We start from the raw sequence: 222,717 nt of genomic DNA on the forward strand, positions 1-222,717 counted from the left end.
GTCGGCGTGATCGTCGCCCTCGCGACCTGGGCCGTCGCCGCCATCCTCGCCGGCGGGGTCTGGCATCGCGCCGGAGCCGCCGTCGTAGTCTCCTGCAGCGGCCTCGCCCTGACGCTCTTCGCCGGGCCCGGCCTGTACGAGCTGTACATGAAGGCTCTGGGCACGCCGGCTCACGCCACCGTCACCAAGGTCGAGGACCGGCACAACCGGCGCGGGACCGACATGTACTGCACGGTGGTCGAGCCGACCGGTGAGCGGCACACGGTCTCCGAGCAGGAGAACTGCGACGACCACTTCACGTCACCGCAGCGGGTCACGCTCCGCAAGGACCCGCTGGGCCTGCTCGACCCGCGGCTCCCGGACGGGCCCGGCCACCCGCCGCTCAGCGTCACCGTGCAGATCGCGGCGGGGCTGTTCGTGCTGACCGGCGCCACGATGTTCTACGCGGCCGGCGTAGGCGCCCCGAGCGCCGCCCGGCGAGGCCGGCCTGACGAGTCGGGTGTGGCCGCCCCGTTCTTCGCCGTCAGCCCGGTGTGGCCGCCGCACCGTCGAGGACCAGGTCGATGATCTGTCGGCTGGCCTGTTCCGGGATGAGTTGGTCGGTGTTGCCCGATGCCATGCGGGCGAGGAGAGGTGAGACGAGGAGTTCGGAGATCAGGTCGGGGTCGAGGTCCGGGCGGATCTCTCCTCGTTCCGCGCCGCGTCGCAGGACCTGGATCATCGCTTCCCGGCGGGGGGCGACGATCTCCGCGAAGTAGCGGCCGTGCAGCCGGGGGAAGCTCGCGGCCTCGGCGTTGAGGGCTCGCAGCATGCTGCTCGCCCGCTTGTCGACGACGCGCTCGGCCAGGGCCCGGAGGAGGACGGCCAGGTCGTCGCGGGTACCGGTGCCGGGCGGCGAGGGCCGTCGTTCGTTGATCGTCTCCAGCACGTCGAGGTAGAGCTCGTCCTTGGTCTTCCAGCGCCGGTAGACGCTGTTGCGTGAGACTCCGGCCTGCTTGGCGATGGCCACCAGTGACAGGCCGGTGAGAGTGGCGCCGGCGGCGACCATGTCGAGGACCGCGTCGATGATGGCCGCGTCGGTGGCAGGGTCGCGCTGCCGCCCGCCGCGACGGCCCGGGAGTTCCGCGTTCACTCCGGTAACGATACAGGGCTGTTTCGTTTGATCCCGGCTTGCGGTAATAATGGAACAGGTCTGTTCTGTTTCGTTTGTGGAGGTTCCTCATGTCCGACGCCGACCTTGCGGCCGCCACCGCTTCGCCGTCCGCACGCATTCCGGTTCTGATCGTGGGCGGCAGCGTCGTGGGGGCTTCGGCGGCGCTGTTCCTCGCCGCCCGCGGCATCGCCCCCGTCCTGGTCGAGAAGCACGCGGCGGTCTCGACCCGGCTGCGCGCCAAGCTGTTCTATCCGCGCACGATGGAGGCGTACCGCTGTGTCGGGGCCGACCAGGACGTCTATGCCGTCCAGCACCGTCTCCCGCCGGCCGACCACGCCGCGGTGGTCGCCTCGCTCGCCGGCCCGGAGCTGCGGCGCTGGCGGCTGCCGGCCGCGGAGGACTTCAGCGGCGTCTCGCCGTGCCCCAGCGCCTTCGTCAAACAGGCCGACCTGGAGGAGGTCGTCCGCACGCACGCCCGCGCCGCCGGCGCCGACCTGCGTTTCGGCCACCGCCTTCTCGAACTGCGCCGGCACGACGACCACGTCGTGGCCCTGATACGCCATGCCGACGGCGGCACGTACACCGTGGCGGCCGACTATCTGCTGGCCGCGGACGGGAACGGCAGCGCCGTCCGCGAGAGCCTGGGCATCGGCCGCAGCGGCACCGAGGTGCTCGCGCACGTCATGGAGATCGGCTTCGAAGCCGACCTGCGCCAGGTGCTCGAGGGTCGCCGGCTCGCCCTGGCCTTCACCGGCCCGCCCGAGCGGGCGTTCCTGTCGTGGAACACCGCACAGGACCGCGGGACGGTGTCGGTGACCTACGATCCCGCGCTCACCGATCCGGCGACGTTCGATGCCGAGCGGTGCCGTGGGATCGTCTCACGCGCGCTCGGGCTGCCGGCATCGCGTTTCACGCTCACCGGGAGCCGCCCCTGGCAGATGGGCGGCTGGGTGGCCGACTCCTACCGTGCCGGCCGGGTCTTCCTGCTCGGCGACGCGGTGCACGTCACCCCGCCGACCGGCGGTTTCGGCGCCAACGCCGGCATCCAGGACGCCTGGAACCTCACCGCCAAACTGGTCTCGGTCCTTCGCGGCCACGCGGACCCGCGGCTGCTGGACGACTACGAGCCCGAGCGCCGCGCGGTGGGCCGGATCACGGTGGAGCAGGCGCTGCTGCGCGCCCGCGACCGCGCCCAGGTCCCGATCGAGGACCATCCGCCGCTCAGTGAGGCGGCGGTGGCCATCGGCTACCGCTACCCCATGGCCGGTGACGACCCGGCCGATCTACCGGCGGCCGAAGAGCCGGACCGCTGGCGTGGCGAGCCCGGCACCCGGCTGCCGCACCTGCCCCTCAACAGCCCCGGCTCCACGCTCGACCTGGTCCGCGACGGCCGCTACCTGCTTCTCGCCGGACCCGAAGGACGCCCCTGGGTACAAGCCGCACACCAGTTGGATCCGCACGGCGCCTTCCTCGACGCGATACTCCTGCCCCGCCAGATCGCCTCGGCGACGACACGGCCCGCGGACGCCTGCGGCATCAGCGACCACGGTGCCCTGCTGGTCCGCCCCGACCACGTGATCGCCTGGCGCACTCCCCACACCGCCCCGGACCCCCGCACCGCCCTCGCCGCCGCCACACGGCGGGCCCTGGGAGCTCACTGAGGCGTTGGGGTCGAGGCCGGCCCTTGCCGAAGGCCCCGATGGTGGCGTGGAACACTCCCATGGCCAGCACGCCGACGGCGGCGGCCGAGAAGGCGGGCACGGGGTGGGCGGTCATGTCGGCGGCGACCGCCGTCAGCGCGGCGATGACGTACATCGCCCAGCCCGCGACCAGGTTGACCAGCGGACCGCTGCCGAAAACGCAGGGGTAGCGCTCCTTGGTGATGCCCTTGACGAAGTGCGGGGTGGCGTTCGCACCGAAGACTCCGGCCATGAAGCTCAGGACCAGGCTCATGTGATCATCTCTTCTCGGGGGTGCCAGTGAGGCCTCGAACGGTCAGCTCGACGAGCTGCCGGAGCCGGGCGTGCAGGACCTCCGGCTCCTCCCGGGCCTGAGTGATCCCGGCCAGGGCGTCGAGCAGGAGCGTGGCGGCGTCGCGGGCGGACAACGCGTGACCGAGCAGGCCGAGCTCGTCGGCGCAGTCGAGGAGCACGGCCTCGACCACGTCGCGGTAGGCGTCCTCGAAGGCCCGGACGACGTCCTGGGCGATGCCCGCCGCCTCGCTGAACAACTCCGCGCGGAACTCGGCGTCGATCGTGCCCGCGAACAGGTCGAGCTTGACGACCAGCGTCCCGTACAGCCGCTCCGCGACCGGCCGCCCGACCTGTCCCGCCTCTCGCGCCGCCGCCGTGACCCGCTCGGCGATCAGCTGCCCGACCGCACGGAAGATCTCTTCCTTGTTCTTGAAGTGCTGGTACACGGCCGGCCGCGACATCCGCGCCGCTTGGGCGATGAGGTCCATCGACGTACGGCGGTAGCCGTACCTGCCGAACGCACCGAGCGCAGCGGACACGACCTGCTCCCGCTTCGCCTCCATCGAGGTGGACATGCTGACACTTTATACCTAATTTGTCAGTTCGTCATAGATCGCCACGAGGCTTGCGAGCCGCTGCTCCATAGGCCTTTCGCTCATCGGTGATACTTCCACCGGTGGAAGTATCAGCCGTGGAAGTATCACCGACCCGGCTCAGACCGAGAGATCGGTTGGCGACCTCGCCCGCATAGCGTGCTGTTCGGCGGCAGCACAGAAGCGGTGGTGCTGGTGGCCCACAGGTATCCGGTTCGCCGCACTGCGGCTCGTCGCGTACGACGCCGTCTACTGAGGCGAGACTTTTCCGCTGAGACGAAAAGGCCTGGAGAGGAGGCGTCGGGCGGGGCCGAGCACTTTCCGTGCTCACCTCGACTGCCCGACCGGCGCCCGTCTCAGCTGGAGGTATCGCTCGTGGAAGTCCCGCGCGTGCCGGTTCTCGGCGTAGCGGGCCGTCAGCGTGGCGTCCAGATCCCCGGCGCGAGAGCGCAGTGACTCGAAGACGCGCGGCGATGCGAGTGCGGTCGCGCCGGCTGCGGCGGCCGCATCCGGAGCGCCGAGGTGACACAGCGCGATCCCCAGATCGATACGTGCGATGGCCACGTGGCCCGGAGACGGGCCGTCGACGACGCCGACGCGTGAACGGCCACCGCGCGTTCCGCATGACGTCTCGCCTGCTCGTAGTCCTCAAGCCAGATGAACGCCGACGCGGGATAGGCCGTCACGGCGTACGCGGCGAGTGGGCCGGTGTCCGCACCGAAGCGGGTGGGCGGCCGGGCGGGCAGGCGGTCGTGCAGCTCTTCGGCTCCTCGGAGCAGATCCTCGCACTCGGCCCGTTGGCCGAGACGAGCGTGAGCCCGGGCGGCCTTGGCGCGCAGGCGGATGGCGATCGGGTGGCTGTCGGGGGCTCTGGCGATGCCTCTGCGGGCCGCGACGACGGCCCGGTCGGGGCGGTCGGTGTAGGTGGCGATCGAGGCGAGGGCGTCGGCGGCCCAGGCGCAGAGCTCGTCGTGGCCGGCCTGGTCGGCGTGTTCGTAGCAGTCGATCGCGTACGCCTCGGCGGTCAGCGGGTGGCCGAGGTCGTGAGCGAGCCAGGCGAGCAGTTCGGACAGCCAGGCGGCCCAGACGTACAGCTCGCGCCCCTGCTTGAGCGTAGAGCGTCGCGGCGCTTCGTGGGATCCACCTCCCTCGCCTCCGAGGGTGCGCCGCCGTCACCGCTCCCGGCCAGGCCCAAATGCGACGAAAGTCCGAACAGCTCGACCTCGGTCACGCCGAACGCCGTGGCGTACGCCGCCGTCCAGTCGCGGGGGAAGTGTTCGCCCTTCTCCCAGCCGAGGATCTGCCGGACCAGGGAGTTGACGGGCGGATACGGCCGACCGACGGCCTTGTGGAGCCGGCGTGGGTCCGGTAACCCCGGCATCCGTCGAGGCGCGTACGTCGCAGCTCACCGAACGCTTGGCGACCGCGCTGGCCGCGCGCGGTCTGCGGGCCCGCGTATCCCGTGGCGCCTGGGTGCTGGCGACCAACCCCGCCGGTGACCCGCCGGACGGCGACCACCGCGCGAAGATCCTGAGTCCCGGCCTGCGCCAGGCCGTGATGTGCGGCGCCGACGGCGACGGGCGGCTGCTGTGGTTCTGGCAGTGGTCCGGCCCCACCCGCGAATCGCCACCGGAGTACGAGCCGCTCTGCGCGGCCGACGACATCTCCCAGGCGGCCGAGAAGATCGCTCGCGTCCTGCGGGTCGCCGACGGGCCGCTTCACCCCGCAGGCCAGGAGGACCGGTGACGCGCTCGACGGACCGTTCGCGGCGCCGGGCATTGGTCGGCGCAGGCCGGAACCCCCACGCGGAAGGGGTCGCGACGAGCCTCCAGAGCACGTACGGCGGGTGGGTCATCATCTGGTCGGCCTGGCGGCAGGCGTTCACCGCCTTCTCCGCGATCACCGCCGATTCGTTGATCATCGACGAGACGTCCGTGTCCCGGCTGCTGCGGCGGATCGACGAGGTGGAACTGGCCGCGAGGACGCCCGGGCGATCGGCGGACGACGTCAACGCCCGTCGAGCCGCAGAGGTCATGCGGGACCGCATCGTCTGCGGCGACTGGCCGCCCGACCGGAAGATCCTTTCCGGCGAGGAGCTCGCCCCGATACTCCAGGTCGACGAGCGGGCCGTCCATCGGGCACTGTCGCATCTCGAACGGCTCGGGTATCTGAGGACGGTTCCCGGCAAGGGTACCTACGTCCGGCCGTCGGCTGACTGGCCCTAACTCGGTCAAGCCGACCAAGACTCGCCGGACGCGCCGATCGGAACGGATGCCGATCGGCGCGTCGCGGACGGCAGCGGAATCAGGCGAGGTGCCGGGAGAAGAACCGAAGCGTGCTGTCCAGCTCGAAGGCCGGAGATTCCCCGTGCTTGCCGGCGTTGGCGTGCAGCGTCTTCTCGGCTGAGGCAAAGGCGTCGAACAGTGCCAAGCTCTGTGCCCGCGGCACTCGCTCATCGTCCCACTGCACCAGGAACTCCACCGGGACGGTGATCCGCGCGGCGGCCCCGGCCGAGGCCAGAGCCCCGCCCAGTCCCAGCACCGCTGCGCGGACCCGGGGTTCGGCGGCAACGAACGGAACGCCGAGTCCGCACCCCAGAGAGATCCCCCAGTAGCCCACCGGACCGGCGCCGACATGCTCGAGTTGCTGGACCGCGTCCAGGACCGCCTGCCATTCCGGGACGGTCTGGCGGGCTACGAGCGCATGGAAGCCGGCGATCAGCGGAGCCAACTCTTCCCCGGCCTCCACGCGAGCCTGGTTCTCGGTCGCGATCCGGTTGTATTCCTGCTCCATCGGCCGGTCGCCATGGCCGGGCACGTCGACCGCCACTGCCGCGAAATCACACTCGGCCACGAAGCGGCGCGCAAGGGTCAGGATGCCGGGGGCCTTCTTGTGCTGACCGCCGCCGTGTCCCATCAAGATCAAGGGACGAGTACCGGCAGCACCCTCCGGCGTCCACAGCACGCCGGGGATCTCACCGAGGGTGAAGAGCTCTTCGGAGACACCGTCGGACGACGTCTCAGAGGTGAACCGCATAGCGTTTCACGCCTTTCGGGATGCCTTCTGCGGGCACCCCTAGACCATGCAGGGGAGGGAGGCCCGACCTGTCACAGCGTTGATCGGTCTCACCTCCTCAGTTCGCAGCAGCGCACGGCGGCGCCGACCGTATCACGGGGGAAGGATGAGTACGAGTGACGGAGGAGAGATCACCATGCGCACCATGCGAATCGCCGTTGCCGGAGCAACCGGGAACATCGGGGCCCGCACCGTCGCCGCCCTGGAACAGGCCGGCCACGGGGTCGTGCGCATCAGCCGCTCCCTCGGCGTTGACCTGATCACCGCGGACGGCGTCGACGCCGCCCTGACCGGCGTCGACGCCGTCGTGGACGCCACGAGCCACGAGGTAGCCGACCGGGACGACGCGGTGGAGTACTTCGGCACCGCCACCCGGAACCTGCTGGCCGCCGAGGAACGCGCGGGTGTCCGTCACCACGTGCTGCTCTCGATCGTCGGCGTCGATCGCATCGAAGGCAACGCGCACTACGCCGGCAAGCGTGAGCAGGAGCGCCTCGTGTCCGAGGGCCCGGTGCCGTGGACGATCGTTCGTTTCACGCAGTTCCACGACTTCGCCGTGACGGCGACGAGCTGGACCGAACAGGACGGCGTCGCCACGATCGCACCGCTGCTCGTCCAGCCGATCGCGCCCGCGGATGTGGCCGACGTCCTCGCCGAGATCGCTACGGGTACGCCGCAGGGGCGTTACCGCGATGTCGCCGGCCCGGAGCCGCAGGACCTGGTGGACATGGCCCGGCGCACCAACGACGCGCGCGGACACGCGGTCAAGCTCGTGCCGACGTGGTCGTCGTTGCTGGGCCCGGATATGGCCGGCGACGTCCTCCTGCCCGGCGAGGGCGCCCGTATCGCGCCGACCACCTTCGACGAGTGGCTCACGAAGCCGCAGTAGCATCACCCCGGCCCGGCATCCTGCGCTGCCGAGCCTGCGAGACAGCTGTCCCACCTCGCCTGGCGCCGACCCGCGCCGAGGCCGCGTTCGGGCAGGCCCCAGGGCACAGGCCGTGGCGCTCGCAGGCGCGGCGCAGCTCCACCAGGTCCGGCGCGAACGACACCCGCCGCGGAACCCTGCCCACCGGGCTCCCCACGACCGGCCTCGGCGTCTCGGACACGTCGATGCCCAAGGGCACCTACGTCCGGCCACCCTCGTACTGGCCTTAACGGGGCGAGAGCCGGAAGTACTGCATTTACCGCTGGTCGCCAACCTGCATAGATATGGCACATAGAGGGCAAAAACGCGCGGACTTCCTGGTAACACCGAACCGAAGGGGTAGAAAATGTCCGAGGAAAGGCACGATGGTAGCTCAACGTCGCGCTTAACACTCCCAAATACCGACATCGAAGAGGTGGTACGGTTGTACAACGGAGATGGAACACCACTCAAACCTCCTCCCGGCTATGACCTGAACATCGCCCAGATCTGTTCGTTTGTCGTCAACGTAGCCAGCGACATGTGCGAACAGTGGAAGGCCGCCGGCAAGCCGAGCCCCGGCAAGTTCTCCTGGAAACCCTCCGACAGCTGCCCTATCACCAACTCGAGGTTTCCAGTTGATCACTGGAAGTTCACCGGCCCCATCTGGAGCACCTTCACCCCCGAAGGCAAAACGACCACCGAACCATTTGCGATATTCGCCTATGGGCCTGATACCAAAACGGCGTTCCTCGCCTTCCGTGGATCTCAGACCGGCGACGACTTCATCATGGACGGCAAGTACAAGCCGGTGCCCTACACTCCACCGACGACCTCGCCCATTACCGACATCCAGGTAGCGGAAGGGTTCTATGCCGTCTTCAACGGTCTTGACCACGGCGCCTTGATGGGCACGTTCTCAGGGATCGCCGGCAGCGGCGGAAAACTCATCGTGACCGGGCACAGCCTCGGCTCGACCCTGGCGACTCTGACCGTACCGATGGCATGCTCCGCGGGAATTCCCGGCAAGAACATCATGCATTACAACCAGGCCAGTCCCAAGGTCGGGAATTCGAAGTTCCAGGCCTACTACACCGACTTGGGCGTGCAGACGTTCCGCCTGGTGAACACCTACGACACGGTGCCGAAGCTGCCACCGGGGGCGTACGTGCCGGTCGGCCTCGAGGCCCCGTACGGTGCCGACTATCCGACCGAGGCGGAATGCCATAATCCCTGCTGTTCGTACTCCTACGCCCTGTTCAACCCCACCGCGCCGTACAACCCGGGGATTGATACCTGCATGGCCCGATCGAATCCTGATTTGCGCACCCCCTGACATCCGAGCTCGCCGGCAGGCGATGGTGATCGCCCCGGTCCCGGGGGACGTGTCAGGGTTTAACGGTCACAGCTCCGGGGGCGGGGCGGCGCCGTGGCCGGCGTCGGGCGGGCCCCAGGGCAGGCCGTGGCGTTCGCAGGCGCGGCGCAGCTCGGCCAGGTCCGGCGGGAACGACACCCGCCGCAGGACCCGGCCCACCGGGCTCCACACGACCAGCCTCGGCGCCTCGGACTCGTCGATGCCCACGCCGCCGAGCGCCTGCCGTGTAACGCTCCACTCCGTACGCCCGAGTCGCGTCACCGACGAGATCCCGGACGAGGAGATGCGCAGCTGCGGCCGGTTGCGGTCGTACAGCCAGGTGCCCGCGAGCCCGAGGATGAGCCCGGTCGGCGCGGCCCACGACAGCGCGGTCCAGAAGCCGCCGAGCTCGTCGCGCAGCCAGACCGATCCGAGCACCGCGACGAGCTCGCAGAGCGTCGCGGTGACGGCGTACGCCAGCACGCGGGTACGCCGGGGCACGTCGAGCTGCACCGGCGGCAGCGTCTTCGTCTCCGGCTCCGTGAGGGCCGGGGAGGGTTCGAGGGCCGCCTCGATGCGGGTCATGGAGCCGTGGAAGGCGGCGTTGACGTACGCGTCGTACTCCGCGTCGGTGATCGGGAGCCGCATCCGCCGGGCGGACTCGCGCAGGTCCGTACGGGAGATGCGGAGCATCGACAGCGGCGCGGCGAGGAACTCGTCGCCGTCGTCGTCGTACATCCGCAGCCAGGCGTGCCCGTCGACGGTCAGGAGCTCCATGCCGCCGATGCGTTCGCGGGGCATGCGCAGGATGACGTCGCCCGCTCCGTCGGCCCAGCCGATGCCGTCCTCGTCGACGACGAGGCGGCCGCCGGGCACCCGGGCGAAGATGTCCGGCAGCCCGGCGAGGCCGTACTGGGACGGCCGCCGCACGCCCTGCTCGGGCGTGACGACCTGGTAGCCGCGCTCGCTGAGGGCGTGCGTGAGCTGGAAGGCGTCCAGGCCCTCTGCGGGCAGGCGCGCCAGCACCTGCAGGCGGTGCCCGAACACCGTGGCGACGGTGTGCCGTCCGGTCAGCCGGCCCGTCATCGGGTCGACGGCCGTGCCCGGGCCGACGACCACGGCGGCGACGTGGTCGGCGCGTACCCGCCACTCGGCGACCGTCGCGTGCCGGACACGCAGCTCGGTCGGGGTGATCGCCCAGGAGAGCGGCGCGCTGGTCAGCCGGCGGCGGCGCGCGCCGAGGACCGCGACCGCGCCGACGACCGCCCACAGGCCGCCCATGAGCCGGTCGCCGAACCCGAGGCCGTCGAGGGCGGATCGGATGACCATCGTGAGGGCGAGCAGCGAGAGGAGGATCCCGAGCGCGACGGAGCGCCGCCGACCGGTCACCGCGGTGTCCAGGGTCGTCGGCGTGGTCTGCGCGGCGGGGTACGGTTCGTGGGCGACGGCCAGCAGGGTCGCCTCCTGGTCGCGCAGGCGCTGCTCGGCGCGGCGGCCGAGGGCGCGCGGCGCGTCCTCCTCCGACGGCAGGTCGCCCTCGTCGAAGACCGAGCGGTCGCCGTCGACGACGTGAGTGGTGATCCCGAGCCTGCGGGCCGTCATGTAGAACGTGAGCGGGTCGAAGCCCATCTCGGTCAGAGTGCCCGCGGCGGTCGACCCGAACTTGTGGAAGATCGTCAAGACCTCGTCGTCCGCGGTGACCGTGAACTCCTCGATCCGGTCCCGCTCGTACGCCTCCTCGACCGAGCCGTCGGGCGCGAGGCGTTCGAGGCCCGCCTCGGACAGCCGCCAGACGCCGGTGCGACGCGACCGCAGGCCGAGCAGCCACGGCATGAGGTTGCAGGCGACGACGGCCCCCAGCCACACGGCGGGCTGCGGGATGGGTAGAAGGGCCACCAGCAGGGACAACAGCGCGAACGGGCCGGGCGCGACGGGGCGCGACCGCCGCACGGGGGCCCGAAGGCCGATCAGCTCGAGGTCCACGAGAACAGATCGTGACATGTCAGCGTCCCATTCGTCATGACGCTCGTCTGCGAGCGAACACCGCCACACCGGCCAGGGCGAGCGCCCCGACGATCACTACGCCCAGCACCGTGCGGCCCTTGTGCATTCCGCCACCGGCCCCGCGGGCCGGTGTCGTCCGGTGCTTCGAGGTCGGCGAGAGCGACGGCAGCGCCTCCTTCGGAACCGGCTCCTGCCACAGCGGCTGCCGTACGCCCTCGCCGCTGAACAGCAACGACCGGCCGTCGGCGGTGTACGTGATGCCCTCGCCGAGCTTCTGGTCCGGGACCTTGACGCCGGTGAGCTCCTTGCCGGGCGCGGTGTAGATCTCGGCGTCCCAGTAACCGCGGATGACGAAGGTGCGCCCGTCCGGCGCGAACGCCCCGTCCGTCGCGTACAGCGGGGCGTCACCGGCCTGGTGCATGACGTTGTAACCGCTGGTGCTCAGTTTCTTCGGCCCCTCGTACAGCGATCCACCGAACTCCTTGCTCGCGATGTAGATCCGGCTCGTCCGCGGGTCGACCATGAGCGTCTCGGCGTTGTGCGGTCCGTCCTCGAACTTGATCCGGTACTTCGTGGCGGGCACCGTCTGGGTACGGATCGTCTTCGGCTCGGGGATGCGGTAGATGGTGGAGTACGGCTGATCCTTGAGGTTGTCGCCGATGTCACCGACGTAGAGGTAGCCGTCCTCGCCGACCGCCATCGCCTCCCAGTCGCGGTTGCGCGCCCCGCCGAGCGTGATCGCGGCCCGGACCCGGCAGTCGTCGATCCCCAGCGCGAACAGCCGATTGGAGCCGCCCGAGTCGTTGAACGTGTAGACGATCCCGGGATGGCGCCGGCTCGCGCCCAGCCCGCTGGACTCGTCGATGCGCGGGTCGTCGACCGTGCAGAGCTTCTTCGCGCCCTCGGCGAGGGCCCGTACGGGCGCCGCCGCCCTGGCGGGCACCGCCCACACCAGCGGCCCGCCCATGGCCAGGAGAGCCGCGAGAGTACGCGCCCTGGCCGGCGCCGATCGACCGGGTGACCTGCCCCGGCGCGGCCGCCTCAATGGAGGAGCGTGCCGAGGACGACGGCGAAGACGAGCGCCGCCAGCACGGTCGGCAACAGCCATCGAGGAGCACGATTCACATCCTGAGCCTATGCGCTCCGGCGCGAGAATCGCGCAGCCCCCGTCCCCAGGTGTCGCCGCCCCCGAACGGACGGTCAGCGCCCCTTCGCCCTCCGCATCCGAGCCGGGTCGATCTCCACGGAAAACGGCCGGGAGAGCTTGATCGGCTTCTCCGACGCGACGACCTCCCGGTAGGCGCCGTCGACCAGTTCGAACACGGTCAGTCTTGGGACGGGGATGAGTTCGGCGATCCAGTAGTGCGAGATGCCGGCTTCGGCGTAGGACTCCAGCTTCTCCCCGAAGTCCCGGTTGCGGCTCTGCCTGCTTCCGCTGATCTCCACGGCCAGCACCACGTCGGCCGCTTCGAACTCCTGCGGTTCCGCGTCGGCGGCATCCCCGACCACCACCGCGAGGTCGGGCACCTTCAGCCAGTCGTCCCGTCGATGCGTGACGACCTCGACCTCTTGGACGACCTCAAGCCCGGCGGCCCTTGCCGGCTCTCGCAGGACAACGGCGATCTCCAGGGAGGCCAGCTGATGGGGGAATGCTGGACGGGGGCTCACGATCAGGACACCATCGTCTATCTCGTACCGGTGGAACTCGTCCTCCGGCAGTCGGCGGAGAGCGTCGACGGTCCAACGACCGTGACTCTCCGTGAACGATACCGACACTGTGTGTCCTCTCCCACCTGGTTGCGAAACTCAGCGTAGTTCGAACCTCATTGATCGTGTGGGGAGGTCGCCTGATCTGTCATTGATCTGGGGCAGTATGTCCACGTGTCGGAGCCACAGGCGGCGTCTTCTCAGCCCGGGACGCGGGTCCTGGAGGCCGTGCTCGAGCGGATCACCTTCGCCAGCGAGGAGACCGGGTACACCGTCGCGCGGGTCGCCACCGACCGGACCGGCTCGGACCTGCTCACGGTGGTGGGGCCGCTGCTCGGCGCGCAGGTCGGCGAGAGCCTGCGGCTGACCGGGCGGTGGACGTCGCATCCGAAGTACGGCCGGCAGTTCGAGGCGCACTCGTACACGACCGTGCTGCCCGCCACCGTGCAGGGCATCCGCAAGTATCTCGGCTCCGGGCTGATCAAGGGGATCGGCCCGGTGATGGCCGACCGGATGGTCGAGCACTTCGGCACCGACATCCTGCGGGTGATCGAGGAGGAGCCCGAGCGCCTGGTCGAGGTGTACGGGCTGGGCCCGAAGCGGTCCAACCGCATCGCCGCCGCTTGGGAGGAGCAGAAGGCCATCAAGGAGGTCATGGTCTTCCTGCAGGGGCACGGTGTGTCGACGTCGCTGGCGGTGCGGATCTACAAGCAGTACGGCGACGAGTCGATCTCCGTGGTGCGGAAGGAGCCGTACCGGCTGGCCGCCGACGTGTGGGGCATCGGGTTCAAGACCGCCGACACGATCGCCCAGGCGGTCGGCATCCCGCACGACAGCCCCGAACGGATCAAGGCGGGGCTGCAGTACACGCTGTCGGAGGCGGCCGACGACGGCCACTGCTACCTGCCCGAGCCCAACCTGCTCACCGAGGCGACGAAGATCCTGGAGGTGCCGCGCGAGCTCGTCGGCCCCTGCCTGGAGGAGGCGGTCGCCGCGGAGGAGATCGTCCGGGAGCGCGTGGCGGCCGGTGAGGGCGAGGTGCCGGCGGTGTACCTGGTGCCGTTCCACCGCGCCGAACGCTCGCTGGCGAACGGGCTGCTGGACCTCCTGAGCGCGGGCGAGGATCGCCTGTCCGCCTTCCAGGGCGTCGACTGGGACAAGGCCCTCGGCTGGCTGCGGCAGCGGACCGGAATGGACCTGGCCCCCGAGCAGGAGGAGGCCGTACGCCTGGCGCTGACCGAGAAGGTCGCGGTGCTCACCGGAGGGCCCGGCTGCGGGAAGAGCTTCACCGTACGGTCCATCGTCGAGCTGGCGCGGGCCAAACAGGCCAAGGTCGTGCTGGTCGCGCCCACGGGGCGGGCGGCGAAGCGGCTGGCCGAGCTGACCGGTCACGAGGCCGCGACGGTGCACCGGCTGCTGCAGTTGCAGCCCGGCGGCGACCCGAAGTTCGACCGCGACAACCCGCTCGACGCGGACCTCGTCGTCGTCGACGAATCCTCCATGGTGGACGTCATCCTCGCCAACAAGCTGGTCAAGGCCGTTCCGCGCGGCGCGCACCTGCTGCTCGTGGGCGACGTCGACCAGCTCCCGTCGGTGGGCGCCGGGGAGGTGCTGCGGGATCTCCTGGCCGCAGACGTGATCCCCCGCGTACGCCTGACCAAGATCTTCCGGCAGGCCCAGCAGTCGGGGATCGTGGTCAACGCCCACCGGATCAACGCGGGGCAGTCGCCGCGGACGCGGGGCTTCCCGGACTTCTTCCTGTTCCCATGCGAGGAGGCCGAGCCCACCGCGGAGCTGACCGTCGAGATCGTGGCCGAGCGGATCCCTCGTAAGTTCGGGCTCGACCCGCGCCGCGACGTCCAGGTGCTCGCCCCGATGCACCGTGGCCCGGCCGGCGCGGGGAACCTCAACACGCTGCTGCAGGAGGCGCTCACGCCGCACCGCGAGGGGAAGGCCGAGCGCCGCTACGGCGGGCGGGTGTTCCGCGTCGGCGACAAGGTCACCCAGTTGCGCAACAACTACGACAAGGGCGCCGCCGGGATCTTCAACGGCACGGTGGGCGTGGTCACCGGCATGTCGCTGGAAGAGCAGACGCTGACCGTACTCACCGACGAGGACGAGAGCGTCGACTACGACTTCGCCGAGCTGGACGAGCTCGCCCACGCGTACGCGGTGACGATCCACCGCTCGCAGGGCAGCGAGTACCCGGCCGTCGTCATCCCGCTGACGACGAGCTCGTGGATGATGCTGCGGCGCAACCTGCTGTACACCGCCGTCACCCGCGCCAAGAAGCTCGTCGTGCTGGCCGGCTCCCCCAGAGCCCTGGCCGCCGCCGTCCGCACGGCCGGCGCCGGACGCCGTCACACCGCCCTCGACCACCGCCTCCGCCCCGACTCCTGATCTCCCGGCCGGGCCGCCCGCTTTCGCGGGAGTCCAAGCCCCCGGTCGGCTCCACGGGCCGTGCACCGTCGGCGAACGAGCGCGCCGACTGCCGCGCCACCCGCTCCCCCGGCCGGTTGTCCGGTCGGGTGGCCGGGTTCGGCCACGGATGTGATGTTCGCGGCGCTCCGAACGATCTTCGACGGGGGTGCGCGTGTGCGGATCAAGTCACTGACCTCGTCGGAGCGAAGGCTGTGGGACGCGTTCCCGACCGGCGAACGGGTGACGCTGGGGAACGGCGACCCGCGCCACGGCGCCTCCTGGGGAGCCGACCGTACGATCCGCGCAGAGGTCATCCGCGAGCTCCTCGTCAGCACCAGATCACCGAGCCGGGCCGGCGTCCCGGCGGTACGGCTCACCGGGGCCCGCATCGTCGGCGAGCTCGACCTCCGGTTCGCCGCCGTGTCGTACCCCTTCAGCCTGCGCTCGTGCCACATCACCGACCTGCTGAACTTCCACGGCCTGCGCTGCCGGGAGATCGATCTGGCGGAATCGCGCGTATGCGAGGGGCTGCACGCCTCGACCGCGTTCATCGACGGCCACCTGCTCCTCAACCAGGCGCTGATCGACGGGACCGTCCGGCTCATCGCGACGCACATCGCCGGGGCCCTCTTCATGGACGGCGCGCGTCTCGGCGGCCGGAGCGGAGGCCGGCCCGTCTTCGAGGCGGACCGGCTGCGGGTGGACGCCGACCTGCTGTGCCGGGAGGGCTTCCACGTGGACGGCGAGATGCGCCTCCCGGGTGCCCGCGTCGGCGACAGCGTCGACCTGCACGGGGCCACGCTCGACAACCCGAAGGCGTGCGCGCTCGCGGCGCCCCGGATCGTGGTCGGCGGAGACCTCCTGGGACAGGGCACCTTCTCCGCGAACGGTTCGATCGACCTGGACGGCGCGACCGTCGAAGGCCGGCTCGACCTCGACGGCGCGCGGCTGAACAACCCCGGCGGCTGCGCGCTTCAGGCCGCCCACGTCACGGTCGGGGGCGAGATGCGGTGCGGCGCGGGCTTCACCGCCGACGGCAAGGTGCACCTGCTCAACGCGCGGATCACCGGCCCCCTCATCGTCGACGACGCGCGGATCCGCAACCCGCACGACGTCGGGCTGCACGCCAGCGGGCTGACCGCGGACGGGTTGTACGGCCGCCGGCTGCTCGTCGAGGGCGCCGTTCGCCTGTCGGGGGCGCGGATCACCGGTCCGCTGAACCTCTCGGGCTCCCGCTTCCGGGAGAGCGCCGACCTCAGCCTGGGGTGCTGGTGGCTCACGGCACGTGAGCTGAAGCTCCGGCCGGCCGAGTGCCCGAGCGGCGTGGTCGACCTGCGGTACGCCCGGCTCGGCCTGCTGGAGTACGAGCCGAAGACCCTGCCCGGGGAGCTCCGGCTCGACGGCCTCACGTACAACGCGATCGAGCCCTCCACGAGCGTCGACGCCGGCCTGGCCTGCCTCGACCGGGCGCCACCGGGCTTCCGGCCCCAGCCGTACGAGCAGCTGGCGGAGACCTACCGCAACGTGGGGAACGACGCCTACGCCCGCAACGTCCTGCTCGCGAAGGAACGCCGCCGCCGGGCGGGCCTGCCGCTGCCCGTACGGCTCTGGGGGTATCTGCAGGACTTCACCGTCGGGTACGGCTATCGCCCGTGGCGGGCCGCCCTCTGGCTCGGCCTCATGCTCGTCGTCGGGACGATCGCGTTCCACGTGCGCCACCCTGTGGCCGCCGCATCCGGCCCGGCGCCGCCGTTCAGCCCCTTCTTCTATACGCTCGACCTGCTGCTGCCGATCATCGACCTCGGGCAGCGGAAGGCGTACGCCCCGCCGCCCGGGTGGTCGCAGTGGCTGATGTACGGCCTGATCATCGTCGGCTGGATCCTCGCCACGACGATCGCCGCCGCGATCACCCGCGCCCTCCGCCGCCAGTAGCGGATGGGCGAAGGGGCCGATCAACGCCTCGTACGGCCCCTTCACCGAGCATCGTGTCTACCGCAGGAATCCTTCGTAGTTGTGCTGCTGCAGCCGGCTCTCGATCTGCTTCACGGTGTCCAGCGCGACGCCGACGACGATCAGGAGGCTGGTCCCGCCGAACGGGAAGTCCTGCGTGGCGCCGAACAGCGACAGCGCGACCATCGGGATGAGCGAGATCAGCCCCAGGTAGAGGGCCCCGGGCGCGGTGATCCGGGTGAGCACGTAGTCGAGATACCCGGCGGTGGGCCGCCCCGGGCGGATACCGGGGACGAACCCGCCGTACTTCTTCATGTTGTCGGCGATCTCGGTCGGGTTGAAGGTGATCGCGACGTAGAAGTAGGTGAAGAAGACGATCAGCCCGAACATGGTGACCATGTGCCAGGGGTCGTCCTGCCGGGTGAGCGGGGCCAGGGTGCGGTTGAGGAAGGTGTTCCGGGGCCACAGCTCGGCCGCCAGCGCCGGAACGGACAGCAGCGATGAGGAGAAGATCGCCGGGATGACTCCGGCCTGGTTGACCTTCAGCGGGATGTAGGTGGACGTACCGCCGTACGCGCGCCGGCCGACCACCCGCTTGGCGTACTGCACGGGAATGCGTCGCTGCGCCTGTTCGACGAAGACGACGCCGGCCATCACCGCGAGGCTCGTCACCGTCACCAGCGCGAAGATGAACCCGCCCTTCCTGGTGTAGATGTTCCAGAACTCGGTCGGGAAGACCGCGACCACCTGCGTGAAGATCAGGATGGACATGCCGTTGCCGATGCCCCGCTCGGTGATCAGCTCGCCCAGCCACATGATGACGGCGGTACCGGCGACCATGCAGGCCACCATCGTCACGACGGTCAGCGTCCCGGGGTCGCCCAGGATCCGCTGCCCGCAGCCGGGGAAGAGGTTGCCGGACGCCGCCATCGCCACGACGGTCGCGCCCTGGAGGATCGCCAGCGCGACCGTGAGGTAGCGGGTGTACTGAGTGATCTTGGTGGTGCCGGCCTGCCCCTCCTTCTTGAGGGCCTCCAGACGCGGGATCACCACCGTCAGCAGCTGCAGGATGATGCTGGCCGTGACGTACGGGTAGATGCCCAGCGCCATGACCGAGAGCTTGAGCAGCGCTCCGCCGCTGAACAGGTTGATCATGCTGAAGACGTCGGCGCGGCCCCCGTGGGCGGCGGCCTGCGCGCACGCCTTGACGGCCGACACGTCGACGCCCGGCGCGGGCAGGTTCTGGCCGAGCCGGAACACGACGACGATGCCGAGCGTGAACAGCAGTTTCCGGCGCAGATCAGGAGTCCGGCAGGCCTGGACGAGGGCGGTCAGCATCCGCCCTCCCAGCGAACCGCCGTCCCGCAGCCGGGGCGAACGGCCGTCCCGCGGCCGGAGGAAAGGACCGTCCCACAGCCGGAGGGAAGGGTTGTCCCGCGGCCGAAGGGAAGGGCCGTCCCACAGCCGAGGGGAAGAGTTGTCCCGCGGCCGAGGGGAAGAGTTGTCCCGCGGCCGAGGGGAACGGCCTTCCCGCAGGCGAGGGGAAAGGCCGTCCTGCGGCCGAGGGGAACGGTCGTCTCACGGCCGATAGGACGGGCGGACGGATTCGAGTACAAGAATGCGCGTGACCGGACGAGCACCGGATGTGCCCGCCGAATGGTGATACGAGAGATGACATGCCTCCACACGGGAACGCCGCGGCGCTCACGAGGACGCCACGGACGACGAACGGGAACGTCAGGAACCCGTGTGGGAGGGAGGCCCGCGGCGGCTGACCGCGGTGGTGAAGACGGCCGGCGGCGCCACCGAGTGCGCCGCGACGACGGCGGCCACGCGCCGGGACGTCCGGACGTGATCCAGGGATGCCGCCGGTACGGCGGAGCCAGGACCGGCCCGGTCGGCCGCAGGCGCGTCACCGGCCAGGAAGCGTGACGCGACGGTCCCGCGCCCGGCACCGGTGCGATCCGCGACCAGGTCGACGGCCACCGTACGCCCGATGTGGGCGCGATCCGCGACCGCAAGGGCGGCCGCCGTACGCCCGGCGCAGGCGCGATCCGCGAGCAGGTGGACAGCCGCCGTACGCTCAGCCCAGGCACGATCGAGCAAGTGGACGGGCGCCGTACGCCCGACGTGGGCGCGATCCGCGACCGGGTGGACGGCCGCCGTCCCGAACGACGCCCTCTCGATCGCGTCCGCCGCGGCGGACCCGTTCGGAACGGCGAAGGCACCGGCCTCCACCACGCGGACGAACGCCGATACGCCTCGGCGCGGCCCGTGGGGGGTGCCGGCCGGAGCCGCGCGGGAACGCCCGGAGCTCCGGTCGAGGGCGGCGACGGTCGCCGCTGAGCCACCGGTTCCGGCGGCGTTGGCGGTCTCGCCGCTGCCCACGCGGATGACGTCGGCGACGGCGGTGCCCGGGATCGCCGCCAGGACGGCGGTCATGACGAAGCCGAAGAATCCGGCCAGCAGTGTCAGCAGCCGTCCCCGGAGCAAGGTGCGGCTCTTCACGCCCACCCCCGCCGACCGCCCGACCCGTCCTGTCCCGACCGGCGACCCGTCAGGCCCCGGCCGATCATTGATCACGATAGACCGCGTCGCCGCGTGCCGTCCACGTTTCGCCCAGGCGTCGGGACACACGCAATGCGCGCGCAGAAGCCGCGGAACCTGCCGCTTCGCGGCACATCGCCGCCGGTGACGCCACCTCCGCCAAGCTTTACGCCCGTCCTCCGCCGCGCCTTACGTCCGTTCTCCGCCGGGCCCTATGTCCGCTCCGCGCGAGCCCCGCATCCCGTCCTCCGCGAGCCCCGCCTCCACTCCGCGCAAGCCCCGCAACCCGTCCCCCACGCGCCCCGCGTCCACTCCGCGCAAGCCCCGCAACCCGTCCCCCGCCGAGCTTCGCTCCCGCTCTTCGACGAGTTCGGGCGTCGGGTGCAACCGATCCCGGCCGGGTGGGGTTCATGGGGCGACGGCGCGGGACCGGTGCGTCATGGGGGTGTCCGGCCGCGACGTCGACGTCATTAGAAAGGGTCCGGATGCCGATGAGCGGTCACGACGACGTCCTCACCGTGCTCGACGCGTTCTTCGCTGCGGAGGCCGCCTACATCACGGCGGGCGGGCCGGGCGTCGCCGACTTCGGCGGCATGGCGGCGCATCTCGCGCCCGGCGTCGTGATGCACCAGGCGCCGACGCTGCCGTACGGCGGCGTGTGGCGTGGTCACGACGGTATCGAGCGGTTCATGGCCGCGATGAGCGAGGCCTGGCGGTCGCTGGAGTTCCTCGAACGCCGGCAGTGGGTGGACGGCGACACCGTCATCGTCTCCAACCACGGACGCCTGACCGCGCGCGCCACCGGCCGGTCGCTCGAGACGACGGTGCTCCAGCTGATCACGGTCCGGGACGGCCTCATCACCGAGTTCCGGCCCTTCTACTGGGACACCGCCGCCGTCAACGACACCCTGACCCGTTCCACTACTGAGAAATGAGAATGAGCATGTCCCGTCTTAACGGCAAGGTCGCTCTGGTCACCGGCGGCAGCCGCGGCATCGGCGCGGCGATCGCCTACCGGCTGGCCCACGAGGGCGCCGACGTCGCGATCACGTACGTGAACTCCGACGAGCAGGCCCAGCAGGTGGTCACGAAGATCGAGGCGACCGGTCGGCGTGGGATGGCCGTCCAGGCCGACGCGGCCGACCCGCAGGCGGTCGTGGGCGCGGTCGACCGCGTCGCGGCGGACCTCGGCCGGCTCGACATCCTGGTGAACAACGCCGGCATCGGTGTCGTCGGCCCGGTCGAGGACCTGTCCCTGGAGGAGGTCGACCAGGCGCTGGCCGTGAACGTACGCAGCGTGTTCCTCGCGTCGCAGGCGGCGGTCCGGCATCTCGGCGACGGCGGCCGGATCATCAGCATCGGCAGCGGACTGACCTCGCACGTGCACGCTCCGGGGCTGAGCGTCTACACCATGAGCAAGTCCGCCCTGCTCGGCCTCACGAAGGGCCTGGCGCGCGAGCTGGGCGGGCGCGGCATCACGGTGAACGTCCTGAACTGCGGTTCGGTCGACACCGATATGAACCCGGCGGACGGCGGCCCGTTCGCCGACGAGCAGCGAAGGCTCACCGCCGTCGGCCGTTACGGCATGCCCGACGAGATCGCCGGCATGGTCGCCTACCTCGCCGGTGACGAGGCCGGCTTCGTCACCGGTGCCGCGTTCGCCATCGACGGCGGCCACGCCGCCTGACGCTCCGCCGCGACGCCGGGATCCGATGCGGACCGCTCGGCTCCGGCGTCCCCCGCGATGCACCACTCCATGGCGCCCCCGCGACACCCCGCTCCGTGGCGACCCTGCGGCGCGCCGCTCCGTCGCGGTCCCCGCCGCGCGCCACTCCATCCCCGCTCGGGACGCTCACCTGCGCGACCGGTACGTTCTCAGGTAGCGGTGAGTAGGCCCGAGCGGGGCCGTGGGCGTGAGATTGCGAGAACACATGGAGCTGGTGCATTCGGGCAAGGTCCGCGACGTCTACGCGGACGGCGACGATCTGATCCTCGTCGCGACGGACCGGGTGAGCGTGTACGACGTCGTGCTCCCGACGCCGATCACGGACAAAGGCAAGATCCTCACGCAGCTGTCGCTGTGGTGGTTCGAGCAGCTCGCCGACGTGATGCCCAACCATGTGATCTCCGCCGACGACGTGCCGGCCGAGTGGGCGGGGCGGGCGATCCGCTGCCGGCGCCTGGAGATGCTGCCGGTCGAGTTCATCGCCCGGGGCTACCTCACCGGCCTGGGTCTGAAGGAGTACCAGAAGCAGGGGACGGTCTCCGGGGTGCCGCTGCCGCCGGGCCTCGTCGAGGCGTCCCGGCTGCCGGAGCCGGTGTTCACGCCGACCACCAAGGCGGCGACCGGGCACGACGAGTTCATCACCTTCGACGAGGTCACGCGGGAGATCGGCGCGGAGACCGCCGAGCGCCTCCGCGACGCGACCCTGGAGATCTACCGTCGCGGGGCGGCGCTGGCCGCCGAGCGCGGCATCGTCATCGCCGACACGAAGCTCGAGTTCGGCCGGGCGCCGGACGGCACGCTGGTCCTCGCCGACGAGCTGCTGACCTCGGACTCCTCCCGGTTCTGGCCCGCCGACGCGTGGGAGCCCGGCCGTCCGCAGCACTCACTGGACAAGCAGTTCGTCCGCGACTGGTCGTCGACGGTCACCGACTGGGACCGCACGCCGCCGGGCCCGCCGATCCCGGACGACATCGTCGCGGCCACCCGCGCCCGCTACATCGAGCTCTACGAGCGCATCACCGGCTCGCCGTGGACGGCGTGACGGCGGAGACGACGCGTAACCCATCATCGTGAACGGCCCCGGGCGACAGCTCGGGGCCGTTCGTCTTCATCACGCCGGACACGCCCGCGTACCACCACCGCACGGCCGGACACGCCCACGAACCACCACCGCACAGCCGGACACGCCCACGAACCACCACCGCACAGCCGGACACGCCCACGAACCACCACCGCACAGCCGGACACGCCCACGAACCACCACCCCACGACCGGACACGCCCACGAACCACCACCCCACGACCGGACACGCCCACGCACCACCACCCCACGGTCAGACACGGCCACGTGCCACCACCCCACGGATGTTGGTCGTACGCGCCGAGGGCGGCCGCTCGTGTCGCATCGGGTCGGAGTCGTCCCGAAAAGAGGCAACCGGGCAGCGCCGATCGGCGGATAACGAGTGATCGATCGTCCAGAAAAGTGCCGGTGGCGACCGTGGCCCGCCCGACCAGGTGCTCGCGCCCGGGCGGGCACGACCGTACCTCCGGCGGAAAGCGGTGCCGAGGTGCGACGACGAACTCGATGGAGACATCTGACGGCCGGTCTGACCGGCTGGCTGATCATGGCGCCCACAGGCGTACCCGCGGCGTTCGCCGCGGCGGCGCCCGGCGCGGCCGCTTCCGCGCGTAGCGGAACGGAGAAGGTCACGCTCGTCACGGGCGATGTGGTCACGCTGGGCGAGCAACGCGGTGCCCTGTCTCTCCGGCAGATCGACCGTGGGGCCGGGCGGGAACGCATCCGCTTCACGACGATGCGGTTGGACGGGCATCTGTACGTGATCCCGTCCGACGCGCAGCGTCTGGTGGGCACGGGCAGGGTCGACGAGCGGATGTTCGACCTGACCCAGCTCGTGGCGTGGGGATACGACGACGCCCACCGGAAGGACGTGCCGCTGCTGGCCCAACGCGGGCCCGGCAGCGCTCGTACGGCCCTGAAGGACGCCTCGGTCACGCGGTCGTTCGCCAAGACGAAGATCGACGTCGTACGGGTGCCCAAGACGAGGACCACTCCGTTCTGGAAGGACCTCGCGGGCGCGCGGTCCGGCGCGCAACTCGCCGGCGGCGTCGCGAAGCTCTGGCTCGACGGCAAGCGCAAGGCGCTGCTCGACAAGAGCGTGCCGCAGATCGGCGCGCCGACCGCCTGGGCGAAGGGGCTGACCGGCAAGGGCGTGACCGTCGCCGTCCTGGACTCCGGGTACGACACGAAGCACCCCGACCTGAAGGACGTCGTCACGGAGGCCAGGGGCTTCACCGACGGCGGGCCCGACGACGTCCAGGACCATCTGGGTCACGGCACGCACGTCACCTCGACGATCGCGGGCAGCGGTGCCGCCTCGGGCGGTAAGTACAAGGGTGTCGCTCCGGATGCCAAGGTCGTGATGGGCAAGGTGCTCAATGACGACGGCGAGGGGCTGGACTCCTGGATCCTCGCCGGCATGGAATGGGCCTCGGGCAAGGCGAAGATCGTCAGCATGAGCCTCGGCGGCCAGGACTTCCAGGGAGCCGATCCGTTGGAGCAGGCGGTCGACTCCTTGACGGCCTCGACCGGCGCCCTGTTCGTCGTCGCCGCGGGGAACGACGGGCTGAGAGGCGACCGCATGCTCTCCTCCCCCGCGACCGCGGACGCGGCCCTGGCCGTCGGCGCGGTCGACGGCTCCGACGACCTCGCCTATTTTTCCAGCCGCGGCCCCCGGGTCGGCGACTACGCGGTCAAACCCGACATCACCGCGCCCGGCGTGGACATCAAGGCGGCCATCCCGGTCGACGACGCGGGCGGCGAAGAGCCCTACGGGGAGATTTCCGGTACGTCGATGGCCACCCCGCACGTGGCCGGCTCGCCGCCATCCTCGCGCAGCAGCACCCCACGTGGACCGGCTCGCAGCTCAAGGCCGCGCTGATGGGATCGGCCAAGCCCAGTGCCAAGACGACGGTCTACCAGCAGGGGGCGGGGCGCGTCGATGTCGCACGTGCGGTGGACCAGCCGGTGACGGCGTCCACGGGCGGCCTGTCGTTCGACCTGCCCAGTGGCAAGAAGCCCGAACCTCAGGCCGTGACGTACACCAACGACTCCGACAAGGCCGTGACCCTGGAACTGGCGGTCGACGCGACGTCGTACGAGGGTGGCGCCGCGCAGAAGGGGATGTTCCAGCCGGACGCCACGTCGGTGACGCTCCCGGCCCATGGGACCGCGCAGGTCAAGGTCGCTCTCGACCCGGACGAGGTGAAGACGGGAGCGTACGGCGGCGTCCTCACGGCGACGTCGGGTGACCTCACCGTGCGCACCGTACTCGGCGCGTACGTCGAGCCGGAGTCGGCGAACCTGACCGTCAAGGCGTTCGACCGGTCGGGGAACCCGGCCGAGGCGCTGCTCCTCCTCCACAGCCAGAACACGCCCTTCCACGAGTTCCTGTGGACGGGCGGAGGCACCGCCACCGGGCGTTTCCCCGTCGGCGACTACAACGTGACCGGCCAACTCGAGGCTCCGACGTCGCAGGAGCCCAACGCCCGGACTCTCGCGAACATCCCCGTATCGATCACGGACAAGGGCGGAGAGGCGATCCTGGACGTCCGCAAGGCCGTCCAGCCGAAGATCACGGTCGACAATCCGGCCGCCGAGGCCACCGGTTCCGGGGAGGTCGGCTTCAGCTACCAGCGTGGCGACGCCGACTATGACATGGTCCAGCAGTTCCTGCCGCCCTCGGCGGTCTCCGTCATTCCGGCGAAGGAGAGCGGTCTCTCCTACATCGCCCATCAGACGTTCTTCGCCAAGGACGCGACCGACCAGAACCCCAGTCCCTTCCGCTACGAGGTGGCCGACTACCGGAAGGGCGAGATCCCGGAGAGCCCGATCTACGCCGCCAAGACCGCGGACATGGCCCGCGTCACCACGAAATACCGCGCCCAGGACAACGCTACCTCTGCCTTCACCGGCATCGGGGTGGTCCTACCGGACGGCTGGTCCGGACTCGGCGTGTCACACAAGTTCGCACTGCCGTTCACGGCGACCGAGTACCTCACCGCCAACCCCGATGTCCGGTGGTGGCGGAACTTCAACTACGACCGGCCGGACGCCTCCTGGCCGTTCCTGTACGGCGTTTCCACCATGGATCCGCATGCCTACCGGCCCGGCGGCCAGAGCGAGGTCTGGAACGCCGCGGTGGTGGGGCCGGCGCTGCCACGGTGCGAAACCGTGGCAGACGGTACGCCCGATCCCGCGACCTGCGGGACACGAACCGGCAACACGATCTTCTATGGCCTGGGCGACTACTTCTTCTCCGAGTCCGGCGGAGACGATCACTACGGCTGGGACGGGAACGCGAACGGCACCGTGACCCTCTCCAGCGGCGGAAAGGTGATCCAGCAGGGTTCGATCTGGGACCCGCTGACCGCCGACGTCCCCAGCGGATCCGCGAAGTACGAGTTGGACGTCTCCGCCGAGCGGAGCGCCGGGGCGTACACGAACCTGTCCGGCCAGGTCACGGCCAAGTACGTGTTCTCCTCGGAGGAGACGTCCGGCAGACGGGCGCTGCCGTTGATGGCGGTGCGCTACGCGCCACGGGGGCTGGACGATCAGAACCGCGCCAAGCCGGGCTCGACGACCCGGATCCCGCTCTGGGTGGAGCACGGTCCCGGGTCGGCGGAGAAGTCCGTGAAGTCCCTGACCGTCTTCGCGTCGACCGATGACGGGAAGACCTGGACCAAGACTCCCCTCACCCGATCGGGAGACCGCTGGGTCGCCGCGTGCCGGCCCCCGCGTCGGGATTCGTGTCCCTCCGTGCCACCGTCACCGACGGCGCGGGGAACTCTGCCGATCAGACGATCATCCACGCATACGCCGTGGGCGGCTGAGCGGCGAACGCCGGTCCGGTGGGCGGGGATGCGTCACCGCCCACCGGACTCGACCGGCGGGCGGGAGTGGCCGGCGGATGGGACGCGTCGCCGGGCTACGTCCGACGACCAGGAGGGACCTGGTAGACGGGGCGTGTCACGGACTCGGCCGACGGCCGGCCGAGGCTCGGTGGGCGGGATGCGCCACCGGTCACCGGACTCGACCGACAGCCAGCCGAGGCTCGGCGGACGGGAGGCGCCACCGGTCACCGGACTCGACCGACGGCTAGGGCGCGGCTTGGTGGACGGGGATGCGTCACCCGTCTCCGGGCTCGGCCAGCGGCCACGAGTGGAGGGTCTCGTAGCGGACCTCGCGGCCGAGGTGGCTGCGGACGAGGTGGATCTCACCGGCCGTCCAGGGGCTGCCCTCGTACGGCTTGAGCGCCTCGACGAGCGGTCGCAGGTCGACCGGGTCGCGGGCGCGGGCGACGGTGAGATGCGGGTGGAAGCGCTTGTGCTCGTCGGCGTCGGCGCCCTCGCGGCGTGCGGCGGCCAGGCAGGAGTCGGCGAGGCGGCGCAGGTCGGTCTCCATCCCCGTCCACAGCACCCGGGCCGACGCGGGCCGGGGGAAGGCCCCCGCGCCCGCGAACGCCAGCTCGCGCCGCGGATGCCGCCCGGCGGCGCGTTCGAGCCGGGGCAGCAGGCGCGGCACGATCTGCTCGTCCACCTCGCCGTAGAACGCCAGCGTCACATGCCAGGACGCGCGGCGCGTCCAGCGCAGGTCCGGGTGGGCGGCGCGGTGCGGGGCGAACGCGGCGTCCACCTCGTCGAGCACGGTCTCCGGCGGCAGCAGCGCGACGAAAAGCCTCACAGTGGCCAGCTTCTCATCTCGCCTCACGAAGGCCGCCCTCTCACCTCACGAAGCCCGGCCTCTCACCTCGTGGCCAGAAGCTCCCTCAATCTGCCGACCCGTACGGCGTCGAGCGCGGGCCGCGGCGCCATGACGGCGACGACCCCGAAGACGGCCGCGAGGGATACGACGCCACCGATGATCATGCTTGACCGCGGTCCGAAGACCTCTGCCAGCCAGCCGATGAGCGGCGAGCCGATCGGGGAGCTGCCCGCGAACACGAGCATGTACAGGCCCATGACCCGGCCGCGCATCTCCGACGGCACGCTCAGCTGCATGACCGCGTTGGCGGCCGTGTTGAAGGTCAGCAGCGCGATGCCCGTGGGCACCAGCAGTATGACGAAGGACACGTAGTCCGGCATCAGGCCGGCCACGATCTCCAGGACGCCGAAGACCATCGCGGCGGCGAACAGCAGCCGCATCCTCAGGTTCTTGCGGCGCGCGGCCAGCAGCGAACCCGACAGCGCGCCGACGGCCAGCATGGTCGAGGCGAGGCCGAACGAGGACGCGCCGCTGTGGAAGACCTGGCGGCTCATCAGTGCGGTCGTCATCTGGAAGTTCATGCCGAACGCGGCGACGAACAGCACGAGCGTGAGCACCATGACCAGGTCGCGGCGCTGCCGGACGTACCGCAGCCCTTCGCGCAACTGGCCCTTCGCCCGGGGGACGGGCTCCCGGAGGTGCAGCTCGTCCTCGCGCATCAGGTAGAGGCCGAGGAGCACGGCGCCGAAGGATCCGGCGTTGACGAGGAAGACCGGAGCGGTGCCGATGGCGGCGATCAGCACGCCGGCGACCGCCGGGCCGAGGATTCGCGCCATGTTGAAGATCGCGCTGTTCAGGGCGATGGCGTTGGACAGGTCGGCGCGCCCGACCATCTCCACCGCGAACGTCTGCCGGGTCGGGTTGTCCACCACCGTGGCGATACCCAAGCCGAAGGCCAGCGCGTACACGTGCCACACCTGGGCGCTGCCGGTGACCGCGAGCAGGCCGAGCACCAGCGCGAGCGCGCCCATCACCGCCTGGGTGACCATGAGCACGCGTCGCTTGCGGTACCGGTCGGCCAGCACGCCGCCGTACAGGCCGAACAGCAGCAGCGGCAGGAACTGCAAGCCCGTCGTGATGCCGAGCGCCGCCCCGCTGCCGTGGGTGAGGTCGAGGACCAGCCAGTCCTGCGCGACCCGCTGCATCCACGTGCCGGTGTTGGAGACGACCTGACCGGCCGCGAACAGCCGGTAGTTGCGGTTGTGCAGCGACCGGAACAGGCTCAGACCTTGCTGAGGCGCTCCAGGATCGGTGCCGCCTGGCGCAGGATCTCCCGTTCCTCCGGGGTCAGCTCCGCCAGCCGCTGGGCCAGCCACGCCTCCTTGCGGCGCCGCTCCTCCTTCAGGAGCTTCTCGCCCTCCTCCGTCACGCTCAGGATGACCTGCCGCCGATCCGTCGGATGCGGGCTGCGTGTCAGCAGGCCCCGCTCCTCCAGCGCGGCGATCACCCGTGTCATCGACGGGGGTTGTACCTTCTCGTGCTCCGCCAGCTCCCCCGGCGTCAGCGCGGCGTGCCGCGAGACCGCGCCGAGTGCGGCGAGCTGGGTGACGCTCAGGGACTGCCCCGACTGAGCGCGCATTCGTCGTGACAGCCTGCTTACGGAGACGCGCAGGGCTGCTGCCAGGCCCGCACGGCTTCTGGTCTGTGATGTTGGCATGTTCTTTAGCATGAGTCATTACTCTTGCTAACGATACGCGGGCGACTCGTATTCCGCAAGGTCGTTAGCAATGCGTACGACTCTGACCCTCCTCCCGGAGAACGGCACAGCGTGCCACCGATCACCGAGCCCGGCCGTCGACGAACCCTCCGGCGAGCACTTGTCCCGGAAGGTAACGCACCCCATCCCCGCGCGACACCCCTGGGACCTGCATGGACCGGCGAATGTCCCGGCCCGCGCCCAGACCACTGTCCCGGCCGGCGCCCAGACCACCCCGAAACGGCGTCGCCGCCCCGTACTTCGCCGATCACCTGGGCCGGTTACGCTGATTCCATGAGCCGCGAGCGACGTCACGTCACGGAGCCGATCAAGACCAACGACGTCCTGACCGCCGCCGTCGGCGCGGGGGCGTTCGCCGTGGCTTTCATCGTGCTCCTGCTCATCCCGCTCCCGGCCCGCGACCACTGGTGGCGCTGGGTCTGCGTGGTCGGCTTCGCGATGGGCGCCTTCGGCTGCTGGTACATCCCGCGCCTCCTGCGGGCCCGCGAAGCCGCCGCCGAAAGGCACGCCGCCGACCACGCGACCGGCTGACGCGGGAGTACCTCGCGACAGCAGTGCGTGGGCGAGCAGCCGACCCGACCCACCGTCGTTCGCGCACCCCTCACAGGGCGTGTCTCTGGAACTCCCAGGGGTCGTGGGCGCAGAAGACGTCGACCTCGTCGCCGTGTTCGCGGTGCAGGGCGCGCAGCCGGTGCAGGGCGTCCAGCCGGGCCTCCGGATCGACCTGGGCGGTCTGCTGGACCAGGTCCAGCTCGGGGTGGGGCACGGGCGGGTCCGCTTCGAGTTCGCCGTGGTAGAAGTAGGCGTCTCCGGCGTTGAGCGCCCAGCGGTCGCCGGACCGTACGGCCACGCCGCTGTGCCCCGGCGTGTGTCCGGGGAGCGGCACCAGCAGGATCTCCGCCGCCAGGCCGTCCAGGCGGGCGACGTGCTCGATCCCCAGCCAGGAGTCGCCCGGGTGGCTCCGGGCCGGCGTCAGGAGCGGGCCGTGCGCTCGGTGCGCCGGCATGAAGCGCTCGACGCTCGCCCGATGGTGCTCGGCGGCCGGATCGGTGACGGCCCGGTACTCCTCCTCGTGCAGATGGACCGTGGCGTGCGGGAAGTCGGGGAGGCCGCCCGTGTGGTCCCGGTGCAGGTGGGTGAGCACGATGTGGCGTACGTCCGCGGGTTCGAAGCCCAGCCGGGCGACCTGCCGGGCCGCGGACTGGGCCGGGTCGAGGACCGGCTCGGCGAAGACGAGGAAGTCCGCGCCGAGCCTCTCGCGGGGACTCACCGTGTCCTCACCGCCGAAGCCGCTGTCCACCAGGACCAGGCCGTCGGCGTCCGTCTCGATCAGCAGGCAGTGGCAGACCGCCCGCGCGGGCGGCAGTTCCTCGCCGACCGGCGCGATCACACGGAGGGATCCGCAGTCGAGATGATGTACGCGCATGACCGTTCCTCACTCTTCGCCGAGCACTGTCCGGCAGGACGCTAGGAGGCGCACTCGTGACTCACCAAGGCGTTGGTCACGGGCTGTTGGACGCCTGTTCCGGCCCCACGCCCGAGCCGGACCCGAACTGTCCCGTCGAGGTCGCCCTCGCCGCGATCCGGGGGCGCTGGACCCCGCTGATCCTCCGCGAGTTCCTGAGCTCCGATGAGCTGAGCTATTCCCAGCTCGCAGCCGCTCTCACGGGCCTGTCGGACAAAGTGCTCTCCGAACGGCTGGCGCAGCTGACCGAGGCAGGTGTCCTCGAACGTCACCGCACCCCCGCCTGGCCGCCGCGCGTGACGTACACGCTGACGGACCGGGGCCGGGCCCTGGCCCCAGTCATGGAGGCCTTGTGGTCCTGGGGACGCGGCTCCTAGCGGCGCCGGTCCCGCTGTCGCCTATTCGGCTCGCGCGGCGGAGACGGTCGTGGCCGGGAGCGGGAGGCGGTCCAGCGTGTAAGTCGTCGCCGTGATCCTCCCGTCCCCGTCGATCAGCACGAATGACGGGTAGCCGGTCACGGCGAAGGCGCTGCCGATGGGGTCGTCCGGTTCTTCGACGACGACCTCGACGACCGGTGACAGCGCGGCGAGTTGATCCCGGGTCTCCTCCATCGTGCCGTGGAGTACGGCGAGGACGGGCACGTCCTCGTCGCCAGCGAGCGTGCGCGCGAGGTCGGTGAAGCGCGGTAGCTGCTTTGCGCAGGCACCGCAGCCGGGCGAGAAGAACGCGATGACGCCGCCGCTCACGGTCGACCGCGAGACCGTGCCGCCGGCCGTGGTGGTGGCGGTGAACTCCGGTACGACCGCGCCCGCGGGCAGGGTCAGGTCACCGGGCGAATCGTGATGCCCGCCGCTCTGCCCACGGAGCCGGCGGATGATGCCGAACGTCAGCAGGAGGTTCAACAGGCAGACCACAGTGAGGACGATCAGGGCCGCGACTACGTAGGGCATGGGTGACTCTCCGAGGGGAGCGACTTTCAAAAATACAATACTGGATAAATCAATTACCGACCGCTGTCGATCAATGCAACGAATAAAACAACCAGCCACATCAATAGGTAACTCAAAATTAATTCGTACGCAAGACTTGATCTTGGTCCGCGAAACGACATAGATTGCACCTAATCGTTTCCCGACCTTTTTAGGAGGTTGCAGATGACTCGTTTCTTCGGCACCGTCAGCGACAGGCTGCTGAGCGCGGTCCTCAAGGAGCAGTCGGCCGGCGCGTGCGTCCCGGAGCACGGCGAAAAGTGCTATTGCAAGGGCGGATACAAGTACGTCCACGACTGCAATGGCATTTGCAAGAAGGACGTCCGCTGCTAGTCGGCGATAGCCGATAAACCGGCTGTGAGGGCGGCTCCCCGGAAAGCACGTGCCGATGGGGGGCCGCCTGTTCCGTTCCACGATCAATGCGATGGTCCTCACAGGGGCCGTAGCACCGTCCCCAGCACTGTGGCCGCGGAGATATAACCCAACTGCCGGGAATCCAGGCTCCGCTCCGCGTCGCCACGTACGACGAGACGGTCGAGCGGCACCACCGCACCGGGGGCCGCACCGACCGCGGCGAGCACCTCCTCCGGCACCTGGTCTCCCGGAACGGCCGAGACACGCTTCACCAGCCACGGCGGGTCGGGCTCCCTCTTCTTGGCGGGATTGCGAAAGACCACCACGTCCCCGCGCCGAGGTCGTACGGTGCGGCGCACCAGCAGACGGTCACCGTCGGCGAAGGTGGGCGCCATGCTGCTGCCCACCACCCGGACCAGCGCCAACCGGGCCTGGAGCGATCGAAGGACGATCACGGCAGCGGTACCGCAGAGCACCGTCGTCACCCCGGCGACGACGGGCATACCGTACGGCCGGCGGGTGACCGTGTTCTCGAAAGGCATCACAGACTCTCCTCGTTCCGGTTATTCGCGCCGTGCGCGGGCCGAGCGGCGCCCGCAGGCTGGTAACCCGCGGCCTGAAGGCCGAAGAGCCTGGCGTATCCGCCGTCCAGAGCCATCAGGTCGTCGTGGCTCCCGAGTTCGGCCACTCGTCCGTCCTGGAGAACCGCGATGAGGTCGGCGTCACGTAGCGCGCCGAGCCGATGCGAGATGAGCAGGCTGGTCCGTCCGGCGCGGTACTCGGCGAGCGCACGGTGGATCTCGTGCTCGGCCTCGGGGTCCAGTCCCGAGCTGGGCTCGTCGAGGATCAGCAGGTCCGCGTCGGAGCGCATCAGCGAGCGGGCCAGGGCGACCCGCTGCCACTGCCCACCGGACAGCGTCACGCCCGTACTGTCGTCCTCTTCGTCGAGGTGGACGCGGCTCAGCTGAGTGTCGTAGCCGTGCGGCAGGCGTCGCAACGTGGCGTCGATTCCGGCCAGCCGGGCCGCCGCACGGACGCGATCGCCGTCCTCGGCGTGCGGCAGGTCGCCGAGGCCGATGTTCTCGTGCGCGGTGAGGTCATAGGTCATGTAGTCCTGGAACGTCGCGCCGACGCGGCGGCGCAGGGCGTCGACGTCCATGTCCCGCAGGTCGACGCCGTCCCACAGGATCGCCCCGCGCTCCGGGTCGTAGAGCCGGCACAGCAGCTTGACGAGGGTGCTCTTGCCCGCGCCGTTGACGCCGACCAGACCCAGCGACGAGCCCGCCGGAAGAGTCAGGTCGACACCGCGCAGCACCCACGGGCCGTCCTGGTCGTACCGGAACCACACGTCGCGGAGCTCCAAGCCCCCGCGCAGGGGCGGTGCCGGCTCGTGACCCGTCACGAGGTCGTCGCCGTCGGCCATCAGGTCGACGTAGTGGTCGAACAGCCGGACCGCCTCGGCCGCCATCCCCGCCTGGAAGACGACACCGGTGAACGCGCCCTGCACGCCTGCCACCGCGGCGATGAACAGTGTGACGTCGCCGACGGTGAAGCGCTGGTGAGCCGCTCCGACGACGACCACGAGGATGCCGAAGCCCGTCACCACTCCGTTGAGCAGGGCGAATCCGGACTGGATCAACGTGCTGCGGCGCACGACCGCCAGTTCCGCCTCCGTGGCTCCGGAGATGGCGTTCACCAGCCGCCCGTGGAGAAAGCCGCCCAGTCCGAAGAGGCGTATCTCCTTCGCCGCACGAGGCTCGGTGAGCAGTGAACGGTAGAACATCCGGCGCCGGTACTTGGCCGACACGGATTCGGAGACCGCCACCTGACGGCGGGCGATCGCGAGCCGTGAGATCAGCGCGGCGAGGCCCGAGGCGAGCAGCAGTGCCGCCATCGGAGGCCACACCGCGAGCATCACGCCGAGGAAGCCCCCGATCGAGGCGACGGCCTGGACGACCTGCTGACCGAACGTCGTGATGTTGTGCGGCGCGTCCTGGGACGCCTGCTGGGCCAGCCGCAGCCGGTCGTGGAACTCCGGGTCCTCGAACCGGCGCAGCCCCCGGAATTCGTTGACCTTGGCGAACAGCCGGCGCTCGATCGTCACCACGAGCCGCTGCCGGACCAGTTCGTCGAGGAATCCGCTCACCTGCGTGAGGACCGCGAGGAGCGCGCCGGTCGTCGCCATCGCCACGCCCAACGTGACCGCTCGCCCCGCGTCGGCGTGGGCGCCGCGCCCGAGTTCGTCGAACATCAGCTTGCCGAGCCACGCCATGACGGCGGGGCCGACGCCGGAGACGGCCGTCACGCCCAGGAGCAGCCACCCGCCGATCGGGGCGGCCCGGAACTGCAACCCCACCGCCGTGGTGACGGCGCGCAGGCGCAACCGGCTGCCCCTGATCGGATCACCTTCGGGGTCGGCACGAATGTCCGCCGCCGAGTCGTCGTCCGGTGCCGGGGTTGCGTGCGTCACCGACATGCCACCGGTACGGGGTCATGCCGACCGCCGTCGAGCGGCTGATCACCACCCGCCCCCGGCGTGCGCTTCACCGACGACCTCGGGTCATCGGGTGGTCAGCGCCGCGACGAGCAGCCCGTCGCACCTTGCCGCAATCGTCCGTGTCAACTGCGATCCCCGAAGATCTCACGAAATGGACAGCCGAAACCTACGGGGCTGCGTCAACGAGGGACAAGGGCCGGAAGTCCCGGTTTAGAGCGGCCCACAAGGGCCCCAAGTCCTGGTTCGGTGCGCGGTGGTGCCGCACTGCGGGAACAGCGCGTCGACGCCGTCGAAGACGACTCCCAGGGCGGCCGACTATAGTTAGTTGGGTGACTGACTCAACGAAGTCCCGGGTGCGCGGCACGGACAAACGCCGCCGACTGACGGCGGCGGCCGCTCAGGTCCTCCACCGGCAAGGGGTCGAACGCACCACGATCGCCGACATCGCCAAGACCGCCGACGTCCCCGTCGGGAACGTGTACTACTACTTCAAGACCAAGGACGAGCTGGTCCAGGCCGCCCTGTCCGAACACGAGGGGAACCTGGGCGAGCTCACCGCCGAGCTCGACAAGCTCCCCGACCCCCTCGACCGCCTCAAGGCCCTGGTCGGCGCGTGGGTGAGCCAACGCGACCTCGCCGCCCGCTACGGCTGCCCCACCGGCACTCTCGCCGCCGAACTCGACAAACGCGCCGACGGCACCCTCGACCGGGAGGTGGGCCGCGTCATCCGCGTGCTGCTGGACTGGGCGGAACACCAGTTCCGCGCGCTCGGCCTCCTCGACCCCGGCGACCTCGCCGTCACGCTCGTCGCCGCCTACCAGGGCATGTCGCTCCTGGCCAACGCCCTGCGCGACCCCGACATCATGACCCGCGAAGGCGACCGCCTGATCCGCTGGCTCGACGCCCTGACCGCCGACGGCTCCTGATGCCTGGGTCGGGCAGCGATATCTCAGTCCTTGCGCCCGGTCGCGGCGACGGCGACGCCGAGGCCGATCATCGCGAGCCCACCGGCCCCGCCGACCGCGGCGAGGCGCTGCGGTGAGCGGGCGAACCAATTCCTCGCGGTGGACGCGACCAGACCCCACACGGTGTCCGAGGTGAGCGCGATGGCGTCGAAGACCAGCCCGAGCACGAGCATCTGGATCGCGACATGCCCCTGACCACGGTCGACGAACTGCGGCAGCACGGCCGCGAAGAACACGATGGTCTTGGGGTTCGACACACCGACCACGAACCCTTCCCAGAGCGTGCGCAGGCCGCCGTGCGCCGGCCCGCCGTCGGTGAACGCGGCCCGCAGCGAACCACGCGCCCGCCACGCCTTGACGCCGAGGTACACCAGATAGGCGGCGCCCGCCAGCTTGAGCACCGTGAAGACGAGGACGGAACGCTCCACGATGGACCCGATTCCCAATGCCACGGCCACGATGAGCACGTAGGCGCCGAGCGCGTTCCCCACGACCGAGGTCAGGGCGGCGCGACGCCCCTGCGCCAGCGCCCGCCCGATCACGAAGAGCACGCTGGGGCCGGGAATCACGATGAGCAGGAAGGACATGGCCGCGAAAGCGACCAAGCGGTCGGTGGACACCATGCGGTCATGCAAGCACGGAGAAGGTTCGCCCTGCCAGCCATTTCTCTCGGCCGAACAGGCCCCTACAGAGCCGAAGACGCGCCCAGGTCGTCCTCGGCGAGGAGGTCCGGCAGGTGCTCCGGGTCGCGGAGGGCGGCCTCGGTGAGCAGGCGGTCCGGCCAGCGGTCGCACGCCCACGCCAGGCCCCGGGCCAGGCCGGCCGGGCCGCTCGCGTGGACGGTGCCGTCGGCGTACCACCAGGCGACCTCCTGACCGTCCACGACAAGGCGCTCGTGGTGGACGTACGTCTCCGGCGCCTCGGCGAGGACCGCCCGCGCCACCGCGGGCACCGGACGCTCCTCGCCCGCCGACTGCACGACGCCCGGGACCTCCTCGCCGCCCAGGGAGAGCTCGAGCGCGTCCGCCACATGCGGCGGGACGAACAGCAGCGGCTGGCCGCGCAGCAGCGGCAGCAGGTCGGGGCGGTCGACGACGATGGCGTCCTCGGCCGGGACGACCTCCGGCGCGCCGTCCACCAGGGCCCGTACGTGGTCCGGCGGCTCGACGTCCAGGTCCGTACGGGCCAGCGCGGCCCACAGGTCCCGCAGCCGCTCGTGGGACACCGTACGGGCCGGGTCGGCGAGGCGGTCGAGGAGCTCGGCCGGGCCGTCGGGCTCGGCGAGCAGCGCGTCGACCGTGGTCCGCACGCCGAGCGCCACGGCGACGCGCGGGTCCAGATCCGCCGGGGCCGGGTCGTACAGGTCGGCCAGGTCCTCGCCCACGCACAGTTCCCCGGGCCGGCGGCCGTCCAGGACGGGGTGCCGGCGCAGCCACCACGCGGTGTACGAGGGGACGTCCACGTGGCGGCCGTCGGCGAGCACGACGCGGACGGGATCGACGACGGCGGCGCGAAGGTCCGGCTCGGCCAGGAGGCGGAGCGCTTCCCGCCAGTCTGCGACGAACTCCAGATCGCGCACTGCCGTGAACTCCGGGATGACGTACCCGGCGTCGAACTGCTCCGCCCACTCCTCCTCGCCGTCGAGGTGGAACTCCGGCTCGATAGCGTCCTCGCCCCGGACGAGCGCGAACGTCCGCAGCACGCCGGCGGCCTCGAGCACCTCCGCGCCGTACCGCTCGACCAGGCCGGCGTCCACGACACCGAACGGCGCGTCGTCGACCATCACCTCGGCCAGCGCCAGCGGCGCGTCCGGCAGCAGCAGCTCACCGGCCGGGTACGGCTCGCCGTCGTCGCCGGGCAGCGCGAGCTCGGCCAGCCACGGCTCCTCCCCCGGCCGCACGTGGGCGCGGGAGACGAGGGTGAGCACGGCGTGCCAGATCGGTTCCGGGTCCTCCTCGTCGTACGACGCGGCGACCGCCCCACGCGTCGCCGGGTCGGTGAGGACGGCGCGCGGCCCGGCCTCGATGGCACCGAGCCGCAGCAGCAGCGGGTGCGCGGCCTCCGGATGGACGACACGCAGGCCGAGGGCGTCGAGCCCCTCGGGGTCGGTGACGAGCAGGCCACGCGGACCGCGCACGGTGCGTCCGTCGGCGAGGGGCACCGGCAACCCGGCGAGCGCGTCACGATCGGCGCCGTCCAGCGCGGCGTACAGGCGCCGCCACCACGCGGGCTCGCGGTCCAGCCCGGCGAGTACGTCGGCGACGTCGGCGATGCTGAGGCGGCGGACGCCGAGCGCGGCCAGGGCCGGATGGCGGGCCGCCAGCCGGCGGGCAGCAGCCCGGGAACGACCTCCGCGAGCACACCCGTGAGCGCCCCCGGACCGTCCACGACGACGGCATCCCGCCCCCGAACCCGAACCGGCTCGTCCGTCCACGGCAGGTCCCCCGCCGCAGACGCCTCGCCACCGGCCCGCGCAGACCCCGCATCACCCCTGGCCCGGCCGAGATAAGCTCCGCCCCCGGAACGGGCAAGGTGCCCCTCACCCGTGAAGCGCGCAGGCCCCGCTTCGTATCCAGACGGCACAGGCCCCGCCTCGGCCCCGGACTGAGCGAGCCCCGCCTCGTCCTCAGGCCGCACGGGTCGTGCCTCAGCCCCGAAGGGCGCGGGTCCCGCTTCACCCCCGGACCAGGCAGGCCCCGCCTCGTACCCAGATGGCACAGGCCCCGCCTCGGCCGCAGGCCCCGCCTCGTACCCGGAGCCGGCAACGGACGTCTCGCCGTCGGTCCGGGCGATGTCCGGCTCGGTCCCGGAGCGGGCAGGGTCCGCCTCGGCGGCGTCCTCGCCGAGGTCCGGTCCGCGGGTCTCGGGGACGGTCGGCAGGAGCGGTAGGTCGGGGAGGCGGGCGAGGATCGCGCGGCGGAGCCGGGCGTCCAGTTCACCCTTGGCGACCGGGCCGGGCACCAGGTCGAGGAGGCGCGGATCCGGCGGCAGCAGCGCGGTGTACGCTTCGGCCGCCCGCTCGATGAGGAATTCGGTCAGCGGTCCGGGGGCGACGTGCCGCCGGTCGGGGGCGAGCGGGAACGATGCGATGAGCAGCGCGGGCAGGCCGAGCGGCTCGTCGCTCGGCGTCGGCGCGTGGATCACGGCCGGCACGTCGTCGGGCAGCGGTTCGTCGGCGACGGCCCAGCGCACCTGCCAGTAGGGGCGCTCCTCGACCGGCCGGTCCGCCAGCAGGTCCGGCGCGATCTCACCGTGGGCCTCGGCGGTGCGCCAGGTCGTGCCGTTCACGGTGACCGAACCGGTCGCGGCCCCTTCGGCCGGCGGGTCCCAGGTCGCGCGCAGCGTACGTACCTCGCCGTCGACCTCGATGGCGATCTCGGCGAGGGCGGGCAGGGACAGGAGCAGGGCCGGGCCTGTCTCGGCGAGCAGCCGCCGGACCAGCGTCTCCGCGTCCGCGTCGCGCAACGGCAGGCGGACGAGCGTGTCATACCCCGCCGGAACCGCAGCGGGCGCCGCATCCGGAGTCGACCCGGCCGGCGCAGCTCCCGGAACCGACTCAGCGGGCGTGGCCTCCGCAGTCGCCCCCTCCGAAACCGACCCACCGGGCGCGACGTTCGGAACCGGCCCACCGAACGGCGTCCCCGGAACCGACCCGGCGGACGCGGCCTGCGAAGCCGACCCGGCGGGCAGGCCTTCCGAAACCGGCCCAGCGGACACCGCCTCCGAAGCCGACCCGGCAGGCACCGCCCCTTGAGCCGACCCCGCAGGCGCCGCCTCCGGACCCGGCCCGGCGGACGCGGCCCCCAGAACCGGCGCGGCGGACGCGGCCTGCGAAGCCGGCTCGACGGGCGCGGCGAACGGTAGGCGCAGGACTGGCACGTGGCCGCCGCGCCGATCGAGTTCGGCGGCGGCACCGGGGATCCGCGCCACGGCCTCGCGGGTGCGTTCGGCCGACCAGGTGACCGCCGAACCGCCGGAGGCGATGGACGGGTCGTCGCTGACCGCGACGACGGCGGCGAACCCGACGCCGAACCGGCCGACCGCGTGTGCCTCGTCGCGTTTGGCGGAGGCTCGCAGCGTGCTCAGCGCCTCGACCCCGGCGGCGTCCAGCGGCGCGCCGACGTTGGCGGCGCTCAGCACACCGTCGCGCAGTGTGAACCGGATCCGGCCTGGAACGCCGGCGCGGGCGGCCGCGTCGGCGGCGTTCTGCGCCAGTTCGACGATCACCCGGTCGCGGTAGCCACCCCGTGTGTGATCTTCTTCGGCGTTGGCGTCCTCGCGGAACCGGGCCGGCGACGCCGCCCAGGCGTCCAGCACCCGGGCCCGGATCGCCGCAGTGCCGAACCGGTCGTCCATCTCGTGCCTCTCCACTGCTGCCGGACCTTCCCGACGCCCTGCGCGCGGCCGGTCGGCCGCGCTCGCGAACCCACCGCCGCCGCGTCAAGCGCGGCGACCGGCCGGGAATGCGGTGCGCGGGCCGACCCCGCGCGCCTGCACCCATCCGACCTGCCGGGCGACGGTCAGCTGTGGCCGAGGGCCTCTTCGTCGGTCAGTGTCGCCGACGGCACCACGTCGTAGCCCATCTCGTCGACGATGGGCGGTGCGACCTCGGCCGAGGGGGGCGCCACGACGGCCTCGGAGTGGGCGCCGCAGCCGTGGTCGACGGAGACGACCTTGCCGTCGTCGGGGGCGTACTCGTTGGCGCACACGCCGAACACCTGCCGCAGGGAGCCCGCGAGCGGCACGAAGAAGCCGCAGGTCGCGCACTGCGCCGGCGCGGAGCGGGCGACCGGTGCCTCGGGGCCGGACTCCCCGCCGTACCACCGGCCGGCGGCGTCGTCGCGGCCCTCGGCGGACAGCACGCGGGCCTTGCCGAGGCCCAGCTCCCAGCCGAGCTCGACGTCGATCTCCTCCGTACTCGTGAATCCGGGCGCCAGGCGCGGGTCGTCGGCCTGTGTCGGCAGCAGGTCGCCGGGGCCGAGGTCGCCGGGGCGCAGGCGGTCGCTCCACGGGACCCACTCGGGAGAGAGCATGGCGTCCTCGCCGGGCAGCAGCACGCTCTCGCTGACGGTGGCGTGTTTGGCGCGGGAGGCGCGGACGACCGAGACGGCCCAGCGCCAGCCCCGGTAGGCCGGGTCGAGGCAGGCGAAGTAGTGGGTGACGACCCGTTCCGCCTCGGGGAGCATGCCGAGGTGCTCGCCGACGAACTCTGGCCGGGATGTATCCTCGGCCGCCGCGCGTGCCAGATCGACGGCCTCGGCGGCGATGGCGTCGATCACAGGGGTACGGCTCCGCCTGGTGGCGGCCGGACTGGTGGAACGCACAGGACTCACATACACGATTGTCGCTCATCAATGGGCATGGGTTCGCCGCAAAGAGGCAGACTTGACGGCATGAGTTTGTGGTCACGCACGCGCGCCACGGGACGATCGATGCGCGGGGTGGCCCAGAAGGCCAGGCGGGCGACCCGCCGGGCCACGCACGCCGGGGGCGCGGGCGGCAGCGGGCTGGGCGCCCTGATCGAGCTTGGCGCGCTGAACAGTGCCGGGGACGCGCTGATCGCGGTGGCGCTGGCGGGCACGATGTTCTTCAACCTTGACGTTCAGCAGGCCCGTGGCCAGGTCGCCCTTTACCTTTTGGTGACGATGGCGCCGTTCGCGCTGGTCGCGCCCCTGATCGGGCCGGTGCTCGATCACATGCGCCACGCCCGGCGCATCGCGATCGCGGGCACGATGCTGGCGCGCGGCCTGCTGTGCTGGGGGATGGCCGGGGCGGTCCTGCACAAGGATCCGGTGACGCTGATGCCCGCGGCGTTCGGGGCGCTCGTGCTGTCGAAGGCGTTCGGGGTGTCGCGCAGCGCCGTCACGCCGCGGGTGCTGCCCGACGGCCTCGCCCTGGTCACCGCGAACGCCCGTGCTTCGTTCTCCGGCCTGGTCGCCGCGTCGATCGTGGCGCCGCTCGGGGCGGGGTTGGTCGCCGTCACGAACGCCGGCTGGGCCCTGCGCGTCGCGACGGTCGTCTTCATGATCGGCGCGATCTCCGCCATGCGGCTGCCGTCCCACGTCGACACGCCCGACACGGACGCCCGGCATGACGGCTCGGAGGAGGCCGGGACGAGCGACCGGGGCCGCTGGCGGACCCTGCTGCGGGTCGGGCCGGTGGTCGGGGAGGCGATGCTCGCCAACGCGGCCCTTCGGGCGTTCGCCGGGTTCTTGATTCTCTACCTGGCGTTCCTGCTGCGGACCAAGGGGTTCGTCCAGCCGGTATCGCCCAACGTCGCGCTCGGTCTGCTGGCGGCCTCCGCCGGCGCGGGCGGCTTGGCCGGAACCGGCCTGGGCGCGCTCGTCAAGGCGCGGGCGCCGCGCGCGATCGTGTTCGGCACGCTGGCGACCGCGACGGTGACGGCGGCGGTGTGCGCGGCGTTCTTCGGCCTCATCGCCGCGCTCGTGGTGGCGTTCGTCGGCGCGCTCGGTCAGTCGCTGGGCAAGCTCGGCCTGGACGCGATCGTGCAGCGGGAGATCGGCGAGGAGGTCCGGTCGTCGACGTTCGCCGTGACGGAGACGGTGCACCAGCTCGTCTGGGTGGTCGGCGGGCTGACCGGGCTCGGCATGTCCATCGTCGCCTCGAACGGCCACCTCGCCCTCGCCGCGGTGGCGGGCGCGCTCGCGCTGTCCCTGCTCACGCTGGCATCCCGGTCCAGGAGCCGCCGTGCCGTACGACGCCGCGAGCGCGCCACCGAGGGCGAGCCGAGCGTCGCCGACACGACCGCGTGACTACTGCGGATCGAGGTCGTCCGCGACCGCGCGCAGGACCTCGCCGATCTTCTTGGCGATCTTGCCCTCGGGGTGCTTGCCCCGGCGGTAAGTGGTGGAGATGCCGTCGAGGAGCTTGATGAGGTCCTCGACGATCTCCACCATCTCGTCGGGCTTCTTGCGCTTGCCCTTGACCACCGACGGGGGGTTGTCGAGCGTGCGGACGCTCAGCGCCTGCTGCCCCTTGCGGCCCTCAACGACCCCGAACTCGACGCGCTGCCCGGGTTTGAGCGAGGTCACACCGCCGGGCAGCGCGGAGGAATGAACGAACACCTCACCACCGTCATCGCGGGTGAGGAAGCCGAATCCCTTGTCGGCGTCGTACCACTTGACCTTGCCAGTGGGCACAGGGGACCTCGTTGCTAGCTCTTGTCCGGGCGGGTCACATCAAGGCTATTGCCTCGACGAGGAACCAGGGTTGATCAGTTCGTTCAAAGTGTCGGGGAATCGCCGCAAATCGGGCAACACGATATCGGCTCCGTAGGCCCGCAGCGCCTCCGAATCGTACGGCCCTGTGGCGATCGCGACGCTGCGGGCGCCCGCCGCCCGTGCGGCGTCGATGTCGGCGACGTGGTCCCCGGCGTACGCCGTCGCGCCGAACTCCTTCAGCGCCGAGCCCTTCCCTGTGCCGAAGAGCCCGCCGGCGACGGCGTTGACGTTCAGGCCGAGGAACCGGACGGTCGCCTCGGCGTCGCGCTGGTTCTTGGCGGTGACGACGATGACGCGCCCGCCCCGGGCCCGTACGGCGTCGACGGCCGCGCTCGCACCGGGCATGGGGGACGTACGGGGCACGGCGACCTCGCCGTAGAAGGCGCGGTACCGCGCGGCCACCTCCGTGACGTCCTCGGGCGGGAACCAGTAGGCGAGTTCGGTCTCCAGCGGCGGGCCGAGGCGCGAGGTCACGGCGGCCGTGTCGATGGGCACCCCGGTCTCCGCCGACAGCCTCTCGAAGGCCGCGGCGATCCCCGTACGGGTGTCGGCAAGGGTCATGTCCAGATCGAATCCCACAGCGAGCACGCGCCTTAGGGTACGTACCATGCCGAGACACGCGTGCCCGCGCCCTCCCGGTAGTGGCGATGCGACGGGATCCGAGTGGGAGGGCGCGGAGTCTGCGCGAAATCTGGATCTATTGATCTGGTCACCGGCCGGGCTCGCATTAATTACAAGCCCGTAACTGCGGTTACGTGATGCGGATATACCCAGTGGCCGTCCCCCGAACCACACATACGGCAACCCGATCCCGAGAGTAAGAAAATAAAATGGCGAGATGGCGCAGTAAGTCGGGAAATGTCGCTCAGGATTCCGGCCGAGACGAGTCCTCCGCCGACCGGACCGTTCCGCAGGCCGGACGACACCGGCCGAACGGTGATCCGCTCCGAAGCGGCCTGGCCAGAGCCGCAGGCGTCGCGGCCACCGTGGTCGCGGTCGCCGCGACGGTCGTCGCGGTGGTGTTGGCCCTGCACATCGCCTTCGTCGTGTTCTCCGCCAATCCCGGCAACCCGATCGTCCGTACGGTGAACGAGCGGGCGCAGGGATTCGCGTGGGAGTTCCGGGACATGTTCACACCCAAGGACGAACGCGTGGCGGTGCTCGTCAACTACGGGATCGCCGCCGTCGTGTACCTCATCGCCGGAAGGGTGGTCGCCGGGCTGATCCGGCGGATTCGCTGACCGTCGCCTCCGTACGCGCACTGTCACGCCCTGTGAGATGACGAATCCGTACGACATCGGCCGACCGTTCCATGGCTTACGCTCTTTCTCGGAGGAGCACACGAAAATGCAAAGATCTACCCGAGAACGGATCGTCGCCGAGGCGCTCCGGCTGTTCGCCGAGCGGGGCTACGCCGCGACATCCGTCGCGGAGATCGAGGCCGCGGCGGGCCTGTCCCCAGGTGCCGGTGGGCTCTACCGCCACTTCCGCTCCAAGGAGGAGGTCCTGGCCGCCGCGGTGCGCGAGCACATCGCCCGCACCTCCGAGCAGATCGCCGCGATCTTCGAGCGGTCGGTCGACATCCACGACCAGCCGCTGGCCGACCGGCTGAGCGCGGCCGCGTCGGCGGGCCTGGCCAAGATGCGGGAAGAGGCCGACCTCATCCGGGTCCTCTTCCGCGACCTGGACAAGTTCCCCAACCTCGTCGCCGAGATGCGCGAGGGCATCGCCAACCCTCTCTACGACCTGTTCGGCAAGTGGCTGGCCGGCCAGCCGGAAATGGCCGGAATCGACGAGGACTGGGACGCCGTCGCCCTCACCCTCGGCGGGGCGATCGTCAACTACTGGCTCGCCCAGGACGCCCTGTACGCGGCGCCCAACCGCATCGACGAAGCACGCTTCATCAACGGCTGGTCCCGCCTCGCCATGGGCCTGGTCGGCACGGCCGCCGAAGCCGTCCAGTAACGCCAGACGACCGGTCCCGCGAGGCGACCGGCGACGGCCGAACCCGACTGGGCGGACCGGAGCCGCCTCGATAGGGCGGACCAGGACCGCCTCGGGTCGACTGGATCAGGTCGGGCGACCACACCCGGATCGGACGGACCGGTGCCACCTCCGGTCGGGCGAGCCGGATCAGGCCAGGCCGGACCTGGCCATGCCGGGCCAGGCCGGACCGGATCGGTCGGGTCGGGCCGGGCCGGATCGGTCGGGCCGGATCGGTCGGGCCGGGGCCGGCTGAGCGGACGAGCCGGCCCAGTAGCGCCGACGCGGCCGTGATGCCGGCCGCCGCGGCCACCACGAGCACCCCGATGTCGAGAGGGACGTGCCCCGGTGTGCCGATCAGCAGGGCGCGCAGGGCGTCGACCTCGTAGCTCAGCGGGTTGACGTGGCTGATGGCGCGCAGCCAGCCCGGCATGATGCTCACCGGGTACAGCGCGTTCGACCCGAAGAACAACGGCATCGTGATCGCCTGCCCGATGCCCATCAGCCGGTCCCGGGACATGGCGAGACCGGCGATGGTCATCGACAGGCACGAGAAGAACGCGGTGCCGAGCATCACGACCACCACGACCCCGAGCCAGCGCACGGGGTTGACGGTCAGCGCCACGCCGAGCAGCGCGGACAGCACCATGATGGCCACGGCCTGGGCCAGGGAGCGCACTCCCGCGGCGAACGCCTTTCCGGTGACCAGCGCCGCCCGCGGGGTCGGCGTGACGAGCAGCTTGGCCAGCACGCCCGCGTCGCGTTCCCAGATGATCTGGATGCCGTAGAAGATCGCGATGAAGAGGGCGGACTGAGCGAGGATGCCCGGCGCCAGGTAGTCCAGGTACGGCACCTGCCCGGTGGGGATGGCCCGGATCCGGGAGAACGTCTCCCCGAAGATCAGCAGCCACAGCGCGGGCTGGATCGCGCGGGTGTAGAGCTCCGTACGGTCGTGCCGCATCTTCTGCAGCTCGACGATGCACATCGCGGTCACCCGCGCGAGCGGCAGGCGCCAGGCGGCCCGGCGGGCCGGCGGCTCGTCCAAGCCGACCGGCGGCCTGGACGTCGCGGACTCAGCGGACCCGACGGGCGGTCCCGAGTTCGCGGACCCAGCGGGGTCGACCGGCGGCCGAGAGATCCCAGACTCAACCGAGCCGACGGACGGTCTCGACGTCGCCGACCCAGCGGAGTCGACCGACGGTCGGGAAACAGGCTCAGCCGAGACGGCCGGCGGCCGGGAGGCAGACTCAGTCGAACCGACCGACGGCCCAGAGGGAACCGGCTCAGCCGAACCGACCTGTGGCCCCGCTGCAGACTCAGCCGAACCGGCGGACGGTCCCGAGGGCACAGGCTCAGCCGAGACGGCCGGCGGTCCCGAGGGCACAGGCTCGGCCGCAGCGATCGGGGGCCCCGAGGTCGCGGACTCAGCCGAGACGGCCGGCGGTGCGCCGGGTGCGGCGCGCGTCGCGGAATCCGTGTCCCGGCTCGTCGAGCCGGTCTCCGGTGTAGGCACGGAACACCTCCTCGAGGGTGGCGCCGGGTTCCAGCCCGGACTTGAGTTCGGTCGGGGTGCCGAGGGCCTGGATCCGGCCTCGGTGCATGAGCGCGATCCGGCCGCAGTGCTGGTCGGCCTCGTCCATGTAGTGGGTGGTCACCAGGACGGTCATCCCGGTGGCGTGCCGGACCTCCTGGATGCGCTCCCAGACCCCGTCGCGCGCGACCGGGTCCAGGCCGATGGTCGGCTCGTCGAGGATGAGCAGGCGCGGGGCGCTGACGAGGGCCTGAGCGAGTTCGAGCCGCCGGATCATTCCGCCGGAGTACGTCTGCGCGCGCCGGTCGGCCGCGTCCGCGAGCCCGACCGCGGACAGGACATCCTCGACCCGTTCCCGGCGATGGCGGCGCGGCACGTCGAACAGCCGGGCGAAGAGTTCGACGTTCTCCCGGCCGGTCAGTGCGGCGTCCGCGGACAGTTGCTGGGGCAGGTAACCGATCGCCCGGCGTACGGCCATCCGGTGGCGTGCCACGTCGAGCCCGAACACCTCCACCATGCCGGGCGTGGCGGGCAGCAGCGTGGTGATCAGCCGGATGGTCGTGGTCTTGCCCGCCCCGTTCGGGCCGAGCAGGCCGAAGACCTCCCCCTCGGCCACCTCCAGGTCGACGCCGTCGACCGCGACGTTGCCGCCGAAGGCGTGCCGCAGCCCCCGGCACACCACCGCGGGCCGGTCCGCCGGTTCGCTCTCGTCGCTCATGAGTCACCCCCGTCGGAAGACGCGTGCGCGGATGGCGCCGCCGGGCGACCGACGGCGTCTGAAACGGCCTGCCGGCCCGCTGTACCGCCTGACACGGCCGAGCGGCCGGCCTCATCGTCCGGCGGCTGCGCCGATGTCGCCGCAGGGCCACCGGTACCGACCGACTCCAGGGACGGCCTGGCCAGGCGGTCGGTTTCGTCCACCGGTTCCGCCAGCCGGGCGAGGAGGCGGCGGAGGGCGGGCAGTGCTGCGGCGATCGACGCCCGGTCCTCGTCGGACAGTTCGTCGAGTCGTGCCCCGACGAGGTGGGCCCGGCGGTCCCGCCAGTCGGCGATGCGGCGGCGTGCCGCGGCCGTGAGTTCCAGCCGGGCGGCCCGCCGGTCGTCCGGGTCGGTCTCGCGGCGCAGCATTCCGGCCCGGATCAGCTGGTTGACCAGGGTGCTCACCGAGTTGTCGGCCAGCCGGAGCTCGCGCGCGGCCGCTGTCACGCTCACGCCGGGATGGCGGTCGACGACGAGCATCAGCTCGACCTGGGCCGGGCGCAGGTCCGGTGGTGGTGTCACGCCGCGCAGCCTGCGCCGTACGAGGCGGCGCATCGCCATGGTCACGTCCATGAGATCGCCGCCCAGCCGAACGCCATCCCTGCCCATAAGTCCGGATATTACCTCTTAAGCAGAGGTAATCATTTCCCCTGGGACAGGCGTGACCGCAGTGGCCAGTGAGGATTGGCGGCCGGGGAAGGGCTCTCCCTCCACTTCGCCACTCGTCACGCACGGTAAAGAAGGCGCTCCATAGTGTGGTCGGCCATCACGCGCGCCGAGGAGCCCACGCCGCAGTTCCGTCCCCCCGACGGCCCGCCCGCGCAGTCCGAATCGGAGTGCCATGTCCGTACGAGGGGAAGAACGGTGATCGCCACGGTGCGGGGGTTCATGTCCATGGGCCGCCCCGCCAAGGTGCTGCTGGTCAACGAGGGCGGTGAGACCGCCGGGCTTCTCATGCTCGCGCCGTACCTCGCCGACCACCTGACGCACCGGATCGGGCTGGCGGTCTGGCTCGTCGGCCTCCTCCTGGGGCTGCGTCACTTCAGCGAGGGCCTGTTCGCCGTCGGCGGCACGCTGGGCGACCGTGTCGGCTACAAGCCGGTCCTCGTGGTCGGGTGCGCGCTCGAGGCCCTGGGCTGCGCGCTGTTCGGCCTGTCCACGGCCGTGGCGTGGCTGATCGGGGCGGCGGTGTTCAGCGGGCTCGCCCGCGCGCTGTTCATCCCCGCCAGGCGCGCGTACCTCGCGCAGGTGGAAGGCGACCGCAAGGTCGAGGCGTTCGCCCTGGCGAGCGTCTGCCGCCGGGTCGGGCTGCTCATCGGCCCGATCGCCGGAATCCTGCTGATCGACGCGGGGTTCGAAACGCTGTGCACGGCGGCGGCCGGGGTCTTCGTCGCTCTCACGCTTGTGCAGTGGTGGCTGCTGCCGCCCTGCGCCGGCGTCCACGCGGGCTCGGCGCGTCCGCTCTGGGCCGAGTGGCGGGAGGCGCTCGGCGACCGCGTGTTCCTCGCCTTCGCCGCGACGATGTTCGCGTCGTACTCGCTCGTCTACCAGCTCTCGTTCGGCCTGCCGATCGAGGTACGCCACGTGTCCGGAGGACGCGTCGGCATCACGGCGCTGTTCGTCCTGTCGGCCCTGCTCGGTCTCGCGGGACAGGTACGCCTCACGCTGTGGTGCGAGCGGCGCTGGACACCCGGCCAGGTCATGGTGCGCGGCCTGATCATCATGGGTGTCGCCTTCGTCCCGCTGATGTTGCCGCCCGCGCACGGCGGGCCGCTCGTCCGCCTGCTCCCCATCATGCTGTGCGCGGCGATCCTGACCGTCGGCACGATGATGGTCTTCCCATTCGAGATGGCCACCATCGCCGACCTCGCCGGCGACCGCGGGATCGGGACGTACTACAGCGTCAACAACCTGCTGTCCGGAGTCAGCGCCGTCTTCGGCAACCTGCTCAGCGCCGCCGCGATGGGTCTGTCGCGCGCCCTGAACGTGGCGGGCCTGCCGTGGCTCGTGCTGCTGGTCCTCGGCCTTTGCTCGGCGACCGCGCTGACCTTCGTGAACAGGAGCGGCCGGCTCCCCGCCGGCCGCCTGGCCGAGGCAGGGGCCGGGACCGCCCCCTGACGCTCTCGATCATGGTCGAGCCGACCGTGCGGGACCATCAGGTCGTCATCCGCGAATACCGTTGTCGTCGTGAGCACGGAGACCTACGCCGACTGGTTGCGGGCGCGCGACGACGACGGTCTGCGCGCCCTGTTCGCGGCTCGCCCCGAGTTGATCACTCCCGTGCCCGCCGACATGGGAGCGCTGGCCGCCCGGGCGTCCGCGGCATCCGCCGTGTCGCGGGCGCTCGACCGCCTCGACCGGCTCGCCCTGAACGTCTTCGAGGCGTTGCTGGTCCTCCCCACGCCCATCGCCTACGACGACCTCCTGACGGCCGTGCCGACTGCGGAGGCCGCAGAGGCCGACATCCGGATCCGGGAGACCGTGGACCGGCTGCGCACCCTGGCCCTGGTGTGGGGTGAGGACGAGGCCCTCCGGGTGGTCCCAGGCGGGCGGCAGGTCATTCCGCACCCGGCCGGACTCGGCCCGTCGCTCCGGGAGGCGTTCGCCTCCTATCCCTCCGAGCGGCTGGCGGAGCTGCTCGACGACCTCGGCCTGGAATCGGTCGACGACATCCCGGGCCGGATTGCCGCCTTGATCGAGGACGCGGGCCCGGAGGCGAGGGCCGCTCTCGACCGGCTCGCCTGGGGGCCGCCCGTCGGCCGGGTCGACGGCGCCCGCCGGCCCGTCAGCCTCGCCACGGCCGCCTCCCCCATCGAGCGCCTTCTCGCACGCGGCCTGCTGGCCGCGACCGACGACCGCACCGTGACGCTGCCCCGCGAGGTCGGGCTGCACCTGCGCGGCGGCCGCGTCTTCGCCGAGCTGCGGACGGCACCGCCGCCGCTCGACGGCACCGCCCGCCCGAAGTCGCTCGTCGAGCGTACGGCCGGCGGCCAGGCGTTCACGTTCGTGCGCACGATGGAGGACCTGCTCGACCACTGGGGCGTCGACCCGCCCGGCGTGCTGCGCGGCGGCGGGCTCGGCATCCGCGACCTGCGCGCCACCGCCACCCGGCTCGACGTGCCCGAGTGGACGGCCGCCCTGCTCATCGAGGTGGCGTACGCCGCCGGGCTCCTCGCCCGCGACGGCGACCACGACGGCCCGGCGGGCGCCGAGTGGCTGCCGACCCAGTCGTACGACCTGTGGCGGCTGCGGGACATCGAGCGCCGCTGGACCGACCTGGCCAATGCCTGGCTGCTGACCGACCGGGCAGCCGGCCTCGCGGGCGAGCGTGACGACCGCGACCGGCTCATCAACGCGCTTTCCGACGAGGCCGTACGGGTGAGCGCCCCGCAGGTGCGGCGCTCGGTGCTCGGTGCGCTCGGTGACGCCGAGCGGGGGACCGCGCCCAGGGCAGAGGACGTCTTCGCCTACCTCACGTGGCAGCAGCCACGCCGTGGCGGCACCCTGCGCGAGCGCCTCGTCGGCTGGACCCTTCGCGAGGCCGAGGTGCTCGGCGTCACCGGCCTCGGCGCCCTTTCCGGCCACGCCCGGGCGCTCCTGGCAGGCGGCGACGCGGCCAAGGCGCTCGCCGCCGTGCTGCCCGAGCCGGTCGACCACGTGCTCATCCAGGCCGACCTGACGGCGGTCGCCCCGGGCCCGCTCGTCAGCGACCTGGCCCGCGAGCTCGCGCTCGCCGCCGACGTCGAGTCCACCGGCGGCGCCACCGTCTACCGCTTCACCCCGGAGTCGGTACGCCGGGCCCTCGACGCGGGTCGCGGCGCGGCCGAGCTGATCGACCTGCTCAAACGGCATTCGACCACCGACCTACCGCAGCCGCTGACCTACCTCATCGAGGACGTCGCCCGCCGGCACGGCCGGCTGCGGGTCGGCGTCGCCTCGGCGTACGTCCGCTGCGACGACCCTGCCGTGCTCGACGAGATCCTCGCCGACCGGCGCTCGGACCAGCTGCGGCTCCACCGGCTCGCGCCGACGGTCCTGGCCTCCCGGATCTCCCGCGGTGAGCTGCTGGAGTCCCTGCGCGCGCTGGGGTACGCGCCGGTGGCCGAGTCGCCGGAGGGCTCCGTCGTCGTCACCCGTCTCGACGCACGCCGGGCCGAGACCACACACGGCACGTACGAACCCGCGCACCACTCCCAGGTCGCCGTGGCCGGCCCGGACCCGTCGGTCGTGACGGCGGCCGTCCGCGCGCTCCGGGCGGGCGAGAGCGCCGCCCGGGCCACCGTCCCGAGCGGTTCGCCGCCGCGCTCCCCTGCCATGGCCATGGTCAAGCAGCTCCGGCAGGCGGCCGACCGGGGCTCCCGCGTGTGGATCGGCTACCTCGACCAGCAGGGGCAGGCGTCCAGCCGCATCATCGAGCCGGCCCGCGTGGAGGGCGGGTTCCTCACCGCGTACGACGCGACGCGCGCCGCCGTACAGCGCTTCGCCCTGCACCGCATCACCGGCGTCGCCGAGGTCGACGGCCCCTCCTGACCCACAACACCGACGTCGCCGAGCCCGGCAGCTCGTCCTGCTCCACATCACCGGCCGCGCAGACGTCAATAGCCCGCTTTGGCCCGCAGCACCCGCCGCACAGACGTCGACAGCTCGCCCTGACCCGCATGCCCAGGTCAACGGCTCATTCCACTCTCAAACCCGGCCGCCGTGGCCGTTTTCGGCCACTCGCATTCAGTGCTGATATTCCATGATCAATCCGCGAATGTCACCGAACGCACACGAATGTAACTCTTTTGCACTTGCGACCCACCTGTCACAGCAGGCAGGGTTCGCAGCGGTCGGCCGACCGTAATGCCCATAGTCATCTCTCCACAACGGGAGTTCAGATGCGCATTACCGTAAAGACCCTGGCAGCGACGACGATAACGGCCGGCCTCACCCTGACCGGAATGGCGACCGCACACGCCACCGTCGCCGCCCCGGCCGCCGCGAAAGCACCGGCCGCCGTGAAGGCCACGGACGTCACGGCCCAGGCGTGCAAGGGCAACCCCCGCAGCAACCTGCACTTGACCCGAGCGCAGATCAAGACCCGCGCCCACAGCTGGTTCGGCAAGGTCCCGTACAACCAGAAGCATTACTACTGCAACAGTTACGGCCGTTACCGAGAGGACTGCTCCGGCTACGTCTCAATGGCCTGGGGGCTGCACACGTCCCAATGGACCGGCAGCCTCCTCAGCTACTCCCACGCCATCTCCAAGAAGTCGCTCAGGTACGGTGACGTGCTGACCCGCAACCCCAAGAGCACGTCGAAGGGCCACGTCGCGATCTTCATGAAATGGGCGAGCGGGGGCCGTGCGGTCGTGTGGGACGAGGCCAACCCCAGCGTCAAGACGGGCCAGCGCACCTGGTCGAAGTCCTACACGGCCAGCTTCTCGGCGCGCCGTTATAACAACGTCCGCTAGCGCACCTGGGACACGCTGATGCCGGAATCCATCAGCTCACCGCGCCGAAATTGGTCGAGGGGCCGTCGGCCCCCGAATACGGCCCCTCGACCCTTTCCATTTCACGGCCGCATCGTCGCGAGGAAGCACGATTCGAAGCGCGCGGCGGATCAGGCTCCGCGCTTGCCGAAATCGGCGCTGGACCAGTGCGCGGGACGCATCCGGACCAGCGTGAGGCCCTCTCCGCTGGTGCTCTGGAGATACCGCTCGCCGAGTTCCGGCCCCAGATAACGGTGGGCCAGCGCGGCGCGTTCGGCCTCCCCGGCCGGTTCGTCGACGGCGGTGACGGGCCCCTCCACGGTGACGTACCGGTAGGGCGGGTCGTCGTTGTGCACGCACAGCGTGACCCGGCCGGCCTCCCGGATCAGCTCGGCCTTGCGGCTCTTCGCGCCGGTGATGAAGTACAGCTCCCCACCGGGCTCGTAGGCGTACCACATCGGCACGGTCACCGGTGCCCGGTCTCCGCCGCTCTCGGTCACACTCAGCACACCGAGCCGTACTCCCGCGAGGAACGCCTCGCGCTCCCCCACACTCATCACCTGCGTCACGCCGTGATGCGTAACCGGGCCGCGCCCATCGCCAACCCGTAGGGCGGCAAAGAGTCAGCGCGGGTCGGCGCCGCCCGCGTACCGGCCCGGCGTGACGCCGAAGGCGTGGCGGAACGACTCGATGTACGCGCTGGGGCTGCGGAAGCCGCTGGCGGCCGCGACGGTGGTGACCGACGCTCCGGTGGCGAGCAGTGTGAGGGAGTGGTGCAGCCGCAGCTGGGTGCGCCACTGCGGGAAGGTCATCCCCGTCTGTTCGCGGAAGAGCCGGCTGAGCGTGCGTTCGCCCGCGCCGACGGCCCGCCCGAGTTCGGCGAGGGAGCGCTGGTCGGTGGGGTCGGCGGTCAGGATGTCCGCCACGTCGCGGAGCCGGGGGTCGGCCGGTGTCGGCAGGCACAGCGGGAGTGCCTCGACCCGGCGCAGCTGGTCGAGGGCGACCGCCTCGAGGTTGCGCCGCTGGCGGGTGGTCAGTTCGTCGTCGTCGCTGAGCGCGATGATCACCTCGCGCATCAGCGGAGTCACCGCCAGGACGGTCGGCACGTCGAGCCCGAGCGGGTTGACCCGCGCGTCGAAGACGAGGGTCCGCATCTGCGTGGGACCGTACGCCTGGTGGGCGTGGGCCACGGCGGCGGGGATCCACACGGCGCGGTGCGGGGGGACGACCCATGAGCCCGCGCTCGTGGAGACCTGCAGCACGCCCCGGCTCGGATGGACGAGCTGGTGCCGGGCGTGGTCGTGCCAGTCGATCCAGGCGCCGTGCTGCAACGACTTGCGCGTCGGGCCGGTGAGATGTTGGCGGGTTACCGACATTTGTTGGCAGAGTACCGGAAGCCCGCTCCCCGTACCGGCCCCGATGCTGAGCCCATGTGTCACTCAGGACCTCGATCATGACCACCGAAGGGACCCGTGTCGGCGACGGAGCGCCCCGTACGGAGATGCCGAAGCCGTCCGTGCCGTCCTCGGCGTTGCGGCGGATGTGGGTGTGGGCGGTCGCGCACGCGGTCGACGACCTGTATCAGGGCCTGGTCCCCGCGAGCGTGCCGTACTTCGTGCTGGACCGGCACTACGGCTACGTGGCCGCCTCCGGGCTGACCCTCGCCGCCACGCTGGGCAGTTCGGTGCCCCAGCCGTTCATCGGCGTCGCGGTGGACCGGAGGGGGCTCGGCCGGCTGGCCGCCCTGGGCGTGGCGGTCGCCGGGCTCGGGTTCGGGCTGTCCGGCCTGGTGAGCTCCTACGCCCTCGTCTGGAGCCTGATCCTGATCTCCGGGCTGGGCGTGGCGATGTTCCATCCGGCCGCCGGGAAGGGGGCCCGGGAGACGGCCGGCGACAGCACCACCGCGATGAGCCTGTTCGCCGCGGGCGGCAGCGTCGGATTCTTCCTCGCTCCGGTCCTGGCGACGCCCGCGCTGGTGTCGATGGGCGTCGGGGCGAGCGCGCTCTTCATCCCGCCCGCCCTGCTGATCGCCTTCGTCCTCCTCCGGCACGGACGGCGAACGGCCGGGACCGCGTCCGCCGCGGCGCGGACGGGAACGGACCGCTGGCCGCCGTTCCTCGTGCTGACCGGCATCGAGATCGTACGGTCCGTGGCCTTCTTCGGTGTCAACACCTTCATTGAGCTGTACTGGATCCGGCACCTGCACTCCTCGCGCGAGGTCGCGGGCGCCGCGCTGGCCTGCTTCCTCGTCGGGGGCGTCGCTGGCACCCTGCTCGGCGGCCGCGTCGCCGACCGGATCGGACTGGTCCGCACCGTGCAGATCGGCGGCGCGCTGGCGATCCCCGCGCTGGTCGGGCTCCGGCTGGCCCCGGGCCCGGTCGTTCCGCTGCTGTTCGCCGTGTTCAGCGGCATCGCGTTGAACATCCCGTTCGCGGTGCTCGTCAAGCTCGGCCAGGACTACCTGCCGACGCGGCCGGGCACGGCGGCCGGGGTCACGCTGGGCCTGGGAGTCAGCGTCGGCGGGCTGATCTCCCCGGTGTTCGGCCTCATCGCCGAGGCGTACGGCCCGCAGGGCGTCTTCCTGAGCCTGGGCGCGGTCCCCGTCGCCGCCCTCGTACTGGGCCTGTTCCTCGTCGAACCGGAAGGTCCTTCGGACAATCGACTTTCGGGACGGCAAGATGGAACCAAACGGTGATCGGATGAGTCGTACTTATCCGTCATGCTTGGCGTGCCTTTTACATCCTTGGAATGTCGACCTGGGGGCTCACCGTGACATGGCAGGACCCGTATGGGCAGTACGGTCAACAGGGCCAGAACCCGTACGGGCAGGACTCCTATGGCCAGCAGGGCTGGCAGAACACCCAACCCGGCTGGCAGGACCCGTACGCCCAGCAGAACACCTACGGGCAGCAGCAGGGTTACGGCTACTACGGGCCACCGGGCGCACCGGCCCGCGGCTCCAACGGCAGTACGGTCGGGGCCCTCGTCGCCAACATCGTCGCCGCTCTGCTCTGCTGCGGCGGAATCGCCTGGCTGCCCGGCATCATCCTCGCCGCGATGGCGATGAACCGGAACAACAGCGACCCGGAGTCCGCCAAGCAGCTGACCCTGTGGTCGTGGGTCTGCGTCGTCCTCAACGTGGTGCTGGCCATCGTCCTGTTCGTGGTGCTGTACAGCATCGGCACGTTCGCCGATCACACGTCGAACACCAGCGGTACGTACTGACCGAACCCGCGCGGGAAGCCTTTCGGGGGCTCCGACTGTTGGACACTGAGGTTCCACCCCAGAAAGGCATCCCGTGACCGACGGCCCGCTCATCGTCCAGTCCGACAAGACCCTGCTGCTCGAGGTCGACCACGACCTGGCGAACGAATGCCGCAAGGCCATCGCGCCGTTCGCCGAACTGGAGCGCGCGCCCGAGCACATCCACACGTACCGGATCACCCCGCTCGCGCTGTGGAACGCCCGTGCCGCGGGCCACGACGCCGAGCAGGTGATCGACGCGCTCATCACGTACGCGCGCTACCCCGTGCCGCACGCGCTGCTCGTCGACGTCACCGACACGATGGGCCGGTACGGCCGGCTGCGGCTGGAGAAACACCCGACGTACGGGCTGGTGCTGGCGTCGTCGGACCGCGCCGTGCTCGAAGAGGTGCTGCGGGCCAAGAAGCTCAAGGCGATGTTCGGTCAGCGCGTCGACGACGACACCGTGGCCGTGCACCCCAGCGAGCGGGGCACGCTCAAGCAGGCCCTGCTCAAGCTGGGCTGGCCGGCCGAGGACCTGGCCGGGTACGTCGACGGCGAGGCCCACCCGATCAGCCTGCAGGAGAACGGCTGGGAGCTGCGGTCGTACCAGCGTGACGCCGCGGAGTCGTTCTGGCACGGCGGCTCGGGCGTCGTCGTGCTGCCCTGCGGTGCGGGCAAGACGATCGTGGGCGCCGCCGCGATGGCCCACGCGTCCGCCACCACGCTGATCCTCGTCACCAACACCGTCTCGGCGCACCAGTGGAAGCAGGAGCTGCTGCGCCGCACCTCGCTGACCGAGGAGGAGATCGGGGAGTACACCGGCACCAAGAAGGAGATCCGCCCGGTCACGATCGCGACGTACCAGGTCATGACCACCCGCCGGAAGGGCGTCTACTCCCACCTGGAGCTGTTCGACGCACGCGACTGGGGCCTCGTCCTGTACGACGAGGTGCACCTGCTGCCCGCGCCGATCTTCCGGATGACCGCCGACCTGCAGACCCGCCGGCGGCTCGGCCTGACCGCGACTCTCGTCCGCGAGGACGGCCGCGAGGGCGACGTGTTCTCCCTCATCGGCCCGAAGCGGTACGACGCGCCATGGAAGGAGATGGAGGCCCAGGGCTGGATCGCCCCCGCCGACTGCGTCGAGGTCCGGGTGACGCTCACCGACTCCGAACGCCTCGCCTACGCCACCGCCGAGCAGGAGGAGCGCTACCGCTTCTGCTCCACGACGGCGACCAAGACCTCGGTCGTCGAGGCCCTCGTCGAGCGCCACCGGGGCGAGCAGCTGCTCGTCATCGGCCAGTACATCGACCAGCTCGACGAGCTCGGTGAGCGCCTCGACGCGCCGGTGATCAAGGGCGAGACGAAGATCAAGGAGCGGGAGCGGCTGTTCGACGCCTTCCGTAGCGGCGAGCTGTCCGTGCTGATCGTCTCGAAGGTCGCCAACTTCTCCATCGACCTGCCCGAGGCCTCGGTGGCGATCCAGGTCTCGGGGACGTTCGGGTCGCGGCAGGAGGAGGCACAGCGGCTCGGCCGCGTCCTGCGCCCGAAGGCTTCGGGCAAGGGCGCGCGGTTCTACTCGGTCGTCGCCCGCGACACCCTGGACCAGGACTACGCCGCCCACCGGCAGCGCTTCCTCGCCGAGCAGGGCTACGCCTACCGCATCGTCGACGCCGACGCCGTCTACTCCTCCGACGAGGAGATCTGAGTCAGTCGATCCGGAACACCGGAACGCTCGGCGCGACGGCCGCGAGCAGCTCGTCGTCGGCGTTCTTGATGTCCACGTCGAAGAACCGGGCGACCTCCCAGCCCCACCGCTTGAAGTAGTGGCGCAGCAGCACGGCCTTCTGGTCGTCCGGTAGCTCCGTGACGGTGAACGCCTCGGCCCGGCGGCCCAGGCGCAGCTCGCCCCCGCCGGCGACGCGGATGTTGCGCACCCACTGCGTGTGTCCGCGCGGGGCGACCAGGTAGCGCACGCCGTCGTGCGTCAGCAGGTTGACCGGAGTGGTGCGCCACTCCCCGCTGGTGCGGCCCCGCACGGCGAGGACCCGCGTCCCGAAGAGGCTGATCCCCTTCCGCGTCAGGAAGTGGACGAACTTGTTGAAGTAGATCTCGAACCCGGCGGCCTGGACGTGACGGGGCTCCGCGGCGGTGGTCATCTCGGCTCCTTTGTGAGCAGTGCTCTCACTTAAGAGCAGTGTGCACCGCGGTTGCCTGTGACGCAAGAGCACTGCTCTCGAATTTGTGCACCGATCTCATCCCTGTCAGACTGTGCCCATGAGCGCGAGTCGTACCGCCCGCGAGCGAGCGAGAGCCGAACTGACCCGGGAGATCAAGGACGAGGCGCGCCGCCAGTTGGCGGTCTCCGGCGCCCAAGGGCTGTCGCTACGCGCCGTGGCCCGCGAGCTCGGCATGGTCTCCTCGGCGCTGTACCGCTACTTCGCCAGCCGCGACGACCTGCTCACCGCACTGATCATCGACGCATACTCGGCACTCGCCGACGAGGTGGAGGCCGCCGACCGGGCCGCGACCGGCCCTCGGGCCCGCTGGCAGGCGATCTGCCGGGCCGTACGCGCCTGGGCGACCGCGCATCCCCACGAGTACGCACTGGTCTACGGCTCCCCGGTGCCGGGATACCAGGCCCCCGAGACGACGATCGACTCCGCGTCCCGCATACCCATCGCCATCATGTCGATCATCCGCGACGCCCACGAGGCCGGCGCCCTGACCGGCCCGAGCGACGAGGACGCGATGCCGCCGGCCCTCACCGAGCAGACCGCCCGCATCGCCGCGTTCATCGGACCGGACATCCCCGGCCACCTGATCGTTCGAGGCGCCGTCGCCTGGACCCAGCTGTTCGGCATGGTCACCTTCGAACTGTTCGGCCAGTACGCCAACACCCTCGACCCCGCCGACGCGTTCTTCGACCACACCGTCGACCGCATAGCCGACCTACTCGGCCTTCCGTAACGGTGCGCCTACCAGTCGAAGACACGCTCGATGACGGCAGCGGTCCCGGCGGGGCCGGCGCGGAAGCAGGCAGGGCTCATCGCACGGACCCGACCGCCTTGGACGAACACGCTGACCGGACGCATATTGACCATGACCTCGCCAGGCTGTCCATCGAAGCTCCAACCTCGATCGAACACCCAGCGAGGCCACGATCAACGCCCCCGCCGAACGGCTACGACCGGGTCACGCGCACGGCTTCCGGATACGCACTCAGTGCGCTAGGGCATCGAGACGGACGGGCTGTTTGCGCTGACCCATTGGTTTGCGTCATTGGCCAGAATGCCGTTGGTGTAGAAGTCCCCGAGGTACTCGGTCCGTAGATACCCCTCGTGGGAGCCGTTCGTGCACGGGGCTGTCGTGTCGGACTGAACCTCGTTCCAGCCATTCATGAGCCGAATCCGGGCGTAGCAGCCGGGGCCCTTATTACCGGTGATTCCGATCCATACATTCGGAATTACGTTGACTCCGGAGGCCGATACGCAGGCGCTGATCCAACCAAAGTTGGTGTACGCCTTCGAGCTGCAGCCACCGCCTGCGGCGAAGGGACGTTCGGCCGCCTTCCCGGTGAGGACGTGCACGACGATCCGATGTCCGGACGTTGCCGCGGATGCGGGCGCGGACGCGGACGCGGACGCGGCAACCATGGCGGCCAGAGCCGTTCCGGTCAGTACGCCGGCCGTGGCCGACAGTGAGAGTTTCATGGCTCGATCCTTTTATTACGCATCGGTCGTCAGATCAGAAGGTGATCCAGATGTTCTGTACGCCGACGACGCCACATCCGAGCGCCAGTTCGCTTGTCCCGTTCACGGTGTTTGTCGACGCGGTGCGCTCCGGAAATCCGAAGGGATTGCAGGTGACGTGCAGGGTCCAGAAGCCGGTCCCGGTGCACTGACCGTGACCCCGATTGTCGTCGCCGTACCAGGTATGGCAGCTGAGCGAGTTCGGCGCTACGGACTTGGCGGAGGCGGCCTGCGCCGAGACGGCGCCGGCGAAGCCGACCGCGGCCACCGTGGCCATCAGCACTGCGGACCTGCGGATGACACTGCGTGCACTGTGCATGTTGACTCCCCTTTCTCGTGCAGGCTCACGCTATTGGAGCGCCCTGAGAATCGACCATGGGCCAAAAGGCGAATTCAGCAGCTCCCGACAAAGCACGAGGCCGGCACCCACCCACGTCGGTATAGACCCGCCGGCTTTGGGCCGAGATGACACAGCGCGGCGCTGAGCGTCTGAAGGGTTCGATGCGCGGCCACGATTCCGGACGGTAGCCGGGCCGATCCGAACTGAAACAATGACCGACATGTCAATGGTCCGAAGGTGGAACCGGCGTCCGATCCGGCAGCCGACCCCAACCCGAAGGTGCCAGGTGAGCCGCTCGGTCACGCGTGGGTCTACGTTGTCGCGCATGGCCGATACCGGCACTTATGTCGTCGACGGACGAATGGCACAATATGGCCATGGCGCCTGCTATTCGTCCGCTGGCCGCAGCGACCCTGACCGCGCGAGACCTTGATCGCGTGCTACGGCTCTTGGAAGACTGCGAACAAGCGACCACCCTCGCGGAATTTCGGATCGCCACGCTGGAAGGTCTGGCACGCCACCTGGGCTACCGTAACGCCACGTTTTTTGTTGGACCGAACCTACCGCAGTGCTTCGCCGACCCGTCGGGGATGGCATACGGCAGAGCGACGCGCCTGCTGAACCAGTACCAGGAACACTACTGGCGCAATGACATCTTTTCTCAGCCGCAGGCACTCGTGAAGCTACGGGAACAATCCGTGGTCATCTTGGATGACCTCCCGGTCCCGAGCCGGGCGCCGGTGCAGCACTACCTCGACGATTTCCTCATGAGCAACGGCATCCGCGCCAAATTGGTGACGCGGCTGGCAACCCCTCCTGATGCGACGGCGCTGATGGGCCTGATCGACGCCGAATCCGGAGCATTCGGCCCACGCGACCTCGCGCTGGCCGGTCTACTGGCCCGCCACCTGGGAAACCTTCTTCGTCACTACACCCAAGCGATGCCGGTCTCGCTGGGCGACAGCGGGCTATCCCCCCGGGAGACCGAGGTCGTGCGGCTGGTCGCCGAAGGCTTCAGCAACCAGCAGATAGCCGCTGCCCTCTTCATCACCACCAGCACGGTCAAGAAGCACCTTACGAGCGCGATGCGGGCCAGTGGATGCAGCAACCGCACCGAGCTCGCATTGACCTGGAAGCACTGCGGACCGCACACCGCATAGACCCTCCACTCGGCCCCGCGCATCGGTACGGAGATCCAGGGTTTCCGGCTATGAGCCGACCAGGTCGGGCGAGGCGGGCGTGGCCTCCTCGATCGGCTGTTCCGCGGGCGGCGTCTCGGAATCGTGGCCGTGCTCGTGGACGGCGACTCCGAGCATCACGGCGGTCAGGCCCGCGATGTCGAGGAGCGAGGGCGACTGCCGGAGCACCACCACGCCGACCACCATGGCCGTCGCGGGCAACAGCGCGAGCAGGAGAGCGTACGTCGACCGCGCCATCCGGGCCATCGCCAGCTGGTCACAGACGTACGGCAGGACCGAGGCGACGCCCACGCCGAAGGCGGCGGCGAGAGGACGCGGGCCAGCGAGCGCCGGCAGGACGTCCCGTACGGCGAAAGGCGCGGTGACCACGCAGGCGACCAGCATCGCCGCCGCCAGCCCGTCGATGCCGCCGAGCCGCCCGGGCAGCCGCCGTGCGGCCCGGTGGGCGACCACGATGTAGAGCGCGAACGTCAGCGCGTCGACGAAGGCGAAGAGGAACCCGAGCGGTTCCCCGGTCAGCCGGGCGTCGGTCAGCACCACGACGCCCGCGGTGGCGGCGAGCACGGCGGCGATGTTCCGCGGTGTGCGGGCACCGAACGTCGCCAGGACGATCACCGGGAGGAACTCGATCGCGGCCACGGTGCCCAGCGGCAGGATGGCGATCGCCTGGTAGAAGGCGAGATTGAGCAGACCGAGGACGGCGCCCCACGCCACGATCACGCGGCGTCCGGCCGGGCCGGCGGCCCGCAGAGTCCGCCACGGGCGCCGCCACACGGCGAGCACGAGAGCACCGCTCCAGATACGGAGCGCCCCGGTGCCGGTCGGGGCCAGCCGCGCGAACATCACCACCGTGAACGCCGGACCGAGGTAGCTGGACAGCGCCGAGCCGACGAAGTACGACCACGAGACGGCCTTCCGCATGATCACGAGAGGGATTCTCGATGATCATGCGGTCAACGGGTGGGCCGGATTCAGGATTTCAAACGGTCCGCCGACTTGCGGTTACTTCTTGTTCTCTCTCAGGACCACGTCGATGGTGATGGCCGTGGAGATGACGAGGCTGCGGAGCGGGTCGGGCAGCTGGTACGGGATCTGGACGGCGTAGCGGTCGGCCGTCGTGAACCACGCGGCGGCGAGGCCCTCCCACTGCTTGTTGACCTGGGCGATCTCGACGCCCTGCCAGTCGGTGACCCTGAAGTCCCAGGCGAAGAAGTCACCGCGGATCTCCCCGAGCTGACGGTCCTGCGGGTCCAGCATCGTGAAGCGCGGCTTGAGCCCGAAATGGCACTGGATGGCGCCGATCGGCTGGCCGTTCGGCCAGGTGATCTGGACCTTCGGCGTCGCCAGGGCGAACGGCTTGTCGATGATCAGCATCGGCACGCCGTCAGGACGCATCACGTGCAGGGTGTGCCGCGTGTTGTTCGAAAGATCCGAGAACATGAAGCGCATCGCCTTCTTGCCCCCGGACAGGTTCGGCTCGCCGACGATCGCGACCGGTTGGCCCTGGGCGTTGAAGACGGTGTACTTCGACTCGACCGCGAACACCTTTTTGGGCTGCTCGACGAGTAGAACAGGGGAGTTGAAGAGATCCACGGGCAGAAGCTTACGATTTTTACGTTACCTACGCTTACGTATGGCCGGCTCCGCTGATCACCAGGTCGAAAATCGCCGAAGCCGACGCGGCCGGGGCCGGAACACCGAGGGCGATCGGCCGGTACAGCGCCGGTCCGACGACGGCGTCCATCAGCAGCTCCGGGTCCACATCGCCGCGTAGTCTCCCCTGGTCGACCGCCCGATGGATGAGCGTCCGCGCGTGGTCCCGCAGCGGGTGGACGAAGCGCCGCCGGTACTCCTCCGCGAGCGCACGATCCGCGATGAGCTCGGCGGAGAGGGCCGGGAGCGCCCGCCCGGCGACGGTCTCGGCGAGCCGCTCGTACGTCACCTCGAGCAGTCGCCGCAGATCCTCGAGGGGGTCGCCGGTCTCCTCGACCGACCTGTCTCCGAGCTGCACGGCGACGGCGTCGAGGACCATCTCGCCCTTCGACGGCCACCGACGGTAGATCGTCGTCTTGGCCACTCCGGCTCGCCGCGCGACGTCGTCGACACGGAGGGCGGGGTAGCCGCCCTCGGCCAGGAGTTCCAGCGTCGCCGACAGGATCGCGCGGTCACGAGCCGCGTCCCGCGGCCTTCCGATACTCACAGTTGCGTATTATGCCGAACGCTATTTACGCTACTCGCAGTTTCGTTAAGGAGATGATCATGGCTGGATGGAAGCGGTGGTCCTGGGCGCTCGCGGGCGCGTTCGCGCTGCACAACACCGAGGAGGCGCTCACCATGCGCCGCCTTCCGAGCCTCGCGGGCCGGTTCGACCAGGCCGGCCGCTCGACCAGGGCGCCCTCAACGGGCTCATGGCGGTGATCTCCGGGCTCGGCCTGGCGGCGGTCGCCGTCGGCACGACGGGCCGACCGGCCGCCTGGAAGCCGTACCTGCCCGCGGGCATGGCCGGGGTGATGCTGCTCAACGTGGCACTCCCCCACGTACCCGCCGCCGTCGTCGCACGCGGCTACGCACCCGGCCTCGTCACCGCCGTGAGCCTCAACCTGCCGATCGGCGTCGCGGTGCTGCGGAGCACCGTACGAGAGGGCGCGGTCTCCCGACGCGGCCTGCGCCGTACGGTGCCGGCCGCGCTCGGCATCCTCGCCTGCGCTCCCCTCGCCGTCGCCACCGCCCGCGCGGCCTCCGGCCGAGGCGACGGCTGACGCTCCGGATGGACTCGCAATTCCGGGCCACGACGCTACGGTGCTGGATCACAGACTCGCGAGCTTGGCGGCCAACTTTGGGGTCGGAGCGTCGGTACCAGGCCGCCAGGCGTAGCCATCCACCTCTTCGGCCTGAAGTACGACCTTCGGGTCCTCCACCCGGAGCAGCCAGCGAAAATCCGCATGCCAGTGCGTAGGCTCGCCCTTGGCCGGATTGGCCGGAATGGTGTGGAGGTCGATATCGATCGGGATGACGTCATGGCCGGACTGAGCGACCGCGTCATGCCAGGAGATGCCCGTCTCCTCTTCTAGTTCCCGTAGAGCCGCACCCAGCAGGTTAAGATCCCCCGGCTCCAGATGACCTCCGGGTAGCAGCCACCGGCCGAGTGCCTTGTGCTGGATCAACAGCAGGCGACGGTCCTGGTCGATGACGACGGCTCCGCACGTGACATGCCCGCCATCGAACTCCTTGCGAGAGGGCAGTTCGGCTCCGGTCTTCAACGCCTCGGACAGGGGTCGAAGATGGTCGGCCTCGTCGGGGTGGCGGTCTAGGTAGCGGGCCAGGGTGGAACGGATCTCCTCGGTGCCGATACTCATGACGTCCCATCGAAGTAGCGCAGCCAGGTCGCCGCGATCAGGCTGCGTTCGGTCGCGTCCAGTTCATGAAGTCCGGGTTCGTGGCCGGCAGCAGCCAACGACCCGAGCGCCGCCAGGATCTCGGCCTGAACAAGGAAGATGAAAGCACCCACGCTCGCGCCGTGAAGGAAGTTGACGGCATTCCCATCGGCCAGCACGTAGAAGTAGTGCCCGGTTCGGGCGTACCGGGTGATGTGCTCCTCGGTCGGGGTCCGCTCGTACAGCCCGTCGAGTGCGCCCAGCTCGAGCTCGTCATCGCTGCTGGTCACGCTGGCGATGTACGCACCGTTGGGAATCCTGGCGAAGTCGTCTTCGCGCAACGCCAGGTTCCCGGTGGCGCACACGATCACTCCGGCTCCTGCTATGGCCTGGGCCAGGGTAGAGGTGGTGCGGAACCCTTGAGAGAGGGCTTGTGTCCGCCGGATGGGGTCGGAGTCGTACACAGTGACGCCGACGTGCTTGGCGTGCAGCATCGCCGCCACCGACCGGCCCAGCTTGCCGAACCCGATGACCGCCGCCGGGCGGCCTTGCAGGATGTCGCCCCGCGCTCGGATCAGTGCCTCGGCGGAGAAGGTGACCGACTGTCCCACGAGGTAGTCCTCGGGGTCCTTGAGCGGCGAGCGGGCGACGCTGAACACCGGGCATGACAGCTTGTCCAGCGTCTCGTACCGCTGGTGTCCGTTCTCGGTGTCCTCCACCACTCCGATGACCTGGCCGGAGAAGTTGGCGCACACGTGCTCCAGGCCAGGCGCGAAGTACCCACCGACGTCAAGCAACACGATCCGCCGACCGGCCGCTCGCGACTCCAGATACTCCAGCGCACGCGTCGGATCGGCGAACGCCGCACGCTCCAGACCGTCCACCGGCAAGAGAGCCGTGACCTCCTCCAGCGCCTGCGCGTCGATCGACTTCGGCTTGGGCAGGACTGCGGCGATCTCGGCCAGCCGCCCGACCGCCCGCAGGAATGCGGGCCGTTCGCCAAGCAGATGCGTGATCACCAGCACGGACACCGGCTCGGGCATTCCGTATCGACTGGTGATCTTGCGGAAGAACGCGTCCACCCGCGACAGTTCGAAGTCCTCCAGCGCGGTCATGCGTTCCTCCGCCGCTTGTCCGATATCCCCACGGAGCTCTCCTTCTCGTCGGACGCCAAGACGAGACGACCCGAACGCTTCGGGGTGAGTGCCGGTCGCCACGCCGGTGGATACGGCCAGGTGGCCGCCGCCAGAACCGCACGGGTCAGTTCGTCGGCGTCCATGGCCTCGACCAGACGCCATCCCTGCGCGACCCGCACCATCGCCCACCAAGAGCGCGTACGGATGCCGAACCAGAACACCAGGCCGGGAAACCGCCGCCGAAGCACGATGACCGGGTCGGCCCTCGTCGTCCCGGCCGGGCCACCGGGCAGGTGGGTCGCGGCGGGAGCGTGCTCCCAGGCCTCATCGGTTCTCATGGCCGACGGCCGGATCCGGCGTCGCGGTTCTTGAGGTAGTCGGCCAGGCACGCCGCCGCGCCAACGGGATCGTCCGCCGGGTGCCGCGCCAGATCGTCTCGCCGCCACACGAACGACCCGGCGTCGATCTCGACCCACACCTTCCGGGCGGTGAGATCGCCGCGAACCGACAACGCCGGCCGCGCGTCGCTTACCCCCACACGTACGTCGAGCTTCGCCAGCTCCCGGCACAGGTCGACCAAACTGCACAGATCCCGGCTATGGCCGCTTCCATTCACCATCGTTGTCCCCTGTCTCGTCGGACTCCCTGTCGGGATCCGCCCCGTCCTGTGCTGGAATCGAGCATCGACGCCGCCGGACGCGGCCGAAACGGCCAGGTGTTGTACTCGCGTTGCACTTTCGATGCATCAAGCGGTGGCGTCATGCTTCGATCGGAGCGGAGAGGAGGTGGTACACGCATGCCAACCGTGCGTCACTGGACTGGTCGAGAAGCCCGAGCGCTACGCCGGGCCGTCCGGATGAGCATTCGGGCCTTCGCCGAGGAACTTGGGGTCAACGTTCGTACGGTTGCAAAATGGGAGAAACTGCAGGCCACCATCGTGCCGCGCCCCGACACTCAGGCAATCTTGGACACCGCGCTGAACCGCGCGGATACCGCCGCTCAACAGCGCTTTCAGCTGCTGCTGGCCGAAACCGGCACCATGGTCGGTACACCGGTCAGTGAGGCAGGCGTGCTTTCGTGGGATTACGAATCCTGGGCGGATGACATCGAACGAGCCGCCGTCTACCTGAGTCGGCAGAACTTCCCGGCGACCACCGCTCTCATCAACCGCTGGTTACTCCGATTCCCCGCCGACCGGCTCGACGCCCGAGGGCTGTATCTCCATGCCCGTTCGCTCGCGTTGGCCGGCGACGTGCAGCGCGATCAGGGCACGCTGGTCGGCCCCGGATCGGCACAGCGCTCCTACCGGAGGGCGCTAAGCATGTTCAACGATCTGGGCATCCCACGCCGGATCGCTCAGATCTCATTGTCGTTGGCGGTGATCGACGAGATGGCCGGTGATCTCCATGGTGCCGCGCGCCGCTATCAGCTTTTCGCCGACGATGAGCGGCTCAGTGGCCGCGACCGCACCCGCTCCCTCCTGTGGGTGGGGACGGCACTGAGCAAAGCGGGTCAGCATGAATATGCCGCCCGCGTGATGGCCGAGGCGACGAATGCCTTTGAAGACCTCGATGAAGCCGAGGACTGGTCGGTGGCCCATCAAAAGCTCGCACTGGCCTACCGCGGCGTCGGCGACCTCGATCAGGCGCTGTGCTTGATCGAGACTGCCCGTGGCGGCGGCTCCCAGGACACGCTCATGCAGCGCGTACGGCTCAACACCGCGTACGCGCACATCCTGGTGTCCGATCGCGCCACCCGCGACGAGGGCCTTGCCCTGCTGGAGGAGACGAGCCGGCTCGCCCGTGGCTGCGGGCTGAACCATCAGCTACGCAGCATCGATGCCATCCGCCATGAGGCGGAGCACTCCAACGGGATCAACGTACGACGATGACCGAAAGGGAGATTTCGTGACCGACGCGCGAATCGCCGTCAGCGACGCCCAGCGCGCCGACGCCGAGCTCATCTGGGACTACCACCGGATGCATCACCGGCCCCGGCCATGTTCGGCGGCGATTGGCCTCGGCAGCCATGACCTGGGAGTGGCGACCTTCGCCGCCGAGTTGTACCGCGCCGGACTGTTCCCGGTGCTGGTGTTCAGCGGCGCCAACAGCCCCACCACGGCCAAGCGCTTCCCGCGCGGGGAAGCCGTCCACTACGCCGAACACGCCATGACTCTGGGCGTGCCCCGCTCCGCGATCATCACCGAACCCTGCGCGAAGAACACCGGCGACAACATCACCTTGTCCCGCCAAGCGCTCCAGCAGGCAGGCGTCAAGATCTCCTCGGTGCTGTTGATCAGCAAGCCGTACATGGAACGACGGGCGTACGCGACCTGCCGCAAGCTCTGGCCCCAGGTCGAGCCCGTCTGCGCGTCCGAACCGTTGAGCTTCGACGACTACGTCAAGTCCATCGGCGACGAACGCCTGGTGATCGACATGCTCGTCGGCGACCTCCAGCGCCTCATCGAATATCCCAAGCTCGGTTTCGCCATCGCCCAGGACCTCCCCGACCAGGTGACCGCCGCCTACCAGCGGCTCGTGGACGCCGAGTTCGACAGCAGGCTCTTGAAACGCTGATCGCTGGTACGCGGCCTCGCCCCGCCGCCGGGCATGCGAAAGGGGCGGTCCCAGCACACGGGACCGCCCCTTGAGCGAGTGGACTCAGAAGTCCATGCCGCCCATGCCACCGGAGGGGTCGCCGGCCGGAGCCTTCTCCTTCTCCGGCTTCTCGGCGATGACCGCCTCGGTGGTGAGGAACAGCGCCGCGATGGACGCGGCGTTCTGCAGCGCCGAGCGCGTCACCTTCGCGGGGTCGATGATGCCCGCGTCGAACATGTTGACGTACTCGCCGGTCGCGGCGTTGAGGCCCTGACCCGGCTCGAGGTTGCGGACCTTCTCGGCCACCACGCCGCCCTCGAGGCCGGCGTTGACCGCGATCTGCTTCAGCGGCTCCTCAAGAGCGCGCTTGACGATCGCCGCACCGGTCGCCTCGTCGCCCTCGAGCTCGATCTTGTCGAAGGCCTTGGCGCTCGCCTGCAGCAGCGCGACACCACCGCCGGGCACGATGCCCTCCTCGACGGCCGCCTTCGCGTTGCGAACGGCGTCCTCGATGCGGTGCTTGCGCTCCTTGAGCTCGACCTCGGTGGCCGCGCCGGCCTTGATGACGGCGACGCCGCCGGCCAGCTTGGCGAGGCGCTCCTGGAGCTTCTCGCGGTCGTAGTCGGAGTCGGAGTTCTCGATCTCCGCGCGGATCTCGTTGACGCGGCCCGCGATGTCGTCGGGGTTGCCGGCGCCATCGACGATGGTGGTCTCGTCCTTGGTCACCACGATGCGCTTGGCCTGGCCGAGCATGTCGAGCGTGGTGTTCTCCAGCTTGAGGCCGATGTCCTCGCTGATGACCTGGCCACCGGTCAGGATCGCGATGTCCTGCAGCATGGCCTTGCGGCGGTCGCCGAAGCCCGGGGCCTTGACGGCGACGGACTTGAAGACACCGCGGATCTTGTTGACGACCAGGGTGGCCAGGGCCTCGCCCTCGACGTCCTCAGCGAGGAGGACGAGCGGCTTGCCGCTCTGCATGACCTGCTCGAGAACCGGCACGAGGTCCTTGTTGGCCGAGATCTTCGAGCTGACGATGAGGATGTAGGGGTCGTCGAAGACGGCCTCCATGCGCTCGGGGTCGGTCACGAAGTAGTGCGACACGTAGCCCTTGTCGAAGCGCATGCCCTCGGTCAGCTCGAGCTCCAGACCGAAGGTCTGGCTCTCCTCGACCGTGATGACGCCTTCCTTGCCGACCTTGTCCATCGCCTCGGCGATCATCTCGCCGATCGAGGGGTCGCCCGCGGAGATGGAGGCCGTGGAAGCGATCTGCTCCTTGGTCTCCACGTCCTTCGCGATCTTGGAGAGCTCCTCGCTGACGCGCTCCACGGCGGACTCGATGCCCCGCTTCAGGGACATCGGGTTGGCGCCGGCGGCCACGTTGCGCAGGCCCTCGCGGACCAGCGCCTGGGCCAGCACGGTGGCCGTGGTGGTGCCGTCACCGGCTACGTCGTCGGTCTTCTTCGCGACCTCTTTGACGAGCTCGGCCCCGATCTTCTCCCACGGGTCCTCGAGCTCGATCTCCTTGGCGATGGATACACCGTCGTTGGTGATCGTGGGGGCGCCCCACTTCTTCTCCAGAACGACGTTGCGGCCCTTGGGACCGAGGGTCACCTTCACGGCGTCGGCAAGCTGGTTCATGCCGCGCTCGAGGCCGCGTCGCGCGTCCTCGTCGAACGCGATCATCTTTGCAGCCATAAGCTCCAGATCCTCCCGGAACGGGGTGGCTATCACTGGATCGAGTCGACGCCCGCGACGGACGACCACGTCCGGCGACTTCCATGCCGTCGCCGGGCACGAGGCCTCATCGCCTCGATCACTTCGTTGGCACTCTCAATAGTAGAGTGCCAACCGCTTGTTTAGCACTCTGCCCCCGAGAGTGCAAGCGCGGTCCGCCCTCACCTGGGTGAACTTCTCGCCATTTCGCGCCGGAGCTCTCCCCAGCACGCTATAACGCCAGGTCCACCGCCTACACCGGGGCGTCGTACGACCGGGTAACCCAGGGACCGCACGGCGGCGCCCGGAGCGGGTCATGCACGGCCGGAGCGGGTCGTACGCGGGCCGTACGCGGGCCGGAGCGGGCCGTACGGCCGAAGCGGGCCCTGCGCGGTCGGCCGGCCGAGTGGGCGAGGTGTTCAGACGGCCGGAGGCCCGGCGCCGAAGCGCCGGGCCTCCGTCGGGCTATGGGACTCAGAGCGCCCGGACCGCGTCCGCCTGGGGACCCCGGTCGCTCTGTGTGATCTCGAACTCCACCCGCTGCCCCTGCTCGAGGCTGCGGTAGCCATCGGACTGGATGGCCGAGTAGTGCACGAACACATCCCTGCCACCGTCGACCGCGATGAAGCCGTAGCCTTTGTCCGCGTTGAACCATTTGACGGTGCCTTGCGCCATTCCTAACAACTCCCACCAGGGCAATTCCCGCGACCATTGGCCACGGCCACTGATTCGAGCCCGCCGGACCACTGCGGAACCCGCCGATCGCCCGCCGACTCGGCTGCGGCGGCCATCGCCGACCCTACACACGGCTACCGTCCGTGGAACAGCCTTTACCCGAGAACTGCGCGCGGCCGATGTCGGTCAAAAAGAGAATCCCGCAGGCGGAACTAGCGACACCTACCGATAAATCCGTATACGCGAGCCCGAATTGCCCCGCAAGAGAGCGGAGTAGGAGCCTCCACCTCGGTCGTTTCGGCTACCCAACACACGATCCCCGGTGGTCACCAAGTCCGTGGACTCGGCGACCATCGGGGATCGCGGGTACGTCTTCATCACGGGGCGTCACCCCCGAGGAGGGCTCAGCCGCCGGCGACGGCCGGGATGATGGAGATCTGGACGCCGTCCGGCGTCGGCGTGTCGAGCCCATCGGCGAACCGCACGTCCTCCTCGCCCACGTAGACGTTGACGAACCGCCGGATCTTGCCGTTGTCGTCGAGGATGCGCGCCGCGATGCCGGAGTGGTTGGCCTCCAGGTCGGCGACGACCTCGCGCACGGTCGAGCCAGTCGCCTTCACCTCGGCCTCACCGCCGGTGTAGCTCCGGAGGATCGTCGGGATGCGGACACTGATCGAGCTCACGCCAGACCTGCCTTTCGGAATGCCTCGATGGTCGGAGCGATGTTCGCGGACGGCACGGCCACCGGGGCCACCGCGTCCAGGGTCTTGAGGCCGTCGCCGGAGTTGATGAAGACGGTCTCGGCCTCGGGGTCGAGTGCGCCGCTCGCCAGCAGCTTGCGGAGGGAGCCCAGCGTGACGCCGCCCGCCGTCTCGCCGAAGATGCCCTCGGTGCGGGCGAGCAGCGCGATGCTGTCGACGACCTCTTCGTCGGAGACGTCCTCGATGGCCCCGCCGGTGCGGCGCACGGCGTCGAGGACGTACGGACCGTCGGCGGGGTTGCCGATCGCCAGGGACTTGGCGATCGTGGCCGGCTTGACGGGCTGGACGACGTCGAGCCCGGCCTTGAAGGCCGCCGAGACGGGCGAGCAGCCGGTCGCCTGCGCACCGAAGATCTTGTACGGCCGGTCCTCGACCAGGCCCAGCTTGATGAACTCCTGGAAGGCCTTGTCGATCTTCGTGAGCTGGGAGCCGGACGCGATCGGGATGACGATCTGCTCGGGCAGCCGCCAGCCGAGCTGCTCGGCGATCTCGTACCCGATGGTCTTCGAACCCTCGGCGTAGTACGGCCGCACGTTGACGTTGACGAACGCCCAGTCCTCCTGCTCGCCCGCGAGCTCCGAGGCCAGCCGGTTGACGTCGTCGTAGTTGCCGTCGACGGTGACGAACGTCCCGCCGTACACCGCCGTCGTGACGATCTTCTGGCGTTCGAGGTCGGACGGCACGAACACGGCGCTGCGGATCCCGGCGCGCGCCGCCGCGGCGGCGACCGCGTTGGCGAGGTTACCGGTGGACGGGCAGGCCAGGACCTTGAAACCGAGCTCGCGGGCGGCGGCCAGCGCGACCGCCACGACCCGGTCCTTGAACGAGTGGGTCGGGTTGCCGCTGTCGTCCTTGACCCACAGCGACCGCAGCCCCAGCGACTCGGCGAGGTTGTCGGCGCGTACGAGGCGGGTGAAGCCGGGCTCGGTGTTGGGCGTGTCGACGACGTTCGACGGAACGGGCAGCAGGCCGCGGTAGCGCCAGATGTTGCGTGGGCCGGACTCGATCCGCTCCCGGGTCACGCCGGTGAGGTCGTAGGAGACTTCCAGGGGGCCGAAACAGAGCTCGCAGGCGTAGCGAGGGCCCAGATCGTAAGATTCACCGCATTCACGGCACGTCAGTGCGGTCGCGGGGCCGAGGTTTCGGGCGGCGGACTGCGACATGGAGCGAGGCCTCTCTCCTCATCTTTCCCGTGCCACCTTGGTCACGAGCCGGAGTTGGCACCTGTCCCGGGCGGCCTCGCTGTCAGCGCGAGTTGGAACGTGCCCAGCACGCGTAGAACCGCATCTCCGGGAGGGTTGCCGGGGCTTCAACGGGCCGGTCCCTCCACCCCTCTGGATGAGCTTTATGAAGTTGTCTGTTGACTTGTATACGTGACTGACCGGTTCTCCGCCAAGCGCGTCTCAGGTCGCGAGACACCGCCGGGACCCGTGAGGAGCGGTCCGCGACCGGTTCACGAGGCCCGGCGGCGAGATGACGTATCTGCGGGATGACGTCCCGAACCGCCCGCCATTCGACCTTCTTGGACCCTCCTTAACCTCGGCCGGTTACGCTCCCTCCATGGGTGACTCGCAGGTCCTCGTCGCTTCCAACCGCGGTCCGGTGTCCTTCGCGCTCGCCGACGACGGCACGCTGTCCATGCGACGCGGCGGCGGCGGTCTCGTCTCGGCCCTCGCCGGACTGGGCGGCGACATCCTGTGGATCTGCGCGGCGCTGTCGGACGCCGACCGCGCCGCGGCCCGCCGCGCGGAGGACGGCCGGCTGGACGCCCACGGCGCCGGCGCTGGCGCCGTCCGCATGCTGGACATCCCGGCCGGTACGTTCCACCGCGCCTACAACGCTGTGGCCAATTCCACACTGTGGTTCGTCCACCACATGCTGTACGACAGCCCGAACACGCCGCACTTCGACGCGCGGTCGCGGCGGGACTGGCAGTCGTACGAGGCGTACAACGCGGCGTTCGCCGACGCGCTGGCCCGGGACGCGCGGCCGGGCGCGAAGGTGGCGATCCAGGACTACCACCTGACGCTGGCCCCCGGGATGCTGCGCGAGCGCCGCCCCGACCTGAAGATCGCCCACTTCTCGCACACGCCGTGGGCGCCGCCGGAGTACTACCGTCTGCTGCCGGACGACATCGGCCGGGAGGTGCTGGAAGGCATCCTGGGCGCCGATCACGCCGGCTTCCTCGCCCAGCGCTGGGCCGACGCGTTCATCGACTGCTGCGCCGCCGTCCTGCAGGCGAAGGTCGACCCGGTCGCGCGCACCGTCACCCACGCCGGCCGCGTCACGCGCGTCGGCGTGCACGGGCTGGGGATCGACGGCGACTCCCTCCGGGCGCGCGCCGCCGAACCCGACGTGCAGGCCCGCAAGAAGGCCCTGCGCGAGCAGGTCGGCGATCGCCGGCTCATCGTGCGGATCGACCGTACGGAGCTGTCCAAGAACATCGTGCGGGGGCTCGCGGCCTACCGTGAGCTGCTCGCCAAGCACCCGGAGTGGCACGGCCGGGTGGTGCACCTGGCCTTCGCCTACCCCTCCCGCCACGACCTGCCGGAGTACCGCGAGTACACCGCCGCCGTGCAGCGGATGGCGGCCGAGATCTCCGACGAGTTCGGGGACTCCACGTGGGAGCCGCTGATCCTGCAGGTCAACGACGACTATCCGCGCTCGCTGGCGGCGTACGGCCTGGCGGACGTCCTCGTGGTCAACCCGATCCGGGACGGCATGAACCTCGTCGCCAAGGAAGGGCCGGTGCTGTCCGAGCGGGGCTGCGCCCTTGTGCTGTCCCGGGAGGCGGGCGCCGCCGCCGAGATGGACGACGACGCCCTGATGATCAACCCGTTCGACGTGTCACAGACCGCCGAGGCGCTGAACCAGGCGCTGCTCATGCCGCCCGACGAGCGCGCCGAGCGCTGCGCCCGGCTGACCGCCGCCGCGACGGCCCTGCCGCCCCAGGAGTGGCTCGGCGCCCAGCTCGCCGCCCTGGACGGTCAGCTGTAGTCGTCGCCGAGCGACTGCCGGAACTGCTTGCGCGCCTCGTGGATCCGGGACTTCACCGTGCCCAGGGGGAGGTTGAGCTGCTGGGCGATCTCGCTGTACTCCAGCTGGGATACGTCGCGCAGCACGAGGGCCTCGATGAGGTCCGGCTTGCGACGCTCCAGATCCTCCATCGCATCGAGGATGTCCACGCGCGAACCGGCGATGACGCTTGTACGGTGCGGATCCGGGCGCTGCTGGGGCAGCTCGCCCGCCTGCTCCACGGACCGGCGCTTGAGCGAGCGGTACGTCGAGCGCGCGGAGTTGGCCACGACCACGTGCAGCCACGTGCTGAACCGCGAACGGCCCTCGAATCGCCCGATGTTGCGCGCGACCTGCATGAGCGCGTCCTGGCACGCCTCTTCTGCGTCCTGCCGGCACGGGAGGAACCGGGAGCAATGACGCAAAACGTCCGATTCGATTACTCTGAGTAGTTCATTAAGTGCTGATGTGTCACCCTTAGCGGCCCGCTGTGCCAGCTCTTCGGTCCGCTCGTCATACGCCATGAAGCCGCCTCGCCCTCGCTATCGCCCCGCATTGGGCATGATACGGGGGTGTCCATGCCTTCGAACGTCGGCCGTTACCGAATCGATCGTGTTCTTGGGTCCGGAGCTTTCGCTTCCGTGTGGCTCGCCCGAGACGAGTTGCTCGATGCCCTGGTGGCCGTCAAGGTGCTGGCCGGGGGGCTGATCGACGACCTCGACGTGCGAAGTCGCTTCCTGGAAGAGGCCCGGATCCTGCGCCGCGCCGACTCCGAACGCCTCGTGCGCGTGCACGACATCGGGGAGCTCGAGGACTCCCGGCCCTACTTCGTCATGTCCTACGCCGATCGCGGCACGCTCGCGGACCGGATGCGGGAGCGGCAGATCTCGGTCTCCGAGGCGCTGCGGCTGGCCATCGAGATCTCCCACGGCGTGGAGGTCATCAACCGGCTCGGCGTGATCCATCGCGATCTCAAGCCGTCGAACGTCCTGTTCCAGTCGACCACCGATGGTGGCGAACGCCTGCTCATCGCCGACCTCGGGCTCGCCAAGGCGCTCGCGCACGCCTCCGGGGCGTTCACGATGCCGGTCGGCACCCCGGGCTACATGTCGCCCGAGCAGGCCCGCTTCGGCGGCGGCCTCGACGTCCGGGCCGACGTGTACGGGCTGGGCGCGCTGACGTTCCACCTCCTCACCGGCGATCCTCCGGGTCCGGCGCCGGTGGACGCTCCGCCGAGCGCGGCGCGGCCGGGCCTCCCCCCTGCCGTCGACGAGATCGTGATGCGGGCCCTGGAGGGCGATCGGGAGCGCCGCTGGCCGTCCGCCGAGGCGTTCGCGGCGGCCCTGAGCGTCCCGCTGATGTCCATCGACGACGCGACGCCGCGCGACGGCGCCGAGACCGGCGACATGGCGACGACGATGGACTCCGGATCGGGCGGCGGATGGGCCCCGGGCGTGTCGCCCGGCGGCCCGGCGGGCCCGCCCGGCTCCGGAGAGCCGTCGGGGGGCACGCTCCACGTCCCCTCGGTACCGGACGACCCCGGCCCCACAGATCACCCGGAGGGCGGGCCACCGCCAATCCGGGTCCCCCCGGTACCGGACGACCCGGGCTCCACCGACCGTCCGGAGAGCGGGCCGCCGCCGGGCGGGACTCTCTGGGCTCCCTCGATCCCGGACGACCCCGCCTCCACCGACCATCCGGAGGGCGGGACGCTCTGGGCCCCCTCGGGCCCGGACGACCCCGGCCCCACGAACCACCCGGGCGGCGGATCGCCGTCGGACCGTACGGTCCGGGTCCCGCCGCTGGACGATCCGGGTTCGGCGCCGCCGTACGAGAACGCGCGGGACCGGACGATCAACACGCCGCCTCCTCCGGCCGGCGTCGGCAACGACACGGTCGTCGACCTGCCGATCGGAGGACCTCGCGGCGCCGGCTCCAAGACGCCCGGGTCGCACCACTCCGGCGACACCGGCGGCAGATCACTCCCCGGCTCGCCGAGCCGAAAGCGGTTGATCGTCGTCGCCGGCCTCGCCGCGGTGCTGGTCGTCGGCGGTGGGGGCGCCTTCGCGATCGGCAAGCTCACCGGCTCCTCGAAGCCGGCTCCCAAGCGCGGGGACGGCCTCGTCACGGTGACCGACGTGACGGGCCGCCTGAGCATCCGCGTGCCGCCGACGTGGAAGCTGCAGACCGAGCACACCACCTGGCCGATCGGAGTGACGGACCGCGCTAAAGCGCCCGCGCTGCGCGCCACCCCCGACTACGCCCAGTTCGTCAAGGACGACGTCCCGACGCCGGGCGTCTTCGCGGGGCTCACCCACGACCTGAACGCCACTCTCCCGCCGCCGGGTCTGGGCCGGCATCGCCTCAAGTGCACCGCCGGCGCCGCCCAGCCGTACCACCACGGCACGCTGAGCGGGCAGATCAACCCGTGGCACTGCGGCACGATCACGATCAACGAGGTGGGCCTGAAGGACGCGAGCGGGAAGTACGCGATGTGGGTGCGCGTGAAGCTGGCCGGACCGCCCGACCTGACCAAGAAGATCCTGGACAGCATCCAGACCAAGGGCTGACCGACCGTACGATATATCGTCGAACATCGTCGGGAGAGGTCATGCGCAGAGGATCACGGCACCGCGAGGAACGCGCGGCGTTCGGTGACTGGGGGCCGGGCTTCGGGCCCGGGTTCGGTCCGCGCGGCCGCGGCGGGCGCGGCGGGCGCCGCATGAAGCGCGGCAACGTGCGGGCCGCCATCCTCGCGCTGCTGGCCGAGCGCCCCATGCACGGCTACGAGATGATCCAGGAGCTGGCGAGCCGCACGGGCGGGATCTGGCGGCCCAGCCCAGGGTCGGTGTACCCGACGCTGCAGCTGCTGGAGGACGAAGGGCTCATCTCCGGGCAGGAGTCGTCCGGCAAAAAGCTGTTCGCGCTGACGGACGAGGGCCGCGGCGAGGCCGAGTCGGCCGGGCGGACGCCGCCGTGGGCGGAGGTCACCGAGGACGCCGGGGCCGCCGCCACGCACGTCCACACCGCGATGGGCCAGCTGATGATGGCGATCAAGCAGGTCATGCACGCCGGCAACGAGGACCAGCGCGAACGCGCCCTCGACGTCATCAACGACGCACGGCGCCGCCTCTACGGCATCCTCGCCGACGACGGGGACTGACCCGGGCAATGGAACGCCTCCGGGCGGCCACGGGGCCGACCGGAGGCGTTCGGCGGGTGAGTGCCTCCCTGGCGGGGCCGGAGGCACCCACCCGCGCTCGGGCGTGGCTGACAAATCCGCTGTCCGGCTACCCGGACGACGCTCGTTACGAGCAGGACTTGTCAGGCACGCGCTGACGAGGTCAGGCGGCGGGCACGCCGAACGCGCCGACCAGGGTGTCGAGCTCCTGCCGCCAGATCCGGTGGACGTTGAGCCGGATCGGCTTGGGCGCGTTCGGCACGGCGTAGCGGAACGAGCTCCACAGCGCGTTGCGCTTGTAGTCGGAGATCTGCACGGCCTGGAGCGGAGCGGCGAACGCGACCTCCTTGGGCCGGTTGGTCATACGGTTCATCTTGACGAAGATGAGCTGCTGACGGGTAACGGCGACGAAGTAGTAGTCGATGAAGAACTGGCCGAGCAGGCCGAGCTGGTTCATCAGCCACGGGCTCGGGCCGGTGATGGCGTACACGCCGCTGACGATCTGGTCGCCGGGCTGCATGGCCTGGACCACCATTTCATTCGCCTGCTGTTTGATGGTCTCCTTGCGAATGGCCACCGGGCTACCCTTTCGGTCGTCACCTATACCCGGAATCGGGCATTTCGTCCGTTGTCGGACGGTTGGGGCGACGACTCTACCGTTACCCCAATTCGCTCGCGAGCGATTCGATCACAGTGACCACACCGGATGGGCCGTCGACCACGAGATCCGCGCGCTCGGCCACGGCGGTGACCTCGTCGGAGGAACTGCACACCTTCACCCCGGGGACGCCCTCCTTGCGTAGCGCGTCGATCGCGTCGAACGCCGCGAGGTCCCCGAGGTCGTCGCCGCCGAACAGCACGGACGAAGCGCCACGCTCCGCGACCAGCGCACGCAGCGCCCCACCCTTGTCCATGCCGGGCGGGCGCAACTCCAGCACGAAGCGGCCCGGCTCGACGGCGAGGCCGGTGCGCTCGGCCAGGGCCGCGACGATGCTGCGCAGCCGGTCCAGGGCGACCTGCGGCTCGGCGGCGCGCCGGGTGTGCACCGCCAGCGCGAGCCCCTTGTCCTCGATCGTGACGCCCTCCGGGGCGTTCTGGAGGATCTGGGGAAGCTTGGCGCGGACCTCCGCGACCCCGGGCGGCGGCTCCGGAACCTCCAGGACGCCGTTCTCCCAGCGCTCCCGGCCGTACTGGCCGAGGACCAGGAGGTTCGCGATGCCTTCGAACCCGCCGCGCTCGACGGCGGTCGCGGCCGGACGGCCGGTGATGACGGTGATCGTGCCGACGAGCGGCGCCAGCCGGCGCAGCGCCGGCGCGACACCGGGGTGAGCGCGCGCCTCCGCCGGGTCGTCGACGATGGGCGAGAGTGTTCCGTCGAAATCGAAGCCGATCAGCGCCTGCCGCGGGCGGGCACGGATCGCGGACAAGCCCTCGGCTCCGGCGGTCGTCTGGGCTTCCAGGGCGGCGGCGCTCATCGATCGTCCCTCTCGTTCGGTTGGCGAGCCCGTCGCGGCCGGTAACGGCGGCGTACGGTCCGTCATCGGCCGGTCACGCCACTTTACGACGCGCCATCGACGGCCGCTGCCCGTACGGCCGTCACGGTCACGGCTCGCCGGATTCCCCGCCGACCCACACGGCCGCCGCGGTCACCTCACGCCAGAATCCCCGCCGACCGGCACGGCCACCACGGTCACCTCACGCCAGAATCCCCGCCGACCCACACGGCCGCCGTGGCGATGGTGGCACCGCGTGAGGCGGCATCGAGGTGACCGTCGCGGTGGTGGCGCCGCGCGAAGCGGGCATCGAGGTCACCCCCGGGACGCCCTGGCCGCGGTCGCCGTACGACGGACGTCACCGCTGGGTGGCCCGGCCATCCCCACGCGTTCGACGACGTGCTGCGCGGTCACTGCCGGGTGATCCGGCCGTCCGCACGCGTACGACGACGTGCTGCGCGGTCAGCGCCGTATGGTCCGGCCCGCACGCGTACAGCGTCGAGCGGGCGGCGGAGCACCGGGGCCATACCGTCGGCATGGCCCGGGAACCGGTCGGACGCTGGGACGGCGCGTCTTTCCCGGCCGACCGACCCCGACCGGCCTCCCGGCCCGTTTCGGGCAGGTCAGGTCCGGATGCCGAGCCGGCGCGCGGCCCGCTGGCGCTGCCGCGCGGATCGCTGCCGGCGGAGCCGCTTCACGAGCATGGGGTCGTGCTCCAGGGCCTCCGGCCGGTCGATCAGCTGGTTGAGGATCTGGTAGTAGCGGGTCGACGACATGTCGAACAGCTCGCGGATCGCCTGTTCTTTCGCGCCCGCGTGCTTCCACCACTGTCGTTCGAAGTCGAGGATCTCCCGGTCGCGCTGGGTCAGGCGGCCGTCCTTGTCTTTGTCAGGGCCATCGCCCCGGGCGTTCGCCGGTTGCATCAGGTCCCCTCTGATACGGGTCGGGGGGCTGTCATGCTACGCGTGATCGGCGGCTGGTTGGCGGTGTTCTCCGGGACCGGCCTCGACGTACTCTTCAACCGTGGCGCTCACCAACTGCGTAACGCTGCTGACCGACTACGGGCTGGAAGACGGCTTCGTCGCCGCCTGTCACGGAGTCATCTCCCGCATCTCACCCAGCACGCGAATCGTCGACATCACCCACCTCGTCCCTCCCGGTGACGTACGCCGTGGTGCGGCGATCCTCGCCCAGACCGTGCCATACCTCCCCGAGGGGGTGCACGTGGCGGTCGTCGATCCCGGCGTGGGCACGTCGCGGCGGGCGGTCGCGGTCGCGGCGGGTGACCGGATCTTCGTTGGGCCGGACAACGGGCTGCTGTCGTGGTCGCTGCCCGACAGCGGAGCGCGGGCCTTCGAGCTGACCAACTCCAAACTGTGGCTCGAGCCCCTGTCGGCCACGTTCCACGGCCGGGACATGTTCTCGCCGGTGGCGGCGCATCTCGTGGCGGGACTGGACGTCGCGGCGGTCGGCACGGAGTTCGACGCCGCCGACCTCGTGATGCTTCCCCGGCCGACGCGCCGCGTCCAGGAGGGCACCGCCGACGGCGAGGTGCTGACCGTCGACCGGTTCGGGAACGTCCAGCTCTCCGTGACCAGCGACGACCTGCACCGGATCGGCGCGGTGACCGGCACGTCGTTGACCATGACGCTCGGGCGCCGCACCCTCACCGTGCCGTACGGCGAGACGTTCGCCTCGGCGGCGCCCGGTGAGCTGGTGGCCTACGTCGATTCCGTGGGATGCCTGGCTATCGCGGTGAACTCCGGAAACGCCGCCCAGCGTCTGGGCCTGCCGCCGGGGGCGCACGTCCGCGTCTCCGTCACCGCCCCATCGATGCGCTGAAGGTCAACAAACCGTCAAAACCGCAGGTCCGATTACGGCATGATCTCCCGCATGGGATTTTCGCGCTCGGACTGGCGCCTGATGATCGCCACGGTGGTGGCGACCGTCGCAGCCGGCGTCACACATTTCGGCAAGATCGGCGGCACTGTCGTCCCCTTCGTCGTCGCAGCACTCGCGCTGGCGCTCCTGGCCAGCCTGGTCGGGCGTAGCGTCGAGGCGCTCGGCGACCGCCTCGGCGCGGGCGCGACCGGAGTCGTCCAGAGCGCGCTGGGGAATCTCCCTGAGTTGTTCGTCGTCCTGTTCGCGCTGCAGAAGAAGCTGTACGACGTCGCGACCGCCACGATCGTCGGTTCCATCCTCGCGAACGTCCTGCTCGTGCTGGGCCTGGCCTTCCTGCTCGGAGGCGTCAAGCACGGGCCGCAGAAGTTCGGCAGCGACGCCGCCCGTACCCTCTCGATGCTGCTCACGCTGTCGGTGGCGGCGCTGCTGGTCCCGTCCCTCACCGCGGCGCTCGGCTCGCATGCCACAAAGGCTGCCCTGCACGAACGGAACCTGTCCGTCGTGGTGTCGGTCCTGCTGCTGGGCCTGTTCGTGGCCTCGCTCCCCAGCGCGATCAAGCGGCAGAAGGCCGGTGAGGCGCACGCCGGGGCCGGAGAGACGGTTCCGGCCGCCGGCACCGGAGAGGTGGCACCGGCTGCCGCCGACACCGGCGAGAGCACCGCGGAGAAGACCGACGCGGCCGTGACCGCCTCCGTTGCGGACAAGGCCGGCGGTTCGGAGGGTTCCGCCCCCCATGGGCCGTCGTGGCCTATGGCCGTCGCCCTGACCATGCTGGCGGTCACCGGAGTCGGCGCGGCGTTCGTCTCCGACTGGTTCGTGGCCGCCCTGGAGCCCGCCATGGACTCCCTCGGCATCTCTCAGGCGTTCGCTGGTCTCGTCATCGTGGCGATCGCCGGAAACGCCGTCGAGAACGTTGTCGGCATCCAGCTCGCCCTCAAGAACCAGTCCGACTACGCCCTGTCGGTCATCCTCCAGAGCCCACTGCAGATCGCCCTGGTCGTCGCCCCCGCGCTCGTCCTGCTCTCTCCGCTGGTCGGCGCGTCCTTCACCCTGGTGCTCTCCCCGCTGCTGATCGCCGTCCTGATCATGGCCGTGGTGATCACCGTTCTGGTGGTGCTCGACGGCGAGTCGAACTGGCTTGAGGGCGCGACGCTGATGGTGCTGTACGGAATCATCGCCACGGCGTTCTGGTGGGGATGATCTCGTTGGATGCGGGCTCGGCGCACCGGCTCAATTACTGTGACGGTGTGGGTACCGACATCGACGCGAGCGTCGCGGAGATCGAGCAGGCCGCCTTCCAGTTGCGCAGGCTGTGGATCAAACCGCAGTTGCTACGGCGGCTCCGTGAGGAATGCGAGCAGGGACAGGGCATCCAACTGTCCAACCTGATGGTGATCTACGCCATCTGCCGGCAGAACGAGGAGCACGGTGACGTCACCGTCGGTGCCGTCGCCGAGCATCTCGATGTCGACCCGTCAACCGCGAGCCGGCTCGTCGGCCACGCCATCGACGGGGGATTCGTCTCCCGCCAGGCGTCCCCCGTCGACGCCCGGCGCGCCCACCTTCAGCTGACCGACGCCGCCGGCAGATCAAGCAGATGGCCGATGAGTTCCGGCGCAACTTCATCCGCCAGCTCGTCGCCGACTGGACCCCGGAGGAGCGCATCCAGTTCGCCCGCCTTCTGCGGCGATTCAGCGACGCCGCGGCGAGCATCCCCATCGACCAGACCGGAGCCGGCAGGCTCCTCGAAGCGGCCGGCCCGCCCGCCGACCGGCCCGAGGACGCCCCCACGGCCCCAGACACCGAACGACCCCACGAGACCACGCCCCGGTGAGCCGCGCGGCCTCGGGGAGCATCGCCTGCCCGACCGCCGACGGTCCGTGGCGGGGGGAGGACGGCCCGACGAGATCACATTCGGTGAGCCGAGCGGCCTCAGGGACCACCGCCCGCCCGACCGCCGGCCATGACGGAGTCAGGACGGCCCCACGAGACCACACCCGGTGAGCCGAGCGACCTCAGGAAGCACCGCCCGCCCGACCGCCGACCATGACGGAGTCAGGCGCGCAGGACGGCGAGCCGCTCGCGGTACTCCTCCTCGTCGATCTCGCCCCGCGCGTAGCGCTCGGCGAGGACGGACTCCGCTTTCGCCGGCGACTTCGTACGCCGCCAGAGCAGATAGCCGCCTCCGCCGAGGAGGAGCAGCCAGAAGAGACCGAACGCGAGAGGGATGACGGGCCACCAACCAGGGCCGCCTTCGTGGTGCCAGGGACCGTGCCCGGCGAGGATCATCGTTTCCATGCCTCGATCGTGCGCTCGGGTCGCCCTGGTGGTCGTCATACGGCGGGAGGCTTCGGGAGTACGCCGCGTGGAGCAGACAGAAGTCGCCGAGGAAGGGCGCGCGACGTACCACGCGCGACGAGCGGAGACCGGGCACAGCGTCCGTATCGACCACGAGAAAGGTACCCAGGCCGGCGCGCGCCCCTGACCTGGCACTCCCGCCACGCTCCGTGACGCCTCGGGTCCCAAGCGCACTGAAATGCCGTCGATCGCGAGAGCGTTCCGCATTCCTCCGTGGCAGAATGACGCCCGCCGCCGATACCGGGGAGGAAACCGGTGCCCGTATCCGAGCCCCGCCGCACCTTTCCTCGCCTCGTCTCCGCATTGCTGGTCAGCGCCGCCGTCGCGGTGTTGTCCGTCCCAGCGGCCCAGTCGGCCGTGCCTCGCCGGCCCGCCCGGCCGTCCGTACGGCCGCGGTGGACCTGTACCGCGGCCAGCAGTGGACACTGAGCGCTCTTCACCTTGCGCGCGCGTGGAAGTACTCACGGGGCGACGGCGTGACCGTGGCCGTGCTCGACACCGGTGTGGACGGCCACCAGCCGGACCTCACCGGCCGTGTGGTCGACGGCCCCGACTTCACCGGGCACGCGCGCAAACCGGGCAACCGCTATTGGGGCCGCCACGGCACCGAGATGGCCAGTCTCATCGCGGGCCACGGGCACGGCGCCGGCGGCAACGCGGGGATCATGGGCGTGGCGCCGGAGGCGAAGATCCTCAACATCCGGGTCACCTGGGAACTGAACGATCCGATGCGGGACGACCACGCGCAGGTCACCCACTCGCGCGACGCCATCGCCAAGGGCATCCGGTACGCCGCCGACCACGGCGCGCAGGTCATCAGCATGTCGCTCGGCGGCGGCAAGCTCTTCTACAACGGCAACCCGCTCGAAGAGGCGGCGATCAAGTACGCCCTCGGCAAGGGCGTCGTGCTCGTGGCCTCTTCCGGCAACGACGGCGCCACGGGAAACCGGCGCAACTATCCGGCCGCCTACCCGGGAGTGATCGCCGTCGGCGCGGTCGACCGCGCTTTCAAGCCGACCAAGTTCACGAACCGCCACACGTACGTGTCGGTCTCGGCACCCGGCGTCGAGATCGTCAGCGCCGACGTCGCGGGGCACGGCTACGTCCTCGGCACCGGTACCAGTTCGTCCGCGGCTCTCGTGGCCGGCATGAGTGCCCTGGTCAAGGCCCGTTATCCCCGCCTCACGCCGGACGAGGTCAAGCAGACGCTCGAGGAGGGCGCGACACACCGTCCCGCCGACGGCCGCAACACCGCGATCGGCACCGGCGTGGCCGACGCGCTGGGCTCGCTGCGCACGGCCGCCCGCATCAACAAGGCCGAGCACGGGGGCGCCGGCGTGAAGCAGCCGGAGTCGTCCACCACGCCCGCTCCCACCGGATCCTCGGCGAAGGGCGGCGGGCTCGATCTCATGCTCGTCGCCGTCCTGAGCGGCGGCGGCACCCTGCTCGTCCTCAGCCTCATCCTGGGCTGGCGGCAGCGCCGCCGGCGTCTCGCCGCCGACCGGGCCGCCGAGGAGGAGGACCTCGCACCGGTCGCCGCCGCCTCACGTTCCGAGGCCGACCCGTGGCGGCCGGGCTCGACCGGGCGTTCCCCGCGGCAGGGCCGGCCCTCGGGCCCCTCTCCCTGGGAGCCACGCTCGGACGAACCCTCCTCGCCGTGGGAGCCCCGATCGACCGAACGGCCGTCTCCCTGGGAGCCTCGGCCAGCCGAGCCATCATCGTCTTGGGAACCTCTCGCGTCCGACTCGGCGCCGGAACGCTCCACGGACGCCTCCGCGTGGCGGCGAGGCGAGACCGACGCCTCGCCGCAGCCCCGGCGTCCGGAGGAGCCGTCACCGTGGCAGCAACCATCGTCGGACGCCCCGCTCCCCGGCACCGGGTCCGGCGCTCCCGCCAGGCCGTCGCCTTCCGCACCCTTCGGCGATCGGTCCCCCACCGGACCATCGCCCTTGTCCGCTCCCGCCGACCGGCCGCCCGCCGAGCCCCCGACCGGACCGATGCCGGCCGCCGGCCCCGCCGCCGCGGAGCCGCCCCGTGGCGGAGGCCCTGGAGTGCCCCCGGTCGACGAGAACGCGGCCTGGTCTGTTCCTTTGCCCTCCGGCCCTTCGTCCGCCGGTCCGCCGGCGGCCGGTCCTGCGCCCTCCGGCCAGTCGGCTGCCGGTCCGTCAGCGGCCAGGCCGGATGCGCGCACTGAGGCGTTCCCGACCGCCGACGCCTCCTCCGGCCCCGTACCGTCCGAACCGGATCGGTCCGCCCCCGCGTCCCGTACGCCGCTGAGCGGTGCCACGACGTCGAGCGATCCGCTCCCGGCGTTCGGCCCGGACGTCCGGTCCGGCGGCGGCCCCGACCCGCTGAGCAACGCGCCGATCGACTCGTCCTCCGACGTCGGCACGCCGCTCGCGGACGAAAGCTGGGAGAGCATCCGCCGCGGGTTCGACCGGCTGAAGGAGGACACCCGCAACTGGGGGTCTCCGCTGCTCGGCGAGGAGACCGGTCCGGGCTGGTCCACGTCGTGGAGCTCCTCGGGTGAGGCCGCGGACCCGCCTCCCGCCAAACCCGACGGCGAGTCCGAGACCTGACGGCGTAGGGGGGATAACCCCACCCGCGTCACGCCTGCCGCCCCCATAGGGTCCGGTGCCGCGTTCCAGTAGCGTGCGATGCAACCGACCTGGAGGAGCTCGTCCGTGAGAAAACATGGCCTGGCTCTTTCCCTCCTCGCCGTCGCCGCCCTCCCGGGGTGCGGCGTCGGCGTGCACTTCGCCGGCTACCGCCACGAACTGACCGCCGACACCGACATCAGCGGACCGGTCAAGGCCGTGAACGTGAACGCGGACGACGGCCGCGTGACCATCACCACGGGCGGTTCCGGGGTGCGGATCCACCGGATCGTCCACTACCAGGACGGCACCCCGCATCCCGGGCAGCGGCTCGACGGCGGCACCCTGACGTTCACCAAGGACTGCTCGCGGTGCAAAATCGACTACGAGCTGACCGTCCCCGCCTCCGTCACCGTACGGGCCCGTGCCGACAGCGGCACGCTGGACATCAGCGGAGTCGCGGCCGTCGACGCGGAGAGCGACTCGGGGTCCGTCAAGGTCCGCTCCGTCAAAGGCGCGGTCCGAGCCCACAGCGACTCCGGTTCGGTCGCGGCCGAGGACCTGCGGGGCACGCTGGACATCGCGTCCGAGTCGGGGTCGGTCCGCGCCATCGACCTGCGATCCACGACCGTACGAGCGTCGTCCGACTCTGGAAGCCTCCGGCTGGAATTCGCCGCCGCGCCCACCGACGTACGCGCGACCACCGACTCCGGATCGCTCCACATCACGGTCCCCGGCGGCCCGTACAACGTCGACGCGAGCAGCGACAGCGGCAACAGGAAGGTCTCGGCGGTCCCCCACGACTCGTCCGCCCCGCGCCGGCTGTACCTGCGAACCGACTCGGGCAGCCTGACCGCCGAGCGCGCCTGAACCCGCCCCCGAACGACCGCCCCGCACGGGCTTCGCACGGGAAAGAGCTCCGATCTGCGACCCGCTGTCGGGGCTTCACCTGAACCGTAGATGACCTTGAGGTATCCGTCCCACAACGTGTCTTTTGCCACAGGACTACCGATCACTGCCCTCCAGGGTGAAACATGCTCCTATGCGGGTGAAGAAGGTTGAGACCACGTCGTACGCCGACCGCGCGATGGCGCGGGTGGCAGCGTGGCCCGGGGTGCGCAGCGGAAGGGCGGCCTGCGGTCTCGGGACGGCGCTGAACGTCGGCGGTCGTCAGCTCGCGCACCTGCACGCCGATGGGGCCGCGGAGCTGCGGCTCACCTGGCCGGTCATCGGGCGTCTCCGCCGTCCCCTGCTGGAGTCCGGTCGGGTGCAGATGGCCCCTGGCGGCGACTGGATCCGCGTGCAGATCGACGGTGACAGCGACGTCGACCTGTTCGTCTCACTGGCCAGTGTCGCCATCAAGGCGAACACCGCCAGACGGCACGACGAACGCGCCGAACGGGCGGGCAGGTGCATGACGATGGCCCGGGACGAGGTCAAGGACGCCATGCTGGGCCGCTGGCCGGCCGTCGTACCGGAGGACCTCCGGGAGCCTCGCCTCCGCTCGCGCTGAGCCGTCGCCCGCACGCGCCGTCCTGGGAAGCGCCGCTTCTTCGGACTGTCCGTGGAGTCGTGGCTGTGGCGGAAGACCGTCCGATAGGCCCGACCCGTGACAGCCCGGTCGTCTAGCGGCGGCCGCGGAACGTACGCCGGAGGTCGTCGACCCACTGGTCCGGTATCTCCCAGGGGATGAAGTGACCGCCGCGGTCGTGCGCGGTGAGGTTGACGTGGTGGTACCAGTCGGCGCGGTCGCTGTCGAGGAAGTGCCGGACCCGCTGGTCGGTGCTGACGCCGGGCGGGTTCTCGTAGCCGACGAAGGTGATGCCGGTGGGCGCCTCGATGACCGGTCGCCGGTCGTGGGACGGGGTCCACGGGTACCGGTTGTTGTTGGCGTAGGTGCGGACCGAGGTGCCGATGGCGTTGTTCACCCAGAAGATCATGGCGTGGGTGAGCAGGTCGTCCTTGCTGAAGACGGTCTCGATGTCGCCGCCGTTGTCGCTCCACTTCACCCAGCGCTCGAGGATCCAGGCGAGCATCCCGGCGGGCGAGTCGGACAGTCCGTGCGCGAGCGTGCTCGGCGCGAGCATGTGCGCGGCGAGGTGGACGGCGAACCGCCTCTCGAGCTCGACGAGCCGGTCACGGATCTCGGCGGGCAGGCCCTCGGGAATGGGCCGGCCGCCGCTGAGGTCCCAGGCCCGGTCGCCGTTGAACATGTCGAGTTTCAGGCCGGAGCCGATGTGGATGGCGTACAGCTCATCGGCGTACTTGTGCCCGAGCTGACCGGTGATCAGGGCTCCGACGTCGCAGCCCGTGGCGGCGTACCTGTCGTGGCCGAGGACCCGCGTCATGAGGACATGCCAGAGTTCGGCGATCTTCCAGAAGTTCATGTCCGGGTCGTCCGGCAGCGGCGTGGAGAACCCGAATCCGGGCAGCGACGGGACGATCACGTCGAACGCCTCGGCCGGGTCGCCGCCGTACGCCGCCGGGTCGGCCAGCGGGTCGACGACCTTCGACCAGTGCCAGAACGTCCAGGGCCAGCCGTGCGTGAGGATCAACGGTGTCGGGTTCGGCCCGACGCCGGGCCTGCGCATGAAGTGCACCGGCACGCCGTCGACCTCGACGCGGTAGTGCTCGTAGGCGTTGATCGCGGCCTCGGCGGTGCGCCAGTCGTAGCCGGTGCGCCAGTAGTCGACGAGTTCCCGCAGGTACGCGCTGTTCACGCCGTAGTACCAGTCCTCGTTGCCCGCGTCGACCGGCAGCCGAGTCAGCTCAAGGCGCTGCCGCAGGTCGGTGAGCACGTCGTCGGCCACGTGGATCGGCGTCGGCTCCAGCGGAAACGGCCGGCCCGCGGCGGGGAAAGGCCGGGCCTCGGCACCGCGCGATCGGGTGGTCTCCTGGCTCGTCATCGCTTCCTCCAACCGAAGCCGCCGAGACGCATGGAGACGTCGGTCGCCCCCGCGCCCCCACCCCGGACCAGGGTGGGTGCGGGAAACTATATCAGTAACTTATTTAAATTCCTGATTCACCAGCAACGCCGCCGCCGCGCTAGGTTCTGTCTTGTGACAGGCGCGAGACGGTACGAGGAACGTGCGGCGCCGGCTGCGTACGGGACGATCTGGCGCAACGCCTTCACCGGTGACGAGTCCGTCATCGTCCCGGACGGCTGCATGGACTTGCTGTGGACCGGTGAGACGCTGTTGGTCGCGGGCGCCGATTCGCAGGCTCGTGTCTTCGCGCCGGGCCAAGGGGGACGCCTGCTCGGGCTGAGGTTCCGGCCGGGAGTCCTGCCGCAGCTGCTGCGGACCGGAGCGGACGAACTGGTCGACAGCGTCGTCAGCCTCGACTCGGTGATCGGGCTCGACGCTCGACGGTGGGAGACGCGACTGGCCGCCGCCGAACACCCGGGCGCCGCGCTGGTCGACCTCGCGGCCGACGCCGTGGCCGACCTCGTGATCGACCAACGCCCGATCCGCGTGGCCGCCGACTTGAGTTCGGGGCTTTCCATCGCCCAGATCGCCGGGCGAACCGGCTACTCCCCCCGGCAACTCCAGCGGCTCGCCGGGCAGTGGTACGGCTACGGCGCCAAGCACCTGCAACGCGTGCTTCGACTGCGGAAGGCCGATCGTCTCCTGGCCGACGGCCACACCCGCGCGGGGGCGGCCGCCGACGCCGGCTACGCCGACGCGTCCCACCTGTGGCGGGACCAGCAGGCACTCGATGAGCCTCAGCCCAACGCCGCGAACAGGTCCACGGGGTTGCCGTCGGGATCGGTGATGACGGCATAGCGCTGTCCCCAGAACGCGTCCCACGGCTTCTTGGCGATCCCTGCTCCCGCCGCGACCATCCGGTCGAACGTGGCGTCCACGTCGTCCGGGGTCCCGCAGTCGAACGCCAGCGCCATCGCGTGTCCGCCGCTCGGCGGCTTCCAGTGCGGGTCTATCGCCGTGACCACCTCTCGGGTGTCGAGCATGACCTTGACGCCCGCGCCACCGAACTCCGAGTGCGGCTCGGCCGGGCCTCCGCTGCTCAGCTGGAGCCCGCACGATTCGTAGAAGGCGATGGCGGCCGGCATGTCGTCCGTGATGATGGAGATCACCGCGAGTCTGGGATTCGTCATGCCTCACACGCTAGGCAGGACGATCCCAGCCGGCATGAACGGATCGGACATCCTCCGACGGCGGTCTCGGCGACGGCCCGCGGCGCGGACCCGCCGTACGGCCCTGCCCGGCAGTGACGTCGAGTACTGCCCACGATGGACAAGACCCTGACGGCTCGCTACTGCCCCCTGTAGTTGAGCCACCCGCACACCCAGTACCGGCCGCCGGAGTCCCGTTCGACGATCCATTGGTTGTCGATGTCGCCGGCGCTGTTCCCGGTGTCGGGGTCCTCCTGGGTGAAATTGGCCTCGACGCTGAGTTTGTCCGCGTCCGGGGGAATGGTGTACGGCTTCATCTTCCACCGGCCGACGTAATAGCCGTTGAGGGCGAACCCGAGCAGGGTGGAGCGCAGCCGTGGACAGGTCGCCGTCCGCAACTCCGTCATGTCGTGGTCGGCGAGGCCGTTCATGTAGTTCTTGAACACCCGGTTGATGGCGTCGGCGCTCATCGGTGTGTGCGCCGGGGCGACCGGATAGCTGGTGGCAGGGGCCGGTGGCGTGTACACGGGAGCCGACGAGGCCGGTGTCGTGGCGACGGTGGTGACCGGGGTACGGGGTTTGCCGGACCCGGAGTCCGGCGCCAGCACCGACGTGGCCACAAGGGCGGCGACGATGGCCCCGGCAGCCCCGATGTACACGTGGGGTCTCGGCAGCCGAGCGCCGGCCGGACCTGCCACAGGCCGTGTGGGCGGCACTGGCACCGGAGGTGGACGCGGCGGCGACATCGGTACATGCGGCGGCGGTGACATCGGTACGTGCGGGGGCGGTGGAGAGGCCGCCCGTGTCGGCAGGGGTGCGGCGCCACGGCCGATTTCGGTGAGGAGCCGGTGGGCGTCGTCGGCGTTCAGCCGCCGCGCCGGGTCCTTGTCGAGGAGCCCCGTGAGGACGGCCGTGAGCGGTCCGGCATGGACGAACGGGTGCGGGTCCTCGGTGGCGATGGCGACGAAGATCCCGCCGGCGCTCGCTCCGCCGAACGGCACCTGCCCTTCCACGGCCGCGTACAGGGTGGCCCCGAGCGACCACAGGTCGGTCTCGGGGGTGGCGTCCTGTCCCCGAACCTGTTCGGGGGCCATGAAGGCCGGTGTGCCGAGGATCGCCCCGGACCGGGTGAGGGTGTTGTCGCCTTCGAGGGTGGCGATGCCGAAGTCGGTGAGGACGACCCGGTCGCCCTCCAACAGGACGTTGGCGGGTTTGACATCGCGGTGCACGACCCCTGCGGCGTGCGCGGCCCGCAGCGCCGTCAGCATCTTCACCCCGAGAGCGGCGACGGCGCCGACCTCCAGCCGCTGGTGTTCGCCGAGGAGGTCGTGGAGGGATCCGCCCTCGACGTACTCCATGACGATCCACGGCCGGCCGCCGACGGTGAGCCGGTCGTGGACCGTGACGATTCCTGGGTGTTTCAGCCGCGCGGCGGCCCTGGCCTCCCGTTCCAGGCGCGCGTAGAAGGTGACCCGTTCACCGTCGTCGACGCCCTCGGGGAGCCGTAGTTCCTTGATCGCGACCGTACGGTCGAGATCGGTGTCCCGGGCCCGCCACACGACACCCATCCCACCTCGGCCGATGACGTCGAGCAGCCGATACCGCCCCGCCAAGAGCTCGTCCGAATCGGTGCGCACGACGGCGATCGTACCGGCCGATCGACATCAAACAAACGATTCTGTCTATAAAGGGCCTGAGATCACAGTCGCGGCCTTGGAGCGAACGGCTTGCCGAGTTTGCTTGAGCGAGCTAAATTTTGCTCATGCGAGCAAGAACGTTCACCGAGTCGGGCAGACGGGCCCAAATCGTGACGGCAGCGATCGAGGTGATCGCCGAGGTCGGCTACGCCAAGGCGTCGTTCAGCCGGATCGCGAAGCACGCGGGCCTGTCGAGCACCGGAATGATCAGCTACCACTTCGCCGGGAAGGACGACCTGCTCACGGCGTGCGTCGCCGAGATCGAGAAGGTCACCGAGGCGTTCATGCAGCCGCACATCGACGCCGCCGACGGCCACGTCGCACAGCTGCGCGCCTACGTCGAGTCGAACATCGCCCTCGTCGGCGAGCACCCCGCCGAGGTCCGGGCGCTGATCGACATCGTGAAGAACTCCGGTTCGCAGAGCGCCGCCGTCAACGGACGTCTCGCCATGGTCGAGGAGCACTTGCGCACCGGACAGGCGGCGGGCGTCTTCCGTCCCCTGGACACGCGGACCACGGCGATCGCCTTCATCAGTGGTCTCGACTCCGTCGTCGTCACCGCGACCGCCGCCGCACCCGAACCCACCGAGCTCGCCCGCATCGGCCGCGAGCTCGCCGACCTCTACGTGCGGGCGACCGCAGCCGACCCCGAGGGGGAATCCGCATGATGATCGAGCAGAAGCCCGCACCCGACATGGGCCTGCGCCGGGTGATCCGCGCCAACGTGATGACCGTCGTGTTCGAGGTGGTCGTGCCGATGGTGCTGTTCTACGGTCTGCGCGCCGCCGGCGTGAACCAGTGGTGGGCGCTGATGGCCGGTGTCCTGGTGGCCGCGCCGTACGTGGTGTGGACCATCGCGCGCAACCGCCGGATCGACCTCATCGCCCTGGTCACGTTGAGCGTCCTGGTGCTCTCCGTCGTGCTCGGCCTGCTGTCGGACGACCCGCGTACGCTCGCGATCCGGGAGGGCTGGACCGCCGCGCTGGGCGGCCTGTTCGGCGCGTGGATGCTGGTCACGGTCGTCGTCGGCAAGCCCGCCCAGCTGACGTTCGGCCGCACGATCGCCGAGATCAAGCGCGGCGCCGAGGGCGCGGCCGCGTGGGCGGCCCGCTGGGACACGGATGCTCGGTTCCGGCGCGGGCTGCGCGTCGACACGGCCGTCTGGGGCGCCGTGCTGCTGGCCAACGCGGTGGCGCACATCGTGCTCGTCTACACCCTGCCGATCGACCTCATCTCCCTGGTCACCACCGTGGTGTGGTTCGCCGCACTGGCCTGCCTGATCGCCTGGCACGTCTGGTACATCCGCAAAGAGGACCTCGAAGCCTGACGTCCTGCGGCTCCTGCGGGGGTCGGCTCACGGCGCGGTCCGCGTTGGCGACGATGACGTCGTGGATGTATCGGGACAGGCCGGGGCCTGAGGGTCAACAGACGGGGCCTACGGAAACGCGCGACCGCGATATCGACCCGATAGAACCTGTGACGCGAATAAGTCCGATTCAGGCAATTTATCGGGCTCGATCACTCATCTGGCTGCATGATGGACATTCCCGATTTGGGAGGTCCCCCTCATGCTTCGCTCCACCACGGCCGCAATAGCCACGTGCCTGTTGCTGGCCGGCTGCAGCTCCACCGCCTCGCAGGTCTCATCGCACGGCGGCCGGACCGGCTCCTCGCAACCTGCGGGAACACCGACCGACACCGCCGCTCCGGAACCGACCGGCACCCTCCCGCCCGGGTCCTGCCACGCCTCCAGCCTCGACCCGGCCACCACCCATCCGGACCCGCACTGCACCCCGGGTGCCCTCAACCCCGCCGTGACCCAGGCGAACATCCACAGCACGGTCTGCGTCTCCGGCTACACCAAGACGATCCGCCCACCCGTCGCCTACACCGACGCGCTGAAGCGGCAGCAGATCCGCGAGTACGGCTACGCCGACACCAACCCGCGCTCCTACGAGGAAGATCATTTCCTGCCGCTCAGCCTCGGCGGCAACCCGACCGACCCACACAACCTGTGGCCCGAACCCGGAAATCCGAACCCCAAGGATCGTGTCGAGTTTGAGCTTTATAAGCGCGTCTGTGCTGGGACTGTGACTCTGGCAGCAGCACAGAAAGCCATCTTGGCGGACTGGACAACGGCGCTTCAGGCTACCGACTAGGAGCTACTGAATGGCTTCAATCGGGCATACCTTGTGAGAAAATTGGCATGTGCCGAACTACTCGCTATCTGTCCCGGTCGGCTGCTCGCTCGCAGAGAAGTGTCCAGGTGTGGTCAGCGAATGGCATCCTGTTCGCAACGGCGACCTGACGCCGTGGCGGGTGGGGGCGCAGTCGAAGCGCGTCGTTTGGTGGCGGTGTTCTGCGGGACACGAGTACCAGGCGCCGGTTAGGAACAAGTGGGCTGGACAGGGATGCCCTACTTGCCCTCCGGTCGTACCGCCGGACAAGTCGTTGGCGACGGTAAGCCCTGAGGTCGCAGCTCAGTGGCATCCCACACGCAATCACCCCTATGATGCCGCGAACGTCATCGCCGGATCCCATGCTTCGGTCTGGTGGCGATGCGGCGAGGGACACGAGTGGCAGGCAGCCGTAAGGGAGCGGGTCGCAGGCAAGGGACCGTGCTGGCGGTGCAGGACTCTGGATCTCAAGAATCCCGATCTCGCCAAAGAATGGCACCCGGCGAAGAACCTTCCGATAACCCCGAATGAGATCCTTGCTGGCGTAGACCAAAAGGTCTGGTGGCGTTGTCGCACCTGTGGCCATGAGTGGCAAGCTGCGGTTGGAAGCCGCAACCTAGGAGCCGGTTGTCCCGCATGCGGTAGGCGCGCGACCGAAGAAGAGAAACGGCGAGCCCGTCCAGGGTGCTCTTTTGCGGACATTCACCCGCATCTTGCCACAGATTGGCATCCGAGGCTGAACGGCGATCTGACACCGGAAAGTCTCAACCCAGGCAGCAAGATCATGGTCTGGTGGGAGTGCCCCGTCGGCCACGCGTATCAGACAAGGCCACTGAACCGTCGGCATGGCAGCGGTTGCCCGTACTGTGCAGGCAAGAAGGTCGGATACGGAAACGACCTCGCTTCCCTGTACCCCGATGTCTCTGCGCAGTGGCATCCGACCCGCAACCGGGAGCTTCGTCCCTACCAGGTCACCCCGAACAGCCATCGCGATGTCTGGTGGCGTTGCACGCTTGGGCATGAGTGGCGGACTCCGCCCAATGCTCGCATCAACGGCGGATCTGGCTGCCCTGGGTGTGTGCCTCGCACCACGTCGGCGCAAGAGACGCGACTCCGCGAGGAATTGCAACTAGCTCTCCCTGGACTCGCTCCTCTTAGCGTGCAGGATCGTGGCCGCTGGCTCCACTGCGACATGGTCGAGGCCGGCCTGAAGCTGATCGTCGAGTTCGACGGCTCCTACTGGCACCGTGGCCGCGATGCGCACGACAAGCGCAAGGCGACGAGGCTGCGCAACAGCGGATGGACTGTCGTGCGTCTTCGGGAAGCCCCGCTGGAGCCGCTACACGCCGATGATGTCCAGATCCCGAAACTGCCGACGCGTGAGCGACCCACGGCCGCCGGCAGAATCGGGCGTGAGCATGTACTCCAGGTTCTGTACAAAGCCGTCTGCGCGGGCACTGTGACACTGGCCGCCGCCCAGAAGGCCATCACCACGGACTGGACGACCGCGGGCCAGATCGTCCACTAGGCGCATCCCTCGCCCGCTGGACGCCTCGTCGAACCGAGGGTCAGGAACGCCGACGGTCTACCGCGCGCCGTGGAGCCTAGGCCGCTCCTGACCTGTGCGGAGTCCCTGACGATCCGTTTGACGCCCGTCGACGGATTCCGTGCATTCTCCGCCCCGGCTTTCACCTTCAATGCTTTTCGTGGTGGAATGTCGGGCAGCCGTTTGAAGATCGTTCGGGGAGAGGCGTTGCCGGGTGAGCTGAGCCTGGAGGCTGGGCTGCTGCTGGCCCGGCGTTACCGGCTGGACGTCCCCATCGGCGCGGGCGCCATGGGTGAGGTGTGGCGAGGGGTCGATCTCGCGCTGAACCGGCCGATCGCGATCAAAATCCTCCCGCCGCAGATGGCGCGGGACGAGAACGGGGTCGCGCGGTTCCGCCGGGAGGCCGAGTCCGCCGCCGGCCTGCAGCACCCGGGCATCTGCACGGTCTTCGACATCGACACCCACGATTCCGTGATGTTCCTCGTGATGGAGCTCCTCCAGGGATCCGACCTGGCCCGGGTCATCGCGGCGCATCCCGGTGGGCTGCCGATCGACCAGGTGGTGGGACTGGCGGAGCAGATCACCGACGCACTCGCGGTGGCGCACGCACGCGGTGTCGTCCACCGGGACATCAAACCGGCGAACCTGTTTCTGCAGCAGGACGGCCGGGTGAAGGTCTGCGACTTCGGCATCGCCAGGCTGGCCGACCGTACGACGCTGACAGCCACCGGCGGGCTGATCGGCACGCCTCGTTACATGGCGCCAGAGGAATTCCGCGGCGTGCCGGCCGACTACCGCGCCGACCTCTATGCGGTCGGCGGGGTGCTGTACGAGCTGTTCACGGGGAGGCCCGCGTTCGACGCGGACGGCGACTCGGGAATCGCCTCGATCATGTACAAGCACCTCAACGAGGCGCCCGTGCCGTTGCGTTCGCACCGTCCGGATATCCCCGTTCATCTCGAACGGCTGGTCCTGGACCTGTTGGCCAAACCGGCCGACCACAGGCCCGTCAGCGCCGCCGCCGTACGGGACTTCCTGCGCCGGTCCGGGCACACCGTCGTACCCCGCCGGCCCGCCGCCGTACCTGCGCCCGCAGCCGCCTACCGTGGATCAAGCCCTGGAGACGACGACGGTCGGCACGTCCTCTGCCATCAAGACGCGGAAGAGCAGAAAGGGCGTCGTCGCCGCCGTCGGTGGCGTGCTGGGAGCGGCGCTGGTCGTAGCCGGGGCCTTCGCGCTGCCGAACGCCTTCGGTGGCGACGGCGCGAAGTCGAAGACAACGGGTGCGGCGCATCCGTCCTCCACCGCACTTCCGACGCTCCATCCGGTCGGTGAAACGGTGCCCGGTCAGGCCAGTCCCGGTGCCCAGTTCTCGATCGGTCAGATGGCCAAGGTGCCCGTCGTCCAGGGGTCGCGTACGGATGCGGTGGGGCTGACCGTGACCTCGATCGTCAAGGGTTCGAAGGCCGACCTGGCCAACCTGGCGTTGTCGCGTTCGGTCAAGAACAAGACCCCGTACTACGTCCGTTTCTCGCTGACCAATCTCGGTCCCGACGACCCCTACCTGGACCTTGATCCCACCTACCAGATGCAGGGGATCGACTCCGCGGGCGTTGTCGTCGACGAGGTCATCACGTCGACCGATACGAAGGCATACCCCAGCCAGTGTCGCCCGGGCGTCATCAAGGACGGCGGGTTCCATCACGGAGCCCGTTACGACGCGTGCACGGTCATCCTGAACCCCGGATCCCGGGACATCACCACTGTGCAGTGGTGCCAGGAACCCTACGGCACTGGCAACAACCAGGGCGTTTACTGGAAGCGATGAGGGACGATCATGCGCAGCACCTTGGGACAGCAACCCGGCCAGACACTGGCCGGGCGGTACCGTCTCGAGGCGGTGATCGGCAGCCTCGGCGTCGGGGCCGGTGAGGTATGGCGCGGGTTCGACCTCCGGCTGAACCGGGTCGTCGCCGTCAAGACCTTCGCCGCGCCGGCCGCCACCGACCAGGCGAGCGTCGCCGCGTTCCGTCTTCGGGCCGAGAAGGCGGCCGCCGTACGGCACCCCGCGGTCGAGGCGATGCTGGACATCGGGACCGCCGAGTCCCCGGTGTTCCTCGTGACCGAGCATCTCGAAGGACAGGACCTGAAAACGGTTCTGGCCACGCAGAGCGGCGGACTGCCCGTCGAGCAGGTCACCAGGGTGGCCGAGCAGACCCTCGACGCCATGACGGCCGCGCACGCCCAGGGCGTCGTTCACGGTGGCCTCACCTCCGCCGATCTGTTCCTGCTCGACAACGGGGACGTGAAGCTCCGCAACCTGGGCGTCGGCGTAACGCGGGCGGATGCCGCCGACCCTCGGGTGGATCTGTACGCCCTCGGATGCGTCCTCTACGAACTGCTGACGGGCGTACCGCCGACCCAGTCGCCCCCCGCACCCCCGGCGTCCCGCCGGGCCGATGTGCCGCCGCACCTCGACCGTCTGGTGCTGGATCTCCTGGCTGAGGACCCCGCCGTACGACCGCAGAGCGCGGCCGCCGCCCTCGCGGCTCTCCGCGAGTCGACGAGGCCCGCCGCTCAGCCCACCGCCAACTGGCCACAGGCGAATCCCTCGAGGCCGGACGCGACTGTCAACGACAGTCCGCCGACGATCGGGGCCGCGAAGAAGAGCGGCCGGGGGCGTCTCCTGGCGGAGATCGCGGGGGCCGCCGTGCTGGTGGCGGCCGCGGCGGCCGGCGGGTATCTCGTGCACGGCGGTACGGCCGCCAAGGCACCGTCGCACCCGGTGGCCGGCAAGTCCACCGCAGCCCCGGCGCCGCCCGGTGTCAGCCCGAAGTCGCCACCGCAGGTCCCAGGTTGGCAGGTCGTGGTCGCTCCCCAATTCGGCGTGGTGTACAACGTCCCGCCGGGTTGGAAAATCGAGGAGCCCAGCACTTTTGTGGGCCTCAGCGACGCCAGCGGGAATACCGCCGTCGGTTCACACGGCGTTGCCGCCATCAGCAAGAGGGGCTCCAACTAAAACTGCTCGATCGTCCAGTCGGGGCTGCTCGGTGGCACGGGCATCACCTCGGCCTCATCGGGCCAGTTGGAGTCCCTTGAGCCGACCGCCACCTACAACGCACTCCAATGGGCGAACTTCGGTTACCAGATCGGAGGCGTGCTTCCCCAGACGGAGCAACCTCTCCCGGAGCACGCGACGATCGGCGGCCTCCGGGCTGCGGTGCAAAAGGTCGTGGCCAAGACGAAGGGCAGCAAGGGGATCCCGTGCGAGCCGAAGGGGGGAACGGTGTACGTCGCCACATTCGCCTCACGGCAGGGTGCACCGGTCACCTTCTACGTCTACTCCGACAGCACCGGTCCGGGGAGCGTGAACGACAAGACGCTGCGGCAGATCGTCAACACGATTCGTCCGCTGGCGTAATCAGGCACCGCCGCACTGGCCGCGTTCCGTTGCCGTACCTGTCCATCCGTTGTCGAGAAGGGTGAAGATCCGGTCGAGAGCGGACTCGGCGTCTTCTCGTCCGTGGACGAGGGCGACGGCACGAACCTCGCGCTGCTCGATGGCGCGGAACTCGCGCACGCCATCAGGAAAGAGGCCGGCCTCGACGAGGCGATCTCACGCTACGAGGCAACGATGTTCGCCCGATCCGGAGAACTGGCCGTGAGCTCGAACAACGCGCTCAAGCGGTTCTTCGCGACGACGTCCCCCGACGCTCCGCACCTTCCCCCAGATCACGAGCAGGAACACAAGAACTACGAAGCCAGAGCCGCGGAATACCGGCGCCGACAAGCCGAGGATGAGCGCCGGAAGAACCCGCACGACAGCCGATAGCCACGTGTGCTCACGGCATTCGGTCGCGAGTCCTCGGCAATCTATGACGCCGCCGACGGCAGTGAGCTGCCCATATTGGTCTTCGAGCCGGCCGAAGACACACAGCCCATGGCGAGCATCGTCATGTTCTGGCGAGCCTTGCCGATCTTGTGGGAGATACGTAAGATGATCTTGAAAGATCTGCAATGTCGACGGAAGGGACAACAATGCGCGTACGTACACTCCTCGCGAGTACGGGAATCGCCTCCATGGCGCTCACCGGAATGACCACTCAAGCAGCCCATGCGGCTTCATGGCACTTCACCGGGAGCATTTATCTGCACAAATCAGAGTGCGTGGATGACGGTCAGACATACGAGCGTGAAGGCTTCCCATACAGATGCCAGTATGGCATTTTCCCGACAACCGGCCAATATGTTTACTGGCTTTACATCTATAACTAATACTCGAAATGGACGACGGCCAGGCATCCGCAGCGGCGATCCGCACTGATATGCCCTGTAATTGTACGTAATTACACGCTGGCCGAGAGGCACACCTGGCGCGCCGACACGTCCCCTGGACGCTCACGCCCCGTCTCCGTGCTCAGAGGCGGGGCGTTCGGCCTGCCTGGCCTCGGCGAGGGGAATCGCATCCTCGTACCACCGGTAGACGGTGTCCAGCGTGCGGCCGCGGGAATTGAGACACGCCGATCGATAGCCCTGGAGGGACCGCTTGGTGGCTCGGCGGCTAGAGGCGGCAGGCTCGTGACGCCATCGGTGAGGTGAGATGATCGCCGGAGGCCGTACGAGTGGAAGTGGGCCATCGTGATCGAGATGCTGGTCGGAGCGCTGATCTTCGGAACAGGCATGGCGGTCGGTCGCCTGCTGCCCCGGCGCAACCAAGAACAGAAGGCCGTCGAGCGTGGACCGTTGTGCCAGTGCGGGCACGGTGCGTCGTTCCACGAAGCCGAGGGACGCTGCCGGGCAGGCGTCGAACGCGCAAAGTGGAACAATGGCGCGTGGACGGGCAATGAGCTGCTGCCATGCGAATGCCAGAAGTACACCGGTCCCGAGCCGCTGCCATCGTTCTACGCTCCAGAGCTGCCGGAGTAGTCGGCACAGAGTGGACACCACGGGAGTCGCGGCACAGCTTCGTCTCGCTGCTGTCAGCTCACGACGTCCCGCTGGAGAACATCTCCCGGTTGGCCGGGCGCACCAACCCCGTGGTGACGGAGACCGTCTACCGCAGCAGATCCGCCCTGTCATGCAGGACGGCGCTCGCGCGATGGACGCCATCTTCCCGGCGGATTTCAAGCCGTAGTCGCTCAGTTAGACACGGCGTCGGACGTGCTGGTGGCCGTCCCCGGTTGCCGTCGCTGCCGTCAGCTTCCCTAGTTCCGAGGGCTTTCCAGAGGGTCGGCGATCTTCGCTTCATGCGTTCGCTGACCAGGGCTCATAGCAGCCGAGATCTCGCTGATGGGCTGAGTCATCCCGTACATGTCCCGTGCTCGCGGTCACCGCGTTCTTGGTCAGCGTGGCGATCCGAGGCGGAGCGCCTCCAACGAAGGCGTGTTCGTGCTCGGCTCCGGTAACCAGTCGCCGCCCGCCGGACAATCCCTAAGCATTGGACAAGTCCGGAGGAACCGTGGACCAAGCCGCACAACGCTTCGAGACGCTCTATATGAGCTGCTATGCGCCGCTCATGCGGTTCGCTGCCCGTCGAGTCGGCGAAGAGGACGCGGCCGATGTCGTCGCCGAGACGTTCACCATCGCGTGGCGTCGCCTGCACCGGCTCCATGACAAGGATCCGCTGCCATGGCTGTACGGCATCGCCCGCAAAGTCAGCGCCAATCACCTTCGATCCCGATTCCGGCGGAACCGGCTCACCCAACGAGTGGCCACGGCCTCACCCACACCGATCTCGGCGGACCACGCCGACCAGGTTCTCCAGCGACTACACCTCGACTCCGTGGTGGCCGCGCTGTCCGAACGCGATCGCGAAGCGCTCAGACTCGCAGAGTGGGAACAACTGTCGCCAGCCCAAGCTGCCACCGTCCTGGGCTGTTCGACCACCGCATACAAGGTGCGGCTGCGCCGTGCCCGCCGCCGTCTCGCTTGCGGCAGAGCCCTCAGAGGGTCCAGCCACACACGAAAACAAAGTCTCGCCCGGAAACATCCTTCCGATGTCCGTTCACAACGCCAGTGAGGTCGCTGAATGAACCCGCAGGTCGAACAAGCGTCCGCGTTGTTCCGGATGGCCGACCCGGTACCTCCGGACGCCTACGAACACGCCGCATCGGGCAAGGACGCCTCCGCCACCTTGCGCCGGATACTGCACACGCCGCAACCTCCCAAACACAAGCTTCGCAACCGGCGGCTTCTCGCAGCCGTCATCGCCGTCCCGACGGCAGCGGCGGCGGTCGCGCTCGGGGGCATCTTCACCAACCAGGAGACACCGGCCTACGCGGTTACCTCAAACTCAGACGGCACCGTCAGCATCACCTTCGACTCCGCCCTAAAGAACAATCTCGAAATCCTGACCCATCCGGACCGACTACAACACGCCATCGCCAAACACGGCGTCCCGAACCGTGTCCTGGTCGCCCGTCCGCAATGTCCGCCTGGAACCGGCGGCCAGGAGAGATGGCATTCACTCCCCGCAGGCGCGGTGACCCGGGGGAACGCCCGATGGATCGTGCACCGCGACCGGATACCACGAGGCTGGGCGCTCCTCATTGGACTACGTGATCAAACTGCGAACGGGAGCGGACGCGCCATAGTCCTCTTCATGGCGGTAAGCAACGACCCTCCGACCTGCCTCCTCAACACACAGCTACCACCCGCACATAGCCTTGTCGCCCTCATGGGCACGGTTGCTCCGTAAGCTACAACCAGTGAAGATCACAATCGGTCGAAGGGCGACAGTTTTCGGTGCCGGCTGCACGCTGGTGCTTCTTCTTGCCGGGCTCAGCTCTGCACAGGTAAAGGCATCTACGATCACCGACGGTAGGTACCGGGCGGGCGACATCGAGCCGGGCGTGTACATGACCACGCAACACGGGTGCGACACGGACGTGGAATTCGCGCATGACAGGCTGCCGGCGCTTGCTGCCGACGTGGCGGACCGGCCCGAACGGCCCGAACCACCTGGCCCACGCTATTACTACATCAGCCACGATCCGCTTGTGGTGGCCTACATCTTCACCGGCGGCTGCACCTGGACCCGGGTCCGCCCCATTCCGAAGATACCCGCAACTTCGCCTTGATCAGCGAGTTACGTAATGGCGCGGTCAGTTCACCGCTAGACAGGGGCTGGGGAACTTAGGCGTACCTACGCCGCACCCCGGCCCCGCCCTATGGGTCGGCGCCTCGCTACTCTGCCGTGACGCGACGCGTGAAGGTCCCCGACGAGATTAAGCGGGTGGCCAAGCAAGATCTGTTTCGCCCTGAGCGGTGAAGTGCGGCCACCAGGTCTCCTCGCGGCGGGGGTCGCTGCATTGGGACGTGCGCGGTCGTGCAGCGTTAGGTGCGCTCTCTCGATTCGCTGCTGCTCAGTCCATTCGAACTTCGGCGAGCCGCCTGACTGCGAACTGGTCGGTCCCGCTGGGGTCCCAGCAGACGGCGGCTTCCCATGCGGCCCGCGCTTGCGCGGCGATGTCGTACGCGTCGTCGTCGAGACCGGCGGCGTTGTGCGGCAGTGCCAGGTCGAGGTCGGGGACGTCGACGTGCGACTCGTCCCAGTCGATCATCGCGACGCGATCCGCGGTCATGCGGATGTTGCGTGGGTTGGGGTCGCCGTGGACGACGCACGTCGTGCGACCGGTGAGTCGCGCCCACGCTGCCCGGCATCGAACGACACCCTCAGGCGGCATCGCGCCGAGGTCGACCCTCGTCCCGGTCTCGGCGTGGAGAAGGTCGGTCGACGATCGCCAGCCCGGGCGTTGGGGCCAGCCGTGCGTGAACCGATGCAGCTGGCGGAGTGTGTCGGCGACGCGACGCCAGTCGGCTTCGGTCTCGGGCGATCTGCCCCCCACGTAGGTCATCACCACCAGACCGTCGGCGAAGTGCCGGCCGTCCGTGGTTGGGATCGGCACCGGCACCGTCATCCCTTCACGGTGGAGGTGCCGCAACAGGTCGGTCTCCCACGCGAGATCAGCGTCGCTGCGTTGGCCGAGACGACCGACCGCGAGGTGCCCGTTGACGCGCACGCTCCACACCTCGTTGACGCCGACTCCGCCAGTGAGCGGTTCGATGCGAACTACGTCGTCACCCCACTGCTCGAGTGCTTCCCATCCCACCGGCCACATCTTCGCAGAGGGGTCATGAAGCGCTCGACGAAATTACGAACCCGTGTTCAAGGCGGCGGCGCTACAGGCCGCCGCCTTGAACCGTGACTTCCTGCTTGCTCGTCGACGCCGACGGCGCCCGGTCCACTTCACGGAAGGACGGTTTCCTGAAATCATCTGCTTTAGTCAAGCGAACACCGATGTTTTTTTGCATGGCAGTGTCACCGATGAACCGGTTCGCAGGGCCGGTGGCCCGCGCGAGGGTGGGCCGGTTGGCGCCGAGTTGGAGATGGGAGCTGGACGGGTGGAGCGTGGTGGCGTGCTTGGCGGCAGATATCGGCTGGTCAAGCGGCTAGGTCGTGGCGGCATGGGCGAGGTGTGGGCCGCCCACGATGACAGTTTGAACCGCAAGATCGCGATCAAGATCCTCCTCGCCAACGTGGACACCGAGGCCAAGCTGATCGCCCGGCTGCGCCACGAGGCTCGCACCGCCGGCGCGCTGCAGCATCCAGGCATCACTGTCATCCACGACATCGGCGACCACGATGGGCACCCCTATTTCGTGATGGAACTGCTGGATGGCCGTGATTGCAAGGTCCTGGTGGCCGAGCACCCCAACGGCTTGCCTCCCGGCCTGGCGCTAGAGCTCATGGTCCAGGTCGCCGACGCGCTCGCCTACGCCCACGACCACGGCGTGGTGCACCGCGATATCAAACCCGCCAACCTGATACAGCTGACCGGCGGCGTGAAAATCTGCGACTTCGGCATTGCCCGCTACGCCGAAGCCACCACCCACCTCACCGTGACCGGCGGAGCTCTGGGCACCCCAGCGTTCATGGCACCCGAACAGTGGCGAGGCGAAAACGTCGATGCCCGCACCGACCTGTACTGCTTCGGCGCCACATTGCATACCCTCCTGACCGGCCGCCCGCCCTTCCCTGGCCCCAGCCAGCACGCGCTCATGCACCAACATCTGGTCACCCCGCCACCCCATCTGCACGACCTACGCTCTGACCTGCCTGCTGGCCTCGACGACCTGCTCCAGCGACTACTGGCCAAAGACCCGACCGACCGGCCCGCCACCGCACACCAGGTCCGGCACACGCTCCAAACCGTCTTCGCCGACCTCGACGCGCCCGCCATCGCTACCTCAGCCAGGCGAGGCTCCACGCCTACGACCCGGGACCGCGTCAACTCGTCGGAGCCGGCATCGACACTCAGGGAGAACGGCGAACCGCAACGCTCTGCCCCGCATTGGCCGGGACGCCGTACGGTGCTGCTCGGCGGATTGGGAGCCATCACGGCCGGCGTCTCCGCAGCGGCAGGGATCTGGCCTGAGCATTCGAGGCGCGGCAATGCCACTCCCCGTCAGAGCGCCGCCACCTCTGGTCAGGACATCACCCTCACCGGCCATACCGGCAACGTCGACGCCGTCGCATTCAGCCCGGACGGCAAGATCCTGGCCACTGGCAGCAACGACACCACGGTGCGGTTGTGGGACGTGGCCGCCGCCCGCACCACGACCACTCTCACCGGCCACACAGGGTTCGTCTACTCGGTGGCGTTCAGCCCAGACGGCAAGACCCTGGCCACCGGAAGCACAGACGGCACAGCGCGGCTGTGGGATGTGGCCTCCGCCCGCGCAGCTTCCCTCACCGGCCATACCGATGCTGTCAACTCCGTCGCGTTCAACCCTGACGGCAAGACCCTGGCCACCGGCAGTTGGGACGGTACGGTGCGGCTGTGGGACGTGGCTACCACCCGCACCACGACCACTCTCACCGCCAACACCGGGTTCGTCGTCTGGGTGGCGTTCAGCCCGGACGGCAAGACCCTGGCCGCCGGCGGTGGCAATAACTCGGTGCGGCTGTGGGACGTGGCCACCGCCCGCACCCTCGCAGCCCTCACCTTTCCCGCCGTTCGCGGCGGCTATTCCGCTGTCCAATCGGTGGCGTTCAGTCCGGACGGTAAGACCCTGGCCATCGGCAGCAGCGACAAGCTGGCGCGGTTGCGGGACACGGCCACTGGTCGCATCGCGACCCTCGCCGGGAGTGCCGGCGTTGTCAACTCCGTCGCGTTCAGCCCGGACGGCAAGACCCTGGCGACTGCCAGTTCGGAACGCACGGTGCGGCTGTGGGACGTGGCGACCGCCCGCGCTGCCGCCGCGTCCTTCGCCGACACCGGTCAAGCCATCTGTGTGGCGTTCAGCCCGGACGGTACGACTCTGGCCGTCGGAAGCAACGACAGGACAGCACGGCTGTGGAAGGTGACCTGATGCAGCACGCTTCCACCGCTTCATCGTGCGGCCGTTGGGGCGCTGGCTGCCGAGGTAAGTGACGGTTGCCGTCACGGAGACCCCGGGCGATCTTCGCTCGGGGTCTTTGCACTGGTGAGATGGGAGCCTCCGGCCGGATTCGAACCGGCGACCTGCCGCTTACAAGGCGACTTATGGGGACATGTCACCAGCACTTCAGGCGTTGCTGGCTGGTCTGGCATTCCCTCACCGAGCGGGGGTGTCCGCCGTCGTTCGTGGTGGTTGTCACGCAGTTAGTCACCCGGAGGGCTGGAGCATTACGGGGCAACTCCCCCCGCTGTTCCAGCCTCAGGCAGTCGAGGGGGATACCGAGGGGCACTGTGTCCCTCACCGTGTCCCCCGGGTTTTCGCAGGTCACAGACAGTTGGGGGACACGGGGGACACTCGGTCGGGAGCTGGGAGGTCAGCGGCGCAACGGCGCGAGTCAGCCTCTTCGTCCCGAAGGAATCCCGAGCCTCCGGCGACCTACATGGCCGCCGCAGGCCGAGGAAGCGCCATCGGGACAATCCAAGCATCGGTCACTCATCGGGCAATTATTCCATTTTATGGAGAGTTTCGGACGAGTGCGGATTTCGAAAGGTCGCGCACTAATTAGCAGTATGTACGCGAGTCCAAGATGTAGATATACCGCAAAGATGTTGCCAGATTGACGCCGAGGCCGCGCTTGCGGGTATCAATGGCGAGGTGTGGCGATGCGGGTGGCATAGTGCGCCGCCAACCCTATTCAAGGGGGAGCGTATGACTCTAAGGACGATGATCACGACCGGCTCTCTGCTGGCGGCCGCAATCGGCGTAGCCGCAGCGCCCGCATACGCAGTGCAGTTGCGGCCCTCCGGTAAACCCGCCGGTGTTCTCCGGGTGCATCCTGCGAAGGCCGACAGATCGAATATCGATGTTAATCGGAAACACCAGCACGACCAAGATGATGACGAGTCCGAGCATGACAGAAGCCGCAGCCACTTCCAGGATGACGACGATGACCATGCCCGAGCCGGCCGTGCGTCCGCTCACCTCAGAACCCACGAGGTAGACGACGAGCATGATGATGATCAGTTCAGACATCATCATCATCAGCATGACTTCGACGAAGATTAGCGGCGTGGCCCTAGTGCCAGTGACACGGACGAGACGCTGAAGCGAGCCCGAGCCGGTCGTGCGTATCTCGTACCGGCTCGGTGGCCGCCAACGGCTTCCCGCGTACCGAATGCTTGGTGATACGACCTCCGGGCATTGAGTGCTCATTGAGCGCGATGGACGCCATCTTCCCGGTGGATTTCGAGCCGTAGTCGCTCAGTTAGACACTCAGGCCCCGTCTCTGTGATCAGAGGCGGGGCGTTTTGCCTGGTCAGATGGGAGCCTCCGGCCGGATTCGAACCGGCGACCTGCCGCTTACAAGGAATACGGACACCCCTGCTCGTGACGCATCCACCGAGGTAGACGGTGTCCTGCGTACGGCCGTGGGCGTCGGTGGTCGCTGTCGTTGCTGTCAGCGCTGCTGTCACCCGTGCTGGTACCCGCGGCTTTACAGTGCGCCATGGATCTCGGCGCTGCTCCCCCGCTGACCTGCATGGAACCCTGGTCGGCTCCCTCAATGTCACCGGCGCATTCCGCGTATTTTCCGGATCTTGGCCTTCGGCGAATCTGCTGGCAGCCATCGGCACCCTGCACCAGGTCCCTGCCGCATGCCTTCGTAGTGGAACCGGTGCGGGAGTCGAACCCGCGCTACCAGCTTGGGAATCGTCTGGTTCCGGGCCGTCCTGGGCGCTGACCTGCTCGTCCGAGTGATCGCGAGTGACCGCTGTTGACCCTTGATCACCGGGGCTAATGGCCCACTAATGGCCCGGACGGAGTTGCGTGGCGCCGCGGCGGTCTTAGTCGTCAGCAGCGACGATCAGAGCCAAGCTGCTGGTAGTGCGGTCGATCACGACCAGTTCGTGGAACTCACCGTGCACGCCGCCCCAGTCGTGCAGCGCGCCTTCGCCCAGGGTCTTGAGGCGGTATCGGCTTGTGGCGGCCCGCACCAGCGCATGGACGTCCCGCTCCAAGGCCACCTTCAGCGCCTGGGGCAACTCGCCATACTGGCCGACCCAGAAGTCGAAGGCGTACGTCGCGGTCGTCTCATCGACAGGCTCGTACGCGTCGGCGGAGATGCGATCCAGCCAGTAGGGGCCGTGTCGAGTCCCAACCGGGTCGACCCCGCCCCCTGCGTAGTCGTCCCGGAAGTGGTCGTGTCTGATCAAGGCATCCAGGATGCGCGTATCGCTTTGCGCTGGCCGAGGCAGGCAGAATCGCTTGAGATCAACCCAGCGGAACGCGTGATCCGGCGAGCGCCGGAAGAAGTCCCGGAAGTTGATGAAGACCTGGTCTTGATAGTCGAGGTCATGTTCCACGGTTCCAACCGTAGAGTTCCCCTGCCTTCCGGCTGGGTGTGTTGGGCATCGTTCCCGGCTTGGACGTTGGCGGCGTAGTGCGGGTGACGGGAATCCAGCCACGCAACCAGCTTGGGAAGTCTCTCCCGCTGATTATCGATCACCTGCGGCGCGACTGACCTGCGCCTTCGCGGCATTCTCCCCGTTGATGACCGCTGGCGACCGTGATCGTCCCCTCTGACGGGCACGTAGCGGGCACGGCTCCAGGTCCGAAGCGTAATGTTTCGTACCGCCGTGATCGTGCTCCAGACCTGCGCTCGGGAGGGGACGCCTGGTCTTTGCTTTTCCCACCCTTCCTCCCCCCGCCCCGACGAAAGCCGCACCTAGCGGCGGGCAGGTTCGGTCAAGGGAGTACGGAAGATGCTTTGCCAGTCTTACAAAGGATCTTGCGCACGGACCTTGACCGGTTCTGGTCGCCGCGCATCCTCGAAAGCTCGGGGCGAGGGAGCCACCGGACGTTCCGCCTTAGCTTGAGACCCCCGCGCTTGAGAGAATCACTTCAAGCGTGACCCCTGAGGCACTGACCTGATTCCCGTCTGGTGGAGACTGGAACCTGTAGCGACATCGAGGGGTCTTATCTTCAACGATGGTTCTGGATCGAGAGGCCTAAATCCGATGGTCTACAACGTCATCGCAATCGTGCTGTCTGTGGCCGCCCTCGTTAGCTCGGCTTACCTGGCCCTACAACACCGTGGTGAGCAGCGCCGGGCGAATCTCCTGCCGTACTACACCAAGATCCTCGACAGCCTGCGGACGCTGGAGTTCCACGACCACTATCATTACGTGTGCACCAAACTTCGCGCCGAACACGACCCCCAACTCGGGATCTCCGGCTTGCCCATCGATGCTCGCCGAGCCATTTACGACGTGGCCTAACTGTTCCAGGGCATCGGTATGCTCCGGCTGTTGAACATCGTCGCCGATAGTGTGGCCACAACCTTCGATGTCAGAGTCGCACATGCATGGGGCGCCATCGCTCCATACGTTGAGCGGGAACGCGAGATCAATCCCACGACCGGCACCCATCTGATGCGGACCTTTGAGGAGTTCGCCGCAGACGTTCGTAACGCCCCTCCGGATGCGGCCACCAACGTGATGATCGAGCGGCACCGCCGCTCTCGACGGATCCGAATTTGACGACCGCTTTACCTGCTGCCTGTCCGCACCTTTGCGCATCGGTCCAGAGTGCTCGTCCGCGCGTACGGAGCGATGTTGGGATAGACAGGAGCGCGCGGGCGGGTGCGCGGGGGTCTGGGGGCGGTGGAGCCCCCAGCGGTGCGCTCGGTCAACCGTACGACCGCATCCTTTTCGGGGTAAGGGTGATCACGTCCGGCCGACGTCGGCCGTCCGCGCGAGGGCCGAGTTCGCCGGGTTCAGGACAGGGTCTCGGTGATCCCGTAACGCAGATGACGTCCGTCGATCGTGACGTCGGCTCCTTCGGGAAGCAGCGGTCGCTGCAGGGGGGAAGATGCATTTGGTGCCAGTCGACCGTCACTACGACCTCGTCTGCATGCTCCCCAAGGGCTTCGGCTCGCAAGTCCTGCAACAGCTCGGGGCTCGCTCTGTGTCCGCCGGAGGGGGCTCTCGTGGCGAAAGACGCTTGCCCCGGGCCTGCGGGCGGAGGCCTCAGCGATCGACTCCGAGTCGGGCGTTCTGTCTCCTAAGCCGGGCTCCCGTCTGATGGCAGTAGGCCACCCGTAGGGCGAGCGAATGCGAATCTGCCGGCGGCCCTGCGCCCGTCTCGCGAGAACAGTCCGGAGTCGATGACGCTGGAGGAAATCCGGGTTGGGTCTTCGTCCAGTCGGCCGCCCGACCGGCACGGCCGGAGGGACCGGCGCCCACGCCGCACGCCCGTAGGGCGTGCCGGAGCGGGCGGCCTGCGGCGGCGCTTGCGCCGCCGCCTTGATCCATCAACAGCTCAATTCAGCAATGCGCCGTCTGATCCGTAGCAAGATCGGGAGCGTCCACAGCCGTCCGAATCTGTCCCCTGACCTGCTGCCGGTCCGCTCCGTCGTCCACCGCCGTCCGGGCCTGTCCAGAGCCGCTGTTAGCAGCGGGCGTTGCCGCCGCCCTTCGTCCCGAACTCTCGGCAGAATCAAGGTCGGCGCTGCCTCGCCCTGCTCCAACGTGTGATGGCGTGTGATCACGACAGGTGCCGTACGGCGGTGTTGCTGTACTTCTGTGCTGTACAGCAATCGCGCTGACCTGCGACAGCACCGCCGTAATTCGGGGGCAACCCCGACCCGTACCGCAGGGCCGGCCACGGCCCGAGGAACGGAAGCGGGGGCGGCAGCCGATCGCCCCAACCCTGTGGAACGCGCAACCACCCACAGCGATCGTCACGGCCTTTAGCCAGACGTCTCCGACATATTCACGGTTAGCGTGAGCGCAGCCGGTCGGTGATACTGGTGGCTTCCCTTCGGGCTGACAAGGCCCTCCGGCTGTGGCTACGCGCGATTGCGAAGAAGACCACGATATGGGCCGCCAACACGATCATCATTAGGTTGAAACCTACGTTGAAGCCGTAGTGCGGCCTGTCGATTGGGGTGCTCAGCTTGTGGTGGTAGTGAGCTGCCAGAAGCTCAGTAACGCACGCGGCAGCCCCTGTCGCGAAAGCCAACACGCCACGGGCCTCCGCGGTGGCGATTACGGCCAAGACGCAGGTGATGAGAACGCCCCCCAGTACGAGCCGAGCCTCTGCGTCGAGAGGGGCGAGCTGCCAGCCGTTGGCCGCGTCGGTCCGATCCGCCGCGTACCGCTGCCAGGGGGCGAAGGTACATGCGAAGCTCGCGAAGGTGCTCGCGAGGCCCCACACGGTGAAGCGGATCTGGCGGCGGATGTCCGTCGTTGAGGCCGTCATAAACCGAGATCCTAACGAGATCCAGGCGATCCATCCCTATTTGCGTGACCCCATAGCTACCCCTGGCCAACCTTGACGCGCCGGTCGCGGCTGGGGGACTGACACACGTGGAGAACGGTCCGCCCGGTGAATGGCTCTTCCTCCGGCTTCAGTGGTGTTCCGCATGGTGCAGGGCGGCCGACCGGTCTCGGGACGGGACCGGCCCGCAGAGGCCGCACGCCCGGCCCGAGGGCCGGACGGCTTCCCCGGCGGCCCGCTTGCGGGGCGCCCTTGAAGACGTAGAGAAAGTTCTCATCCGGCGTCCCCGACCGTTTGTGTCGTGTCCCGGTAGATGCTTGTCACTTCAGTCCCACCAGATGCTTTACGCCCTCGCGCTCAGTCATCGTCATAGGAGTCGTACATGAGGTATTCGTCGAACTCGTCCAGCTGCCATCGGGGGTTACTCCACCGTCCGCCCCGCTCCAACGAGCCCTCGTAGACGATCCATAGATAGCTTCCGCCGTTGTGGCTGGCCACAGCGAGTCTGCGGTCTCTGCTGTACAGGAAGAGCGAAGCGCTGGTGAAAGGCTTCCCGTCGATCGGTTCCATCCCCAGCACGCCTTCCCAGCAGAGCTGGAACGCTTCGCCCTGCGGAGGTGAGCTACGGATCAGACAGGAGAACGCATCGTCATCCACAAGGCACTCATCGATGGGTTCGACGAGTTCGATCGGTTCCTGCAGGAAAGCGCTCAGCTCTGCTATGAGTCGTGCGATCCATACGGGTCGTAGATCGTTGCTCCTGATCAACCGCTCTGCCTTCCCTGCCTGCTGCCTGGTCTTCCTGCCGCGTTGACGCGGAGTTCCTAGATCATCTGTCAAGTATCTGCAGGGACGGACGCGTCAAGCATCAACTGGGACTAGACACATGCCTGGCCGTTTGGCCCCTAGAACGCTGGTGTCTCGTCTGAGGCTCGCGGCTGCCTCGTTGTCTCGCGTTCAGTCGGTGGCCGGCTGGTGCTGGCTGAGGGGCGGGAGGAGTTCGGCCATGGTCGTGATGATGGCGTCGGCTCCGGCGGTGGTGAAGCGTTCCCGTTTGCCGGGTTTGTTGGCGTAGCCGATGCTGAGCGTTCCGGCGTTGTGGGCTCCTTCGAGGTCGCTGAGGGAGTCGCCGATCAAGACGCAGTCGGCGGGGGCTGCGTTCAGTTCTTTGACGGCTTGGTCGATCAGGTGGGGGTCGGGTTTGAGTAGCCGGGGGTCTGGGTCGGTGCGGCCGATGATCGCGGTGAACAACGGTGCGAGGCCGGCGGTCGTGAGGTAGGTGGTCACGGCTTCGCGGGAGTTGTTGCTGACGGCGGCGATGACGCGGCCGTCATCGTGGGCTGCCTGGATGACCTGTCGGGTGTGCGGGGTGGCGTCGGCTACCTCGACGGCGCGTAGCTGAATGCGTCGGCACCCTCGACCGGCGCATCCGCCCAACCGATGACCTGGACCGGCTCGACGTCCGCGACCATGCACGCCGGTTGATCGCTGAGTGTCGGCGTCTCGGGTCGCTGGAGGAGATGGCCGATCTTCGGCTTGCCGACTGGGCGCACATGCTCGGCTTCCGGGGCCACTTCTCGACCAAGTCGCGCCGGTACTCGACCACTCTCAGCGCGCTCCGAGAAGCGCGCATGGCCTACAACCAGCGCGAACACGACATCACCACCGGCCGACTGCCCCTCTTCGACGAGGACCAGGTGCTCGTCATCGCCCACTGGGACTACGTCGGCCAGGGCCACACGCCCGGCGAAGCGTTCCTGACCGCCGCGCTCAGCGGCAAGCCACTACCCCCTCTCGACCCCATCCCCTCACAAGGGAGTGCCGCATGACCGACATCGTCCTGACCGTCGACGAGGCCGCTGAGCGGCTTCGCGTAAGCCGCTGGACCCTCTACAACCTCATCCGCTCCAACCAACTCCGCACCATCAAGATCGGCCGCCGTCGCCTCGTCCCCGCCTCGGCGATCACCGAATGCCTCAACGAACTCATGGAGGTAGCTGCCTGATGTCCAAGACCGCTGTTGCTGCGTATCCCGACGAGCCGGAAAACGTCAGGAAGTCGAAAAGCCGCCGTAAGCGCGGCAACGGGGAAGGGAGCATCTGGCCCCGCAAGGACGGCCGGTACGGCTACGCCGCTTACGTCCCGACCACGGCGGGAACTCTGAAGCGGGTACAGGGCTATGCCCGGTCCCACGAGGAGGCGCGCAAGAAGCTGACCGAGTTGCTTCGCAAGGCGGATGCGGGCATCCCGGTGGCCTCGGAAAGCTGGACTGTCGAGCGCTATCTCACGTACTGGCTAGACCACGTCGTCCGTGCCGAACGGCGGCCCAAGACATACCAGGGATACGAGGGTGTTGTTCGCCGGCATCTGATCCCCGAACTCGGGAAGAAGCGCCTCGACAAGCTCACGGCGCGGGACGTTCGAATGTTGATCACGCGGCTTCGTGAGTCGTGCCCGTGCTGCCGGAACGGCTGGGATGCGGCTCGTGAAGAACCGCGCTGCTGCGCCAAGCCGGTGCCGGAGTGCTGTGGCTCGCGGCTGTCCATCCGCATGGTCCAGTTCGTCCACGCCGTACTGCGGAACGCTCTCCAGACGGCGGTACGCGAAGAGGTCATCCCCCGCAACGTCGCGAAACTCGTCAAGGTCAGCACCCCCAAGTACAAGGTCAACCGGGGACTGACCGTCGACCAGGCGCGCGCCGTCCTCGACGCGGCGAAGGACGAACGGCTCTACGCGCTGTACGTCCTGGCGCTCTGCCTTGGCCTGCGGCGCGGAGAGCTGTTCGGGCTGCGCTGGGATGACGTCGACCTGGTGTCCTGCGACACATGCGACGGTGAGGGCGGCGGGGCAGACGGCACGGAGTGCGAGACATGCGCGGGAAGCGGGATCGAAAGCGCGACCCTGGAAGTGGTCCAGACGGTCCAGCGGATCGCCGGAGAGCTGCGTTTCGTCCCACCCAAGACGGATGAGTCGGTCCGTACCGTGCCACTGCCCGAGCTGTGCATCATGGCTCTGTGTGAGCACAAGATCCGGCAACAGGCGGAGCGGGAAGCGGCGGGCGAGGGCTGGCAAGAGCATGGGCTGGTGTTCCCCTCCCGCGTCGGCACCCCGATGGAACCGGACAACCTCCGCCGCAGTTGGGGCCGCGTGCGCGAAAAGGCCGGCGTGGAGGCAGTACGGTTCCACGACATCCGGCACACCTGCGTGTCGCTGCTCCTGGCCCTCGGCGTCCCGCCGCACATCGTCCGGGACATCGTCGGTCACAGCGATATCGAGGTGACGATGACGATCTATGCTCACGCGGCGCTCGGTGAGAAGCGCAAGGCGCTCGGAAAGCTGGGGGATGCTCTCGGCTAGGTAACCCGTATTGTGACTGAAGGTGCCCGGGGGAACGAGATTCCGGGCACCTTCGTCTTATAGGTGAGATGGACGACGTCACGCCTTCCAAGGTTGCTAAATCGGGAGCAAGCAATATCAGCGGCGGCCCGATCGCGAAGCGTAAACGGAACACCGCCCTGTGGACACACAAAGATCTAGCGGTGCTTGGGGTCGGCATCGCATCATCTGGAGTGGCGGCGGTCGTCGGGATCGCAAAAGTTCCCTGGTTCATCATGCTCCTGGCTGGCTCCGCGATCACGTGCGTGGCCGCGTTGATCACACGAGCCTTGGACGCTAGGACGCTGAGGAAGAAGGTCAACGCATTGTGGCTCGCGCTGGCCATAGCCAGTTCGATCCCCTTCGGAGCCTTCGCTTACCATCAGTGGCTCGACCCGTCGAAAGAAGACCAAGGCGATCACGCGCTGCTCGCGAATGGCCGAGATCCCCAGTTCATCCGACCTGCAGACTCGCCCGGTGGACCTCCGGGCTACTCGCACAGCGCCATCATCGGCGGCACCACCGTGTGGGTTCACTGCTTCGTGAAGCTACCGAGCGCCGGCGTCTGGTACTGGCTCGCGAACGACGGAGGATGGATGTCTCAAGTCGACGTTCAGACCATGCCTGGCATGCCGTCGCCCCACATCCCCCGCTGTTCAGCAGATGAGCGTAAGTAGCGGTTGCTGTCACTGTTGCTGTCAACCAGGGCCTCGGTCGATCATCGCCCGAGGTCTTTTTCCTGGTCAGAGTGGGAGCCTCCGGCCGGATTCGAACCGGCGACCTGCCGCTTACAAGGCGGACGCTCTGCCAGCTGAGCTACGGAGGCGGCGCTGCTACTGCAGCGTCACCACGATAGCGCGTATACGCCGCGACTCAGACGCGCTCGCGGGTCGGACTCTCCGGCCGCGTCGGCCAGCGGGGCGCTGGCGAGGCATTAATGAACCGTGGTTCAATAATGGCGTGGCACGGCCGAGGAAGATTACGGATGAACGCCTGCTGGTCGCCGCCGGTGTGGTCATCAGCAGGCTGGGGCCGGGATTCACGCTGGCGGACGTGGCTCGGGAGGCGGGGGTCGCCGTCGGGACGGTGGCTCAGCGGTTCACGTCCAAGCATGGGCTGCTGGCCGCGATGAGCAGGACGGCGGTCGAGAGCACGCGGCAGGGTATGCGCACGGTGGCGGCGGAGGCCGGTGATCCGGTCGCCGCGGTGGTCGACGTGCTGGTCCGGGTCTTCGCGCCGCTGGACGATCCCGAGACGGCCCCCAACAACCTGGCGCAGTTGGCCGTCGATCTGGCCGATGAGGAGCTGCGCGGGCTGCTGGCGGAGCTGTACGCGGCGCTGGAGGAGGGGCTCGTCCCGCTGCTCGATCGGGCGGCGCGCGAGGGACGGATCCCCGGGGCGCCGCCCGTACCGGCGGCCGCTCGGATTCTCACCGCGGTCGCCGACGGGACCGCGCTGCACTGGTCGGCGCGGCCGGCCGGTGGTCTGTGCGACCGGATGCGCGCCGACGTCGGCGCGGTTCTGGCCGGGTGGTGCCACGGTTCAGGCGCAGGAGCGATCGAGGAGGGCATGTGACCGGTTCATTGAAAGGGCACGTCGCGCTGGTCACCGGGGGTACCCGGGGCGCCGGGCGGGGTATGGCGGTCGAGCTGGGGGCGGCCGGGGCCACGGTGTACGTCACCGGCCGCAGCACGCGGGAGTCACGCAGTCCGCTGGGCCGTACGGAGACGATCGAGGAGACCGCCGAGCTGGTGACGGAGGCGGGCGGCCGGGGCATCGCGGTGCGGTGCGACCACATGGTGCCGGCGGATGTCCGAGCACTCGTGCGCAGGATCGAGGAGGAGCAGGACGGCCGCCTGGACGTCCTCGTCGACGACACGTGGGGCGGCGACCAGTGGATCGAGTGGAAGCCGATCTGGGAGCACGACCTGGACAAGGGCCTGCAGGCGGTCCGGAACGGGCTGGAGACCCACCTGATCACGCTCCACACGGCCCTCCCGCTGCTCGTACGGCGGGGCCGCGGGCTGGTCGTGGAGATCACCGACGGGGATGACATGTTCAACGACCGCTATCGCGGAACGATGTTCTTCGACCTGGTGAAGGTGGCGATCACGCGGCTCGGCAAGATGCTGCACGAGGAGCTGGCCCCGCACGGTGTCACGTCACTGTCGCTGACGCCCGGGTTCCTGCGCTCGGAGGAGATGCTCGAGCACTTCGAGGTCACCGAGGAGAACTGGCGGGACGGGATCGCGAAGGACAAGTGGTTCGCGATCGCGGAGACGCCTCGCTACATCGGGCGGGCGGTGGCCGCGCTGGCCGCCGACCCGGACGTGGCCCGCTGGTCCGGCAAGGCGCTGTCGTCCGGGGTACTGGCCAAGCACTACGGCTTCACCGACCTCGACGGCTCCCAGCCGGAGGCGAGCCGGTTCTTCGAAGAGGTCTACTTCGGTGACAAGAAGGACGCCCCCGTCGCTGACTACCGCTGAGAGCGACGGCGGGCGATCTCGTACATCGCGATGCCCCCGGCGACGCCGGCGTTGAGGGACTCGGCGCTCGGGCCCATCGGGATGTTGACCACCAGGTCACACGTCTCGGCGACCAACCGCGACAGGCCCTTGCCCTCCGAGCCCACGACCAGTACGAGCGGGCCGCTCGCGGCCTCCAGGTCGCCGACGCCGACCGCGCCGCGGGCATCCAGCCCGGCGACGAACAGACCGGCGCTCTGGTAGCTCTTCAGCGCGCGTACGAGGTTGGTGGCGCGGGCGACCGGGACGGAGGCGAGGGTGCCCGCGGAGGTCTTCCAGGCCCCGGCGGTCACTCCCGCCGCCCGGCGCTCGGGCACGAGCACACCGTGCGCGCCGAACGCCGCCGCCGACCGTACGATCGCCCCCAGGTTGCGCGGGTCGGTGACGCCGTCGAGGGCGACGACGAGCGGAGGGGTGCCGCGGCGCAGCAGGTCGTCGGGGTGTGCGTAGCGGTATTCGGGGACCTGGAGGACGATGCCCTGGTGCACGGCCCGGTCGGTCATCCGGTCGAGCTCGGCCTTGCCCGCCTCCAGCAGCGGGACACCAGCGTCGGTGGCGAGCTTGATGGACTCGCGGACGCGATCGTCCGACGCCCCGGTCATGACGTACAGGGCGCTGGCCGGGATGCCCGCGCGCAGCGCCTCGACGACCGGGTTACGGCCGGTGACCAGCTCCGGGCCCTCCGGCGCGTATCGCCGGGCCGGCCGCTCCGTGGGGGACGACGAGGGCGTACGCCGGGCGCCGGCGGTGGTGGCGGTGCCGGTTCGGGTCGCCGACTTGGCTGCGCGGGCGGTCTGGCGTTTGCCGTACCAGTGCCGATCCTCGGCCTTCGGGGTGTGACTCGGCCCCTTCTTGCGACGCTTCGACATCCTCGCCCTCCGCTAGCGCACCGGGCGATCTGTCGCCCCAGCACAGACTCTACGCGGCCCCAGGACCCGAACCGTCCCGTAGGAGCCGCTCGATGCGCTCGAGCCGATGTTCGATGGCGGCCAGCCGCTCTCCAATGGCCTCGATCGCCTCACCGAGCGGCCGTTCGCCTGCCTCGAGCGGCCGTTCGCCGGCCTTCTCGAGCGGCCGTTCGCCGGCCGGGCCCTCGCCACCCGCTGCCGCCCGGGGTGCGGGCTGCGGGCGACCTGTCCGGCGGCTCTGCAGGTCCAGGATGACGGCGCTCCGGAGTTCGGCCACGTCGACGCCGCGCCGCTGCAGGACACGAGCGCCGACCCCGTCGGACTCCCGCATGAGGCCGAGGAGGATGTGCTCGCTGCCGATGTAGTCGTCGCCGAGTTGCAGTGCCTCGCGCAGGGACAGCTCGAGGACCTTCTTGGCCCGCCGGGTGAACGGGATGTCGCTCTCGGGCTCCCGCGAGCCCCGTCCGACGATGGCCTCCACGTCGCGGCGGGCGTCGTCGAGGTCGACGCCCGCGGCGGCGAGGGCCCGTACGGCCCCGTCGGTGTCGCCGCGCAGCAGACCGAGAAGGAGATGCTCGGTCCCGATATGGCCGTGCTCGAGCGAGCGGGCCTCCTCCTGGGCGTGAACGACGACACGGCGTGCGGTATCGGCGAACCGCTCGAACACGTGCACCACCTCGGCAGGCAGGGCCCCGGCCGGGGCGGCCGCTCGGACCCGTCAGATCTCTCGACCGGTACGTCCCCCGGAGCGCCGTACCGCAACCGGATCGAGGGACCCACATCGGTTCAGGGACCCGCGTCACGCCGCGAATCGGGACGGGCTCAGGAGTGCTTGAGCTCCCAGCGGGTGCCGCGCGGGGTGTCCTCGATCAGGATCCCGGCGGCGGTCAGGCCGTCGCGGATGGCGTCGGCCGCGGCGTAGTCCTTGCGGGCCCGGGCCGCCTGGCGCTGCTCGAGGGCCACCGACACGAGGGCGTCGACGACCTCGCGAAGGTCGCCGCCCTCGCCCTCCCACTGCTCCGACAGCGGGTCGAGGCCGAGGACGTCGAGCATCGCGCGCACCTCGCCGAGGACGCGGGTCACGGCGTCCTTGTCGCCGGCGGCGAGCGCGGTGTTGCCCTCGCGGACGGCCTCGTGGACGACCGCCAGGGCCTGCGGAACGCCGAGGTCGTCGTTCATCGCGTCGACGAACGGGGCGGGCGGCGTGCCGGGCTCGACGCGCCCGGCCAGCTCCACCGCCCGCGTCACGAATCCTTCGATGCGCTGGTACGCCAGCGCGGCGTCGTGCAGGGCCTCGTCGGAGTAGTCGATGATCGAGCGGTAGTGGGCGGCGGCGAGGTAGTAGCGGACCTCGACCGGGCGGGCCCGGTCGAGCAGATCCGTCAGCAGCACGACGTTGCCGACGGACTTGCTCATCTTCTCGCCGTTCACCGTGAGCAGGCCGTTGTGCAGCCAGTACCGGGCGAACCCGTCACCGGCGGCCGTCGACTGCGCGAGCTCGTTCTCGTGGTGGGGGAAGATCAGGTCGACGCCGCCGCCGTGGATGTCGAAGGTCGGCCCGAGGTACTTGGTCGCCATCGCGGAGCACTCGAGGTGCCAGCCGGGGCGTCCCGGCCCCCAGGGGGTCTCCCAGCTCGGTTCGCCTGGCTTGGCGCCCTTCCACAGCGCGAAGTCCCGAGCGTCGTGCTTGGCCGCCTCGTTGGGCGTGTCCCCGGCCGGCCGCATGTTCTCGAGCCGCTGGTTGGACAGCGCGCCGTAGCGATCGGCCCAGGACTCGACGTCGAAGTAGACGTCGCCCTCGACGGTGTAGGCATGGCCCGCCTCGATGAGGCGGCGCATCAGCACGATCATCTCGGGGACGTGCCCGGTCGCGCGGGGCTCGATGGTCGGCGGCAGGCAGCCGAGGGTGTCGTAGCCGCGGCCGAAGACCCGCTGGTTGGCCTCTGCCACCGCGAACCACGACACACCGGTCTCGGCGGCCACCCGGATGATCTTGTCGTCGACGTCGGTGATGTTCCGGACGAAGGTGACGTCGTAGCCGGAGGCGCGCAGCCAGCGGACCACGAGGTCGTAGATGACGCCGGAGCGAAGATGCCCGATGTGCGGGGCGGCCTGCGGCGTGGCACCACAGACGTAGATCCCCGCCCGGCCCGCCTCGAGCGGGACGAATTCGCGGATGCTACGGGTACCGGTGTCGTAGAGGCGCAGGCTCACGCGTATGAGGCTATTCGATCGGGGTCCGCTCCCGGCACCGGAATCGCAAGGCTCGCCCGATCATGTACGACTCCGTAACCGTCTCAGGCGACACGCGGCACGGCGATGAGGGCACGGGCGCGTTGATCCGGTCAAGATAGGGGAACCCTCCGAGCCGATGGTTGGTTTCCCTGCTATGACTGACTCCCCCGCCCCGTACTCCACGGCGCAGCGGCGGCTGCTGACGGCTGCCGGCGGCCTCGGCGTCGCGGCGCTGGCCGGTGCGACGTTCGTGCTCTCCTATGACGACCTGCGGGCGCTCGCCGTCCAGGGCGATGCGGCGCGCCACTGGGCGTTCCTGTACCCCGGCGTGGTCGACGGACTGATCGTCGTCGTGATCCTGTCGATCCTCACCGCGCGCCGGTCCCCCTGGTGGGCGCGTACCGTCCGGTGGCTGCTCCTGCTGGTGCTCATCGCCAGCGCCGGCGCCGCGGGGGTCGAGCGCGCCGTCCACGGCTATCGCCACCTGTCGCGCCCATGGCTGTCGGGCGGGGTCGCGGCCGCCCCCTGGGTGATTCTCGCGATCGCCGTATGGCTGTGGCTGGCCATGATCAAACAGGTCGTACGGACCCGTCGGCGCGACGCCGCCGTCCCGCCGGTCCCGGACTCCCCGCCGGCCACGACCGCCTCGCCGGACACCGCCTCGCCGAGCACCGAGCCGGCGGACGCCCACGCCGAGCCGGCCGACACCCGGCGAGCGCTCATTCCGGGCCTCTTCGACGAGGAACCCGCCGACACCCGCCCCCTGCCGCGTCCTGCGGCACCACGCGCGCTCGGACCCGCTCCTGAGCCCGACCGCGAGCCGGCCGCGCTCCGGGACGGACCGTTGCTCTCGCCGGAACTGGAACGGCAGGCGGATCGCGCGTGGCAGCCCGGTCCCGACCTGTCCCCCGAGTCGGCGCCCGACGCCCGGGACACCAGGACCGATCCCCTGCCCGGCGACGCCCGGCACGCCGAGACCGCACCCCTGACCGACGGCGCCCGGGACTCCCGGGCCGTACCCCTGACGGACGACGCTCGAGGCTCCGGGGTCGTAGCCCTGACGGACGACGCGCGAGGCTCCGGAACCGTACCTCTGGCGGACGACGCCCCAGGCTCCGGGACGGTATCCATGACAGAGGACGCCTGGGACTCCGAGACCGTGTCCCGGACGGGCACCGACCCGGCCGAGGGCGTCGTGGCCGATCCCGACCCGGAGGTGAACGTGCCCGTGAACGAGACGCCCGTGGACCCTGAGCAGGAGGAGCCCCCGCCGCGCTGGGTGGCCCGGACCTCGCTGCCGACCGATGTACGGCTCGTCGGGCCACCGCAGGGAGGGCGGTCGCTCGGCGACACGCAGCCCGACGGCATCAGGCTGGCGGACACCGACCCGGACGGCATCCCGATAGCCGGTGTGGCCGACGCGGCGCAGGCCGGCGACGAGGAGGACGCGTACGCCGAGGACCGGGCCGAGGACCCGGACGCCGGCGACGCCCGGTCGTGGGAGGGGCAGGACGAGGCGTCCTGGCCGGCCGCCCCGGGAGCTCCCCGGCAGGAGGAGGACCTGACACCGCCGTCCAGCAAGTTCCGCAGCGGTCCGACGCCGCCCCGCGACTGAGCGCACGCCGGATCCTTCGGGATCGAATCCGCGCAGACCTGGGAAGGTACGGATCATGGAGACCTGGGTTCCCGTTCCCGACGGCAGCGGATTCGGGGTGCACAACCTCCCGTACGGCGTGTTCTCCCGGCGTGGGGAGCTGCCGCGCGTGGGTGTGGCCATCGGTGACCACGTGCTGGACCTGGCCGCGCTCGCGGCGGCGGGGCTGCTCGCCGACCGGCGATGGTTCGCCTCCGGAACGCTGAACGCCTTCATGGCCGCCGGGCGCGCGGTCTGGCAGGCGACCCGGGACCGCCTGACCACGCTGCTCACCGACGCGGCGTACCGCGCCCAGGTCGAGCCGCATCTCGTGCCCCTGAGCGAGGCCGAGATACGCCTGCCGTTCGACGTGGCCGACTACGTCGACTTCTACTCCTCGCGCGACCACGCCACGAACGTCAGCCAGATCTTCCGGCCGGGCGCGGACCCGCTGCCCCCGAACTGGCTCCACCTGCCGATCGGATACCACGGCCGGGCCGGCACCGTAGTGCCGTCGGGGACGCCGATCGTACGGCCCTGCGGGCAGCGCCGGGGCGACCACGGCCCCGTGTTCGGCCCGACGGTCAAGCTGGACATCGAGGCGGAGGTCGGCTTCGTCGTGGGCGTGCCCTCGGCGCTCGGCCGGCCGGTGCCGACGGCCGGGTTCCGCGACCACGTGTTCGGCTTCGTGCTCGTCAACGACTGGAGCGCCCGGGACATCCAGGCGTGGGAGTACCAGCCGCTCGGGCCGTTCCTCGGCAAGTCCTTCGCGACGTCGGTCTCGCCCTGGGTGGTGCCCGTGGCGGCCCTGGAGAGCGCCCGTACGGGCCCGCCGACCCAGAGCCCGGAGCCGTTGCCGTACCTTCGCACCGACGAGCCCTGGGGCCTGGAGATGACGCTCCAGATCGAGCTCAACGGCCACGTCGTGAGCCGCCCGCCCTTCGCGACGATGTACTGGACCGCGCCACAGCAGCTCGCCCACGCCACCGTGAACGGCGCCGCGCTGCGGACCGGCGACCTGATGGCCTCCGGAACGGTCTCCGGACCGACGCGGCACGAACGCGGCAGCCTGATCGAGCTCACCTGGGACGGCCGGGACCCGCTGGTGCTCCCCGACGGGCAGCGCCGGTCCTTCCTGGAGGACGGCGACACCGTACGGATCCAGGCGACGGCCGCCGGACCCGACGGCGTCCCGATCGGGTTCGGCGAGGTGACCGGCACCGTGCTCCCGGTGATCTGCTGAACTCCGTCGAGACCTGCGACCGCGCCGCAGCCGGGCCTGTTGTCTCCGGTGGTCTGTCGGCGGTCAGACGAGGACGAGGGCGGTCGCGATGGCGGCCAGGCCCTCGCCGCGGCCGGTGAGGCCCAGGCCGTCCGTCGTGGTGCCGGACACGCTGACCGGGGCGCCTCCCAGCGCCTCACTCAGGGCCTTCTCCGCCTCGGCGCGCCGCGGACCGACCCTCGGGCGGACCCCGACGACCTGGATGGAGACGTTGCCGATGGTGTGCCCCGCGGCCGTGATCAGGCGTTCGACCTCTCGCAGGAGATCCACTCCGGAGGCTCCCGCCCAGCGCGGGTCGCTGGTGCCGAAGATCGCACCGAGATCGCCGAGACCGGCGGCGGACAGGAGCGCGTCGCACGCCGCGTGCGCGGCGACGTCGCCGTCCGAATGCCCGTCGAGACCGTCGCCCTGACCGGGCCAGTCGAGGCCGGCCACCCGCAAGGGGCGGCCAGAAGCGAACGGGTGGACGTCGACTCCGACGCCCACCCGTGGAAACCGAGTCGCCAAGGCGCTAGTTGGCCAAGACCTCGTCGAGGAGGGCCTCGGCCTTGTCCTCGTTGGTCTTCTCGGCCAGCGCCAGCTCGCTGACCAGTATCTGCCGTGCCTTGGCCAGCATGCGCTTCTCACCGGCCGAGAGGCCGCGCTCCTTGTCACGCCGCCACAGGTCCCGGACAACCTCAGCGACCTTGTTGACGTCGCCGGACGCGAGCTTCTCGAGGTTCGCCTTGTAGCGCCTCGACCAGTTCGTGGGCTCTTCGGTGTATGGTGCGCGAAGCACCTCGAACACCTTCTCCAGCCCCTCCTGGCCCACGACGTCGCGGACGCCGACCAGCTCGGCGTTCTCCGCGGGAACGCGAACGGTGAGATCGCCCTTATCGACCTTCAGGACCAGGTAGGTCTTGTCCTGACCTTTGATGGCACGAGTCTCGATGGCTTCGATCCGAGCAGCCCCATGGTGGGGGTAGACGACAGTGTCGCCGACCTTGAAAGTCATGTGACAAGTACCCCTTCCGCTATGGATAAGGGTAGCACGCTGCAGGGACCTGCTGAACCGACCATCCGGACATATGTGCAGGTCAGCGGGGTAATTAGGGTATTGACAAAGCTGGAATTCGGTGTAACACCCGGCTATGAGGATTGGATTGGGCCACACCGCTCACACAGCGCCTGAAGCGGCTCATACTGGAGATGGACGAGCCGACACGGGCCGGTGATCTCCTGTGCACGGGGGGCGCCGACCCGGGGTGGGGCCGGCAGCGGTCCGAGAAGGTAGGTGTGGCGTGGGGCTTAACGGCGACCCTGACGACTATGGGCTTCCCAAGGTCGACATCGTCGTCCCGGACGATGCGCGGGAGCTCGACCGCGATGTGATCGCCTACCACCGAGAGCAGCGGCAACGACGCCGCCGCGAGCGGTGGCACAGACTCGCCCGCCCATTCACCCGCTACGGGATCGCCGCTCCGTTCATCGCCAGCGCCGTCCTCGTCGCGCTCATCAGCGGAGTGCTGATGACGGTCGTCTCGCCCCGGCCCACCGACCACGCCATCCAGGTCCCCCCGACCGGCGTGGTGCGGCACCGCCCGGGAGACGCCGGCGGCGCGCTGCCCACGGGGAACGTGGTCGTGAACGGCCGGAAGATGCCGGTCGACACACTGATCAACGTGGCCGGCCTCGTCCTGATCGTGCCGCGCGACTGCCACTGCGACGCCACCGTCACGCGTCTCGCCCAGCAGGCCGTGGGCCAGGGGTTCCAGACGTGGATGATCGCGGACGGCCGCACCGGCCGGGACGCGGACGACGTACGGCGGCTCGCCGACACGGTGTCCCGAGGCGACGCCATCCCCGCGGAGGATCCCGATCGCCTGCTGTCGACGGCCTACCGGGCGGCGGGGCTGACGGCGGTGCTCGTCCGCACGGACGGGATCGTCCGCGATGTCGTCCGCGGCGTCCAGCCGACCCGGGATCTCACCCCGGACCTGCGGACACTGCGCACCCCATAGCCGTCGTACGGCCGGCTTCCCCGTACGGCCGACGGCGATCCCCGTACGGCCGGCGGCGATCCGCCTGCGGACTCCCCGATCTTCGGGTGCCTGCGAAACCGGCCCCCCGTCGGGCCCACGCGGGTAGCCTCGCTACGCTTCACATTCGGGCGTTCCGCGCGCCTCGGAAAACCCTAGTCCTGTCCAAGGAGAGAACGACGCCGTGAGCCGCAACCGCCGCCGGGCCGTCGCCATGGCCATCGCCGGCGCCCTCGCCGTCGCGCCGATGGTGTCCGCCTGCGCCGCCGGCCAGCATCCGCAGTCGGTGCTGCCGACCCGCCTGACCGAGGGCGTCAACGCCTCCGTGGGCCGGGTCGACGTCCGCAACGCCTTCGTGCTCGGCCCCGAGCCCGGCCAGCGACTGCCGGTGGGGGCTTCCGCGCCGTTCTACGCCTGGATCGTCGTCAAGGGCACCTCGGCGGACAAGCTCGTCGGCGTCGAGGCCGCGGGCTCGGCCCAGTCGGTCGAGATCGCGAGCGGCGGGCTGGACCTGCCGCCGAATCAGCTGATCTCCACGAACCCTCAGGCCACCGGCGAGCAGCCGCCCGGCGCGTCGACTCCGGGCGTCTCGCCGAGCGGCGTTCCGAGCGGCACGCCGACCAAGGGCGCCAAGAAGGCCCCGGCCAAGCCGGGCACGACGCCGACCGGCACCCCGACCGCGGGCGCCCCGGCAACGGGCGTCACGCCGAAGACCCCGAGCACGGGCGGCGCTCCCGCGGAGGCGACGCCGGGCGTGGTCCTCAGGGGGCTCGCCAGGGAGTTCACGGGCGGCGAGTCGATCCGGCTGACCCTGCACTTCCAGCAGGCCGGCGCCCTCACGATCGACGTCCCCGTCGTCCCGCGGGCCGGCTACTACGCGACCTACCCGCCGGCGCCGAGCACCCCGAGCGCCCCGCCGACCCCGGGCACGAGCGCGAGCCCGACCGCGGGCGGGGCCGCCCCGGCGGGCTCCGCCACCCCGGCCGCCAAGGCGAGTAAGCACGCGAAGGCCAAGAAGCCCGCCGCGAGCCCGTCCTCCTGAGAACGCGTCAAGCCCGCCGACTCCGTACCGGAGCGGCGGGCTTTCGCGTTGCCACACGCCTCTGAGAGCGGGCGTCTCCGGCGGCTTCGCCGCGGAGACGCCCGGCCTGTGCCGTCTTACTCGTCGGGCTCGAACTTGTAGCCGAGCCCGCGCACGGTGATGATGAACCGCGGCGTCGAGGGGGCGGGCTCGATCTTCGCCCTGAGCCGCTTGATGTGGACGTCCAGCGTCTTGGTGTCACCGACGTAGTCGGCACCCCACACGCGGTCGATCAGCTGCATGCGGGTCAGCACGCGCCCGGCGTTGCGCAGCAGCACCTCGAGGAGCTCGAACTCCTTGAGCGGCAGCGGCACCTCGTTGCCGGAGACGGTGACGACGTGCCGCTCGACGTCCATGCGGACCGGTCCCGCCTCCAGCGTCGCGGGGGCCAGCTCCTCGCCGTCGCCTCTGCGGCGCAGCACCGCGCGGATGCGGGCGACCAGTTCACGGGAGGAGAAGGGCTTGGTCACGTAGTCGTCGGCGCCGAGCTCCAGCCCGACGACCTTGTCGACCTCGCTGTCCTTGGCCGTGAGCATGATCACGGGGACGGTCGACTTGGTGCGCAGTTCCCTGCACACCTCGGTGCCGGGGAGCCCGGGCAGCATCAGGTCGAGCAGCACGAGGTCGGCGCCGGAACGGTCGAAGGACTCCAGGGCGTCCGGCCCGGTCGCCGCGACGGCGACTTCGAAACCCTCCTTGCGCAGCATGTACGACAGCGCGTCGCTGAACGACTCCTCGTCTTCTACGACGAGCACTCGGGTCACTAGGGGGCCTCCCGTACGGTGTCTTGCTCAGTGATTTCCTTCGCGGGTGCGGAGGTGGCGGGTAGCGGAAGGCGGATGGTGAAGGTCGAGCCGGATCCCTCCTTGCTCCAGACGTTCACATCCCCCCGATGCCGGGTCGTGACGTGCTTGACGATGGCGAGCCCGAGGCCCGTACCACCGGTCTGCCGGGATCGTGCGGGGTCGACGCGGTAGAAGCGCTCGAAGATGCGCTCGAGGTCGGCCTCCGGGATGCCGATGCCCTGGTCGGTGACGCTGATCTCGATGTGGTTCTCGTCGGCCAACCGGGTGCACACGACGACTCTCGTGCGTTCGGGGCTGTAGGCGATGGCGTTGTCGATCAGGTTGCGGACCGCGGTGATGAGGAGCTCCTCGTCGCCGTAGACCGTCAGGTCGTCGCGACCGCCGATGGCGAGAGTGATCTCCTTGGGCTCCGCCTTGAGCCGGCAGCGGTCGACGGCCTCGTGGATGACGTCGTCGAGGTCGACCGTCCGGGGCCGCTCGACGGCCTCGCCGCCCTGCAGGCGGGTGAGGGTGATGAGGTCCTGGATGACGTTGGTCAGGCGCGCGGACTCGTGCTGCATGCGCTGCGCGAAGCGGCGGATGGCCTCGGGGTCGTCGGCGGCGTCCTCGACCGCCTCCGACAGCAGGGACAGGGCGCCGACGGGCGTCTTCAGCTCGTGGCTCACGTTGGCCACGAAGTCGCGCCGGATCGCCTCGACGCGGCGGAACTCGGTCAGGTCCTCGGCGAGGACGAGGACGAGGCCGTGCGATCCCATCGGCGCGACGCGGACCGAGAACCAGCGGCCCTCCCGGCGCCCGTGGACGACCTCGATCTCCTCTTCGCGGATCTCACCGTCGCGGCGGACGAGCCGCGCCATGGCGATGAGCTCGTCGACGAGCAGCCGGTCGCCGCTGACGAGACCGAACGCCCGCGCCGCCGAACTGGCGCGCAGGACGCGGTCGTCCCCGTCGATGACCACCGCCGAGGACGGGAGCACGCTCAGGACGGACGCCACACCGCTCGGCAGGCTCGACAGCGGGGTGGGGGCATCCACCGGTCGCTGGGAGCGCTCGCTGGCACGTACGGCCAGCCCTGCCACCAGGCCGGTTACGAGCCCGACGGCACCCGCCAGGCCGGCCACTACCTCCACATTCACATCTTGGATCGTAGGCGGCCCTCTGCCTAGGTCCGCTCGCGGACCAGCGCACCCGCAAGGACGTTCGTCAAAAGTTAACCTCTAACTACACAACCGTTCATAGCATCCGACGATGCTGCGAACTGGATATCCACGCCCGAATAAAGGATCTTTATGCGAGACGCCTACCACGAGGAGCTCGACGGGCTCTCCGACAAGCTCGTGGAGATGACGCGGCTGGTGCGATCGGCGATGACGCGGGCCAGCACGGCCCTGCTCGACTCCGACCTGCGGCTCGCCGAAGAGGTCATCAGCACTGACGAGCAGGTCAACAAGCTCGAGACCGAGATCGAGGAGACGGTCTTCGACCTGATGGCGCGGCAGCAGCCGGTCGCCCGCGACCTGCGCATGCTGATCGCCGCGCTGCGGATGGCCGGTGACATCGAGCGTATGGGGGACCTCGCCGTCCACCTCGCCAAGACCGCCCGCCGACGTCACCCCGACTCGGCCATCCCGCCGGAGCTGCAGGCCACCGTCCTGGAGATGGGCCAGATCGCCGAGCGAATGATCGCCAAGGCCGGCAGCGTGATCGCCTCGCACGACGTCGAGATGGGCCTCGAACTCGACGGCGACGACGACCAGATGGACCGGCTCCACCGCAAGCTGTTCGACGCGCTGCTGTCGCCGAAGTGGAAGCACGGGGTCGAGCCGGCGGTGGACATCTCCCTGGCCGGCCGCTACTTCGAGCGGTTCGCCGACCACGCCGTCCACGTGGCGGAGAACGTCGTCTACCTGGTCACCGGCGAGCACGCGGCGGACATCGAGATCGCCGAATAATCGCCGTAGACGAACGGATCCCGGCAGCGAGTCCGCTGCCGGGATCTGTGCTTTCCAGTAAAGGATCTACTTCTTGCCCTGGTTGGCCACGGCCGCGATGGACTCCTTGGCGGCCTCCGGGTCGAGGTACTCCCCGCCCTTCTTGAGTGGCTCGAAGTCGTCGTCCAGCTCGTACAGCAGCGGGATGCCGGTGGGGATGTTGAGCCCCGCGATCTCCTCATCGGAGATGTCGTCGAGGTGCTTGACCAGCGCGCGCAGCGAGTTGCCGTGCGCGGCGATCAGCACCGTGCGGCCCGCCGCGAGGTCCGGGACGATCGCGTCGTACCAGTACGGCAGCAGGCGGTCGACCACGTCGGCCAGGCACTCGGTCCGCGGGATCAGCTCCGAGGGCAGGAGGGCGTACCGCGGGTCGTTGATCTGGGACAGGGGGTCGTCGTCGGCGATCGGCGGCGGCGGCGTGTCGTACGACCGGCGCCAGGTCATGAACTGCTCGTCGCCGTACTCCTCGCGCGTCTGCGCCTTGTTCTTGCCCTGCAGGGCCCCGTAGTGGCGCTCGTTGAGCCGCCAGGAGCGTCGTACGGGGATCCACAGCTGCTCGGCGGCGTCCAGCGCGATGTTGGACGTACGGATCGCCCGCTTGAGCACGGAGGTGTGAACCACGTCGAGCCGGATGTCGGCGTCGAGCAGCAGCTCACCGCCGGTGACCGCCTCTTCTTCCCCCTTCTCGGACAGATCGACGTCCACCCAGCCCGTGAACAGGCCTTCGGCGTTCCACACGCTCTCGCCGTGCCTGAGAAGTACCAATGTCGCCATGGCAAGGGAGCCTAGCTCAGGGCTTGCGGGCGACCCCCGCCAGGAAGTACCCCTGCGGATACCTCTCGGTGATCCGCTTGGCCTCCACCGTGTCGGGGCGCCACGCCGAGACGTTGACGAGCCCGGGCTCGACCAGCTCCAGGTCGCCGAAGAATCCGCGGATCCGCTCGGTGCTGCGCGTGATGATCGGTGTGGAGGAGCGCCGGTAGATCTCCATGACGGGCGCGACGGCGTCGGGGAGCGCGTCCCCGCATACGTGGCTCAGCACGAGGTACCCGCCCGGCGGCAGGGCGTCCCGGAACCGCGCGACGAGCTCGTCGGGGCCGTCGGAGTCCTGGAGGAAGTGCACGATCGCCACGAGCAGGATCGCGATCGGCCGGTCGAAGTCGAGGCGATCGCGTACCTCGGGGCTGTTCAGGATGTCCTCGGGCTGCCGGAGGTCGGCCTGGACGATGTCGACGTTCTTGGATCCGGCGAGGATGGCGCGGCCGTGCGCGAGGACGACCGGGTCGTTGTCGACGTAGACGACCTGGGCCTCGGGCGCGACGCCGTGCGCGACCTCGTGGACGTTCTTCTGGGTCGGCAGCCCGGTGCCGACGTCGAGGAACTGGCGGATGCCCGCCTCGGCGAGGTGGCGGACGGCCCGGCCGAGGAAGCCGCGGTTCTGCCGGGCGGCGACCCGGATCTCCGGGGCGATCTCCAGGACGGCCTCGGCGGCGGCGCGGTCGGGCGCCAGGTTGTCCTTTCCGCCGAGGTAGTAGTCGTACATCCGCGCGGCGTTCGGGGTGCTCAGGTCGACACTCTTTGGGGCCCAGTCGTCCTGATCCGTCACTCCACGCCCCTCCGTCCGGTACGCCGCAACGCCAGGTAGTTTAGCTACTTAAAGCCACCAATGGTGCGCAATATGCACATCAAACTAGAATCTGTTCTCGTTTGAGGCTCAACCCAGGGCAGGGCCGGAGGCGACGGAGTCCGCGCCGTCGCGGGCCGCGTCGGGCAGGATCCGGGCGAACGGCCGGAGGTTGGCCACGCTCTCCCCGCGCTTCACGCGCCAGTCCCACTCGCGCCGGATGGACTCGGCGAACCCGAGCTCCAACGCGCGGTCGAAATTGTCGTCAGAGTAGGTCAGCACGCAGCCGAGGATCCGGTCGACCTCCTCGGGCGTCACCGCCGACAGCGGCAGCCGTCCCACGAGGTAGACGTCGCCGACCGGGTCGAGCGTGAATCCCACGCCGTACATCCCGCCGTTCTTGCGCAGCAGCCAGCGGTAGAACTCCTCGTGGTTCTCGTCGGGCTGCCGGCAGAAGAACGCCTCGACGTGCAGGCTGTGGTCGCCGGCGATGAGCCAGGTCATCGTGGCCAGCTTGTGCTTGCCCGGGAGCTTCACGAGGTACGCCCCGGGGCGTGGCCGCTCGTACTCCAGCTCCTGCTCGTCCAGGATCGCCTTGAGCGCCTCGTCGGCGTTCATCGTGCCCTCCCTTACGCGGAGACGGCCATGGTCCGTGCCTCGACGGCCTCGGCGTACACCTCCAGGAGCCGGTCGGCCGTGGCGTCCCAGCCGAAGCCCCTGGCATGGCGGACGGCCGCGTCCGACATCGCGCGCAGCCGGCCGGGCGTGCCGATCAGGCCGTGCAGCACGCGAGCGTAGTCGGCCGGGTCGTGGCCGTCGATCAGGACACCGGACCGGCCGTCCCGTACAGCGATGCGCAGCCCGCCGACCGACGCGGCGACCACCGGGGTGCCGCACGCCTGCGACTCGACGGCGACCAGGCCGAACGACTCGCTGTGGGAGGGGACGACGGTGACGTCCGCGGCCCGGTACCAGTCGGCCAGCTCGTCCTGGGGGCAGGGCGGTTCGAAGCGGACGACGTCGGCGACGCCGAGCCGGACGGCGAGGCTCCGCAGTTCCTCGGGGCGGGAACGCGCCGACCCGCTGGGCCCGCCGACGACGGCGACGACCAGCCGGTCGCGGAGGCCCGGGTCGTCCTCGAGCATGCGGGCGGCGGCGTGGATGAGGACGTCGGGCGCCTTCAGCGGCTGGATGCGGCCGACGAACAGGAGGACGACGGCGTTCTCCGGGAGTCCCAGGCGGCGCCGTGCCCCGTCCAGCGGGGTGAAGCGGGACAGGTCGGCTCCGGGGGCGACGGTGGCGACCTGGCCGGGGTCGGCGTCGTACAGCGAGGCGAGCTCCCGGGCCTCCTCGGCGGTGTTGGCCACGAGCCGGTCGGCGGAGTCGACGACCCGCTGCTCGCCGAGTACGCGGCCCAGGGGTTCGGGCGTGTCACCGGTGGCCAGCGAGGTGTTCTTGACCTTCGCGAGGGTGTGCATGGAGTGAACGAGCGGGACGCCCCAGCGCTGTCGCGCGGCCCACCCCGCCTGGCCGGACAGCCAGTAGTGGGAGTGGATGATGTCGTAGTGGCCGGGGTCGTGCGCCGCCTCGATGCGCAGCAGTTCGGAGGTGAACGCGCACATGTGGCCGGGCAGCTCGGACTTGTCGAGGTCCTCGAACGGACCCGCGGCGACGTGCCGGACGTTCACGCCGGGCACCAGTTCGACGACCGGGGGGAGCGTCCGCGAGGTGTGCCGGGTGAAGACGTCGACCTCGACACCGCGTTCCGCCATGCGCTTGGCGACCTCGACGATGTAGACGTTCATCCCGCCGGCGTCCCCGGTCCCCGGCTGTTCCAACGGCGACGTGTGAACACTGATCGTCGCGACCCGGGCGAGACCCGACACGGACACCACCTCCGTTACAACAACTTATCGGCCACATCACCGCATTCCCCCGGCCCGGGGGTGTACGCAGTGCGCCTGAGAGGATGTCGATCGTGCGGAGAACAGCAGTAGTCACCGGAGCAAGCAGCGGAATCGGAGCGGCCACCGCCCGCCGGCTCGCGGCCGAGGGGTTCGACGTCGTCCTCGCCGCGCGCCGCGTCGACCGTCTTGAGAAGCTCAAGGCGGAGATCGAGAGCGCCGACCCCGCGGGCCGGCGGAACGCCGTCGCGGTGGTGGCCCTGGACGTGACCTCCCAGGAGTCGGTCGACGCCTTCGCGGCGTCGCTGCGGCAGTGCCACGTCCTCGTCAACAACGCGGGCGGGGCGGCCGGCCTGGACCCGGTCGCCGAGACGGATCCGGCCGACTGGCAGTGGATGTTCGAGACGAACGTCCTCGGGCTGATGCGGGTCACCAAAGCGCTGCTGCCCAAGCTCATCGAGAGCGGCGACGGCCACATCGTGAACATCACCTCACTGGCCGGGCACGTCGTCTACGAGGGCGGGGCCGGGTACACCGCGGCCAAGCACGGGGCCGCCGCCGTCAACGACACGCTCCGCCTGGAGCTGTACGACAAGCCGGTGCGCGTCACCGAGGTGGCGCCGGGGATGGTCCGGACGGACGAGTTCTCCCTCGTCCGGTTCAAGGGCGACGCGGAGAAGGCCGACAAGACGTACGAGGGCGTACCCGAGCCGCTGACCGCGGAGGACGTCGCCGACTGCATCGGCTGGGCCGTCACCCGCCCGTCGCACGTCAACATCGACCGGATCGACGTCAAGCCGCGCGCCCAGGCCGCCGCCCACAAGGTGCACCGCGTTTGATCGTCTGAAGGTCTGACCGTCTGGTCGCGGCGGTCCGTCAGGCACCGCACACTGGGTGCGTGCCCCGTCCCCCACGGCCCGAAGGCGTCATCACCCGCGGCACGACCGCGCCCAACCGGCTCCGCCGCGCCGACCGCTGGATCGCCTCGGTCCACGGCCCGCTGCTGCGGCGGGCCGACCGGCCCCTCGTCGTGGACCTCGGGTTCGGGGCGTCGCCGGTCACGACGGCCGAGTTGTTCGGGCGGCTGCGGGCGGTGCATCCCCGGGTCGAGGTCGTCGGCGTCGAGATCGATCCGGACCGGGTCGCCGCGGCGAAACCGCGCGAACGCGAGGGGCTGTCGTTCCGTCTCGGCGGTTTCGAGCTGCCCGTCGACCGGCCGCCGACGCTGATCCGGGCGTTCAACGTGCTGCGCCAGTACGGGGAGGCCGAGGCCTGGGCGGCGTGGGACCGGCTGTGCGCCGGGCTGTCCCCCGACGGTGTTCTCGTCGAGGGCACGTGCGGGGAGATCGGCCGCCGGGCCGCCTGGGTGACCCTGGAAGGCCGTGAGACGGGGAATCGGCCGGGCGTGTCCGTGCCGCGGACGATCACGTTCGCGGCCCATCTCCCGACGCTGTCGCATCCGTCCCAGCTCGCCGAGCGGCTCCCCAAGACGCTGATCCACCGGAACGTCCCCGGCGAGCGGGTCCACGAGCTCCTGACCGCGTTCGACCGCGCGTGGGCGACCACCGCGCCGCAGTCGGTGTTCGGGCCGCGGCAGCGCTGGGTGACGGCGGTGGAGCTCCTCACCCGTGACCATCCGGTGGTCACGACGCCGCCGTTCGGCGGCCGGGCCCGGTGGAGGCTCGGCGAGGTCACCCTCCCCTGGTCGGCCGTCGCCCCGCGATAGATCTCCTTGATGCCGTCTTTGCGGTAATAACCACCTTTCGCCATAGAAACGGCATTTCGGGCGGACGACCGTTGGAGTACTGGTCGTTCCACCGAGGAGATGATTCTGATGGGCGAAGGCCATGAGATGCGATGGGGCGGTCTGGCCGGCATCGGCGCGGTGATCTTCGCGGTCGCCGGGCGGATCGTGATGGGCGGCATGCCGCACCTCACGGACGCCGCCGGGGTGGTCGCCATGTACCTGGCCGATCACCGGGCCCAGATCATGTGGGGCACCGTGCTGTACGCCATCGCCATCTCCCTGTTCCTGTGGTTCGGCGCGGCCCTGTCCACGGCGTTCCGGCGCGCGGACGACAAGAGCGACGCCCCCACTGTCGTCCTCGCGGGGTTCATCCTCGTCTCCGCGATCGCCTTCATGGCCATCGCGGTGTTCGCCGGGATGACCTACGCCATGACCGAGTACCGGGCGCTGCTGCTGTTCTCCCCCGCGCCGTACGCCACGATGATCATCGTGGGGACGGTGTCCGGGATCGCCGTCGCCCTGACGCTGGCCGCCACCGCCGTGGCCATCGCCCGCACGCACGTCTTCCCCATGTGGATGGCGTGGTTCGCCGGAATCGTCGCGGTGCTGCGGCTGCTCGCCGCCTTCACGCTCGGAATCACCGGAGGCGTACTGGTGCCCGGCGGATGGGTGGAGACGTACGTCCCCGGCGTCCTCGCGGCGCTCTGGGTGCTGGCCGCCAGCGGCCTGCTGGTCCGCGAACACCTGCCGACCGTACGGATGCGCGCCCCGCGCGTGATGGGCGGCCACGCCTGACGGGTCACAGCGCGACCGGGCCGCTCCCCGCCCTTCTCCGAGAACCGGGAGCGGCCACGGGCTCAGCCGCCGCCGAGGAGGTCGCGGGCCGAGCTCGCCGCCAGGCGCAGCGCCTCGTCCAGTCGCCCGGCGCGCCGGCCGCCCGCGTTCGCGACGGTGCCCTTGCCGCCCGCGCCGCCGCCGATCGCGGTCGCCGCGGACGCCAGGACCGTACGCGCCGGCGCGCCGAGGTCCGGGCTGACCGCCGCGACCAGCACCGCCCGGTCGCCGATCTCGGCGCCGAGCACCACGACGCCGCCGCGGCGTTCGAGGACGTCCGCCGCGAGCGGCCGCAACTCGTCCGCGTCCACGCCGGCGACCCGTTGGACGACCAGCCAGCCCTGGCCGACGCGCTTGGCGAGCCTCGCCAGGCGTACCGCCTCGGTCGTCAGCTCCTCCCGCCGGTGCCGCTCCAGCACGCGGCGCGCCTCCGCGAGCTCGGTCAGCCGCTGCCGCATCCGTCCGGGCGCCTCGTCCGGGCGCACCCGCAGGAGGTCGGCGAGCTCGGTGAGCAGCGCCCGCTCGTGATCCTGGTGCCGCAGCGCGTCCACGCCGGTCAGCGCCTCGATCCGGCGCACGCCGGAGCCGATCGAGGACTCGCCGACCAGGTGCACCGGTCCCGCCTGCGATCCGTGGCCGACGTGGGTGCCGCCGCACAGTTCGCGGGAGAAGTCGCCGATGTCGACGATCCGCACGTGCTCCCCGTACGTCTCGCCGAACAGCGCCATCGCCCCGGCCGCCTCCGCCCGCGCCCGGTCCGCGTGCCACACCCGGACCTCCGGGTCGTCCAGCAGGTGCTCGTTGACCAGGGTCTGCACCTCCCGCAGCCGCTCGGGCGCGAGCGGCTCGAAGTGCGTGAAGTCGAACCGCAGCCGTCCCGCGTCGACGAGCGACCCCCGCTGGGCCGCGTGTTCGCCGAGCACCCGCCGCAGCATCGCGTGCAGGACGTGCGTCGCCGTGTGGGACCGCGCCACCGCCGCGCGCCGCTCGGCGTCCACGACCGCCTCGACCTCGCCCGGTACGACCTCGCCCGACTCGACCCGCGCGACGTGGACGTGGCCCGGCCGGGTGTCGGTCACGGCGAGGACCGCGCCGGACGCCGTACGGATGCGGCCGCGGTCGCCGACCTGGCCGCCCGCCTCCGCGTAGAACGGGCTCCGGTCGAGGATCACCTCGACCTCCTCTCCCTCGACCGCCGCCGGAACCTCCACCCCGTCGCGGAGGATCGTGCGCAGCCGCGCCTCCGCACGCGTCGCGTCGTACCCGACGAACGCGGTCCCGGTCGCCGCGCGGGACCCACGGCCCGGCTCCGTACGGCCGGACCGGCTGCGCCGGCGGCGTTCCTCCAGCAGCGCGCCGAACGCGTCCTCGTCGACGGTGAGCCCCGCCGCCCGCGCCGCGTCCACCGTCAGGTCGAACGGGAAGCCGTACGTGTCGTGCAGGTCGAACGCCAGCCGTGGCGACAGCCGGCGCTCCTGGATCGCGGTGTCGAGGATCCGCGACCCCTGCCGCAGGGTGCGCGCGAAGCCGTCTTCCTCGGCGCTCACCACCTTCTCGATCAGCGGACGCGCCGTCTCGAGCTCCGGCCAGGTCGTACCGTGCAGGTCCACCACCGCGGCGGTCACGGCCGGCAGCACCGCGTCCTCGACGCCCAGCAGCCGCGCGTGCCGGATCGCCCGGCGCAGCAGCCGCCGCAGGACGTACCCGCGACCGTCACCCGAGGGCAGGACCCCGTCCGCGATGAGGAACGCCGCCGTCCGCGCGTGGTCCGCGACGATCTTCAGGGAGGTGTCGTCGCCGTAGCCCGCCAGGTCCCGCACGGTCTCCAGTACGGGGAGCATCAGGTCGGTGTGGAAGATGTCGGGCGCGTCCTGCAGCACGAGCGCGAGCCGGTCCACGCCGAGACCGGTGTCGATGCTCTTGGCCGGAAGCTCCCCGACAATGCGGAAGTCCTCGTCGCGAACGTCCTGCATGAAGACGAGGTTCCACAGCTCGAGGTAGCGTTCGCCGCTCGACGCGGGGCCGCCGTCGGGACCGTACGCCGGGCCGCGGTCGTAGTGGATCTCCGAGCTCGGCCCGCACGGGCCCGCCATGCCCATCGACCAGTAGTTGTCCTCTTTACCGAGCCGCTGGACGCGCTCGCCGGGCACCCCGAGCCTCCGCCACAGGCGTTCGGCCTCGTCGTCGTCCTCGTAGACGGTGACCCACAGCCGGTCGCGCGGCAGGCCGAACCCCTCGGTGACCAGCTCCCACGCCCACGCGATCGTCTCCTCCTTGAAGTAGTCGCCGAAGGAGAAGTTGCCGAGCATCTCGAAGAACGTGACGTGCCGGGCGGTACGGCCGACGTTGTCCAGGTCGCCGGTGCGCACGCACTTCTGCAACGTCGTCGCCCGGCGGAAGTCCGGAACACTCCGGCCGAGGTAGTACGGCTTGAACTGGTTCATCCCCGCGTTGGTCAGCAGCAACTCGGGGTCGGGCGAGACCAGTGAGCTCGCGGGCACGGGGCGATGCCCGCGCGCGGTGAAGAAATCGAGGAAGACGGAACGGATCTCGGTGGATCGCATGGAACAGCCTCACGAGGTCGGCGGAACGATGGCACGCACACGCCGAGCCGGGCCGGGCCGGGACTACCCGTCCCCCGACTCGGCGCGGCTAGCTCGCCGCCCCACCTCGTGCAGATCCATGGCCCGGACCGTACCCACACCGCTCCAGGCCGTACAACCGGTTTTCGCCCGACGGAGGATCAGGCGGGCTGGGGGCCGTACGTTCCCCAGCCGGAGACGACCAGGTCGCCATCGAAGATGAGCACCTCGTTGACGAGTTGCCCGGCCTGGTTGCGGTAGTTGACGACCACCGAGTCGATGCCGGCGTAGACGCCCACGACCTCGAAGTGGAGGTCGGGGAGGTGACGCAGGCCCTCGGCCCAGTACGCGCGCAGCGCCTCCTTGCCACGCAGCGTCCCGTCGGAGCCGGGCAGGAGGCGCGCGGCGTACGGCGAGCGAAACACCACGTCGTCGGCGTAGTGCTTCATGATCCGGTCCAGATCGTGGGAGTTCCAGCAGGCGACCCACTCCTCGGCGAACCGCTGCGCCTCGTCAAGATCCATGCCCGTAGTGAACCAGGCCAGGCGCCGGCGCCCTGGGTGCGGCCCGGTGCGGAGACAAGCCTACGTATCGTAGTACTACGGCTCGTAGTACTACGGACGATAGGATGCATCCCGTGAAGGGTCTCGGAGAGCTCGAACGTACGGTCATGGAAGTCCTGTGGGAGCGGGAGAACGGCGCGACCGCCCGTGAGGTCGGCCGGGTGCTCGCTGACGAACGCGACCTCGCGCACACCACGGTCATGACGGTCCTGGACCGGCTGGCCAAAAAAGGTTTTCTGGTTCGTGAGAGGGAAGGACGCGCCTGGCGCTACCGTCCGGTGGCAACGAAAGAGGCGTACGTCGCCGAGCTCATGCTGGGCGCGCTCAACATGACCGGTGACCGCGACGCCGCGCTGGCGCACTTCGCGCGCTCGGTCTCCGGTGACGAGGTCGAGCTGCTGCGCCGCGTGCTCGACGAGGTGGAAGGGACATAACCGGGATGACCGGCACGGCCCTACTCGCCCTGGTGGCGGTCGCGAGCGCGTTCGGCGCGCACCGGCTGACGCGCGCCCGCTGGACGTGGCGGACGCCGCGCACCGCGATCGTTCTCTGGCAGGCCCTCGGCCTGGCCTGGGGCCTGGCCTCCATCGGCACCCTGCTGGGCCTCGGCGTCGCGCCGTACGGCGAGGGCGTCGTCGGCGGCGTCGCGCGCTTCTTCGCCGACCCGCGGGCCCTGTCGCCGATCCGGATCGCCTCGGTCGCCGCCGGCCTGACCTTCATGCTCGTTCTCATCGCCATGCTGCTCGTCGCGGTCGCCGGAGTCGTCCGCGCGCGGCGGCGGCACCGGGCCCTGCTGGCCCTCGTGGCGCACGGCGACCCGGAGATGCCCGGCACGCTCGTGCTCGACCACCCGGCGGCGGCCGCCTACTGCGTCCCCGGCGTACGCTCCTCCAAAGTCGTCGTCAGCGCCGGCACACTGGAGATCCTCGGCCCGTACGAGCTGGCCGCCGTGCTCGACCATGAGCGCGCGCACGTCCGCGAACGCCACGACCTCGTCCTGCTGCCCTTCACGTCGCTGCGCCGGATCTTCCCGCAGGCACGCATCGTCGGCCGTACCCTCGACGCGGTGGAGCTGCTGGTCGAGATGGCCGCCGACGACCGCGCCCGCCGCCACCGCCCGGACAAGGAGCTCGCGACGGCCCTGCTGCGGTTCGCCGCCGCCCGCCCGGCCCCGACCCCGGCCGGCACCCTGGGCGTCACCGGCATCGACACGGCCGACGAGACCAGCCCGATCCTCGTACGGGTCCGGCGGCTGCTGGCCCCGGCACCGTTCCCGCGCCCGCTGCGCGGTGCCATGCTGGCCGGCGCGACCCTCGTCGCCGTCCTCCCCTTGATCCTTTACGCCATCCCGGCCTGACGCCCGCGGATCCACAGGCCGGCGACGCAACGTAACGGTCCATTTCCGGCATTTGTGACGCGCTAAATGCGCGGCGAACCCCATTAAGCGGCCCGCTCTTACGATAATTCGTTACCGCGCCGTATAGCCGTTCCGCCATGGAAACGTAACTGCGGGGGACGACTGCGGGACCAAACGGTCAGTTCGTGTTCTATTCCGCCGATGCCACGATGAGCCGCATTGGTGATCAATCATTGATCGCCGAATGGACGCGCCGGAGGTAAGGCATGACCGTCAAGGAAGCCGAGATCGCCGAACGGACCGCCGAGCTGTGGCGGACCACCGCCGGGGACGACAACCCCGCCGGCCCCCTCTACACGGCCGGCACCTTCGCGGAAGCGGACATCGTCGAAGCGGAGACGAGCTACACGGGCCACTGCAGCGCGTGCAGCGCCTCGCACACCATCTGGTGCTGCTGAACCGCCTAATTCCGGACCACCGATAATCGCGTACTGAGTGCGCGAATTCGGACCAAATCATTTATCGGTATACCTGCTGGACGCGCGGGAGACACGCATGACCGTCAAGGAAATTCAGATCGCCGAGCAGACCGCCGAGCAGTGGCGGACCACCGCCGGAGACGGCAACCCCGCCGGGCCGCTGTACGCGGCCGGCGCGTTCGCGGAAGCGGACCTCATCGAGGCGGAGACGAGCTACACGGGCATCTGCAGCGCGTGCAGCGCCTCGCACACCCACCCCTGCTGCTGAGCCCACTCCTGGACGCGGATGGTGAGCACTGACGTGAGCCCTGCTGCCGGTGACTTCGCGCGATCGCTGAGCTGCCTGGTCGAACCGGCCCTGGACGGACTCTGGGAACGACTCGGATCCGTCCCCGGCCTGACCGAGTCCGAGCGGACCGCGATCCGGGACGGCACCGCGGCGGCGCTGTACGAGACCGCTCATCGGAAGGTCGCCCGCGTCCTGATCCTGGAGCTGAACGCCGCACGGATCACCGGCCGCCTCACGGCCGGTGATCCCGCGGCGCGCTGGACCGAATTCGCGGAGATGTCGTCGTCTCCGCAGTACTGGGAGTCCCTGTCCGGGCATTACCCGCCGCTGCCCGACCGCCTACGTACGGTCCTGTCGAGGCGGTGTGACGCGGCGCTGGCGCTGTCCCGTCGGCTGGCCGCCGACCGGGACGCGACGGCACGGCTGCTCGGCGCGGAACCCGGGCCGCTGTCCCGGATCGCCTTCGGCGCCGGGGACAGCCACCGGGGCGGTCACACGGTCGCCCTCCTGGAGTTCGACGCCGGCACGGTCGTGTACAAGCCGCGGCCGGTGAGCGTGGACGTGGTCCTCGGCGAGATGCTGGCCGAGGTGTTCCGCGACGTCCCGGAGGAAACGCGGATCCGGGTCCCCCGGGTCGTGCCGCGCGACGGATACGGCTGGGCCGAGTTCGTGACCCACCGATACTGCGCGGATGTCGCGGAGCTGTCCGCGTTCTACCGTGGCATCGGCCACTGGCTGGGCACGATGCGGCTGCTCGGCGGCAGCGACCTGCATGCCGAGAACGTGATCGCCTGCGGGCCGGTTCCGGTCGTGGTGGACTGCGAAACGCTGTTCACGCCGGTGCATCCGATCCCCCCGTCCGGGCTCGGGCTCGCGCCCGACCGGGCGCGCGCGCTGGTCGGCACGACCGTGCTGCGGACCGGGATGCTGCCCAACCGGGGAACGGCCCTGGGCTGGCGGGGCGTGGACGCCTCCGCGGTGGGAGCGCTTCCCGGCGAACAGCCGATCACCGACCTGCCGGCCATCGTGGACGCGGGCAGCGACCAGGCGCGGATCGGCACCCGGTCGGTCGAGCCGACGATCGGTGCGAGCCATCCCAGCCCGGAACCGGTGCTGGCCGACCACTGGCAACGCGTCCTCGACGGCTTCGCCGAGACGACGGAGACGTTGCGGTCGATCGACCGGGCGCGCGCGTTGGAACCGCTGCTCGCCCGTTTCGCCGACTGCCCGATCCGCGTGGTGCTGCGCTCCACCGAGGCGTACACCGAACTGGGGCGGATGCTGTGGCATCCGGTGTCGCTGCACGACCCCGGTGCCGCCGCGGACCGCGCCGCCGAGCTGCTGACCGCGATGGCCAGGCACGTTCCCGGTGCGCCCGGCGATCCGGAGGTCGTCGCCGCGGAGGTGGCCGACCTGTTCGACGGGGACGTGCCGTTCTTCGCCACCACGCCCCGCCGCGGACGGCTGGACGGCCCGCGCGGCACGTCGTACCTGCCTGAACAGGACCTCGTGGCGGCCGCGCTGCAACGGTGGCGCACCGCCGACCTCCGGCTGGAGCGCGACGTCATCCGGGCGACGCTGGTCAGCGCGTACCTCAACGACGGATGGCTGCCGGGCGACCCGGGGATGCGGGTGGAACGTCCGCGCCGCGACGACCTGGACCGCAGGCGACGCCGGGTCGTGGCGGCGCTGATCCGCGAGCTTCGCGACGCCGCGCTCCGCGCCGAGGACGGCACCGTCACGTGGATCGCGCCGGTGCTCGGCCCGGCGGGCTGGGCCGTGCAGCCACTGGGCCCGGACGTCTACGGCGGCCTGACCGGAGTGGCCGTCCTGCTCGCCGCGTACCACCGGGAGAACACCGCCGGCCGGGCGGACGACGTCGACGACGTGGCCGGGCTGCTCGACGCCGTGCTGCGCACCGTACGCGCGGCAGAGGACAAGGACGCCGCCCTCCGCCTGGAGGAGACCCGGCTGCGCCCACCGCCGCCAGGCGGGTACATCGGACTCGGCTCGCAGATCTGGGCGTGGCTGACGCTGCACGCCTGGGACGCGGCCGGCCCGGACGGCCTGGACCGCGCCCGCGCGCTCGCCGGGCTGCTGCCCAAGGCGGTCACGGCCGAGGACAGGTACGACGTGCTGACCGGAATGGCCGGAGCGATCGTGCCGCTGCTGCAACTCGCCGCCGTGACCGGCGAAGACGACTGGACGCGCCATGCCGTCGTCATCGGCGACCGGATCATCGCGGGCGCCCGGCAGAAGGCGGGATCCATGTGCTGGCCCTCCCGCCGCTGGCCTGATGGACTGGGCGGGTTCGCCCACGGCTCGACCGGCATCGGATGGGCGCTGGCCCGTCTCGCCCTGGCGACCGGCGAAACGCGATTCGCCGACGCGGCACGGGCGGCGTTCTCCTTCGAGGAGACGCTTTTCGATCCGACCGTCGACGGCTGGCTCGACCTGCGCGAACCCGAGGAGAAGGTGGCCTCGGCCGCCTGGTGCCACGGCGCCGTCGGCATCGGGATCGGCGCCGCCGACCTGGCACGGCGCGGCTGGGACGGGGCGGATGCCCTCGTCGGACGGGCGGTCGGACCGGCCGCCCGGCGCGGGTTCGACTGGAACCACACCCTGTGCCACGGTGACCTGGGCTGCTGGGAGCTGTTCGACCACGCCCTGACACTCGACCGGGCCCCGGCTGACGTGGACCGCTCCGGGCTCGACGCGCGGGTCGTCACCAGCCTGGAGGACAACGGCCCCGCCAGCGGACTGGCCCGCGACGCGTACTCCCCGGGCCTGCTCGCCGGCCGAGGCGGCATGGCCTACCAGTTGCTACGCCTGCACCCGGAGAGCGGCCTGCCCTCGGTCCTCACGCTGGACTCGGCCGAGCACGATGGCCGTCGCTCCAGGGGCGAGTCGCGTTAGGGCCGGGCCCCGTCAGGCCGCGTTGGCTGCCGCGGCCAGGATCCGGGCCAGCTCCACAGGCTGGGTGATCATGGGCCAGTGGCCTGAGTCGATGTCGGCAAAGTCGATGTGCTTGGCCTGGGTGAGCTCCGGGACGTCGCCGGTGCTGATCCACTCCTGCGCCTGCGCGGGCGTGAACTCCGGACATACGACCACGACCGGAACATCGAATCTCCGTTCGTCTACCAGCCGCACTACTCCCTTGGCCACGCCTGCGGGCACGGGGATCGCAGCAGCCGCGAACTCTCGCCTGGCCCCGTCGTCGAGGTCGGCGGCGTCCGGCCCCTCGAACGGACCCCAACCGGGGAAGGGCATGACGTCGTCTCTCACCTCGAAGAAGTCGGCGTACGGCTGGCCATGGACGGTCGGGAAACCGCCGATGAGGGCGACCTTGGCCAGCCGCTCCGGCCGCCGGTCGGCGGCCAGCCAGGCCAGCGTGCAGGCGGCGGAATGCCCGACCACCATGGGCTTGCCGGGCGCCGCGTCCACCGCATCGAGCACCGCCGCCAACTGGTCGTCGAGCGTGGCGGACACAGAGCCGTCCCCTTGGCCCGGGAGGGTGATCGGCACGGGGCGATGGCCGAGCGGCTCCAGCGCGGACGCGACGCGCCCCCACACGGATCCGTTCAGCCACAGGCCACCGATCAGCAGGATGTCCATGGTCAGTTCCCCTTCTCCAGCTTCATGGATGTCACCGTAGGAGGAGATCCGGACGATCCACTGCCGGTTCCTCCGGCGACCACCCAAGCGCCCTGGGCGAGGTCCGGTTCCGGTCCACGCGTGGAAACCAGACCCGGTCGCCCTCGCCCTACGGGTCCGGGGCCAAGCCCCGGACTCCTTTGACCGTGGAGTTCAGCGGAGCGGATTAGCCTGCTCCCGTGCCGAACGATCTCAGCCCCACCGCGCGTGCGCTGCGCGCCCTGGAGATCCTCCAAACCCGCCCTGGTACGACGGCCGGCGAACTCGCCGTGCGGCTGGGCGTCACGGAGCGAGCCGCACGCCGGTACGTCGGGATCCTCCGAGAGGCCGGCATCCCCGTGGAGTCGGCCCGGGGACCGCATGGCGGGTACCGGCTGGGGCGCGGGACGAGGCTGCCGCCTGTGCACTTCACACAGTCCGAGGCCCTCGGCCTGGTGATGGCGGTACTCAGCGGCCAGCCGACCGCGGCCGACACCGACGACCTGGTCGGCACCGCCCTGGGCAAGGTCGTCAAGGCGCTTCCACAGGGCGTCGGCCAGCAGGCGGCAATGCTGCGGGAGTACGCGTCGGCCGCACCGGACCCGTACTCGGCCCGCCCCGATCCGGCCATCACCAGCGAACTCGTCGACGCCGTCGTGACCCGGCGCCGAGTGTTGGTCACGTACCGCCGCGAGGCCGGCGACGAGTGGGAGGCGGAGGTGGATCCCTGGTCCATCGTCGTCCGCTACGGGCGCTGGTACCTGCTGTGCCACTCCCATCGCGCGGACGCGATCCGCACCTACCGGGTCGACCGGGTCCGCGCCGTCCAGCCGACCGAGCAGGGGTTCGATCCCCCCAAGGGCCTCGACCCGGTAGCGGCCCTCGAGGAGAACCTGGGCCTCGGATGGGAGTTCTCCACCCGCGTGGTGTTCGACGCCCCCCTGACCGAGGTGGCCCCGTGGATCCGGCCGCCCATGGGGCGCCTTGAGCCCCTGGGGGACGGATGCGTGCTGGTCGGCAGCACACGCAACCCGGACATGTACGCACAGGAGTGGCTCGCGAGGGTGCCGTTCACCTTCCGCGTCGACGGCGGGGAGGAACTGCGTGCCGCGGTTGCGGCGCTCGTGGCGCGTTTCACCGCTGCCGTGGCGGACCAGTCCTGAGCGTGCGCTTGGGAACTGGCCCTCTGCGCCGGCTCGCGATCCCGCTACGAGGCGACGTCCTGTTCGCGCCCATCGACGAGTGACCGTGACCGACACATTCGACACGGGCCTTAGTGCCGCGGAGTGCTCAGCGGGTGGGCGCCCAGAGTCGGTCGGCGTCGCCGGCCGCGAGACTGCCTCGGTAGGTGTCGATCTTGTGGTCGATGAGCCTGAGGTTCTCCTGAATCTCAGCGAGCTTGGCGGTCACTTCGGCGCGATGGGCCTCCAGCAGTGCGAGCCGTTCCTGCTCGTTGCCGGGCCCGGCGGATACGAGTTCGGCGTAGTGGCGGATGGTCTTGATGGGCATGCCGGTGGCCCGCAGCTTCGTGCAGATGACGATCCATCTGAGGTCGAACTCGTGGTAGCGCCGCCGGCCGCCGTGGGTGCGTTCGACGGGGGTTACTACCAGGCCGGCGCGTTCGTAGTAGCGGAGCGTGTGCACGCTGACCCCGGTGCGGTGAGCGGCCTCGGCGATGCTCAGGCCCTCCCGGGGGATGGAGCGGTCGTATCCGGATTCCGGCTGCTGCTTGACTTCGAGCACGCTCTAAATCCTAACTCCGTGATCATCAGGTCTTCGGGGGGTCGCCCGGCGCGTGGAGCCAGGCGAGAAGGTCTGGCGGCGCCATCGACGCCACGCGGGCGTGATAGCCGGCGATCTCATGGTCGGTGAGGACCTCCTCGGCGGCACCGGGCCGTCCCCGCCGGAAGAACGACGCGGTGTTCTTGATGATCCCGCCGTCGGGGACGAAGCGATCGGCCTCGCCCCGCATCCGCTCGAAGGTGGCCGCCTGTACGAGCCCGGGCCAGGCAGGTTCGGGCACCGTTATTCCCAGGTGTCCCGCGAGCCTGCGCATCTGTCCTTCCAGGTCGCGGGCCAGGTCGTCATAGTGGATCAGCAGCACGTTGGGTTCACCGCGCCGCGCCCAGGCGTCGCGCAGATGGAACAGGACGCCGGGCAGTGAGTCCAGGTTCTGCCGGGGGTCCGTGTCGTAGCGGATCCAGGCGAGGAGCCATTCGCGCAGTGTCTTGCGCGGGGCCGTCGGATTGGTGGGCAGCTGATTGCCGGTCAGTTCCGACATCCGGGCGATGTCGATGTTCGTGGTGTGGTGGTAGAGCGACACCGCCAGATCGAGCGGATGCCTGGCCGTCACGATGTACGTGACGCGGGGATCGATGGGGATCCCGTCCAGCGGCGTGTGCGTCTTGATGAACCGGCGGTGCCGCTGCGCGGCGAGCAGCCCGTACACCTCGTCACGCGGCATCGTCAGGTGATCCAGCCACGGTGACAATCGCCCCAGCGGGGCGGGCAGGTCGGGAGTCTGGAAGATCAGCAGCGCGCAGATCATCTGCGTCCAGGTGGTGCCGCTCCTGGTCCGGGTGCTGATCACGATATCGCCGTCCCGAAACGGAAAACCGTCCCAACGACCGCTGTCGTCATCCAGCGAGTGGTAACGAATGGGCGCCAACGACTCGAAAAGCTCAGTCGCGCTCGTCAGTACGGATCAGCTCAGCCACCTCGACGCAGCTGCCCTGCGTGGTGGTGCTCTCGCTGTGGCTGGACTTTCGCCAGGTCGTCATGAGAATCGCTCCATCGCTTCTACGATCAGATCCAACGAGGCGTTTTTGGGCAACGCGACGTCGCCGATGAGATCGAACCACACTCGGTAGCAATTTGTCTCGGTTGCGTCCTGTATGAGCCGCCCACCGCCGGGAGCGACCGTGTAAACCGAATCCACTCCCCCCATGGTGATGATATTGAATGATCCGTCCCGGCCAGCGTGAGCCCCGGCGGACTGCGGCACCACCCGCACGCTGACATGCGGACGTTTCGCCAACTCGATCAGATGGGCGAGTTGGTCACGCATGATCTCGGCGGAGCCGACCGGCTGGGTTATGACGCGCTCATCGATGATCGCCCACACCCGGGGCGGAGGAGTGCGGTTCAGGCATTGCTGTCTCTCGACTCGGGCCTTGGCGCCCGCTTCCGCTCCCTCAGTGCCCGCTGCGTCGAACGTGGCACGTGCGTAGCCTTCGGTCTGGAAGAGGCCGGGTATCCAGCCAAGATCCCAACTACGGAGTTCGCCGGCGTCGGCTTCCAACTCCAAGTAGGTCGCGGACCAGCTGACGTCATGCCCGAGCTTGGCGAACTTGACGAGGCGACTGTAGAGACCGCCGGTGCGCCAGGCATCATCGATCTTGACCGCGTGCTTCTCCTGGAGCTTGGTCTTGCCGCATTCAACGTAGGCGACCAGAGACCGGTCCCGACCGATGATCCCACCGACGGCGGCGAGAGATATGTCGCGTTCTTGGCGCTGCCTCCTGAGGTCGAAGGCGATTAAGTCCCACAAGTTGCCGTCCGGATCGAATCCGCTGCGGTAGCGCACTGTGACTCCTTTTGTTGAATCTCGCTAGCTCGCCTGGTCAACGTAGCCAGACGAGGCGCATGCTGTCTGGCGAACACGGAAAGTGGCGAGAGAAGAGCGATGGGTGACGATAATGACCTTCGACGCATTTCAATTCGCGACGGGCCAGCCGGACGTCGGTACAGACCCGCTGGCCGCCCTCGCGCCCGCTCCGGCGGTCCTCCGGCCGTCCTGGGTCGCGCTGAGCGTCAGCCGCGCGTCGGTCGCCAAGGCCAGACGGTTCGCCGCCGACGTCATCGCGGACCACGTCACCGATCCCGGCCACGCGGACGACATCGTGCTGGTCGTCTCCGAACTCGTCACGAACGCCCGGCGCGCCGCCACCGAGGTACGGCGCTGGGAACCGAACGACCTCCCCCTGCGACTCGGAATCCTCGCCACCGACCGCCACGTGCACCTGTACGTCACCGACCCCGACCCACGCCCCTTTTCGGCGAATCCCGCGCCGGCGAACGGCTGGGGTCTAGGGATCGTCGACACGTACGCCCCAGCCCGCTGGCTCACCTACACCCAGCTCGACAAGACCGTCCACGCTCTCATCCCCGCCCCCGGCGTCACGCTGACCGCCACCGAACTGAAAAAGGAAACGCTGCTCATGGGCAAGCACGGCAAGACAGTGGACTGCTCCGCCTGCAACGGTAAGGGCGGGTCCTGGAAGACCAACGACGGAGAGAGGTTCTGGGCACCCTGTGCCCTGTGCAACGGAACGGGGAAGCAATGAACGCTCGTGAGGCCCTCGCGGCCGTTCCCAGGGGGTTGTTCATACCCGACGAGATCTTCGTACGCGGCGATCACGGCTGGCTGGTGCCGCTACGCCGCTCCGACGCCCCCGAGCGCTGGCAGCAACTCGTGACGGCCGACGAAGCGATCATCACGCGAACCGCTTTCGACCCCACCCTCCCGGCAGAGCTGTGCGATGCGACGACGGGCAGAGGCGTCGAAGCGACCAGTTCCAGTAGCGCCCCGCACATCATGGCGCGCATGATCGACGCCCTGGAGCTCCAGCCGGGCATGCGGGTTCTGGAGATCGGCACCGGAACCGGATACAACGCCGCCGTCCTGTCCCACCTGCTCGGCACCGAGCACGTCACCTCCATCGAGATCGACCCGGCAGCCGCCGAACACGCCCGCAGAGCGTTGGAGAAGGCCGGGTATCCCGTACAGGTGATCACCGGAGACGGTGAGCGTGGCCATCCCGAGGGCGCGCCGTACGACAGAATCGTCGCGACCGCCGCCGCGCACACGGTGCCCATCGCCTGGGTCGAACAGGTGCGGCCGGGCGGGATGATCCTCGTTCCCTGGGCACCGACCTTCCATCCGGACTGGCCGCTATGCCGCCTCGTCGTACGACCCGACGGAACCGCGGAGGGCCGTTTCGTCGGACCCTCCTGGTTCATGCCGTTGCGGGATCAGCGCGTACAACCATGTGTCATGCAGGAGGCCGAGGAGAGATGGATCAAAGCGGGAAAGCCCGACTGCAGCCGGTACGGCTTGACCGTCACGCCCGAGAGTCAGTACGTGTGGCTCGACTCGCCGGACAACCCGATCGTCTGCTGACCCCGTGCGGGCGCTGGATGGCTCGGAAGAAGCTGCGTCGCACGATCGCCGACTATGAGCAGCGGACCGGCGTCATCTCGACCGAGGAGATGGCGGTTTTGACTCACATTTCGTGGCGGTCGCGGTAACGGTCGCCCAGACCCCGGGCAAGGCTGCATGTGTTCCCGAAGGCCTTTGCTCTGCTTACGCCGAGTAGGCGGTGGACCGTGCCAGATGTGTACTCAGGGTAAGCAGAGCAAAGGGCCGTGGGAGGCGGGGCGGTGGGCGGACGGGTTCGCCTGGTCCGGAGCCGTTCACTCACGAAAATCGAGCCAGAACCGAGATGGCGGCAATCGAAGCTGAGATCGGTGGTCTGTGATCCCGCAGCGCCGTCGCCACACGCGCACCTCTGAGATCGCGCAAGGCTTCGCCGAAACGGCTCGCCTCCGCGCCCCTGGTGATATGGACGGGAGCATGCGCAGGGAACGAGCAGCGCTCGTTGCGCTGCTGCGCACACGCCCCGATGGCATGCACTGGTCAGAGATCACTGCCGACGTACTCGAGGCGGGCAGTGCCCTGCAGGTATGGGACGCGGCCGCACCGGCGACGCTGACGGCACTGCCAGGCGAAGACCATCCCCTACGCTCAGCCGCCGAGGACATCGATCGGTGGATGAGGCAGGGGAATCGGCTACTGGCGATCCTCGATGCCGAATATCCCTCGCGGCTTCGGGGCATTCATCAGGCGCCGCCGGTGCTCTTTGCCCGCGGAACTCCGTTGTCCGATGAGGTCGCAGTGTCCGTAGTCGGCTCCCGCCAGGCGTCCGACCGTGGGCTCCGCATCGCCGCCCACCTCGCGCAAGAACTGGTCGCCCGCAATGTGACCGTTCTGGCAGGGCTGGCCCGCGGGATCGAGACGGCCGCACACCGCGCAGCCCTCGATGCGGATGGCCGCACCGTCGCCGTCATCGGCACGGGCATCGACAAGGCATATCCGGCCGCCAACCGGGCGTTGCACGAGGAGATCGCGTCACGTGGCCTCCTGCTATCGCAGTTCTGGCCGGATACTCCGCCCCAGAAATCCAACTTCCCGATGAGAAACGCCACTATGTCGGGCTACGGGGTCGCCACCGTGGTGGTCGAGGCGGGCGAGCAGAGCGGCGCTCGTATCCAGGCGCGCTCGGCCGTGGAGCATGGCCGCCCGGTGGTTCTCACCGGGCTGGTCGTCGAGCGGAACGACTGGGCGAAAGCACTGGTCGGCCGTCCAGGCGTACATGTCGCCGAGCGGCCCAGTGCCATCTTGGCGGTCATCGAACAGCTGATCGCGGAGAGCGCGTGGGTCGACGCCGAGTTGCTCAGGCTGGCCTCCCCATAGTGGTGATCACTTCCGATGCCAAAGCCTTCCTACGCGCTGCCCTCACGTCGGGTGCTGCGTTCCGCGCTTCTGGCGGTGGTGGTGACACTGGTCGTGTTGCAGGCGTATGTCGGCTCCGAGGCCACCCGGCTGGGGACGAGGATTTTTCACTCCCAGACCTGCGATGAACCCGGTGCCCTCTTTGACCTGCCCGACGGCGTGTTGCGGCCGTAGGTGCATCCGAGACGCCGCAAGCGGGCGATCTTCTATACACCCCCTGCCCGAGCCGGCGTGAGCGACGGGCTCTGGCGTCGGCGTTTCCAGTACGCGACGGTGACCGCTGCCAGCAGCGGGCCCCAGAGCAGCAGCGGTGCGTAGGCGGCGACGGCGAGCACGCCCCGCCAGTCGTGGAGGTTCAGTGGGAAGTCGGCAGCGAGCGGACGGCCGTGCACGTCACGTCCGAAGGACACGACGGTCATCGCCGACGTCCACATGAACGTCAGGATCCCCGCGCCGACGGCGGCCGGGATGACGGCGGCGAGTACCGGCACCTTCCGGCCTCGCAGGGCCGGGACCCAGCGGGGGAAGACTTCCCCCCACGCGGAGATCAGCCCGACGGCGGTGAAGGCCAGGAGCTCCGAGAAGATCGAGAGTACGACGACGTAGAGCTCCATCGGCAGCCACGACGGCAGCTCGCCGCTGCCCTGCTCACCGTGGGCGATCGGCGCGTGGAAGGTGACCGCGGCGATCCGCCAGAGGCTGGACGGAAGCACGGTGAACGGGATGCTGTAGGCGGCGATCCGTGCCCAGCGAGGCACCCCTGCCACGGAACTGTGAGCGGCCGCCCAGGCGGCGCGCAGCCGCGTCGCCCAAGGCGCTTGGCTGAGAGTGGTCATTCGGCTCGATCCCTTCGGTGACGGCTGTCCATCGATTCCGAAGATCGCAGTCCGTACGGCCGTACTCGTCACCGATGAGGGGGAGCCGGTTCCCCTGCCCGGGGGAGATCGCGCTCGACGTCCTGCGGGCTCGCCGGCTCGTACGGTCAGGGCGCGATCTGGCGGAGTATCTCGGCGAAGGCGCGGACGCGTGCCGTGTGACCGCTGCGCGGCCAGATCAGTCCGTACTCGATGGGCGGCGCGTCACGGAACGGGACGAAGACGATGCCGGGGCGTCCGTGGTACTGCGCGGCGCGCAGGGCGGCGGGCGACACCCCACGGCCCATGGCGACGAGTGAGAGGACCTCTGCCCAGTAGACGGCGGAGGCGCTGCGGGCGATCGCTCGTCCCTCGGGTGTCTCCCGCGGATAGTGGTGGTCGAGCCAGTAGTCCGGGATGGAACCTGACACGGCCACCACCGAGGTACGGGCGAGGTCCTCCAGGCACACCGACTCGCGGCGGGCGAAGGGGTGGCGCGCGGGGACGATGAGAGCGCGTGGTTCTGAAAAGATCACTGGCCCGGCGACCAGGTCCGGTTCGTGCACGGGGAACTCGGTGAGCTGCAGGTCCAGTTCACCTGCGCGCATCGGCCCGAACGGGTCGGTGAGCTGGACCTCCTGGACCTGTACCGCGCAGTCGGGGTGGCGGCGGCGGAACACGTCGGCGGCTTCGAGCAACGCGTCACCCGCCCACTGTGAGGAGAAGCCGACGCGCAGCGTCCCCGTCACTCCCTTGCCGTACGCGATCGTCCGGGCCACCGCCTCCTGGATCTGCCGGTACGCGGGGGCGAGGTCGTCACGGAGTCGCTGCCCGGGCGGGGTCAGCGCGACCCGGCGGCTCGTACGGTCGAACAGCGTCACGCCCAGGCGCCGTTCGAGTTGCTTGATGATCTGGCTGACCCGGCCGTGGGCCAGCCCGAGCCGTTCCACGGCGCGCCGGAAATGAAGCTCCTCGGCGAGTGTCAGGAACGCCTCGATCTCGTGCCGCTCCATCAACGCGAGCCATCCCCTCCATCGGTGAGCCGCGCGCACCGATCGGTGAGAACAACGATCTCGTTCCGGCTCGCCGCACACCCGATCGTTGGATTATGCGATCTGCCAACGAGCTGTACGACTACAGTCCCATCACCGAGCGTTCTCCGATCAGCTGGCCCGGCGGCGCCAGAGTCGCCGTCTACATCGGACTCAACGTCGAGCACTTCCTGATCGACCGCCCCTCCACCAGCATCTGGCCCGGGACCGCCGAACTGGTTCCCGACGCGCTCAACTACGGCTGGCGTGACTACGGCCCCCGTGTCGGCATCTGGCGCGTCCTCGACAGCCTGGACCGCCACGGTATCCGGGCCAGTGTGCTGCTGAACTCCGACGTCGTCCACCACTACCCGCAGATCATCAAGGCCGGTATGGAGCGGGACTGGGCGTGGCTCGCGCACGGGCGGACCAACTCGATCCTGCACACCGGCATGACACGCGACGAGGAACACGCCCTGCTCTCCGAGGTCGTCGGCACCATCGCCGAGGCGACCGGCCGGCGGCCGCGCGGCTGGATGGGACCGGGACTGACCGAGACGTTCGACACCCCGGCCCTGCTCGCCGAGCTCGGCCTGACGTACGTGCTGGACTGGACCAACGACGACCAGCCCTTCCCGCTGAACGTGCCCGGGATGATCAGTGTCCCGTACACCGTGGAGCTCAACGACCTGGGCCTCTTCGGCAAGGGCACCACCGGGCCGGAGTTCGTGCAGGTCGTGCGGGACCAGTACGAGCAGCTGCGTGCGGACTCGGAGCACAGCGGCCGGGTGATGGCGCTGGCGCTGCACCCGTTCGTGATCGGCCAGGCGTTCCGCGCGAAGTACCTCGACCAGGCGCTGGCCTACCTCGCCGCACAGCCCGACGTGTGGCTGACCACCAGCGACGAGATCGCCGAGCACTACCGGAACACGATGCCCCAGCGCGCCTGACGAGTTCTCGTGCCCGGCGCCACCTGACATGCGCGAGGCCCCGCGCGTGTCGCGCGGGACCTCGGTTCCTGCCTGGAACGGCGCTCCGACGTTCGGCCGGTTCTAGCGATCACCGGGTGACCGTCGTCAGCAGCACTGGCTAGTAGCCGTAGCCATATCCTCCGTAGCCGTAGCCATATCCTCCGTAGCCGTAGCCGTAGCCCCAGCCGCCGGTACGGATCCCGCTGAGCATGTGCCCGGCGACGTCGTGGTGAGATGCGGTGACGCCGGCACCGTGAGGTGCCGCCGTGACCTGCGCGCCGGCGGGTACGGCCGCGCCCAGGCCGAGGGCCGTCGTTCCGGCAAGGGCCGCTCCTGAGGTGGCAAGAGCCATCCACTTCCGAATTCTCATCGAACACACCTCTTTGCTTAATCAATGGATAGGGCGGTTGCACACGATCGGAAATCAACCGATATGCCGTGCCATCCACACTCCAGACGACATCGCATGACTCCCCGAATCAACCCCATGGCTTCTAAAGAATGAGGTTTCACCGTCGCTTGGTGGAAAACGAGCGTAGATTTTGGCCGCCTTCGCGCGGAGGCCACGCGCAGCGGCGCTCGACGGCCCCTGAGCCGACCGTCCTTCGACACGGCCCCAGGGGCCTGACACGCGCGAGGCCCCGCGCGTGTCGCGCGGGACCCCTGCCTCCTGGAACGACGCTCAGTAGGTGTAGGCGTGACGGTGACGGGAACTCTGATAGCCGTATTGGTAGCCGTGACGGGGACGGTGGTAACCGTAGCCGTAGCCGTAGCCATGGCGGCCGCGGTGGCGGCCGTAGCCGTAACCGTAACCGTAGCCGCCGTCGGTACGGATCCCGCTGAACGCGGTACTGGCACGGTGAGGCGCTGCGGTGACCTGCGCGCCGGCGGGTACGGCGGCGCCCAGGCCGAGGGCCATCGTTCCGACGAAGGCCGCTCCTGAGGCGGCAAGAGCCATCCGCTTCTGAATTCTCATCGAACACACCTTCTTTGCTCGATCACCGGATAAGGCGGTTGCACATGATCGGAAATTAACCGACATAATGCGCTATACGCTCCACCCGACATCGCATTACCCTTCAAGTCAACGAAATAATCCCTATAGAAATAAAGCTTTTCCGTTGCTTGATGGAACCATTGCGCGGCGGAGGATCCGGTTCGGACACGCTCGATCATCGATAACGTTCTCGCAGCAGGGAGCCGAACTCCTCCCGGCGGTTGCGGCGGGGGAACGGCTCGTCCGGCACCGGCTTGCCGAGAAATTCACACAGCGGCTCCCACCCTTGAGCCACTTCGAAGACCAGTAGCCTGTCCGCGGGCAGTCGGCCACGTACCGCCTCGACATGGTCGTTGAAGATTCGCAACGAGCGATCGCGATCCGTGAAACGCCCCTCGAACAGTCCGTCCCACACCACCTCGCGGGACATCGCCCGCAGCTCGGCCAGGACGGGCGAGGCGAGAGGCGAGTCGTCCATCGCGGCGCGGTGGATGGTGCCGAGGACGCTGTCGTACCAGCATTCGGGGTCGCGGGTGGTGAGGATGACCTTCGCCGCCGGATAGTGCTCGGCCAACTCGCGCCAGAACCGGGCGCCCGGCCAGTCCACGGTCGAGCGGTATCCGCGATAGACCTCGTCCCAGTCCACGGACTCGCCGCGGGCCGCTTTCCGCCACAGCCGGATCTCATCCTGCTTCTCGAACAGCCCGAGCATGTGATGGCAGGGGGCGAACCCGAGCCGTTCCAGCGCCATCTTCAGCGAAAGCGTGCCGGTACGGCCGAAACCGGCGCCGATGACCTCGAGCATGGAAGCTCCTTTCCACAAAGAAACTTCAGGCGCCGCGCAGAAGGACGGCCCAGACCGTCGCTCCCGGCCCGAACGCCAGGGCGACGCCGTGTTCTCCCGGCGCGAGCGGGCGGGAATCCTGGAGGTGTTTAAGTACGCAGATGACGGCCGGTCCGGCGGTGTTGCCGTACTCCCGCATCACCGCGCGCGAGGCGTCCGTCGAGCCCGCCGGCAGTGCCAGTTCTTCGGCCACCCGGTCGATGATCCGGCGTCCTCCGGGGTGCAGCGCCCACCACCGTACGTCCGCGCGTGAGAGGCCGCGCCGGGTGAGCAGGCGGTCGGTCGGGCCGGCCACGGCCGCCGCGGTGACGTCGGGCATGGTCGGGGCGAGGCGGATGCGCATCCCGCGATCGCCGACGTGGACCTGCAGGTCGTCGGCGAACTCGGGCACGTAGAGCGTCTCGGTGTCGAGGATGTCCAGTCCCCTGACGTGCTCTGTTCCAGGGCGCACGACGACCGCGGCGGCGCCGTCCCCGAAGAGCGTGAGCACCACGGCCTGTTCCTTGTCGTACGGCGGTGGCGCGAGGTACGGCGAGAAGAGATCCGTACAGAGGAGCACCCCCGGGCGGCCATGAACCTCGACCCAGTTGCGGACCGTGGACAGCGCGGGCAGCGCGGCGTAGCAGCCCATCGGGCCGAGCGACTGGAACTCGGTGCCGGGCCGCATTCCCACCTCGTGGATCAGCGCGTCCAAGCCCGGCGCGGAGTGCGTTGTGGTGGTGGCCGTGACCAGGACGCCGACTTCGTCGGGGCGCAGGCCGTCACCGGCCAGCGCCTGCCGGACCGCCTCTCGCCCGAGCGCCCGGGCCACCGTCAGGCTGACCTGCATCCGGCGGGCGGTCCCCCAGCCACGAGGATCATCGGCGAACGGGTTGACCGCCATCCCCTTCGTCTCTATCGCCGAGTTGCGGACGATCTCCGCGACGTTGTCGCCGCCGGCGTCGCCCGGCGAAGAACTCGGCGAACTCCTCCATCCGGACCAGGGGCGGGGCGGTGAACGCGATTCTGGTGATCCGCGCGGTGGGCATAACGGCCTCCAGTGGTGCCGGGGAGACCAAGCGATCTCCTCGAGCCGGTCGATGCGTTCGGCCAGGCCGATCAGCAGCCGTCTTCTCCCGGCCGCGCCACCGTCCGGGGGGGCCCGCCACGAGCGCCGGTGCCGAGCACCGCGCCGTCGGCGTCCAGCGCCTGGATCTGGACGTACGGCGCCGAAGCCGAGGTGCCGGGGAGCGCGATGGCCGTGTCCAGTCCGTTCCACGCCGCCTCGGCGACCGGTCTCGCGGCGTTCGGTGCCGGACCGGCGAGGACGCGCCAGTGAGCGACGCCCGTCGCGCCGTTCCAGACCGCGTGCACGGTGCTGCCCCGAGTGATCACGGTCGGTGGTGTGCACGGTCGGCCGTTCCACGGCGTCCGGTACATCCGGTACGAGATCTGGCCCCTGGGCAGCGACGCGTCGAACAATCGGCTTCCGTCGGGGCCGTACTCCGAGATCCGGCCGACCGAGCCCCAGCCGACCGCGGTGTCGCCGTTCGGCAGACCCTGCGCGCCGCCTTGGATTTTGACGGACCGGTGCTGGGGCTGGACGATCTGCCGGACGAGCGTGGCGGTCCTGCGCCCGGGATGGATCTTGATCCAGGCGACACGCGCCCCGTGCCGGTCCTTGAGGGTTCCGTTGTCGAAGATCCTGATCAGGTTCTTACCGACCCAGTGCGCGTCGTGTTGCCCACAGAACCGCGCGCCCGGTCCGAGCCGGAATGTGCTGTCGCGCCCGCCCAGCCTCCAGATGATTCGCCCGGTCCGCCGGTCGACCTTGTAGATGGTGCACGTGTTCATGGCCGAGATGAGCAGGTTGCCGTCGCGGTCCTCCTCGATCGAGTTGAGGTGGAGGTAGTCGTACGGACGGGGCTCTCGCGAATCGATCTTGGGATCGTAATTCTCGCTGATCGGTATGTGATCCAGGCTGCTCCAGCGCCACAGGATCTTGCCGGTCGCCACGTCGACCTCCTTGAGGATCCCGTCGCGGATGAGGTCGTTTCTGGTGCCACCGATCGAGGTCAGATTCATTCGCAGATTCCGGGCATCGATGAGCAGCGCGGTGTTCCTCGGAGTGAGCTGAATCTCGTGCGGGCTTTCGATGTGCTTGATCGTGGCGATGACGCGGTAGTGCGTATCGGCGATGTACGCCGCGCCGCGGTAATCGAACGCCTTGCTCAGAAGGGTGCCCTGAAACCAGGTCAGCACCGGCTGTCCGCGGTAGCGCTGGACGCGCAGGTCGGTCGCGAATTTTCCGGGCGGGACCGGCCTGAACCACACCGGACGGCCCTGCCCGTCGAGGATCTCGTTACCGTCCCGCGGCGCGGGTGGCAGGCTTTGCGGAGTTATCAATATCATGCCCGGCGCCGTCCCCGGCCGATTCCGCAGAATGTGGAGCTTGGGTGCGATCGGAAGGGACCGGCCCCCGGTGTCGGCGTCCGCCAATACGGCATGCGGTGACCCGGCATCAATCGCCGTCAGACCGAGCATGGACAAGGTCACCGCCCCGCCGAGCAGCAGAACGGGCAGTCGCGGCGTCTTACAACTCATGAATTCCCCGGATGAATACCTCCCCGGGCGAATCCGCCAGGAAACCCCGCCAGTATCCACCTAAATGATATTTGGCGAGAGCGAAGGACCCAGTGACGAATCAATTACTCAAATAGCACCAAGTACACCCCGACCCCTGCCCGCGAAGATCGAGAGCTCACTCCGCTGACCCCCGCCGTGACTATCGGTCGGGGCGGGATCAAGCTCTCAAATCCACCCAAAGGTCATGAAAAGGCGCTACTGTCCCCGCACCCCCGCCGCATGGGCCTGTGCCACAGGCTCCTCCGGTATCGCAAGGAGTGCCCGATGACGAACCCGTCGCCATCCCAGGACCCGCTCGCCGGGTCCCGGATCCCGCTGTACGGACCGGAGTTCCAGCGGAAGTCCGCGGATCTGTATGCCGAGATGCGGCGCGCGCACGGCCCGGTGGCGCCGGTCCTGCTCGACGGTGACGTGCCCGCCTGGCTGGTGCTGGGCTACCGCGAGGTGCAGTACGTCACGGGCAATCCGCAGATCTTCGGACGCGACCCACGGCGCTGGAACGCCTGGGATCGGGTCCCGGCCGACTGGCCGCTGCTCCCGCTCATCGGCTATCAGCCCACCATGATGTTCACCGAGGGCGGCGAGCACGAGCGGCGTTCCGGGGCGCTCGAGGCCGCGCTCGCCGATGTCGACCAGTTCACCCTGCGGACGGAGGCCCAGCAGGTCGCCGATCGGCTCATCGACACGTTCGCCGGGACCGGTGAGGCCGACCTGATCGCTCAGTACGCCGATGGGGTGCCGCTGCCCGTCGTGACCCGGATGATCGGCGTGCCGGAGGCGGAGACCGCCGACCTGGTCCGGGAGGTCTACACGACGCACGCCGCGGGCGAGGGCGCGAACGAGGCCTACGGGCGCGTCCGTGAGACGGTGCGGCGACTGGTGAGCTCCAGACGGGAGAACCCCGCCTCCGATGTCACATCACGGCTGCTGGCCCACCCGGCCGGGCTCACCGACGAGGAGATCGCCGAGGATCTGCTCCACCTGATGAACGCCGGGCAGCTGCCCACCGCGTACTGGATCGGCAACACCCTGCGGCTGATGCTCACCGACGACCGCTTCGGGATGACCCTGTTCGGTGGACGCCGGAGCGTCGGCCAGGCGCTCAACGAGGTGCTCTGGGAGGACACGCCGACCCAGAACTTCCCGGGCCGGTTCGCCGCCTGCGACGTCCAGCTCGGCGGTCGGCAGCTCCGCAAGGGCGACCTGCTCATCCTCGGCCTGGCCGCGGCCAACCACGACCCGCTCGTACGGATGGACCCCCTGACCTCGATCGGCAACCAGGCGTACATGTCGTTCAGCCATGGCCCGCACCGGTGCCCGTACGCGGCCCAGCAGATCGCCGAGGTCATCGCCGAGGCAGCGATCGAGGTCCTGCTCGACCGGCTCCCGGACGTCTTCCTCACGGTGCGGACCGACGCGCTGACCTGGCGGCCGTCGCCGTTGTTCCGCGGCCTGTCGGCGCTCCCGGTGAGGTTCACCCCGGCCTGACGACTGGGATCAGGAGAGGGATGCGGCTGCTGTGGGATGGTAGGTTATAGGTCGATCACTAACCTAGGAGTCGATATGACAGCCGAGGAAGACGACGCCAACCGCCGCGCCGCCGCCCAGCACACCGTGACCGAGCATCTGCGCCTTACCGCCGCAGGACGCACCGACGAATGGGTGACGCTGTTCGCCCCGGACGCGGTGCTCGAGTTCCCGTTCGCGCCTGCGCGTGCCCCGACGGGTAACGGGACGAGACGCACTGTTCGCACACATGAGCAACTTTCCCGAGACCTTTGACGTGGAGTTCGTCGACCTGGTGTTCCACGAGACGGTCGATCCGAGTCTCGTGATCGCCGAATTCCGCTCGAAGGGCACGGCGCTGCCGACCGGCAAGCCGTACGAGCAGACGTGCGTCTCCGTCGTCCGGACCGATGACGACGCGCGCATCACCCACTACCTGGACTACTGGAACCCGCTGGTGGCGATCGAGGCACTCACACCACACGACGTACCGTCCGACCCCGACCTCAGCGTGACTTTTGGAGGCTGAGGAGGAGCCGTGCTTGACTGACGCCCATGCCTGCCGCCGGTACCAGCACGAAGAGCGACGAACGACGTCGGGCCATCGTGGCCGCCGCGATCGATTGCTTCGGGCGGAAGGGTTTCTACGGAACGACGACGCACGAGATAGCCGAGTGGGTCGGCATCTCTCAGCCGTACCTCTACCGCCTGTACCCGAACAAGGAAGCACTGTTCGCGGCGGCGGTCGACCACGTGTCCGTCGTGATGACCGAAACCCTGGTCGCGCACGTGCCGGCGTCGGGTGGGGCCGGACCGGACTCCGAGGCGGCGTTGGATGCGGCGCGCGGCGCCTACGCCGCGCTCGTCGCGGACCGGACCATCCTGCGTTTCCTCATGCATGCGAACTGTGCCGCCGGCGAGCCGCTGGTAGGGCAGGCCGTGCGTCGGTGCTACGCCAAGCAGGTTGACACCGTTCGGCAGCTGCTGGGCGACGACGACGCCGTGCGGCGCTGGTTCGGCGCCGGAATGCTCGACAACGTGGTCGCCGTGCTGGGTCTGGCCGACATCGATGAGCCGTGGGCGCACGTCCTCACCGCTCGATGACCCGACATCGGGAGGATATGCCCGCGCCGATCGACCCGGCGGGCCCGCCACGAGCCCTGAAAGCCACCGAACCGATGCTCACACGTGTTCGAGAGCGCGTTCCTCGGGGCGTGCCCGCGGCGGGGTCGGGCGGCGGCGGCCGGGGAACCACCAGTTGGCGTGGCCGAGGAGGCTCATCAACGCCGGGACCAGGACGAGGCGGACGACCGTGGCGTCCACGGCGACCGCGGCGGCCAGGCCGAGGCCCATCATCTTGACCATCGAGTCCGGCTGCGGCAGGAAGCTCAGGAACACGCAGATCATGATGAGCGCGGCCGAGGTGATGAGCCGGGCGGTCGAGGCGATGCCGGTGACGACGCTGCCGTGCGGGTCGCCGGTGCGGAGGTACTCCTCGCGGATGCGGGACAGCAGGAAGACCTCGTAGTCCATCGACAGGCCGAACAGCAGCGCGAACATGAACAGCGGCACGAACGACACGATCGGCGTCGGCTGGTCGAGGCCGATCAGGTCGATGCCCCAGCCCCACTGGAAGACGGCCACCACCACGCCGTACGCCGCGCCGATGGACAGCATGTTCATCACCGCGGCCTTGATCGGCACGATGATCGAGCGGAACGCGATGACGAGCAGCACCAGCGCGACCGCGACGACGACGATCATGACGTATGGCATGCGCTGCTTGACGATGGTCGCCATGTCGATGATCGCCGGCGACTCTCCGCCCAGGTAGGCGCGTGCTCCCGGATGGCGGGCCACGGCCGGCGGGATCACCGACGCCCGCAGCCGCCGTACGAGGTCGGCGGTCGCGGCGGCCTGCGGCGGCGTGGTGGGCGCGACCTTGATCGTGACGCTGTCACCGATGACGACCGGGGCCTCGACCGAGGCGACGCCGGGCACCTTCTGAAAATCGCGCCGCAGGTCATCGCCCAGGCGGCGGGCCTCCGGGTTCGGCGTCGGCTTGTCGTTCGGGCTGACGGCCAGCCGTCCGCCCGGCTCCTGGCGCAGGGCCGTCCAGCCCTTGGCGGTCTTGGTGTTCTCCTCCGCCTGCGGCGGAAGCTCGGGGCTCGGGACGGTGGCGACGACCACGAACGGGCTGTACCAACCGGGGCCGAACTCCTTCGCCGTCACGTCGTACGCGCGGCGGGCGCTGGCGGAGTGCGGCAGTGTGCTGTCGGACATGATGCCGAAGCGCAGGCTGAGCACCGGTAGCGCGAGGAAGAGCAGCACGAGCGTCGCCACGATCGCGTACGGCCAGGCGTGCCGGTCGACGTGGCGGCCCCAGCGCTCCCAGCGGTGCGTCGAGCGGTCGGGCCGGATGCGGGGCAGCTGGTAACGGTCGATGTTCGTGCCGAGGGCGCCGAGCACGGCGGGAAGCAGGGTGAGGGCCGCCGTGACCATGAAGGCCACGGCCGTCGCCGTCGCGAGTCCGATGATGCCGACGAACGTGATGCCGGAGAACCACAGGCCGCAGATCGCGAACAGGACCGTGCCGCCCGCGAACACGACGGCGTGTCCGGAGGTCGCCAGCGCCTGGCCGACCGACTCCTCCACACCCATGCCCTCGGCGAGCTGCTGCCGGTGGCGGGTGACGACGAACAGCGCGTAGTCGATGCCCGCGCCCAGGCCGAGCATGGCCGCGACCATGGGCGCGGTCGGGTGGACCTGCCAGATCGACGCGCCGACGTGGATGAGGGAGTACGCCACCGCCATCGCGCACAGGGACACGACGATCGGCACGCCGGCCGCGAGGAACGATCCGAAGGCGGCCAGCAGCACTCCGAGGGCGAGGACGACGCCGATGCCCTCCTTGGGACCCGCCTTCGGCTGGTTGAGGATCGTCGTGACGATGCCGCCGAACTCCACGTCGACGCCGGCCTGCCGGGCCGGCTCGTCGCCTCTTCGAGGGCGTGCAGGTCGGCCAGGGAAAGGTCGCGGGCGGTGCCCTTGAAATGCGCGACGGCGACGACGGCGTTCGCGCCCTTGGCGCCGCCGGTGCCGCCGTAGGGGTTCTCCGCCATGGCGACGCGGGGCAGCGCCCCGACCTGCTGGATGGCCTTGCCGACCTGGAGCGCGACGCGCCAGTCGGACAGCGACACGCCCCGCTGCGGATGGAAGACGATCGTGGCCGTCGGCCCGGTGACCTCGGCGAAGTTCGTGCGGAGCAGGTCGATGGAGCGCTGGGTCTCGGTGCCGGGGAGGCGGTCCTGCTGGACGAAGGTGCCGCCCCGGACCGCTCCGAGGACTCCGGCGCCGACCGCGACGGTGAGCCAGACCAGGATCACCCACCGCGCGTGGCGGGCACAGAACCGCCCCAGTCTCCCCAGAATCCCCGACATATCCCCCAGAACAGCACGAGAAGTGAAACTTTGCAACGCCTGCAAAGTCGCAGTGAGTGTATATATTGGTGAGATGGATCACATGGGCCTGCGGGAGCGGAAGAAACTCCAGACCAGGCGGGCGATCGCGGGTGCCGCCCTCCGTCTGTTCGCCGAGCGCGGCTACGAGGAGACGACGATCGCGGACATCGCCGAGGCCGCCGACGTGTCCCCACGGACGTTCTTCAGCTACTTCCCGTCCAAGGAGGACGTCGTCTTCGCGGAGATCGACGAACGCCTGACCGAGGTGTGGGAAGGCGTCGCGCGTCGGCCCGCGGGCGAGACTCCCCTGGAGTCCATGCGCCGCATCGTGTTCGAGATGATCGAAGCGCTCGCCACCGCGCACGGGGAGTACGGCGCGATCCAGGTCCAGCTCATCCTCGAGCGTCCCTCCCTGCAGGCGAGGGCCCTCAAACGGATGAACGACACCGAACAGCACATCGTCGAACGGCTGACCGAGCTCTGCCCCGACATCGACGAGATCGACGCCATCGTGATCGCCGGTGCGCTCGTCGGCGGCATGAACGCCGTCATCGCCCACTGCCGCACCCAGGGATACGCCCCGGAGGCGACCCGTACGGCGGTCGACCGCGCCCTTGCCATCGTCGAGCACGGCCTCGGCTCCGTCCCCGCCCTCACCCGCCCGGTGCCGTGAACCGCTGACACTTCGGCGCATTGGAAATCCATCTAATGCATTGCCGTGCCCGAGCGCGTCGAACAGTGTGACAGCTGAAACGCTCACGGTGAGCGGGAAGTCGCCCGAGCCGATCAAATGTCCCAGCCCGGTCCCACGTCCGTCCCGGGACAGACTCGAACGCCGTTGCCGGCCGCTGGACAACTGAAGTATTCCCACAGTTCACAGCGGTGTCCCGTCTCGTCAACGCCCCCTTCGAACGGATTCGAACAGGGTCGAACAGCCTCAGTCTTGCCCTACGCCGCGGCGCTTCTATAGATCTAGTGGCGTCGACCGGACAAGGGCTCAATATCGACGCGGAGGGCTGTCAATGTTGCGGATCCACTTCGAACCTGAGGATCTCGCCCGCACCACCGTTGCCCCATCGGCGGACGTGCTCTGGGAAATCCTGCTGAGTCTGCACGCGCTCCAGGAACGCAACGAGGAAATCGCGTTGGACGGATGGCGGCGGCGCACCCGTCCCCTGATGCCACAATCGCTTTCCCCGCTATTCGAGCTCGCGCCACCGCATGGCTACTCTGCCGACTTCATCACCCCGACGCGCGGAACGGCCACCCTGCACGAGGGACTGCAGAAGGTCCTGGCCACCACCCCGGATCGGCTGGCCCGCGACTTCACCGAATTCGCGCGGCACGGCCGCAAGCCCTACATCGCGCAGTCGCTCGACGCCAGGGCGGCCGTCCGGCGGGTGGCCCACGACCTGCAGAGGTTCTTCACCCTCGCGCTGGCGCCCCACTGGCGGCAGATCACCCGCGACATCGAGGCCGAGCGCTCACGGCTCGTCCAGACGCTGGCCGACCACGGCGTGGAACGCGCCTTGCGTGCGCTCCACCCGTACGCGCGCTGGGAGCATCCGGTGCTTCTCATCGACGACTACGTCGACCAGGAGGTCGCCCTGAACGGACGCGGCCTCGTCCTCCTCCCGTCGTTCTTCTGCCGGCACCACCCGATGACTCTCCGGGATCCCGACCTGCCGCCCCTGCTCGTCTTCCCCGTCAGCCGACGCTCGTGGCTGGAGAAGGTCGACGCCGACGACGCGACCCGCGGAGAGCCCCTGGAAGGACTGCTCGGCCGCACGCGGACCACCGTGCTCAAGACGAGCATGGCCGGCTGCAGTACGTCGGACATCGCCAAGGCCGCAGGCATCTCCCCCGCCTCGGTGAGCCACCACACCAAGGTGCTCCGGGAGGCCGGCCTCATCACCACCCGACGTGACGGCTACTCCGTCTGCCACCAGATCACGGACCTGGGACTCACCCTGCTCACGTCAAGCTCGGGGGCGCTCGCCGGGCAGCACCCCGTGCTACCCGAAGGGTTGAACCGGCAGGCGATGTGACCTGCCTCCGAGCGACGGGAACGGCCGATGGCCTCGGCGGGACACGCCGCCGAGGCCATCGAGGGGGAAGGGCTCAGAAGACCTTCTTGTAGCGGTAGGCGGTCCAGCCGTGGCCGCCGCGCGGCTTGTCCGTCGAGAAGTAGTAGATCTTGTGCTTGACCGGCGTCGAGCCGAAGTCGTACGCCCAGTACGCGGTGTGCGCCTTGTTGGCCCACTTCTCGAAGATGCGGACGTGGCCGGCCGCGCCGCCGGTGCCCGCGCCGAGGATGCCCGTGTAGTCGCCCATCTTCATGCTCTTGCGGCTGATCTTCGTCCCGACGCCGGGCAGCGTGACGGTGCTGAGGCTGCTCGAGAGGTGAAGGGCCATCGAGACGTAGCCGGAGCAGTCGGTGCGGTACCGCCTGCCCTGCGGGTCGCGGTACGAGCCCTGCCAGTTGTACTTGATGTGGGCCCGGTTCTTGTACCAGTAGGCCGCACGCTGAATGACCTCCGCGCGGGAGATCTTGCCGCCGACCTTGCTGGCCTGCGCGGACACCTGACCGGCGGACGCCGGAGCGGTCGACGTCGCGGCGTCGGCCGTGGTGCCGGTGGCGACGAGTGCGGCCGAAGCGATCGAGGCCGCGCCGAGCAACCCCACGATCTGCTTACGCATTGATTCCTCCTCTGGAATCTCCATGGGCCCGGGCGCCGCCGGTTCCAGATAGCCGAAAATGGATTTCGGCTTTCATGAAAACCGTCCGCGCACCGGAATGCCGTGCGTCACAGACTCTGGCAATCACCGGCAGTAGCGGCAAGGCTTTAGATTGTGGCCGAAAACAGACATGACGCCTCACCGTCGAGCGCGTAGAGTCCAACAAGCCGCTTGATCCGGTGGCACCCGGTAAGTTCACGTGTGTGTCTTTGGAGAGTTCCGCCCCGGATCCTCACGACGCGCATACGGCTGCGGTTTTCGTCGCGCAGCTGCGGCGGCTCAAAGCCTGGTCCGGCCTGACCTATCGCCAGCTGGAGAAAGAAGCGGCAAAGCACGGATACGCCCTGCCGCACAGCACGATCGCCTCGGCTCTCAAACGTGAGTCGCTCCCTCGGGAAGAGCTGGTCAAGGGATTTGTTTCGGCGTGCGGCTGTCCCGGCGAGACGGTCGCGGCGTGGGTGGAGGTCCGCCGTGCCCTCGCCGTCGGCGCGCATTCCCCCTCCCGCTTCACGGCGGGGCCGCCGCCACTCGCCAACGACGTGGGGCCATCTCCGGCCGCACCCGATGCCCCCGCCGAGGACACCGCCCGGCCGCCCGGCGAAGCGCCGGCAGCCGCCTCTGACGGCGCCGCCCGGCCCTCAGAGGCACCGTCGGCCGCCTCTAACGGCACCGCCCGGCCCCCAGAGGCATCGTCAGCGGCTCCTGCCGACGCCCCGCCGCCGCGTCCGACCACGCACCCGGAGGCGGCCGGCCCGAACCGGCGCGCGTACGGCCCCTTCAGCCGCTCCCGGCGTGCCGGATTGCTGGCCCGCGCCGGTGTGCTGGCCCCGATCCTCCTCGTCCTGTTCGCGGTGAGCGCGGCGTCGCGCGCGATACCGGACGAGCCGCCCCGTCCCGCCCGCGTCGGCACCGGTGCCGCCGTGCCACCGCCGCCGACGCCGGTCGGCTGGTGGCGATTCGAGGAGACCGGCGGGCGGACCGCGCTGGACGCCTCCGGCCACGGCATGAACCTGCGGATCAGCGGCGACGCCACCCGTACGACGGCACCGCCCGGCCACGCGCTCAGCCTCGGCGGGAACGGTCACGCGGTCGCCGACGGTCCCGTCATCCGCACCGACGCGCCCTTCACGATCACGGCGTGGGTTCTCCTGCAGAACACCCGTGATTCCGGCACGGTGGTCGCCGTGCATCATGCGGGTGCCGCGCCCGACGTGGTCCTGCTCGCCTACGACGCCGAGCACGCCGACTGGGCGTTCATGATCCCCGACCGCGGCACGGGATGGGCGAACGGCGACGACACCGCCTTCGGCGGCAGCCGCCCCGCCCCCGGACGGTGGACCCATCTCGCCGCGGTCTTCGATCCCGCCGACCGGCGGATCTGCCTCTACGTCAACGGGGAACGCAGCTCCTGCCGGAACCGTACGACCATCACCCGCGCGAGCGGCCCGCTCGACATCGGCCGCGCCCTGTTCAAGGGCTCGCTGATCGACGGCTGGCAGGGCGCCGTCGACGACGTCCGCGTGTTCAGCGTGCCCCTGTCGCGAAGACAGGTCCGGCAGGTCGCCGCCCAACGATCCTGACGCACACCGACGGAGCCCCGCGTACGGCCACGGACCTCCGGTGAAACCCGACGGTGGAACTCTCGCGCAACGGGCTACGGCCGGGCAACGGTTCAGACCGTGGTCGAATGCCTGGGGAATGTCGTGCGGCGACCGCTCAGTCGAGGATCTTGATGCGGACGCGCCGGAAGCCCCGGCCCTTGTTCTCGATCTTGGCGACCTGGAGACGGCCGACCTGCCGGGTGGACGCGACGTGAGTCCCGCCGTCGGCCTGGGTGTCCAGCCCGACGATGTCGACGATGCGGACGTCCTCCACCTCCGGCGGCACCAGGTTGGTCGCCGTCCGGATGATGTCGGGGATCGCGAACGCCTCGGCGCGCGGCAGGGACTTGACGTCGATGCGCCGGTCCGCCTGGATCTCGGTGTTGCAGGCGGCCTCGACGGCCTCCTTGAAACCGGCCGGGACCTCGGGGAGGTTGAAGTCCATGCGGGCGAGCCCGGGCTCCATGTTGCCGCCCGTGACGAGACATCCGTAGTCGCGGAAGACGACGCCGCACAGGATGTGCAGCCCGGAGTGGGTCCGCATCAGGCTCGTCCGCCGCTCGTCCTCGACCGCACCGCGCACGGCCGTGCCGGCCGGCGGAACCGGGTCGTCCTCGTGGGGAAGGAGGTGGAGATCGTCGCCCTTGCGGACGCCGACGATCCGCGTCTGCACACCCTGCCAGAGCAAAACCCCGTGATCCGGCGGCTGGCCGCCTCCACCCGGATAAAATGCCGATCGGTCGAGGACGATCCCCCCGGGTCCCGAGTCGAGCACGACCGCTTCCCATTCGCGCAGCGTCTGGTCGGTCAGCTCAAGCCGCTGCGTCCGGTGCGTCGTCGTCATGGAGATCAGCTTAGGACGTCCGTTCGGGCGCCGACCTCAAGGAGCGGGATTGAGACGACGCGCCGTACGCCGCGTCGCCGCGGCCGTCGCTCTCCTCTCGCTCGCGGGCTGCGGCGGTACGGAGCGCCGGGCGCGAGCGGAGAGCCCGTCCCGCGCGCCGAAACGGCACGCGGCGCAGGCGCCCGTCGTCATGTTCCTGGGTGACAGCTACACCGCGGGCAAGGTGGGGCAGACGCCGGAGCAGACGTACGCCGCCGAGACCGCCCGGACCCTGGGCTGGCAGGTCATCATCGGCGGCTATCGGAAGACCGGGTTCATCGCCAAGGGCCAGATCGGCAAAGACTTCGCGCGGTTGTTCACCGAGCAGCTCGCCTGGCGCCCGGCACCCGACCTGGTGATCGTCTCTGGCGGCCACAACGACCGGCGGCATCCGGCGGCGGACGTCGGCGAGGCGGCCCAGGGGCTGCTGGGCACGGTGCACCAGCGCTGGGCGACGGCGCGGCTCCTGCTCATCGGCCCGATGTGGGGCGGCGGCGCCCCGCCCAAGGAGGTCACCGCCATCCGGGACGCCCTGGGCAATGTGGCCGCGGAGTCGAAGGTGCCGTACATCGATCCGCTGAGCGAACAGTGGATCACCGGGGACCGCGCCAAGGGCACCGGCAACGCGCCGCAGTACATCCTGCCCGACGGCACCCACCCCACCGCCGCGGGCGCCCGTCACATCGCCGACCGGCTCGTCGCCGACCTTCGCAGGCTCAAACTCGACCGGCCCTGACGGGCCGGCGGCTCACCAGGGGCCGTACGGGCCCGAGGAGGACGAGCCGCCACGCCCGTACTGCCGCACGGCGGGCCGCACGTCGGCGAGGTAGACGGCGGCGGCGATGAAGCCGATGACCGGCAGCATCTGGATGATCGTGACGAACCTGACCGCCCCGGCCAGGCCGAACAACAGCGCGACGCCAAGGATGATCAGCCACAGCTGTTTCGTGAGCTTCCCCGCGGCCGAGTAGGCCCCCGCCGGCCGTCGCACGGCGTCGACGAACGCCCAGACCTCGACGATGAAGGCGGCGATGGCCACGACCCAGAAAAGATTGCCGACAAAACTCTGGGCTGGACCTAGCACGATCAACCCCCTGTACCAGGGCGGCGTCGTACGAGCGCCGCGTCGAATGTCACCACGTACGGCCCCAGCGTATGCGTTCCGCTGCGGTCATGCCGATGGTCGCGGCCGGAAATGCGGGAGCCCGGGCGGATACGTCCGCCCAGGCTCCCGGTACACGCGCGCTGCCGACGGTCAGTTGCCGACCTTCTTGGAAGCGTCGCTCGCGGCCTTGCCGGCCGCCTTGGTGGTCTCCTTGGCGGAGCCGGCGGCCGTCTTGGCCTTGCGGGTCGTGGACTTGGCGGACTCTTCCAGCTGCTGCGTGGACTTCTGCCGCTCGACCCGGCTCACGATCTTCTTCCCGCGCTCGGCGAGCTCGTCGACGACCTCGGCGGCCCGGCCGCCGACCCGCGCCGCGTAGCCGAGCGCGACGCCGCCCAGGTCCTTCGGGTCCGTCCGCTCCTGCAGGCGGTTGATCCGCTCCGGCACCTCGCGGATCTTCTCGACCGCGAGGTCGCCGGCGCCCGCGGCGACGTAGAAGGCCTTGGAGTCGCGCAGCTTCTCGGTGATGTTCGGCATGTCTAGGTTTCACCCTTCATTCGATGAGGTGGCTTCGGTGGCGGCTTTCCCGCTGGACTCGTTCTCCCGGCGGAACGACTCGTAGATGTCGAGCAGCACCTGCTTCTGACGTTCCGACAGGTCCGCGTCCGCCCTGATCGCGGCCTGGACGTCCGTGTCGGCCTCTCGCTCGTCGAGGATCCCTGCTTGCACGTACAGGGCTTCGGCGGAGATGCGCAGACCCTTGGCGATCTGCTGCAGGATCTCCGCGCTCGGCTTGCGCAGCCCACGCTCGATCTGGCTGAGGTAGGGGTTCGAAACGCCCGTGACCTCGGCCAGCTGGCGCAGCGAGACCTTGGCCCGCTTGCGCTGCTCTCGGATGTACTCCCCGATGGAGCCGACTTTGGAAGTCGCCATGTCTCCACTGTGCGCCGCCGTGCTTGCTATTGCAAGCGCAGCTGCAAGCACTTCGCGGTGAAACGAGTCACATCGCGTCTGGCGTCGAGCGGAACAGGACGAGGCGAACTGTTGACATGCATTGCATGCAATGCATACTAAGAACGGTCCACGTCGCGTTGATACTGGTGAGAGGGGGAAGCGGTGCCGGATCCTCTACAGCTGATGGTGCTGGCCGTGGCGGGCTTCCTGTCCGGCGCGGTGAACGGGGTCATCGGCGGCGGCTCCCTGATCTCGTTCCCGGCACTGCTGGCCATGGGCTACCCGCCGGTGGCCGCCAACGTCACCAGCGCGCTGACGACCCTGCCCGGCTATGTGGGCGGGCTCGTCGGCTACCGCGACGAACTGGCCGTCGTCCGTGGTCGCGTCATCCGGCTCGCGTGGGTGACCGTCGCGGGCGCGGCGTGCGGTTCGGTCCTCCTGCTCAGCGTGCCGGCGAAGCGTTTCACCGCCGTCGTCCCGTACCTCGTCCTCGCGTCCGTCATCGCCCTGGCCCTGCAGGGGGTGCTGGCGCGGCGGCTCGCGCGGGCCAGGGCGGCCGAGGGAGGCCGCGGTCTCTTCGTCGCCCAGTTCGCGGTCTCGGTGTACGGCGGTTACTTCGCCGCGGGACTGGGCGTGATGATGCTCGCGATCCTGGGGGCCTTCGTGGCCGAGGACCTGCACCGCCTCAACGCCGTCAAGGGTGCCCTGTCGCTGGTCGTCGGCCTGGTCTCGGCCCTGTGCTTCGCGGTGTTCGGCCCCGTGCAGTGGGGGCCCGTCGCGGTCATGTCACTCGCCGGTCTGGCCGGCGGCCGCAGCGGCGTGGTCCTCGCCCGGCGCGTGCCCTCGCGCCACCTCCGCCGGCTCGTCGTCGCCGTCGGCCTGATCCTGTCCACCGCCTTCTTCTTGAGGTGATCATGCTCCCGGAGCGAACCGACTTCATCATCGCGGGTACCCATCTCGTCTCCATGGATCCGGCCGTCGGGGACATCCCGTGCGCCGACGTCCTCATTCGCGACGGTGCGATCGTCCACGCCGGCCCCCATGACGCGGGCCGCGAGCACGGCGACGTGCGGGTCATCGACGGGGCCGGAACGGTGACACTGCCCGGCTTCGTGGACACGCACTGGCACCTGTGGAACTCGCTGTTGCGCGGCACGGTCGGCGACGGGCCCGGCAGGGACTACTTCACGGTCAAGCGAGCGCTCGGCGCGCACCTGGACGTGGAGGACTTCTACTGGGCGGCCCGCTTCGGACTGGCCGAGGCGATCCACGGCGGCATCACCACGGTGCACAACTTCGACCACAACGTTCGCGGACCGCAGGACGCCGACGCCAACGTCCAGGCCCACCTCGACTCCGGCCTGCGGGGGCGCTTCTCCTACGGCCCGCCCGACTCAGCCTCACCGGACACCCCGAACGACCTCACGGACCTGTCCGCGCTGCGGGAGCGCTGGCCCGGCTCTCGTCTCGACGGACGGCTGGACTTCGGCATCGCCGTACGCGGGCCCTACCGAACACCTCCGGAGGTGTACGAACGCGAGTGGGCCACGGCGCGCTCGCTCGGCCTGCCGATCACCATGCACTGCGACCGGTGCATGCGTGAGGAGGGCTGCCGGAGCTGCGGCCTGACCCGCCTCGAAGACCTCGGGCTGCTCGGCGAGGACGTGCAGATCGTCCACGCCGTGCACGCGAGCGAGCAGGACATCCGGGCGCTGGCCCGCACCGGGACCCGCGTGTCGCTGAGCCCGATGACCGAGCTGCGGACGATGGGGTTCCCGCTGGTGACCGAGCTGCTCGACGCGGGCGTACCGGTGTCGCTGTCCCTGGACACGCTGGCCATGCCCACCAGCGCGGACATCCTCGGGCACCTCCGCGCGATCATCTCGGTCGAGGCGGCCCGCACCGGCTCCGGCACCGTCACACCACGCCGGCTGCTCCAGATGGCGACGATCGACGGCGCGCGGGATCTCGGGCTGCAGGACGTCATCGGCTCCGTCACCCCGGGCAAGCGCGCGGACCTCGTGCTCCTGCGCACCTCGGACGTCAACCTGGTGCCCTCGGGCGACCCGGTCGAGGCGCTGGTGTACACGGGCCAGATCGACAACATCGACACCGTCGTCGCCGACGGACGCATCCTCAGACAGCGTGGCGAGCCCGTGGCCTTCGACGGCGAGCAGGATCCCGTCACCACGGCCACGGTACGGCGCGACGCCCTGCTGCGCAGGGCCGCCGCGGCCGGCGACTGGACCCCGGCGGCGACCGGTCGCACCGAAGGCGACCGATGATGAACGCCACCCGAACGCTGCCTCGCTCGAGGGCGACCCTGGCCCCGCCCGCCGCTGTGGTCATGTTCGGCCTGCTCCTGCTGGCCTACGCCGTCAACGCCATGGATCGCATGGTCTTCCCGGTGCTCCTCGTCGAGGTACGCGCCGAGTACAGGTTCAGCATCGAGGCCGCCGGCCTGCAGTCCACCGTGTTCGCGCTCGGAATGGGCCTGGCGGGCCTGCCCGCCGGGCGGATCCAGGTCCTGCTCGGGCGCAAGTGGACGATCGTCACCGGGACCCTCGTGTTCTCGGCCGCCACCGCCCTGACCGTGGCCTCGACCGGGTTCGTGGACATGCTGCTGTGGCGTGTCCTGTCCGGGCTCGGGGAGGCGCTCCAGCTGGCCGCGATCATCACGGTGGCGTCCAGCGCCTTCTCGACCCGCCGCGGGGTCGCGATCGGCAGCATCAACGTGGCCTTCGCCGCCGGGTCGGTCGTCGGCCCGGCCTTCGGCAGCAGTCTGCTCGACGGGTACGGCACGTGGCGGGCACCGATGCTCGCCTACGCCGCCCTCGGCGTCGCCCTCGCGATCGTCATCGTGGTGCTGGTCTCGCCACGGCTCACCGAGGCCGACACGTCCGAGAACGCGGCCGCGCACATCGGTGGTGCGGGCACGCTCCTGTCCCGCAACCCTCTTCTGCTGGCCGTGATCACCATGCTCTTCGGCCTGACCGACTTCGCCTTCATCGGCCTGTACGCCAGCTATCTGCGCGAGCAGCTGGGCTTCGGCTCAGCCGGTGCCGGGTTCATCGTCGGGCTGTCCGGGCTGGCGGCGTTCGCCTCCCCGGCCGGCGGGCTCCTGGTCGACCGGTTCAGCCCCCGCGTCGTGCTTGCGACGCTGAACCTCGGGGTCGCCGCGTCCGGCTGCGCCCTCTTCCTCGGCCCCGGGTCCACCGCCTGGCAGGGGACGTTCTCGTTCCTGTTCGGGCTCTTCGCCAGCAGCGGCGTGTACGTGGCCGCGGCCGGCTACCTGGTGAAGTCCGTCGACCGCGACGGCGTCAGCCGCGCGGCCGGGCTGTTCGTCACCTGCATCTATGTCGCCGCCAGCGCCGCCGGGCTGCTGTTCAGCGGCCTGGTCTCGACCGTCGGCTGGACCGCGGCGGCCATGGTCCAGCTCGGCGGCTTCTCGGTGCTCGGCGCCGTCCTGGCCCTCGCCCTGCGCCCCCACACCTTCAGCACGATCGACACGTCCCAGGAGAACTGATCCCATGACCATCGCTCCGCTCTGGCGGATCCCCCAGGCCACGCTTTCCGTGGTCGGCAGGCCCGAGCCGTTTCCGATCCGCCGCGTCTACTGCGTCGGGCGCAACTATCTCGACCATATCCGCGAAATGGCGGAGGGCAGCGAACGCGACGACCCGTTCTTCTTCCAGAAGCCGGCGGACGCCGTCGTGCCCGACGGTTCATCCATTCCTTATCCGCCGCAGACCGATGACCTCGAATACGAGGGCGAATTGGTCGTCGCCATCGGCGCGGAGGGTTCCGGCATCAGCCCGCAGGACGCGTACGGGCACATCTTCGGATTCGCCGCCGGTATCGACCTGACCCGCCGGGACCGGCAGCGCGAATGCCGGGAGATGGCGCGCCCGTGGGAGGCCGGCAAGGCGTTCGACCACTCGGCGCCCTGCGGCCCCATCCTCCCCGCCGACGAGGCGGCCTCGATCGGCTCGGGCGAGCTGCGGCTGAGCGTCAACGGCGAAGAGCGGCAGCACACGAGCCTGAAGCTGATGATCTGGGACGTTCCCGAGATCATCAGCCACCTCTCCCACTCCTACCGGCTGATGCCCGGAGACCTGATCTACACCGGAACCCCCGCCGGGGTCGCCCCCGTGCTCCCCGGCGACCGGGTCCACGTACGGATCACCGGCCTGCCCACCCTCACCGTGACGATCACCGAAGGAGAGACCCGTGCGTCCTAGCGAACGTCTCGCGTACGACCCCATCGAGGGCCGGCCCGCCCTCACCCTGCCCGACGGCGGCCGGATGGTCGTGTGGGTCATCGTCAACGTCGAGACCTGGTCCGACACCGATCCCATGCCCCGGACCGTCCTGACCCCGCCGGCGGCATCCCCGCCCCGGACATCCCCAACTGGGCGTGGCACGAGTACGGCAATCGCGTCGGGTTCTGGCGCATGCTCCACGCCCTGGACCGCCAGGGAGTGCGCGCGGCACTGGCGATCAACGGCCAGGCCGTCGAGCACTATCCGCGGATCGCCCAGGCGGCTCGCGAGCGCGGATGGGAGTTCATCGGCCACGGGTTCACCCAGAAGAACATGCAGAAGGTCGCGGACGAGCGCGCCGACATCCAGGCCACCACCCGCGCGATCGAGGCCGCCACCGGAACCCGGCCACGAGGGTGGCTCGGCCCCGGGCTCACGGAGACCTGGGAGACACCCGACATACTCGTCGAGGAAGGGTACGAGTACGTGTGCGACTGGGTGCTCGACGACCAGCCGGTCGAGCTGGCCACCCGTACCTCTCCCATCGTGAACGTCCCGTACACGCAAGAGTGCAACGACGTCGCGATGATGCTGATCCAGCACCATCCCGCCCGAGAGTACTTTCAGCGCGCCGTCGACCAGTTCGACCAGCTCTACAAGGACTCCGCCGAGTCGGCCCGCATCATGGCCCTGGTCGTGCACCCGTACATCATGGGGGCGCCGCATCGCCTGAGGTATTTCGAACAGGCGCTGCAGCACATTCGCGCGCACCGGGACGTGAAGTTCTGGGATGGCGCGCAGATTCTCGATTGGTACCGCCGGGCTCGTCCGGCGAGCGAATCGTCTCCGGAACCGACGGTCGCCGTGCGTTGACCACGGCATTCCCATACTCGGCCGCATTCACGGCGATTACGCAGCGGATCAATATTTGTATGCAGTGTATACTGTCGGTATGACCACGTCCTTCGAATCCCACCCCGGGAGCGCCCAGGCGGTTTACACGGCGCTGCGCCGTCGCTTCGCCAACGGGGAGTACGCCCCCGGCCAGCGGCTGACGGAGACCGCCCTGGCGGAGAACCTGGGGGTCAGCCGGACGCCGGTGCGCGAGGCGATCGGGCGGCTGCTGACCGAAGGGCTGGTCGTGCCGGCCGCTCGAGGGGTCGCCGTCGCCGCGCTGACCCCGGAGGAGACGGCGCATCTGTTCGTGCTGCGCGCCGACCTGGAGGCGCTGGCGGCGGAGCTGGCCGCCGCGCGGCAGGCACAGGGCCGGCTCGCCCCGGCCGAGGTCGACGCCCTCGACGAGGCCGTCGAGCGGGTTCAGGACGCGGTGGAGGCGCACGATCCGCGCGCCTCCGCCCAGGCGAACCTCGCCTTGCACCGTGCGATCGGAAAGGCCGGCGGCAACCCCTTCCTCGAGGACTGCCTGCACCGCGTGTGGGACCGGATCGCGGTCACGACCGTCGCCAACCTCGACGACCCCCACTGGGCCGGCTCGATCACCGAACAGCACCGCTCCATCGTCGCCGCCATCCGGGCCGGGGATCCCGAGGCCGCCCGGACGGCCGCCAAATCCCACATCGAGGCGGCCGCTCGCGCGTACCGGCCGTTCGAACCGTAGGCCGGGCCCGGGAACGCTCAGTTCACCGAGCCGGACGAGGCCGCCCAGGTGTTGCAGGCCGACGTGGTGCCCCGGTTGTAACCGATCTGGACCCACCCTCGGTAGTGCGCGTCCGTGCCGTGGTCCCGCTGCTCGAGGGGGCGCCCGTCGTCGCCGCGCTCGTACGAGTCCTTCAGCGCCATCGCCCACTGGTCGGGCGTGACGGGGAACGTCGAGCGCACCGAGCCCAGGAACAGCCCGGACAGGCACTGGGCCTGCAGCTCACTGCGCTTGGTGACGGCGTTGCGGGCCGTGGTGCTCGTCGCCTCGGACCGGGCCTGCTGGGCGTACTCGAGGATGCCGGACTGGTCCTGGATCGCGTGACCGTACTCGTGGGCGATCTCCCGGGTGTACGCCACGTTGTAGCGCACCGGCAGGCCGCCCGCCGCCTTCTGGGCGTCGGTGATGCCGATGTACATCGACTGGTTGGACGGGCAGTAGAACGCGGCGACGCCCGGCGACGGGTAGGTCCCGCAGGGGCTCTGGCCGCCCGTGGACCAGAACACCCGGTGCGGCGCGGAGAACCGCATGCCGGCGTGCGCGAAGCCCTGGCCCCAGGCGCGGTCCAGGCAGTCGGTCGTCCCGTCGAGGAACAGCCGGAACGAGCGCGAGTCGCCCTGGGTGATCTGCCGGCCCTGGCAGCCGTCCGAAGGCAGCCGGCCGACCTTGTACAGCGTGCTGGTGGCGGCGTTCTGGCTCGGCGCGGAGGGTGCGCCGGCCGAGGGCGGGGCCGGCGTGTACCCCGGTCTGGTGATCACCTTCGAGGCCACCGCGCCGACCACCCCGATGATGGCGAGGAGACCGAGCACGCCGATGCCGCGCACACCCCCGCCGCTCCGCCGCCGGGGCGGTGGCCGGTAGCCATAGCCGGGAGCCGGGTACTGCGGCCCGCCGCGCCCGGGACCGTACGGCGGCCGGGGCGGCGGACCCTGCGGCGGGCCGTACGAAGGACCGTGGCCCTGCGGCGCGCCGTAGCCCTGGGGCCGGCCGTACCCCTGGCCATAGCCTTGGCCGGATCCCTGGCCATAGCCCTGACCGGATCCTTGGCCATAGCCTTGGCCGGATCCTTGGCCGTGGCCCGGAGGCGGGCCGTATCCCCGACCGTGTCCCTGGGGCGGGGGTCCCCATGAGCCCGGTCCAGCCATTCACTCTCCTCCTGTCAGGAAACGTCCGCGGGGGTGGCCGTCCACGTGTTGCAGGACGACAGGACGTGCTGCGTGTAGCCGCGGGCCACCCAGCCCGCGTAGTGGGCCCCGGAGCCGTGGTCGCGCCGGTCGTCCGGCTGGCCGTCGTCGCCGCGCGCCCGCGCGTCGGCCAGCACCGCCCGGTACTGCGAGGACGTGATGGGGAGGCTGTCGCGCTGGGCCGACAGGAACGCGCCCGCGAAGCACTGCGCCTGCAGCTCGATCCGGCGGCTCGCCTCGTCGCGGGCCGTGGCGGCCGAGCCGGCCATCAGCTGGTGGCCGTACTCGAGGATGCCCGCGTCCTCCTGCACGTGGTGGCCGTACTCGTGCGCGATCACCCGGGCGTACACCGCGTAGTGCGACACCGGCTCGCCGTCCGCGGTCTCCACGACGTCACCGAGGCCGACGTACATCGTGTCGTTGGCCGGGCAGTAGAACGCGGCGGCGCCGGGCGCCGGGTACGACCCGCACGGGCTGCTGCCCGACTCGCTCCAGAACACCCGGCTCGGGGCGGCGAAGCCGGCCAGACCCACCTTGGCGAACTGCCGCCGCCACGCGTCGTCCAGGCAGTCCGACAGCCGGTCGAGGAAGCCCCGCATCGAGTCCTCGTCGTCCTTCCGGATCGCCGGGAGCCTGCAGCCGACCGGGTCGAGCGCTCCGCTGCGGTAGAGCGGGCCGGCGAACGCGGCCTGCCTGCTGCCCGCGCGGGACGGCCCTTGGGCGGTGTCGGCGCCCGCCGCCGGCCGGTCCGGGCCGGCCAGCGAGTAGGCGACGATCGCGACCGTGCACAGCCCGGCGACGCCGCCGAGCGCGCCGACGATCGTGCCGGCCGCGCTGCGCCGCCGGGGCGGGCGGCGCGGTGGCTGGTAGCCGATGTCCCGCGCCGGCCGACGCCACAGCCGGGACGGTGGACCCTGCGGCTCCGGGCCGTCCGGCGGGCGTCGCCGATAGGGACCTTGCACTACTGTTCCGTTCCTCCCCTGAAACCGGCACGCCGGCTCCACGCAGGAGGGGCGACCGGAGCAAGAATCATCGCATACCGCCGAAAACTCGATCACTTGTACGGGAACGACCACCGATCGGTTCATGATCGTCACATCGGCAGGTCACGTTCGGTCGGCGGTTCACCGGTACGCTGTGCGCCCATGCGGGTTCGCACGCGGCTTCTGACCGCCCCCCTCGTCGCCGCAGGACTCTTCGTCGGCGCGGCCTCCGCGTCGGCGGCGTCGGGACAGGTCGACAAGGACACCGTCGCGATCACGGTCACGCCGGGCGGGACGCTCCAGGTCAAGGAGACGGTCGTCTACGAGGGGGCCGCGCCCGCGCGTACCCTCATCCGCCGCAAGCACCTCGACGAGCGGCAGGACCGCCGGTTCGACGTCGGGAACGTCCAGGGCGGCACGCTCAAGAACCAGGGCGACCACGCGGTGCTCCAGGTCGCCGGTGGCGGCGGCACGGGCCGACGGACGGCCCAGCTGTCCTACACGGTCAAGGGCACGCTCACCGCGCTGCGCACCGGCGAGCAGCTGACCTGGACGGCCGCGGGCGGATGGCACGTCCCGGTCACGCAGACCCGCGTGACCGTCGAGTCCAGCGCCGTCGTCCAGAACCTCAACTGCTTCGCCGGGGAGCCGGAGAGCACCGTCGGCTGCACGCAGTTCTTCACCAACCACACCCACACGCTGGCCGACTTCCGGCAGCAGGACCTCGAGCCGGGCGACTACGTCACGGTCATGATCGGGTACCCGCCGGGCACGACCTCCGGCAAGCCGATCATCGACCAGCGGCACACGGTCGCCACCGCCTTCACCGTCAATGGAGTCACCGGCGGCACCCTGCTCGGCCTGCTCGTCCTGCTCCTCAGCGGGGTCGCGCTGCTGTACGTCACCCGCGGCAGGGACGCGCGCATCGTCAACAAGAAGGCCGCCGAGGGCGACCAGGCCCCCCTCGACTCCACGGGCTTCGCCCCACCGGACGGCGTACGGCCCGGCCAGATCGGCACCCTCATCGACGAGCAGGCCGACGTCGTCGACGTCACCGCGACCATCATCGACCTGGCCGTACGCGGCTACATCCTGATCGAGGAGCTGCCCCGCGAGACACACGGCCTCGACTGGCAGCTGCGCCGCATGGAACGCCCGGCCGACGACCTTCTCCCGTACGAGCGGATCCTCTACGACGCCCTGTTCACCGGGCGCGACGTCGTCCAGCTGTCCGAGCTCGGCGGCACCTTCGCCGACCAGCTCGCGGCGGTGCGCAAGGCTCTGTACGAGGACGTCGTCCGGCAGGGCTGGTTCACCCGCCGGCCCGACTCCGAGCGCACCCGCTGGACCACGATCGGCATGGTGCTGGCCGGCCTCGGGGTCGTCGGGACCATCCTGCTCGCCATCTACACGAACCTCGCCCTGGTCGGCCTGGCGGGCATCATCGCCGGCGCGGCGCTGGCCGTCGGCGGCCAGTACATGCCCGCCAAGACCTCGCGGGGCGCGACCGTGCTGGCGCACACGCTGGGCTTCCGGGCGCACCTGTTCCGCGGCGAGCTGCCGGACGCACCCGCCGGTCACCGGGTGGCGCTGTTCTCGCACTACCTGCCGTACGCGGTCGTGTTCGACGTGGTCCAGCGCTGGGCGCAGACGGTCGCCGACGTCGGCGCGGGCAACGACGGTCCCTCGGACAACCTCTACTGGTACGAGGGGCCGGCCGAGTGGGACCTGTCGAACTTCGCCGAGTCGATGCGCACCTTCACGCTCGCCACGTCCGGCGCCATCTCCGCCTCACGCCAGTTCCGCAGCCTGTCCTAGATTCCGACGGCGCGGATCTCGCCGACGATCGCGTCGCCGCCGTGCAGCGGCACGGTGGCGAGCTCGTCGGGGACCTCGGCGCCGAGGGCGCGCAGCGTCGCCACGGTCACCGGGGTCCGGGCGCGCATCGCCCCGTCGTCGACCTTGATGGCGCCGGCGCGGCCGTCCGCGAGCGCGAACGCGTCGACGCCCTCGGCCCCGCACTTGACCAGCAGACCCGGCACGGCGGTCATGAGCCGGTACTCGTCGCGGTGCGTGCCCGAGGTCCACTCCGGGTGGGCGCGCATCGCATCCGCGAGACGCCGCTCCGGCGTGCCGGGCTCGGCGGTGACGATCGCGCGCAGCGCCCGCGCCACCCCGGTCAGCGAGACGGCGAACAGCGGCGCGCCGCACCCGTCCACGCCGATCGCGACGATCCGCTCACCGGTCAGCTCCTCGACCGTGTCCCGTACCGCCAGCTGCAGCGGGTGGTCGAACTCCAGGTACGACTCCGTCGGCCAGCCGTTGAGGACGCAGGTGGCGAGCATGGCGGCGTGCTTGCCGGAGCAGTTCATCCGCAGCCGTGACTTCTCGGCGCGGACGGCGACGTCCGGGTCCAGCGGCCACTGGGGCGGGCACTGGAGGGCGTCCGGCGTGAGCCCCGCGTCGGCGAGGATCTTGCGGGCGCCCGCCACGTGGAAGTCCTCCCCGGAGTGGCTGGCCGACGACAGCGCGAGCAGCTCCCCCTCGAGGGCGAGGCCGCTGCGGCCCATCGCCACCGCCTGGATCGGCTTGTTCGCCGACCGGGGGAAGATCGGTTCGTCCGGGGATCCGATGCGTAGCGCCGGGGAGCCGTCGGCGGCCAGGGCGGCCACCGAGCCACGATGCCGGGACTCCACGAAACCGGAACGTTCCACTTCGACGAGGACGGGGTGCATCTACTCTCTTCGGGGGTCGACGGTCGGCTACTGTCGGCTGGTCGTGGACGCCCTCGGGGGTCGGCGTCGGCCTGCGAGGCGACGCCGACGGCGGCCGCTACCAGCACTTCGACACCCTACGCGAGTCGCCGCGCGCCCTGCGCCCCGCGTCAGGCAGCCCGCGACAGGTTGATCATGGACTCGATCACCAGTACGATTCCGAGAATTATGGTCGAAAAAGTAGGGTATTTATGGACTTCGACGGAGAGATGCTCGAAAGGGAGCTTCGGAAGCTCGAAGCACGCGCCGAGCAGGTGCGTGAGGAGCTGTCGGCTCTCGCGGTCGAGGCCCAGAGCAAGGACGGCCTGATCCGGCTGACCGTCGGCGGCCAGGGCCGCCTCCACGCCCTGACGTTCGATCCCCGGGTGAAACGCCTCCCCGTGGAGGAACTCGCAGCGCGGGTCGTCGAGATGATGAACGACGCCCTCGATCTCCTGCACCACGAAACGGCGACCAAGACGAGCGCCATGTTCCCCGACTTCACCGCCGACCCACCCCCCGGAGGCCCGTCCCGATGACCACATTCCGGGAGCGCCCGTGGCCGGGCTGAGCGGCGCGCGCGGCGGCCTGTTCGTCGGCGGCAACATCGCACTCTTCGTCTTCTCGATGCTGACCGTCCACTATCCGGAGGGCGACCCGGGGAAGGCCCGTGAGGCGAGCGCCGTGTGGGCCGGTCTCGTGGCCGACGTCGTGGAGTGGGGGAAGTACGGCGACGACGCCGCACGGGCGGTCGTCATCAACAACGCCGGTGAGGGCATCAACGCCTTCAATGACTTCTGGCAGCACCATGTCTCGCCCGGCCCACCGGCCGAGGGCGAGGCCGCCCGGCTCGCCGACCTGTGCCGGCGTATGAGCGAGGCGTGCGAGGAGTTCGCGTCGCTCGTCGAGAAGGCCCAGTACGCCTTCTACACCCTCGCCCTGGCCAACTTCGCCAGTCTGCTCTTCATCTCCATGTTCCCCTGGATGGCGGGCGCCGCGTACGAGATCTCCCAGTTCCTGCTGAGACGTGCGCAGGCGGGGATCCTGGCGAAGCTGCTCGAGAGCGCCATCGCCCGGATGCTGCTCGCCAAGCTGGCGGAGTACTCCATCGGCAGCGCGTTCTTCGCCGTCGGCGACGTGCTCGTGATGGACGGCGTCAAGGCGGCGCGGGGCGAGGACGTCGGCTCGTTCGGGGACAACTTCGACGAGGTCATGAAGGAGTTCGTCGCCTCCGTCGCCTTCTACGGCGCCTTCGACGCCGCCGCCAAGCCCGTCAGCAAGATCATCAGCAACCCGGACGTGCAGTACTTCGTGAACCGGATGGTGGGCGGCAGCGTCGGATACGGGCCCACGTATGGCTACCTGAACGGCAAACGCGGCGACGACCTGGTCCCCACGACCAAGGACACGATCCTGCGGACGATCCTCTACACGACCATGGCCCACAAGCCCGCCGGTTAGCCCCCTTGGATGGCGCCCACGTGACTCCCCCCACCCTGCCCCCGGCCCCGCCGACGTACGTCACCACCACCGGACCGGGCACTCCCCACGGCTCACTGTGGGACATCGCCGAGGACGTGTTCGAGGACGGCTCCCGATGGCAGGACATCTACGCCGCGAACCGGGACGTCATCGGCGACGACCCGAACCGGCTCCGGGTCGGCATGCGGCTCGTCCTGCCCCCGCTGGAGATCCACCCCGCCTACATCCGGTCCGTCGCCAAGAGCCTGGACGACGAGGGCGTCGACATCCACGCGAAGCTCGGCCAGGCCCGGAGCCGGCTGGACGCCATCGGGAACTTCTGGGGCGGCGACGACCTGGGGACCAAGTTCTACAAGGGCGCGGACGGCCAGGCCGGGTACGAGGCCTCGGCCGGCCACGCCCTCGACGGCGTCACCGCGTTCGCCGACTTCTACCGGAACGTCGCGGGGCGGCTGCGCGACATGGCGGACCGCCACGACCACATCGAGTGGGAGAACACCATCCAGGCCCTGGACGTGGCCCTGAAGGAGGCCGAGTCCTGATCCACCGCGCCCCTTGAGACCGGTTTCAGCGGTCCTTCACGCCTAGGAACGTCCGCGCCTCATCGGGCGGCATCGGGTCCCGCTGGGCGATCCGCGCCAACGTGGCCGCACGCTCCACGAGCTGGGCGTTGGCCGTCACCGGCCGCCCCTTGGCGTAGCTCAACGTGTCCTCCATGCCCACCCGCAGATGACCCCCGGCCGCCAGAGCGGCGTACATCACCGGCAGGGTCGTCCGGCCGATGCCCGTCGCCGACCACGTGGCCCCGGCGGGCAGCGCCTCCACCGCGGCGACCAGCGTCCGCGCGTCCCCCGGCATCCCGCCCGGCACGCCCATGACCAGGTCGCAGTGCACCCGTCCGCCGAACGGCGGTCCGTAAGTGTCCAGCAGCCGGTGCAGCGACGCGACATGGCCGAGGTCGAACAGCTCGAACTCCGGCACGACCTCCCGCTCCTGCGTCAGCCGGTAGAGCTCGGCCATGAACGACCAGGGGTTCATGAAGACGTCGTCGCCAAAGTTGACGGTGCCGCAGGTGAGCGAGCAGGCGTCCGGCTCGGCGTCGAGGACCCGCAGCCGATGCTCGTACGGGTCGGTGACGGCGCCGCCCGTGGACAGCTGCACGATGAGGTTCGTGCTCGCGCGGAGGGCGGCGACCGTGTCGCGCAGGCGCGCGAGGTCGAGCGTGGGCCGGGCCTCGTCGTCGCGGATGTGGACGTGGATCACGGCGGCGCCGGCGGCCTCGCACTCCTTGGCCGCCTGGACGAGCTCGTCGAGCGTGACGGGGAGCGCAGGAGCCTTGGCCTTCTCGGCCTCCGCCCCGGTCGGCGCAACTGTTATCAGCGTTCTGACCATGGACAGCATGATTTCAAGTCGAAGGCCGATTTGGCGAGAAGATCTTTCGTAAAGGCGTGGGTTCTTCCGGCGGGTGCCGCGTGCGGCAGAATGCGGTGGCGTGCGAGCAGTCGTCCAGCGTGTGAGTCAGGCCAGCGTGACCGTCGAGGGTCGCGTTGTGGGTGCGATCGACGAACCGGGCCTGCTGGCCCTCGTCGGGGTGACGCACGACGACACCCCGGAGCGGGCGAAGAAGCTCGCGGCCAAGCTGTGGGGGCTGCGGGTGTTCGACGGCGCCGAGGGCCCCGAGGCGTCCTGCTCCGACCTCGGCGCGCCGCTGCTCGTGATCAGCCAGTTCACCCTCTACGGCGACACGCGCAAGGGCCGCCGCCCGTCCTGGATCGCGGCCGCGCCCGGCCCCGTCGCCGAACCGCTCGTCGACGAGGTGGTCGCGGAGCTGCGCCGCCTCGGCGCCCACGTCGAGACGGGCGTCTTCGGCGCCGACATGAAGGTCGCCCTCGTCAACGACGGCCCGATCACGCTCATCCTCGAGGTCTAGGGCGTGTCCGGTGGGGACGCGCCCTAGGAGCTCAGGCCGAGGAGCGCGAAGACGACCGTGACGACCGTGCCCGCGGCGGCGAGGGCCAGCACGTTGCGGTCGTTCTCCGCCAGGCGGGCGCGGACGCTCGGGGAGTAGACGACGACCCCGGTGTCGCGGTTCGGGTCCGGGACGGACTCCCGCCGGAACGGGTTCGGCAGCCGGACCGCGCTCCACAGGGCGTCGTTCTTGACCTGCTGGTGTGCCGCGGAGCAGGCGAACAGCCGCCCCCGGATCGGCTCGTGGCAGGCGAACCCCTGCCGGGTCATCACCCGGCAGACCGTGGGCACCAGCGAGAACTCATACAGGCACCACCCCAGCAGCGCGATCAGCGCGAGCCGCCACGACGTCAGGAACACCGCGGCCACGAGCAGCACGCCGAACCCGATCCACCAGACGTAGGCAGGCTCCCGCACCCGCCGCCGCCGTCGCCCCATGTTCTCTTTCCTCGCCGAGGTCTCTTCCGACGGAGAAAACCTTCCCATGAGCGCCGCCCATCGCGATCCAGGTTCGGGTGATTATCGGCTTATCGGCGTCGAAGATCGATTTTGGCGTTGGCTCCGGTGTCCGGGTCGACGATGACCTCCTGCGTGGCCGCGACCCCGTCGGCCAGCAGCGTCTCGTCGATCGGCACGTTGCGCTTGATCAGGCCGAGGCCGATCGGGCCCAGCTCGTAGTGGCGGGCCGCCGAGCCGACGAACCCGACCGTACGGCCGCCGGCCTCGATCGGCTCCCCGTGCGCCGGCAGCCGGTCGACGCTCCCGTCGAGGTGCAGGAACACCAGCCGCCGGGGCGGACGGCCGAGGTTGTGGACCCGCGCCACCGTCTCCTGACCGCGGTAGCAGCCCTTGTCGAGGTGCACGGCGACGTCGATCCAGCCGGCCTCGTGCGGGATGGTCCGGTGGTCGGTGTCGAGCCCGAACCGGGGCCGGTGCGCGGCGATGCGCAGCGCCTCGTACGCCCACAGCCCGGCCGGGCGCGCCTGCCAGTCGCGGTCGAGCTCCTTGCGGGGCACGATCAGGCCGTCGGTCGTCACCAGGGCGCCGGCGGGCGGCTCGGCGCCGGTGAGCGTGACGACGGCGTACGCGTCGGACTCGTCGGTGACCTCGACGCGCATCATGAACCGCATCGAGTCGAGGAAGCGCGCGAGCTCCGGCGCCGCGCCCGGCTCGACGTGCGCCCACACCGCCTCCCCGTCGTCGACCAGGGCGAGGTGGTGCTCGACGTGGCCGTGCGGGCTGAGCAGCAGCGCCTCGGTCGGCGCGTACGGCGGCAGGGCTTCCAGGTGCTGGCTGGTGAGGCTGTGCAGGAACCGCAGGCGGTCCGCGCCGGCGATCCGTACGACGCCGCGATTGCTCCGGTCGACGATCGCCGCCCCCGACGCGAGGGCGCGTTGCTCGGCGAACGGCTCGCCGTAGTGCGCGGCGACCCCTTCGTCCGGCGGATCGGCCGGTACGGCCCCAGGCGTGCTCAACAGCGGGCTGTCCATGACCGCAAGCCTACGTCGTCCGGCAGTCGCGGCAGCGGCCGTAGACGGTGAGGTGCTGCACGTCGGTCTCGAAGCCGTACTCCTGCTCCAGGACGTCGACGAGGCCCTTGGCGACGGTCGGGGTCACGTCGTAGACCTCGCCGCACCCCCGGCAGACCAGGTGGACGTGATCGGCCTCGCTGGCCAGATGGTAGGTCGGCGGCTTGTGCCCCAGATGGGTGTGCTTGACCAGCCCGAGCTCTTCGAGCAGCTCCAGCGTCCGGTAGATCGTGGAGATGTTGACGCCGCGCGCGGTCCGCTGCACCTCGGTGCAGATCTCCTCCGGGGTCGCGTGACGCAGCGCGGTGACCGCCTCCAGCACGAGCTGGCGCTGCGGGGTCACCCGGTAGCCCCGCGCTCTCAGCTCCTCGTGCCATGGTTCCGCCACGAGGCCGAGTTTATGTCCCGCCGGGCGTCCTGCGGGGGTCTCGCGGGACGGACCGCGAAAAATCCCCTTGCCTCGTCCGTGGCCGCTGATCTAACGTTCGGGCTAAGCGGGAAAGGAGGTGGTCCGAAAGTATGCATAGTACGAGGACTCGTGAGGTGGCTGTCCGTTAGCCGCAGTCCCCGCCTCAGCCCCGCCCCAAAGCGGGTGAGGTAGACCGGCCGAGGACGCGGCCGGCGAATACCAGGCAGACACCCGACCCCCGTGGCCGGTCGACCCAGTCCTGTCGACCCCTGCACCAGCAGGAGCAGCCCGGGGGTCGTTCCTTTTCTCCCAAAGAGTTCCTTTTCTCCCAACGACACGAAGACTGCGGGGCCATGGAGTTCTTCTGCTACCACCGTGACCGGCCCGGCTCCGAAGCGCTGCGCGACGAGTTGGTGGAAGAGCACTGGTCCTACATGGACCGGTACGAGAAAGAGCTGATCGCCCGCGGCCCGACCTTCATCAGTGCGGACGACACGCCCACCGGCAGCGTGCACATCGTCGACCTGCCCGATGCCGCCGCCGCCCGCGCGTTCGCCTTCGACGAGCCGAACCACCAGGCCGGGGTGTACCGGGACGTGCTGCTGCGCCGGTGGCGCAACCTGCTGGGGCGCACGATGTGGGAGTTCCCCGGCGGCCGGACCGGCGGCGACCGGTTCCTGGTGCTCGGCCTCGGCCCGGAGAAGGACGCCGACCTCGCCGTTCCGTCCGACCAGGACGAGCTGATCGCCTACGGGCCGCTGCTGTCCGACGACGGCACCACCTGGCTGGGTACGGCGGCGCTGGTCAGGGCGCCCGATCCGGAGGCGGCACGCGCCGTCCTGGCCGCGGGCCGGTACGCCGCCATCGAAGTCCACGAGTGGGAGTTCGGCGGACGCCGGTAACGCCGACGGCGTTCACGAGCCCCTAGTCTGCTGGTCGGCGGTAGGTGGTGGGCCGGCCTCTCCCACCAAGTTGTTGGACGAGTCCCTGATTGCGCAGCTTGCGGAGGGCCTTACGGATGTTGGGGGCGGTGAGGTTCAGCAGACGCTGGAGTTCCGCCACGGTGTGGGCACCGGTTACGAGTGCGTCGTAGACACGCAGCTCTGTCTCATTGAGGTCACCGCCGGGCCGGCCTGCAAAGGCGGCTCGCCGGAGGACGACCGTGAAGCGGATGCCGGCGTCGGCGTAGTGCGCGGGTGGGAGGCCCGCTTCAGCCAGAGCTCTGGTCACGATGGGGATGCCCGTGGCGAGGGCCTCGATGACGCGGGCTCCGCTGTCGGGGGTGCGGACGTGCTGGCAGATGGCGACGAGCCGGGCGTTGCGGGCAGAGGTCACGGCCTCGCGGCCGAGTCTCTCGACGGTGATGCCATAGAGACCGCCGGGGTTGGAGACGATGAGGCGGTCACGGCGTAGACGTACCTCGACGGCCATACCTGCCGACCAGTGGTCGAGGTCGCGGTGAACAAGCGCGTTGGCGATGATCTCCCGGAAAGCGATGAGGGGAAAGGCTGGTTCGTCGTGGACGGTGCCATCCGGCGCCGAAACGATCGTGGTGTCGAAGGTACGTCGGGCCCAGGCGAGCGCTTCGTCAAGCATCAGAGGGATCGGACCGGTGATGGTGGCTTGGTTGCGGGCGCGGGATCCCGCCGGGTCGGTCGGCAGCGGTTCCGCCGATGCCTGGATGACGAACCGCGGGAACCATTCCTGCGGGTGCACGCCAAGGGACAGCAAACCGGCGACCGTAGGCGTCCCGTCGGGCGTCGTGACCCCCGCACGACGGAGCAGCTCTGCGCTGTCCTTGAAACGGCCCAGCCCCGGGGAATCCCGTTCATGCACCGAGCGTACGAACGCCTCCACGAGATCACGGTCGAGGTCACTGGATGTGGCGCCGGCGACCGGCGCTCGGTCGAACGTAGGCGGGCGTCGCGCGGCGAGGAATGCCTGCTCTTCAAGCGCCGACAGTTCGAAATCCCCGTCGTATCCGCGCAGGTAGGCCGCACCCGATCCGGTCACCCGGCATGGCTTGCCCGACGGATCGCACTCGTGAACTCGGGCGACAACGACCGGCTTCCCGTCGACTATCCCGTCTTCGATTGTGAGCCGAACGGGCGGGGTGAACGAGCGCGCCTTCACGGCCAGGCCTTGCTTGAGCTTCTGCGGGTCGGTCAGCGGCACCGGCCGGAACCCTGTCGCCTCGTCGAGCCCCAGGATGATAGTGCCACCACCTGGAAGATTCGCCAGGGCACTGAGCGTCGAGGTCAAGGACCGCGGCAGCCCGCCGGCAGCCGACTTGACCTCCACGTCCGACGAGTCGCCGCCGGCCGTGCGCAGGCGCTTCACCAAGTCGTTCAGGTCCACGGTCACACGCCAAATATAACCGGGTAGCCGTTACATTTGCCTGCGTTCCAGTTACATTTGCGGCGTCCATCCACCCGGTGGCCCACGCTCCTGCACACGCTTAAATGGACCGTTCATGAGACACCGACAGCTCAAGCCCGGCTCCGGCTACCGCTCTCCTGCTCAGGCCACGCGTTTCAGCTGTGCCGACAGGTGCGACTGCAGACTCTGCCCCTCCGCCGCCATGTCGTACGCGTAACCCAGGTCCTCGCCGATCAGCCCGTACAGCCGCTTGCCGGCGGTGTACTCCTTCGCGGTCTCGGTGCGCGCCACGACGTCCGTGACCAGCTCGACCCGGTTGAACCCCGCCTGCCCCACGTAGATCTCGACGAATCCCGTCGGGTGGGCGAGCACCATCTCGACCTTTCCGCCGGGGTGCGCGCGCCAGTAACCGCTCTCCCGCGCGAGGGGAGCCGCGAGGTTGCCTTCATCGTCCAATCGCCACGTACGGCTCGTGTAGATCAGATACGGCTTGCCGATGTGGCTGAAGGAGAGCTCCTGTCCGAAGCGGAAACTCTCGACGGTCGGGTAGCCGCCGACCCCCGCCCCCTCCCAGTCTCCGAGGAGGAACGCCAACGGCTCGAGGTCGGGATGCAGCTCAGGTTCCATGTTCGGCCAGCGTAGTGGGCCCGGCCTGGGCGACGACACCTCGCCGGCCGCAGGACGATGCCCGAATCGCCCCCTGGAGGTTCTCACGTGTTCATTCCCTTGATCGTTGTTCTGGTCGGCCTGCTGATCGTCGTTTGGGCGTACTTCCAGCAGCGCAAACGCGGCGCGATGGGCGTGACGCCGACGCGCAGCTGCGCCGAGATCGCCGAGTACGACCGGCCCGTCACGTGCGAGGTCAAGGGAACGGCCGCGCCCGGACCCGCGGGGCCGGTCCAGGCGCCGTTCTCCGGGCAGCCGTGCGTATGGCACCGGACGAAGGTGACCGTCCGCTATGAGCACCACGAGTATCGGGACGGCGAGCGCCGGACGACGACGCGCGAGCGGACCGTGCACGACGAGACGCACGGGGGCCCTTTCGGCGTCCGGGACGCCACCGGAGAGATCGTCATCCTGCACGACGGTGAGCAGGTGGACCGCGCCGCGCAGTCCCTGTCGCACTACGAGCCGGCGGGGCGCGACGTCAACCTGTTCGGGCTGCACCTGCGAGTCAACTTCAGCAACGTGAAGGGCCACCGCTACGAGGAGTGGATCATCCCCCAGGGCCAGTCGATGTACGTCCTCGGAGCGGCGGTGGCCGAGGGCGGCGGGCTCGTCATGCGCCTGCCCGGCGCCGGGCCGTACATCATCTCGACGCGTTCGGAGGAACAGCTGTCGTCGTCCCTGCGGCTCCGCTTCCTCATCGGCTATGTCGCGGGCGGCGCGGTCATCGCCGGCGGCCTGGCCTGGCTCGCGATCAGCCTGATCAACGGGTGAGCCGCGCGCTCTGCGTGAACAGCGGTGATCAGGGGTAGCCTGATCCGATTCGCGATCACGGTGAACCATTCGGTCCCGTATCGCGTCTGATCTTCCTACGTTCAAGGAGGACCGTTGTACGCGCTGATGGCACTGATCACGGCCGGCGTCGAGGCGGGCGCGGACGCGATGGCCAAGACGATCGGCAAGGCGCGCAGACGGCGGACGATGAACAAGGCCGAACCTCTCGTCGACAACGCCCCCGGGGGACCGCGCGAGGTCGCCGGGCGCGCGGTCACCGGTCCGGGCGGCACGGTGACGGCGCCGCTGTCGGGGCTGCCCTGCGTCTGGTACGCCGTCACCGTGTTCGAGCGGTACTGGGCGTGGCGGCCGGGGCCGCTCGGCCCGACCAGGGTCGTCCGCAACGTCAAGGTCGCGGAGCAGCTCAGCGGGCCGCTGTACGTGGGCGGTGACACGGCCGCCGTACGCGTCGACGCGCACGGCGCCGAGCTGGAGCTGGGCGAGCCGGCGTTCGCGGAGCTCGAGGACGCGCCGCACGGCCCGCTGATCGCGCGCCTGGCGGCCCTGCTGGGCGCCCCTCCTCGCCCGCGGCACCGGGAGCGGACGATCGGCTTCGTCGTCGAGGAGCGCGTGATCGCCGACGGGGAGCCGCTGCGCGTCGTCGGCGCAGCCCGTACCGAACTGGGGGACCTTGTCCTTGCCAAGAGCGGGCTGCGGCCACTGATCATCTCAAGGACCGTGCCGGTTTCCAGCTCGGAGGACTAGTGTGCCGGATATGGCACGATCACTCGTCATCAAGGTGACGGCGGGCGCCGAGGCACCCGAGCGCTGCAACCAGGCGTTCACGGTCGCCGCGGCCGCCGTGGCCAGCGGCGTCAGCGTATCCCTGTGGCTGACCGGCGAATCCTCCTGGTTCGCGCTGCCCGGCCGGGCCAAGGAGCTCGAGCTGCCGCACGCGACCCCGTTGGAGGACCTGATCGGCATCGTGCTGTCGGCCGGCCGGATCACGGTCTGCACGCAGTGCGCGGCGCGCCGGGACATCACCGACGATGAGGTGCTGCCCGGCATCCGCATCGCCGGCGCCCCGTCCTTCGTCGAAGAGGTCACCGCCGAAGGCGTCCAGGCCCTCGTCTACTGAGCCGCGGCGGTCACCGGGCCGCCCGGATGCCGGACAGGTCCCGGGCGGTGACGCTGTTGCGGTCGGTGACCGACGGCCCGAACGAGAACTGAGGCCACAGCCCGTTGATCTCCTGCCGGCTGCGCTCGCTCCACTCCCTGGCGAGTTCGTCGCGGGTCTTGTAGAAGTTCAGCGCGTACCCGCCGCTGTGAACGCGCAGCAGGTTGAACCCGCCGGGATACTCCTTGACCGCGCCCACCTCCTGCTGGGTCACGTGCCGGCTGCCGGGGAGCACCGTGCGCTTGTTCCGGTGGGTGTGGCCCGCATGATGCAGGAAGACCCCGGGCGTCCGCTCGTACGCCGCCATGATCGACGCGGTCTGGCCGACCTCCAGCGAGGTGCCGCCGCTCACCGCCAGCGGATCGTCGAGGGACAGCAGCGGATGGTGCCCGAAGACGATCGTCGGCTGCTCCTTGTGCTCCTTCAGCGCGGTCTCGAACCAGGCGAACTGCTCACGCGACAGGCCGCCCGCGTCCCCTCCGTTGCCCGGCTTGTCGTAGGTGTCCAGGCCGATGATCCGCAGGCCGCCGAGGTCGTGGGTGAAGTACGTCGGCCCGTCGGAGAACGCGTCGCGGAAGCAGTCGTGCCCCTGCCACTGGCCGACCCGGCAGGAGGCGTACGCGGGGCCGTCGTGCGCGCGGTCGTGGTTGCCGCGGGCGACGAAGTAGTCGCGTCGGTAGGCGCCGAAGCCGTCGAGGATGCCCTTGGCGGTGGAGAGGTCGCCCGGCACCGCCTCCGAGGACACGTCGCCGGCCGCGAAGAGGTAGGTCGCGCCGCGATGCCGCGCGTCCTTCACGAGCGCCTTCGCCATGATCTCCGGGTACGGCGGCCGGCCGGGGACCTGGGAGATGCCCTTGATCGGCAGTCCGCCGATCAGCCCCGCCACGGTCTCACCCAGGTGCAGGTCGTTGCAGAGCGCGATGGAGAACAGAAAGCGGCCGGGCGGCGGCTGCGGTGTCGTGAAGGAGAAGGTGCCGCCGGTCAGCGGCGTCCCGGCGGCTCCCGCCACGGGGGTCGGCGACGCCGTCCGGCCCCGCGACCGCGCCTGGTAGTAGTACGTCCGGCCGGGCTCCAGGCCGGTGACCTCGACGTAGTGGTACGGCGTGTGCGCCGCGCCGCCGGCCGTGCGGGTCAGCCGGTCCGGGCGCGTACCCCAGAGGATCTCCCCGTCCGCCGGGGCGGGCCGCATCCGCCCGAGCCCGTCGTCGGTGCCGGCCACGCCGGTGTACCAGGTGAAGATCGCGCTGGTCTCGGTGAGGGTGACGAGTTCGAGGTTGACCGGCCGGACGTCGGACGCGAACGACCGACCTTCCCCGACCATCGACATGAGGGAGAACCCGGAGACGATCGCGCTCAGGCGCAGCAGCTCACGACGGCCGGGCCGGCAGCAGAACATGAGCCGGACGCTAAGCCGCCCCGAAGATCACGTCCATAGCGCCACAGCCACAACACCAGAGTCAGGCCACACCCGGCCACCGCCTCTGCGGGGAGGGCTCCGCACGCGGGCACGGTACGGCGCCGCACGCGCGAAGCCCCCAGGGTTTTCCACAGCCTGTGGAAGGCTCGGTCAGTCGCCCTGCCCGCTCGGAGTGACCCACTCGACCAATTGAACGATCACGCCGTTCGGATCGGTGACCTGGAACAGCCGCTCTCCCCACGGCTCTTCGCGCAGCGGCATGGTGATGGCGACCCCTTCGGCGCGCAGCCGGGCCTCCTCCGCGGCCAGGTCGGTGACCACGAGCGCGACGATGATCCCGGCCGCGTGCCGGTCGCGGAATCCCTCGGGGAGGACCTCGATCCCCCGCCTCAGGAAGATCACGTCCATGGCGGCGTCGTCGCGGCAGAGCGAGGCGAACCCCTCGGCGGCCATCGCCTCCTTGAAGCCGAAGTGGGTGGTCAGGAAGGCGGCGGACGCCGCGACGTCGTCGACGGTCAGCGAGACCGCCGAAGAGGTGACCTGCATGGAAATCCTTTCATCCGAACTCCGTACAGCATACGACGTACGGAGTACGGAGAAAGTTCCCGCTCTCTGGCGGCTCAGCGGCATGCCCGCCAAAGACCGGCGCCCGACCGGCGGGCGGCGGCCTCGGCCGCGCCCAGAAGCGGGGCGTATCGGGTGTCGGGCGGGATGGCCAGCGCGCGGGCGAATCCGGCTCGGACCAGCGCCGCACTGACGAGGCGGCCTCCGCTCGTCCACAGGTGGAGGAGACGCCGGCCGAAGTGGTCGTACGGCTCGCGATCACCGATGACGCGCACCTCGGAGCCGGCGGGGACCAGCCGGCGCAGCGCGCGGGCCGCCTCGGCGCCGTAGCAGTCCCGGCGCGCCCAGGTCTCCGGGGCGTCCACTCCGATGAGCCTGACGCGCAGCCGCCTACCGCCGATCCGCAGCAGAAGGGTGTCCCCGTCGACGACCCGCACCACGACGGCGGTCCGCGCCTCGGGTGGCGGCCCCGGTCCGGCCGTACCCGCCGCCACGTCGCTCCCCGGCGGCCGGCTTCTCGCGCCGCGCCGCCTCCCGGCAGGCGCCCGGCGTCCCAGGCGAAGGCACCGCAGACCGCCGTCAGCATCGCCGCCCCGGCGAGGGCCCATCTCCCCATGACGTGCAGTATCCGATACGGCACCGACAGTCATCAGCCCTCGATGAAGCGCCCGGAGTCTGGGGCCGCCGGCTCCGCCCCCGGCTCTTCACCGCGCCTTTCGCACACTTCGTGACAGAGGCGTGTCCTACGGCGCTCCACATGTGATCGTCAGTCGGCAGAATCTTCCGAGGAAGGGGGCAGTGCATGAAGTGTCCGGCATGCGACAGCCATACGCCTTCGGGGCGTCCGACCTGTACCCGCTGCGGGGCGTCGCTCCCGGCGCTCCCACAGCCGCCCGAGCAGGCGGCCTCACCACCGCCTGGGCAGGAGGCTTCACCGCCGGGAGTGGAGACCCCGCCCTCTGGGCCGGAGATCCGGCCGACACGGCTGGAGAACCCGCTCTCAGGACTGGAGACCCCACCCCTAGGGTTCGATGATCCACCTCCGGGGTATGAGACGCCGCCATCAGAGCGCGGACCCTTCCAGCCGCAGGATGGCGAGACCGTCGGATACGGGCCGGTCGAGACGCCTCTCGACGCCTCGACCGCGCCGTTCGAAGCCCCCACTGAGGAGCGCATGGCGGCCCAGGCGGAGGAATTCCTCCGCGGCGGCGCCCCGTCGTCGGACACGGCCTACCTGGACGCCGACGGTCTGCGGCACTGGGGGGCTCCGCCGACCGCCTACGACGCGGCCGCGCAGGGGGAGCGGCACGGGCACCGCAAGACTTCTGAGGGGAGCGCGCGGAGGCGGTGGACGATTCCCCTGGTGGCCGCCGGCCTCGTCACCGTGACGGCGGTCGGCCTGGCACTCGCCGTCGGTCTCCCCAACGGCTCCCATCCGGCGGAACGCCGCACCGGCCCCGAGGCCGGCACGCGTCAACCGACCGGAGTGCAGCCCGACACTCCGCAGGCGAGCGACTCAGCGTCGGGTCCCGCGGCCCAGGCCGCCGCGGTCAACGCCATCCTGCAGGCAGGCAAGGAGGCGCACGACAGGCTGTCCGTCAGCATGGCGACCTGCGACGACCTCGTCTCGGCGGCCCCGGCGTTCCAGCAGGTCGTCCAGGAACGGCAGAGCGAACTCACGCAGGCCCGGCAGCTTCGGACGGACCAGCTGCCCGGTGGCGCCGACCTGAAGCAGGCGATGATCGACGCCTACTCGAGCTCCCTGGACGCGGACAAGGCGTACGTCGCCTGGGCCCAGGAGGCGCAGGCCGCGGGATGCGACGGCGGTGCCCCTCCGCAGTCCGCGAACCACGACGCCGCCATGGCCGCCAACGACAAGGCGGGCCCCGCCAAACGCCGTGTCGTCGCCCTGTGGAGCCCCATCGCGCAGAGCCAGGGACTGCCCGTCTACGCGTGGGGCGAGTTGTAGGACGCCGTCAGGGCAGGTGCACGCCGAGCTTGTCGGCGACCTCCTTCACCGCGGTGGCCAGCGCGCCGACCGCCGCGACGCGTTCGGACAGCCGCTTGAGGGTGTCGGTCAGCCGGCGCTTGTCCGGCTTCTCCTTGCCGGCCTGCTCGCGCACGTCGGCGAGGTCCTCACGGGCCTCCTCGCCCTCCTCGAGCCGGGGCGCGTGCTCGTCGAGCAGCCGCTCCAGGCGCGCCAAGGCGTCGGTGGACTCCGCCGAGCCGATGGTCATGCCGCGGTTGTCCTGCGTTCCCGAGCCGGTGTTGATCGGCCCGTAGTTACCGCCGCTGATGGAGAAGTCGCCCATGCCGTCCTTTCCTAGATGATCGTCATGTCGCGGTTGTCCTGCGAGCCGGCCCCGGTGTTGATCGGCCCGTAGTTGCCGCCATTGATCATCACGCTCTGCTCGACGATCTGGTTGACCTGCATGCGGTAGGCCGACACGTCGATGTCCTGGCTCTGCAGATGGTCGAGCACGGCCTCGTTCAGGCGCCGCTCGACGAGCCGGGAGTACTTGTGCGCGTCAAGGACCTGCAGGTACGTCGGGAGCGTGTCCTCGGCGGCCAGTTCCCGCACGCTCAGCCGGGCGCCGTAGTCGTACGCGGTGAGACGCTCGGGGTGCTGGTCGTCCTGGAGTCGGGCGGCCGCCATCTGACCGAGCGTACGGATCGCCCGGAACGGCCCGAGGACGCCGTCGCTCAGCACGGAGAGCCAGCGGCGCCGTATCGCCATCGCGATGAGCGAGGCGTCGGTGCACGAGGCCAGGTGGTCGATCAGGTGGTACTCACGGCGAATGGGAGGCAGCACGTCGGCCACGAACTGCGCGTAGAGCATGTGCCCCTCCACCGCGAGGTAGATGAACACCGACACGACGATGTCCTGGTCCTCGGCGGGCGCGATGATCCGGTCGGCGGCGTCACGGACCGCCTGGCCCTCCGCCCCGATGGTGACGCGCTGATAGCAGCGGACGCCGCCCTGCGGGTGCCGGACGATCGATTCCCGGCACGCGTCCGTGGCCTTGGAGTACGGCATGCCCACCGATCCGTCGATCAGGGGGTGGCCGGCGTAGTCCGGCACGCTGAAGCCGGGCTCGGACGCGCGCGGGTACTGCGTGCAGGCGCCGCGCGCCACGACGTGGTAGTCGATGTTGAGCCCGGCGATCCGTTCGTTCGGAGGGAGCCGCCGGCGCGGGTCGGACCGGTCCGGTCGATCGCTGTCGGCGGCCGGCCACTCCTCGCTCATGGCCATGAGCCGGCGGCGCACGTGCTCGTGCAGCGCGACCGGGTCGACGGCCTTCGCCGTCGTGTCCGGCGTGGCGGGCCGGTCGAGCTCCACGACGATCGACCACGCTCTGGCCCAGGGGGAGTCGGGTGCGCCCGACCCGATGAAGGGATTGTCGCCGGAGTACAGCGTGACGTTGCCGACCTGGGCGTCCACCAGCCGCTCCGCACGGCGCCGCGCGCGCGGGGTGAGAACGTCCAGCGGCGGCGTCCGGCTACCCGGGGCGAGGTCCGTCCGCATCATCCGGAACATCAGCACCTGCCAGCCGAACGGGATGACCAGCATCGCGATCCAGAGCAGGACGGCGCACGAGAGGTTGAGCGACAGGTCGCCCCACAGCTCCGAGGGCGGGGGCAGCCGCCCGTCCGTCGTGTACCCCGAGGCCAGCCCGTAGACCAGGTAGGCCCAGACCAGGACCACCAGCCCGCCGAACGTCCAGAACAGGACGTACAGCACCGCCAGGCTCCGGGCGATCTGGAAACGCCGCCGCCAGCCGAACCGCCGCCAGGGCACGAGCCGGGTCACGGCGAACGGCACTGCCGTCGAGAGGTAGCTCCACAACGCGAACGGGCTGATGACCGTGCACCCGATCAGGAGCGCCCAGATCACGAGATCGCGGATGAGCTGCAGCCGGCGGGCGCGGACGGAGTGCGTGATGACCGGGCCGACGTCGAAGCCGTACGACGGGACGACGGCGCGGTGTTCGGGGTCGACCAGTTCGCCGATGACCTTCCGGCAGAAGCCCTCGTCGAGGTAGGCGGCGGCGCAGAGGTACCGGGTCGCGTTGCTCATCACCCCGGGGATCGCGGCCCGTCGCGCATGCTGGAAATGGCTCTCGGTCCGCACCGACTCCGCAACCATGCGGGGATGGTAAACGCCCGACGACTCCCGGTATCGGCCGAAGCCCGGAGTTGATCTCCGATCGTGACATCGGGAGTCAGCCGGCGAAAGGCGGCGGGCCGTCCGGGTCGGCGAGGCCGTCGATGAGCTGCTCGGGCCACGAGAGCACGTGCGGCAGCCACGCCGCCCGCATCGTCTCGGCGACGTGCCGCAGCCGTTCGTCGGCGTCGACGCCGACCGCCACCACCGCGAGGTCACGGTCGAACTCGGCGTGGTCGTCGCCGCCCAGGATCGCCGTACGGGCGATGGGCCCGTTCGCCTCCAGCGCCATCGACAGGGGGTGCCGGCGCAGGGCGCGGACGCGGTGGCCGAACAGCGGCTCGGCGGGCTCCCGCAGCCCCGGCAGTTCGTAGTCCAGCGGCGGAGCGGGCGCGTACTTGTCCGGCACACCCTGGCCGGGCTGGAACAGCCGGTCCATCTCATGCAGCCAGCGCAGCTGCGGGATCACCCATTCGGCGCCCGGCCGGACGCCCGCCAGGCCGGGCTCGCCGCCCAACAGGCGATCCGCCGCACCGGCCACGGTCGCGGTGAGCTTCTCCGGAGCGTACGCGGTGCGCAGTGCCTCCGAGCGGCGGCCGACCGCGCGCTCCAGGACGGTCGCGAGCATGCACTCGCGCAGGCGCGCGGGCTGCGCCGCCCATTCCGGGCGGAGGTCGGCCGGCGCGGCCGGCGTCGGGCGGTCGACGACGTACGCGAGGACCAGCGCGTCGGCCCAGACCCGCAGCCACGCCCACGCGCCCGCCGAGGCGAGCAGGTCGGCCTCGCGCAGCTCGTACAGCGAACACGCCCGGCCGTCGCGGCACTCGCAGCCGCACGCGGCCGACCGGCGGCCGGCGATCGGCGGGACGGGGCCGGGCAGCGCGCGCTCGCGGTCCTCGCCGAGCGGGACACGGACCCGCACCGGGCGGTCCATGCCGTCCGCGAAGACCGCGGCCACACCGGGACGCAGGGAGACGACCTCGCGGGACTGCTGGTCGTCGAGGTTCATGGCGGCCCCGACGATGTGCCGGTCGTCGTATGCGGGCAGCCGGTGCACGACCTTGAGCGCGGTGTTCTTGACGACGTCGGGGACGAGTTTGGTGGGGATCTGCTCGGCCACGACGATGCCCTCGCCGTACGCGCGGATCTCGGCGAGCATCCCGGCGAACAGCTCGACCGCGTGCGCGCCCGCGCTGTTCTCGCCGCGGTTGCGCAGCAGCCGGTGCGCCTCCTCGATGACGATGACGTGCCCGAGGCCGCGCGGCGTCCGGCCGCGGCGGGCGCGCAGCCGCAGGTGCTCGACGATCCGGATGATCAGCGTTCCCATCAGGAACGCCTTGTCCTCGTCGTTGGCGACGTCCTCGATGGCCAGGACGATGTTGCGGCTCAGCAGCCCCTCGATGTCGGCGGGGTGGCCGCCTTGAAAGAACCGGCCCGCCGAGCCGATGCGCAGGGACCGGAGCCGTACGTCGACGAAGCCCTTCACGTCGGCCATCAGCTCCTTGCCGTAGCCGACGTCGCCGATCACGTCGAGGGCGGCGTTCTGCAGCTGTTCGAGGGTGGGGATGGCGGGCTCGATCGGGGATCCGGGGCGGCCCCGGCCGGTGACGACGTCCCAGCCGTTCGCCTCGTACACCCGCTGGAGCGCCTGCGACATGATCTGCGGGAAGGGCTCCTCGGCGTCGAACGCCGCCTGGAACAGCGCCCGCACCATGTCGATGTGCGCCTGCACCGGATACCCGGGCTCGGGCGCGAGCGGGTTGACCGAGAGAGGCACGGCCGCCGGGTCGGACGGGTTGACGACGGTGACCGGCGCGCCGATCCGGCCGGACATCGCGGCGTACTCGGACTTGGCCGGCTCGATGGCCAGCCACGGGATGCCGCTGCGGGTGAGCTGTTCGAGCAGGTGGCGAACGGTCTGCGACTTGCCCGACCCGGTCGACCCGGTGACGAAGACGTGGCGGTTGACGGTCTGCAGCGGCACCGTGAAGGCCCCGACCCCGCGGTCCTGGCCGTCGAGGATCGCGCCGAGGGCGACCCCGGCCACGTCCTCCTCCCCGCCGACCTCGGACGTCACGTCGAAGTCGCCGGCGTCGAGCACCCGCAGCCCCGGCACCTCGCGCCGCGGCAGTCCGGCCAGCGCGGAGAGGGCGCCGGCCGTCGCGACGAACGGCGACCGCAGGTCCTGGTCCTGCGTGTCGACGTGCAGGGACTCGTGGAAGCGCACGGCGCGCTCACCGGAGCGGAGCCGGTACGGGTGATGGCTCAGCTCCACCGACCCGACGAGCACCGGCGCGATCTGCTCCAGGGCCTGGACCGACTCCGCACCGGCCAGGACCCGGACGTTCCACAGCCCCGCCTCCTGGAACGCGTCGAGCTCGGCCAGCCGGCGCTCCAGGCGTTCGACGGCGAGCTCGTCGTCGCCCCGGCGCCGCATCTGCAGCTCGTACTGCAGGTCGGTGACCTGGTCGCGCAGCACCTGCTCGCCGCACTGGTCGGCGATGACGAGCCAGCCGAACGGCCGGTCCATGAGCGTCACCAGCGTCGACTCGAACAGGCCCGGCCCGGTGCCGGCCCGCGAGGAGGCCAGCGGCGGCGCCAGCCGCGCCGGGCAGCGCGTCCACGTCATCGCGGCCGCGTCGTCCAGCCACTCCTCACCGATCGGTACGCCGCGCGCGCCGTGCGGGAACAGCAGTCCCTGCTGCCGGTCGTGCGTGAGGTGCAGCGGCCCGGCGTTGGTGATGAGCTGGAGCGGCGCGCCGCCGCCCCGCGACATCCACCCCACGACGAAGGGCCGCCGGCCCTGCGCGGCCGACAGCACGGCCGGCAGCACCGTGACGAAGTCCCACTCCGCCGACGCCGCGTGCGCGGGCGAGAGGATCGCCTGAATGCGGTACCACGGCCCTTGGAGCCCCCCGATCACACCTGCCACCCGAGCAGGATTTCAGGGCCACGCCCGCCATGCCAGAGGATCCGACACGGCATCGGCCGCCCTGCCCGGCCGCATTCGCTCAGCGCGGGCGGCTCTTCCACCCGTCGCGGACGCTCGGCGCAGCCAGGCTCCCCCACCCGACGCGCCACTCAGCGCAGGGGGCCGCCCCACTTGGTCTCGTCGCGGACGCGTCGTTTGAGCAGCTTGCCGCCGGGGTTGCGCGGGAGCGGGTCGGTCCGTACGGCGATGTACTGCGGCACCTTGAAGTCGGCGAGGTGCTCGCGCAGGTGGGTCAGGACCGCGTCGACGTCGAGGTCGGTGCCCGGCATCGGGACGATGACCGCGCCGACCTTCTCGCCCATCACCTCGTCGGGCACGCCGACGACCGCCGCGTCGAACACGCCGGGCGCACCGGCCAGGGCGTTTTCCACCTCGACGCTGTAGACGTTCTCCCCGCCCCGGTTGATCATGTCCTTCGCCCGGTCGACGATGTGGACGAGGCCTTCGGCGTCGATGCGGGCGATGTCGCCCGTGTGCAGCCAGCCGTCGACGAACGCCGCCGCGGTGGCCTCCGGCTTGTTCCAGTACCCGGCGACGACGTTCGGGCCGCGTACGAGGAGCTCGCCCTCCTCGTGCTCGCCGTCGAGCAGGTCGAGCCGCAGGTCGCACACTGGCACGGCGAAGCCGACCGAGTCCGCGTGCGCCGCCGCGTACTCGTGCGGCAGGTACGTCGTCAGGCTGGAGGTCTCGCTGAGCCCGAAGCCGTTGCCGACCCGCGCGGCGGGGAAGGCGTCCTTGATCCGGCCGACCAGCTCCGGGGCGATGGGCGCCCCGCCGTACGACAGGTAGCGCACCGTCGACACGTCGGTCGTGGGGAACGCCGCGTCGTTGACGGCCAGCCAGTAGATCGCCGGGACGCTCGTGAGGACGTCGACGCGCTCCTCCTCGATCGCCGCCAGGAAGGGGCGCACCTCGAACTTCGGCATGATCACCGTCGTCCCGCCCAGGTGGCAGGTGAGGAGCAGCTGGCTGTTGCATCCGGTCACGTGGAACAGCGGCACGGACACGAGGTTCCGCGTCGGGTCGCCGGTCTGGATCCGCTTCGCGCGGCGGCAGCTCTCGCAGTTGGACAGGAAGTTGGCGTGCGTGGTGACAGCGCCCTTCGGGAAGCCCGTCGTGCCGCTGGTGTAGAAGATCGCCGCCGGGTCGTCCGGCCGCAGGTCCTCGATCGCGTACGGGGCGCCGTCCGGGAGCGGGCCCTCGGCGACGTACGCCGCGCCGCTGTCGTCGATGACGTAGCGCGCCTCTTCCTCGGCGAAGCGCGTGTTGACCGGGACGGCGACCGCACCGGCCAGTTGCGTGCCGAAGAAGGCCAGCACCCAGTCGACGCCGTTGCCGTACCGGATCGCGACGCGGTCGCCGCGGCCGACGCCGGCCGCCCGCAGGCCGCCGGCCACCCGCGCCGCGGCGTCCCACAGCTCCTGGTAGGTCAGCCGCGGGCCGCCGCCGGTCTCGACGACGGCCTCCCGGCCGGGGTTCGCGTCGACGGCCGCCCGCAGCATGTGGACGACGCTGTCGGGCAGGCCGGTGTACCGGGCGATCCCGTCGGAGCCGCGCACCACTCCCGAGGCGTCGAACATCAGATCCCCCGGGTGAAGTAGCGCCGCGGGTTGCCGACGAGCATCTGGTCGAGCTGCGCGTCGGAGACGCCCAGCTCGCGGAGCGCGGGCAGCACCTCGTCGCTGATGTGCTCGTACTGCCAGTTCGGCATCGTGGACCGCACCTGGTCGTGGGCGCCGGCCCAGTAGTCGATGAAGCAGCTGGCGTCGTGGCTGAGCACCATCCGGTCGGCGTAACCCCGCTCGCACAGGGCCGCGATCGTACGGACGCGGTCCGGCGTGGTGTTGTAGACGTCGAGCCCGAACCGGTCCATGCCGAGGATCGCGCCGGTGTCGGCCAGCTCCATCAGGTAGTCGAGGTCGTTGGTGTCGCCGGCGTGCCCGATGACCACCTTGGACAGGTCGACGCCCTCCTTGGCGAACAGGTCCACGGCGAGGCGCCCGGCCTGCGCCGGGCTGGACGTGTGCACGGTGATCGGCGCGCCCGTCTCGCGGTGGGTACGGGCGACGGCGCGGGCGATGCGCTCCACGCCGGGCGTGAGGCCCTTCGCCTCGACCACGCACTTGAGGAAGGCCGCCTTGACGCCGGTGCCCGCGATGCCCTCGACGATGTCGCGCGTGAAGTCCTCGACCATCGGCTCCGGCATGTCGACCAGGAGGCCCGGTCCCCGGTGCTCGTACTGGTGGGGCACGTCGTCGTAGCAGTAGAGGCCGGTGGCGACGACGATGTTGAGCTCCGGCACCTGCTCGGCGACCCGCTGGATGCGCGGGATGTACCGCCCGAGGCCCCACACCGTCGGGTCGACGATCGTGGTGATCCCCTTCGCCACCGCCGCCCGCAGCTTGGCGACCGCGTCCTGGACGCGTTCCTCCTCGTCCCACCAGGCCGCGGCGCCGTAGTTCTGCACATGCTCGGTGGCGAGCACGAAGACGTGCTCGTGCATCAGCGTCCGGCCGAGTGCGGAGACGTCGACGGTGCCGCGAACGGTCTCGACAGTGGGCATGGAGGGCCTCCCATGGCGTACATACCGACCAGTCGGTATCGGCCAACGTACGGCCGGCACCAGAGCGGCGTCAATGGACTACGAGGAGCGTTCGGGAAGGCGCCGGCGGCCGGGCGGGCCGGGCATGAGATACCGCCACCAGCGGAGAGTGCACTGGGGTCACCGGCCCCACCGACATCCGGCTTCGGTGGGACCGGTGATCGAGAACTGTAGACGTCATGGATCGGCGACTCCAGCCGCCGCACGCGGCGACCTCGCGGCCATAGTCGGCCACCGCGCCGCGTTTCGCGCGCACGGCGCCCGGCCGGCGCGCGCCGTACCGCCGCCACCGGCGACGGCGGCACGGCCCGCCCGGCCGTTTCGGCCTCGGTATCCGCGGGGCGGCCGTACGGCCGGTGACGCCCGCGGCGGGTCAGTCGCCGCGACGTTGCTGGGCCGGTTCCGTCTCCGGGTTCAGCAGAGACGACAGAGGGTTGCCCGGCGCCTCCGCCGTACGGCTCTCGATGCCCGCCGGTCGGCGGATCAGGCCGGGGTGCTGTCGCTCCAGCGCGGCGGCGTCGTCCGCGGTGAGCCTGATGTGCAGCGCGTCCGAGACGTCGACGAGCAGGTCCGGGGCCCCCTCCCGGTGGAACACCAGGACGACGTCGGCGCCGTACATGATGTTCTGGTCGGTGACCTCGATGTTGCGTTCGCGGATGTTGACGCTGTCCGCCTCGTGTGCGACGGCCGAGCCCTTCCCCTGACCGTGGGAGACCATGAGGCCGTGGCCGCCGGAGGTGCCGCCCGACCCTCCGCCTCGCACGCTGGAGTCCGTCCCGTGCACTCCGCCGTCCCGCTGGTTGGTCGCGGTCTGGGAGTACTCCCGCCGCTTGAGCAGCGCCTGGGCGTCCTCCTTCAGCGAGGTGACGTTCATGCCCACGGTGATCTTCTCGCCCGGTCGCAGGCCGTCCACCGTGTACGAGTGGTCGAGCAGCGACTTGACCTGCGACAGCATCGTCGCCGGCTCGGTCTGCTTCCACAGCCTCATCCCCTGCGGCCTGCTCAGCTCGAACTCACTGGGCCGGTCGGTCTCCGCGGGCGTCGGGCCGCGGCGTTCCGGCGGCAGCGCCGCCAGCGGGGCGAACTCGTGCACGACCTCCGCCCCGGGGAAGGAGATGCGGCCGACCATGTCGCCGAGGGTGCCGTTGACCTCCGTCGGTGCCGTGTGCGTCTGCCATCGCGCGAACTCGCTGCGGACCGGCGCCCATCCGGGCACGTGCTCGCCCTCGCCGGCGACCGTAGTGAGGTGGTGGGGGATGACCAGCCGGACGCCGCCCCCCACGGTGGCGGTCTCGGTCTCGGTCTTGGCCGAGCGGACGCGGTCGAAGTACCGCGCGGCGGCGTCGTTGCCGGTCAGCCGCGCGACCGTGTCCGCGCCGCGCCGGATCGCGTTGATGCCGTGCTCGAGGCCGTGCGGCGGGTCCTTGGTCTCGACGCCCTCGATCTCGTACCGGAGTCCGTGCGTGAACTCCTGCGAGCCTTCACGCGTCTGGCGCCGGTCGATGTCCTTCTCGCCGGTGCCGTCGCTGTGCTCGGTCTCGGACCGGTGGACCCGTCCGCCACCGATCTGGCCTCCGCCGCTGGAGCCCCTCTCACCCTCGGCCATGCCCCGTACGAGGCCCTTCCCGCCGTAGCCGGAGCCGTGTCCATGGGACGTCTCGGATCCGCTGAGCCCCTGGACACGCGCCATGTGGCTGACGTCCGGGCGTTCGGCCGTGTGCGCCCCGCCTTCCAGCTCCGCCCGGACGCGGATGCCCTCATGCAGAGTGAAGCCGAACCCCGACTCGATCGGGAGCCACTGGACGACGCCGCGGCGCAGGTTCGGCATGTTCGCGGCCAGGGCCGGCTCGCCGAACGCCTCACGGAGGGTTTCCAGAGCCGCTTCCCTCGCTGGACCGCTCTTGGGCAGACGATCGCGGGCGTCGAGCATGTCCACGATCTTCGGCAGCACCGCCTGGCCGTCGAAGTGCTCGACGTGCGCGGAGGTGATGGCGAGGTCGGGCCGGTAGGTCCGCGGCTCGCCGACCGGCTTGGGCACGACGGGTTCGCCGTCCTGGCCGTGGACGTCCGGCGCGGTCGCGAGGTGGTCCAGGTGGTGATCCTGGGCGATCCGGTCCGGCATCATGAAGTCCGCGCCGTCGTGCACGAGCAGGTAACTGGTCTTCGGGTGGTGCCCAGCCGGCGCGTCCGGGGTGACCGACAGGTGCAGGTCCGAGCCGCTGAAAGAGTGCGTCAGCCCGTCGCTGCTGTAGGTGCCCCGGATCACGTCGCTCGCACCGGTGTACTCACTGCTGCCGGTCCGGCGATCGACCTCGGCCATCCCGCCGACCTCGCCGACGCCCTTGACCTCGACGCCGCCGACGGTGAGCTTGCCGCGGATCCCGACCTTCAGCTCGCCTTCGGCGCGGAGGTCCGTGCTCGCCGCGTCCTTCATCCGGGAGTTGGCCGCCCGGTAGTGCTCGATCTCGATGCCCGTACGCGCGGTGGCGTGTTCCGGCATGCCGAAGGTCGCCCGCAGCGTCATGCCGTGCCTGCTGCCGTCCGGCTGGGTCACCTGGATCCGCCAGCCGTCCCGGGAGGTCAGTTCGGCGAAGTGCGCCTCCAGCGTCGACGGCCGGGTGGCGTCCAGGATCTCCGGCGGAACATCCAGGAGATCGGTCGGCGCCGACCGGCCGTTCGCCTCCGCCTCGACCCGCGCCACCTCGAACGGCAGGTCGTGCGAGGCTGAGAAGCTTGGGAAGACTGCGGTGGTCTGGCCTGCGAAGTCGATGTGGTCGTCGGGGAGCGTGTCCACCCGGTCGACCTGGCCGACCTTCGCGACCTCATCCGGCGTGACCCTGGCCGCCGGGGTGTGCTCCTGCGGGACCACGACGCGAGCGGAGACGTCGTCGCCGCTCACCGCCCAGGACTGGTCGGTGAGCTCCTTCCGCCCGTCGTGCACCCGCATCCGGACGTGGTGCCGCATCTCCTTGGTGACCTGGGTGACGGGCCCGTCGGTCTCGGTCCGGCGGTACTCCGTGCTGCCGCCCAGGAAGGTCACCGACTTCGACTTGCTCCCGCCGGCGTGCAGGGCGACCTTGGGGGCGTCGACGCCGACCTTCCCCGTCTGGACCCGAACGTTCCCGGCGACTTCCGCACCGCCGCCGGAATGCCTGTTCTGTCCGACGGCCGTCCCCGAGCCGGCGACCTTCCGGTCGTTCACCGTCATGTCGAACTCTTCGACGTTCCGGCGCTCGCCCAGCTGGGCACGGTGGGCGATCTCGATCGTGTGCTTGCCGACCGTGATCGTGTGGGTGTCGCCATGCAGCAGGTCGGCGAGCGAACGGCCTTCCAAGGCGGAACGGCCGAACCGCGCGTCCAGGTTCTGCGCCAGCTGCCGCCGTACGGACTCCGGGAGGTCGGGCAGTGCCTGGTCGATCGCGGCGCGCAGGTCCGTGACGACGCGGTCGGCTCCCGGGAGACCGGTCAGCTTGCCCATCCCGGCTCCGCGACCCGCCGCGAGATGCGCCGGTTCCGCGGGGTGCGGCTCGTGCGGCGCGACCGGCACCGACTTCTCGGCGTGCGCGGGGAGCCCGTGGCCTGGCGCCGCGGCCGGGTCGCCCGTAGGAGACGGCTCCTGGGACGGTGGGTCGATGGCGTGCTCACCGGAGCCCGGAGGAAGGAGACCCTCCGTCTTGACGCCTCCGAGGAGGTCCGTCTCGAACTGGGGAGCGTCGCTCGCGCGTACCGCCAGCTCCATCGGCACGTCGACCGGGAAGCTGCCGAACCGGGTCTCGACCTCCATCCGTACGATCGCGTTGTACCGGGCGACCTCGGCCTTCCGCACCAGCGTGATCTTCGGCAGGGTCGTATGCGAGTACGAGACGACGTGGTTCTTGCCGCCCTGGTAGTTGCCGCCGATCCGGGCGAAGAACTTCGCCGCCGGGTTGTCCATGCCGAGCTTCAGCCCGAAGTTGACGCCCCACTTGTGGCCGAACTGGTGGGCGTCGTTCGTCGTGGTCAGCAGGCCCTGGTCGTCGCGCAGCACCGCGTCGCGGATCGGCGTGTCGCTCTCGGGCAGACGCTCGAGACGAAGGACGCGCGACGTGACGGTGGTGTCCGGGGTCGTCAGCTCGCCGTTCAGCAGGTCCCGGCTCCGGTTCAGCAGGACCTGCTGGCCGAGATGTCCGTTGATATCCCGGTTGACGATCTCCGCGATCCGCTTGGGCGACACGCCCGCCTGCAACGCACGGCGCTGGAACTCCGTCACCAACTGGTCTCGCTGAACGGCGGTGACGACCACGTCGTGCTTGCGCACTTCGGGCGCCCGGTCCGACGTCACCCTGTGGCGCGGCGCCGGCGGCCGGTCACCGGGGTCGACATGCGGTCCCTCGCGGTGGAACTGCTCCGGGAAGGGAACGCTCAGGGACAGGTCGTGAACGACGCCGCCGTACCCCGGCTCGCCCCCGTTGACGTGAGCCTCGAGTCGTACGGTCCAGTCGAAGAAGTCGTGCTTGAACGCCACCGACTTGTGACCGGCCATGACCTCGGTCGAGGAACCGTGCGCGTGACCCGAGACCTTGCCCACGCTCGGGCCGGGCAGACTGACCCTCTCCAGCCCATCGGAGTTGTCCAGCATCTCGACGACGCCACCGGACTCGTCCCGATGGACGCGCCCGCTCTCCTTCGCCCCCGCACCCGAGCCGCCGAAGGACACTGTGTAGCGACGCGGGCCTTCGGGCGTCTCCACATGCGTGTACGTGTCGAGCTTCGGCTTGATCCACACCACGTGTCCGCGCGACTCGAACGCGATGCCGTCCTGCAGAAGGTCGGTCCAGCGGTCCGGGTTGGGGTCGCTCAGAATGTCGCGGACGTACGCCTCGACCTCGGCCCGTAGCTTCGCGGGAAGATGCTCGGGCAGGCACGCGGCCCACTGCCGCGCGGCCTCCGCCGGGTCGGTCGGCAGGCGGGCGCCCTCCACCGCCGTCCCGTCTCCGAGCGCGCCGTAGTCGGTGTACCGAGGCGGGTGGATCTCGGGCGGCGGCTCCGGCGCGGGCTCCTCGCCACCGGACTCGGTTCGCGGTGCGGTGGGCTCGGACGGCCCGTCGTGCCCCGAGGACTCCCCGGTCGGTTCGGACGTATCGGGGTGCGTGACCGGAGACTCTCCGGCCGGCTCCTCAGCCTCGCCGTGGGGGACCGGCGATCGCCCTTCCGCCTCCGTACGCGGCTTCCCGGCCGACTCGGTACGCGGCGCGCCGGTCGACTCGGTACGCGGCTGCGCGGTCGACTCGCTGCGCGGCGCGCCAGTCGACTCGGTGGGCGGCGCGCTGGTCGATTCGCTGTGCGGCTCCTCGACCGGCTTGGACGGATCGGCGTGCGAGGTCGGCGACGTACCGGACGGCTCGTTTCGGCCGGCCTCCGCCGGCTCGCCCGGGAGGCGGGTGCCCTCCAACGCCGTCGCGTCCCCACGCGCGCCGTGGTCGGTGCTCTGAGACGGATGAGGCGCCGGGGCCTCGGACCGTGCGTCATCGTAGGCCGTAAGTCGCTGCTGCGCGTTCTCGGCGAGCGTTCTCGCCGCGTCGGCGGACACCTGCGCCTCGAATTCCGAAGGGTGCTCAGTCGTGGTGAGGTGTTCGAGGGAATTCCGCAGGGCGTCGTAGCCGATCTGCGCCTCACGGGCCTTCTCCAGCGCCTTGCGGCAGGAGGCGGCGTCGTCCGTGTGACGTGCCTGGTCGCGCAGTGCGGCCCTGCTCTCGGCGAGTGCCCTGTCGCTGTGCTCCCGAGCCCCGGGACCACCCTCCGCCAACGCCGTCAGCGATTCGTTGAGGGCGGCTTCGGCCCTTGCTCCCGCCTCTCGCGCCTGTGCCTCGTGGGCGGCCACGCGATCCTCTAGGGCCCCGACGTCCCGCCGCAGGGAAGCAGCGAGCCTGTCGACCTGCGCGGTCACCTCCGAATGCGGGGTGGCCGTCGTCTCCCTGCCCGGGGTTCCGGCCGGGTGCGTGGTCTGGGCCGCGGGCGAGTCCGGCACAGCCGACGCTGTCGGGTGCGAGGAGCCGGCATCGAGCTGTCCGACCTGCTGCGTGATCGTCCGCGCCGTGTCCCCGTACGACTCCGGCTCCAGCGGCGGACCCGACTCCGTGGGTCGGCCCTCACCCGGCTCCGCGTGCGTGGCAGGACCGTCCGGCGTCGAACCGGGTGCCGGCTGGGACGGATCTGCCGCCCCGTCCTCCGTCCGTTCGGGTGAGTGGTTCAGCAGTCTGTCGAGCTCGGTCGTTTCCCGGCCGGAGGTGCCTGTGCCCGCATTCGCCGGACGAGGCCGCTCGGAGCCGTCTCCGTTCAGGAGAGAGCCGATGTCACGGCGGCCGGTGCCCCCCGCCGACGGTTCGGCCGGTCCGCTGCCGCGGACCACCGGCTCACCCGGACGCGGCGGGAGCGCCGCTCGCGCCCCCGGAGCACCCGGCTGGATCGCCACGGTCGAGGGGCCGTCGGGGCCCTGCGCTGCGCCGGCGCCCACGCCACCGTCCCCGGGGCCGGCGGACAGGGGTTGCGAGGCCGGCGGAGCCGTGGTGGCGCCGGGCGATTCCGCGGGACGCCCGTCCCCGGCCGCGAGGCCCGAAAGGTTCGTCCCCTGCGTCTGATGGCCCGACGTGCCGCCCTGGGAGTTGTCACCGCCGCCGGTAGAGGTGTCGTGACCGTTGAGGACCTCGCCCGGGATCGTCTGGCCGGCAGACGATGGGCCCGGATCAGAATGATTGCCCGAGCCACCCGACGGTGACCCGCCGGGTGGCGGTGGCGGTTGCCCGTCATCGCCGTGCGGCGACTTGCCGTCCGATGACCCGCCAGACGGTGGGGGTGGCGGGGCCCCGTCATCACCACCACCGGTGGTGGGTTCACCGCCGTTACGGAAGCGGCCGGCCGCGTACTGGCCGGCCTCCTTGGCGCCCCCGAGCCCGGCCATCCCGAACCCGAACGCCGCGGCCTGACCCACATTGATGTGGTCACGGTCGAAGACCACCTGACCCGCCACATTCCCCACCGTTCCGGTAGTGCCCGCGAACCCGAACCGGGCAGCAACCCCCTTCATCCCCGGCGCACCCATCCAATCCGCCAGCTTCGTCGCCACCGGACTACCGTGCTCCGCCAACGCGGGCACCGCACGCCCGAGCCCCCCCATCACCCCACCGGCGATCGCACCCATCCCCACCGACTTACCGAACTCGCCCCAGTTCCAGCCCTTCTGCACACCCTCATGAATCCGCGCATACTGCCCCGCCGCGTCCATCCCCCCACCGAACCAGGCACCCACCCCCGCCGCCGTCATGATCTGATGACGACCCATCCACAACGCGATCCGCTGAAGAAACGCCTTCAACGCGAAACCCTCAGCCTCCGACGCACCGATCGCCGCGGCTTCAGAGGCACCGGCGGTGATGAACGACCACGCGAACCCGATCGCCATCGTGATCACCACGAACGCGCACGAGATCTCGAACTGCAACCGCGCCGCCCGCTTCTGCGCCGCCAAACCATCCACCCACGACGCCAGATCCCGCAGAGACTGCTCCAAGAACCGCAGACCCCCGGCCTCACCCCCACCCGACAAGGCCTGGGCGAACGTCTTGAACTTGTCGGTGGCATCACCCGCGTTCGCGTTCACCACCACGCCGGCGTGAGTGTCCAACTCTTTGGCACCCTCGCCAAAGGCGTCCGCACATGTGGTCAGCGCCGACTGCATGCGGGCCAGACCACCCATGCTCCCGTCCGGCCACTGACACCCCCCAACCAACATCTCCAGGAAGAACAAGCCCTTCTGCACGATCTCCGGCAGCGCATCGAACTCACCCACCGGCTGATCGAAACCACCCCACGGCAACCGATACGGATCCTTGGTCGCCACCGCATCCTGATCCGCACCTATCGGAATATCCCCACCCACCGTCGACGCCGACTCGGCCAACTTGTACTGGTGACCGGCAACCGTCAACATCCCCCCGGTCGCCCGCACCAGATTCACCGCATCCGCAAGCGCCGCCAAACACCCGTCCCGCGCCGCACCGAACCCCGCCGAACCCTCACTCCCATTCAGGAACGCCTGACCGATGTCATCGTTCCCCCAGCACGCCCCCGCCCCCGACAACTCACCCACCAACACGTCCACCGCCGTGGCCAACGTGTCGGACAACCCCGAAAAACCCCGGCCCGACTTCCCCCACGACTCAAAATCGACCTGAAGATCGACGGTCACCACTCACCCCCGGTTCGGCAGGGGTATCGCCGTGCGGCCGGCTGCTGGGCGTTCATGCCCTGGAGGGCAGGGGGTCGAAGCGGATGTCGCGCGTATTGGCGCGCGCACCGATCGTGACGGCGTGGCCGGCGTGTGTCTGGCCGGTCGCGGTCGCGGTCGCGTCACGGATGTCGTGCGGCAGCGGCCGAAGTTCCTTGAGCCATTCCCGGTAGATGGCGATGACGTCCTGCACGGGCGTCTGCATTGTCTCCCCGACTCCAGATCCCCTGATCTTCCTGGCCCATCGTCCCGATACCAGGTGATCTGTCAACGCGCGGCGCCCACCGGAAAAGCCCGCTCATCAAGGGTCATGACCTGCGAAGACGCGACTTGGAGCACCCGAAGGTAGGCGGCGTTCGGCGTACGGAGGCCGATCGTTCAACAAGAATTCAGCCGCCGCCCAGGCGAACCACCCGTAGGCGCCGGCGGGGGGCCTAACGCTTCTTCTTGCGGAAGTCGAGACGCTCCGGCGGCGGGCCGAGGTTGGGGCCGGGGCGCGTACCGTCGTCGGGCAGGACGTCCGGCTTGGCGTGGCGGGCCCGCGACGGGTCGGTGGCCTCTTCGTACTCCTGAATGTTGGCCGTGGGAAGCGTCATGATGCCCGGGTTGGCGTCGACGACGAGGATGCGCCGTCCGGACGTCTCCGCGTGCGTGAAGATCATCGCGGTGGGCGGAAGCTGCTGCAGTTCCTGCGGCTCCACGGCGAGTTCGCGTGCGCCCTTCCCCGCCTCGGCGGCGGCGGACGTGCTCTCCCCCCACGCGGTGGCGCGGCCGATCCCGTCGGGAAGCGCCGCGTCCGTGGGCTCGTTGCCGTTGAACACCGGCAGCCGAGCCGACGGGCCGACCGTGCTGACGTACGAATCGTCCTTGTCGAGGCTCACGGCGTCACCGACCTTCTCGGTGAGTTCGGCGACCTCCAGCTTCTGCTCCGCACCGATGTGCTCCGCCGCGATGCGGGCGTCCTCCGCGTTGCCGAGGCGCATGAAGCCCACGGCCGCGTGACCGCGGCCGAGTCGCTCCTTCACGTGCGGACCGATCGACCGGTACATCAGCACGAGCCCTGTCGAGGTCGCCTCGCACGAGTCGATCAGCCGGTCGATGACGTCACCGCGAAGCTTCTCCGCGCCGCACACCAGCAGGGTGTGCTCCCACGGCTTTCCCTGCGGGGAGTTGCGCAGCACGTGCGTCAGCGCCGCCGTGACGTACGTGCCGAGGACGCGGTTGGTGAGCACCCCGGCGCGGCGGTCGGTCGCGAGGACGCGCAGCCGGCTGGGCGGCATCAGCGTCGGGCTCGATCCGAGCTTCTCCAGCTTGCGCAGCTGCGACTCCAGCGCCCAGGCGCGCTCGATCACGACACGGTCCGCGGCACCGCGGCCGAACATCGTCGTGATCTTCGATAGCTGCTCATCGGTGAGGAGACCGGCGCGAAGGTCGTCGCGGGGGTCGCCGACCTGGGCGAGCGCGCGCAGCGCCGCGGTGATCCGCGGGATCGGCGCCCGCCCGCCGAAGACGCCGAGGACGCGTTCGAGGATGGCGTTGTCGAAGGACAGGTCACGAGCGCTGCCCTGCTCCTCGCTCACGCTCACCACGAGCGAGAGCACGTCGGCCAGTTCCTCAGAGCCAAGGCCATGGGTCAGGTCCAGCTGCGGCAGGTCGCTCGGCAGCACCCACACCTGCGGCCGCTCGCCCTGGTCGTTGCCGAGCTCGGTGAGCTCCCGGGCGACCGCGCCCTCGGACAGGTCCAGGACGGTGACCTGAGACCCCGCCGCGAGCCGCGCCGCGCCCATCATGGTCACCATCGCCGACCAGCCCGCGAGCGTGCCGCCGGCGACGTCCACTCGGTCGACGCCCTGCGGCAACGTCACCGCGTACCACTCGTGCTGCGACTCGAACACCTCTCGGCGGTGCTGCCACTCCCGGTACGCGCGGGCGTGCTCGGCGTGGGCCGCCTCGAGTTGGCGCCGGCGCTCCTCACGCCGGCGCTCCAGACGTTCCCTCTCCTCCACCGCCTGGGCGCGCAAGGACTTCTCGCCCTGCCAGATGGGGTAGGCGATGATCGCCGCGACCAGTCCGCACGCCACCAGTCCGGCCGCCGCGAACGCCCACGGCAGCGTCCCGGTGGCTCCCAGCAGCACGAACAGCAGGGCACCGACCCCCGCCGCACCGATCACGGTCTTGAGAGGGCGGTTGAAGAGGTTGTCCTCCCGCTGCTTCGGCATCACCCATTCGGGCGTGACGGTCTCGACCTCGGGCGGAGTCGGACGCTTCGGCGGCGGCCCGGGGTCGTCATGTACCTGCGCGTAACGCCAGCCGACGTACACGCGGCCCGGTTGCAGTAACCGGGTTTCGCGAGCAGTCACATCGACCACGCCCCGTGTTCCTTGAGTGTTCCTGTGGCAAGCGTAGAAAGCTTCGCCCGAAACGGGGGTCTGTTTCAACCGGCAGGCGCGCCACCGGCCGATTAGAGCCCCGCAGCACCGACGATCACTGATCGTACGGCCGTACGAGAGCATTTCACGCCGACGCCTGCCGTCCTCACCGAGCGGTCACCAGGAGCCGTACGGCGGGTTCTGCGGTGGCTGTCCGCCTTCACCCTGGGGCGGAGGACCGCCGGGACCGTACGGCGGGTTCTGCGGTGGCTGTCCACCTTCACCCTGGGGCGGAGGACCGCCGGGACCGTACGGCGGGTTCTGCGGTGGCTGTCCACCTTCACCCGGGGGCGGAGGACCGCCGGGACCGTACGGCTGCCCTCCCGGCCCGGGTGGCGGCGGAGCCCCGTATCCGGGGCCTGCCGGGTCTCCGTATCCCTGTGCGGGCGGAGCACCGTACCCCTGGGCCGGTGGCTGCCCGGGGTACGGCTGCTGTGGTTGGCCGCCCCACGAACCGTACGGCGCCCCGGGAGGCGGCCCCGGCTGCTGCCACGCCTGCTGTGGAGCCTGGCCGTACTGGGCCATCCTGCGTCGCCTCGACGACCGAACGATCACGCCGATCACCGCGATCACGCCGAAGATGACCAGGTAGACGACGAGCCGGATCAGCGGGAACGCCACACCGTGATGGATCATTCGTGCACTCTCCTCGCGGACCGGACCTCCGGGGCGATCACTCCGCTCGCCGTCTAGTCGGTCATCCTGACCGCAGACAGCAGATTTCGGTAGCCTCACGGCCGTGCCGATTTCGCGGCCCTTGGGGAAAAGCGTGACGCGCCCGCTGTTGTGGGCGGCATCCGTCGCGCTGGCCGGTGCGTCGCTCGCCGGGCTGTGGGCGACCGGCGGCCTGCGCGCGGCTCCCCTGCCGCGGACCCGCCGGCCGACTCGGTCGACCTCGGCCGTTATGACGTCACCGTGAACGACGCCGTGCTCCGCCGCGCGGCGCGCGGCAGCGTCGTCTCCCTCATCGTCACGCTGCGGGTGAAGAACAAGGACCACCGGTCGGTGCTGCTCGACGACTTCACGGTGAACGCCCTGTCCATGGAGTCCGCCGGCGGTCCCCCGCTCACCGCGGCCATGGCCCAGGCGAACAGCCAGGGCGCGGACGTGAACATGTTGCCGCCGCGTGTGCCCGTCACGGTCGTGCTGAGGTACGTCCTGCCCCGTGGCACGATGCCCCCGCCGGGCTTCCACGCCCGCCTCGCGCTGTGGCGGTACGACCACCGGGAGGACTTCTTCTACGGCCACGTCGAGTGGGTGTCGCGGAAGCCCGCCGATCCGAAGTCCCACCAGGCCGCCGAGTTCGCCGTGCCGTTGCCGCTCCGCCGGGAGGGTTTGTGAGACGCGTCGCGGCGATCCTCCTCGGGCTCGTGCTGGTGCTCGTCGCCGGGTGGGTGAAGGCCCACACACCGGACGACTACGACCACCGGTACGCTCCGCTGGCCTCCGCCGGACGCTCCGGTGCGCCCGTCACCGCGGGCGCGTTCACGGTGCGGGTGGAGGGCGTCACGGCCGCCCGATCGGCGACACCGGACGGGCGGGAGATCCTCCGTCCCGACGGCGTCTTCGTCATCGTCACCGCCGCCGCGACGATCCGGCGGATTCCGGCGCGACTGGCGACCGCGTTCCTGCGGACGCGGAACGGCTACGAATACCGGGAGAGTGTCAAGAACGTGATCGCTGATGACGGCGATCCGCTGAGCGCCGTCGCCCTCGGCCCGGGACTCTGGCGGCGGGGCCCGCTCGTCTTCGAAGTCCCCCCATCCGAACTGGCCGGATCCACCCTGGTGGTCTCCGACCGCCCGGTGAACGAGAAGGATCCGCCGGGCGGCTTCCCGCCCTACGGTTTCGAGCTGACCGCGCAGGCGGAGATCGCCCTGGGAATCGGAGAGGCACGGGCGCGGCTTTTGGTCGCGCACGCCCCCGAGCGGGTGACCATCCCAGGAGCCGGCTCGTGACCGCCCGCGCCGCCGTCGCGCTCGCGGTCCTCCTGCCGCTCGCCGTCGGCGCCCCTCTGTGGGAGCAGCTTCGCTACTACGAACGGCATCGCGTACGGGAGGCGGTGACGACCCTGCCGCCCGGTGGCTCGGGGGTCCTCGATCACGCCTCCTGGCGACTGCTGAGCGTTCGTCGTACGGCGACCGGCGTCCGCGTCCAGCTCGCCCAGACCCCGCTCGACCAGGCCGGCGAGTCGACCCTGGAGGTCGCCTTCGACGTACGGGACCGGAGCGGCCGGCGATGGATGCTGCGACAGGACCTGAGCGGCGCTTTCACCCCTGGACGCACCGAGACGACGACCTTGCGCGGTGACGTTCCGGCCGGCATCGCGGACCAGGTCGAACCCGAGGTGCGCCACTCCCCGCTCAAGCCGGAGCCGCGGCCGGTTCCGGTGCTTCGGTTTCGTCGCTGACCGCACGTACCAGGCCGACGGCGGCCGCGAGCAGTGCGACGTGCAGGACGTTCCTCAGCAGCTCGCGGGTGAACTCCAGCGGGACCAGGATCGGCTTCCAGGCCGCCGGGTCGTGGTCGGGTCCGATCAGGTACAGCGCTCCGCGGAAGGCGTACGCGACGGCCGCGTCCACCGTGACGTAACACAGGCAGAACAGGCCCAGAGCGGGTGCTCCGGCCCGCAGGACCAGACGCGTCGCGTGCAGCAGCGGCACCCAGCGTTCGCGCAGACCACTCGTCAGGCCGACCAGCACCCGGTGGCGATCGCCCGCCACGGCCAGACGGTGCAGGCGGGTGCCCTCGAGCGCCGCCCGATGGTCGTCCGGTTCGACGCCGATGCCCTCGACCACCGCCGCCATCGCGAACCACACGAGCGGAAGGGCGAACGTGCCGAGCCCGAACCCGACCGCCGGACCATGGGTGTCCAGGCCGGCCAGAACCGCCGGCTCGTCACCCAGTCGGCGGCCTTCCCGGCGAGAAGGAACACGGACGACACCGCGAAGAGGTTGAACGCCGTCTCGGTGTAGGCGAGCACCGGGCAGGCCCACCGATCTTCGCGACGACGCTCGAGCAGAAGCCGGAGCGACCAGGCGACGGCCGCGGCCAGGAGGGAGATCCACACGTCGGAGATGAACAGCGCCTGACCGGCCACCGCACCGTGCGTGGCACTGTGCAGATTGTGCTCGACATCGACCCGGCTGAACAGCCGCACGTCGTCCGTGTACATCCCCCAGGCCGTGTAGATGACGACGAATGGGAACAACGCCCGGCCGATCGCGTCGACGAACGACTCGTCGTCCGGCCGCCGGATCGTCCACAGCATCCCGATCACGGTGGCGAGCGTCACGGTGACGAGCGCGGTGAAGACGAGGGTCGCCGCCATCCGCCGCCACTGCTCGTACTGCCCATGGCCGACCATGACACCGGCCCACGTCAGCAGGTAACGGGCGAGGTATCCCGCGCTGAACCAGGCCGCGAGCGACACCACATGGCGACCGGCCATGCGCACCGAGGTCACGGGGAGCATGACAACGGCTCGGACCATGCCAGCAGACCCTACCGGGAACGGCGCGGACGGACCGGACGTCCGCGCGCCGTTCGCCGCTATCGGCCGTATCCGGCGGGTGGTCCGTGATCCGGCGGCTCGAAGCTCGGTCTCGATCCGTCGCGTGGCGGCTCCTGCGTCCCCGCCGGTCCGAATGACGGCGGCGGCCCCTGTGCCGGGTACTGGCCGTAGCCGGATGAGAAGGGGCCTTGTGCCGGAGGCGATGGCGGCCGACGGCGGCTCTTGACGACGGTGGCGATCACGATGCCCAGGATGATGATCGCGAAGACGACGACGAAGGTCAGGACGGTGGAAAGCGACGACGAGCTCTTTTTGGGCGACGCGGCTGGCGTGCTCGCGCCGGTGCCCGGTGTCCTGCTCTGTGCGGCGAGTGCCTTGTCCAGGCGTTCGTAGACCGGGTTGGGGGCGGTGGTCGGGACGCTCGCCCGCAACGCGTTACGCGGGCTGAGGGCTCCGTATCCCGTCTGGTCGTCCTTGCCGGCAGGGCCCACATCGGTGACGGTCGCCGTGATCCGCTGCACGATCCGCCGTGCGGACTCATCGGGGAACTTCGACCGGATCAACGCCACCGCGCCCGCGACGAGCGCCGTCGCCTGGCTGGTCCCGTACCCGTGGTGATAGAGCCTGCCGTCCTTGCCGATCGAACCCACGTCGACGCCCGGACCGGCGGTCGTGACGTAGTCCTGCCGCTGTGTCTTCGCCCACGGATTGCCCTGATGGTCGTACGCGCCGACCGCCACGACGCCGGGACAGGCGGCTGGATACTGAGGGTCGTTACCGCCGTCACCGTCGTTCCCCGCGGCGGCGACGAGAACGGCATCCTTCTTCGCCGCGTAGGCGACCGCGTCGAGCACCTGGGGAGGACAATGATCGGGGTAGGCGGTCGCGATGTCCGTGTGCGACATGCTGACGACCTTCGCCCCATGGTCCACGGCATATCGAATGGACCGGGCTTCCACATCGGGTGACGTCTCTCGGTCGACGACCGGGAGGATCTTGGCTTCAGGGGCGATCCCCACCCAGTTGGTCGGTCCTCCGCCCTGCGCGGCGATCAGACTCGCCATACCGGTACCGTGGCCGCTCTCCGGATCCGTATCCCGTCGGCCGTCCGTACCGGTTCCGTTGAAATCGGCACCCGGCAGCACCACACCGTTGAACTCGGGCAGATCCGCGTTCACGCCGGTGTCCAGTACGGCGACGGTGACGCCTGCACCTTTGGTCAGCGGCCAGACGATGCTCTGCATGGCGAAGGAATCGAACCACCACTCTTCCGGGTGAGGCCCAGGAGTCGCTTCGGCGGGCCTGCCGAGGGGTGCCAGAAGGGCACAACTCGCCAAGACCGCAAGCGCTGATCGCATCACCCGTCGCACTGGCTCACCTCGATTGACTCACCGGTCTCAAGACAACCGCATGGGCGGACGCGGCTCTCGCCACGCCCGCCCATTGCCGCGCCGTCGTTCACGAATGGACGCTCAGCCGATCTGTCCTGGCACGGCGTCGCCGTCGCCGCCCCAGATGTCCTCGTCCTCCTGCAGCCACGTGGAGCGCTCGCGCTCCTTCTCGCCCTGGCCGTGGCCGGGGTGCATCGGCGGCATCATGCCACCGGGCCCCATGCGCCCGGCCGCGGCCGCGCCGTTCGCTCCGGCTCCGGTGCCGAGGCCACCGGCTCCGATGCCTCCGGCGCCCATGGTTCCCAGGCCCGAAGCGCCACCGAGGCCACCGCCCGCACCACCGGGTCCCGCTCCGAACGGGTCGCCGCCGAGGCCGGTGCCACCACCGCTGAGGCCGGTGCCGCCGCCGGGGAGGCCGCCACCGTTGGGGAGGCCGGCCGGGTCGTAACCGGCGAGGTGTGTACCCGAACCGCCCGGAATGTTGCTCCCGTTGGGGAACTTGCTTCCGTCACCGTTCGGCAGGTGGCTCCCGTTGGGGAAATTGCTGTGGTCGCCCGTGGGAAGATACGGGTTCTTGTTGTGGGATGGGTTGCCGAAGGGATCGTTGGTCGGTAGGTGACTCTTCGGCATACCGCCGCCCGGCACTTTGCCGCCCCCGCCACCTAGGTTCGGAGAGCCCGGACCGTTGGGACCACCCGGACCGTTCGGGTCGCCTTGGTACGGCGACGCTTCCTTCTGAGTCGGAAGGTCGGTCGTGGCCTGGTCGGGGAAGTAGTTCTGCGCCTGCGCAGCCCGCCCGTTGAGCCTGTTCATCAACTTACGGGCCTGCTTGTCGTCACCGCCGGTGTGGATGAGACCGTCCGACATCTTGTCGCCGAGGTTCTTGTACCACGGGAGGATCTCATTGCCGTACCAATTGTAGCTCTGCGCGACTTTGATGCTCTGGTCCGACAAGCCGTTGTTGGTCTTGTGGATCTTCGCCATCTGGTCGAGTGCCTGCTGGGCTGCTGGACCACCCCAGGCCTCGATCAGCGCGGGAGCGTGGTTCTCGGTGAGAAATTTCGCCTTCTCCGCGAGCTCTTTGGCCACGGCCTCGTAGGCGCTCCCCGCCTTGGTGGCGATTTCCGGCTTCAGGTTCTTGAAACGGTTCTTTACCGTGTCGAAGTCGGCACCCGTCTCATCGTGCGTCTCCGCACACATCCGCTTGACCCAGAGGGCGTTCTCGTTTTCGTCGCTCATCGTTATCCTCGCACCGGACCGGACCGTTAAATGGCCTTGTTCTTGCCACTGCTCTTGGTGACGGCGTGGTGAGTGTCGTCCTCACCCTGTTGACCGTTGTCCGCAGTGGTGGTGAGCAGAGTTATGACGTTCTCGTAGGTGGAGATCACTGCGTTCCACTGTTGCGAGAACGCCCCTGACGCCGACTTCGCCAGGTTGTTGTAATCCTCCGCGGCGGGGTAGCCGGTGCCCATCGCTCCCACGCCGGCCATGTCCTGCTGGGCCTGCTGCTGGATGGTGTACTTGAGGTCGTTGAGGTCCTGCCGGAGCTTCTTGGCCAGGTCCTTGAGGCCGTCCGGATGCATCTTGTAGCCCTTGTCCGCCTCGTGTTTCCACGATTCGTTCTTCTCGGGCGGCTTGGCATCGGACTGGGAAGGCGGCGGCGTTTCTTTGAGCCTACGGAATTCGGGAACGTCCTTGTCGTGCGCGTCCGGCGCGTTCCCGTCCGGCGTGTAGTAGTACTTGCCGTCCTGCCCCTGGTAGTAATGGGACGGGTCGCCGGGATTGTGGGTCTTCGGCTCATGGGTAGTTGTTATGGGTTCCTTGCCGCCGGTGACCTCGACATAGGTTCCGTCGTTTGTGTAGTGGCCCATCTCGTTCCTCCGGCCGGTCGGCGGCCCAGACATTCAGTACGTAATGGTTCAGCAGCGGTCACGATGCGCGAGCGACGTTCCCGCGTACTGTTACTCAGACGGCTTCCGGCTCAACGCGGTTCCGCCGCCAGGCGATGATGGCCCCGGTCGCGCGGTGCCGACCGGGGCCATCGTCATGACGTCTCGCTCTCGAACTCGGTCGAGGCCGTCACCACATCTGGGCGTTGGCCTTCTCGACCGCCGTGTAGTTCTCGTGCGCCGTGCCGATGACCGCGGCCAGCTTGTTCATGGCCGTCGTCATGTGGTTCGCTGCGGCCGTCCACTGCGCCTTGGCGGTGTGGTACTGGCCCTGGGCGTCACCGGACCACTGTGCCAGGTTCTGCTGGAGCTGCCCGTCGAGCTCCTCGAGCAGGCCCACCACGGCGTTGTGGACGGCGACGAAATCCTGCTCGCCGGTGTTGAGCGCGGCGAAGTTTACTTGGGTGAACTCATCGGACATCAGGGTCCCCTTCCGCCAGTGTCAGATCCGTCAGAAGCCGTTGATGAACTGGTGGATGTTGTTGACGGCCTCTTTCTGAGTCTCTTCGTTCTTCTGGTAGTTGATCTCGTTGTGGACCAGGCTCTCGTGAAGGCGGTTCAGCGTGGTGAGCACCTTCGTCATGTCCTCGTCGAAGGCGGTGAACGCGGCGCCGAAGGCGCCTGCGGCATCGCCCTTCCAGCCCACGAGGACGGCGTCCTTGTGGCCGTTGAGGTTGATCTGCTGGCCCTTGATCTGGCTGGCGATGTCGTCGATGTGACCGGCTGCCACCCTCATCGCCGCGCGATTCTGTGCCGACTCAGTCGCCACAGTCGTCACCTCCATGTGATCGGCTACGTGCGGTACTCAGCGTCCCACCACCGCAGACGCGCCACCCAAGCGGGAAGAACGATCGGCTTAGAGAACACCCCGTTACCCTAAATCGGGCATAATCTTACGGCTCTTGTCGCGATCTGTCTAGCAACTCACGGAAATCCAGTCGACCCGGCCATTAGCGAATAATGTTATCGCCCGGTTACGACACGTCGACGAATGGGCGACGGCCGGTCAACAGCCCCCTGACCTGCGATTATCTCCCAGATCCGAACATCTCTCATAGCCGGTGAGACGACATGGCGATAATCACGTTCGCCGACATGGAACCGTCTTGAGCGGTCCTGCGTCTAAACCCGATTAGGCGCTGAATGTCCATCCTCAACCGTTCGGCTTAGGGGCCGGGGCGGGCTGGCGCGCCTTGGCCGGATCGAGGGTCGGCCCGGTCGGCATCAGCTGCAGCACGCCCTTGGGGATCGGTGCGGCGTTCGCCACCTTGTAGCCGAGCTTCTCCGCGGTGTCCTTCGACGACAGGGGGAAGCAGACGCCGGCGTCGTTGACGACGTACCAGGAGTTGATCGCGCTCAGCTGGTTCGGTCCGGGCAGCAGACCGACGAGCGCGGCGCCACCCGGCGGCAGGATGACCTGGTCCACGGTCGTGCTCTGGTCGGCGGTGGTCGCCTGGATGTTCGGCAGCGAGCCCCCGATCGAGAGCCTGGCCGACGTCGAACCCTTGTCCGTGTCGGAGTAGACCGCGCAGAGCGGGACCGAGGGATCCCATGGCACGAAGTCCGGGAGGGTCGGCGGCAGCCGGCTGTCCAGCAGGTGCTGGCTCGACGGCTTCGACGTCACCGTGCCGAAGTCGGTGTCCCGGGCGACGGCGGCCTGACCGTGGTAGGCGAGCCTCTTCGTGTCGGGCTCCGCGAGGAGCAGGATGGCCTGCGTACCGGAGACCTGCGCGAAGCCATCCGACAACAGGACGTAATAGGCACCCGAGGGCACCTTGAAGACCTGGCCGACGCTGCCGGCGCCCGACACGTCCTGGCCGCGGTTCCCCACCGGTGGAGCGACGAAGTCCGTCCCCGGGTCGATCGGGTTCAGCCAGGACCGCGAGACCGGGGCCGGCTGGACCTTGGTGACGCTGCTCGCCTGATCCGGCGGCAGCGTCATGTGCATCCGCTGGTTGTGCCAGATGACGTACGACTGGCCCGACACCTGAACGACCACCGCCTGGTCGGCGCCGATGAAGCCGCCTCCGACGTTCGTGCCGGCGACGAGGCTGGTCACCGAACGGGTGCCGCCGGCCGTGGTGTTGCCGTTGCGGACGCAGACCGACCACGGCTTCTTGATCAGGTGGTCGGGGTCGGGGAGGGAGTCGGGCGCGCCGGGGATGCCGATCATCGGGCCGCGGCTGAACTTCGCCAGGGACTTCCGCGACACCACGCGCTGCTGGGTGCTGCTGGAGTTCAGGGCGAGCTTCGCCGAGGCGAAGTTGAGCACCGGCAGCATCCGCTTGCCGTTCGTGTCGTAGACGTACTTCGTGCCGGTCTCGCGCTCGATGATGACCATGCCGCCCTGGTCGAGGCCC

Annotated in this window: 230 protein-coding genes, 2 tRNA genes, 2 pseudogenes and 1 riboswitch (2 of these 235 cut by a window edge); of the genes and pseudogenes, 114 read left to right on the forward strand and 120 right to left on the reverse strand. The window is 69.9% G+C overall.

The annotated features are described in order from the left end of the window. On the forward strand, positions 1-567 hold the 3' portion of the coding sequence (locus ACYVF7_RS53195; protein ID WP_460355096.1) for a hypothetical protein. 126 nt of this gene lie to the left of the window's left edge; only the last 567 of its 693 coding nucleotides appear in the window; its start codon lies off the left edge, out of view; its stop codon occupies positions 565-567. Here ACYVF7_RS53195 and ACYVF7_RS53200 read toward each other — a convergent pair. Further along, complete coding sequence (locus ACYVF7_RS53200) at positions 524-1,132, reverse strand: TetR/AcrR family transcriptional regulator C-terminal ligand-binding domain-containing protein (protein WP_460355097.1); 609 nt, start codon at positions 1,130-1,132, stop codon at positions 524-526. The two genes, ACYVF7_RS53195 and ACYVF7_RS53200, sit on opposite strands and share 44 nt — an antisense overlap. Positions 1,133-1,221: 89 nt before the next feature. Between ACYVF7_RS53200 and ACYVF7_RS53205 the strand changes: the two genes are divergently transcribed. Beyond that, positions 1,222-2,814 carry an FAD-dependent monooxygenase gene (locus ACYVF7_RS53205; protein WP_460355099.1) on the forward strand — a complete coding sequence of 531 codons (1,593 nt, stop codon included), beginning with the start codon at positions 1,222-1,224 and terminating at the stop codon, positions 2,812-2,814. A gap of 59 nt (positions 2,815-2,873) precedes the next feature. Then, a complete protein-coding gene (locus ACYVF7_RS53210; RefSeq protein WP_460355101.1) occupies positions 2,874-3,023 on the forward strand; it encodes a hypothetical protein in 150 nt (49 codons plus the stop codon). 87 nt (positions 3,024-3,110) lie between these two features. Here the strand turns inward: ACYVF7_RS53210 and ACYVF7_RS53215 are convergent, their stop codons facing one another. Further along, entirely contained in the window at positions 3,111-3,701 is a 591-nt protein-coding gene (locus ACYVF7_RS53215; RefSeq protein ID WP_460355103.1) for a TetR/AcrR family transcriptional regulator, read from the reverse strand. Between the two features lie 345 nt (positions 3,702-4,046). Continuing rightward, the gene (locus tag ACYVF7_RS53220; protein WP_460355105.1) at positions 4,047-4,283 is read right to left on the reverse strand and encodes a hypothetical protein; all 237 of its coding nucleotides are present in this window, start codon (positions 4,281-4,283) and stop codon (positions 4,047-4,049) included. A 795-nt stretch (positions 4,284-5,078) separates the two neighbouring features. Between ACYVF7_RS53220 and ACYVF7_RS53225 the strand changes: the two genes are divergently transcribed. Both ACYVF7_RS53225 and ACYVF7_RS53230 read left to right on the forward strand, forming a co-directional pair. Continuing rightward, the gene (locus tag ACYVF7_RS53225) at positions 5,079-5,465 is read left to right on the forward strand and encodes a hypothetical protein (protein ID WP_460355107.1); all 387 of its coding nucleotides are present in this window, start codon (positions 5,079-5,081) and stop codon (positions 5,463-5,465) included. Continuing rightward, the gene (locus tag ACYVF7_RS53230) at positions 5,462-5,944 is read left to right on the forward strand and encodes a GntR family transcriptional regulator (protein ID WP_460355110.1); all 483 of its coding nucleotides are present in this window, start codon (positions 5,462-5,464) and stop codon (positions 5,942-5,944) included. The genes ACYVF7_RS53225 and ACYVF7_RS53230 overlap by 4 nt, the downstream gene beginning before the upstream one ends. A 79-nt stretch (positions 5,945-6,023) precedes the next feature. Here the strand turns inward: ACYVF7_RS53230 and ACYVF7_RS53235 are convergent, their stop codons facing one another. Continuing rightward, positions 6,024-6,755, reverse strand: a complete 732-nt coding sequence (locus ACYVF7_RS53235; RefSeq protein WP_460355112.1) for an alpha/beta hydrolase family protein — start codon at positions 6,753-6,755, stop codon at positions 6,024-6,026. Positions 6,756-6,930: 175 nt separating this feature from the next. On the opposite strand from ACYVF7_RS53235, the gene ACYVF7_RS53240 reads away from it, so the two are divergent. Both ACYVF7_RS53240 and ACYVF7_RS53245 read left to right on the forward strand, forming a co-directional pair. Then, complete coding sequence (locus tag ACYVF7_RS53240; protein ID WP_460355115.1) at positions 6,931-7,683, forward strand: SDR family oxidoreductase; 753 nt, start codon at positions 6,931-6,933, stop codon at positions 7,681-7,683. A 385-nt stretch (positions 7,684-8,068) separates the two neighbouring features. Then, positions 8,069-9,037 (forward strand): lipase family protein, encoded by a 969-nt coding sequence (locus tag ACYVF7_RS53245; RefSeq protein ID WP_460355118.1) that lies wholly within the window; start codon positions 8,069-8,071, stop codon positions 9,035-9,037. Positions 9,038-9,103: 66 nt separating this feature from the next. On the opposite strand, the gene ACYVF7_RS53250 is transcribed toward ACYVF7_RS53245, so the two are convergent. The 3 genes from ACYVF7_RS53250 to ACYVF7_RS53260 all read right to left on the reverse strand — a co-directional run bounded on the left by ACYVF7_RS53250 (position 9,104) and on the right by ACYVF7_RS53260 (position 12,835). Next, positions 9,104-11,056, reverse strand: a complete 1,953-nt coding sequence (locus ACYVF7_RS53250) for a hypothetical protein (protein WP_460355119.1) — start codon at positions 11,054-11,056, stop codon at positions 9,104-9,106. Positions 11,057-11,072: 16 nt separating this feature from the next. Then, positions 11,073-12,026 (reverse strand): hypothetical protein, encoded by a 954-nt coding sequence (locus ACYVF7_RS53255; protein WP_460355121.1) that lies wholly within the window; start codon positions 12,024-12,026, stop codon positions 11,073-11,075. A 233-nt stretch (positions 12,027-12,259) separates the two neighbouring features. After that, positions 12,260-12,835, reverse strand: a complete 576-nt coding sequence (locus ACYVF7_RS53260) for a Uma2 family endonuclease (protein WP_460355123.1) — start codon at positions 12,833-12,835, stop codon at positions 12,260-12,262. Between the two features lie 105 nt (positions 12,836-12,940). Between ACYVF7_RS53260 and recD2 the strand changes: the two genes are divergently transcribed. Next, the gene (recD2, locus tag ACYVF7_RS53265; protein WP_460355126.1) at positions 12,941-15,166 is read left to right on the forward strand and encodes an SF1B family DNA helicase RecD2; all 2,226 of its coding nucleotides are present in this window, start codon (positions 12,941-12,943) and stop codon (positions 15,164-15,166) included. Between the two features lie 195 nt (positions 15,167-15,361). After that, entirely contained in the window at positions 15,362-17,119 is a 1,758-nt protein-coding gene (locus ACYVF7_RS53270; RefSeq protein WP_460355129.1) for a hypothetical protein, read from the forward strand. 57 nt (positions 17,120-17,176) lie between these two features. Here ACYVF7_RS53270 and secY read toward each other — a convergent pair whose 3' ends face one another. Continuing rightward, positions 17,177-18,475, reverse strand: coding sequence for a preprotein translocase subunit SecY (gene secY / locus ACYVF7_RS53275; RefSeq protein ID WP_460355132.1), 1,299 nt, complete (start codon positions 18,473-18,475; stop codon positions 17,177-17,179). A 399-nt stretch (positions 18,476-18,874) separates the two neighbouring features. Further along, on the reverse strand, positions 18,875-19,645 hold the full coding sequence (locus ACYVF7_RS53280) for a hypothetical protein (protein ID WP_460355134.1): 771 nt from the start codon (positions 19,643-19,645) through the stop codon (positions 18,875-18,877). Positions 19,646-20,175: 530 nt separating this feature from the next. On the opposite strand from ACYVF7_RS53280, the gene ACYVF7_RS53285 reads away from it, so the two are divergent. From ACYVF7_RS53285 to ACYVF7_RS53300, 4 genes are all read left to right on the forward strand, one after another. Continuing rightward, positions 20,176-20,619 (forward strand): nuclear transport factor 2 family protein, encoded by a 444-nt coding sequence (locus tag ACYVF7_RS53285; protein WP_460355137.1) that lies wholly within the window; start codon positions 20,176-20,178, stop codon positions 20,617-20,619. Positions 20,620-20,627: 8 nt separating this feature from the next. Next, entirely contained in the window at positions 20,628-21,371 is a 744-nt protein-coding gene (locus ACYVF7_RS53290; RefSeq protein ID WP_460355138.1) for a 3-oxoacyl-ACP reductase family protein, read from the forward strand. A gap of 244 nt (positions 21,372-21,615) precedes the next feature. Continuing rightward, positions 21,616-22,452, forward strand: coding sequence for a phosphoribosylaminoimidazolesuccinocarboxamide synthase (locus tag ACYVF7_RS53295; protein ID WP_460355141.1), 837 nt, complete (start codon positions 21,616-21,618; stop codon positions 22,450-22,452). Between the two features lie 525 nt (positions 22,453-22,977). Beyond that, positions 22,978-24,369 carry a S8 family serine peptidase gene (locus ACYVF7_RS53300; RefSeq protein ID WP_460355143.1) on the forward strand — a complete coding sequence of 464 codons (1,392 nt, stop codon included), beginning with the start codon at positions 22,978-22,980 and terminating at the stop codon, positions 24,367-24,369. A 145-nt stretch (positions 24,370-24,514) separates the two neighbouring features. Here ACYVF7_RS53300 and ACYVF7_RS53305 read toward each other — a convergent pair whose 3' ends face one another. The 6 genes from ACYVF7_RS53305 to ACYVF7_RS53330 all read right to left on the reverse strand — a co-directional run bounded on the left by ACYVF7_RS53305 (position 24,515) and on the right by ACYVF7_RS53330 (position 28,908). Next, the gene (locus ACYVF7_RS53305) at positions 24,515-24,904 is read right to left on the reverse strand and encodes a hypothetical protein (RefSeq protein WP_460355145.1); all 390 of its coding nucleotides are present in this window, start codon (positions 24,902-24,904) and stop codon (positions 24,515-24,517) included. Between the two features lie 864 nt (positions 24,905-25,768). After that, positions 25,769-25,957, reverse strand: a complete 189-nt coding sequence (locus tag ACYVF7_RS53310) for a hypothetical protein (RefSeq protein ID WP_460355146.1) — start codon at positions 25,955-25,957, stop codon at positions 25,769-25,771. A gap of 84 nt (positions 25,958-26,041) precedes the next feature. Then, the gene (locus ACYVF7_RS53315; protein ID WP_460355148.1) at positions 26,042-26,185 is read right to left on the reverse strand and encodes a hypothetical protein; all 144 of its coding nucleotides are present in this window, start codon (positions 26,183-26,185) and stop codon (positions 26,042-26,044) included. 430 nt (positions 26,186-26,615) lie between these two features. Further along, positions 26,616-27,197 carry an RNA 2',3'-cyclic phosphodiesterase gene (thpR, locus tag ACYVF7_RS53320; protein WP_460355150.1) on the reverse strand — a complete coding sequence of 194 codons (582 nt, stop codon included), beginning with the start codon at positions 27,195-27,197 and terminating at the stop codon, positions 26,616-26,618. Positions 27,198-27,232: 35 nt separating this feature from the next. Continuing rightward, on the reverse strand, positions 27,233-28,471 hold the full coding sequence (locus tag ACYVF7_RS53325; protein WP_460358577.1) for an MFS transporter: 1,239 nt from the start codon (positions 28,469-28,471) through the stop codon (positions 27,233-27,235). Between the two features lie 2 nt (positions 28,472-28,473). Next, a complete protein-coding gene (locus ACYVF7_RS53330; protein ID WP_460355152.1) occupies positions 28,474-28,908 on the reverse strand; it encodes a MarR family winged helix-turn-helix transcriptional regulator in 435 nt (144 codons plus the stop codon). A gap of 333 nt (positions 28,909-29,241) precedes the next feature. Here ACYVF7_RS53330 and ACYVF7_RS53335 point away from each other — a divergent pair, with 333 nt between their 5' ends. Next, entirely contained in the window at positions 29,242-29,499 is a 258-nt protein-coding gene (locus ACYVF7_RS53335) for a DUF2530 domain-containing protein (protein WP_460355155.1), read from the forward strand. Positions 29,500-29,569: 70 nt separating this feature from the next. On the opposite strand, the gene ACYVF7_RS53340 is transcribed toward ACYVF7_RS53335, so the two are convergent. Next, complete coding sequence (locus ACYVF7_RS53340; protein WP_460355157.1) at positions 29,570-30,394, reverse strand: MBL fold metallo-hydrolase; 825 nt, start codon at positions 30,392-30,394, stop codon at positions 29,570-29,572. Positions 30,395-30,450: 56 nt separating this feature from the next. Here ACYVF7_RS53340 and ACYVF7_RS53345 point away from each other — a divergent pair, with 56 nt between their 5' ends. After that, the gene (locus ACYVF7_RS53345) at positions 30,451-30,810 is read left to right on the forward strand and encodes a winged helix-turn-helix transcriptional regulator (protein WP_460355159.1); all 360 of its coding nucleotides are present in this window, start codon (positions 30,451-30,453) and stop codon (positions 30,808-30,810) included. A 21-nt stretch (positions 30,811-30,831) separates the two neighbouring features. Here the strand turns inward: ACYVF7_RS53345 and ACYVF7_RS53350 are convergent, their stop codons facing one another. Further along, on the reverse strand, positions 30,832-31,383 hold the full coding sequence (locus tag ACYVF7_RS53350; RefSeq protein ID WP_460355162.1) for a TlpA family protein disulfide reductase: 552 nt from the start codon (positions 31,381-31,383) through the stop codon (positions 30,832-30,834). Positions 31,384-31,587: 204 nt separating this feature from the next. On the opposite strand from ACYVF7_RS53350, the gene ACYVF7_RS53355 reads away from it, so the two are divergent. Continuing rightward, positions 31,588-31,755: a hypothetical protein gene (locus tag ACYVF7_RS53355; protein WP_460355165.1), complete on the forward strand. Its 168-nt coding sequence runs from the start codon at positions 31,588-31,590 to the stop codon at positions 31,753-31,755. Between the two features lie 98 nt (positions 31,756-31,853). Here ACYVF7_RS53355 and lepB read toward each other — a convergent pair whose 3' ends face one another. Both lepB and ACYVF7_RS53365 read right to left on the reverse strand, forming a co-directional pair. Next, on the reverse strand, positions 31,854-32,318 hold the full coding sequence (lepB, locus tag ACYVF7_RS53360) for a signal peptidase I (RefSeq protein WP_460355168.1): 465 nt from the start codon (positions 32,316-32,318) through the stop codon (positions 31,854-31,856). After that, positions 32,318-34,246, reverse strand: coding sequence for an ABC transporter ATP-binding protein (locus ACYVF7_RS53365; RefSeq protein ID WP_460355171.1), 1,929 nt, complete (start codon positions 34,244-34,246; stop codon positions 32,318-32,320). Before ACYVF7_RS53365 ends, lepB begins: the two co-directional genes overlap by 1 nt. A gap of 356 nt (positions 34,247-34,602) precedes the next feature. On the opposite strand from ACYVF7_RS53365, the gene ACYVF7_RS53370 reads away from it, so the two are divergent. Beyond that, positions 34,603-35,199, forward strand: a complete 597-nt coding sequence (locus ACYVF7_RS53370) for a TetR/AcrR family transcriptional regulator (RefSeq protein WP_460355173.1) — start codon at positions 34,603-34,605, stop codon at positions 35,197-35,199. Positions 35,200-35,222: 23 nt separating this feature from the next. Here ACYVF7_RS53370 and ACYVF7_RS53375 read toward each other — a convergent pair whose 3' ends face one another. From ACYVF7_RS53375 to ACYVF7_RS53390, 4 genes are all read right to left on the reverse strand, one after another. After that, entirely contained in the window at positions 35,223-35,861 is a 639-nt protein-coding gene (locus ACYVF7_RS53375; protein WP_460355175.1) for a LysE family translocator, read from the reverse strand. 62 nt (positions 35,862-35,923) lie between these two features. Next, a complete protein-coding gene (locus tag ACYVF7_RS53380; RefSeq protein ID WP_460355177.1) occupies positions 35,924-37,138 on the reverse strand; it encodes a hypothetical protein in 1,215 nt (404 codons plus the stop codon). Then, positions 37,021-39,594, reverse strand: coding sequence for a sacsin N-terminal ATP-binding-like domain-containing protein (locus tag ACYVF7_RS53385; protein ID WP_460358578.1), 2,574 nt, complete (start codon positions 39,592-39,594; stop codon positions 37,021-37,023). Before ACYVF7_RS53385 ends, ACYVF7_RS53380 begins: the two co-directional genes overlap by 118 nt. Before the next feature lie 164 nt (positions 39,595-39,758). Beyond that, positions 39,759-40,571, reverse strand: coding sequence for a DUF3027 domain-containing protein (locus ACYVF7_RS53390; protein ID WP_460355179.1), 813 nt, complete (start codon positions 40,569-40,571; stop codon positions 39,759-39,761). 60 nt (positions 40,572-40,631) lie between these two features. Here ACYVF7_RS53390 and ACYVF7_RS53395 point away from each other — a divergent pair, with 60 nt between their 5' ends. Then, entirely contained in the window at positions 40,632-42,011 is a 1,380-nt protein-coding gene (locus tag ACYVF7_RS53395) for an MFS transporter (protein WP_460355181.1), read from the forward strand. Here the strand turns inward: ACYVF7_RS53395 and ACYVF7_RS53400 are convergent, their stop codons facing one another. Both ACYVF7_RS53400 and ACYVF7_RS53405 read right to left on the reverse strand, forming a co-directional pair. Continuing rightward, positions 42,012-42,398 carry a cold-shock protein gene (locus ACYVF7_RS53400; RefSeq protein WP_360888983.1) on the reverse strand — a complete coding sequence of 129 codons (387 nt, stop codon included), beginning with the start codon at positions 42,396-42,398 and terminating at the stop codon, positions 42,012-42,014. 45 nt (positions 42,399-42,443) lie between these two features. Further along, positions 42,444-43,067: an HAD family hydrolase gene (locus ACYVF7_RS53405; RefSeq protein WP_460355184.1), complete on the reverse strand. Its 624-nt coding sequence runs from the start codon at positions 43,065-43,067 to the stop codon at positions 42,444-42,446. A gap of 242 nt (positions 43,068-43,309) precedes the next feature. Between ACYVF7_RS53405 and ACYVF7_RS53410 the strand changes: the two genes are divergently transcribed. Both ACYVF7_RS53410 and ACYVF7_RS53415 read left to right on the forward strand, forming a co-directional pair. Further along, a complete protein-coding gene (locus ACYVF7_RS53410) occupies positions 43,310-43,720 on the forward strand; it encodes a hypothetical protein (RefSeq protein WP_460355186.1) in 411 nt (136 codons plus the stop codon). 106 nt (positions 43,721-43,826) lie between these two features. Then, positions 43,827-44,444 carry a TetR/AcrR family transcriptional regulator gene (locus ACYVF7_RS53415; protein ID WP_460355188.1) on the forward strand — a complete coding sequence of 206 codons (618 nt, stop codon included), beginning with the start codon at positions 43,827-43,829 and terminating at the stop codon, positions 44,442-44,444. Here the strand turns inward: ACYVF7_RS53415 and ACYVF7_RS53420 are convergent. From ACYVF7_RS53420 to ACYVF7_RS53430, 3 genes are all read right to left on the reverse strand, one after another. Further along, positions 44,383-45,507 (reverse strand): ABC transporter permease, encoded by a 1,125-nt coding sequence (locus ACYVF7_RS53420; protein WP_460355190.1) that lies wholly within the window; start codon positions 45,505-45,507, stop codon positions 44,383-44,385. The two genes, ACYVF7_RS53415 and ACYVF7_RS53420, sit on opposite strands and share 62 nt — an antisense overlap. 379 nt (positions 45,508-45,886) lie before the next feature. Then, positions 45,887-46,711 carry an ABC transporter ATP-binding protein gene (locus ACYVF7_RS53425; protein ID WP_460355193.1) on the reverse strand — a complete coding sequence of 275 codons (825 nt, stop codon included), beginning with the start codon at positions 46,709-46,711 and terminating at the stop codon, positions 45,887-45,889. Next, positions 46,708-47,361 (reverse strand): MarR family winged helix-turn-helix transcriptional regulator, encoded by a 654-nt coding sequence (locus tag ACYVF7_RS53430; protein ID WP_460355195.1) that lies wholly within the window; start codon positions 47,359-47,361, stop codon positions 46,708-46,710. The genes ACYVF7_RS53425 and ACYVF7_RS53430 overlap by 4 nt, the downstream gene beginning before the upstream one ends. Positions 47,362-47,616: 255 nt before the next feature. On the opposite strand from ACYVF7_RS53430, the gene ACYVF7_RS53435 reads away from it, so the two are divergent. The 3 genes from ACYVF7_RS53435 to ACYVF7_RS53445 all read left to right on the forward strand — a co-directional run bounded on the left by ACYVF7_RS53435 (position 47,617) and on the right by ACYVF7_RS53445 (position 52,208). Further along, the gene (locus ACYVF7_RS53435) at positions 47,617-48,870 is read left to right on the forward strand and encodes an MFS transporter (RefSeq protein WP_460355198.1); all 1,254 of its coding nucleotides are present in this window, start codon (positions 47,617-47,619) and stop codon (positions 48,868-48,870) included. A 69-nt stretch (positions 48,871-48,939) separates the two neighbouring features. Then, entirely contained in the window at positions 48,940-51,282 is a 2,343-nt protein-coding gene (locus ACYVF7_RS53440; protein ID WP_460355199.1) for a helicase-associated domain-containing protein, read from the forward strand. A 350-nt stretch (positions 51,283-51,632) separates the two neighbouring features. Then, entirely contained in the window at positions 51,633-52,208 is a 576-nt protein-coding gene (locus ACYVF7_RS53445; protein ID WP_460355202.1) for an NlpC/P60 family protein, read from the forward strand. Between the two features lie 149 nt (positions 52,209-52,357). Here ACYVF7_RS53445 and ACYVF7_RS53450 read toward each other — a convergent pair whose 3' ends face one another. Together ACYVF7_RS53450 and ACYVF7_RS53455 are read right to left on the reverse strand one after the other, a co-directional pair. Next, positions 52,358-52,795, reverse strand: a complete 438-nt coding sequence (locus ACYVF7_RS53450) for a pyridoxamine 5'-phosphate oxidase family protein (protein WP_460355205.1) — start codon at positions 52,793-52,795, stop codon at positions 52,358-52,360. 54 nt (positions 52,796-52,849) lie between these two features. Further along, complete coding sequence (locus ACYVF7_RS53455) at positions 52,850-53,602, reverse strand: AraC family transcriptional regulator (RefSeq protein ID WP_460355207.1); 753 nt, start codon at positions 53,600-53,602, stop codon at positions 52,850-52,852. Positions 53,603-53,679: 77 nt separating this feature from the next. Here ACYVF7_RS53455 and ACYVF7_RS53460 point away from each other — a divergent pair, with 77 nt between their 5' ends. The 3 genes from ACYVF7_RS53460 (at position 53,680) to ACYVF7_RS53470 (ending at position 57,180) form a co-directional block, all read left to right on the forward strand. After that, positions 53,680-54,921, forward strand: a complete 1,242-nt coding sequence (locus ACYVF7_RS53460) for an MFS transporter (RefSeq protein ID WP_460355210.1) — start codon at positions 53,680-53,682, stop codon at positions 54,919-54,921. Between the two features lie 53 nt (positions 54,922-54,974). Beyond that, positions 54,975-55,451 (forward strand): hypothetical protein, encoded by a 477-nt coding sequence (locus tag ACYVF7_RS53465; protein ID WP_460355212.1) that lies wholly within the window; start codon positions 54,975-54,977, stop codon positions 55,449-55,451. Between the two features lie 73 nt (positions 55,452-55,524). Next, complete coding sequence (locus tag ACYVF7_RS53470) at positions 55,525-57,180, forward strand: DNA repair helicase XPB (RefSeq protein ID WP_460355215.1); 1,656 nt, start codon at positions 55,525-55,527, stop codon at positions 57,178-57,180. A gap of 1 nt (position 57,181) precedes the next feature. On the opposite strand, the gene ACYVF7_RS53475 is transcribed toward ACYVF7_RS53470, so the two are convergent. Next, the gene (locus tag ACYVF7_RS53475; protein WP_460355218.1) at positions 57,182-57,631 is read right to left on the reverse strand and encodes a nitroreductase family deazaflavin-dependent oxidoreductase; all 450 of its coding nucleotides are present in this window, start codon (positions 57,629-57,631) and stop codon (positions 57,182-57,184) included. Between the two features lie 118 nt (positions 57,632-57,749). Between ACYVF7_RS53475 and ACYVF7_RS53480 the strand changes: the two genes are divergently transcribed. Further along, positions 57,750-58,442, forward strand: coding sequence for a TetR/AcrR family transcriptional regulator (locus tag ACYVF7_RS53480; RefSeq protein ID WP_460355220.1), 693 nt, complete (start codon positions 57,750-57,752; stop codon positions 58,440-58,442). 260 nt (positions 58,443-58,702) lie between these two features. Here ACYVF7_RS53480 and ACYVF7_RS53485 read toward each other — a convergent pair whose 3' ends face one another. Beyond that, positions 58,703-59,185, reverse strand: a complete 483-nt coding sequence (locus ACYVF7_RS53485; RefSeq protein ID WP_460355222.1) for a hypothetical protein — start codon at positions 59,183-59,185, stop codon at positions 58,703-58,705. A gap of 34 nt (positions 59,186-59,219) precedes the next feature. After that, entirely contained in the window at positions 59,220-59,507 is a 288-nt protein-coding gene (locus tag ACYVF7_RS53490; protein WP_460355224.1) for a hypothetical protein, read from the reverse strand. A gap of 434 nt (positions 59,508-59,941) precedes the next feature. Here ACYVF7_RS53490 and ACYVF7_RS53495 point away from each other — a divergent pair, with 434 nt between their 5' ends. Then, entirely contained in the window at positions 59,942-60,724 is a 783-nt protein-coding gene (locus tag ACYVF7_RS53495; protein ID WP_460355226.1) for a helix-turn-helix transcriptional regulator, read from the forward strand. Positions 60,725-60,772: 48 nt separating this feature from the next. Here ACYVF7_RS53495 and ACYVF7_RS53500 read toward each other — a convergent pair whose 3' ends face one another. From ACYVF7_RS53500 to ACYVF7_RS53510, 3 genes are all read right to left on the reverse strand, one after another. Next, complete coding sequence (locus ACYVF7_RS53500; RefSeq protein ID WP_460358580.1) at positions 60,773-61,684, reverse strand: EamA family transporter; 912 nt, start codon at positions 61,682-61,684, stop codon at positions 60,773-60,775. Between the two features lie 81 nt (positions 61,685-61,765). Then, positions 61,766-62,356, reverse strand: a complete 591-nt coding sequence (locus ACYVF7_RS53505; RefSeq protein WP_460355228.1) for an LURP-one-related/scramblase family protein — start codon at positions 62,354-62,356, stop codon at positions 61,766-61,768. Positions 62,357-62,390: 34 nt separating this feature from the next. Further along, positions 62,391-62,963 carry a TetR/AcrR family transcriptional regulator gene (locus ACYVF7_RS53510; protein ID WP_460355230.1) on the reverse strand — a complete coding sequence of 191 codons (573 nt, stop codon included), beginning with the start codon at positions 62,961-62,963 and terminating at the stop codon, positions 62,391-62,393. A 59-nt stretch (positions 62,964-63,022) separates the two neighbouring features. Between ACYVF7_RS53510 and ACYVF7_RS53515 the strand changes: the two genes are divergently transcribed. Next, entirely contained in the window at positions 63,023-63,181 is a 159-nt protein-coding gene (locus tag ACYVF7_RS53515) for a hypothetical protein (protein WP_460355231.1), read from the forward strand. After that, positions 63,172-63,522 (forward strand): HXXEE domain-containing protein, encoded by a 351-nt coding sequence (locus ACYVF7_RS53520; protein ID WP_460355233.1) that lies wholly within the window; start codon positions 63,172-63,174, stop codon positions 63,520-63,522. Before ACYVF7_RS53515 ends, ACYVF7_RS53520 begins: the two co-directional genes overlap by 10 nt. A 48-nt stretch (positions 63,523-63,570) precedes the next feature. On the opposite strand, the gene ACYVF7_RS53525 is transcribed toward ACYVF7_RS53520, so the two are convergent. From ACYVF7_RS53525 to ACYVF7_RS53540, 4 genes are read right to left on the reverse strand one after another with little or no spacing between them, the layout of a single operon-like run. Continuing rightward, complete coding sequence (locus tag ACYVF7_RS53525; RefSeq protein WP_460355234.1) at positions 63,571-64,119, reverse strand: NUDIX hydrolase; 549 nt, start codon at positions 64,117-64,119, stop codon at positions 63,571-63,573. After that, complete coding sequence (locus ACYVF7_RS53530) at positions 64,116-65,252, reverse strand: adenosylhomocysteinase (RefSeq protein ID WP_460355236.1); 1,137 nt, start codon at positions 65,250-65,252, stop codon at positions 64,116-64,118. The genes ACYVF7_RS53525 and ACYVF7_RS53530 overlap by 4 nt, the downstream gene beginning before the upstream one ends. Beyond that, positions 65,249-65,611, reverse strand: a complete 363-nt coding sequence (locus ACYVF7_RS53535) for a hypothetical protein (RefSeq protein WP_460355238.1) — start codon at positions 65,609-65,611, stop codon at positions 65,249-65,251. Before ACYVF7_RS53535 ends, ACYVF7_RS53530 begins: the two co-directional genes overlap by 4 nt. After that, positions 65,608-65,892 (reverse strand): hypothetical protein, encoded by a 285-nt coding sequence (locus ACYVF7_RS53540; RefSeq protein ID WP_460355241.1) that lies wholly within the window; start codon positions 65,890-65,892, stop codon positions 65,608-65,610. Before ACYVF7_RS53540 ends, ACYVF7_RS53535 begins: the two co-directional genes overlap by 4 nt. Positions 65,893-66,129: 237 nt before the next feature. Here ACYVF7_RS53540 and ACYVF7_RS53545 point away from each other — a divergent pair, with 237 nt between their 5' ends. Both ACYVF7_RS53545 and ACYVF7_RS53550 read left to right on the forward strand, forming a co-directional pair. Next, positions 66,130-67,164 carry a helix-turn-helix domain-containing protein gene (locus tag ACYVF7_RS53545; protein WP_460355243.1) on the forward strand — a complete coding sequence of 345 codons (1,035 nt, stop codon included), beginning with the start codon at positions 66,130-66,132 and terminating at the stop codon, positions 67,162-67,164. A 16-nt stretch (positions 67,165-67,180) separates the two neighbouring features. Then, positions 67,181-67,849: a YdcF family protein gene (locus ACYVF7_RS53550; protein WP_460355246.1), complete on the forward strand. Its 669-nt coding sequence runs from the start codon at positions 67,181-67,183 to the stop codon at positions 67,847-67,849. A gap of 84 nt (positions 67,850-67,933) precedes the next feature. On the opposite strand, the gene groL is transcribed toward ACYVF7_RS53550, so the two are convergent. From groL to thrC, 4 genes are all read right to left on the reverse strand, one after another. Beyond that, positions 67,934-69,565 (reverse strand): chaperonin GroEL, encoded by a 1,632-nt coding sequence (gene groL / locus ACYVF7_RS53555; protein WP_460355249.1) that lies wholly within the window; start codon positions 69,563-69,565, stop codon positions 67,934-67,936. A 492-nt stretch (positions 69,566-70,057) separates the two neighbouring features. After that, on the reverse strand, positions 70,058-70,258 hold the full coding sequence (locus tag ACYVF7_RS53560; RefSeq protein ID WP_360889047.1) for a cold-shock protein: 201 nt from the start codon (positions 70,256-70,258) through the stop codon (positions 70,058-70,060). Positions 70,259-70,662: 404 nt separating this feature from the next. Next, positions 70,663-70,941 (reverse strand): MoaD/ThiS family protein, encoded by a 279-nt coding sequence (locus ACYVF7_RS53565; RefSeq protein WP_460355252.1) that lies wholly within the window; start codon positions 70,939-70,941, stop codon positions 70,663-70,665. Continuing rightward, positions 70,938-72,182 (reverse strand): threonine synthase, encoded by a 1,245-nt coding sequence (thrC, locus tag ACYVF7_RS53570; protein ID WP_460355254.1) that lies wholly within the window; start codon positions 72,180-72,182, stop codon positions 70,938-70,940. The genes ACYVF7_RS53565 and thrC overlap by 4 nt, the downstream gene beginning before the upstream one ends. Before the next feature lie 15 nt (positions 72,183-72,197). Beyond that, positions 72,198-72,364: riboswitch (SAM riboswitch) on the reverse strand. A gap of 215 nt (positions 72,365-72,579) precedes the next feature. Here thrC and ACYVF7_RS53575 point away from each other — a divergent pair. Beyond that, positions 72,580-74,016: an alpha,alpha-trehalose-phosphate synthase (UDP-forming) gene (locus tag ACYVF7_RS53575; protein WP_460355256.1), complete on the forward strand. Its 1,437-nt coding sequence runs from the start codon at positions 72,580-72,582 to the stop codon at positions 74,014-74,016. On the opposite strand, the gene ACYVF7_RS53580 is transcribed toward ACYVF7_RS53575, so the two are convergent. Further along, positions 74,007-74,558, reverse strand: a complete 552-nt coding sequence (locus ACYVF7_RS53580) for an RNA polymerase sigma factor (RefSeq protein ID WP_460355259.1) — start codon at positions 74,556-74,558, stop codon at positions 74,007-74,009. The genes ACYVF7_RS53575 and ACYVF7_RS53580 overlap by 10 nt on opposite strands. 117 nt (positions 74,559-74,675) lie before the next feature. On the opposite strand from ACYVF7_RS53580, the gene ACYVF7_RS53585 reads away from it, so the two are divergent. Together ACYVF7_RS53585 and ACYVF7_RS53590 are read left to right on the forward strand one after the other, a co-directional pair. After that, the gene (locus ACYVF7_RS53585; protein WP_460355262.1) at positions 74,676-76,604 is read left to right on the forward strand and encodes a serine/threonine-protein kinase; all 1,929 of its coding nucleotides are present in this window, start codon (positions 74,676-74,678) and stop codon (positions 76,602-76,604) included. A gap of 41 nt (positions 76,605-76,645) precedes the next feature. Beyond that, complete coding sequence (locus tag ACYVF7_RS53590) at positions 76,646-77,197, forward strand: PadR family transcriptional regulator (protein WP_460355264.1); 552 nt, start codon at positions 76,646-76,648, stop codon at positions 77,195-77,197. A gap of 181 nt (positions 77,198-77,378) precedes the next feature. Here ACYVF7_RS53590 and ACYVF7_RS53595 read toward each other — a convergent pair whose 3' ends face one another. From ACYVF7_RS53595 to ACYVF7_RS53605, 3 genes are all read right to left on the reverse strand, one after another. After that, on the reverse strand, positions 77,379-77,792 hold the full coding sequence (locus ACYVF7_RS53595; protein ID WP_460355267.1) for a hypothetical protein: 414 nt from the start codon (positions 77,790-77,792) through the stop codon (positions 77,379-77,381). Positions 77,793-77,874: 82 nt separating this feature from the next. Next, a complete protein-coding gene (gene otsB, locus ACYVF7_RS53600) occupies positions 77,875-78,690 on the reverse strand; it encodes a trehalose-phosphatase (RefSeq protein ID WP_460355269.1) in 816 nt (271 codons plus the stop codon). Positions 78,691-79,331: 641 nt separating this feature from the next. Then, a complete protein-coding gene (locus tag ACYVF7_RS53605) occupies positions 79,332-79,631 on the reverse strand; it encodes a DUF3263 domain-containing protein (RefSeq protein WP_360889070.1) in 300 nt (99 codons plus the stop codon). 100 nt (positions 79,632-79,731) lie between these two features. On the opposite strand from ACYVF7_RS53605, the gene ACYVF7_RS53610 reads away from it, so the two are divergent. From ACYVF7_RS53610 to ACYVF7_RS53625, 4 genes and pseudogenes are all read left to right on the forward strand, one after another. Continuing rightward, on the forward strand, positions 79,732-80,550 hold the full coding sequence (locus tag ACYVF7_RS53610) for an SAM hydrolase/SAM-dependent halogenase family protein (protein WP_460355272.1): 819 nt from the start codon (positions 79,732-79,734) through the stop codon (positions 80,548-80,550). Between the two features lie 51 nt (positions 80,551-80,601). Continuing rightward, positions 80,602-81,810 (forward strand): calcium:cation antiporter, encoded by a 1,209-nt coding sequence (locus ACYVF7_RS53615; protein WP_460355275.1) that lies wholly within the window; start codon positions 80,602-80,604, stop codon positions 81,808-81,810. Positions 81,811-81,998: 188 nt separating this feature from the next. Beyond that, a pseudogene (locus ACYVF7_RS53620) lies at positions 81,999-82,106 on the forward strand (hypothetical protein); the annotation flags it as partial. Positions 82,107-82,207: 101 nt separating this feature from the next. After that, the gene (locus ACYVF7_RS53625) at positions 82,208-82,444 is read left to right on the forward strand and encodes a hypothetical protein (RefSeq protein ID WP_460358665.1); all 237 of its coding nucleotides are present in this window, start codon (positions 82,208-82,210) and stop codon (positions 82,442-82,444) included. A gap of 221 nt (positions 82,445-82,665) precedes the next feature. Here the strand turns inward: ACYVF7_RS53625 and ACYVF7_RS53630 are convergent, their stop codons facing one another. Next, positions 82,666-82,908 carry an SHOCT domain-containing protein gene (locus ACYVF7_RS53630; protein WP_460355277.1) on the reverse strand — a complete coding sequence of 81 codons (243 nt, stop codon included), beginning with the start codon at positions 82,906-82,908 and terminating at the stop codon, positions 82,666-82,668. Between the two features lie 536 nt (positions 82,909-83,444). On the opposite strand from ACYVF7_RS53630, the gene ACYVF7_RS53635 reads away from it, so the two are divergent. The 3 genes from ACYVF7_RS53635 (at position 83,445) to ACYVF7_RS53645 (ending at position 87,078) form a co-directional block, all read left to right on the forward strand. Then, positions 83,445-85,547, forward strand: a complete 2,103-nt coding sequence (locus ACYVF7_RS53635) for a S8 family peptidase (protein ID WP_460355279.1) — start codon at positions 83,445-83,447, stop codon at positions 85,545-85,547. Between the two features lie 105 nt (positions 85,548-85,652). Continuing rightward, positions 85,653-86,435, forward strand: coding sequence for a DUF4097 family beta strand repeat-containing protein (locus ACYVF7_RS53640; protein ID WP_460355281.1), 783 nt, complete (start codon positions 85,653-85,655; stop codon positions 86,433-86,435). 178 nt (positions 86,436-86,613) lie between these two features. After that, the gene (locus ACYVF7_RS53645) at positions 86,614-87,078 is read left to right on the forward strand and encodes a luciferase domain-containing protein (protein ID WP_460355284.1); all 465 of its coding nucleotides are present in this window, start codon (positions 86,614-86,616) and stop codon (positions 87,076-87,078) included. Positions 87,079-87,190: 112 nt separating this feature from the next. On the opposite strand, the gene ACYVF7_RS53650 is transcribed toward ACYVF7_RS53645, so the two are convergent. Then, entirely contained in the window at positions 87,191-88,471 is a 1,281-nt protein-coding gene (locus ACYVF7_RS53650) for an epoxide hydrolase family protein (RefSeq protein WP_460355287.1), read from the reverse strand. Positions 88,472-88,624: 153 nt separating this feature from the next. Here ACYVF7_RS53650 and ACYVF7_RS53655 point away from each other — a divergent pair, with 153 nt between their 5' ends. Then, complete coding sequence (locus tag ACYVF7_RS53655; RefSeq protein WP_460355290.1) at positions 88,625-89,350, forward strand: helix-turn-helix domain-containing protein; 726 nt, start codon at positions 88,625-88,627, stop codon at positions 89,348-89,350. On the opposite strand, the gene ACYVF7_RS53660 is transcribed toward ACYVF7_RS53655, so the two are convergent. Together ACYVF7_RS53660 and ACYVF7_RS53665 are read right to left on the reverse strand one after the other, a co-directional pair. After that, positions 89,290-89,682, reverse strand: a complete 393-nt coding sequence (locus tag ACYVF7_RS53660; protein ID WP_460355292.1) for a VOC family protein — start codon at positions 89,680-89,682, stop codon at positions 89,290-89,292. The two genes, ACYVF7_RS53655 and ACYVF7_RS53660, sit on opposite strands and share 61 nt — an antisense overlap. A gap of 158 nt (positions 89,683-89,840) precedes the next feature. Next, positions 89,841-91,337, reverse strand: a complete 1,497-nt coding sequence (locus ACYVF7_RS53665; RefSeq protein WP_460355295.1) for a serine/threonine-protein kinase — start codon at positions 91,335-91,337, stop codon at positions 89,841-89,843. 125 nt (positions 91,338-91,462) lie between these two features. On the opposite strand from ACYVF7_RS53665, the gene ACYVF7_RS53670 reads away from it, so the two are divergent. The 14 genes and pseudogenes from ACYVF7_RS53670 (at position 91,463) to ACYVF7_RS53735 (ending at position 102,199) form a co-directional block, all read left to right on the forward strand. Next, complete coding sequence (locus tag ACYVF7_RS53670; RefSeq protein WP_460355296.1) at positions 91,463-92,065, forward strand: TetR/AcrR family transcriptional regulator; 603 nt, start codon at positions 91,463-91,465, stop codon at positions 92,063-92,065. Then, complete coding sequence (locus tag ACYVF7_RS53675; RefSeq protein WP_460355299.1) at positions 92,062-92,724, forward strand: VC0807 family protein; 663 nt, start codon at positions 92,062-92,064, stop codon at positions 92,722-92,724. Before ACYVF7_RS53670 ends, ACYVF7_RS53675 begins: the two co-directional genes overlap by 4 nt. A gap of 241 nt (positions 92,725-92,965) precedes the next feature. After that, positions 92,966-93,556 (forward strand): hypothetical protein, encoded by a 591-nt coding sequence (locus tag ACYVF7_RS53680; protein WP_460355301.1) that lies wholly within the window; start codon positions 92,966-92,968, stop codon positions 93,554-93,556. A gap of 109 nt (positions 93,557-93,665) precedes the next feature. Next, positions 93,666-94,646, forward strand: a pseudogene (locus ACYVF7_RS53685) (zinc-ribbon domain-containing protein); the annotation flags it as partial. An 87-nt stretch (positions 94,647-94,733) separates the two neighbouring features. Beyond that, positions 94,734-95,102 (forward strand): DUF559 domain-containing protein, encoded by a 369-nt coding sequence (locus tag ACYVF7_RS53690; protein ID WP_460358581.1) that lies wholly within the window; start codon positions 94,734-94,736, stop codon positions 95,100-95,102. A gap of 225 nt (positions 95,103-95,327) precedes the next feature. Then, complete coding sequence (locus ACYVF7_RS53695; protein WP_460355304.1) at positions 95,328-96,455, forward strand: serine/threonine-protein kinase; 1,128 nt, start codon at positions 95,328-95,330, stop codon at positions 96,453-96,455. Between the two features lie 49 nt (positions 96,456-96,504). Further along, positions 96,505-96,948, forward strand: a complete 444-nt coding sequence (locus ACYVF7_RS53700; RefSeq protein WP_460355307.1) for a hypothetical protein — start codon at positions 96,505-96,507, stop codon at positions 96,946-96,948. Between the two features lie 9 nt (positions 96,949-96,957). Beyond that, on the forward strand, positions 96,958-98,139 hold the full coding sequence (locus ACYVF7_RS53705) for a serine/threonine-protein kinase (protein ID WP_460355308.1): 1,182 nt from the start codon (positions 96,958-96,960) through the stop codon (positions 98,137-98,139). Between the two features lie 66 nt (positions 98,140-98,205). Next, positions 98,206-98,541, forward strand: coding sequence for a hypothetical protein (locus ACYVF7_RS53710; RefSeq protein ID WP_460355310.1), 336 nt, complete (start codon positions 98,206-98,208; stop codon positions 98,539-98,541). Positions 98,542-98,643: 102 nt separating this feature from the next. Next, on the forward strand, positions 98,644-98,952 hold the full coding sequence (locus ACYVF7_RS53715; RefSeq protein WP_460355311.1) for a hypothetical protein: 309 nt from the start codon (positions 98,644-98,646) through the stop codon (positions 98,950-98,952). Positions 98,953-99,758: 806 nt separating this feature from the next. After that, positions 99,759-100,046 (forward strand): hypothetical protein, encoded by a 288-nt coding sequence (locus ACYVF7_RS53720; RefSeq protein WP_460355314.1) that lies wholly within the window; start codon positions 99,759-99,761, stop codon positions 100,044-100,046. A gap of 532 nt (positions 100,047-100,578) precedes the next feature. Next, positions 100,579-101,139, forward strand: coding sequence for an RNA polymerase sigma factor (locus ACYVF7_RS53725; RefSeq protein ID WP_460355316.1), 561 nt, complete (start codon positions 100,579-100,581; stop codon positions 101,137-101,139). 9 nt (positions 101,140-101,148) lie between these two features. Then, positions 101,149-101,817, forward strand: coding sequence for a hypothetical protein (locus tag ACYVF7_RS53730; protein WP_460355317.1), 669 nt, complete (start codon positions 101,149-101,151; stop codon positions 101,815-101,817). Between the two features lie 10 nt (positions 101,818-101,827). Beyond that, positions 101,828-102,199 carry a hypothetical protein gene (locus tag ACYVF7_RS53735; RefSeq protein ID WP_460355319.1) on the forward strand — a complete coding sequence of 124 codons (372 nt, stop codon included), beginning with the start codon at positions 101,828-101,830 and terminating at the stop codon, positions 102,197-102,199. Positions 102,200-102,484: 285 nt separating this feature from the next. Here ACYVF7_RS53735 and ACYVF7_RS53740 read toward each other — a convergent pair whose 3' ends face one another. Then, positions 102,485-103,231: a phosphotransferase enzyme family protein gene (locus tag ACYVF7_RS53740; RefSeq protein WP_460355320.1), complete on the reverse strand. Its 747-nt coding sequence runs from the start codon at positions 103,229-103,231 to the stop codon at positions 102,485-102,487. Between the two features lie 52 nt (positions 103,232-103,283). Between ACYVF7_RS53740 and ACYVF7_RS53745 the strand changes: the two genes are divergently transcribed. Next, positions 103,284-105,494, forward strand: coding sequence for a WD40 repeat domain-containing serine/threonine protein kinase (locus ACYVF7_RS53745; RefSeq protein ID WP_460355323.1), 2,211 nt, complete (start codon positions 103,284-103,286; stop codon positions 105,492-105,494). Between the two features lie 124 nt (positions 105,495-105,618). On the opposite strand, the gene ACYVF7_RS53750 is transcribed toward ACYVF7_RS53745, so the two are convergent. The 3 genes from ACYVF7_RS53750 to ACYVF7_RS53760 form a co-directional block, all read right to left on the reverse strand. Continuing rightward, positions 105,619-105,695 (reverse strand) — tRNA-Ser (locus tag ACYVF7_RS53750). A 582-nt stretch (positions 105,696-106,277) separates the two neighbouring features. Further along, the gene (locus ACYVF7_RS53755) at positions 106,278-106,610 is read right to left on the reverse strand and encodes a hypothetical protein (protein ID WP_460355325.1); all 333 of its coding nucleotides are present in this window, start codon (positions 106,608-106,610) and stop codon (positions 106,278-106,280) included. A gap of 794 nt (positions 106,611-107,404) precedes the next feature. Next, the gene (locus ACYVF7_RS53760; protein ID WP_460355327.1) at positions 107,405-107,923 is read right to left on the reverse strand and encodes a hypothetical protein; all 519 of its coding nucleotides are present in this window, start codon (positions 107,921-107,923) and stop codon (positions 107,405-107,407) included. Between the two features lie 654 nt (positions 107,924-108,577). On the opposite strand from ACYVF7_RS53760, the gene ACYVF7_RS53765 reads away from it, so the two are divergent. Together ACYVF7_RS53765 and ACYVF7_RS53770 are read left to right on the forward strand one after the other, a co-directional pair. After that, positions 108,578-108,838 carry a hypothetical protein gene (locus ACYVF7_RS53765; protein WP_460355329.1) on the forward strand — a complete coding sequence of 87 codons (261 nt, stop codon included), beginning with the start codon at positions 108,578-108,580 and terminating at the stop codon, positions 108,836-108,838. Positions 108,839-108,868: 30 nt separating this feature from the next. After that, positions 108,869-109,099: a hypothetical protein gene (locus tag ACYVF7_RS53770; protein ID WP_460355330.1), complete on the forward strand. Its 231-nt coding sequence runs from the start codon at positions 108,869-108,871 to the stop codon at positions 109,097-109,099. A gap of 1,240 nt (positions 109,100-110,339) precedes the next feature. On the opposite strand, the gene ACYVF7_RS53775 is transcribed toward ACYVF7_RS53770, so the two are convergent. The 3 genes from ACYVF7_RS53775 to ACYVF7_RS53785 form a co-directional block, all read right to left on the reverse strand. Then, a complete protein-coding gene (locus tag ACYVF7_RS53775; protein WP_460355332.1) occupies positions 110,340-110,822 on the reverse strand; it encodes a hypothetical protein in 483 nt (160 codons plus the stop codon). A gap of 375 nt (positions 110,823-111,197) precedes the next feature. Next, positions 111,198-111,608, reverse strand: coding sequence for a hypothetical protein (locus ACYVF7_RS53780; RefSeq protein ID WP_460355333.1), 411 nt, complete (start codon positions 111,606-111,608; stop codon positions 111,198-111,200). 189 nt (positions 111,609-111,797) lie between these two features. After that, positions 111,798-112,277, reverse strand: a complete 480-nt coding sequence (locus tag ACYVF7_RS53785) for an HAD family hydrolase (protein WP_460355336.1) — start codon at positions 112,275-112,277, stop codon at positions 111,798-111,800. A gap of 8 nt (positions 112,278-112,285) precedes the next feature. On the opposite strand from ACYVF7_RS53785, the gene ACYVF7_RS53790 reads away from it, so the two are divergent. From ACYVF7_RS53790 to ACYVF7_RS53805, 4 genes are all read left to right on the forward strand, one after another. Beyond that, positions 112,286-112,669 carry a replication initiator gene (locus tag ACYVF7_RS53790; protein WP_460358582.1) on the forward strand — a complete coding sequence of 128 codons (384 nt, stop codon included), beginning with the start codon at positions 112,286-112,288 and terminating at the stop codon, positions 112,667-112,669. Next, a complete protein-coding gene (locus ACYVF7_RS53795) occupies positions 112,666-112,845 on the forward strand; it encodes a helix-turn-helix domain-containing protein (protein ID WP_460355338.1) in 180 nt (59 codons plus the stop codon). The genes ACYVF7_RS53790 and ACYVF7_RS53795 overlap by 4 nt, the downstream gene beginning before the upstream one ends. Next, positions 112,845-114,197, forward strand: coding sequence for a tyrosine-type recombinase/integrase (locus ACYVF7_RS53800; protein ID WP_460355341.1), 1,353 nt, complete (start codon positions 112,845-112,847; stop codon positions 114,195-114,197). Before ACYVF7_RS53795 ends, ACYVF7_RS53800 begins: the two co-directional genes overlap by 1 nt. Before the next feature lie 68 nt (positions 114,198-114,265). Continuing rightward, complete coding sequence (locus tag ACYVF7_RS53805; protein WP_460355343.1) at positions 114,266-114,892, forward strand: hypothetical protein; 627 nt, start codon at positions 114,266-114,268, stop codon at positions 114,890-114,892. 76 nt (positions 114,893-114,968) lie between these two features. Here the strand turns inward: ACYVF7_RS53805 and ACYVF7_RS53810 are convergent. Then, positions 114,969-115,041, reverse strand: a tRNA-Thr gene (locus ACYVF7_RS53810). Positions 115,042-115,175: 134 nt separating this feature from the next. On the opposite strand from ACYVF7_RS53810, the gene ACYVF7_RS53815 reads away from it, so the two are divergent. Further along, positions 115,176-115,790 carry a TetR/AcrR family transcriptional regulator gene (locus tag ACYVF7_RS53815; protein ID WP_460355345.1) on the forward strand — a complete coding sequence of 205 codons (615 nt, stop codon included), beginning with the start codon at positions 115,176-115,178 and terminating at the stop codon, positions 115,788-115,790. Beyond that, a complete protein-coding gene (locus tag ACYVF7_RS53820; protein WP_460355347.1) occupies positions 115,787-116,701 on the forward strand; it encodes an SDR family oxidoreductase in 915 nt (304 codons plus the stop codon). Before ACYVF7_RS53815 ends, ACYVF7_RS53820 begins: the two co-directional genes overlap by 4 nt. Here the strand turns inward: ACYVF7_RS53820 and rlmB are convergent. The 3 genes from rlmB to cysS all read right to left on the reverse strand — a co-directional run bounded on the left by rlmB (position 116,692) and on the right by cysS (position 119,862). Then, complete coding sequence (gene rlmB / locus ACYVF7_RS53825) at positions 116,692-117,609, reverse strand: 23S rRNA (guanosine(2251)-2'-O)-methyltransferase RlmB (RefSeq protein ID WP_460355350.1); 918 nt, start codon at positions 117,607-117,609, stop codon at positions 116,692-116,694. The two genes, ACYVF7_RS53820 and rlmB, sit on opposite strands and share 10 nt — an antisense overlap. 49 nt (positions 117,610-117,658) lie before the next feature. Then, positions 117,659-118,315 (reverse strand): Clp protease N-terminal domain-containing protein, encoded by a 657-nt coding sequence (locus ACYVF7_RS53830; RefSeq protein ID WP_460355352.1) that lies wholly within the window; start codon positions 118,313-118,315, stop codon positions 117,659-117,661. A 155-nt stretch (positions 118,316-118,470) separates the two neighbouring features. Then, positions 118,471-119,862, reverse strand: coding sequence for a cysteine--tRNA ligase (gene cysS / locus ACYVF7_RS53835; protein ID WP_460355355.1), 1,392 nt, complete (start codon positions 119,860-119,862; stop codon positions 118,471-118,473). Between the two features lie 175 nt (positions 119,863-120,037). On the opposite strand from cysS, the gene ACYVF7_RS53840 reads away from it, so the two are divergent. Next, positions 120,038-121,498: a DUF2637 domain-containing protein gene (locus ACYVF7_RS53840; protein ID WP_460355358.1), complete on the forward strand. Its 1,461-nt coding sequence runs from the start codon at positions 120,038-120,040 to the stop codon at positions 121,496-121,498. Between the two features lie 55 nt (positions 121,499-121,553). Beyond that, positions 121,554-122,759 (forward strand): fumarylacetoacetase, encoded by a 1,206-nt coding sequence (gene fahA, locus ACYVF7_RS53845; RefSeq protein ID WP_460355361.1) that lies wholly within the window; start codon positions 121,554-121,556, stop codon positions 122,757-122,759. 63 nt (positions 122,760-122,822) lie between these two features. Here the strand turns inward: fahA and ispF are convergent, their stop codons facing one another. Both ispF and ACYVF7_RS53855 read right to left on the reverse strand, forming a co-directional pair. Next, positions 122,823-123,284, reverse strand: a complete 462-nt coding sequence (gene ispF / locus ACYVF7_RS53850) for a 2-C-methyl-D-erythritol 2,4-cyclodiphosphate synthase (protein WP_460355364.1) — start codon at positions 123,282-123,284, stop codon at positions 122,823-122,825. A 25-nt stretch (positions 123,285-123,309) separates the two neighbouring features. Next, positions 123,310-123,792 (reverse strand): CarD family transcriptional regulator, encoded by a 483-nt coding sequence (locus ACYVF7_RS53855; RefSeq protein ID WP_252778128.1) that lies wholly within the window; start codon positions 123,790-123,792, stop codon positions 123,310-123,312. A gap of 286 nt (positions 123,793-124,078) precedes the next feature. Here ACYVF7_RS53855 and ACYVF7_RS53860 point away from each other — a divergent pair, with 286 nt between their 5' ends. Together ACYVF7_RS53860 and ACYVF7_RS53865 are read left to right on the forward strand one after the other, a co-directional pair. Beyond that, positions 124,079-124,798: a hypothetical protein gene (locus ACYVF7_RS53860; RefSeq protein ID WP_460355368.1), complete on the forward strand. Its 720-nt coding sequence runs from the start codon at positions 124,079-124,081 to the stop codon at positions 124,796-124,798. A 202-nt stretch (positions 124,799-125,000) separates the two neighbouring features. After that, on the forward strand, positions 125,001-125,858 hold the full coding sequence (locus ACYVF7_RS53865) for a hypothetical protein (RefSeq protein WP_460355370.1): 858 nt from the start codon (positions 125,001-125,003) through the stop codon (positions 125,856-125,858). A 116-nt stretch (positions 125,859-125,974) separates the two neighbouring features. Here the strand turns inward: ACYVF7_RS53865 and ACYVF7_RS53870 are convergent, their stop codons facing one another. Then, on the reverse strand, positions 125,975-126,661 hold the full coding sequence (locus ACYVF7_RS53870) for a response regulator (RefSeq protein ID WP_460355373.1): 687 nt from the start codon (positions 126,659-126,661) through the stop codon (positions 125,975-125,977). Further along, positions 126,661-127,839, reverse strand: a complete 1,179-nt coding sequence (locus tag ACYVF7_RS53875) for a sensor histidine kinase (RefSeq protein ID WP_460355376.1) — start codon at positions 127,837-127,839, stop codon at positions 126,661-126,663. The genes ACYVF7_RS53870 and ACYVF7_RS53875 overlap by 1 nt, the downstream gene beginning before the upstream one ends. Positions 127,840-127,992: 153 nt before the next feature. Between ACYVF7_RS53875 and phoU the strand changes: the two genes are divergently transcribed. Next, positions 127,993-128,655 (forward strand): phosphate signaling complex protein PhoU, encoded by a 663-nt coding sequence (gene phoU, locus ACYVF7_RS53880; RefSeq protein WP_460355379.1) that lies wholly within the window; start codon positions 127,993-127,995, stop codon positions 128,653-128,655. Between the two features lie 66 nt (positions 128,656-128,721). On the opposite strand, the gene ACYVF7_RS53885 is transcribed toward phoU, so the two are convergent. The 4 genes from ACYVF7_RS53885 to mshA all read right to left on the reverse strand — a co-directional run bounded on the left by ACYVF7_RS53885 (position 128,722) and on the right by mshA (position 132,204). Further along, positions 128,722-129,468: a phosphoglyceromutase gene (locus ACYVF7_RS53885; RefSeq protein WP_460355381.1), complete on the reverse strand. Its 747-nt coding sequence runs from the start codon at positions 129,466-129,468 to the stop codon at positions 128,722-128,724. 16 nt (positions 129,469-129,484) lie between these two features. Continuing rightward, complete coding sequence (locus ACYVF7_RS53890) at positions 129,485-130,300, reverse strand: SAM-dependent methyltransferase (RefSeq protein WP_460355384.1); 816 nt, start codon at positions 130,298-130,300, stop codon at positions 129,485-129,487. Between the two features lie 108 nt (positions 130,301-130,408). Continuing rightward, complete coding sequence (locus ACYVF7_RS53895; protein WP_460355387.1) at positions 130,409-130,936, reverse strand: type III secretion system chaperone family protein; 528 nt, start codon at positions 130,934-130,936, stop codon at positions 130,409-130,411. A gap of 11 nt (positions 130,937-130,947) precedes the next feature. Then, entirely contained in the window at positions 130,948-132,204 is a 1,257-nt protein-coding gene (mshA, locus tag ACYVF7_RS53900; RefSeq protein WP_460355390.1) for a D-inositol-3-phosphate glycosyltransferase, read from the reverse strand. A gap of 92 nt (positions 132,205-132,296) precedes the next feature. Between mshA and ACYVF7_RS53905 the strand changes: the two genes are divergently transcribed. The 3 genes from ACYVF7_RS53905 to ACYVF7_RS53915 all read left to right on the forward strand — a co-directional run bounded on the left by ACYVF7_RS53905 (position 132,297) and on the right by ACYVF7_RS53915 (position 134,764). Continuing rightward, on the forward strand, positions 132,297-133,061 hold the full coding sequence (locus ACYVF7_RS53905) for an SDR family NAD(P)-dependent oxidoreductase (RefSeq protein WP_460355392.1): 765 nt from the start codon (positions 132,297-132,299) through the stop codon (positions 133,059-133,061). Positions 133,062-133,120: 59 nt separating this feature from the next. Continuing rightward, entirely contained in the window at positions 133,121-133,948 is an 828-nt protein-coding gene (locus tag ACYVF7_RS53910; RefSeq protein ID WP_460355395.1) for a class I SAM-dependent methyltransferase, read from the forward strand. A 108-nt stretch (positions 133,949-134,056) separates the two neighbouring features. Continuing rightward, positions 134,057-134,764, forward strand: coding sequence for a hypothetical protein (locus ACYVF7_RS53915; protein ID WP_460355398.1), 708 nt, complete (start codon positions 134,057-134,059; stop codon positions 134,762-134,764). Between the two features lie 62 nt (positions 134,765-134,826). Here ACYVF7_RS53915 and alaS read toward each other — a convergent pair whose 3' ends face one another. After that, on the reverse strand, positions 134,827-137,367 hold the full coding sequence (gene alaS / locus ACYVF7_RS53920; RefSeq protein WP_460355402.1) for an alanine--tRNA ligase: 2,541 nt from the start codon (positions 137,365-137,367) through the stop codon (positions 134,827-134,829). A 179-nt stretch (positions 137,368-137,546) separates the two neighbouring features. Then, positions 137,547-137,909 carry a nuclear transport factor 2 family protein gene (locus tag ACYVF7_RS53925; protein ID WP_460355404.1) on the reverse strand — a complete coding sequence of 121 codons (363 nt, stop codon included), beginning with the start codon at positions 137,907-137,909 and terminating at the stop codon, positions 137,547-137,549. A gap of 113 nt (positions 137,910-138,022) precedes the next feature. On the opposite strand from ACYVF7_RS53925, the gene ACYVF7_RS53930 reads away from it, so the two are divergent. From ACYVF7_RS53930 to ACYVF7_RS53950, 5 genes are all read left to right on the forward strand, one after another. Beyond that, positions 138,023-138,382 (forward strand): BlaI/MecI/CopY family transcriptional regulator, encoded by a 360-nt coding sequence (locus ACYVF7_RS53930; protein ID WP_460355406.1) that lies wholly within the window; start codon positions 138,023-138,025, stop codon positions 138,380-138,382. A 5-nt stretch (positions 138,383-138,387) separates the two neighbouring features. After that, positions 138,388-139,305: a M56 family metallopeptidase gene (locus ACYVF7_RS53935; protein ID WP_460355409.1), complete on the forward strand. Its 918-nt coding sequence runs from the start codon at positions 138,388-138,390 to the stop codon at positions 139,303-139,305. Between the two features lie 266 nt (positions 139,306-139,571). After that, positions 139,572-139,763: a DUF6229 family protein gene (locus tag ACYVF7_RS53940; protein ID WP_460355411.1), complete on the forward strand. Its 192-nt coding sequence runs from the start codon at positions 139,572-139,574 to the stop codon at positions 139,761-139,763. Between the two features lie 97 nt (positions 139,764-139,860). Then, positions 139,861-140,052, forward strand: coding sequence for a DUF6229 family protein (locus tag ACYVF7_RS53945; RefSeq protein WP_460355414.1), 192 nt, complete (start codon positions 139,861-139,863; stop codon positions 140,050-140,052). A 33-nt stretch (positions 140,053-140,085) separates the two neighbouring features. Beyond that, on the forward strand, positions 140,086-142,989 hold the full coding sequence (locus ACYVF7_RS53950; protein WP_460355416.1) for a type 2 lanthipeptide synthetase LanM family protein: 2,904 nt from the start codon (positions 140,086-140,088) through the stop codon (positions 142,987-142,989). Between the two features lie 12 nt (positions 142,990-143,001). Here the strand turns inward: ACYVF7_RS53950 and ACYVF7_RS53955 are convergent, their stop codons facing one another. Continuing rightward, complete coding sequence (locus ACYVF7_RS53955; RefSeq protein ID WP_460355419.1) at positions 143,002-143,688, reverse strand: alpha/beta fold hydrolase; 687 nt, start codon at positions 143,686-143,688, stop codon at positions 143,002-143,004. 218 nt (positions 143,689-143,906) lie between these two features. Between ACYVF7_RS53955 and ACYVF7_RS53960 the strand changes: the two genes are divergently transcribed. After that, the gene (locus ACYVF7_RS53960) at positions 143,907-144,869 is read left to right on the forward strand and encodes a helix-turn-helix transcriptional regulator (protein ID WP_460355421.1); all 963 of its coding nucleotides are present in this window, start codon (positions 143,907-143,909) and stop codon (positions 144,867-144,869) included. A gap of 127 nt (positions 144,870-144,996) precedes the next feature. Here the strand turns inward: ACYVF7_RS53960 and ACYVF7_RS53965 are convergent, their stop codons facing one another. The 4 genes from ACYVF7_RS53965 to ACYVF7_RS53980 all read right to left on the reverse strand — a co-directional run bounded on the left by ACYVF7_RS53965 (position 144,997) and on the right by ACYVF7_RS53980 (position 147,292). After that, positions 144,997-145,449: a MerR family transcriptional regulator gene (locus tag ACYVF7_RS53965; protein ID WP_460355423.1), complete on the reverse strand. Its 453-nt coding sequence runs from the start codon at positions 145,447-145,449 to the stop codon at positions 144,997-144,999. Between the two features lie 25 nt (positions 145,450-145,474). Continuing rightward, positions 145,475-146,296 carry a sulfotransferase domain-containing protein gene (locus ACYVF7_RS53970; protein ID WP_460355426.1) on the reverse strand — a complete coding sequence of 274 codons (822 nt, stop codon included), beginning with the start codon at positions 146,294-146,296 and terminating at the stop codon, positions 145,475-145,477. 91 nt (positions 146,297-146,387) lie between these two features. Beyond that, positions 146,388-146,486 (reverse strand): DUF397 domain-containing protein, encoded by a 99-nt coding sequence (locus ACYVF7_RS53975; protein WP_460355429.1) that lies wholly within the window; start codon positions 146,484-146,486, stop codon positions 146,388-146,390. Beyond that, complete coding sequence (locus ACYVF7_RS53980; RefSeq protein WP_460355432.1) at positions 146,483-147,292, reverse strand: helix-turn-helix domain-containing protein; 810 nt, start codon at positions 147,290-147,292, stop codon at positions 146,483-146,485. Before ACYVF7_RS53980 ends, ACYVF7_RS53975 begins: the two co-directional genes overlap by 4 nt. Positions 147,293-147,404: 112 nt before the next feature. Here ACYVF7_RS53980 and ACYVF7_RS53985 point away from each other — a divergent pair, with 112 nt between their 5' ends. The 4 genes from ACYVF7_RS53985 (at position 147,405) to ACYVF7_RS54000 (ending at position 150,454) form a co-directional block, all read left to right on the forward strand. Continuing rightward, positions 147,405-148,052, forward strand: a complete 648-nt coding sequence (locus ACYVF7_RS53985; protein ID WP_460358584.1) for an ATP-binding protein — start codon at positions 147,405-147,407, stop codon at positions 148,050-148,052. Next, positions 148,049-148,888, forward strand: a complete 840-nt coding sequence (locus tag ACYVF7_RS53990; RefSeq protein WP_460355435.1) for a methyltransferase domain-containing protein — start codon at positions 148,049-148,051, stop codon at positions 148,886-148,888. Before ACYVF7_RS53985 ends, ACYVF7_RS53990 begins: the two co-directional genes overlap by 4 nt. 453 nt (positions 148,889-149,341) lie before the next feature. Further along, positions 149,342-150,241 carry a DNA-processing protein DprA gene (locus ACYVF7_RS53995; RefSeq protein ID WP_460355438.1) on the forward strand — a complete coding sequence of 300 codons (900 nt, stop codon included), beginning with the start codon at positions 149,342-149,344 and terminating at the stop codon, positions 150,239-150,241. A 51-nt stretch (positions 150,242-150,292) separates the two neighbouring features. Next, a complete protein-coding gene (locus ACYVF7_RS54000; RefSeq protein ID WP_460355441.1) occupies positions 150,293-150,454 on the forward strand; it encodes a hypothetical protein in 162 nt (53 codons plus the stop codon). A gap of 32 nt (positions 150,455-150,486) precedes the next feature. Here the strand turns inward: ACYVF7_RS54000 and ACYVF7_RS54005 are convergent, their stop codons facing one another. Continuing rightward, positions 150,487-151,116: a hypothetical protein gene (locus ACYVF7_RS54005; RefSeq protein WP_460355444.1), complete on the reverse strand. Its 630-nt coding sequence runs from the start codon at positions 151,114-151,116 to the stop codon at positions 150,487-150,489. 146 nt (positions 151,117-151,262) lie between these two features. Further along, entirely contained in the window at positions 151,263-152,147 is an 885-nt protein-coding gene (locus tag ACYVF7_RS54010) for a LysR family transcriptional regulator (protein WP_460355447.1), read from the reverse strand. Between the two features lie 95 nt (positions 152,148-152,242). On the opposite strand from ACYVF7_RS54010, the gene ACYVF7_RS54015 reads away from it, so the two are divergent. Then, the gene (locus ACYVF7_RS54015; protein WP_460355450.1) at positions 152,243-153,115 is read left to right on the forward strand and encodes a polysaccharide deacetylase family protein; all 873 of its coding nucleotides are present in this window, start codon (positions 152,243-152,245) and stop codon (positions 153,113-153,115) included. Between the two features lie 139 nt (positions 153,116-153,254). On the opposite strand, the gene ACYVF7_RS54020 is transcribed toward ACYVF7_RS54015, so the two are convergent. The 5 genes from ACYVF7_RS54020 to ACYVF7_RS54040 all read right to left on the reverse strand — a co-directional run bounded on the left by ACYVF7_RS54020 (position 153,255) and on the right by ACYVF7_RS54040 (position 157,368). Next, positions 153,255-153,506 (reverse strand): hypothetical protein, encoded by a 252-nt coding sequence (locus tag ACYVF7_RS54020; protein WP_460355453.1) that lies wholly within the window; start codon positions 153,504-153,506, stop codon positions 153,255-153,257. 312 nt (positions 153,507-153,818) lie between these two features. Continuing rightward, positions 153,819-154,112, reverse strand: coding sequence for a hypothetical protein (locus tag ACYVF7_RS54025; RefSeq protein ID WP_460355456.1), 294 nt, complete (start codon positions 154,110-154,112; stop codon positions 153,819-153,821). A 196-nt stretch (positions 154,113-154,308) separates the two neighbouring features. Next, positions 154,309-154,938 carry a sulfotransferase family protein gene (locus tag ACYVF7_RS54030; RefSeq protein WP_460355457.1) on the reverse strand — a complete coding sequence of 210 codons (630 nt, stop codon included), beginning with the start codon at positions 154,936-154,938 and terminating at the stop codon, positions 154,309-154,311. A 25-nt stretch (positions 154,939-154,963) separates the two neighbouring features. After that, entirely contained in the window at positions 154,964-155,860 is an 897-nt protein-coding gene (locus ACYVF7_RS54035; protein ID WP_460355459.1) for a type III polyketide synthase, read from the reverse strand. Between the two features lie 215 nt (positions 155,861-156,075). Continuing rightward, the gene (locus tag ACYVF7_RS54040; protein WP_460355460.1) at positions 156,076-157,368 is read right to left on the reverse strand and encodes an arylsulfotransferase family protein; all 1,293 of its coding nucleotides are present in this window, start codon (positions 157,366-157,368) and stop codon (positions 156,076-156,078) included. Positions 157,369-157,866: 498 nt separating this feature from the next. On the opposite strand from ACYVF7_RS54040, the gene ACYVF7_RS54045 reads away from it, so the two are divergent. From ACYVF7_RS54045 to ACYVF7_RS54060, 4 genes are all read left to right on the forward strand, one after another. Further along, entirely contained in the window at positions 157,867-159,090 is a 1,224-nt protein-coding gene (locus ACYVF7_RS54045) for a cytochrome P450 (protein WP_460355463.1), read from the forward strand. A gap of 75 nt (positions 159,091-159,165) precedes the next feature. Beyond that, positions 159,166-159,384, forward strand: a complete 219-nt coding sequence (locus tag ACYVF7_RS54050) for a hypothetical protein (protein ID WP_460355466.1) — start codon at positions 159,166-159,168, stop codon at positions 159,382-159,384. Continuing rightward, positions 159,359-159,637: a nuclear transport factor 2 family protein gene (locus tag ACYVF7_RS54055; RefSeq protein ID WP_460355469.1), complete on the forward strand. Its 279-nt coding sequence runs from the start codon at positions 159,359-159,361 to the stop codon at positions 159,635-159,637. Before ACYVF7_RS54050 ends, ACYVF7_RS54055 begins: the two co-directional genes overlap by 26 nt. 77 nt (positions 159,638-159,714) lie before the next feature. After that, a complete protein-coding gene (locus tag ACYVF7_RS54060) occupies positions 159,715-160,212 on the forward strand; it encodes a TetR/AcrR family transcriptional regulator (RefSeq protein ID WP_460355471.1) in 498 nt (165 codons plus the stop codon). Positions 160,213-160,290: 78 nt separating this feature from the next. Here the strand turns inward: ACYVF7_RS54060 and ACYVF7_RS54065 are convergent, their stop codons facing one another. Beyond that, complete coding sequence (locus tag ACYVF7_RS54065; RefSeq protein WP_460355473.1) at positions 160,291-162,075, reverse strand: MMPL family transporter; 1,785 nt, start codon at positions 162,073-162,075, stop codon at positions 160,291-160,293. A 44-nt stretch (positions 162,076-162,119) separates the two neighbouring features. Between ACYVF7_RS54065 and ACYVF7_RS54070 the strand changes: the two genes are divergently transcribed. From ACYVF7_RS54070 to ACYVF7_RS54080, 3 genes are all read left to right on the forward strand, one after another. After that, on the forward strand, positions 162,120-162,620 hold the full coding sequence (locus tag ACYVF7_RS54070; protein ID WP_460355474.1) for a hypothetical protein: 501 nt from the start codon (positions 162,120-162,122) through the stop codon (positions 162,618-162,620). Position 162,621: 1 nt separating this feature from the next. Further along, positions 162,622-163,242: a TetR/AcrR family transcriptional regulator gene (locus tag ACYVF7_RS54075; RefSeq protein ID WP_460355478.1), complete on the forward strand. Its 621-nt coding sequence runs from the start codon at positions 162,622-162,624 to the stop codon at positions 163,240-163,242. Positions 163,243-163,591: 349 nt separating this feature from the next. Then, positions 163,592-164,617: a DUF5937 family protein gene (locus ACYVF7_RS54080; RefSeq protein WP_460355481.1), complete on the forward strand. Its 1,026-nt coding sequence runs from the start codon at positions 163,592-163,594 to the stop codon at positions 164,615-164,617. A gap of 73 nt (positions 164,618-164,690) precedes the next feature. Here the strand turns inward: ACYVF7_RS54080 and ACYVF7_RS54085 are convergent, their stop codons facing one another. Then, positions 164,691-165,269 carry a hypothetical protein gene (locus tag ACYVF7_RS54085; protein WP_460355483.1) on the reverse strand — a complete coding sequence of 193 codons (579 nt, stop codon included), beginning with the start codon at positions 165,267-165,269 and terminating at the stop codon, positions 164,691-164,693. Positions 165,270-165,511: 242 nt separating this feature from the next. Between ACYVF7_RS54085 and ACYVF7_RS54090 the strand changes: the two genes are divergently transcribed. Next, complete coding sequence (locus ACYVF7_RS54090; protein WP_460355484.1) at positions 165,512-166,888, forward strand: LamG domain-containing protein; 1,377 nt, start codon at positions 165,512-165,514, stop codon at positions 166,886-166,888. A 136-nt stretch (positions 166,889-167,024) separates the two neighbouring features. Here the strand turns inward: ACYVF7_RS54090 and ACYVF7_RS54095 are convergent, their stop codons facing one another. Then, positions 167,025-167,753 (reverse strand): alanyl-tRNA editing protein, encoded by a 729-nt coding sequence (locus tag ACYVF7_RS54095; protein WP_460355487.1) that lies wholly within the window; start codon positions 167,751-167,753, stop codon positions 167,025-167,027. A 49-nt stretch (positions 167,754-167,802) separates the two neighbouring features. On the opposite strand from ACYVF7_RS54095, the gene ACYVF7_RS54100 reads away from it, so the two are divergent. Beyond that, positions 167,803-168,528, forward strand: coding sequence for an SGNH/GDSL hydrolase family protein (locus tag ACYVF7_RS54100; RefSeq protein ID WP_460355489.1), 726 nt, complete (start codon positions 167,803-167,805; stop codon positions 168,526-168,528). Positions 168,529-168,540: 12 nt separating this feature from the next. Here ACYVF7_RS54100 and ACYVF7_RS54105 read toward each other — a convergent pair whose 3' ends face one another. From ACYVF7_RS54105 to ACYVF7_RS54115, 3 genes are all read right to left on the reverse strand, one after another. Beyond that, positions 168,541-168,876 (reverse strand): DUF2516 family protein, encoded by a 336-nt coding sequence (locus ACYVF7_RS54105; protein WP_460355491.1) that lies wholly within the window; start codon positions 168,874-168,876, stop codon positions 168,541-168,543. 171 nt (positions 168,877-169,047) lie between these two features. Continuing rightward, positions 169,048-169,431, reverse strand: a complete 384-nt coding sequence (locus ACYVF7_RS54110) for a hypothetical protein (RefSeq protein ID WP_460355494.1) — start codon at positions 169,429-169,431, stop codon at positions 169,048-169,050. A gap of 9 nt (positions 169,432-169,440) precedes the next feature. Continuing rightward, positions 169,441-169,827 (reverse strand): helix-turn-helix domain-containing protein, encoded by a 387-nt coding sequence (locus ACYVF7_RS54115; protein WP_460355496.1) that lies wholly within the window; start codon positions 169,825-169,827, stop codon positions 169,441-169,443. A 183-nt stretch (positions 169,828-170,010) separates the two neighbouring features. Here ACYVF7_RS54115 and ACYVF7_RS54120 point away from each other — a divergent pair, with 183 nt between their 5' ends. From ACYVF7_RS54120 to ACYVF7_RS54145, 6 genes are all read left to right on the forward strand, one after another. Next, entirely contained in the window at positions 170,011-170,760 is a 750-nt protein-coding gene (locus tag ACYVF7_RS54120; protein ID WP_460355498.1) for a sulfite exporter TauE/SafE family protein, read from the forward strand. Positions 170,761-170,762: 2 nt separating this feature from the next. Beyond that, positions 170,763-172,133 carry an amidohydrolase family protein gene (locus ACYVF7_RS54125; protein WP_460355500.1) on the forward strand — a complete coding sequence of 457 codons (1,371 nt, stop codon included), beginning with the start codon at positions 170,763-170,765 and terminating at the stop codon, positions 172,131-172,133. Further along, complete coding sequence (locus tag ACYVF7_RS54130; protein WP_460355501.1) at positions 172,130-173,374, forward strand: MFS transporter; 1,245 nt, start codon at positions 172,130-172,132, stop codon at positions 173,372-173,374. Before ACYVF7_RS54125 ends, ACYVF7_RS54130 begins: the two co-directional genes overlap by 4 nt. Before the next feature lie 4 nt (positions 173,375-173,378). Continuing rightward, complete coding sequence (locus ACYVF7_RS54135; protein WP_460355502.1) at positions 173,379-174,089, forward strand: fumarylacetoacetate hydrolase family protein; 711 nt, start codon at positions 173,379-173,381, stop codon at positions 174,087-174,089. A gap of 72 nt (positions 174,090-174,161) precedes the next feature. Next, on the forward strand, positions 174,162-174,983 hold the full coding sequence (locus tag ACYVF7_RS54140; RefSeq protein WP_460355505.1) for a polysaccharide deacetylase family protein: 822 nt from the start codon (positions 174,162-174,164) through the stop codon (positions 174,981-174,983). Positions 174,984-175,062: 79 nt separating this feature from the next. Then, the gene (locus tag ACYVF7_RS54145) at positions 175,063-175,728 is read left to right on the forward strand and encodes a GntR family transcriptional regulator (RefSeq protein WP_460355507.1); all 666 of its coding nucleotides are present in this window, start codon (positions 175,063-175,065) and stop codon (positions 175,726-175,728) included. A gap of 17 nt (positions 175,729-175,745) precedes the next feature. Here the strand turns inward: ACYVF7_RS54145 and ACYVF7_RS54150 are convergent, their stop codons facing one another. After that, positions 175,746-176,591, reverse strand: coding sequence for a neutral zinc metallopeptidase (locus ACYVF7_RS54150; protein ID WP_460355510.1), 846 nt, complete (start codon positions 176,589-176,591; stop codon positions 175,746-175,748). A 335-nt stretch (positions 176,592-176,926) separates the two neighbouring features. Beyond that, a complete protein-coding gene (locus ACYVF7_RS54155) occupies positions 176,927-177,913 on the reverse strand; it encodes a neutral zinc metallopeptidase (protein WP_460355511.1) in 987 nt (328 codons plus the stop codon). A gap of 183 nt (positions 177,914-178,096) precedes the next feature. Here ACYVF7_RS54155 and ACYVF7_RS54160 point away from each other — a divergent pair, with 183 nt between their 5' ends. Then, positions 178,097-179,752: a DUF2207 domain-containing protein gene (locus ACYVF7_RS54160; RefSeq protein ID WP_460355513.1), complete on the forward strand. Its 1,656-nt coding sequence runs from the start codon at positions 178,097-178,099 to the stop codon at positions 179,750-179,752. Here the strand turns inward: ACYVF7_RS54160 and ACYVF7_RS54165 are convergent. Then, a complete protein-coding gene (locus tag ACYVF7_RS54165) occupies positions 179,749-180,669 on the reverse strand; it encodes an asparaginase (protein WP_460355516.1) in 921 nt (306 codons plus the stop codon). The genes ACYVF7_RS54160 and ACYVF7_RS54165 overlap by 4 nt on opposite strands. Positions 180,670-180,899: 230 nt before the next feature. Between ACYVF7_RS54165 and ACYVF7_RS54170 the strand changes: the two genes are divergently transcribed. From ACYVF7_RS54170 to ACYVF7_RS54180, 3 genes are read left to right on the forward strand one after another with little or no spacing between them, the layout of a single operon-like run. Continuing rightward, positions 180,900-181,226 carry a YbaB/EbfC family nucleoid-associated protein gene (locus tag ACYVF7_RS54170; RefSeq protein ID WP_460355518.1) on the forward strand — a complete coding sequence of 109 codons (327 nt, stop codon included), beginning with the start codon at positions 180,900-180,902 and terminating at the stop codon, positions 181,224-181,226. 19 nt (positions 181,227-181,245) lie between these two features. Then, positions 181,246-182,148: a WXG100-like domain-containing protein gene (locus ACYVF7_RS54175; RefSeq protein WP_460355521.1), complete on the forward strand. Its 903-nt coding sequence runs from the start codon at positions 181,246-181,248 to the stop codon at positions 182,146-182,148. A 20-nt stretch (positions 182,149-182,168) separates the two neighbouring features. Beyond that, entirely contained in the window at positions 182,169-182,711 is a 543-nt protein-coding gene (locus ACYVF7_RS54180) for a LysM peptidoglycan-binding domain-containing protein (RefSeq protein WP_460355523.1), read from the forward strand. A 25-nt stretch (positions 182,712-182,736) separates the two neighbouring features. On the opposite strand, the gene ACYVF7_RS54185 is transcribed toward ACYVF7_RS54180, so the two are convergent. Then, positions 182,737-183,561 (reverse strand): beta-keto acid cleavage family enzyme, encoded by an 825-nt coding sequence (locus tag ACYVF7_RS54185; protein WP_460355526.1) that lies wholly within the window; start codon positions 183,559-183,561, stop codon positions 182,737-182,739. A gap of 100 nt (positions 183,562-183,661) precedes the next feature. On the opposite strand from ACYVF7_RS54185, the gene dtd reads away from it, so the two are divergent. Beyond that, positions 183,662-184,099, forward strand: a complete 438-nt coding sequence (gene dtd, locus ACYVF7_RS54190; protein WP_460355527.1) for a D-aminoacyl-tRNA deacylase — start codon at positions 183,662-183,664, stop codon at positions 184,097-184,099. A gap of 23 nt (positions 184,100-184,122) precedes the next feature. Here the strand turns inward: dtd and ACYVF7_RS54195 are convergent, their stop codons facing one another. From ACYVF7_RS54195 to ACYVF7_RS54205, 3 genes are all read right to left on the reverse strand, one after another. Further along, positions 184,123-184,575, reverse strand: a complete 453-nt coding sequence (locus tag ACYVF7_RS54195) for a hypothetical protein (RefSeq protein WP_460355529.1) — start codon at positions 184,573-184,575, stop codon at positions 184,123-184,125. Between the two features lie 89 nt (positions 184,576-184,664). Beyond that, a complete protein-coding gene (ygfZ, locus tag ACYVF7_RS54200) occupies positions 184,665-185,627 on the reverse strand; it encodes a CAF17-like 4Fe-4S cluster assembly/insertion protein YgfZ (protein WP_460355531.1) in 963 nt (320 codons plus the stop codon). Between the two features lie 10 nt (positions 185,628-185,637). Next, entirely contained in the window at positions 185,638-186,054 is a 417-nt protein-coding gene (locus ACYVF7_RS54205) for a Fur family transcriptional regulator (RefSeq protein WP_360889313.1), read from the reverse strand. Between the two features lie 374 nt (positions 186,055-186,428). Here ACYVF7_RS54205 and ACYVF7_RS54210 point away from each other — a divergent pair, with 374 nt between their 5' ends. Further along, the gene (locus tag ACYVF7_RS54210) at positions 186,429-186,977 is read left to right on the forward strand and encodes a YciI family protein (RefSeq protein WP_460355534.1); all 549 of its coding nucleotides are present in this window, start codon (positions 186,429-186,431) and stop codon (positions 186,975-186,977) included. 22 nt (positions 186,978-186,999) lie between these two features. Here the strand turns inward: ACYVF7_RS54210 and ACYVF7_RS54215 are convergent, their stop codons facing one another. After that, positions 187,000-188,439 carry an ATP-binding protein gene (locus ACYVF7_RS54215; RefSeq protein WP_460355536.1) on the reverse strand — a complete coding sequence of 480 codons (1,440 nt, stop codon included), beginning with the start codon at positions 188,437-188,439 and terminating at the stop codon, positions 187,000-187,002. Between the two features lie 156 nt (positions 188,440-188,595). Continuing rightward, positions 188,596-189,081, reverse strand: coding sequence for a heme-binding beta-barrel domain-containing protein (locus ACYVF7_RS54220; protein WP_460355538.1), 486 nt, complete (start codon positions 189,079-189,081; stop codon positions 188,596-188,598). 87 nt (positions 189,082-189,168) lie between these two features. Here ACYVF7_RS54220 and ACYVF7_RS54225 point away from each other — a divergent pair, with 87 nt between their 5' ends. From ACYVF7_RS54225 to ACYVF7_RS54235, 3 genes are all read left to right on the forward strand, one after another. Further along, complete coding sequence (locus tag ACYVF7_RS54225; RefSeq protein WP_460355540.1) at positions 189,169-189,894, forward strand: GIDE domain-containing protein; 726 nt, start codon at positions 189,169-189,171, stop codon at positions 189,892-189,894. A 114-nt stretch (positions 189,895-190,008) separates the two neighbouring features. Continuing rightward, complete coding sequence (locus ACYVF7_RS54230; RefSeq protein ID WP_460355542.1) at positions 190,009-190,659, forward strand: GIDE domain-containing protein; 651 nt, start codon at positions 190,009-190,011, stop codon at positions 190,657-190,659. A gap of 10 nt (positions 190,660-190,669) precedes the next feature. Continuing rightward, a complete protein-coding gene (locus ACYVF7_RS54235; protein ID WP_460355545.1) occupies positions 190,670-191,032 on the forward strand; it encodes a DsrE family protein in 363 nt (120 codons plus the stop codon). Between the two features lie 10 nt (positions 191,033-191,042). Here ACYVF7_RS54235 and ACYVF7_RS54240 read toward each other — a convergent pair whose 3' ends face one another. From ACYVF7_RS54240 to ACYVF7_RS54250, 3 genes are all read right to left on the reverse strand, one after another. Continuing rightward, positions 191,043-192,467, reverse strand: coding sequence for a purple acid phosphatase family protein (locus ACYVF7_RS54240; protein WP_460355548.1), 1,425 nt, complete (start codon positions 192,465-192,467; stop codon positions 191,043-191,045). Between the two features lie 171 nt (positions 192,468-192,638). Further along, positions 192,639-193,034 (reverse strand): VOC family protein, encoded by a 396-nt coding sequence (locus ACYVF7_RS54245; RefSeq protein ID WP_460355550.1) that lies wholly within the window; start codon positions 193,032-193,034, stop codon positions 192,639-192,641. Positions 193,035-193,108: 74 nt separating this feature from the next. Continuing rightward, positions 193,109-193,546, reverse strand: coding sequence for a thermonuclease family protein (locus ACYVF7_RS54250; protein WP_460355552.1), 438 nt, complete (start codon positions 193,544-193,546; stop codon positions 193,109-193,111). Between the two features lie 680 nt (positions 193,547-194,226). On the opposite strand from ACYVF7_RS54250, the gene ACYVF7_RS54255 reads away from it, so the two are divergent. Next, positions 194,227-195,021, forward strand: coding sequence for a hypothetical protein (locus tag ACYVF7_RS54255; RefSeq protein ID WP_460355554.1), 795 nt, complete (start codon positions 194,227-194,229; stop codon positions 195,019-195,021). Between the two features lie 7 nt (positions 195,022-195,028). Here ACYVF7_RS54255 and ACYVF7_RS54260 read toward each other — a convergent pair whose 3' ends face one another. From ACYVF7_RS54260 to ACYVF7_RS54285, 6 genes are all read right to left on the reverse strand, one after another. Further along, positions 195,029-195,364: a DUF5955 family protein gene (locus ACYVF7_RS54260; protein WP_460355555.1), complete on the reverse strand. Its 336-nt coding sequence runs from the start codon at positions 195,362-195,364 to the stop codon at positions 195,029-195,031. A gap of 11 nt (positions 195,365-195,375) precedes the next feature. Then, positions 195,376-197,199 carry a hypothetical protein gene (locus ACYVF7_RS54265; protein ID WP_460355558.1) on the reverse strand — a complete coding sequence of 608 codons (1,824 nt, stop codon included), beginning with the start codon at positions 197,197-197,199 and terminating at the stop codon, positions 195,376-195,378. 76 nt (positions 197,200-197,275) lie between these two features. Further along, the gene (locus ACYVF7_RS54270; RefSeq protein ID WP_460355560.1) at positions 197,276-200,149 is read right to left on the reverse strand and encodes an ATP-binding protein; all 2,874 of its coding nucleotides are present in this window, start codon (positions 200,147-200,149) and stop codon (positions 197,276-197,278) included. A 149-nt stretch (positions 200,150-200,298) separates the two neighbouring features. Then, complete coding sequence (locus ACYVF7_RS54275) at positions 200,299-201,789, reverse strand: class I adenylate-forming enzyme family protein (protein WP_460355562.1); 1,491 nt, start codon at positions 201,787-201,789, stop codon at positions 200,299-200,301. Beyond that, positions 201,789-202,772, reverse strand: coding sequence for a phosphotriesterase family protein (locus ACYVF7_RS54280; RefSeq protein ID WP_460355564.1), 984 nt, complete (start codon positions 202,770-202,772; stop codon positions 201,789-201,791). The genes ACYVF7_RS54275 and ACYVF7_RS54280 overlap by 1 nt, the downstream gene beginning before the upstream one ends. Positions 202,773-203,184: 412 nt before the next feature. Continuing rightward, positions 203,185-210,636: a WXG100-like domain-containing protein gene (locus tag ACYVF7_RS54285; protein WP_460355566.1), complete on the reverse strand. Its 7,452-nt coding sequence runs from the start codon at positions 210,634-210,636 to the stop codon at positions 203,185-203,187. Between the two features lie 253 nt (positions 210,637-210,889). Between ACYVF7_RS54285 and ACYVF7_RS54290 the strand changes: the two genes are divergently transcribed. After that, on the forward strand, positions 210,890-211,021 hold the full coding sequence (locus ACYVF7_RS54290) for a hypothetical protein (protein WP_460355568.1): 132 nt from the start codon (positions 210,890-210,892) through the stop codon (positions 211,019-211,021). A 66-nt stretch (positions 211,022-211,087) separates the two neighbouring features. Here the strand turns inward: ACYVF7_RS54290 and ACYVF7_RS54295 are convergent, their stop codons facing one another. From ACYVF7_RS54295 to ACYVF7_RS54305, 3 genes are all read right to left on the reverse strand, one after another. Further along, positions 211,088-211,279 (reverse strand): hypothetical protein, encoded by a 192-nt coding sequence (locus tag ACYVF7_RS54295; RefSeq protein ID WP_460355570.1) that lies wholly within the window; start codon positions 211,277-211,279, stop codon positions 211,088-211,090. A gap of 229 nt (positions 211,280-211,508) precedes the next feature. Then, positions 211,509-213,443 (reverse strand): hypothetical protein, encoded by a 1,935-nt coding sequence (locus ACYVF7_RS54300; RefSeq protein WP_460355573.1) that lies wholly within the window; start codon positions 213,441-213,443, stop codon positions 211,509-211,511. Positions 213,444-213,620: 177 nt separating this feature from the next. Further along, a complete protein-coding gene (locus tag ACYVF7_RS54305; protein WP_460355576.1) occupies positions 213,621-214,139 on the reverse strand; it encodes a hypothetical protein in 519 nt (172 codons plus the stop codon). Between the two features lie 279 nt (positions 214,140-214,418). On the opposite strand from ACYVF7_RS54305, the gene ACYVF7_RS54310 reads away from it, so the two are divergent. Genes ACYVF7_RS54310 through ACYVF7_RS54320 form a run of 3 tightly spaced genes read left to right on the forward strand, consistent with a single transcriptional unit; the run spans position 214,419 to position 215,913 of the window. Then, positions 214,419-214,844, forward strand: coding sequence for a hypothetical protein (locus ACYVF7_RS54310; RefSeq protein WP_460355579.1), 426 nt, complete (start codon positions 214,419-214,421; stop codon positions 214,842-214,844). Further along, positions 214,841-215,461: a DUF4352 domain-containing protein gene (locus tag ACYVF7_RS54315; protein ID WP_460355582.1), complete on the forward strand. Its 621-nt coding sequence runs from the start codon at positions 214,841-214,843 to the stop codon at positions 215,459-215,461. Before ACYVF7_RS54310 ends, ACYVF7_RS54315 begins: the two co-directional genes overlap by 4 nt. Next, positions 215,458-215,913 (forward strand): hypothetical protein, encoded by a 456-nt coding sequence (locus ACYVF7_RS54320; RefSeq protein ID WP_460355585.1) that lies wholly within the window; start codon positions 215,458-215,460, stop codon positions 215,911-215,913. Before ACYVF7_RS54315 ends, ACYVF7_RS54320 begins: the two co-directional genes overlap by 4 nt. Here the strand turns inward: ACYVF7_RS54320 and ACYVF7_RS54325 are convergent. The 8 genes from ACYVF7_RS54325 to eccB all read right to left on the reverse strand — a co-directional run. Next, positions 215,867-216,226, reverse strand: coding sequence for a hypothetical protein (locus tag ACYVF7_RS54325; protein ID WP_460355587.1), 360 nt, complete (start codon positions 216,224-216,226; stop codon positions 215,867-215,869). The two genes, ACYVF7_RS54320 and ACYVF7_RS54325, sit on opposite strands and share 47 nt — an antisense overlap. Further along, positions 216,190-216,996 carry a hypothetical protein gene (locus ACYVF7_RS54330; protein ID WP_460355590.1) on the reverse strand — a complete coding sequence of 269 codons (807 nt, stop codon included), beginning with the start codon at positions 216,994-216,996 and terminating at the stop codon, positions 216,190-216,192. The genes ACYVF7_RS54325 and ACYVF7_RS54330 overlap by 37 nt, the downstream gene beginning before the upstream one ends. A gap of 59 nt (positions 216,997-217,055) precedes the next feature. After that, entirely contained in the window at positions 217,056-218,261 is a 1,206-nt protein-coding gene (locus ACYVF7_RS54335; RefSeq protein WP_460355593.1) for a S8 family serine peptidase, read from the reverse strand. Between the two features lie 228 nt (positions 218,262-218,489). Next, complete coding sequence (locus ACYVF7_RS54340; RefSeq protein ID WP_460355595.1) at positions 218,490-219,647, reverse strand: hypothetical protein; 1,158 nt, start codon at positions 219,645-219,647, stop codon at positions 218,490-218,492. A 26-nt stretch (positions 219,648-219,673) separates the two neighbouring features. Continuing rightward, the gene (locus ACYVF7_RS54345; protein ID WP_460355598.1) at positions 219,674-220,279 is read right to left on the reverse strand and encodes a hypothetical protein; all 606 of its coding nucleotides are present in this window, start codon (positions 220,277-220,279) and stop codon (positions 219,674-219,676) included. Between the two features lie 208 nt (positions 220,280-220,487). Beyond that, positions 220,488-220,778, reverse strand: coding sequence for a WXG100 family type VII secretion target (locus ACYVF7_RS54350; RefSeq protein ID WP_460355600.1), 291 nt, complete (start codon positions 220,776-220,778; stop codon positions 220,488-220,490). A 30-nt stretch (positions 220,779-220,808) separates the two neighbouring features. After that, the gene (locus ACYVF7_RS54355; protein ID WP_460355602.1) at positions 220,809-221,093 is read right to left on the reverse strand and encodes a WXG100 family type VII secretion target; all 285 of its coding nucleotides are present in this window, start codon (positions 221,091-221,093) and stop codon (positions 220,809-220,811) included. A gap of 417 nt (positions 221,094-221,510) precedes the next feature. Continuing rightward, a protein-coding gene (gene eccB / locus ACYVF7_RS54360) for a type VII secretion protein EccB (RefSeq protein WP_460355605.1) crosses the window boundary here: on the reverse strand, positions 221,511-222,717 show its 3' portion. The gene runs 200 nt beyond the window's last position; the window shows 1,207 of its 1,407 coding nt (coding positions 201-1,407); the start codon falls outside the window, past its right edge — the gene reads right to left on this strand; it ends in the stop codon at positions 221,511-221,513.

The organism is Actinoallomurus acanthiterrae, from assembly GCF_054775715.1.

Coding starts and splice junctions, on each gene's coding strand:
- ACYVF7_RS53625 (WP_460358665.1), top strand. CDS start 82,208: ATGGCCGATGAGTTCCGGCGCAACTTCATCCGCCAGCTCGTCGCCGAC.
- ACYVF7_RS54095 (WP_460355487.1), bottom strand. CDS start 167,753: ATGACGACGACGCACCGGACGCAGCGGCTTGAGCTGACCGACCAGACG.
- ACYVF7_RS54330 (WP_460355590.1), bottom strand. CDS start 216,996: ATGGTCCGAGCCGTTGTCATGCTCCCCGTGACCTCGGTGCGCATGGCC.
- ACYVF7_RS54005 (WP_460355444.1), bottom strand. CDS start 151,116: ATGACCACTCTCAGCCAAGCGCCTTGGGCGACGCGGCTGCGCGCCGCC.
- ACYVF7_RS54130 (WP_460355501.1), top strand. CDS start 172,130: ATGATGAACGCCACCCGAACGCTGCCTCGCTCGAGGGCGACCCTGGCC.
- ACYVF7_RS53575 (WP_460355256.1), top strand. CDS start 72,580: ATGGGTGACTCGCAGGTCCTCGTCGCTTCCAACCGCGGTCCGGTGTCC.
- ACYVF7_RS54125 (WP_460355500.1), top strand. CDS start 170,763: ATGCTCCCGGAGCGAACCGACTTCATCATCGCGGGTACCCATCTCGTC.
- ACYVF7_RS54290 (WP_460355568.1), top strand. CDS start 210,890: ATGTCATCGTTCCCCCAGCACGCCCCCGCCCCCGACAACTCACCCACC.
- ygfZ (WP_460355531.1), bottom strand. CDS start 185,627: ATGGACAGCCCGCTGTTGAGCACGCCTGGGGCCGTACCGGCCGATCCG.
- ACYVF7_RS53210 (WP_460355101.1), top strand. CDS start 2,874: ATGGCCAGCACGCCGACGGCGGCGGCCGAGAAGGCGGGCACGGGGTGG.
- ACYVF7_RS53295 (WP_460355141.1), top strand. CDS start 21,616: ATGGAGCTGGTGCATTCGGGCAAGGTCCGCGACGTCTACGCGGACGGC.
- ACYVF7_RS53500 (WP_460358580.1), bottom strand. CDS start 61,684: ATGCGGAAGGCCGTCTCGTGGTCGTACTTCGTCGGCTCGGCGCTGTCC.
- ACYVF7_RS54015 (WP_460355450.1), top strand. CDS start 152,243: ATGCGATCTGCCAACGAGCTGTACGACTACAGTCCCATCACCGAGCGT.
- ACYVF7_RS53290 (WP_460355138.1), top strand. CDS start 20,628: ATGTCCCGTCTTAACGGCAAGGTCGCTCTGGTCACCGGCGGCAGCCGC.
- ACYVF7_RS54255 (WP_460355554.1), top strand. CDS start 194,227: ATGGCGGCCCAGGCGGAGGAATTCCTCCGCGGCGGCGCCCCGTCGTCG.
- ACYVF7_RS54335 (WP_460355593.1), bottom strand. CDS start 218,261: ATGCAGAGCATCGTCTGGCCGCTGACCAAAGGTGCAGGCGTCACCGTC.
- ACYVF7_RS53840 (WP_460355358.1), top strand. CDS start 120,038: ATGACTGACTCCCCCGCCCCGTACTCCACGGCGCAGCGGCGGCTGCTG.
- ACYVF7_RS54050 (WP_460355466.1), top strand. CDS start 159,166: ATGACAGCCGAGGAAGACGACGCCAACCGCCGCGCCGCCGCCCAGCAC.
- ACYVF7_RS53955 (WP_460355419.1), bottom strand. CDS start 143,688: ATGGACATCCTGCTGATCGGTGGCCTGTGGCTGAACGGATCCGTGTGG.
- ACYVF7_RS54020 (WP_460355453.1), bottom strand. CDS start 153,506: ATGAGAATTCGGAAGTGGATGGCTCTTGCCACCTCAGGAGCGGCCCTT.
- ACYVF7_RS54145 (WP_460355507.1), top strand. CDS start 175,063: ATGACCACGTCCTTCGAATCCCACCCCGGGAGCGCCCAGGCGGTTTAC.
- ACYVF7_RS54265 (WP_460355558.1), bottom strand. CDS start 197,199: ATGGTTGCGGAGTCGGTGCGGACCGAGAGCCATTTCCAGCATGCGCGA.
- ACYVF7_RS53630 (WP_460355277.1), bottom strand. CDS start 82,908: ATGGAAACGATGATCCTCGCCGGGCACGGTCCCTGGCACCACGAAGGC.
- ACYVF7_RS53660 (WP_460355292.1), bottom strand. CDS start 89,682: ATGACGAATCCCAGACTCGCGGTGATCTCCATCATCACGGACGACATG.
- ACYVF7_RS53515 (WP_460355231.1), top strand. CDS start 63,023: ATGGCTGGATGGAAGCGGTGGTCCTGGGCGCTCGCGGGCGCGTTCGCG.
- ACYVF7_RS53985 (WP_460358584.1), top strand. CDS start 147,405: ATGACCTTCGACGCATTTCAATTCGCGACGGGCCAGCCGGACGTCGGT.
- ACYVF7_RS53995 (WP_460355438.1), top strand. CDS start 149,342: ATGCGCAGGGAACGAGCAGCGCTCGTTGCGCTGCTGCGCACACGCCCC.
- alaS (WP_460355402.1), bottom strand. CDS start 137,367: ATGCGATCCACCGAGATCCGTTCCGTCTTCCTCGATTTCTTCACCGCG.
- ACYVF7_RS53605 (WP_360889070.1), bottom strand. CDS start 79,631: ATGCAACCGGCGAACGCCCGGGGCGATGGCCCTGACAAAGACAAGGAC.
- lepB (WP_460355168.1), bottom strand. CDS start 32,318: ATGCCTTTCGAGAACACGGTCACCCGCCGGCCGTACGGTATGCCCGTC.
- ACYVF7_RS54195 (WP_460355529.1), bottom strand. CDS start 184,575: ATGGGGCGACGGCGGCGGCGGGTGCGGGAGCCTGCCTACGTCTGGTGG.
- ACYVF7_RS53215 (WP_460355103.1), bottom strand. CDS start 3,701: ATGTCCACCTCGATGGAGGCGAAGCGGGAGCAGGTCGTGTCCGCTGCG.
- ACYVF7_RS53560 (WP_360889047.1), bottom strand. CDS start 70,258: ATGGCGCAAGGCACCGTCAAATGGTTCAACGCGGACAAAGGCTACGGC.
- ACYVF7_RS54085 (WP_460355483.1), bottom strand. CDS start 165,269: ATGCGTAAGCAGATCGTGGGGTTGCTCGGCGCGGCCTCGATCGCTTCG.
- ACYVF7_RS54115 (WP_460355496.1), bottom strand. CDS start 169,827: ATGGCGACTTCCAAAGTCGGCTCCATCGGGGAGTACATCCGAGAGCAG.
- phoU (WP_460355379.1), top strand. CDS start 127,993: ATGCGAGACGCCTACCACGAGGAGCTCGACGGGCTCTCCGACAAGCTC.
- ACYVF7_RS54220 (WP_460355538.1), bottom strand. CDS start 189,081: ATGGAACCTGAGCTGCATCCCGACCTCGAGCCGTTGGCGTTCCTCCTC.
- ACYVF7_RS54350 (WP_460355600.1), bottom strand. CDS start 220,778: ATGTCCGATGAGTTCACCCAAGTAAACTTCGCCGCGCTCAACACCGGC.
- ACYVF7_RS53340 (WP_460355157.1), bottom strand. CDS start 30,394: ATGCGCGTACATCATCTCGACTGCGGATCCCTCCGTGTGATCGCGCCG.
- ACYVF7_RS53775 (WP_460355332.1), bottom strand. CDS start 110,822: ATGACGGCCTCAACGACGGACATCCGCCGCCAGATCCGCTTCACCGTG.
- ACYVF7_RS53895 (WP_460355387.1), bottom strand. CDS start 130,936: ATGAACGCCGACGAGGCGCTCAAGGCGATCCTGGACGAGCAGGAGCTG.
- ACYVF7_RS53975 (WP_460355429.1), bottom strand. CDS start 146,486: ATGACGACCTGGCGAAAGTCCAGCCACAGCGAGAGCACCACCACGCAG.
- ACYVF7_RS53375 (WP_460355175.1), bottom strand. CDS start 35,861: ATGGTGTCCACCGACCGCTTGGTCGCTTTCGCGGCCATGTCCTTCCTG.
- ACYVF7_RS53520 (WP_460355233.1), top strand. CDS start 63,172: ATGGCGGTGATCTCCGGGCTCGGCCTGGCGGCGGTCGCCGTCGGCACG.
- ACYVF7_RS53935 (WP_460355409.1), top strand. CDS start 138,388: ATGACCGGCACGGCCCTACTCGCCCTGGTGGCGGTCGCGAGCGCGTTC.
- ACYVF7_RS54210 (WP_460355534.1), top strand. CDS start 186,429: ATGGAGTTCTTCTGCTACCACCGTGACCGGCCCGGCTCCGAAGCGCTG.
- ACYVF7_RS53940 (WP_460355411.1), top strand. CDS start 139,572: ATGACCGTCAAGGAAGCCGAGATCGCCGAACGGACCGCCGAGCTGTGG.
- ACYVF7_RS53465 (WP_460355212.1), top strand. CDS start 54,975: ATGTCGACCTGGGGGCTCACCGTGACATGGCAGGACCCGTATGGGCAG.
- ACYVF7_RS53425 (WP_460355193.1), bottom strand. CDS start 46,711: ATGAGCGACGAGAGCGAACCGGCGGACCGGCCCGCGGTGGTGTGCCGG.
- ACYVF7_RS53485 (WP_460355222.1), bottom strand. CDS start 59,185: ATGAAACTCTCACTGTCGGCCACGGCCGGCGTACTGACCGGAACGGCT.
- ACYVF7_RS53540 (WP_460355241.1), bottom strand. CDS start 65,892: ATGGTGAATGGAAGCGGCCATAGCCGGGATCTGTGCAGTTTGGTCGAC.
- ACYVF7_RS53455 (WP_460355207.1), bottom strand. CDS start 53,602: ATGTCGGTAACCCGCCAACATCTCACCGGCCCGACGCGCAAGTCGTTG.
- ACYVF7_RS53730 (WP_460355317.1), top strand. CDS start 101,149: ATGAACCCGCAGGTCGAACAAGCGTCCGCGTTGTTCCGGATGGCCGAC.
- ACYVF7_RS54345 (WP_460355598.1), bottom strand. CDS start 220,279: ATGGGCCACTACACAAACGACGGAACCTATGTCGAGGTCACCGGCGGC.
- ACYVF7_RS54165 (WP_460355516.1), bottom strand. CDS start 180,669: ATGCACCCCGTCCTCGTCGAAGTGGAACGTTCCGGTTTCGTGGAGTCC.
- thrC (WP_460355254.1), bottom strand. CDS start 72,182: ATGTCGCAGTCCGCCGCCCGAAACCTCGGCCCCGCGACCGCACTGACG.
- ACYVF7_RS53335 (WP_460355155.1), top strand. CDS start 29,242: ATGAGCCGCGAGCGACGTCACGTCACGGAGCCGATCAAGACCAACGAC.
- ACYVF7_RS53355 (WP_460355165.1), top strand. CDS start 31,588: ATGACTCGTTTCTTCGGCACCGTCAGCGACAGGCTGCTGAGCGCGGTC.
- ACYVF7_RS54280 (WP_460355564.1), bottom strand. CDS start 202,772: ATGCCCACTGTCGAGACCGTTCGCGGCACCGTCGACGTCTCCGCACTC.
- ACYVF7_RS54355 (WP_460355602.1), bottom strand. CDS start 221,093: ATGAGGGTGGCAGCCGGTCACATCGACGACATCGCCAGCCAGATCAAG.
- ACYVF7_RS53385 (WP_460358578.1), bottom strand. CDS start 39,594: ATGGACGACCGGTTCGGCACTGCGGCGATCCGGGCCCGGGTGCTGGAC.
- ACYVF7_RS53925 (WP_460355404.1), bottom strand. CDS start 137,909: ATGGATCTTGACGAGGCGCAGCGGTTCGCCGAGGAGTGGGTCGCCTGC.
- ACYVF7_RS54045 (WP_460355463.1), top strand. CDS start 157,867: ATGACGAACCCGTCGCCATCCCAGGACCCGCTCGCCGGGTCCCGGATC.
- ACYVF7_RS54245 (WP_460355550.1), bottom strand. CDS start 193,034: ATGCAGGTCACCTCTTCGGCGGTCTCGCTGACCGTCGACGACGTCGCG.
- ACYVF7_RS53675 (WP_460355299.1), top strand. CDS start 92,062: ATGATGATCGAGCAGAAGCCCGCACCCGACATGGGCCTGCGCCGGGTG.
- ACYVF7_RS53235 (WP_460355112.1), bottom strand. CDS start 6,755: ATGCGGTTCACCTCTGAGACGTCGTCCGACGGTGTCTCCGAAGAGCTC.
- ACYVF7_RS53430 (WP_460355195.1), bottom strand. CDS start 47,361: ATGGGCAGGGATGGCGTTCGGCTGGGCGGCGATCTCATGGACGTGACC.
- ACYVF7_RS53590 (WP_460355264.1), top strand. CDS start 76,646: ATGCGCAGAGGATCACGGCACCGCGAGGAACGCGCGGCGTTCGGTGAC.
- ACYVF7_RS53480 (WP_460355220.1), top strand. CDS start 57,750: ATGAGCGCGAGTCGTACCGCCCGCGAGCGAGCGAGAGCCGAACTGACC.
- ACYVF7_RS54035 (WP_460355459.1), bottom strand. CDS start 155,860: ATGGCGGTCAACCCGTTCGCCGATGATCCTCGTGGCTGGGGGACCGCC.
- ACYVF7_RS54170 (WP_460355518.1), top strand. CDS start 180,900: ATGGACTTCGACGGAGAGATGCTCGAAAGGGAGCTTCGGAAGCTCGAA.
- ACYVF7_RS53580 (WP_460355259.1), bottom strand. CDS start 74,558: ATGGCGTATGACGAGCGGACCGAAGAGCTGGCACAGCGGGCCGCTAAG.
- ACYVF7_RS54040 (WP_460355460.1), bottom strand. CDS start 157,368: ATGATATTGATAACTCCGCAAAGCCTGCCACCCGCGCCGCGGGACGGT.
- ACYVF7_RS54260 (WP_460355555.1), bottom strand. CDS start 195,364: ATGGGCGACTTCTCCATCAGCGGCGGTAACTACGGGCCGATCAACACC.
- ACYVF7_RS53415 (WP_460355188.1), top strand. CDS start 43,827: ATGCAAAGATCTACCCGAGAACGGATCGTCGCCGAGGCGCTCCGGCTG.
- ACYVF7_RS54110 (WP_460355494.1), bottom strand. CDS start 169,431: ATGCCGAACATCACCGAGAAGCTGCGCGACTCCAAGGCCTTCTACGTC.
- ACYVF7_RS53330 (WP_460355152.1), bottom strand. CDS start 28,908: ATGCCAACATCACAGACCAGAAGCCGTGCGGGCCTGGCAGCAGCCCTG.
- rlmB (WP_460355350.1), bottom strand. CDS start 117,609: ATGTCGAAGCGTCGCAAGAAGGGGCCGAGTCACACCCCGAAGGCCGAG.
- ACYVF7_RS53245 (WP_460355118.1), top strand. CDS start 8,069: ATGTCCGAGGAAAGGCACGATGGTAGCTCAACGTCGCGCTTAACACTC.
- ACYVF7_RS54080 (WP_460355481.1), top strand. CDS start 163,592: ATGTTGCGGATCCACTTCGAACCTGAGGATCTCGCCCGCACCACCGTT.
- ACYVF7_RS53945 (WP_460355414.1), top strand. CDS start 139,861: ATGACCGTCAAGGAAATTCAGATCGCCGAGCAGACCGCCGAGCAGTGG.
- ACYVF7_RS53615 (WP_460355275.1), top strand. CDS start 80,602: ATGGGATTTTCGCGCTCGGACTGGCGCCTGATGATCGCCACGGTGGTG.
- ACYVF7_RS53765 (WP_460355329.1), top strand. CDS start 108,578: ATGGTCTACAACGTCATCGCAATCGTGCTGTCTGTGGCCGCCCTCGTT.
- groL (WP_460355249.1), bottom strand. CDS start 69,565: ATGGCTGCAAAGATGATCGCGTTCGACGAGGACGCGCGACGCGGCCTC.
- ACYVF7_RS53255 (WP_460355121.1), bottom strand. CDS start 12,026: ATGGGCGGGCCGCTGGTGTGGGCGGTGCCCGCCAGGGCGGCGGCGCCC.
- ACYVF7_RS53680 (WP_460355301.1), top strand. CDS start 92,966: ATGCTTCGCTCCACCACGGCCGCAATAGCCACGTGCCTGTTGCTGGCC.
- ACYVF7_RS53525 (WP_460355234.1), bottom strand. CDS start 64,119: ATGAGTATCGGCACCGAGGAGATCCGTTCCACCCTGGCCCGCTACCTA.
- ACYVF7_RS54025 (WP_460355456.1), bottom strand. CDS start 154,112: ATGAGAATTCAGAAGCGGATGGCTCTTGCCGCCTCAGGAGCGGCCTTC.
- ACYVF7_RS53445 (WP_460355202.1), top strand. CDS start 51,633: ATGCGCATTACCGTAAAGACCCTGGCAGCGACGACGATAACGGCCGGC.
- ACYVF7_RS54030 (WP_460355457.1), bottom strand. CDS start 154,938: ATGCTCGAGGTCATCGGCGCCGGTTTCGGCCGTACCGGCACGCTTTCG.
- ACYVF7_RS54075 (WP_460355478.1), top strand. CDS start 162,622: ATGGATCACATGGGCCTGCGGGAGCGGAAGAAACTCCAGACCAGGCGG.
- ACYVF7_RS53650 (WP_460355287.1), bottom strand. CDS start 88,471: ATGACGAGCCAGGAGACCACCCGATCGCGCGGTGCCGAGGCCCGGCCT.
- ACYVF7_RS53535 (WP_460355238.1), bottom strand. CDS start 65,611: ATGAGAACCGATGAGGCCTGGGAGCACGCTCCCGCCGCGACCCACCTG.
- ACYVF7_RS53410 (WP_460355186.1), top strand. CDS start 43,310: ATGGCGAGATGGCGCAGTAAGTCGGGAAATGTCGCTCAGGATTCCGGC.
- ACYVF7_RS53915 (WP_460355398.1), top strand. CDS start 134,057: ATGGGCGAAGGCCATGAGATGCGATGGGGCGGTCTGGCCGGCATCGGC.
- ACYVF7_RS54055 (WP_460355469.1), top strand. CDS start 159,359: ATGAGCAACTTTCCCGAGACCTTTGACGTGGAGTTCGTCGACCTGGTG.
- ACYVF7_RS54305 (WP_460355576.1), bottom strand. CDS start 214,139: ATGATCCATCACGGTGTGGCGTTCCCGCTGATCCGGCTCGTCGTCTAC.
- ACYVF7_RS54240 (WP_460355548.1), bottom strand. CDS start 192,467: ATGTTCTGCTGCCGGCCCGGCCGTCGTGAGCTGCTGCGCCTGAGCGCG.
- ACYVF7_RS53800 (WP_460355341.1), top strand. CDS start 112,845: ATGTCCAAGACCGCTGTTGCTGCGTATCCCGACGAGCCGGAAAACGTC.
- ACYVF7_RS53795 (WP_460355338.1), top strand. CDS start 112,666: ATGACCGACATCGTCCTGACCGTCGACGAGGCCGCTGAGCGGCTTCGC.
- ACYVF7_RS54295 (WP_460355570.1), bottom strand. CDS start 211,279: ATGCAGACGCCCGTGCAGGACGTCATCGCCATCTACCGGGAATGGCTC.
- ACYVF7_RS54235 (WP_460355545.1), top strand. CDS start 190,670: ATGGCACGATCACTCGTCATCAAGGTGACGGCGGGCGCCGAGGCACCC.
- ACYVF7_RS53250 (WP_460355119.1), bottom strand. CDS start 11,056: ATGTCACGATCTGTTCTCGTGGACCTCGAGCTGATCGGCCTTCGGGCC.
- ACYVF7_RS53205 (WP_460355099.1), top strand. CDS start 1,222: ATGTCCGACGCCGACCTTGCGGCCGCCACCGCTTCGCCGTCCGCACGC.
- ACYVF7_RS53240 (WP_460355115.1), top strand. CDS start 6,931: ATGCGCACCATGCGAATCGCCGTTGCCGGAGCAACCGGGAACATCGGG.
- ACYVF7_RS53670 (WP_460355296.1), top strand. CDS start 91,463: ATGCGAGCAAGAACGTTCACCGAGTCGGGCAGACGGGCCCAAATCGTG.
- ACYVF7_RS53285 (WP_460355137.1), top strand. CDS start 20,176: ATGAGCGGTCACGACGACGTCCTCACCGTGCTCGACGCGTTCTTCGCT.
- ACYVF7_RS53460 (WP_460355210.1), top strand. CDS start 53,680: ATGACCACCGAAGGGACCCGTGTCGGCGACGGAGCGCCCCGTACGGAG.
- ACYVF7_RS54340 (WP_460355595.1), bottom strand. CDS start 219,647: ATGAGCGACGAAAACGAGAACGCCCTCTGGGTCAAGCGGATGTGTGCG.
- ACYVF7_RS54010 (WP_460355447.1), bottom strand. CDS start 152,147: ATGGAGCGGCACGAGATCGAGGCGTTCCTGACACTCGCCGAGGAGCTT.
- ACYVF7_RS53530 (WP_460355236.1), bottom strand. CDS start 65,252: ATGACCGCGCTGGAGGACTTCGAACTGTCGCGGGTGGACGCGTTCTTC.
- ACYVF7_RS53705 (WP_460355308.1), top strand. CDS start 96,958: ATGCGCAGCACCTTGGGACAGCAACCCGGCCAGACACTGGCCGGGCGG.
- ACYVF7_RS53545 (WP_460355243.1), top strand. CDS start 66,130: ATGAGCATTCGGGCCTTCGCCGAGGAACTTGGGGTCAACGTTCGTACG.
- secY (WP_460355132.1), bottom strand. CDS start 18,475: ATGCTGACCGCCCTCGTCCAGGCCTGCCGGACTCCTGATCTGCGCCGG.
- ACYVF7_RS54160 (WP_460355513.1), top strand. CDS start 178,097: ATGCGGGTTCGCACGCGGCTTCTGACCGCCCCCCTCGTCGCCGCAGGA.
- ACYVF7_RS53475 (WP_460355218.1), bottom strand. CDS start 57,631: ATGACCACCGCCGCGGAGCCCCGTCACGTCCAGGCCGCCGGGTTCGAG.
- ACYVF7_RS53855 (WP_252778128.1), bottom strand. CDS start 123,792: ATGACTTTCAAGGTCGGCGACACTGTCGTCTACCCCCACCATGGGGCT.
- ACYVF7_RS54185 (WP_460355526.1), bottom strand. CDS start 183,561: ATGGTCAGAACGCTGATAACAGTTGCGCCGACCGGGGCGGAGGCCGAG.
- ACYVF7_RS53700 (WP_460355307.1), top strand. CDS start 96,505: ATGGCCAAGGTGCCCGTCGTCCAGGGGTCGCGTACGGATGCGGTGGGG.
- ACYVF7_RS53350 (WP_460355162.1), bottom strand. CDS start 31,383: ATGCCCTACGTAGTCGCGGCCCTGATCGTCCTCACTGTGGTCTGCCTG.
- ACYVF7_RS53990 (WP_460355435.1), top strand. CDS start 148,049: ATGAACGCTCGTGAGGCCCTCGCGGCCGTTCCCAGGGGGTTGTTCATA.
- fahA (WP_460355361.1), top strand. CDS start 121,554: ATGGAGACCTGGGTTCCCGTTCCCGACGGCAGCGGATTCGGGGTGCAC.
- otsB (WP_460355269.1), bottom strand. CDS start 78,690: ATGAGCGCCGCCGCCCTGGAAGCCCAGACGACCGCCGGAGCCGAGGGC.
- ACYVF7_RS54275 (WP_460355562.1), bottom strand. CDS start 201,789: ATGTTCGACGCCTCGGGAGTGGTGCGCGGCTCCGACGGGATCGCCCGG.
- ACYVF7_RS53885 (WP_460355381.1), bottom strand. CDS start 129,468: ATGGCGACATTGGTACTTCTCAGGCACGGCGAGAGCGTGTGGAACGCC.
- ACYVF7_RS54135 (WP_460355502.1), top strand. CDS start 173,379: ATGACCATCGCTCCGCTCTGGCGGATCCCCCAGGCCACGCTTTCCGTG.
- ACYVF7_RS53755 (WP_460355325.1), bottom strand. CDS start 106,610: ATGCTGATGATGATGATGTCTGAACTGATCATCATCATGCTCGTCGTC.
- ACYVF7_RS53805 (WP_460355343.1), top strand. CDS start 114,266: ATGGACGACGTCACGCCTTCCAAGGTTGCTAAATCGGGAGCAAGCAAT.
- ACYVF7_RS53495 (WP_460355226.1), top strand. CDS start 59,942: ATGGCGCCTGCTATTCGTCCGCTGGCCGCAGCGACCCTGACCGCGCGA.
- ACYVF7_RS53395 (WP_460355181.1), top strand. CDS start 40,632: ATGAGTTTGTGGTCACGCACGCGCGCCACGGGACGATCGATGCGCGGG.